We start from the raw sequence: 230,686 nt of genomic DNA, 5'->3' as shown, positions 1-230,686 counted from the left end.
CCGACCGCGCGTCGCTGGAGCGGGTGCTGTCCGCGGTGCCCGCCGAGCACCCGCTGACCGCGGTCGTGCACGCGGCGGGCGTACTCGACGACGGTGTCATCGACACCCTGTCGCCGAAGCGGATCGACGCGGTCTTCGAGCCGAAGGTCGACGCGGCGTGGAATCTGCACGAGCTGACCCGCCATCTGGACCTGGCGCAGTTCGTGATGTTCTCGTCCGTCGCCGGTGTGTTCGGCAGCCCGGGACAGGGCAACTACGCCGCGGCCAACGCCTTCCTGGACGCGCTCGCCGCACACCGGCGCTCCCTCGGCCTCCCCGCCACATCGCTGGCCTGGGGTCCGTGGGAACAGGGCGGCGGCATGACCGGCACGCTCAGCCAGGCGGACATGGTGCGCATGGCGCGCGAGGGCATGGCGGCCCTGTCCATGGCGGGCGGTCTGCGCCTGCTGGACGCCGGCCGGTCGGGCGAGGACGCCCTGCTGGTGCCGATGCGGCTGGAGACCTCGGCGCTCAGCGGCCAGGCGGACATCCCCACCCTGCTGCGCGGTGTGGTCCGGGTGCGGAGCAAGGCGGCGGCCGACGGCAAGGCGGCCGCTCCGGAATCGGCCCGGGTGAAGCTGGCCGGTCTCTCCGGAGCCGAACTCGACCGTGCGCTGCTGGACCTGGTGCGCGGCAGTGCGGCGATGGTGCTGGGGCACAGCGGCGCCCAGTCCATCGAGCCCGACCGCTCGTTCCAGAACCTCGGGTTCGACTCACTGGCGGGTGTGGAGTTCCGCAACCGGCTGAACTCGGCCACCGGGCTCCGCCTCCCCTCCACGCTGATCTTCGACAACCCCACGCCGGCGGCGCTCGCCGAGTACCTGCGTGGCCGGGTGGCGACGGACAGCCCGGCCGAGCCGGACGTCGATCCGGAAGAGGCCAGGATCCGTGCCGTGCTGGCGTCGATTCCGCTGGAGCGGCTGCGCCGCGCCGGTCTGCTGGACACGCTCACGGAGCTGGCGAGCGGCAAGGAGCAGGCCGAGAAGAACGCCGAGGAGAAGGAGACGGACTCCATCGACGCGATGGACGACGACGACCTGATCGACATGATGCTCGGAGACCTCGACTCCTGATGAAGTCCGAGTCCCCCCGGAGACCTCCGGGGGGACTCGGACTCTCGGGCAACGTCCGCCCTCGTCGCGGGTGTTCCTCACCCCCCAGAGCTTCAAGAAGAAGAAAGGCACAGTGAAACCCGATGACCGCAAAGCTCTTTACGACGGAAGCGGTGCACACGCTTCCCGAGTTCGAGCAGCGGGCCCTGGGCATCGCCGACGCGCTGCGCGAGCGTGGCATCAGCGACGGCACCCGGGTCATGCTGAAGGCGGGCAACTCCGCCGGTTACGTGGGGGCCCTCCTCGCCCTGATGCACGTCGGCGCGTCGATCGTCATGGTCGACCACCAGGAGCGGGCGGAGGCGACACAGCGCATCTGTGACCGGGCCGGCGTCAAGATATGCGTGGTGGACGACGACACCCCGATGCCCGAGAGCGGGCCGGCCCGGGTCACCGTCTACGAACTGCTCGTGGCGGCCGTGGAGCAGTCGCCCGCCGAGCGGCGGCTGTCCTTCGACACCTGGTGCGAGCTGCCCGACGGCCTGATCATGTGGTCCTCCGGGTCCACCGGGGAGCCCAAGGGCGTCGTCAAGACCGGGGCGAAGTTCCTGAAGAACCTTCAGCGTAACGCCGAGCAGGTGGGCCACCGCTCCGACGACGTCCTGCTGCCGCTGCTGCCCTTCTCCCACCAGTACGGGCTGTCCATGGTGCTCATCGCCTGGCTGGTCAAGTGCTCGCTGGTCATCGCGCCCTACCGGCGGCTGGACCGGGCGATGACCATGGCGGGCACCTGCGGGGCGACGGTGGTCGACGCCACCCCGGCCAGCTACCGCAGCATGCTCAACATGATCGGCCGTAAGCCCGCCCTGGGGGACGAGCTGTCGGGTGTCCGCATGTTCTGCAGCGGGGCCGCCCCGCTGGACCCCGGTCTGGTCGGCGACTACGTCAAGAGGTTCGGGCTGCCCCTGCTGGACAGCTACGGCAGCACCGAGGCCGGAAACGTGGCCTTCGCGACCGAGGACAACGTCGTGGCCTGCGGGCGGGCCGTCCAGGGCCTGAAGCTGCGGATCGTGGACGACGAGGGCGCGGCCCTCCCCTCGGGCGAGGTCGGGGAGATCCAGGTCCACTCGCCCGATCTGATGGAGGGTTACCTGGCGGACGACGGCACGGTGGCCCCCGTCGACCCGGCCAAGACCGACTGGTACCCCACCGGCGACTTCGGCTATCTCGACGGCGGGGACAACCTCTTCGTCCTCGGCCGGAAGTCCGCGGTGCACCGCAACGGCCATACGCTCTACCCCGAGATCATCGAGCACAAGCTGGCCGCGGGCGGCTGTCTCGTCAAGGTCGTGCCCGTCCCCGACGAGCAGCGCGGTTGCCAGCTGGTCTTCTTCGTGGAGGACGAGCAGCAGCGGGAGTCGCGGTTCTGGCGGGAGCCGATCGGCTCCCTGCTGCCCGCCTTCGAGCACCCCAACCGCATTCACGTCCTGGAGCGGTTCCCCCTGAACCGCAACGGCAAGCCCGACAAGCGACAACTCGAGCAGCTGGCTCTCGATCTGGCACCCGGAGCGAACGCATGACAGAGCCACAGGCGACAGAGTCCCGGACCCCAGAGCCCCAGGCCACCGAGTCGCAGGCAACGGAGTCACAGCCGGGCCGCACGGCGTTCGTCTTCCCCGGGATGGGGCCCTTCCGCTTCACCGACGTGGGCGAGTTCCTGCTGACCAACCCCCATGCCCGGCGTCGGCTCGCGATCGCCGACGAGGTGGTGGGGTACTCCGTCTTCGACCGGTACCGCCAGTCGGACGGCGACGAGGAGGGGCAGTACGCCGCCCACACCCAGATCGCCTTCCTGACCGTCTGTCTCTCCCTCGCCGACTGGGCCGAGGAAACGCTGGGCGAGAAGCCCGAGCTGTGCGCCGGGCCGAGCTTCGGCCAGCGGGCCGCGGTCACCTACGCGGGGTCGCTGCCCTTCGAGGAGACCGTGCGGCTCACCGCCGATCTGGCCCGCTGCGAGGAGGAGTACTTCGCGCGGGAGCACCGCGAGGCGGTCACCCACTGTGTGATCCACACCCCCGAGGAGAGCCTGCGCAAGGCGCTGGACGAGCTGGACGACGAGGGGGAGTGGCACGACGTCTCCGGCCACATCGACCGGGGCTTCTACCTCGTGTCCCTGCGCGAGCCCGTGCTCGACCGGTTCAAGAAGCGGATCGGCGACCTCGGCGGCTACAACATGTACACGATGTGGCCGCCCGTCCACGCCCCCTCGTTCGGCGACCTGCGCCGCAAGGCGGAGGAAGAGGTCTTCGGCGGCTTCCAGCTGGCCGACCCCAAGATTCCGGTGGTCTCCGACCAGAACGGCGCGCTGCTGACGGATGCGGAGGGGGTGCGCACCATGCTGCTCGACACCTTCAACTGCCCGATCCGCTGGCCGGACATGGTGGAGACGATGCGGGGGCAGGGCATCACCAAGGTCTGCATCTCGGGTCCGGACAACCTCTTCGGCCGGGTGAACAGCACCGGGGAGAACTTCGAGGTCCTGGCCATCGACGCCCGCAAGGCGATGCGCCCGCGCGTCCGTCAGAGGAGTGCTCGCCGGGCGCGGCGGTGACCGCCGTTCCGCCCGCGGCCGCGGCCGGCCCCGGATCGTCGTCCGCCGTCTGATGGAGGCGCTGCCCTCGGGCAGCGCCCAGCCGGCGGCCGTCGTCCGTGGCGCCGCCTCGCCTCCAAATTGACTGATCGATCTCGAAAGGTTAGTGTGCCGGTATGGCACGGAGGAAGGAATTCGACCCCGAGGTCGCGCTGGACGCCGCGATGCGGCTGTTCTGGCGCAATGGCTACGAGGGGACGTCCACCAGCGACCTGGTGGACGGGCTGGGGATCGCGCGGGCCAGTCTGTACGGGACCTTCGGGTCCAAGCGCGGACTGTATCTGGCCGCGCTCGACCGCTTTCTCTCCGGCGCCGCGGCGCCGAGCCCGGCCGACATCCTGGCATCCCGTGCGTCCGCCCTGGACGCCGTCCGGGATCTGCTGGAGACCAGCGCGGCAGACCCGAAACCGGGCACGCCCCAGGGCTGCTTCGCGGTCAACGCCACGGTGGAGCACGGGGATTCCGACCCCGAGATCTCGCGGCGGCTGGAGGGCAACCGAAGCCGCCTCGAGACCGCGCTGTACGGCGCGCTGCTGAGGGCGCGTGCGCAGGGCGAGCTGGCGCCCGGCGTCGATCCGAGTTCGGCGGCGACCATGCTGGCCTCGCTCAACAGTGGCCTGAAGGTGCTGTCGTGCGCGGGCGAGGGCCAGCGCGACCGCATCACCACCACGATCGACACGGTCATGGCGATGCTGACCTCCCCGGCGGCCGCCGTCACCGACTGACGGCGGCGATCCGCGACCGTACCGACGCGTGGGACACCCATATCTCTGGGTGTCTTGTGTTTGCCCTAATTCAAGACTAATCAGTCCCGAACCATGGAGGGCTCATGCTTTTCGACCATCGTGGAGACCCCGTCCGCACCGGCCGCGCCGCCGTCAACGGCACCAAGCTCCATTACCGAACGGCCGGCTCCGGCCCGGTGGTGGTACTGCTGCACGGAGTGCCCAAGACCGGCTACCACTGGCGGCATCTGGTCCCGAAGCTGACGGCACGGCACACCGTCGTGGTGCCGGACCTCCGTGGTCTGGGCGACTCGGCCCGTCCCGCGGACGGATTCGACTGCGCCACCATGAGCGACGACATCGCCGCGCTCATGGCCCACCTCGGGCATGAGTCCTACACCGCCATGGGGGAGGACTGGGGAGCGGTGGTCGCCTACCAGCTCGCCGCCCGGCACCGTGAGCACGTCGAGGCCCTGGTGTTCGCCGAGGCGCTGTTGCCCGGCTTCGGCTTCGAGGACCACACCGCCCTGACCCACGAGAATGTCTCGGGCGGGATGTTCCTGTGGCATCTGGGCTTCTATTTCCAGCCGGACGTACCCGAGATGCTGATCGCCGGGCATGAGCGCGAACTCATCACCTACATGCTCAAGGACGAGCGCAGCTACCCCGACACCGCCACCGCCGAGGCGATCGACGAGTATGTGCGCTGCTACTCCATGCCCGGCGGTATCCGCTCGATGCTGGCGATCTACCGGGCGATGCTCGTGGACGCCGACCAGAACCGGGAAGCGGCGCGCACGATGCTGGACATCCCCGTGCTGGCGCTCGGCGGCGACGCGTTCATCGGCGAGCGGAACGAGACCCAGATGCGGCTGCTCGCCCATGACGTCACCGGCCATGTCTTCCAGGCCGGACACGACCTCGCCGAGGAGGTGCCGGAGGAGGTGGCCGATGTCCTGCTGCCGTTCCTGGCCGACCGGCTCACCTGACCCGAACCGAGGACGCGCAGGGCCCGGCTCCCCGCCCCCGTGCTCTCTTGTGGTGACTCGGGGCCTGTAGGAGAGTGGCCCCATGGGCACCAAGCGGTACACCGGCTCGCCCGAGGACGCCGATCTGATGCGCGCGGACTCCTTGGCGCGGGAGATCTTCGCGGATGTCGCCAACAAGTGGGCGTTCCTGATCATCGAGTTCCTCGGTGAACGCACCCTGCGCTTCGGCGAGTTGCGGAACGAGGTCGAGGGCATCAGCCACAAGATGCTCACCCAGAACCTGCGCATGCTGGAGCGCAACGGCCTGGTCGAGCGGAAGGTGCACCCCACCGTGCCGCCCCGGGTCGAATACACCCTCACCGAGGCGGGCCGGACCCTGCGCGCGACGGTCGACGGCATGTGCGGCTGGACCCACACCTACCTCGGCCATATCGAGGACTCCCGCCGCCGCTTCGACGGCTGATCCCAGGGCTCACACGCGGAGCGCGTGGTGGCCCCGCCTCCTGCGGGGCCACCACGCGGCCACCTCGGCGGCCACGTCAGTCGAGGACCGCGGTGGCTTCGATCTCGACCAGGTGCTCGGGGACGTCCAGCGCGGCGACCCCCAGCAGCGTCCCCGGCGGGACCGGGGTGACCCCCAGCTTCGCGGCCGCCCGGGCGGCCCCCTCCAGGAACAGGGGCATCTTGTCGGGCGTCCAGTCGACGACGTAGACGGTCAGTTTCGCCACATCGTCGAAGGAGCCGCCGACCTCGGCCAGGGCGATGCCGATGTTGAGGTAGCACCGCTCGACCTGAGCGGCGAGGTCGCCTTCGCCGACCGTGACCCCGTCGGCGTCCCAGGCGACCTGTCCGGCGATATGGACCAGCCTCGACCCGGTCGCGATCGACACCTGCCGGTACACCTCGATCTCCGGCAATCCGCCGGGGTTCACCAGAGTGATGGCCATGTGCTGCCTGCCTTCTTCGTCATGGGGGCCCACGGGCTCGCTTCCGTAGAGCCCAAGAGCGCGCGCTCTCTCTTGGTTACTCGGAAACCGTAGGAGAGTGGCCGCTGACATGGAAGAACGCACTTTTCGGTGACTGGGGAACCTTTTGGTGACCGAGGAGCCCGGGCAGCTCGGCTACAACCCGGGCAGCTCGCCCACCAACGGATCAGGGGTTCAGGGGGAAGCTCACCGACCGGGACTTCTTCCACTCCTCGTGCTCCAGGTCCTTGGCCTCGGTGCCGTCCCCGTACAGATCGGCCGAGCCGCTGTCGGTGATGACCTGGGCCCGGGCACCGGGGGCCGTGAGGTCGGGCACGTCCACCACGATCTCCCAGCCGCCCGGATCGGCCGTCGGCAGGTCGAGCCGCTTGACCGGCTGGTGTCCGGCGACACCGTCCCAGGAGTAGAGCGCGTACGGGGCGCTGTTGTCCTCGGCCGCCCAGGAGCCGGCCACGATCAGGTACTGGCCCTTGCCGTTGCGGCGGATGTCGCGCACGCTCAGGCCCCCGAGGTCGAGGGTGATCGGGTCGCCGAAGGTGGCGTGGGTGTCCTTGTCGCTGCCGGACCGGGCCAGCTCATCGGCATTGGTGACCGGGACCAGCAGCGCCTTGCCGCCGTCGGCGGGCGGCACCAGCGGCGCCCGGAAGCCCAGGTACGCGGTGGAGCCGGAGCCGGGCGCGAACTCCAGGCCCTCGACGTTGAATCCGTCGATCTGCTTGGGCACCTGGCCGTCCTCGGTGCCCTTGGCGAAGCCGAGCCGGTCGCCGTTGGCCTTGTCCCAGTCCACCAGGTCCTCGCGCAGGCCCTGGTAGGAGCCGCCGACCTCGAGTTCGGTGTCGGCGCCCGACCCGGAGACGGTGGTGGTGAAGAGGGTGAAGCGGTCCTCCTTCGGCTCACCGTCCTTGTTGTTGCCCAGCGAGCCGGTCCAGTAGACGGTGTCGCCGACGCGGGCCGCGGCCTCGATGTCGATCTCCTTGTCGACATCGAGGCCGGAGCTGACGTCCCAGGTGCGCACCGGCGCACCGGAGGAGTCGCGGCGGTACAGGCGCAGGACGTTGGACTCGTCGTCGGCGACGACCATATAGCCGTCGCCGACGTCCACTGCGGCGGAGGAGTCGCTGGAGCCGGTGAGGTAGCGGGTGTCGGTGGCGTTGCCCACGGCGCCGGAGGCCGCGTAGTGCAGGGTGGTGGTGGCGCTCTTGCCGCCGAGGCCGTTCACCTTGAGGGTGAGGTCGGTGTAGCCCTCGCCGCGCGCCCGTACGGCCACCTCGCGGGTGGCGCCGGTGCCGGTCACCGTGACGTCCCCGGTCCGGGCGACCGAGCCGTGGGTGGTGGCGGTCGCGGACACGGTGAGCTCGTCCGCGTCGGCGCCGCTCTGGGCCACCTTCACGGTCACCGTCGGGTCGCCGGTGGCGCCGACGGCGCCGGACAGGTACGAGGTGGCGGGCTTGATGGTCGGCGTGCCGTAGTCCGCGTTCCCGGCCACCGCGGAGGCCGGGAGCGCGGACAGCGTCGTGGCGCCGGCCACCAGCGCCAGCGCGGCGGCGTGGACGACCCGGCGGGTACGGCGCGGGGGAGCGGCATGGAACGGGACCATCGTGAGCAACCCTTCGTCAGCTGCGGGGCCGGTCGGTGGACCGGCACACCGCCCTGACGATGGATCATTTACATGGCGAGTGCATGAACGACCCCCGAACACACACCACTTCGGGTCCAGGGGCCGTCGCGGTCAGCAGACGCCGTCGCCCGGCTTCGGATTCCCGAGCCCGAAGAGCGGCCGCAGCTTCAGCCCGGCCCAGGTGCCGAGGAGGGCGAAGCCGCCCCAGACCCAGCCGTGCAGGCTGCCGGAGGCGATGCCCGCGAGGTAGGCGCCGATGTTGCAGCCGCCCGCGAGCCGGGCACCGATGCCCATCAGCACCCCGCCGAGCACCGCCGCGGTCGCCGTCCGCCACGGCACGCCGCGGTGCAGGGTCCAGGTGCCGCCGAGCGCCGCGGCGACCGCCGCGCCGATCATGATGCCGATGTCGGTGAGACTGGTCTTGTCGGCGAGCACCGGCCCGGCGAGCATCTCCTTGTTGCCGGGCTGCTGCCACCAGGACCAGCTCTCCGGATGGCCGCCGAGCGCTCGCACCAGCTCCGCTCCCCACAGGCTGAAGGCACTGGTGACGCCCCACGCGCCGCCCGAGACGAGCAGCACCCCGGCGCCCAGCACGGCCAGCGCCAGGGCGCCGACCGCCAGCGGCCAGGAGCCGCGCAGGACACGGGCGGCGGCACCGCGCGCGGAGGGCACCGCACCGATCGGCGGCGGGTTGCGGCGGGCCTGGACGCTACGGCTGATCAGGACGATGGCGGCGAGCACGAGGATCGTCACCGCCCAGGAGCCGAACCAGCCGATGTGGTCCGCCATGACGACCGGCTCCAGCGACGGCAGGTCCTTCCACAGGTCGAACTGCCAGGCGGCCAGGGTCGCACCGCCGATGAAACCGCCGAGCGTGAGCACGATCGAGGTCTGCCCCGAGCCGACCGCGAAGAGGGTGCCGGAGGCGCAGGCCCCACCGAGCTGCATGCCGACGGCGAAGACGAACGACCCGATCAGCAGCCCGAAACCCAGCGGTCCGCCCGAGGGCGCCGGTACGGATCCGAACAGCCCGGTCTTGGTGCCGATGAGCAGGGCGAACAGCGTGGCCGTGGTGCCGAGCAGCAGAGCGTGGGCGCGCAGGCCGGTGCCGTTGCCGACGGCGACCAGCTGCCGCCAGGCGGAGGTGAAGCCGAAGCGGGAGTGGAAGAGGGCGATGCCCAGGGCGAGGCCGAGCAGCAGCAGAACGCCGGGCTTGGCCCCGTGGGCGGACCAGACATACGCGGTCAGCGCCGCGCCGAGCAGCCCGGACACGGCGAGCGGCACCCTCCGCACCGGCGGCGCGGCGGGCGCCTTTGGCCGGGGCACGGAGGTGGGTGAGGGGGACAGCAGTGCGGCGGTCTTCGCTGCCTCGGCGGGCGGGGCGGTGGTCACGTGCGGACTCCGGAGACGTTCGAAAGGGGGGCATCACGCTGGGCGGGCGGGCCCGGCCGGGCGGCGCGGCGCCCGGCGGCGGCGCGCGGTGGGGAAACCGGCCGGTCCGGCTCAGCGGCGACAGAGGCCGTCGTCGACGCACCACGCCGAGTTCGCGAACAGCGCGAGACACAGCGGATGGGCGGGTGCGGACATGGAGACCAGGATATGGTCCGGATTTCAAAAACTGGACCCCGGTCTCAGCATGTGATCTGTGGAGTCAGCCACAGACCGATCCCGGGACGGTCAGTGCCCGGCCGGTGCCAGATGTGCGCGCTCGCCCTGCGCGCCGAACAGCGTGAGCACCTCCACGGGCCGGCTGTCGGCACTGCCGATCCAGTGCGGTACGCGGGTGTCGAACTCCGCCGCCTCCCCGGCGCCGAGCCGGAACTCCCGCTCGCCGAGCACGAACCTGGCGTGTCCGTCGAGGACGTAGAACCACTCGTATCCCTCGTGGGTCTGCAGCTTCATCGTGGGTGACCGGCCGGCGGGCGGATAGATCACCTTGTACGCCTGGATACCGCCGGCCCGCCTGGTCAGCGGCACCATCACCAGCCCGGATCGCCGCACCGGCCGCAGGTGGATGCGCGGGTCGCCGGTGGGCGGCGCCGCGACGAGATCGTCGAGCGGAACGCCGTGCGCCCGGGCCAGCGGCAGCAGCTGCTCCAGCGTGGGGCGGAGCTTGCCGTTCTCGAGACGGGACAGGGTGCTCGCCGTGAGGCCGGTTTCGTTGGCCAGCGCCGCCAGTGTGGCGCTCCGCGCCCGGCGCAGGGCACGCAGCCGCGGTCCCACTCCGGCCAGCACGTCTTCCGCGGGGTTGTCTGGGTGGTCCATCCGGCTGTCCATCCCCTCGATGATGCGGATCCGCAACGTTTCTTGCAAGAGCGAAATGGTGGCCCCGAGGCTGTCGGTACATCACCGGCGTCGACGGCGCGTATCGGAGCGCGCTCGGCACACCGGCCGACGAAGGGGCGACTGAGATGGATTCCACGCAAGGCCGACGACCCACCGCCCACGCCGGGCACCAGGGCACGGCGGACACGGACGCCGAGCAGTTCTGGGAGCGGCACTACGGCACCCGGCGCGGCTGGGACGCGCATGTCAACCCGCTGCTCGCCGAGACCGCCGCGCCGCTGCGCCCCGGTGCCGCCCTGGATCTGGGCTGTGGCCCCGGCGGCGACGCCATCTGGCTGGCCCAGCGGGGCTGGCACGTCACCGCCGTGGACATCTCCACCACGGCCGTCGAACGGGTGCGGGAGCGCGCCCGCGATCTCGGCGTCGGGGACCGGGTCGCCACCGAACAGCACGATCTGGCCGGGAGCTTCCCGGCCGGCCAGTTCGATCTGGTCTCCGCCCAGTACTTCCACACCCCGTTCTCGCTGCCCCGCGGCCGAGTCCTGCGCACCGCCGCGGGGGCGCTGCGCCCCGGCGGTCTCCTGCTGATCGTCGACCACGGCTCCACCGCGCCCTGGTCGTGGAACCAGGACCCCGGCATCCACTACCCCACGCCCACCGAGGTCGCCGCCGAGCTCGATCTCGACCCCGCGCAGTGGTCCGTGCTGCGCGCCGAGATGCCCGGCCGCGAGGCCACCGGACCCGCTGGTGAGCGCGCCACCGTCATCGACAACGTCCTGCTCGTCCAGCGGCGCGACCGCCGGATGGCCGCCTGAACCCCACGACTTCACGACCGCGGAGGAGCGACTCGATGCAGGAAAGCAGTGCCCGGCGACCCCGGACCCGCAGGAAGGAAACCGGCCCTCCGGCGACCGGCCCCGACGAGAAGGCCACCCTCCGGGGCTTCCTCGACTATCTGCGGGACTCGGTCGCGGACAAGGTCGCGGGCGTACCGGAACCGCAGGTCCGAACGGGCGGGGTGCCCTCGGGCACCAGCCTCCTCGGACTGCTCAAACACCTGGCGTTCGTCGAGCGGTTCTCCTTCCTCGGCGAGGACGCCGGCGACTGGCCCGCGACCATGCGGCCGTCCGCCGAGGACACCGTCGACGGCGTGCTCGCCGACTACCGCGAGACGGTCGAGCGGGCGAACCGCGTCATCGACGCCTGCCCCGATCTGACGCTCCCCGCTCCGCGGGCCCCGCGCCGGGGATCGGCACCGTCGATGCGCTGGGTCCTGGTGCACATGATCGAGGAGACCGGCCGGCACGCCGGACACGCCGATATCCTCCGCGAGCGCATCGACGGATCCACCGGCCGCTGACACCGGCTGCCGCTCACGAGGGCCTGTCGTCGCCCCGCTCGGCATCATCCGCGAGGCCGACGTACATCGAGTGGTGGAGCTCGGCGACATGGTCGTGGAGGAGGCCCGCCGCCGAGGCGGCGTCCCGCGCGCCGAGCGCGGCCCGGATGGCCCTGTGCTGCTCGTTGCTGCTGCGGAGGTAGCCCATCGGGTACGGCAGGAAGTACGCGTACAGCTCCCCGGTGACCCGCTGGTACATCGCCAGGGCGGCGGACAGTCCGGCGCCCTCGGCGAGGGCCAGATGGAACCGTTGGTCACTCGCGTGGAACTCGGCCCAGCTCTCGGCCGCGTCCATCTCCCGGATGCACTGATCGAGCCGGTCGAGCCCGCTCCGATCGAGCCGTTCGGCGGCCAGATGCGCGAACCCGGCCTCCAGCACGATGCGTTCGTCGATCAGCCGGTGGACCCGTTCGCTGTCCTCCCGGTACGCGGCGACCTGCGCCACGGTGCGGCGGCGGGGCCGCTCCGCGATGAAGGTGCCGCCCGTGCGCCCCGGGCGCCGCTCGACCACGCCTTCGCGCTCCAGGGTGCCGAAGGCCCGGCGGACGGTGATCTCGCCGACCCCGAGCGCCGCCGCCGTGGCCTGCACATTGGGCAGCCGCTCACCGGGTGCCAGCAGGCCCAGGTCGACCGCCAGGGAGATCCGGGCCCGAACGGTGTCCACTGCGCTGGTGCGGCGGATCGCGGCGAGGGCGCTGCTGGTCAGGGCGCTCGGTGCGCCGGACGGTTCCTGGGTCGCCATGCCCTCAGGGTAGGGCCCGCTCATATGGCCTCCCAGCCTCCCAACGGCCTTCGTACGGGGGCCGTCGCTTTGCGGAACCGTGACCTCCGGGGGTTTACCTGATCAAAGTGAGCATGTTTTTATGACTCGCATTCACCCCTGGACGCCCACTCCAAAGGCACTGATGAAGATCTCCGGACTGCAGACGGCGGGAACGCCCGGCGACGTCGACGCCAACCTCCACGAACTGGACGCGGCGTGCCGCCGGGCCCGTGCCGAAGGCGCCGAACTGCTGATCACCACCGAGTTGTTCGTCACCGGCTACGACATCGGGGACGCCGTCCGGGACCTGGCCCGCACCGACCTGCTGTCACCGGCACGCGAGCTGGCCGCTTCCCACGGCATCGCGCTCGTCCTCGGGGCGCCCGAGTACGACTCCGGCGCCTACTACAACAGCGCCTTCTTCATCGACCCGGCCGGAGCCATCCTCGGCCGGCACCGCAAGAACCATCTCTTCGGCGAGCTCGACCGCAGGTACTTCACCCCGGGCGACCTGCCCGCCCCCGTCATCGACTACGCGGGCGTCCGGATCGCGATGCTGATCTGCTACGACGTGGAGTTCCCCGAGAACGTGCGGTCCGCCGCCCTCGCCGGCGCGGACCTCGTCGCGGTCCCGACCGCCCAGATGCAACCGTACGAGTTCATCGCCGAGCACCTGCTGAGGGTGCGTGCCTGGGAAAACCAGATCTACATCGCCTACGTCAACCATGACGGCGACGAGGGTTCACTGCGCTACGTCGGCCGCAGCTCCATCGTGAGCCCGTCGGCGACCGTGCTGGACAGCGTCGAACACGGCAACCGGCTGCTCTTCGCCACCGTGGAACCACACACGGTCCGGCAGGCGCGCAAGGCCAATCCGTACCTGGCCGACCTCAGGCCAGACCTCTTCACCCCCCCGTCCGCCCGCGCCACCAAGGACCCGTCATGCTGACCGACTCCGACGCGCACACCTCCACCCGGCAACCGGCACACGCGAATCTGTCGGGGCGGCTCGGCACCGGTGCCATCGTCTTCATGGTGATCGCCGCCGCCGCGCCCCTGACGGTGGTCGGCGGCAATGTCCCGCTCGCCATCGCGGGCGGCCCTGGCGCCGGAGCCCCCGTGGGCTTCGCCCTCGCCTCGATGGTCCTGCTGGTGTTCGCGGTCGGCTTCGTCACCATGACGCCCCACGTTCGGCAGGCCGGCGCCTTCTACGCCTACGCCACCCGTGGCCTGGGGGACCGCGTCGGAGTGGGCACGGCCGCGGTCGCGCTCGTCGCGTACACCGCGATCCAGGTCGGCGTCTACGGCTACCTGGGCTGGGCCGTCAACGACGTCCTGCACACCTTCGGCGGGCCCACCCTGCCCTGGTGGGTGTGGGCACTCGCGGCCCTGTGCATCGTGGCCCTCCTCGGCTACCGCCATATCGACCTCAGCTCCAAGGTCCTCGGTGTCGCACTCGTCCTGGAGATCGTGGTGGTGCTGGTCCTGGACGCGGGGATCTTCGCCCGGGGCGGCGCCCACGGTGTCAATGTCGAGTCGTTCACCCCGCATGCGGCGTTCTCCGGACCGCTGGGCGTGGCCGTGCTGTTCGCGATCACCGGATTCATCGGATTCGAGGCCACCGCCGTCTTCCGGGACGAGGCCCGTGACCCGGAGCGGACCATACCCCGGGCCACCTACCTCGCCGTCCTGATCATCGGCGCCTTCTACACGGTGTCCTGCTGGGCGCTGGTCCTGGCGGCGGGCACCGACGACGCCCCGGCCGTGGCCCAGAAGACCCTGGACAGCCAGGGCAACATGCTCATGGACACCGCCCAGGCCTACGTCGGCACCGCGCTGCGGGACGTCATGCAGGTACTGCTGCTCAGCAGCCTCTTCGCCTGCGTGCTGTCCTTCCACAACGTCATCGCCCGCTACACCTTCACCCTCGCCCGCCAGGACCTCCTCCCCGCACGGCTGGGCGCCGTCCACCCGCGCCACCACTCGCCGTCCGTCTCCTCGGTCGTCCAGACCCTCACCGCGCTGGTCCTGGTCGTCGCCTGCGCCGCCATCGGACTGGATCCGCTGGTGGGTGTCTTCGGCTCCATGGCGGGGTTGGCCACGGTGGGCATGATCCTGCTCATGCTCATCACATCCGTCGCCGTGGTCGTCTTCTTCGCGCGCAACGTCCAGCTCTCCGCGGGCAGGCCCTGGCAGACCCGGATCGCCCCGGTGCTGGCCGTGGCCGGTCTGCTGACCGCGCTGTGGCTGGTGTTCTCCAACTTCACCCTCGTCACCGGTGGTGGCATGGGCGTGAGCATCGTCCTCGGCGTCATCCCCTTCCTGGCGCTGATCGCCGGCCTGGTCCGTGGGCCTCAGGGCTCGCGGGGGCGTATGTGAGACGCGGACTCCGCCCGGCCGTCACGACGGCCGGGCGGAGTGTCAGACCGCGGTCCGCTCCACGGGGATCCACAGCTCCGCGTCCGCCCGCGCCGCGTCCCGCGACAGCCGGGTGCGCAGCATCTCCGGCCCCGGCCTGCTCTGGTACGGGTTGGACGGGAACCACTGGGTGAAGACGTCCCGCCACAAGTGCTGGAGCGCCTGCGGGAACGGCCCGGAGCTCTCGAAGACCGCCCAGGTCCCCGCCGGGACGACCAGCTCGTCCAGGTCCTCCGGCGCGGCGGCCCCCGTCACCACCGCGTGGTAGTAGTCGAGTTCGGTGCCCTCCGCCCGGCTCGGGTCGAGGTTGTCGCTCACTCCCAGGATCCCCTCCGGCTCCTGATCGGACAGGGCGGCGATCCGCTCCAGCGTCTCCTGGTCGATACTTCGGATGAACTCCGCGATCCGCGGATTGACCCCCTCATGGACGAGCGGGACCCGGACCTTCTTGCCGACCACCTGGAATCGCTCCTTCTCCACGACCCGGTATCGCATGCTGCTGCTCCCTTCGACAACGAGGCGGAAGGACATCCGCGGTTGGGAGTGCAGTACGGCACCTGCCCGCCGGGCGTCGCCCGGCCCCACCCCGTGCATGGCCCGGAACGCACGCGCGAACGCCTCGCCCGACCCGTAGCCGTAGCGCACCGCGATCTCCAGGAGCGTCCGCTCCCCGGCGAGCACCTCGGCCCCCGCGATGGTGAGCCTCCTGCGCCGGATGTACTCCGACAGCGGGATCCCCGCCAGCGCGGAGAAGAGCCGGCGGAAGTGGTACTCCGACGTCATCGCGATCCGCGCCAACTCGGCCGTCTCGATCCGCTGATCGAGATGCGACTCGATGTGTTCCAGGGCCTCGTTCAGCCGCTCCAGCACCTCGGTCTCCTTCCCTGACGCCCCTTACGTTAGGAAGTCCGCACCCTGCCCGACCCGACATCCTGTGCCCGCTCCGGTCGGGTGCGCGGGATCGCCCTGTACGCCCGTTCGGTCACCGTTTCATCACAACGGTGACCCGGCTCTCCCACCTCGCCGCCCCGGCGCCGCATGATGCACCCCACCATCGACGCCCCTGGGAGACATATGCGCACCCGTACCCTCGAAGCCGCGGCCGTCATCGCCATCACCCTGCTGCTGACCGGCTGTTCCGGCGGTGGTGACACGGGCGACAAGAGCGACCCGAGCGGCACCCCGGCCGCCGCCGAGAAGGCCGAGGTCACCCAGCGCTGTGTCGATGCCATCGCCGACCGCGCCGCCGCCCACAAGGGCGGAGCGGTCCGCTCCCACCCCGTCCCCGGACCGTGCGCCCGGCTGTCGGACGCCGACTACCTGGACGCCTACATGGCAGGTCTCGAGCAGGCACACCGTGTCGCGCAGAAGGCGTCTCAGGGCGAATCCGGCAAGGCGGCCGACGGTGCGGGGAACTGACCCACCGCCCGGGACTCGGCCCGGCTCAGATGGTCGGCGCAGGAATCCCGTGCGCTCGACCGCGAGCCGTCCGGGCACAGGACGTTCTCCCAGGTCGTCGTCGAGATGTCGGCATCCCGCAGCCGCGCGCCGCGCAGATCGGAGTCGGACACCGTGGCGCCGGCCAGATCGGCGCCGGCCAGATCTGCTCCGTTGAGGCCGACATGGGTGAGGGACGCCGCCCGCAGCTCCACGCCGTCCAGCTGTGCGCCCTCCAGGCTGACGTCGGTGAGCAGACCCCTGTCGAGCCTCGCGTCGCGGAGATCGGCGCCGCGCAGGTCGACCTGCGAGAGGGTGGCGGAGCCGAGGTCCACCCGCCGGAGGTCGGCGCCCCGCAGATCGACGTTCTCCAGCGACACCCCGACCAGCCGCGCCGCGTAGAGATTGCCGCGCCGCAGATTGGCCTCGGACACCAGCCCGGTCAGGGTGGACCGTTCGAGGTTGACGCACCGCAGCTTCTTCTGCCACAGATCGCCACCGGCCACGGTGCGGCTGGAGAGATCCTTGCCCGTGCGGCCGGAACAGCTCCGGCCATGGTCGTCGTGCTCCCCGCATCCGGCGAGCAGGGCGGACGACAGGACGGTCACGATGAGGCAGGAGAGCGAACGGGGCCAACGCGTGGTCATGGGCCGACCCACCACGGCTGTCAGACGCCGATCAGGTCCACCAGATCGTCGGCATGCTCCTCCTCTTCCTCCAGGATCGACTCCATCAGCCGGCGGGTGGTGGGGTCGTGTTCACCCAGCCACCGGATGATCTCCTGATAGCTGGCGATCACGATGCGCTCGGCGAGCAGATTGTGCTCCAGCATCGCCTTCAGGTCGTTGTCCGGTGGTGTGGTGTAGTCGGTGTGGGCGCGCCGGGCCAGCGAGGCGGGGTCGAAGTCGGGGTCGGCGCCGAGCTGGGAGACGCGTTCGGCGGCGCGCAGCGCGTGCTGCATCTCCTCCCTCGCGTGCTCGGTGAACTCCGAGGAGACTTGGGCGCGGTCGATCCCGCTGGCGGAGATGGCGTGGCGGGTGTAGCGCAGCCAGCACACCACCTCGGTGGCGATGACGTCATTGAGGATGCCGATGACCCGGTCCTTGTCCAGACCGTAGGTGTCCGTCACCGGTCCGGCCGCCATCTTGCGGCGTGCCTCGTCGCGGATCCTGGTCACGTCCAGCACGAAGTCGTCGCTCATCAGTGCCCTCTCTGCTCTTCTCGGGTTGGGCGAGTGTTCCCCGCAATGGCCCGGAGGGCATCGGGCGGAGCGGGAAGATGACTGGATCGCCGTACAGCGCCAGCCGATCGGCGGTATCCGGCCGATGAACGGGGCTGAGACTTCGGCGCCGGCCGGGCTGTGGGCCCGGCCGGCGCCGATCAGTCGAGGGCGGGGTCAGCCTCCGTGGCCGGACTCCGGCACGTTCGTCCCCGCCGACAGGACCCGGTCCGGGCGGATCGGCAGGTTGCGGTGGCGGACGCCGGTGGCGTGCCACACCGCGTTGGCGATGGCCGCCGCGGCTCCCACGATGCCGATCTCACCGACGCCCTTGATGCCCACCGGGTCGTCCGGGTCCGGGTCGTCCACCCAGTCCGCCTCGATGAGCGGCACATCGGCGTTCGCGGCGAAATGATAGCCCGCGAGGTCCGGGCCGACATGGCCGCCCGAGGCCCGGTCCCGCACCGCCTCCTCGTGCAGGGCCATGGAAATGCCCCAGGTCATCCCGCCGACGAGCTGGTTGCGCGCGGTCAGCGGGTTGACGATCCGGCCCGCCGCGAAGATCCCGAGCATCCTCCGCACCCGGACCTCTCCGCTGGTGACGTCCACGGCCACCTCGGCGAACTGCGCCCCGAAGGAGTGCCGTTCCTTCTGCGCGAGGGCGCCGATCGCCTCGGCGGTGTCGGACCGCGCGGTGATCCCCTCGGGCGGGATGTCGCCGCCCAGGGCCAGCCGCTCGCGCAGCTCGCGCACCGCGATCGACACCGCCCACGCCCAGGAGCGCATGCCCATCGAGCCACCGGCGATCATCGCCGGGCCGAGGTCGCTGTCCGCCATGACCACCCGGACCCGGTCCGGATCCACGGCCAGCCCGTCCGCGGCCACCAGGGCGATGCCGGTCCGGGCGCCGGTCCCGATGTCCGCCGCGTTGATGCGCACGGTGAAGGTGCCGTCCGCCTCGGCCGTCACGCCCGCCGTGGACGGGCCGGCCCCGGAGTGGAAGCTGGCCGCCGCCATACCCGTGCCGAGCAGCCACCGTCCCTCGCGGCGCAGCCCCGGACGCGGATCCCGGTCCGCCCAGCCGAACCGGCGGGCGCCCTCCTCGTAGCAGGCCACCAGATTGCGGCTGCTGAACGGCAGGCCGGAGACGGGGCCCCGGTCGGGTTCATTGCGGACGCGCAGCGCGATCGGGTCGATGCCGGACGCCTCGGCGAGTTCGTCGAGCGCGCACTCCAGCGCGAACGAGCCCGGTGCCTCGCCGGGTGCGCGCATGAAGGTCGGGGTCGGCACGTCGAGCCGTACGACCCGGTCGCTGGTGTGGTGCGCCTCGGCGTCGTACATCACGCGCCCCACCGTGGCGCTGCGCTCGATGAACTCGTGCACGGTCGAGGTGACGCACTCCGACCGGTGGTCGAGCGCGCGCAGCCGCCCCGACGCGTCGGCGCCGAGCCGGACCCGCTGCGCGGTGGGGCTGCGATAGCCGATGGTCGAGAACATCTGGCGGCGGGTCATGACGACGCGGACCGGACGGTCGAGGACGGTCGCGGCCATGGCGGCGGCCACCTGGTGCGGGCGGACCGTCTTGGAGCCGAAGCCGCCGCCGACGTGCTCGGACCGGACCCGCACCGACTCCGCGTCGAGCGAGAAGATCTGCGCGAGCTCACCGGCCACGTACGTCGTGCCCTGATTGGAGTCGAGGACCTCGAGCCGGCCGCCGTCCCAGCGGGCCGTCGCCGCGTGCGGCTCCATGGGGTTGTGGTGCTCTTCCGGGGTGGTGTACTCGGCGTCCACGACGAACGTGGCGGCGGCGAGTTCGGCCTCGATGTCGCCCTTCGTCGTCTCCGCCGCACCGAACGGCGAGTCCCCGGGGGTGTACACATCGGGGTGTCCGGCGAAGAAGTCGATGTCGTGCGACTCCTGGTCGTACTGGACCACCAGCGCTTCCGCGGCCTCCCTGGCCTGCTCGGGCCGCTCGGCGACGACCAGCGCCACCGGCCAGCCCCGGAAGGGGACACGGTCGTGCTGGAAGACCCCGATGATCGGGTCGGGGGGCCCGATCATGCCCATGTAGTCCAGGCTGACGCGCGGGGCGTTCTCATGGTGGAGGACCGCGAGGACACCGGGCATGGCCAGGACGGTGTCGGCCTCGACCGAGCGGACCCGGCCACGGGCGATGGTGGACAACACCAGCCAGCCGTGGGCGAGTTCGGGCAGCGGGATGTCGCCCGAGTAGCGGGCCGCCCCGGTGACCTTTTCCCTGCCCTCGACGCGGGTGCGCGCGGTGCCCAGAGCCCCCGTCGTCGTGGTGGTTCCGGTCGTCGTGGTCATCGGGCGGCCTCCTCGGCGAGTTCGGTCAGCTGGGCCACGACGAGGTTGCGCATCAGCGGCACCTTGTATCCGTTGTGGGGCAGCGCCTCGGCGGCGGCCAGTTCCGCGTCCGCGGCGGCGGCGAACGCCTCGGCGGTCGCCGGGCCTCCGGTCAGCGCCCGCTCGGCCTCCAGGGCCCGCCACGGCCGGGAGGCGACCGCTCCGAAGGCGAGGCGGACCTCGTGCACGACGCCGTCCCGGACGTCGAGGGCGGCGGCGATCGAGCCGATCGCGAAGGCGTAGGACGCGCGCTCGCGGACCTTGCGGTAGCGGGAGTGCGCGGCGACCGGGGCCGGGGGCAGGGTGACGCCGGTGATCAGCGCGCCGGAGGGCAGCGCCGTCTCCAGGTGCGGGGTGTCGCCCACGGGCAGATAGAAGTCCGCGAGCGGCAACTCGCCCGGCCCGTCGGCCGTTTCGTACCGTACGACGGCGTCGAAGGCGGCGAGCGCGACCCCCATGTCCGAGGGGTGGGTGGCCACGCAGTGCTCGGAGGCGCCGAGGATCGCGTGGTTGTGGTGCTCACCCTCGATGGCCGGGCAGCCGCTGCCGGGGAGGCGCTTGTTGCAGGGCCCGGCCACATCGGTGAAGTAGCCGCAGCGGGTGCGCTGGAGCAGGTTCCCGCCCACGGTGGCCATGTTGCGCAGCTGCCCGGACGCACCGGCCAGGACGGCCTGGGCGAGGGCCGGGTAGCGGCGCCGTACCTCGGGGTGGGCGGCGAGATCGCTGTTGGTGACGGTGGCCCCGATGAGCAGACCGCCGTCCGGCGTCGCCTCGATGCCGTCCAGGGGCAGTTCGCGGACGTCGACGAGGCGTCCCGGCCGCTCGATGCCGGTCTTCATCAGATCGACCAGATTGGTGCCGCCGCCGAGGAACCGTGCGTCGGGGTCGGCGCCGAGTGCGGCGATCGCCTCGGGGACGTCGAGGACGCGCTGGTAGCCGAACTCCTTCATGCGACGGCCTCCTCGGTCCCGGTCGCCTGCGCCTCGGCCGCCTGCGCGACCGCCTGCACGATCGACACGTACGCGCCGCAGCGGCACAGGTTGCCGCTCATCCGCTCCCGGATCTCATCGGCGGTCAGTGGTGGGGGCCCCGCTTCGGGGCGGACGTCGTCGGTGACGGCGCTCGGCCAGCCCGCCGCGTGTTCCTCGATCACGGCGAGGGCGGAGCAGATCTGCCCCGGGGTGCAGTAGCCGCACTGGTAGCCGTCGAGGTCGAGGAAGGCCTGCTGTACCGGATGCAGCCGGTCGCCGTCGGCCACGCCCTCGATCGTGGTGACATCGCGGCCCTCGGCCGCCACCGCGAGCTGCAGGCAGGAGACGGCCCGGCGGCCGTCGAGCAGTACCGTGCAAGCCCCGCACTGCCCCTGGTCGCAGCCCTTCTTGGTACCGGTGAGATCGAGATGCTCACGCAGGGCGTCGAGCAGGGTGGTGCGGTGGTCGACGGGCAGCGTGTACTTCTCGCCATTGATGGTCAGCGTGATGACGCTGGACGTCGATGGGGCCATGATCAGCCTTCTTTCGCGGATGTGGTGCGCGTCGAAGTCGTCCGATGAGGAGGTCCCGGGGGGTGGGAATGCGTGAGAATGCCGGTCGGCGCTCGGTTCCGGCCATCCCCACGGGCCGTTTCAGCCGGTAAGGTGGACCTAAACGGACACTTGTCCGCTGTGCATGAAACCTAGCGGACAGCTGTCCGGTCGGCAAGGTCGGCGCTTTTGAGGTGTCCGGAAGGAGGACGAGTGCGGGTGGAGAAGGACGCGCGTCTGCGCTCGGACGCGCAGGCCAACCGCGAGCGCATCCTGGAAGTGGCGCTGGCGGAACTGACCCGTTCGGCCGATGTCCCCCTGAGCGCCATCGCGAAGAAGGCGGGCGTCGGGCAGGGAACGCTGTACCGCAACTTCCCCAGCCGCGAGGCCCTCGTGCTGGAGATCTACCGCCACGAGATGCTGCAGGTCGCGGACGTCGCGGCCGAGCTGCTCCGGACCCGCGCGCCCGATCAGGCGCTGCGGGAGTGGATGGGGCACCTCGCCCGGTTCGCCTTGGCCAAGGCCGGTCTGGCCGACGCGCTGCACAAGGCCCTCAGTACCGCCTGCGGCCAGAAGAAACCCGGACATGGCCAGCTGACCGAGGCCGTGGCGCTTCTGCTGAAGGCGAACGAGGAGGTCGGCACGATCCGCCCGGACGTGACCACCGACGACTTCCTGCTCGCCATCTCCGGTCTGTGGCAGATCAGCCCCGATGACGAGGGGCCGGTGCGCGCCAGACGGCTGCTGGACCTGGTCATGGACGGACTGCGCGTGGGCGCGCCCGCGGCGGCCCGGCGGGGGCCGACGGCCGACACGGAGAGCTGAGCCGGCGGTCGGGGACAGGCCGACGGGGGCACGGCCGGGACCGTGCCCCCGTGCGTGCGGGATCAGCCCGAGGTGGGAGGCGCGGTGCGCGGCCGGGGCGGGAACCCGGCGGTGCGGTAGCACTCATCGATCAGGGACATGGTGGTCAGCGCGTCCTCCGCGTCCAGTGGCAGCGGCGCGCCGTGCCGCAGCCGAGCGGCGTACGCCTCCAGCTGGTAGGTGTACGACGAGCGCTTGCCCAGCTCCTCGGTCCGCTCACCCGTGCCCGTGCGCACCAGGACGCGGTCGTCCAGATGGGGCTGGACGAAGTTCACGGCCGTCGCCTCGCCCCGCGAGCCGACGATCCGCAGGCTCATGCGAAAGTCCCCGTACGCCATATGGCAGCGGGCCGACCCGGTGGCGCCGCCCGGGAAGGCCAGTTCGGCGTCCAGCCACTCGTCGACGTCCGGTGCGCCCTGCCGTGCGCCGCCGCGGGCGGTGACCAGGCGCGGGGGACCGCCGGCCCAGGGGGCGAGGGTGGCTTGCGCGTGCAGGCTGTAGCAGCCCAGGTCCATGAGGGCGCCCCCGGCCAGCGGGAGGGACCAGCGGGGGTCGGACCCGGGCGGAGCGGGCATGGCGACCATCGTCTCGGCATGCCGCAACTCCCCGAGTTCCCCGGAATCCAGCAGTTCGTGGAGGCGGCGGGTGACCGGGTGGAAGAGGTAGTGGAACCCCTCCATGAAGACGGTGCCCGCCTTGGCCGCCGCGTCGCGCACCTCCGTGGCCTCCTCGGTGTTGCTCGCCGAGGGCTTCTCGCTCAGGACGTGCTTGCCCGCGGCGAGGGCGGCGAGGTTCCACGGGCCGTGCAGGCTGTTGGCCAGCGGGTTGTAGACCACCTCCACCTCGGGGTCGCCGATCACCTCGGCGTAGGAGCCGAGGACGCGCTCGACGCCGTGCTCGGCGGCGAAGGCATCGGCCCGGCTCCGGGTGCGGGCGGCCACCGCGACGAGCCGGTGGCCACCCGCACGGGCGGGGCCGACGAGGGAGAGCGCGGAGATCCGGGCGGCGCCCAGGATCCCGATGCGCAGCGGCTCGGCTGTCGTCATGCCTTCCGTACCTCTTCCATGCTCACGGGGCGGTGCTCGTGCAGGGACAGCGTGCATGCCTCGGCGATCCAGCCGGCCTCGACGGCGTCGGCCACGGTGCAGGGGGAGGGCCGCAGGCCCGCCGTCACCTCGGTGAAGGCGGTGAGCTCGGCCCGGTAGGCGGTGGCGAAGCGGTCCATGAAGAAGTGGTGCGGTGTGCCGCCGGGGAAGGTGGCGCCCGGTTCGACGGAGCGCAGCGGCAGCCCGTCCTCCAGGCCCGCGGCGATGCTGTCCGTCATGCCGTGGAGCTCCAGGCGCGCGTCGTAACCGCGGGGATTGTGGCGGGTGTTGGAGACCACGGCGAGGGTGCCGTCGTCCAGGGTGAGGAGGGCGGAGGCGGTGTCCACGTCTCCGGCGGCCGCGATGTACTCGGCGCCGCGGTTGGCACCCGTCGCGTAGACCTCGGTGACCTCGCGGCCGGTGATCCAGCGGATGGTGTCGAAGTCGTGCACGGCGCAGTCGCGGAAGATGCCGCCGGAGACGGCCACATAGGCGGCCGGAGGCGGCTCGGGGTCCAAGGTGGTGGACCGCACGGTGGTCAGCGGCCCCAGCTCACCGCTGACCACCGCCTTCCGCGCCGCCACATACCCGGGGTCGAAGCGCCGGTTGTAGCCGATGTGGACCTCCACGCCGCTGTCCTTCACCGCGCGCAGGACGTCGAGGCTCTCCTCGATCGTGCGCGCCACCGGCTTCTCGCAGAAGACCGGGACGCCCGCCCGTACGGCGGCGAGGATGAGCTCGGGGTGGGCGTCGGTCGCGGCGGCGATCACGACGCCGTCCACACCGGCGGCGAGCAGGGCCTCCGGCGAGGCGACCGCCCGGGCGCCGAACCGCTCGGCGGCGGTGGTGGCGGCCGCGGCGACCGGATCGGTGACCACGAGGGAGTCCACCGCGTCGAGCGTGGACAGGGTCTCGGCGTGGAAGGCGCCGATCCGGCCCAGGCCCATGATGCCGATACGCATGAGGAGTTTGCCCTTTCTGACGGTGCGGGTTGTGGCGGAGCGGTTTTCGGCGGTGCCGCTTGTGAGGGTGCGGCGCGGCGGATCAGCCGAGTCCGCCGACGACGATCTGGTCCCAGTCGATGACCGAGCCGGTGACGACGCCGCTGCGGTCGGAGAGCAGCAGGACGACGAAATCGGCGATCTCGTCGACCTGGCCGAGCTTGCCCATCGGCTGGGCGCGGGCCGCCTCGTCGCGCCAGTCGTCGCCGGCGCCGTGGAAGGCGCGCTGGACGGCGTCCTCGCCCTCGGTCTCGGTCCAGCCGATGTTGAGGCCGTTGATCCTGACCCGGTCCCAGCGGTGCGCGTGGGCGGCGTTGCGGGTCAGGCCCGCGAGCCCGGCCTTCGCGGCGGAGTACGGCGCCAGGAACGGATACCCGCCGTGTGCGCAGTTGGAGATGATGTTGACGACGGTGCCCGGAGCCTTCCTGGCCACCATGTCCGCGACGGCGGCCTGCATGGCGAAGAACGGGGCGCGCAGATTGATCGCGATATGCGCGTCGAAGAGCTCCGGGGTGGTGTCCAGCAGCGTCCCGCGGGAGGTGAGCCCCGCGGAGTTGACCAGGCAGTCGATCCTGCCGTGGGCCGCCACCACCTCCGCCACGCTGCCCCGTGCCTGCGCGGGATCGGCCAGATCGGCGCGGACGAAGGAGGCGGTGGCCCCCTGGGCGGTGAGTTCCCCGGCCAGTGGCTCGCCGACGTCGGGGCGGCGGCCGGTGAAGGCGACCGTGGCCCCTTCACGGGTGGCGGCGCGGACGATGCCGGCGCCGACTCCCTGGCTGCCGCCGTTGACCATCACGATCTTGTCCTGCAGCAGTCCCATGAGCGGTCCGTCTCCTTCAGCTCTCGCGGCGCTCGGCGGCGGCCCGCAGTGCGGCGCGCAGGGTGTCCGGGGTCCAGTCCCGCTCCAGGGCGCGCCGGACGAGGTCGGCCTGGGAGTCCGGGGCGAGGCCGCCGACCGGCGGGTCGAGGTCGAGGTTGGTGGGGAAGGGGTAGCCCTCGGCGCAGGCCGCGACGACGTTGTGCAGCCAGTCCCCGGAGGCGCCGTCCGCCTTGCGCCGCCGCAGCACGGGGAAGACGGCGTCGACCACCGCCGCACGGTTGACGGTCTCCATGGCGCGGCCGAAGGCGGAGGAGATCTGCAGCAGGTTCGCCATCCGCCGGATGTCCGTGGAGCGATTGTGTCCGGCGGCGTGGAAGAGCGCGGGGTTGAAGAAGACCGCGTCGCCCGCCTCCAGCGGCAGCTGGACGTGGTGCTCGGCGAAGTAGTCCATGAACTCCGGGCGGCGCCAGGCCAGGTAGCCGGGCTCGTACGCCTGCGAGTACGGCAGGTAGAGCGTCGGGCCGGACTCGACGGGCATGGGGCAGTGGGCGACCGCGCCCTGCAGGGTCAGCACGGGGGAGAGCCGGTGGACATGGGCCGGATAGGCCGCGGCCGCCGCCTCGGAGAGGAAGCCGAGGTGGTAGTCGCGGTGCACGCTCTGCGCCGCGCCGCCCGGGTTGACCTGGTTGATCTGTGAGGTGATCTGGTAGCCGGGGCCCAGCCAGGCGGTGGCCACCAGGGCGAGGAGGTCGTTGGCGTAGTAGTCGGCGAAGACCTCCGGTGCGCTCAGGGCCAGCTTCTCCAGCGCGTTCCAGACCCGGTCGTTGGTGCCGGGCCTGGCGAAGTGGTCACCGCGGGCGGAACCCGCCGCCCGTTCGTCCTCGATCAGCGTCGTGAACGCCTCGGTGGCCCGGTCGAGGACCGACGGGTCGGGGAAGGCGCCCTTGAACACCACGATGCCGGGGCCGTCCAGCAGGGCGTCCACCAGTTCCGCCTGCGCCTCCCGGCGGCCGTGTGCCGTGGCGGCCCGGGCGCGCAGGCGCTCGCCGTCGTAGAGGGGGACGTTCTGTTCCACGGCGTCGGCGCCGGGGTGGTCGCCGGGGTCGGTGGTCCGCTCGACCAGGGCGCGGAAGGCGTCGAGACTGCAGTCGGCCTCACTGAACCAGGCAGGAGACCTCGGAGCTACGAGGGACATGATGCTTTCCGATCCTTCCCGTGGGCTGCGGCTTTCTGTCAGTGTTGTGATCGGCCGAGCATCGGGCAATGCTCAGCAGCCCATCAAAAACCCCTCAGGGAGGCACGCCGATGTCCCATCCGTATCCGATCCGGGAGATCGCCCGGCAGGCCGGCCTGAGCGAGGCCACCGTCGACCGGGTGCTGCACAACCGGGGCGGCGTGCGCGAGAGCACCAGCCGGGAGGTCCACCAGGCGATCAAGGACCTGGACCGGCAGCGGACCCAGCTCCGCATCGGCGGCCGCACCTTCATGATCGACATCGTGATGCAGGCACCGGAGCGCTTCTCCCTGGCCGTCCGCGCCGCCCTGGAGGCGGAGCTGCCGGCGCTGCGCCCCGCGGTCATGCGGTCGCGCTTCCACTTCCGCGAGACCGGTCCGGTCGAGGAGCTGATCGCCACCCTGGACCGCATCGCCGAGCGCGGCGGATCCCAGGGGATCGTCCTGAAGGCGCCCGACGTCCCGGAGGTCACGGCCGCCGTCGGGCGCCTGGCCGCCGTGGGCATACCGGTCGTGACCCTGGTGACCGATCTGCCCGGCAGCGCGCGCCGGTCCTACGTCGGCATCGACAACCGCGCCGCCGGTGCCACCGCCGCGTACCTTCTGGGACAGTGGCTCGGCGACCGCCCGGGCAATGTGCTCACCACCATCAGCCGCGGCTTCTTCCGTGGGGAGGAGGAACGCGAGATGGGGTTCCGCAGCGCCCTGCGCAACGCCCATCCCGGGCGCACACTGGTCGAGGTCACCGACAGCGACGGTCTGGACGCCACCCAGCGCGAGCTGGTCCTGCGGGCGCTGCGCCACGACCCGGAGATCCGGGCGGTCTACTCGATCGGCGGCGGCAACACCGCGACGATTCACGCCTTCGAGGAACTGGGCCGCGCCTATGAGGTGTTCATCGCCCACGACCTCGACCACGACAACACCCGGCTGCTGCGCGAGCGCCGGCTGTCCGCGGTGCTCCACCACGACCTGCGCCAGGACATGCGCCGCGCCTGCCAGATCATCATGCGGGCCCACGGGGCCCTGCCCGACGACGGCCCCGTCCTGCCCTCGCCCATCCAGGTCGTCACGCCGTACAACATGCCGTCCGACGCGGCCTGAGACGCCCGCCATCGGCACCCTCCGGTCCGCTTGGCGATATTCCGTTGAACCATGTCCCTCGTGCCACTGGGAGCCGTCTCCGCCCACGCATAGCGTCGGAACAGGGCCAGACAGACTGGCCATTACCGCATGTGAGGGAACATTTCATGCTCGCCCAGATCGTCCTGTACGACGGCTTCGACCTCCTCGATGTGCTCGCTCCCTTCGAAGTGCTGGTCGCCGGTGGCATGGCCGCCGGGGGAGCGCTGCGCGCCGAGTTGGTGTCCGCCGAGGGGCCGCGTGAGGTGGTGAGCGGGGTCGGCGGTGTGCCGCTGCGCGCCACGGCCGCCCTGGATCCCGCGGCGGCGGACCTGGTCGTGGTCCCCGGTGCGGCCGGCCGGATCGGAGAACCCGGCGAGGTCCCCGATCTCGACGCGGACGCGGACCCGGGCGAGTGGCGGGAGCACGAACTCATTCCCGTGACTCTGGGCCGCGCCGTGAACACCGGCCTGCCGGGGCTGCTGAAGGCGGCCATGGACCGTCCGGAGGTGACCGTCGCCACGGTGTGCGGCGGCTCGCTCGTCCTGGCCATGGCCGGTCTGCTGGAGGGCCGCTACGCCACCACCCACCACATGGGCCTGGACATGCTGGACGCCACCGGTGTCAACGTGGTCAGGGCCCGGGTCGTCGACGACGGTGACCTCGTGACCGGCGCCGGTGTCACCTCCGGGCTCGATCTGGGCCTGTATCTGCTGGAGCGCGAGCTGGGGCCGCGGATCGCCCACGCCGTCGAGGAGCTGTTCGCCTACGAGCGCCGCGGCACCCCCTGGCGCCACCACGGGCCCTCGCCCGTCGCCCTGTGACCACACCGCCCCCGGCGCAACCCGCCCCGACCCACGTTGAGGAAGCACACCACCATGTCCGTTGAAGGCACCTGGGATCTGTCCATGTCCACCCCCATCGGCCGGATCAAGGCGGTGGCCGAATTCCGCGACGAGGACGGCACCTTGACCGGTACGGCCCGCGGTGCGGGGGAGGAGGTCCCGCTGGTCGATGTGGCACTCGAGGGCGACCAGCTCACCTGGCGTCAGGCCATCACCAGGCCCATGCGTCTGAACCTCGCGTTCACGATGACGGTCGACGGCGAGACGATGACCGGCACCTCCAAGGCCGGGCGGCTGCCCTCCTCCAAGGTCACCGGAGAGCGCCGGGCCGCCCCCGTGGCAGCGGAGGGCTGAGGCCTCCGAGCCCGGGGCTGTAGCGGAGATGCGGCCCGGCTCAGACGAACTGCTGGACCACCAGCACCGTCGCGCTCGCCACCGCGAGCACCATGGCGACGCCCCTGGTGCGCCGCATGTCCAATCTGCTCGCCAGCGGGCGGGCGAGCAGCACCCCGATCGCCGCGGCCGGGGCGAGCAGGGCGGTGTGCCACAGGCTGGAGGTGTGCACCGCTCCGGTCGCCGCCAGGACGGCCAGGCTCATCACGGAACCGGCCAGGAAGAACCCGCTCATCGTGGCGCGCAGCCGCGGCCCGCTCAGGCGCTGCCAGACCATGGCCATCGGCGGTCCTCCGATGGAGGTCGCCGTGCCCATCAGCCCCGACATCAGGCCGGCCAGCAGCACCGAACGCCGTCGCGGCGCCGGCACGAAACCGCGCAGGCTCACCGCGACGCCCGCGAGGACGACCACGGCGACGAGGAGGGCGAGTTGCCGGGCGGGCAGCACGGCGACCAGCGCCGCGCCGCCCACCGCGCCCGGCACCCGCCCGGCCAGTGCCCACCCCGCGCCTCGCAGGTCCAGGTGGCCGCCCTCCAGCACCAGGACCGCGGTCGTGACCCCGGTGGCGAGCAGCAGGACCACCACCGGGGTGAGCGAAGGGTCGAAGATCGCGATCACCGGGGCGGCCAGCAGGCCGAGCCCGAAGCCGATGGAGACCTGCAGCAGCGACCCGATCGCCACCGTGATGAAGAGCAGGGTGAACTCGGGCGGGCTCATACTTCCGTCGGCCCGGTGCCCAGCGGGAAGTGGCACAGGCCCGCATGCGGCTCCCGCCCGGGCTCCGCCGCGCCGTCACGGGTGACGACCGGAGGGGCGAGCTCGGCGCACCGGGCCTCGCTCTTCCAGCAGCGGGTGCGGAACCGGCAGCCCGACGGGATGTCGTACGGGGAGGGGATCTCCCCGCGCAGCAGGATCTCGTCGTCGTCCTGGGCCTGCCCGGAGACGTCGAGCGTGGGCGCGGCGGACATCAGGGCGGCGGTGTAGGGGTGCAGGGGGCGGTCGAAGACGTCCTCGGTGGGGCCGTGTTCGATGACCTTGCCCAGATACATCACCGTCACCCGGTCGGAGACATGCCGGACCACGGACAGGTCATGGGAGATGAAGACGTAGGAGACACCGAGCCGTTCCCGCAGCTCGGAGAGGACATTGAGCACTTGGGCCTGTACCGACAGATCCAGCGCGGACACGGGCTCGTCGCACACGATGAGGTCGGGGTCCAGGGCCAGCGCGCGGGCGATGCCGATGCGCTGCCGCTGCCCGCCGGAGAACTCGTTCGGGTAGCGATGGGCGTCGCTCTCCCGCAGCCCGACGAGCGACAGCAGCTCACGGACCCGTCGCTCCCGCGCCTGTGCCGTGGGCACGATGTCGCGGTGGGTGCGCCACGGCTCGCCGATGAGATCGGCCGCGGACATCCGGGCGTTGAGCGAGGCGAAGGGGTCCTGGAACACCATCTGTACCCGGCGCCGCCAGGCCAGCAGGTCCTTGCCCTTGAGGGTGAACGGATCGGTGCCGTTGAAGCGCACCGTCCCCGAGTCCGGCCGCTCGAGCCCGAGCACCACTCGGGCCAGGGTCGACTTGCCGCAGCCGGACTCGCCCACCAGCCCGAGGGTCTCCCCGCGCTCGACCCGCACATCGACTCCGTCCAGCGCGGTCAGGCGCCGGCGGCCATGGCCGAACGACTTGGTCACACCGCGGACTTCGAGCAGGGGCGGGGGAGTGGCCGGGCCATCGGCCCGTGGGCCCGCGGCCGTGGTGTCGGTGAGGGGCGTCTCAGGCACGGTCGAGCTCCTCGGAGAAGTGGCAGGCGGCCGAACGCGAGGCCCCGACGGACAGCAGAGGCGGCCGTTCCCGGGCGCAGCGTTCCTCGGCCAGCGGGCATCTGGCCTGGAAGACGCAGCCGGACGGGACCGCGCCGAGCTCGGGCGGGCTCCCCGGTACGGCGGGCAACGGGCCGCCCCTGACGGCGTGTTCGGGCACCGAGTCGAGCAATCCCTTGGTGTACGGGTGGCGGGGCCGGGAGAAGACCTCCGCCACCGGGCCGGTCTCCACCACATGGCCCGCGTACATCACCACGACATCGTCCGCGCGCTGGGCGACCACCGCCAGATCGTGGGTGATCAGCACGAGCGCCATGTCCCGCTCGGTCTGCAGATCCCGCAGCAGCCGCATGATCTGCGCCTGCACGGTGACATCGAGCGCGGTCGTGGGCTCGTCGGCGATCAGCACATCGGGGTCCAGCGCCACGGCCATCGCGATCAGCAGCCGCTGGCGCATACCGCCGGAGAACTGATGCGGATACGCGCGCGCCCGCAGCCGTGGCTCGGGGATGCCGACGCGGGTCATCAGCTCGATCGCCTTCTCCCGGGCATCGCGGCGCGACAGCCCGCGATGGATGCGGAACGGCTCGGCGATTTGCCTGCCGACCGGCTGTACGGGGTTGAGCGCGGTCAGCGCGTCCTGGAAGACGATCGACAGCACGGGACCGGCGAGCTTTCTGCGCCCCGCCCGGCCCAGCCGCAGCACGTCGGTGCCGGACACCCGCACGGATCCGCCCGCCACCTCGGCCGTCGGGTCGAGCAGCCCGACGATGGACAGCGCGGTCATCGACTTGCCGCAGCCGGACTCGCCCAGCAGCGCCAGCGTGCGCCCCTTGCGCACGCTGAAGCCGACGCCGTTCACGGCACGGAGAGTGCCCGAGGGGGTCCGCAGATCGACGCAGAGCCCCTCGACCTCGAGTGCGGGATCGCCGGTCGCGGCGGGCGCGGGCAGGGTGGAGGGCTTCACGCGATCATCTCCGAGGGAACGGCGGCGCGGTTGCCGCGCCGCTTCCGGGGCAGCGTCAGCCGCCAGCGCTGGGCGGGGTCGGTGGCCAGGCGGACCCAGGCGGCGAGGACCGTGGCCGACACCGTGGTGAGCACGATCGCGAAGCCCGGCAGCACGGCGATCCACCAGGCCGTCTGCAGGTACTGGCGCCCTTGGGCCACCATCAGCCCCCAGCTCACATCGGGGGGCTGGATGCCGATGCCGAGGAAACTCAAGGACGATTCGGTGAGCATGACGAAGCAGAAGTCGAGCGTGGCCACGGTCAGCAGTGTGGGCAGCGCGATCGGCAGAATGTGCCGGTAGATGATGTTCCGGCTCGGGGTGCCGAAGGTCCGGGCCGCGTCGACGAACAGCCGGCTCCTGAGCTCGGCCGACTCCGCGCGGGCGGTGCGCAGATAGACCGGGACCCGCGCGATGGCGAGGATCAGCACGATGTTCATCGCGCTGGGTGCGAAGACATACAGCACGACGACAGCGATCAGCAGGGACGGGAAGCTGAGGATCACATCGGCGACACGCATCGCCACGTTCTCGCGCGTCCCTCCGTGGTATCCGGCCCACAGTCCCAGCGCCGAGCCGATCAGCAGCGAGCACAGCACCGCGGGCACCGCGACCGACAGCGTCGTCCCGGCGGCGTCCACCAGCCGGGCCAGCACGCTGCGTCCCAGCACATCGGTGCCCAGCAGCCCGTAGAAGCCGTGGTCGAGGGAGGGCGGCCGCAGCGAGGCGCGGAGGTCCTGCCGCACCGCTCGGTCCCCGATGAACAGCCGGCCGAACAGCGCGACCAGGAACACCGCGACGAGGACGACGGCGGCGACGGCCGCGCCCCGGTCCCGGCCGAGCAGCAGCCACCAGCGGGGCGGCCGGGTGGGGGACGGGGCGGCCTCGCCGGAGGGACGGCCGTCGGGATCGGCGGGCTCGGTCATGGTGGCTCCTTCGCTCACGCCGGCACCGCCTGGCGCACTCGGGGGTCGATCAGGGCGTGGCAGACGTCGATGACGATGTTCAGCGCGAAGATCGTCACCGCCGTGATCAGGACGGCGGCCTGCAACACCGCGAAGTCGCGCTGCAGAATCGAGTCGATCATGAGCTTGCCGATCCCGGGCCAGCCGAAGATCGTTTCCACGATCACCGCCCCGTTGACCAGACCGACGGTGAGATCCCCGGCGACGGTCAGCACGGGCGTGATGGAGTTGCGCAGGGCGTGTCCGAACACCACGCGCTTGGGGTCGGCTCCCTTGCTGCGCGCGACCTTGACATAGGGCGCGGACAGCGCGCCGACCATGCTGCCGCGCACCACCTGCACCAGTACGCCGAACGGACGGATCAGCAGGGTGGCGATGGGCAGCACCCAGATCTCGGGGCCGCCCAGGGTGCCGGAGGTCGGCAGCCAGCCCAGACCCACGCCGAAGACCAGCACACCCATGATCGCGAACCAGAAGTCGGGGATGCTGGCCGCGGTCATCGACAGCAGACCGGCGATCCGGTCGATGAGCGAGTTGGGCCGGTAGGCGGCGAGGCTTCCGACCAGCAGCGCCCCGAGAATCGCCAGGAGCATGGTCATCCCGGCGAGTTGCAGCGTGACGGGAAACGCCTTGAGCACCATCGAACCGGCCGACTCGCCGGTGCGCAGCGAGGTGCCGAAGTCGAGTTGTGCGGCATGGGCGAGGTAGTCCCACAGCTGCACCGGAATGGAGTCGTCGAAGCCGTGGGCGGCGGAGAATTCCGCGCGCTGCTGGGCAGTCGCGCTCAGCGGGAGGTAGAGATCGACGGGGCTGCCGGTCAGCCGTGCCAGGCAGAACACGCCCAGCACCACGAACACCAGCGGGATCGCGCTGGAGACGATGCGCTTGCGCAGGAAGGACGTCATATCAGCGCCTCCCCGCCGTCGCCGGAGTGACCTCGGAGAGCCGCATCTCGTCCCCGGTGGCGGAGTCCGGGCGGTACCGCACCGACGGTGACAGTCCGAGCAGTCCGCGCATATGGGCCAGGTAGGCGTACTGCGCGATCGATGTGTTCTGGTACGCGAGCACATCGGCGAACGCCTTCTGCCGGGCCTTGCCGGAGAGCGCGTCCGCCGCGGCGATGCGCCGGTCGAGGTCCTTGGTGCCGAAGGTGGACTGGGGGCCGTCGCTCTGCAGGTACTGACTCGTGGTGAAGGCCGCGTCCCCGGCCTGGTTGCCGTGCATGATCAGCAGCGCCACCGGCCCGACACCGCGGGGCAGCGGACGCAGCTGGTACTGAAGATGGGTGGCGGTGTCCGCCATGCGTATCCTCACGTTCAGCCCTACCCGCGCCATCTCGTACTGCAGGGCCTCGGTCACTTCCGCGATACCGGCGAACATGCCGTTGCGTGCGACGAGGGTGATCCGCCGGTGCACCGGGACGCCGTCGGCGGCCGCCTGTTTCACCAGCGCCCGGGCGGCGGCCTCCTGGTACGGGGCGGGGGCGAGGTCGTCGTTGTGGCCCACCACGCCGGGCGGGACCAATTGCGCGGCGGGCTTGGCCAGTCCGCCGAGAAGAGCGCCGATGATGCCCTTGCGGTCGACGGCCAGGCCGATCGCCTTGCGCACCCGGATGTCGTTGAGCGGCGCCTCACGGCCGTCCAGACGCAGGGCGGTCGTCTCGTTGTTGGGGTAGGCGACGGTGTTGCCCTTGTCGGCGCTCGTGTGGTCCAGGGCCGTCGCGATATCGGCCTCGCCCTTGTCGATCATCGCCGCGCGGACACTCGCATCGCTCCGCCAGACATACCTGGCCCGCGGATAGGCCGGAGCCTTCCCCCAGTAATCGGCGTTGCGGGCAAGGGAGATCGAGACACCGGTCTGCCACGACGTGACGGCGTAGGGGCCGGTCCCGATCGGTATGCGCACCTTGGCCTTGGTGTCGGTGGTGCGCGGCACGATCTCGACGAAGCTGAGCCGCAGCGGGAGGATGGGGTCGGTCTTCTCGGTGGTGACGGTCAGCCGGGTGGGGCTGACGGCGCGTACGTCGAGTTTCGCGTCGCCGAAGACATAGCCGTCCACATTGCACGCGAGATCGGAGTTGACGGCGCGGTCGATGGAGAACGCGGCGTCCTTCGCCGTGAACGGCCGCCCGTTCTGGAAGGTCACCCCCGGGCGGATGTCGAAGGTCCACGTCGTGGGCTTCGTCTGCCGCCAGCCGGTCGCCAGCAGTGGCTCCAGCTTGCCCGAGGTGGGGTCCCGTTCCACCAGTGGTTCGGTGATGTTGGAGCGGACGACGACACCGGTCGCGGTCAGCGATGACTCACAGGGCTCCAGCGTCGGCGGTTCCTGGGTGAGGACCACCCGAAGGGTGCGCCCGTCCGCGCTGCCGGCATCACCCGCCGTGTCACTGTTCGCCACGGCGCACGCGCTGGTGAGCAGCATCGTGCTGGTGGCCAGAAGGGCGAGAACTGTATGGGCCCGGCCCCGTTCCGGGCGCGGACTGGAGGGTACGGAGGACTTCATCGTCGGCGTATCTCCGAGGGTGGTGGCGGGTTGCCGCCCGAGAACGACAGTCGACTTGGCTGTCTACACTTGCGTACCCGGTCTGTATTTGTGGACGCCGAAGCTAAACCGGGAGTGCCGGGACGTCAAGAGATCTGACAACAAGCCCAGGTGGAGCGGGCGATGGTCGGAACTTCTGAAGCATTGACAGCTTGTATGGGGCCGTGCAGAAATGAAGACAGCGGCTACATATGAGGACGGCGGTCATGGCCAGTATGCGCATCATGCTCAACCACCGGATCCTGAGCAGGTTCACCGAGCGGCTGAGGGCGCGGATCGAGGGCCCGCATGAGTGGCTGGACGCCTGCGACTGGGACGCGGCGCGGATCGCCGACGCCATCGCCACCGCCGATGTGTATGTGGGCTCCCAGCTCACCGAGGACGACGCGCGGCGAGCCGGCCGGCTCCGCCTCGTCCATGTCGTCGGCGCGGGCTACGACGGCACCCCCCTGGAGGCGCTGGGGCCGGAGGTGACCGTGGCCAACACCCACCACCACGGCAGGTCGATCGCCGAACACGTCCTGATGTGCGTGTTGATGCTCTCCCGGCGGGTGCTCGCCGCCGACCGGGAGCTGCGCGCCGGACGGTGGCGGAACGTCGCCGTGGATTCCGGGCTGCCCTTCGGGGACACCTTGCGGGACCGTCGTGTCGGAGTCATCGGCTTCGGCGAGACGGGGAGGGAGATCGGCCGGCTGTGCCAGGCGGTCGGGCTCGGTGTGCGGGCGGTGCGCCGCGACCCGTCGGCCCCTGTGCCGGACGGTCTGCGCCCCGACTGGGTGGGCGGCCCGGAGCGGCTCCCGGACCTGCTGGCCGAATCCGACATCGTCGTGGTCACCGTTCCGCTGAGCCCCGCGACCCGCGGGCTGATCGGCCCGGCCGAACTCGCGGCGATGGGCCCGCGATCCCTCCTCGTCAACGTGGCACGTGGCCCGGTCGTCCAGGAGGAGGCGCTGTACGAGGCGCTCTCGGCCGGCACCATCGCCGGTGCCGCCCTGGACGTGTGGTGGGCAGGCCCTCCGCACGCGCCGAGCCGCCTGCCGTTCGCCACCCTGCCCAATGTGGTGATGACACCCCACAACTCGGGCCACACCGAGGAGACTTTCGCGGCCCGCGCCACGGATATCGCGGCCAACATCAACCGCTTGGACCGCGGGGAGCCCCTCCGCAACGTGGTGCGCGCCGGTGGTGTGCGGGCCGCCACGCCCGGCGGCGGCGGTGGCCGGACGGCCTGACGTGGACGGCCGCTCAAGCACCGGGTGCCGCCACGGCGCGGTGCGTCAGGGGGCGATGGTGAGGTGGCTGATCAGCCCCTGGTCCAGGAGGAAGCGATAGCGAAGGTCGACGGTGCCGCCGGGGAAGTCACCCTCGAGACGCTGGGTGACGGTGTAGCGGTCCGGGCCGTCCTGCTCGGCCCCGATGAGCGTGGTGGTGTAGGTGTACTCGGAGGTGGCACGGTCCAGCCATCGCTCGATGGCCGGGATGCCCTCGTAGGTGCGGCCGTCGTCGATGACGGTCGCGTCCGGCGTCAGCGCGGCCGACGCCGCGGGCAGATCGTGCTCGTTGTGTGCCTTCAGGTACCGCTTGACGACGTCGGGCAGGTCGGTGGCGTCGAAGGGGGTGGTGTCGTCGGTCATGGCTGCCTCGCTGATGGTTTTCTGAGGGATGGTTTGCGGGCCGTTCCCGGTCGGGATGGTGCTCAGAGCGCGGGAACGGTGCCGCCGTCGATGATGTGTTCGGCGCCGACGATGGCGGAGGCCCGGTCGGAGACGAGGAAGGCGACGAGTTCGGCGACTTCTTCGGGGCGACTGGGGCGTCCGAGGGGGATGCCGCCGAGGGAATCCATGAGCGACGCCAGAGCGGATTCCCGGTCGCCGGTCTGCTGGGCGATGCGGTCGATGAGGGCGTCCGCCGCACTGGTCTGGATGAATCCGGGGGAGACCGTGTTCACCCGCACACCGAGCGGTGCCACTTGGTTCGCCAGGCCCTTGCTGTAGGTGCTGAGAGCCGCCTTGGCGGAGGCGTAGGCCAGTGTGCCGTTCCACAGTGGCATCCGGCGCTGGATCGAGGAGACGTGGACCACCGCACCCCGGCCACGTTCGATCATGCCCGGGATCAGGGAGCGGTCCAGGCGGACGGCGGCGAGCAGGTTGTGGTTGAGCTCCTGCTGCCAGATCTCCTCGGACATCGCCTCGAAGCCGCCGGCGGGCGCGGCCGAGCCGCCGAGCGTATGGACCAGGATGTCGGTGCCGCCGAGGCGCCGTTTCGTCTCCCGTACGACGTGTTCGACGCCGTCCGGTGTGGTCAGGTCGGCGCCGATGAAGTCGTCGTCGGGGACGTCCTCGGGCTGGGAGCGGGCGGTGACCAGCACGGTCGCACCGGCCGTCCGCAACCGGGCCGCGATCGCCGCTCCGGCGCCCTTGGTGCCACCGGTGACGAGTGCGCGACGGCCGGCGAGAGAGTCATCGAGGGAGGTGGGCAAGGCTGTCCGTTCCGGGACGCACGCGAGCGCGCCCCTTGCGACTGCTAAAATAGAAGCAAGTAACTTTCACTTTAGCAGTAACTCGGGAGGGCGCCACGATGGCAAGCCGGATCAGGCTGGAGGACCGTGAATGTCCGCTGTCGACCACGGTTCAGCACGTGGGGGAGTGGTGGACGCTGCTGATCCTCCACGACGCCTTCGACGGCTATACGCGCTTCGACCAGTTCCAGCAGAGCCTGAACATCTCCACCAGCATGCTCACCACGCGCCTGAAGACCCTGGTGGCGGACGGTCTCCTGGAGCGGCGCCCCTACCAGACCAACCCGGTGCGCCATGAATACGTGCTGACCGAACGCGGCCATTCGCTGCGGCCCGTGGTCGTCGCCCTGGCCGCCTGGGGCAATCAGCACCTCGCGCCGGAGGAGCGCGCCATGATCCTGGTCGACGCCAGGACCGGCGAGGAGGTGGAACCCGTCGTGGTGGACGCGCGCACCGGCCGAAGCCTCGACGACGGCAAGGCCTTCGTGTTCACCGCGGGGCCGGCCGCCAGCGACGCGATGCGTGCCCGGTACGTCGAACTGGAACGGCAGCGTCCCGCGCACGCCCGAGAGGCGCGCGACGGGGACCTGCCCGGCTGATCGGGATCGGGCGTCCCGCCGAGGTGAGGCCCTGCCTGGCGGAGAGGGGAACGCGGATCAGAAGACCTGGGTGAAGCAACCGAGCGCGATGGCCGCGATGATCACGGCCACCGCGCTCGCCCTCAGAACTCTGGCTGTCGGCACGGGAAATCCTCCCTCGTGCGAACTCGCGCGAGCGGCTGGACTCACAGGCAGTAGCGAACGAGCCACTCGTCGGGGTTGTACGTGTCCTTCGCGGGGTCCGGCGCTATCGCCGCCCTCTCCTCCACAGTGTCCTCCAGGCGGACCCGCTCCGGCAGCTTGCCGAACCGGGCATGGCGCGCCGCCTCCGCGGCATCCGGCACTTCCCGCTTATCCGACATCGCATCGTTCCTTGTCGTTTCGATGGTCCAACGATGGTCGCAGTCGCGTGCGTCACCGGTCAAGTAGGTGACGAGATCCAGTCCTCTTCCGGTGGGTCTGGATAGCAAAATTATATCTAGGGTGTAGGCTCATGAGCAGAGAATCGAGCCATGTCCGGCGGGAGGTGTGCGGTGTCGTCCGGGAAGAAGATCTCAGGGCCCATCGATGACGAGCCGGCCTGTTCCATCGAGCGGAGCCTCCAGATTCTGGGTGAGCGCTGGTCCCTGCTGGTGCTGCGCGAAGTCTTCGGGGGCAGGCACCGATTCGCCGAGATGCAGTCGTCCCTCGGTGTCGCGCCGAACCTGCTCAGCGCCCGGCTCAAGCTCCTCGTCGAGGCCGGGGTGTTGCGGACACGGACGTATCAGGAGCCGGGCAGTAGGCATCGGCAGAGCTACCACCTGACGCAGGCCGGGGAGGAACTGCGCCTGGTGCTGGCCGCGCTGCAGCAGTGGGGCGACCGCCACCGCCCCCGCCCCGCGGGCCCCTCGTCCCTCCGGCGCACACGCTCCACCGGTGAGGCCGTGAGTGTGGGGTTCATCGACGAGGAGGGCCGTGAGGTGCCCTGCGCCGACGTGGCCTTTGTGGCCACTCGCGGATCAGAGGGCTGAGGCTGCGCCAGCGGGCTTCTCTTATGTAGCCAGAGGAAAGTGAGAACGCGATGGACATCAAAGGATCAGTCGCCCTGGTCACGGGGGCCAATCGCGGTATCGGCCGTGCGTTCGCCCGGGCGCTGCTCGAGCACGGCGCGGCGAAGGTCTACGCCGGTGTCCGCGATCCGGCCGCCGTGGTTGACTATGGCCTCACCCCGCTGCGTCTGGACGTCACCGAGCCGGAGCAGATCGCCGAGGCCGCTGCCCTCGCGGACGACGTCAGCATCGTGATCAACAACGCGGGCGTCGGAGGCTCCGGCACCGGACTCCTGGAAGGTGACTTCGCGGCCGCCCGTCAGGCGATGGAGGTCAACTACTTCGGCACCTGGGCCGTTTCCCGGGCATTCGCCCCGATCCTCGCCCGCAACGGCGGTGGCGCGCTGGTCAACATGCTGTCGCTGGCGTCCTGGGTCGGGCAGCCGGGCTTCCCCGGATACGCCGCCTCCAAGTCGGCCCAGTGGTCATTGACGGATGCGCTGCGCAAGGGACTTCAGGAACAGGGCACGCTCGTGGTGGGGGTCCATTCCGGTTTCGTGGACACGGACCTCAGCTCCTGGGTGGACGCGCCTAAGATCACTACGGCCGATGTGGCGGAACAGACCATGGAAGCCTTGGCGAACGACCGATGGGAAGTGCTCGCCGACGACGAGACCAGGCAGGCCAAGGCCGCCTTGTCGCAACCCCTCCACGCCGAACCCGGCAGGTGAGGTGTCGCGCCGGCCGCGCGTCGGCGCACCTGTCCCGCGACCGTCCAACGGCCGTTTCTCCCACCCCGATATCCCTCAGCGCAGCGAGCGAAGGCGGCGATCGTGTCACAAGAGCGTCAGGAAGCCACGCCGGGTCAGGAAGCCACGCGGGCCGAGCTGATGAGCCGGCCCACACCGCTGGAGCCCGCGCCGCGGCTGGCCCGTGCGATCGGGCTGGAGCCCGGTGATCTGTGGGTCAAGCGGGACGATCTCATCGGGCTGGGCGGCGGGGGCAACAAGGTCCGCAAGCTGGAGTGGACGGCCGGGGCCGCCCGCGCCGAGGGCGCCACCACACTGGTGACCAGCGGGGCCGCGCAGAGCAACCACGCCCGCCTGACGGCCGCGGCCGGGGCACGGCTGGGCATGGACGTGGTCCTCGTCCTCGCCGGTGCGCCGAGCGAGGAAATGACCGGCAACATCGTGCTCGACGGCCTCTTCGGCGCCCGCGTCGTATGGGCGGGAGAGGTGAGCGAGGCCGAACTCGCGGCGGCAATGGAGGATGTGGCCGGGGAACTGCGCGAGCAAGGCGCCCGGCCCGCGGTGATCCCCTTCGGCGGATCCAGTGTGCTGGGCGCCCGGGGCTATGCCGAGGCGGGGACGGAACTCCTGGAACAGGCTCCGGACCTGGCCACGGCGGTCGTGGCGGTGGGATCGGGCGGCACCATGGCCGGTCTCGTCCACGCCCTCGGAGCCGAGCGGGTGCTGGGTGTGCACTGCGGAGCCATCGCCGATCCCGGGCACACCGTCGGCCACCTGGTCGAGGGGCTGGCCGGACGGCCCGCGGACACGTCCCTGCGGCTGCGCCTGGATCAGGTCGGTCCCGGCTACTCCGCGCTCACCGAACCGGTCATGGACGCCATCACCACCGCGGCCCGCACCGAAGGCATCGTCCTCGACCCCGTCTACACCGGCCGTGCCCTGGCCGGTCTCATCGCGGCCGTCCACGACGGTCAGGTGCGCCCCGGGGAGCGCACGGTCTTCCTGCACACCGGCGGTCTGCCCGGTCTGTTCGGGCACGCCGAGGCGCTGCGGCGGGCGCGTTCCGCCGTGGCCGACACCGCCGTACGGTGGCCCCACGGCTGAGTGTCGAACCCCCGGTGAGGCGGCAGGTGCTACTCCGCCCGGGGCGGTGGTGGGGGAGTGGCCGCCGAACGGGCCGACTCCGCACCCTCGGCCGCACCGGCACCCGCGTCGGCACAGGTGGCGAGTCGGTGGGCCAGGGCTCGCACATGGCCGCGCAGGGCCTCCGGGTACTCGATCACGAACGGGAGGTCCAGCCAGGCGAGCACGGAGGGCACCCACTCCAGCCGCTCGGCCCGCAGCTGAACCCGCACCCATCCGCCGCCTTCCCCCTCCCCGGACGTACGGCCCGCCTCCTCCGCGGGCAGCTCCCGCACCGTGGCGAGCCCGGGTGGAAGCCGGTGGCGGACCTGCTCGACCGTGCCCTGGACCCGTAGCGACACCTCGTGCAGATAGGGCACCCCGGCCAGCCCGGACAGCACCCGGGCGGCCGGATCGAACCCCACGGGCACCTCGAACGACCCCGGCAGCACCGTCGCGCTTTCGATCCGGTCCAGCCGGAACGTACGCACCTCGCCGCTGGCCGAGTCCGCCCCCGTCACATACCAGCGCCCGGAGTGCGCGACGATCCCGTACGGGTGCACGGTGCGTTCGCTGCGCCGCCCCTTCCAGGCGGTGTAGCTGAGCGCGACCGGCCGCCGGTCCCGCGCGGCCTCCGCGAGCATCAGCAGCACACTCGTCTCCGGGATGACCACGGGACGGGCGGGAGCGGTGAAGTCGGCGGTCGCCAGCAGCGCGTCCAGCCGGCGGCCGAGCGCCTCGGGCAGCACCCGGCGCACCTTGGCGGCGGCGCTCTCCGCCGCGGCGACGGACGTGGTCACCAGCCCGGCCCGGCGCCCGGCGACCAGGCCGAGCAGTACGGCCAGCGCCTCCTCGTCGGTGAGCATCAGCGGGGGCATCCGGTAGCCGGGGGCGAGCCGGTAGCCGCCGTAGCGGCCGCGCACCGAACGGACCGGGACGTCCAGGTCGATCAGGTGGCCGATGTAGCGCCGGACGGTGCGCTCGTCCACGCCGAGCCGGTCGGCCAGGTCGGCGACGGTGCGGGTGCCTCCGGCCTGCAGGATCTCCAGCAGGGCGAGCACGCGGGCGGTCGGTCGGGTCATGCCGGGAAGTATGGCGCGGATACCGGGCGGTTCCTGTCCGGTATCCCTCCTAGCGTGTGGGCCATGGCAACCTATGTACTTCTTCCGGGGTTCTGGCTCGGGGCCTGGGCCTGGTGTCCCGTGGCGGCCGACCTGCGCGGCCGTGGGCACGACGTCCATCCGCTCAGCCTGACCGGGATGGGCGAGCGGGCGCATCTGGCCCGGCCCGACACCGATGTGGAGACGCACATCACCGATGTGCTCAATCTGATCCGGGACGAGGATCTCCACGACGTGGTCCTGGTCGGGCACAGCTATGCCGGTGCGGTGGTGGTCCCGGGCGTGGCGGACCGGATGCCGGACCGGATCAAGCGGCTGGTGTTCATCGACAGCGGCCCGCTGCCGGACGGGATGTCCCAGGCGGAGTTCGCCCCGCCGGAGGAAAGGACGCGCAACGCCGAGCTGGTCCGTGAGGAGGGACACGGCTGGCAGCTGCCGCCACCGCCGTGGCATCAGCTGGCCTCCGCGGTGTCCGGACTGCCGGACGGCACGCTGGAACGGCTGGTGCGGCTGTCGGTGCCGCAGCCGTGGGCCACCGCCACCACCCCGGTCCGGCTGACCGACGCGTGGGAGAAGCTGCCGCGGCTGCACGTGTTGTGCGGCTTCTCGGTGGAGCAGGTCCGGGCGCTGATCGCCACCGTTCCGGCCTTCCGGCACATGGCGACGGAGACTTCGGCGTACCGGGAGCTGCCCGGCTGGCACTGGCCGATGTTCGACCGGCCCGGCGAGCTGGCGGCGATCCTGCACGACGCGGCCTGACCGGCACGACTCACCCCTGGAGCGGCTCGCCGCCCGGCGCCGGTGGCGAGCCTTGCGGAGGACAAAAATCACCTGTCAGGATGGTGACGTGAATCTGGAGCATGTCTTTCTGTGTGGGAACCCCGCTCTCGACTTCGCCGCGACGTTGCGCGCTCGCCGCTCGGTGCGGTTCGAGATGTTCGTGTCACCGGACCGGCTGGACGCCTGGTATCTGGAGTCCGGAATCGTCGACACCGTCTCCGCCAGTCGGCATGCCGACGTCGAGTGCGCGGTGGCCGTACGGGAGGCCATCTACGAGCTGGTCACCGCCCGGGTCGCCGGGGATCCCTACGACGGCGAGGCACTCGCCGTGGTGAACGACACGGCCCGCAAGCCTGCCGCGGCGCCGCAACTCACCGCGAGCGGGCGGCGGACGGACGCGACATCGCAAGAGGCGCTCTCCACGGTGGCACGGCATGCCGTCGAGCTCCTCAGCGGTCCGGACGTGCCGCTGCTCAAGGAGTGCGGCAACCCCGAATGCACCCGTGTCTACATCGACCGGTCGCGAGGCGGGCGCCGGCAGTGGTGTGCCATGGACCCTTGTGGCAACAAGCTCAAGGCGGCCGCGTACCGCGCCCGCAAGCGGCGGGCCCAGGAGCCCGCCGCGCGGTGATGAGCACCCCGCCTGCCCGCTGCTGATCACACGGCTCGCCTCGTGGCGGACGACCGTCGGCAGGATGGATGTCTTGCGACTCTAGACAGGACTGGACATGTATGGCTAACTACCGGACATGCCTAAACAGGTCCTCAAGCATCAGCGCATCGCCCGCGTTCTGGCCCGTGAGATCCACAGCGGCGCCCTGGAGCCGGGCAGCAGGCTGCCCGGCGAACACGCGCTCACCCGGCGTTTCGCGGTCAGCAGGGCCACCGTTCGCCAGGCGCTGGACGAGCTCAGCAAGCAAGGGCTGATCTCCACCCACGCGGGCGTCGGCTCGTTCGTCACGTTCGACGGCGGCCTGCTGGACAACCGCCTGGGCTGGACCAGGGCACTGGCCGACCAGGGCGCCCGGGTCACCACCGAGGTCCTCCGCCTCGAGGCGGTGCGCGATGCCCGGCTGGCCGGCGAACTGGGCATCGAGGGCGTCGAGTTCATGGCGCTGGACCGATTGCGCGTGCTGCCGGGGGGCACCGCCGTCGCGCTGGAGCGCAGCAGGGTGCCGATGGCCCCGGCCCTGGCCGACGTCCCGCTCGGCGGGCTCCTCGACGGCTCGCTGACCAAGACCCTCGCCGCGGTCGGCATCCGCGCCACCCACGGGGACGAGTGGGCCTCCGTACGGCAACTGGCCGCCGACGAGGCGACACTGCTCCGCCGTCAGGAGGGCGAGGTGTGGCTCAACACCCGCCGGGTCAGCCGCGGAGCCGACGGCCAGATCGTCGAGCAGGTGACCAGCCTGCTGGACCCCGCCCGCTTCCAACTGCACCTGGGCTTCGGCGAGCAGCCCCAATGAGAGTCCCGATGAGGCACCGATGAGGCTCCCCATGCGGCCTCTGATGAGACCCCACGCGGCGCCCGCCCACCCCGACGTACCGCCTCCGCGCACCGACAGGAATCCCGAATGAACCACCAGCACGACCGCGCGCTCGGCGCCCTCTACGGCCTGGCGATGGGCGACGCCCTCGGCATGCCCACCCAGATCATGTCCAGGGCGTCCATCGTCGCCCGGTTCGGCGCCGTCACCGGTTTCGAGCCCGGCCCGGAGGACAACCCGGTGAGCGCCGGGATGCCCGCCGGTTCGGTCACCGACGACACCGATCAGGCCGTCATCGTCGGCCGGCTGCTGACCGGGTCCGGCGGGCGGATCGAACCGCTGCGGCTCGCGCACGAGCTCCTGGAGTGGGAGCGCGCCATGAAGGCCAAGGGCTCGTTCGACCTGCTCGGCCCCTCCACCAAGGCGGCCCTGGAGGCCGTGTCCCGCGGCGTACCGCCGGAGGAGGCGGGCAAGGCCGGTGCCACCAACGGCGCGGCGATGCGGATCACCCCCGTCGGCGTCGCCTTCTCCGACACCCCGTTGGAGCCCTTCCTCGACCGGGTCGCGGAGGCGTGCCAGGTCACCCATGACACCTCCATCGGCATCGCCTCCGCCGCCGCCGTGGCCGCCGCGGTGAGCCGTGGCATCGACGGCGGCGATCTGGAGGACGCCTTCGGCGCGGCGGTCACGGCGGCCGCGGCAGGGGCCGAGCGCGGCCACTGGGTCGCCGGCGCCGATATCGCCGCCCGTATCGCCTGGGCCGTGGAGCTGGTCCGCGGTCTGCCCGAGCGGCAGGCCCTGGACCGCGTCTGCGACCTGGTCGGCACCAGCGTCGCCAGCCAGGAGTCGGTCCCCGCCGCCTTCGCCGTGCTGGCCCTCGCCGAGGGCGAGCCGTGGCGGGCCTGTCTGCTGGCGGCCAACCTCGGCGGCGACTGCGACACCATCGGCGCCATCGCGGGCGCCATGGCCGGGGCCGTCAGCGGGGCCTCCGGCCTGCCCGACGAAGCCCTCGCCACTGTGCGCTCGGTCAACGGCCTCGACCTGGAACCGCTGGCCAAGGCCCTGCTCGCGCTGCGCGCCGGCACGGCCGAGTGACCCCCACGCCCGCCCTCACATCCGCACCGGAGCGCCCCCGGACAGAAAGACAGGTACCACCATGGCGGCTTCAGAGAACGACCGCGTCGGCTCCGTGGAGACCCGAGGCATCGAGCCGGTTCCGGACGCCGAGCGCCACGGCCACGCCAGCCAGATGTTCTGGACCTGGTTCGCCGCGAACATCAGCATCCTCGGTCTGCCGCTCGGCGCGGCCCTGGTCAGCTTCCGCGGCCTGAACATCTGGCAGGCGGCCGTCGTGGCCATTCTCGGCTCCTTCGGCTCCTTCGCCCTGGTGGGCGCCCTCAGCATCGCCGGGAAGCGGGGTGGAGCGCCCGCCCTCACCCTCTCCCGCGCGGTGTTCGGGGTCCGCGGCAACGCCGGCCCCACGCTGGTCACCTGGCTGAGCCGGCTCGGCTGGGAGACCATCAACACCACCACGGCCGCCTTCGCCCTGCTGGCCCTGCTCGACGCGGCCTTCGGCATCCGCCGGAACACCGTCCTGACCGTGGTGTGTCTGCTGGTCTTCATCGGCTGCACGCTGCTCATCAGCGGTCTGGGCCACGCCACCATCATGTGGATCAACAGGTGGGCCAGCTATATCTTCGGTCTGCTCAACCTGGTCGTGATCATCTTCCTCGCGACCACCGTGGACTGGGACAAGGTCTTCCACGCCCCGGTCGGATCGGTGAGTGCGATGGTCGTGGGCGTCGGCATGATCGCCGCCGGTACCGGGATCGGCTGGGCCAACACGGGCGCCGACTACGCCCGTTACCTGCCCCGGCGGATTCCCGGCGGCAGGCTGGTGGCCGCTTCCGCCTTCGGCGCCGGTATCCCGCTGGTCGTGCTGATCTCGCTGGGCTCGCTCCTCGCGGCGGGAGAACCGAATCTCGCCTCCGCCTCCGACCCCGTCTCGGCCATCAACACGATGCTGCCGTCATGGATGTCCATCCCGTATCTGATCGCCGCGTTCGGCGGACTGCTGCTCTCCAACCACCTGTCCGTCTACTCGGCCGGACTCACCATGATCACCCTGGGCATACGGGTGCGGCGCACCCTCGCCGTCGGCCTGGACGTGGTCGTCACCTTCGCCGGCGGGATCTACTTCATCCTGATCGCCAAGGACTTCTACGGCCCGTTCATCACCTTCCTCACCCTCCTCGCCGTCCCCATCAACGCCTGGGTGGGTGTCTTCGCGGTCGACCTGATACTCCGCCGGTCCTACGACGGCGCGGCCCTGATGGACGTCGGCCGGTCCAGCCGCTACTGGTTCCGGGGCGGGATCGCCTGGGCCGCGATGATCGCCTGGGCGGCGGCCATCGTGGTGGGCCTGCTGTTCACCGAGGCCAGCACCAGCGCGACCGATGTGTGGTTCTCCGGGCCGCTGTCCCACAGCTGGATCGGGTCCAACGGGCTGGGGTGGGTGGTGACCCTGCTGCTCGCCGCCGCCGTCTACGCCGTGCTGCGCAGGTTCGACGGCACCGTCCGCGAGGAGGCGTCCGGCCGGCGCCCCCAGCAGCAGGTGCTGCCCGCCCCGGCCGCGCGGGAGCTCTCATGAGCGACCACGACGGCGCCCTGGGCGAGGCCATGGACGGCCGGCTGGTCCTGCTCGGCAACGCCATCGTCGACCTGGTGATGCGGGTGCCCGCACTGCCCGAACGTGGCGGCGACATCGTCTCCACGGACACCACCCTCACCACGGGCGGCGGATTCAACGTCCTCATCGCCGCCCGCCGCCTGGGCCTGCCGGCCGTGTACGCGGGCGCCCATGGCACCGGGCCGTTCGGCGACCGGGTGCGGGCCGACCTCGCCCGGGAAGGCATCGAGATGGTGCTGGCTCCCATAGGGGAGGAGGACACCGGTTTCTGTGTCGCCTTCGTCGACGGCGGCGGCGAGCGCACCTTCGCCACCAGCCTCGGAGCCGAGGCCCGGCTGACCGAGGCCCACGCGGCGTCCGTGCTCGCCGCGCTGCGTCCCGGCGACATGGTGCAGATCTCCGGCTACGGGCTCGCCTACCCGGTCAACGGCCCGGTCCTGGCCTCGCTCGTCGCGCGGCTGCCGGAACACATCCGGGTCTTCCTCGATCCGGGTCCCCTGGTCGATCAGATCCCGGAGGAGGTGCTGGCACCCGTTCTGGAGCGCTGCGACTGGGTCAGCTGCAACCAGCGCGAGGGGCGGCTGCTGACCGGCCGGGACGACGCCGAGGAGGCCGCGGCCGCGCTCGCCGCCCGGCTGGGCCCGCGCACCGGTGTGCTGCTGCGGGCCGACGCGGACGGCTGCCGGCTGGTCCCGCCCGGCGGGGAGCCCCTGCACATCCCCGGCCGCCGGGTGACCGCGGTCGACAGCAACGGCGCGGGCGACGCCCATACGGGAGCGTTCCTGGCCCTCCTCGGCCACGGGCTCGACCCGGGCACCGCCGTACGAGGCGCCAACGCCGCGGCCGCCTTCGCGGTCACCCGGCACGGCCCCGCCACCGGACCGACCCTCGGCGAGCTGCTGGACTTCCTCGACGGCGATCCTCTCGCCGCGCGGCTGTCCTCGGCGCTGGGGCGGTAGCCCGCCCGCGCGCTCGCCTCACGGAGGTTCCCCCGATGACGCGAGCGCGCTTCACCCGGCGGTGTCGGACGAGCCCTTCCCTCCGGGTGTGTGCTCATCGTCGCCCAGCACGTGGTCGCGTGCCGCGGTCAGGATGCGGTCCGACAGGTCGTCGTCCGCGACGGCGCGTGACAGGACCAACGCCCCGATCATGGTGGACAGTTCGACCAGGATCGTCCCTTCGTCCGGCGCGTCGTCGCCGGACTTCCTCGTGATGCGCTCCATGCCGTCGATCAGGTTGCGCATGCCATCGGCGTAGGCCCGCCGCAGCGGGTCGCCGGGCTCCGCGCGCGCGGCGTCCACCGCCAGTGCCGCGGCGGCGCACCCCAGCCCGGGGTTGTCGCGGTGGAGGGTGGACAGATAGGTCGCCAGGAAGGCCGCCCGGGCGCCGCGGCCGCGCTCCTGGCCCGTGTCCTGGCCCGCGTTTCCGTCCGCGTCAGGGCCCCCGCCCTCGCCCTCGCTCTCGGCCTCGGCCTCGGCGAGGTCATCCATGGCCGCGAGGCGTTCGGCGAACGCGGCCGTGCACGCCTGGGCGATCAGATCGTCCTTCGAGGCGAAGTGGCGGTAGAACCCGCCGTGGGTCAGACCCGCCGCCGCCATCGCCTGGGGAACGCTCACCTTGTCGGCGCCGTGGGTGCGCACCAGCTTCGCGGTGGCCGCGATCACCTGCTCGCGGTGGCGCTCGGCCTCGGCTCGGGATGCTCGGGGCATGGTCGGTACTTCCTTCTGCATAGCTTGCCGGACTCGGGTACGGGATGCCGGTACCGCACCGATGATATTTGCGACCCGTTATAGATGATGCTAGTAATCTATTTTAGCGCGCCACAGGGACGGCGGCCTCACGGTCCGCCGCCCCTGCCGGTCCGAGCGCGCCCTGAGACAAGGAGGGTCCGACATGGTTGCGATCGATGGTTCCGTGGTGCTGGTGACCGGAGGTCAACGTGGCATCGGCAAGGCATTCGTGGCGGCGCTGCTCGAGCGTGGAGCGGCGAAGGTCTACGCGACGGCTCGGAAGCCCAGCCCCGGCGAGGACCCGCGGGTCGAGGCCGTTTCCCTCGATGTCACCGACGCGGACGCGGTCGCGGCCCTCGCCGACCGGGCCGCGGATGTGAACATCGTCATCAACAACGCGGGAGTGCTGCTGCCCTCGCCGCTGCTGACGGCGGACATGACCGATGTGGTGGCGACGTTCGAGACGAATGTCTTCGGGGCGCTGCGGGTGGCACGTGGCTTCGCCCCGGTCCTGCGGGCCAATGGCGGTGGCGCGCTGGTCGACATGCACTCCGTGCTGTCCTGGGGCGCCGGCGCGGCCGCCTACGGCGCCTCGAAGGCCGCTCTGTGGTCGATGACGAACTCGCTCCGAGTCGAGCTGGCGCCGCAGGGGACCCAGGTCGTCGGCGTGCACCTCGGTTTCGCCGACACCGACATGGTCGCCGGGATCCCGACCCAGAAGATCTCTCCCGCCGACGTGGCCGAGACGGTTCTGGACGGCGTCGAGGACGGTGTCAGTGAGGTGCTCGTCGACGACGTGACCCGGCAGATGAAGGCGGCGCTCGCCGGGCCGGTGGAGGGCCTCACCGTTCCCCTCGGCCGCTGACCGGCCGCGGCGACCTCCACCGGTCACCACCGTCGCCTTTTGCCACCATCATCGTCTGTTGAGGAGAGAGAGCCATGCCCCTGTGGCACATCTACCACCCGGTCGACGCCTATTCCGCCGAGCAGAAGCGGCGGTTCGCGGCGGACGTCACGGAGTACTACGCCCAGGTCGGGCTGCCGAAGTTCTACGTCGTCACCCTCTTCCATGACATCCCGGAGTCCTCGTTCCTGGTCGGCGGCGAGCCGTCGAACCGCACCGTCCGGGTCGTGGTCGAGCACATCGCCCGCCACTTGTCGGACCCCGAGACGAGGAAGAGGTCAGCCGAGGGGCTCGACCGCGTGCTGGCCCCTCACACCCGGGACCGCGGGCTGTACTGCGAATTCCACATCGACGAGACGCCCCGGGATCTCTGGATGATCGACGGGTTGGCGCCTCCGCCCCCGCGCAGCGAAGCGGAACAGCGCTGGGCGAGTGAGAACCGGCCGCTGCCGTACTGACCGGCCGACCGCGGCCGCGGTAAGGCAGCGGGAGGCCGCCGACGGCGATCGGCGGCGATCGGCGGCCTCGCGGGAGATCCCATGGCCGAGCGGGGGCGGGTCTGGTTGGATCACGGTATGGCCCATGCGGATACGCGGAAGATCGGGATCCTGCTGTTCCCGGATGTGGAAGAGCTCGACGCCATCGGCCCATGGGAGGTGCTGTCGTACTGGACGCGCACCTTCGCCGAGGACGGGTGGCAGGTGTTCTGCCTCTCCGCCGACGGCAACCCCGTGACCTGCGCGAAGGGGCTCACCGTCGAGGCACATCAGGCGATGGCCGACCTGCCAGCGCTGGATGTGCTGCTGCACCCCGGCGGCCGGGGGACCCGGCCCCAGCTGAAGGATGAGCGGCACCTGGAGTGGGTCCGGTCCCAGCGGCGCTCGGTTCCCCTGATGACCAGTGTGTGCACGGGGTCGCTGGTCTACGCGGCGGCCGGGCTGCTGGCCGGGCGGCCCGCGACCACGCATTGGGGGTCGCTGGACCTGCTCGCGGAGCTCGACCCGACGATCGACGTACGGCCCGACGAGCGGTTCGTCGACGACGGTGACGTGATCACCTCCGCGGGGGTCTCGGCCGGTATCGACATGGCTCTTCACCTGGTCGCCCGGCTGGCCTCGCCGGAGCGCGCACGTCAGGTGCGACGTGGCATCCAGTACGACCCGCGGCCACCGGTGTGAGCACACCGCACCGGCGCGGTGGCGGGCGTCAGCCGGGGCTGGAGCGGCCGTGCCGCCAGTACCCGAAGAACGCGATGTCCGGCTTCGGTACGCCGCGTTCCCGCACCAGATGGCGGCGCACCCCGGTGGCCAGCCCGGCCTCCCCGGCGACCCAGGTGTAGAACCGGCCCGGCCGCAGCGACGCCTTCCTGACCGCGTCGAGGGCCAGCCTGCCGGGCAGCGCGTCCGCGCCGTCCCGGGCCAGCCACCGCACCCGTACGCCTTCGGGAGCGGTGATGTCCGAGCGGATGTCGGCGGTCCCCGCCACCTCCAGGAAGACCTCCGCGGCCAGTGACGCCGGGGCGTGTTCGAGGATGGCGAGGATCGCCGGCAGGGCGCTCTCGTCCCCGGCGAGCAGCTGCCATTCGGCATGAGCGGGCGGCAGGTAGGTCACGCCCATGTCGAAGATGCCCGCCGGGTCTCCGGGCCGGGCGTGCCGGGCCCATGCGGAGGCCGGGGTGTCGCCGTGCAGCGCGAACTCGATGTCCACTTCACCGAGTTCGGGCCGGGCGCGGCGGATGGTGAAGTTGCGCACCCAGGGCCTGCGGGACTTCGGCAGCAGAAGAATCTCCGCCATCCACGCCTCGCTGGAGAGCTTCGGCATTCTCAGCCGCTCCTGCCCCTCGCGGGGAAAGAACAGCCGCACGGTCTGGTCGAAGCCCGTGGGCTTCAGATGCTCCAGTTCGGGGCCGCCGAGCGTGATGGTCGAGAATCCGGGTGTCAGCTTGGTGTTCCCGCGCACCTCCAGCGTGATCATTCGCCGTGATTCGGGTGTGCGCACCTTGGGCAGCACGTCTTTCCTCGCCTTCCGTTCGAGTCCGCTCGCCGTGGGATCACAGATCCACGACGAGCCGCGGGGACAGGGCGCGGGAGACACAGGCGTACATCCGGCCCGCGGGGGCGCCGATGTCGTCCCGGTGCTCGGGCTCGCCCTCGACGACGGCGAGTTCGCAACTGCCGCAGACCCCTTCGCGGCATCCGGACGCCACCGGATATCCGGCGTGGGTCAGGGCGTCCAGCAGCGACTCGTCGGCCGGCACCTGAACCGTCCGCCCCGACCGTGCGCACATCACCTCGAACGCCGTGTTGGGGGCGAACGACCTGGGCACCGGGCGGAACAGCTCCGCCTGCAGCCGCCCGGCCGGAAACGCGGGCTCGGCCGCGGCGAGCATCGGTCCGGGGCCGCAGGCATAGACCACGGCACCGGGGTTCAGCGCGGCTGCCAGAGCGGCGAAGTCCGGCCTGCCCTGCTCCCGGGTGGCGATGATCCGGACCCGATCGCCGTAGCGGGAGCGCAGTTCGTCGGCGAAGGGCATGGACGCGACCGACTGTCCCATGTACACGAGCGACGCCGGGACGCCCGAGGTGACCGCCGCCCGCAGCATCGGCAGGATCGGGGTGATGCCGATCCCGCCGGCCAGGAAGAGATACTGCGGCGCGGGGAGGAGCGGGAAATGGTTCCGTGGCAGCGACACCTCAAGGGTGCGGCCCCGGCGCAGAAACCGGTGGATGTACTCCGAACCGCCCCGGCTGAGGCGGTCGTGCCGCACCGCGACGCGATAGGACTCCCGGTCCGCCGGGTCGCCGCACAGCGAGTACTGCCGGGTCAGCCAGTTCGGCAGGGCCAGGTCGATATGGGCCCCCGGCTCCCAGGGCGCCAGCGGACCGGTGGCGCCTCGCAGGACGAGGGATACGACGTCTTCGGCCACCTGCTCGATGGCGCCGACGATGGTCTGTTGCATCGCGATTCACCTTGTGCCGTGGTCAGTAGAGTTTCCGGTAGCTCTCTTCGAGAGCGTGGGTGAGCACCGTCGGATCGATGTCGGCCCCGATCTGGGCGGCGGCGATCTCACCGACCGACGGCATCTCGTCGGCCAGGGCCTGGCTCGCGGGGTCCCACAGCCGGGAGCGGATGAGCGAGCGACCACAGTGGAAGTACGCCTCCGCCACCTCGACGACGATCGCCAGCACCGGTTCGCTGGCCTCGGTCTGCATCCGGGCCAGCACATCGGGCTCATCGGTGGGATAGCCACGGCCGTTGACCCGCAGGGTCTCCCGCATCCCGGGGATGAGGAAGAGCAGCCCGACCCCGTCGTTCTCGGCGAGATTGCGGAAGGAGTCGGCGATCTTGTTGCCGGGGCGGTCGGGAATCGCGAGCGTATGGCCGTCGAGGACCTTCACGAAGCCCGGGTAGTCGCCGCGGGGCGAGCAGTCGGCGCGCCCCGCCGCGTCCGCCGTGGCCAGGGTCAGGAAGGGGGAGTGCGCGATGAAGAGGCGGAAGTGCTCGTCGATATGGTCCAGCTTCTTGTCCTTGATCATGGCTTCGGGCTCCCCGAGCCGGGCATGGACCTCGGCCGGCGACAGCCGTCGGGGGCGGGTGCTGGTCTGCGTCACGATGACTCCTTCCGGGAAGGGTGGAGCGGCGGGCGCGCGAGGGCCGTGCCGGTCGCCCCCCGCTCCCTGCCGACGACGGTGGTTCACCGCTCCGCCGCAGTTCATGGCACCATTGTGAGTAATTACTCAGGTCTTGCGCCACTCGCTTTCCAGGCGCCGTCCAGGAGGTGCCATGACGACCGGCCGTCGCGGACTTCAGCCACGTAAACAGCCCCGCCAGGCCCGGGCCGAGCTCACCCGGCAGCGCATCCTCACCGCCGCTGCTCACGTTTTCGCCGAATACGGCTATGCCGCCGGGACCACCAACCGCATCGCCGAGCACGCACGGATCTCGATCGGCTCGCTGTACCAGTACTATCCGAACAAGGATGCGATCCTGGTCGAGCTGGTGACCCGTCACCTCGATGCCGGGGCGGCCGCCATCCGCGAACGCCAGGACGAGGAGGAGCCCGATTCCCTCGAGGAGATCCTCCGTGGTTTCGCGCGCACCGTGATCGAGAACCACCTCGACGACCCGCAGTTGCTCCGCGTCATGGGCGAACAGGCCCCGCGCTCCCCGGAGTTGTTCGAGAAGATCGCCCGCCAGGAGCGGGACCGGGTCGCCTACACCCAGGACTTGCTGGAGCGCCATCCCGAGGTCCGGGTGGAGGACACCTACGTCGCCGCCCGGCTCATCGTGTCCACGGTCGAGCTGGTCGTCCATGTGCTCATCGCGGCGCCCGACTCCATCGACACCACCCGGCTGGAGAACGAACTCGTCGCGATGCTCACCCGCTACCTCACGGCCGCGCCGTCCGGGGCCACGGAAGCTCCGGCGCGCGAGGGCGTCTGACGCGAGGCCACCGGGACGACGGACGGGGACCTGGTGGGCCAGGTCCCCGTCCGTCTCTCGCGGTGCGGTCGAACCGCGGGTGTCAGTCGAGCGTGATGGTGGGCTTGCGCAGGTCCATCCAGGTCGCCAGGTCCAGGGCGCGCTCGATGGTGGCGCGCTGCTGGGTGGTGATGTCCTCCGGCGGTGCGGCGATCGCCTCCTTCAGGGTCTCGACGCGGCACAGTTCGAGGGCCTGGTGTCCCGAGGTGATGAGGTCGCCCGCCTGCTGCTTGATGGCGGAGAGATAGGCGGGGTCGAAGCTGCCGGGGTAGCCGCTCTTCTTGCGGTTGGCCACGGACTCGGGCAGCACATCGCGGGTGGCCTCGCGCAGGATGCTCTTCTCCCGCCCGTCGAATGTCTTCAGCGACCAGGGGGTGTTGAAGACGTAGGAGACCAGGCGGTGGTCGCAGAACGGCACCCTGACCTCCAGGCCGACGGCCATGCTCATCCGGTCCTTGCGGTCGAGCAGGGTGTTGACCATGCGGGTGAGATGCAGGTAGCAGACCTGGCGCATGCGCTTCTCCAGGCCGGTCTCACCGTCCTTGAGGGGGACTTCGTCCAGGGCGCTGAGGTAGTGGTCACGGAGGTAGGTGTCCAGGTCGAGCTTGTCGGTGAGGTCCTGGGACAGCAGGCTCTTGGTGTCGCCGAGCGTCATTCCTCCGGCGAGCCACGGGAAGGTGTCGGCCTCGCGCCGCTCGTCGTGGAACCACGGGTAGCCGCCGAAGACCTCGTCCGCCGACTCGCCCGACAGGGCCACGGTCGACTGTTCACGGACGGCCTTGAACAGCAGGTAGAGCGAGTTGTCCCGGTCGCCGAGTCCGGTGGGCAGATCCCTGGCCGCGATGGCCGCCTGCCTGACCGCCGGGTCGGACAGGGCGGAGCCGTCGAGCATGATGTCCCGGTGGTCGCATTTCACATGCTCGGCCACGGCGTGCACATACGGGGTGTCCACGCTGGGCGCCACGTCGATCGCACGGAAGTTCTCCGCCTGCCCGGGGAAGTCCACGGCGAAGCTGCGGACGGTCTCGCCGTGCTCGCCGAGCTTGCGGGCGGCGAGCGAGGTCATCGCCGAGGAGTCGAGCCCCCCGGAGAGCAAGGTGCAGCGGGGCACATCGGCGACGAGCTGCCGGGCGATGATGTCCTCCAGGAGCTCCCGCACATGGGCGACGGTCGCGTCCTGGTCATCGGTGTGCTCGGAGACCTCCAGACGCCAGTACGCCTGCTCGCGGAGTCCATTGCGGTCGACGACGGCGATGTGGCCGGGGCGCAGCTCCTTCATGCCCTTCCAGATCGCGTGCCCCGGTGTCTTGGCGAAGGAGAAGATCTCCCGCAGCCCGTCGAGGCCGACCTCGGGGGCGGCGAGCGGGTTGGCGAGGATGGCCTTGGGCTCGGATCCGAAGAGGACGCCGTCGTCGGTCTCGTAGTAGTAGAACGGCTTGATGCCCATCCGGTCCCGGACCATCACCAGTTTCTCGGTGCGGGAGTCCCAGATGGCGAAGGCGTACATGCCGTTCAGCTTCTCGGTGAGGGATTCGCCCCACTCCACGTAGCCGCGCAGAACGACCTCGGTGTCGGAGTCGGTGGTGAAGCCATGGCCCCTGCGGCGCAGTTCGTCGCGCAGCTCGGTGAAGTTGTACGCCTCACCGGAGTAGACCATGCTCACGGGACCGTCGGCGGTGTCGACGGTCATGGGCTGTGCCCCGCCGGGCAGGTCGATGACGGCCAGCCTGCGGTGGCCGAGCGCGGCCCTGCCGGTCACCCACGCGCCGGCCGCGTCCGGGCCTCGGCAGGCCATCGTCTCCGTCATGGCCTCGAGGACCTGGCGGTGGGAGGTCAGATCGCGGCGGTAGGAGACCCAGCCGGTGATGCCACACACAGTGATCATCCCTTTCACTCAGCAGAGATGGTTGCCTGCGAAAACCATCTACCTCTCCGGAGGCGGATCGCTACCGGGTGCTGATCCCTGGGGGAGTGGTATTTCTCACTGGTAAATTCCTGTTAATGGTAAGTTTCGCGATGGCCGCTGGCCGAAAAGCGTCGCCCACTAAATTCCTATTTTACAGCCGATATCCGCGTCACAATTCAAAAGCGAAAATGGTGGCCGTATACGAAAGGGGGCGCGCCCGGTGAGCTGAGGCACCGTCACCGGCGGCCGTTCCTCGACGGACTCCTCTCTGGCCGCCGTGGGGGGTGCCGGGTACCTCCATGACCTGGGGGGTTACCATATGAGCGCTACCTAGCTCGAAAGATGGATTTGTGACTCTCAACGAGGACTCGTTCACCAACTGGAAGCACCGCGAGGAGATCGCGGAGTCGATGATCCCCGTCATCGGGAAGCTGCATCGTGAGCGGGACGTCACGGTCCTGCTGCACAGCCGCTCCTTGGTGAACAAGTCGGTCGTCAGCATCCTCAAGACCCACCGATTCGCCCGCCAGATCGCCGGTGCGGAACTCTCGGTCACCGACACCCTGCCGTTCCTGCGGGCGCTCACCGCGCTCGACCTCGGCCCCTCGCAGATCGACATCGGCATGCTCGCCGAGACCCACCGGGCCGACGACCGCGGTCTTTCGGTGGAGGAGTTCACCGCCGAGGCCGTCGCCGGTGCCACGGGTGCCCACAAGATCGAGTGCCGTGAGGGGCGCGATGTCGTCCTCTACGGGTTCGGCCGCATCGGCCGCCTCGTCGCCCGCCTGCTCATCGAGAAGGCCGGGTCGGGCAACGGGCTGCGGCTGCGCGCCATCGTCGTGCGCGGGAGCGGCGGCCGGGCGGGTGAGGATCTCGTCAAGCGTGCCTCGCTGCTGCGCCGCGACTCCATCCACGGCCAGTTCCAGGGCACCATCACCGTGGACGAGGCGAACAGCACGATCGTCGCCAACGGCAACGAGATCAAGGTGATCTACGCCGACGACCCTACGGCGGTGGACTACACGGCGTACGGCATCAAGGACGCCATCCTCGTCGACAACACCGGCAAGTGGCGCGATCGCGAGGGGTTGTCGAAGCATCTGCGCCCCGGTATCGACAAGGTGGTGCTGACCGCGCCGGGCAAGGGCGATGTGCCCAATGTCGTCCATGGCGTCAACCACGACACCATCAAGCCGGACGAGCAGATCCTGTCCTGCGCGTCCTGCACCACCAACGCGATCGTCCCGCCGCTGAAGGCGATGGCGGACGAGTACGGCGTCCTGCGCGGCCATGTGGAGACCGTCCACTCGTTCACCAACGACCAGAACCTGCTGGACAATTACCACAAGTCCGATCGCCGTGGCCGCTCGGCGCCGCTGAACATGGTCATCACCGAGACCGGTGCCGCCTCCGCCGTCGCGAAGGCCCTGCCCGATCTCGAGGCGAAGATCACCGGCAGCTCGATCCGGGTCCCGGTGCCGGATGTCTCGATCGCCATCCTCAATCTGCAACTCGCCCGCGAGACCACCCGCGAGGAGGTCCTGGACTACCTTCGCGATGTGTCCCTGACCTCGCCGCTCAAGCGCCAGATCGACTTCATCAGCGCCCCCGACGCGGTCTCCAACGACTTCATCGGCTCGCGCCACGCCTCGATCGTCGACGCGGGTGCCACCAAGGTCGAGGGCGACAACGCCATCCTCTACCTCTGGTACGACAACGAGTTCGGCTACTCCTGCCAGGTCATCCGCGTCGTCCAGTACGTCTCCGGGGTGGAGTACCCGACCTACCCGGCCCCGGTGGTCTGACGCTCGGCCGACGACGACCCCGGCGGGCTCCCCGCGGGCCCGCCTACCCGTCCGCTCCGGGCTCGTCGGCCAGCAGCCGTGCGACGCCCGCCGGTCCGAAGACGTCCCGCGTGGCGAGGGCGATGCCACCGTGGAGCCCGGAGCGGCCCTTGAGCTGAGTCGCCGTGATGGTCAGCTTGCGGGTGGCCAGGGGGAGGGCGCGCTGGTACACGGCGGCTCGTACGGCGGAGACGAGGTCGTCGCGGAGTTCGCTCAGCGGACCGGACATGATGATGCTGCGCGGATTGAACATGTGGACCAGTACGGCGACCACCTCCCCGACCTCCGTGGCCGCCTGACGCACCGCGTGCAGTGCGGCCGGGTCGCTGTCGGCGACGCGCTGGGCGAGTACCCGGGTGCCGTGCAGGGGGTCGTCGTCGGTCGACTCGGGGATGCCGAGGCCGCGCAGGACGGCGCGGTGCGAGGCGATCGCTCCCACGCAGCCGACGTTGCCGCAGACACACAGGACGTTGCCCCCGCTGACGGCCCGGGTGTGGCCGATGTCGCCCGCGGCTCCGTCGGCGCCGCGGTACACATCGCCGCCCGCGGTGACGAGGCCCGCCCCGATCCCGCTCGCGATCTTGATACAGAGCAGGGGCGTCTCCGCACCGCCCTGTTCGGCCTCGCCCAGGGCCATCAGATTGACGTCGTTGTCCACCACGACCGGGGCGCGGAAGCGTTCCCGGAGGTGTTCGGCGACGGGATAGCCGTCCCAGCCGGGCATGCCGGTCGGCTGTACCGCGCACCCCTGCTGGAAGTCCACCGGACCGGGCAGGCCGACGACCACCTCGCGCACCCGGCCCGGATCGCGGTCGTACTCCGCCAGCAGCCCCCGCAGCAGCTCGGAGACCGCGTCCAGCACGACCCGCGGACCCGCGTCGATCCGGACCGAGACCGTCTCCTGTGCGATCAGCCGTCTGCTGAGATCGGCGATGGCCACATGGGAGGCGGTGGTGTCGACGTCCACGGCGACGACGGTGCCGGCCTGGGGGCTGATCGTCAGCACCCGGGGCGGTCGTCCGCGGACGGACCGCCGGGACTCGACCTCCTGCAGGATGCCGTTGCCGACGAGGTTCTCCACCTGCTGGCCCACGGTCGACCGGGCCAGGCCACTGCGCCGCGCGAGCTCCGCGCGGTTGGTCGCCTCTCCGGAGATCACCAGCCCCAGCACCCGGCGCAGCGCGAGGGGGACCGATGCGGAGGCACCTGATTCCTCCGCCCAGCCGTCGTCTTTATGCATTCGAGTGACCGTAATGTTGCTCCCCGGGGTCCGTCAACGATTCTCCCCGCAAACCACGCGGTTCAGGCGTTTCCAGCGGTGCGGGCGCAGATAATTTGGCCACTTTTAGGCCTTGAAAAAAATTAAATAAGCTGTCTTGTGCTTGCTGCCAGAACTAAACCAAGGTGATGCGCAGCGCGGCGTCGGACCGCGATCGGCGGTGGGACGACGGAGGTGCATCAGATGAATGGCCCGCTTCGAGCGGTGGTTTCGGGTGCCGGGATGATCGGCGCCGTGCACGCGGCCGCGATCCGTGCGAGCGGCGCAGAGCTCGCCGGAGTGGTGGCCTCGACCCCCGAGCGCAGTGCGCGCTTCGCCGACGAGTGGAACGTAGCCGGCCGCTACCGCGACTTCGAGGCGGTGCTCGCCGACGACACCGTATCGGTCGTCCATGTGTGCACCCCCAACGCACTACACATCGGCCAGGCCGAGGCGGCGCTGCGCGCGGGCAAGCATGTGATCTGCGAGAAGCCGCTCGCCACCTCGGCCGCCGACGCGCAGCGGCTGACGAGCCTGGCGCGGGAGACGGGGCTGGTGCTCGCCGTCCCCTTCGTCTACCGCTACCACCCGCTCGTCCGAGAGCTCCGGGACCGGCGGCTGCGGGGCGAATTCGGCGCCTGGCAGCTGCTCCACGGCAGCTATCTGCAGGACTGGATGCTGTCCGAGGAGGCCATGTCCTGGCGGGTGGATCCGGCCGACGGCGGCCCGTCCCGGGCGTTCGCGGACATCGGATCCCACTGGTGCGACCTCGTGGAGTGGGTGGCCGGCGTCCGCTTCACCGAACTCACCGCGAGGCTCGGCACCACCGTTCCCATCCGGCCCGCCGGCACCGGCGCCGGCTTCGCGACCAGGGGCGGCGGCCCACGGGTGCGGGTGCGCACCGAGGATGTGGCGACCGTACTCCTGCGCACCGACGGTGGCGCCCTGGCCACGCTCACGGTGTCCCAGGTGTCGGCCGGCCGCAAGAACCGGCTGTGGTTCGAGCTGGACGGCGCGCGGGGCAGCGCCGTCTTCGACCAGGAGAATCCCGAGACTGTCTGGCTCGGCGCTCCGGACGGAGCGCGGGTGCTGTTCCGCGACCCGGACCAGGGATCGGCCGAGCAGCGACGGCTCTCACGGCTCCCCGCCGGCCACGCCCAGGGCTACGCCGAATGCTTCAACTCCTTTGTCGCCGACGCCTATGCGGCCATCCGCGGCGAAGCCCCCGAGGGACTGCCCACCGGAGCGGACGGCGTCCGCTCGGCACGGATCGTCGAGGCCGTGCTGACCTCCTCCGCGTCGTTGGCCTGGACCGATGTCGACCCCACAGAGACAGCCCTGGAGGCCACCGCATGAAACTCGGCATGCTCACCGCCTGTCTGCCCCAGCTCTCCCTCGCCGAGATCGCCGCATGGGCGAGCGAGACGGGCTACCAGGCCCTGGAGGTCGCGGCCTGGCCACGCACCGGAGGCCGGGACTTCGAGGCCGCGCACCTGCCCGTGGCCGGCTTCGGCGAACGCGAGGCCGACGAGATCCGGGGGCTGTTCCAGCGCCACCGCCTCGACCTCTCGGCCCTGGCGTACTACGAGAACAACCTCCACCCCGACGCCAGGCGCCGCGCGGAGATCCACGCCCATCTCAAGGCGGTCATCGACACGGCGGCGGCCCTCGACGTCCCGTACGTGGGCACCTTCGTGGGCCGCGACTGGACCCGGCCGGTGGCACCCAATCTGGAAGAGGCCGAAAAGGTCTTCCCCGAATTCGTCGAATACGCGGGGGAGAGGGGTGTCCGCCTCATCATCGAGAACTGTGTGATGGAGGGCTGGCACCCGGACGGCTATCCGGGCAACCTCGCCTATTCGCCCGAGCTGTGGGAGTGGATGTTCTCCCTCGGGCTGTATCTGAACTGGGATCCGTCGCATCTGACGTGGATCGGTGTCGATCCGGTGCGGACCATCGCACCGTACGCGGACCGGATCGTGCACGCCCAGGCCAAGGACCTCCAGATCCTCCCCGGGAAGGTGGACCGGTACGGGGTCTTCGGCAAGGCGGTCCGGCGGGAGGACCCGTGGGACACCGGCTGGTGGCGCTACCGCGTGCCCGGCCGGGGCCAGGTCGACTGGAGCGCCGTCGTGGACGCGCTCTACGAGCACGGGTTCACCGGGACCCTCTCGGTCGAGCACGAGGACCCGGTGTGGGGCGGCACCGAGGAGAAGGTCAAGACCGGCCTGGAGATCGCCCACCGCACCCTGCGCCCGCTGATCGTCGCCTGACGACCGCCTGCCGCTCCCCGTACACCACCCCCTCACGATCGCAGGAGACTCATGGCCCAGCACACCGCACGGCACCGCATCGGGATCCTGGGCGCCGGCAACATCTTCGGCCGCTATGCCGAGGGACTGCGCACCTTCCCGGAGCTCGACGTGATCCGGGTGGCCGACGTCGACACGGCCCGCGCGGAGCGTGCCGCGTCCGCATACGCCATCCCGGCCTGGGGCGGCCCCGACGAACTGCTCGCGGACGACGCCGTCGAGATCGTCATCAACATCACCCCGCCGGCGTTCCACGCGAAGACCGTCATCGCGGCGCTGGAGGCGGGCAAGCACGTCTACGTCGAGAAGCCGCTCGCGGCCACCGTCGAGGAGGCCCGCGAGGTCCTCGCCGCCGCCGAGCGCAGCGGGAAGCTGCTGGGCTCGGCCCCGGACACCTTCCTCGGCAGCGCCGTGCAGACCGCCCGGCACGCGATCGACACCGGCCTGATCGGCGAACCCGTAGGCGCCACCGCCTTCGTGCGGTCCAGCCGCTCCGAGACCTGGCACCCGGACCCCCGGGCCTTCTACGGACCGGGCGGCGGACCCGTCCTCGACATGGGTCCCTACTATCTGGCCGCGCTCGTCAACTGCCTCGGCCCGGTCCGGCAGGTGTCCGCCGCCACCCGTATCGGCGCGAGGACGCGCAAGGTCACCAGCCCCGAGCGGGTGGTCGACGAGATAACCGTCGAGGTCCCCACCCACGCCTCGGCCGTGCTGACGTTCGCCTCCGGAGCCATCGGCACCACCCTGATGAGCTTCGACGTCTGGGACACCGAACTGCCCCGCATGGAGATCTACGGCACCGAGGGCACCCTCTCGCTGCCCAACCCCAACGGCTTCGACGGCGATGTGCGGGTCAAGCGCCACCACGACGACGACTGGGAGGTGCTCGCCCCGGTCACCGCGCTCTTCGGCGCCGTGAACACCCCCGAGCAGCACCGCCGCGGCCTCGGCGTGCACGACCTCGCGGGTGCCCTCCACGGCGGCCCGCACCGCGCCGACGCGCGGTTCGCCTTCCACACCCTCGAGGTGCTGACCGCCTTCGAGACCGCGCAGCGGGAGAACCTGGTCGTGGCGATCGACAGCAGCTGTGAACGCCCCCAGCCGCGCACCGCCCGCTGATCCCGGCCCACGACCGCGCCACCGCCACCGCTGCCACCACCGCCAACCTCAACCGAAAGGGACCACCGACCATGAAGATCAGGCAGGACCGCCTCGCCATCAACCCCCTGCAGTGGGTCGCGAGCGCCGACGGCTGGATCGACCCCACGCTCGCCCCCTCGCTCGACCGGCAGCTGGAGGTCATCCGCGACGCGGGCATCACGGCCCTGCACAGCGCCGTGCCCAGTGACCTGACCCCCGAGGCGTACGCGGCCCGGCTCGGCGACCACGGCATCAGCCCCGCGCCCGGCTACGTCCCCGTCCGGCTCACCGAGGACGCGGCCGAGCTGCGCACGTTCCGCGACAACGCGGCGCGCGCCGCCGAACAGCACGCGGCCCTGGGAGTGCCCACTCTCTTCCTCGCCATGGGAATGGCGAAGGACGCCGAGCGGGTGGCCCGCCCCGCGGTCGGCCACCTCGCCGACTCGGGCCGGCTGGAGCGGGTCCGGGACCTGCTGGCCGAGATCGCCGGGATCATCCGGGCCCAGGGGATCACCCCCGCCTTCCATCCGCACGTGGGCACCTGGGCCGAGACCGAGGAGGAGACCCGCTTCGTTCTGGACACCGTGGACGCGTCCGTCCTCGGCTTCGGACCCGACATGGGCCATCTGGCCTGGGCGGGCGCGGACGCCGCACAGCTGGTGCGCGACTACGCGGACCGGGTGGCGAGCGTCCACATCAAGGACCTGGACCTCGGCCTCGCCGCCAAGGGCAGGGAAGCGGGCTGGGACTACCGGAAGACGGTGCTGGCGGGGCTGTGGTCGGAGCCGGGCCACGGAAACGCCGACATCGAGGGGTTCGTCGGGGCGCTGCCGGACGACTTCGACGGCTGGCTGATCATCGAGGTCGACCGGGGGGCCCGGCCGACCCCCGAGGAGAGCGTGCGGCTGTGCGGGGAGTGGGCCGCGCGGAACGCGTAGCCATGACCGGGCGACGTGGACCAGGACCGGCCGCCGCACGGCCGGTGGCAGAACGAGCCGGGGGGACATCGAGGTGATCCGACACGTGAACCAGGTGGAGACAAGACCATGCGCAAGACAGTGGCGCTCATCGGTGCCGCGCTTCTGACAGCGACGGTGACGGGCTGCGGCGGCGGCACCCTGGCCGACGGCGACCGGACGCTCACCCTCGCCGAATCGGTCACGGCCACGCCATGGGATCTGGCCAAGGCCAGCCTGGGCCCCGAATCCTCCTACTACCAGCCGGTCTTCGACACACTGATCCGGCTCGACAGGAACGGCGAGCCCACCCCCAACCTCGCCACCTCCTGGTCGTACGACAAGGCCCAGACGACACTGACACTGAAGCTGCGCACCGGGGTGAAGTTCACCGACGGTACGGCCCTCGACGCGGACGCGGTGAGGCAGAGCCTGCTGCACACCAAGAGCGGCACGGCCTCGGCCGCCGGCGAGATCCGCGACATCAGCGGCGTCGAGGTGGTCGACGCGCACACCGTGGCCATCAAACTGAGCCACCCCAGCGCGTCCCTGCTTCCGGCGCTGGGCCAGGTCTCCGGCATGATCGCCGCCCCCGGGTCGCTCAAGGACCCCGGTGTGCCGGTCGGTTCGGGCCCGTACCGGCTGGACACGTCGGCCACCATCGCGGGCCAGACGTACACCTACACCCGCAACCCCCGCTACTGGAACAAGAAGGCGTTCCCCTACAACAAGGTCGTCATCAAGTACCTCGCCGACCCGACCGCGCGCATCAACGCACTGCTGTCCGGCCAGATCGACGGCGGCACGGTCAACCTCAACCGGGTGCCGACCGTCAAGGGCCACGGCCTGAAGGTCGCCACCTACCAGCCCGGCGACGTCGAGGGGCTCTACATCTGGGACCGCGCCGGCAAGAAGGTGCCCGCCCTGGGCAAGCTGAAGGTCCGGCAGGCGCTGAACTACGCCTTCGACAAGAAGGCCATCCTCAAGGCGGCCAAGACCGGACTCGGCACCCGCACCGCGCAGGTGTTCGCGCCCGGTGAGGACGGCTACGACGCCCGGCTCGAGCACACCTACTCCTACGACCCGGCCAAGGCCAGGAGGCTGCTGGCCGAGGCCGGCTATCCGAACGGCTTCGCCGTCACCCTCCCGGACCTCTCCGCCGCCTTCCCCCAGGAGCAGGCCGCGCTCACCCAGAGCCTCAAGGACATCGGCATCAAGGTGAGGCTGGACAACGTGCCCGGCGACCAGATCTTCAGCAGCGCGCTGTCCGGCAAGTACGCGATGTCGTACTTCAAACTGGGCGCCCCCACGGGCTGGGACAAGGTCCAGCTGCAGCTGACGAAGGACTCGACCTGGAATCCGCTCAAGTACCACGATCCCAGGGCCGAGGAGCTCGTCACCCGCATCGGCGAGGCGACCGGCCGGACGCGGGACGCCCTCTTCAAGCAGCTCAACGCCCATGTCGTCCACCAGGCGTGGAACGCGCCCTGGAGCGTGGTGGCCAACGCCTACGCCACCGCCAAGGGCGTGACGGCGACCCCGCAGGCCGGCCTCCAGTACCCGCCGCTCCACAGCTACGCACCGGCGGCGAAGTAGCCACCGGCCCGATCCGACGCGCGGAAGGAGGAAGACTGACCGTGCTCACCTTTCTGATCCGGCGCATCGTCGCCGGCGCGGCCCTGGTGGTCGTCGTGGCCACCGCCACATTCCTGCTGCTGAATCTCACGGGGACCGACGTCGCCCGCAACATCCTCGGCGAGACCGCCCCGCGGTCCGCCGTGACCGCCAAAAGCCATGAACTCCGCCTGGACCAGCCCCTGGTGGAGCGCTACTGGCACTGGGCCGAACAGGCCCTGCGGGGTGACCTGGGCAGCTCGTGGTTCACCGGTGCCCCGGTGAACCAGTCCCTGGTGGACACCTTGCCGGTCACCCTCTCCATCGTGCTGGCCGGTCTGCTGCTCGCCGCGGTCCTCAGCGTCGCCCTGGGCACGGCGGCCGCGCTGCGCGGCGGCTGGGTGGACCGCATGGTGCAGTTCGCCGCGGTGCTGGGCACCGCGGTGCCCAGCTTCCTGATCGCCCTGGTCCTTGCCGTCACCCTGGCCGTTCAGCTCGGCTGGCTGCCCGCCACCGGCTACGTTGCCATCGACGCCTCCCTCACCGAATGGCTCCGCTCGATCATCCTGCCCGCGGTGTCCCTGGCCGTCGCCGCCACCGCGGCCACCGCGATGCAGGTGCGGGGCGCGCTGATGGACGTGTTGCGCGCGGACTACGTACGCACCCTGCGCAGCCGGGGCCTGAGCACCCGCAGCGTCGTGTTCCGGCATGCGCTGCGCAACGCCGCCCCGCCCGCCCTGACCGTGCTCGCCCTGCAGTTCATCGGGCTGATCAGCGGCGCCGTCGTGGTGGAGAAGGTGTTCGGCCTGCCGGGCATCGGCACCCTGGCCAACTCGGCCGCCGTACGCGGTGACGCGCCCGTGCTGCTCGGCACGGTCGTGGTGACGGTGAGCATCGTCGTCGCGGTCAATCTGCTGCTGGACATCGTGTACGGCTGGCTCAACCCGAAGGTGCGTGTCTCATGACCGCTGTGGAGCCCGCCGCGGCCCCCGAGCCGTCCCCTCCGGCCCCCGGGCGGGACCACCTGCTGCGCCGGACCCTGCGTGACCCGGTGGCCGCCGGCTGCCTGGTGGTGCTGGTCCTGGTGGTCGTCGCGAGCCTGGCGGCGCCCCTGTTCACCGACTACGCACCCGACCTCAGCATCATGGGGGACACCCTCGCCCCCGCCTCGGGCACCCATCCGCTCGGCGCCGACGGCGTGGGCCGGGATGTGCTCTCGCGGCTGCTGTACGGAGGCCGCACCAGCCTCCTCGGCGGCACCCTCGCCATCCTCGTGGCCTTCGCCGTGGGCGGGCCGCTCGGTGTGATCAGCGGCTTCTACCGCGGCTGGTTCGACGCCGCGGCCGGCTGGATCGTCAACGTCATCATGGCCGTGCCCGCCATCATCGTGATGCTCGTGGTGATGGCGGCCGTCTCGCAGGACCTCAACGTCGCCATGATCGTCCTCGGCGTCATCATGGCCCCGATGGTCTTCCGGCTCATCCGGGCGTCGGTGATCGCGGTCCGCGAGGAGCTGTACGTGGACGCCGCCCGGGTCTCGGGACTCGGCGACGGGCGCGTCATGCGCCGCCACATCCTGCCCGTGGTGGTCGCGCCGTCCGTCATCCAGGCGACCCAGGTGTTCGCCGTGGCGATCGGCATCCAGGCCGGGCTCGCCTTCCTCGGCCTGGGCAAGGCGTCCCAGGCCAGCTGGGGCGCGATGCTCAGCGACGCCTTCACCAACATCTACAACGCCCCCATGCTGCTGGTGTGGCCGGGCGCCGCGATGGGCCTGACCATCCTGGCCTCCAGCCTGCTGGGCAACGCGGTACGCGACGCGCTGGGTACCACCGAGCGCCCGGCGGTGAACAAACGCCGTAAGCGGGGGGCGCGCACCGGCGCACCGGCCGCGGATACCCCCGCGGACCGCCTCCTCATCGTGGAGGGGCTGCGCGTCGGCTATCCGAGGCCCGGCGGCGACAAGATGGTGGTCGACGGGGTGGGCCTCACCGTGGCACGCGGCGAAGTCCTCGGCCTGGTGGGCGAGTCCGGCTCCGGCAAGAGCCAGACGGCGTTCTCCGTCCTCGGCCTGCTGCCGGACGACGCCGAGGTGACGGCCGACCGGCTGACCTTCGACGGGCAGGATCTGCTGGGCATGGACACCGCCGCGCTGAACCGCCTGCGCGGCCACGGCATCGGATACGTCCCCCAGGAGCCCATGTCCAACCTCGACCCCTGCTTCCGGATCGGCTTCCAGCTCGTGGAGCCCATGCGCACCCACCTCGGGCTGTCCCGGTCCGAGGCCCGTACCAGGGCGCTCGGACTGCTGGAACGGGTCGGCATCCCGGACCCGGAGCGGGTGTTCAGGTCGTATCCGCACCAGATCTCCGGCGGTATGGCGCAGCGGGTGCTCATCGCCGGCGCCGTCTCCTGCGCCCCGCGGCTGCTGATCGCCGACGAGCCGACCACGGCGCTGGACGTCACCGTCCAGGCCGAGGTGCTGGACCTGATGCGCTCCCTCCAGCAGGAGCACGACATGGGGATGATCCTCGTCACCCACGACTTCGGTGTGGTGGCCGACATCTGCGACCGGGTCGCGGTGATGCGGGGCGGGCGGATCGTGGAGACGGCGCCGATGCGGCAGATCTTCGCGGCGCCCGGGCATCCGTACACCCGCACCCTCCTGGACTCGACGCTGGACGGCGGGCCGGTCCGCGGCGAACTCTCCGCCGACTCCGGTGCCGATGAACCTCTCAAGGGGGCCACATCATGACCGCTCCGCTCCTCGAACTCGACGACGTCGTGGTGGAGTACCCCGGAAGGGGCCGCGGCCGCACACCCTTCCGCGTCCTGCACGGCATCTCGCTGACCATCGCACCCGGCGAAACCCTCGGCCTGGTCGGCGAGTCCGGCTCCGGCAAGACCACACTGGGCCGGGCCGTCCTCGGTCTCGCGCCCGTCACCGGCGGCGAGATCCGGTACGGCGGAAGGGACATCTCCCGGCTCGGCAAGCGGGAGCGGCGGGCGCTCAGCGAGGACATCCAGGTGGTCTTCCAGGACCCGTTCACCTCGCTGAACCCGGCCATGACGGTCCTGGACATCCTCACCGAGCCCCTGCTGGTGACCGGCGTCGCCCGGCGCGACGCGGAACGGCGGGTGCGCACCCTGCTCGACCGGGTGTACCTCCCGCACGACGCGGTCCACCGGCTGCCCCGGGAGTTCTCCGGCGGCCAGCGCCAGCGGATCGCCATCGCGCGCGCCCTGTGCCGGAACCCCCGGCTGATCGTCTGCGACGAACCGGTCAGCGCCCTCGACCTGACGACCCAGGCCCGGGTGCTCGACCTGTTCACCGAGATCCAGGAGGCGACGGGCGTGGCGTATCTCTTCGTCACCCATGATCTGTCGGTGGTCCGGCACATCAGCCACCGGGTGGCCGTGCTGTACCGTGGCGACATCGTGGAGACGGGCACCGCCGCCCAGGTCACCGAGCGTCCGGAACACGCCTACACCCGGCGGCTGTTGCTGGCGGCGCCGGTGCCGGACCCCGACCGGCAGGCGCGGCGCCGGGCCGAACGGCTGAAGGAGGCCGCCTCATGACCTTCCGCACCCGGGGACTCGACGGGGTTCACCGACGGGCCGGCTGAGATGTCCCTCGTCTACATCCTGGACGACGACGAGGAGCTGAGCGAATCGCTCGCCTGGCTCCTCGAGTCGGTCGGCATCCGCTCGGAGCGGTTCCGGGACGCCCACGCCTTTCTGCGCTCCTACGACCGCGACCGGCCCGCCTGCCTGGTCCTCGACGTCCGCATGCCCGAGCTGAGCGGGTTCGACGTACAGCAACTGCTGAACGAGACGGGCGCGCCGCTGCCCGTCGTCTTCGTCTCCGCGCACGGCGACATCCGGATGTCGGTGCGCGCCCTGCAGAACGGCGCGGTGGACTTCCTGGAGAAGCCGTACGACCCCCAGCACATGCTGGACGTCGTGCAGGCCGCGCGGCGCACCGCGCGGGAACGCTTCGAGCGGGCCGCCGGCCAGCGGGAGCTGCGGACCAGCCTGGACCGGCTGACCGCCCGCGAACGGGAGGTGCTCGCGCTGTCCGTCGACGGTGTGCCCAACAAGCGCATCGCGACCCGGCTCGGCATCAGCACCAAGACCGTCGATGTGCACCGCGCCCGGATCCGGGAGAAGACCGGCGCCGAGAGCATCGCGACCCTGGTGCACGACATCCTCCGGATGGGGCTGCGCCCCATGGCGGACCGATGAGGGGCCCGGCCGTGGACCGTCTTCCGCCGTCCGTTCCGCCGTCCGGCTTCCAGACGCTGATGCAGGCCCTGAAGTACTGCGTCCTGCTGCACGACGCCCGCACCTACGACATCCTCTGGGCCAACCGGGCGGCCTGCGAACTGCTCGGCTGGACCGTCGACGAGCTCAGGCCCCTCAAAGCACCGGACATGAGCAAGAACTCCCTCCAGTACAGCCGGGCGCTCGGGCACCGCTGGCTCGGCCACGCGGTGGAGCACGGCATCAGCGCCACCGAGTGGTGCTACCGCTCCAAGAGTGGCGAGGAGATCCTCACCGAGGCCATCGCCATCCGCGTCGCGCTGCCCGCGCGGACGGTGGTGATGGTCCAGTTCCGGGACATCGCCGAGGAGAAGGCGGTCCGGCGCGATCTGTTCCGCACCGAGAGCAGGCTGCGGGCCTTTCTCAGCGGCCTGGCCGAGGGGATCGTCGTTCTCGACGAGACCGACCGGGTGGTCTTCGCCAGCGAATCCGCGGCCAGACTGCTCGGCGGCGACCTCCACGGGGCGGACTTCACCGGCTACTGCCGCGACGGGACCGTACCCGACCGCGAGGGCCGCTACCGGTTCGCCGCACCCGGCGAGGAGCCCCGCTGGTACGCGGCCACCTGCCAGTACATCGAGATCGAAAGCGATCTGCACGGCCGGATGCTGCTCTTCTACGACATCACCGACCGGGTCCGCGCCGAGGAGGAGCACCGCCGCGACACCCAGCGCCTGAACCATCTGGCCCGCAACAACGCCATGGGCGACATGGCGATGGCCATCGCCCACGAGGTGAGCCAGCCGCTCGCGGCCGCGTACAACTTCGTCGAAGGGGCCCGTGGCCGGCTCGGACGCGGGGACGAGAGCGTGGCCTGGGGGCTGGACAACGCCGCACGGCAGATCGAGCGGGCCCGGACGATCCTGGCCAGCCTGCGCGGCTACGTCGGCCGCCTGGAACAGTCCGAGCAACGGGCCGACCTCAACGCGATCGTGCGCGACTGCGCGTACTTCATCGAACTGCGCGCCCAGGAACACGCGGTGCCCGTCGCATACGACCTCACCGCCGAGCCGCTGCCGGTGCGCTGCGAGAACGTGCTCATCGGGCAGGTCGTGATGAACCTCGCCTTCAACGCGGTGGACGAGATGGCCGGCCTTCCGCAGGCGGAACGCGGGGCGCGGATCACCACCCGGCGTGGCGCGGACGGGTCCGCCGTGCTCGCGGTCGAGGACTGGGGAAACGGTCCGCCGGCGGAGGACCGGCTCTTCGACGGTGTCTTCACCTCCAAGGAGAACGGCAGCGGTATCGGCCTCGCCCTCAGCCACCGCATCATCACCCGCCACGGTGGCCGGATGGACGTCCACGCGAACGAACCGCGCGGCGCGGTTTTCCGGTTCACGCTGCCCGCCGACGGGGCGGTCCGGGTAGGGGAAATCCCCTAGACGAAGCATCCAACTCCCAATTGAGGCCCCTGAGCGGCCGCGCCTAGCGTGATGACGAGGCGGGCGGGAGAACCGCCCGGCAACGCGAGGAGATTCGCTCATGACGCAGACGCTGGATGCCGCCGCGGCGGCGGCCGCGGGGCGGTCGCCCTCCGGATCGGCGTTCGACCGGGCGCTGGACGTGGTCGCCCGGCGGCGGGCCGAATTCGAGGAGCGGGGGCATGTTCCGCGCGATGTGATCGAGGAATTCAAGGCCGCGGGAATCTACCGGGCGAGCACCCCGAGGCAATTCGGCGGCGACGCCCTTCCGCCCGCCGCGTTCCTCCGGCTCATCGAACGGATTTCGGTCGTCGACGGCTCGGCCGGCTGGGTCGCCAGCTTCGGCTCGTCCCTGGTCTATCTGGCCGCCCTGCCGCTGCGGACCCAGGCCGAACTGTACGCCGACGGGCCCGATGTGGTCTTCGCCGGTGGGCTGTTCCCGGTGCAGCCCACCGAGCGGGTCCCGGGCGGCCACCGGGTCGGTGGCCGCTGGAAGTTCGCCAGCGGCTGCAAGGGCGCGGACGTCTTCGGCGTGGGTATCAAGGGCGGTCAGGACCAGGGCGGCCGACCGCTCACCGCCGTACTGCGGCCCGAGCAGGTGGAGATCGTCGAGAACTGGGACGTCATCGGCATGCGCGGCACCGGAAGCCACGACCTCGTGGTGGACGGGGCAGTCGTCCCCGAGGGCTGGACGTTCGTCCGCGGCGGCGAGCCCACCGTGGACGAGCCGCTCTACCGCTACCCGACCGTCCCGTACGCCGCCCAGGTGCTGGCCGTCGTCGGCCTCGGAGTGGCACGGGCCGCGCTCGACCACGTCATCGCCCAGGGCGGCCGCGTGAGCTATACGGGTGCCCCGAAACCCGCCGAGCGCGCCACCTACCGCATCACGGTCGGCCAGGCCGAGGCCCAACTCCGCTCCGCCCGGGCCTACTTCTACGAGACCACCGAGGAGGTGTGGGCCACCGTGGCGGCGGGGGACCCGGCGAGCCCCGGACAGGCCAGCTCGCTGCGGCTCGCCTCCGCCCACCTCGCGAAGACCTCCTTCGAGGTGGTCCGCGCCGCCTACCAGCTCGGTGGCATCGCCGCCATCGCCGACGGCAGCCCCATGCAGCGCTATCTGCGCGACGCCTCCGTCGTCCCCCAGCACGCCTTCCTGCAGGAGGGCATGTACGACGGCGCGGGCGCGGTCCTCATGGGCGTCCAGCCCTTCCCGGGCTACCTCTGAACCACCGGCCAGCTCTGCCCTCCCCGGCCACTGCCTCCGTCCCCGGCTACCCCTGAAAGGCGGGACTCCATGCCCGAATCCCCTCGGACACCGCTGCGCGTGCTGTTCTGCATCGGCGTCAACCAGAACTTCTTCGATCTGCCCACCGGGCAGGGCAAGGCCGTCTGGGACGGCTTCACCTCCATGCTCGCGCAGCTGTACGCACTGCCCGGGGTGAGCGTCCTCGGTACCATCGACGACGACCAGCACATGGTCGGCCCCTCCGCCTCCTGGCCCTGGACCAGCTATGTGCTTGCCGACGTCGTCGACCAGCCGACGGTCGCCGCCGCCTGCAACCTCTTCCGCACCGTCCAGGTCGGCGAGCACGGCCTGTGGCGCTATATGAAGATCGAGGCGCGCCTCGGCCGCCCGCTGCCCGAGCCGGAGGCCGGCCGATGACCACGGAGAACGTCCGCGTCGCCCTCGTCACGGGAGCGGCGGGCGGCCTCGGCGCCCATATCGCCCGCCGGCTGTACGACCAGGGCTACCGCGTCGCCCTCACCGACCTGGACGAGGCGGGCGCCGTGAAGGCCGCGGCGGATCTCGACCCGGAAGGCCGCGTCACCGCCGGGCTCGCCCTGGACGTACGCGACAAGAACGCCTTCGTGACCGTCCGTGATCGGCTCGTCGACCGCTGGGGCGCCGTTCATGTGCTGGTCAACAACGCCGCACTGACCAAGGCCGAATCGGTGATGGACATCAGCCCCGAGAGCTTCGACCGGATCGTGTCCACCAACCTCAACGGCGCCTTCTTCGGCTGCCAGGTCTTCGGCGCCTACTTCGCCGAACGGGGCTACGGGCGCATCGTCAACATCGCCTCCCTGGCCGGTCAGAACGGCGGCTCGGGGACCGGTGCGCACTATGCGGCGGCGAAGGGGGGAGTGGCCACCCTGACGAAGGTGTTCGCCCGCGAGCTCAGCTCGCACGGGGTGACGGTGAACGCCATCTCCCCGGGCCCCCTGGACCTGCCGGTGGTCCGCGACATCATTCCGCCGGACAAGATCGACGCCTTCGAACGCGCCATCCCCGTAGGGCGGTTGGGCCGCCCGGAGTTCATCGCCGACATGGCCGTGCTGCTCGCCGCCGACCACGCGGACACGGTCACCGGCGCGTGCTGGGACGCCAACGGCGGCCTGTACCTGCGCTGACGCTCGCCCCGAGCACCACGACCGCTCGGGCGAATCCGAACCGAACCAGGAGAGGAGGGGGCACTGCCGTGACCCCCGACCGGTCCCAGTTCCGGGAGGCGATGGCGCATCTCCCGGCGGCCGTCAATATTCTGACCACCGACGGCCCGAACGGCCGCTGTGGCATCACCGTCAGTGCGGTCTGCTCCGTGACCGACGATCCGCCGACCGTGCTGGTCTGCGTCAACCGCGGCAGCGCCATGCACGATGTGTTCCGGGCCAACGGAAGGGTCTGCGTCAATGTGCTCGGCGGCGCCCAGCAGGAACTGGCCCTGCACTTCGCCGGGGCCACGAAGGTGCCGATGGCCGAGCGCTTCACCTGGGACGTCTGGGACCGCGCCCACGACGTTCCGGTGCTGAAGGACGCCCTGGTGAGTGCCATCGGCACGATCACACACGCCGTCCCCATGGGCTCCCACAGTGTGCTCTTCGTCGACATCGAGCGAATCCGCACCCACTCGGGCGGGCAGAGCCTCGTCTACTTCAACCGCGCGTTCCACCGTCTCGACGCCACACCTCTGGTGCCGGAGGGCACCCGGTCCTGAACCGGGCGACCCGGGTACCGCGTGGGCCCGTCCGGCCAACGTGGCCGGACGGGCCACGGCGTCAGACGGTGGTCTTGGCCGTCGTGGCGCGCGACCGGGCGCGCGGGACGGCGGCCGCACGGGCGCGCAGCCGTTGCAGCGGGGTGGGCGGCAGTGCCCGCGCGGACCCTCGGGCGTAGTACCGCTCGACGTAGAACTGTCCCGCGCTCAGTACGGTGGTGACCGCGATGTACCAGAGGGTGGCCACCATGAGCAGCGGGATGACCTGGTAGGTCTGGTTGTAGACCAGCTGCACCGAGTACAGCAGGTCGTGCACGGCCAGCACGCTGACGATGCTGGTGCCCTTGAGCGTGCCGATCAGCATGTTTCCGGCCGTCGGCACGATGGAGCGCATCGCCTGCGGAATGACGATCCGGCGCAGGGTGCGCCATGTGCCGAGTCCGAGTGCCTGGGCGGCCTCGGTCTGGCCGGAGTCCACGGACAGGATGCCGCCGCGTATCACCTCGGTGGCATAGGCGGCCTCGTGCAGGGTCAGGCCGATGACGGCGGTGAGGGTGGGGCCGAGCAGGTTGACCGTCTTGACGGTGACGAACTGCGGGCCGAAGGGGATGCCGAGGCCCAGCGTCGGGTACAGAGCGCCGATGTTGAACCACAACAGCAGCTGCACCAGCAGCGGCGTGGAGCGGAAGATCCACACATAGCCCCAACTCAGCGTGGACAGCACCGGGTTGGTGGACAGCCGCATCACCGCCAGTGGGATGCCGAGCAGAAAACCGAGCACCATCACCGCGGCGGTCAGCCACAGGGTCAGCAGCAGTCCGTCGAGCACGGCGCTGGTGGTGAAGTACCGGCCCACCACATCCCACTGGAAAGCGTCATTGCGCACAACGGAATTGACCACCATCGCGAAGACCAGAAGCGCGGCGGTGGCGGTCAGCAGGCGGCCGATGCGTCGGCGCGGCACGATCCGCGGCAGGTCGCCGGGACCGGGGGCGCCCGTCTCGGGGCGCTTGTCGACGGGGGCGGGCACCGCGTCGGGGGTGGTGGTACGGGAAGGCGTGGCCATTCGGGAGGCTCTCCGGGTGAGGGGGCGGGCGTCGGCGACAGCCCGGTGGTGGCACACGCACACGGACACCTGAGAGGGCGGTACGCGGGTACGGTGCGGCCGGGCTCGGCGTCATCACGCTCACCGCGTCCCTCAACGCGGCCGGAAGGCCCTCCGCGCGCGGCGGGCCCATCCGCCGTCGATCGTACGTACCCGGGGCGTGGATCTGTCAAGAACACGTGGCAGCCGGGTCAACGCCGGTCCGGGATGCGGGCGGTGGTTGACGAGAAGCGTCGTGTACTGCCTAATTGCTCCCATGAATACCGAGCAGCGCCTGGTCACCCGTGGCCACATCGACTTCGGTCGGGTGTGGTCGGCCGCTTGTCGCGGCTGACTCGGCAGCGGGCTGTCTGACCGGCCCTTCCCTCCCTCGGTGACCCCGTCGCGGGCCGAGCTCTCTCGTCGTATCACCGCCGTACGCGGGCGCTGACCCGCGTTCGGACACGGCCCTGCGAGCGCCCGGACACACGCTGCCGCCACCCCTTCTCCCTACGCCCCCGCGTCGTCACGCCTGCTCCGACCCGTGGCATTTCCCCCCTGCCGTTCTGCTGTACGGCCATGCGAAGGGCCGTTCCGGCCTGTCCGCGTGCCGCCCCTCTGTCCTCCCGAAAGGCCATTCCCATGCCCGTGGAATTCCTCGGCATCGCCGCGACCCATGACGGGTCCGAGACCACCGCGCGCTCAGGTGGCGCGTTCGACAAGGAGTACACACTCCGGCTTGCCAGGGCCCACGAGGACCATGGCTGGGACCGGGTGCTGTTCGCCTACGGATCCGGATCGCCCGACCCCGCACCGGCCGCCGCGTACATCGCGAGCAGACTGGACCGGCTCCAGATCCTGCTCGCCCATCGGCCCAACGTCTCGTATCCGACCTTCGCCGCCAAGACCTTCGCCACCCTCGACCAGATCAGCGAGGGGCGGCTGACCGTGCACTTCATCACGGGCGGCAACGACCACGAGCAGGGCCGGGAGGGCGACACGCTCACCAAGGACCAGCGCTACGCCCGCACCCGCGAGTACATCCAGATCGTCAGGAAGATCTGGACCACCCACGAGCCCTTCGACCACGAGGGCGAGCACTACCGCTTCCATGACTTCGTCAGTGATGTGTTCCCGGCCCAACAGCCCCGCCCGGACATCTCGTTCGGCGGCTCGTCCCCCGCCGCGTACGCCGCGGGAGGCGCCGAGGCCGACATCTACTGCCTGTGGGGCGAGCCCCTGGAGAAGACCGCCGAGCAGATCGAGGCGGTGAAGGCCGCCGCGCAGGACGCGGGCCGTGCCGACATCCCGCGCATCCAGGTGGCGTTCCGCCCGATCATCGCCCCGACCGAGGAACTGGCCTGGGAGAAGGCCCGCCGTACGGTGGGCGCGATCGAGGCCCGCAAGGCGAGCGGCGAGTCGGTCACCAGGCGCCACACCGGACAGGCACACCCGCAGAACTCCGGCTCCCAGCGGCTGCTCGCGATCGCCGAGGCGGGGGAGCGCTACGACCGCGCGCTGTGGACACCGACCGCCGCGGCGACCGGTGGGGCGGGCAACTCCAACGCCCTGGTCGGCACCCCCGAGACGGTCGCCCAGGCCCTCCTCGACTACTACGACCTCGGCGTGGACATCCTCTCCGCCCGCGGCTACGACCTGCTGGGCGACGCCATCGACTTCGGCCGGCACGTGATCCCGATCGTCCGTGAGGAGGTCGCCAAGCGTGATGCCGAACGTGATGCCGAGCGTGCGGCGCGTGGCGAGCGGACCCCGGCCGCCGTCCGTGGCTGACCTCCGTCACACAGCCACCCAGGTATTCCCATCGCCGCCACCACGGCGCGGAACGGAAAGGCCCCCAGCCGTGAACCACTCCGGGACCAGAACCCGGCCGCGCATCGCCGCGCTGACGCTGCTGTCACTCCTGGCGCTGACCGCCTGCGGCGGCTCCGGCGGCACGGACGGCACAGCACCGGCGGGAGCCCAGGCCTCTCCCGCGCCGACCGACGACCCGGTCGCCACCGTACGGAAGGTGGCCTCCGCCGCCGCCCTGCTGCCCGCCGACGTCGCCAGGTCCGGCACCCTGAGGATGGGCAGCTCGATCGGGGCCCCGCCGGGCGCGTACTACCCGAACGGCCCGGACAAGAAGCCCGCGGGCCAGGACATCGACATCGCCGACGCGGTGGCCAAGGTGCTCGGCCTCAGGCTGGATCGCCAGGACGCCTCGTTCGAGACGATCCTGCCCGCCCTCGGCAGCGGCAAGTTCGACGTCGGCACCGGCAACTTCGGCGTGACCGCCGAGCGTCTGAAGACCATCGACTTCGTCACCTACATCAACGACGGCCAGGGCTTCGCGGTCAAGAAGGGCGGCACGGCGCTCCGCCGGAAGGTCACCGATCTGACCGAGCTGTGCGGGCTGACCATCGGCACCGGCGCCGGCACCACCTTCGAGGCGACCCTCACCCGGCAGAAGGGGGTGTGCGCCAAGGCCGGGAAGAAGCCGTACGACGTGAAGGTCTACGCGGAGAACGGAGCCGTCCTCACGGCCCTGCAGCAGGGCCGCATCGACGTCGTCATGTCCACCATCAACGGACTGCGCCACCAAGCGGCCCAGTCCGCCGCCCGCACCTCCTTCCTCGGCGAGTACCACCGCCTCGACGTCGGTTTCGCCTTCAAGAAGGGCTCTTCGCTCACCCGCGCCTTCCAGGCCGCGGTCAACGAGTTGATCGAGAACGGCGTGTACGCCCGGATCCTGAAGAAGTGGGGCACCGGCGCCTCGGCGATCGACACGTCGCGGATCAACCCGGCCGAGCACACCTGAGCTCACGTCACCTGGTCGCCGCGTCCCAGGAAGCGGAAGGTGTTCCCGTGCGCCTGGAACAGGAAGTACCCCGCGCCCCGCTCCACGGCCTGGGTGCCGTCGGTGGTGAAGCGGAGGGTTTTGGCGAGCCCCCGGTAGGTGATGTGGAGCAGGCGCTGGGCCACGGCCCCGGGCTCGATGCCGGGCGTGCCGCCCAGCTCCTCCAGGGCGCGTGCGACCAGCCCCACGGCGTCGTAGGCCTCCGGGGACCAGCGCCCGGGCGCCGTGCCGTACCTCGCGCGGTAGGCGGTCCCGAAGGTGCGGGACACGCTGCCGGGGTCGGTGAACGGGGTGCCGAAAAGCCAGCCCTGGCCCGCGGTTCCGGCCTGCTGGAGGAAGCCCGGGCGCATGAGGTGCCAGGTGCCCAGGCGCGGTCCGGTGAAGCCCGCGTCGGCGAGCGCGCGGGCGCAGCGTGCGGCGCGCTCGGGCGATATGCCGCTGAAGACGACGGCCTGTGCCTCGGCGGCGAGGGCGGCTTGGACGGCGGGAGCGAAGTCGTCGCTGTCGGCCGCCACGGCGTGGACGCTGGTCGTGCCCTCATGGGGCGGCGTCCGCGAGAGCCAGTTGGTGAGAGCCGATCCCGTCGGGCCCGCCGCCCGGTCGTCGATGACGGCGGTGCGGTCGACCGGTCGTACGGAGTTCAGATACGAGGTCAGCGGCAACGCCAGGAAGGACTCGGGCCCCCGGGTGACGCGCAGGGGGCGCGGATTCGACGGCGTGAGACTGCCCTCGTCGAGGGAGATCAGCACCATGGCCGTGCGGGCGCCCTGGTAGAGCGGTCCGGCGGCGTCCGCCGCGGTGGCCGTACTGGGGCCGAGGACAGCGCTCACCTCGGCCTTGGTGAAACGCCGGGCCGCCTGCTCGGCGCGCACCGCCTCGCCCCGGTCGTCGAAGGTGTCGAGGGCGAGGCGGAACGTGATGCCCGCGCGCGCGTTGTGCCGCTCCACGGCGAGCCGCGCCCCGCGCTCCTGCGCCACGCCGTCCGCCTTGTCCCGGCCGCTGAGGTCGGCCTGGAAGCCGAGGGTGTGCACGGGAAGGGCGCCGCCCGAGCCGCCGCCGCCCCGTCGCCCGGCCGTCAGATAGGCGGTGGCCCCGCCGCCGACGGCGACCACGGACGCCGCCGCGCTCCCCATCAGCAGCACGCGCCGCCGGGTCGGCGGCCGGGCGTCCCGCGCGGGCGCCGGGTCGGCGGCCGGGTCGTCGCCCGTCGGCTGCCGTGCGGAGCGCCTGGGAGTGGGCATGTCCAGCGCTTGTGCGGAGCGTTCGGCGACCACGCGGAGGACCGCGGGCGGCAGCCAGTGCCGCGCCTGGGCCTCGGGACTCTCCCGCGCGAGGGGGATCCGCGGGTCACGGAGCGCCGTGGCGACGTGGGCGGCCGTCGGCCGGTCGGTCGGGTCCTTGGCCAGGCACGCCCCGATCAGAGCCCGCAGCTCGCCGGGGACCGCTGCCAGGTCCGGCTCCTCGTGCACCGTACGGAAGAGGACGCCCGCCGCGTATCCGGTGCCGAACGGGCGCCGGCCCGTGGCCGTGTAGGCCAGGACGCAGCCCAGCGCGAAGACGTCGCTGGGCGGGCCGACCTCCCCGGCGCGGGCCTGTGCCTGTTCCGGCGCGAGGAAGCCGGGCGTGCCGACGACGGCGTCGGGTGCGGTGAGCGCGGTGGCGCCCGTGGCGTGGGCGATGCCGAAGTCGATGAGGCGGGGGCCGTCCAGGGCGAGCAGGACATTGCCGGGCTTGACGTCGCGGTGCACCACTCCCGCCGCGTGTACGGTGGCCAGCGCGTCGGCCAGCCGGAATCCCAGGGTCCGTACGGCGGCGACGGGCAGCGCGCCGAAACCGTCGACCGCCTCGGCCAGCGAGGGGCCGGGGACGAACTCCGTGGCCAGCCAGGGCTCCCGGGCCTCCGTGTCGGCGGCCACGACCGGCACCATCCCGTGCCCGGTCAGGCCGCGGACCGCCGTCACCTCGCGCCGGAACCGGGCGCGGAAGGCCGAGTCCGCCGCGTGTTCGGCGCGGATCGTCTTGAGCGCGACGAGCGCCCCGCCCGCCGTACGGGCGAGGTAGACGACGCCCATGCCGCCCGCGCCGAGCCGGGCCAGCAGCCGGTGCCCGCCGATGTCCTCCGGGTCGTCGGCGGTCAGGGGCCGCATCAGAAGTCGACCTTGCCCGCGTAGGAGTACCGTCCGCCCTTCACCTCATAGCGGAAGGCCTCGTACCCCTTGAGCCACGACCGGTTCTTCTCGTCGAACGCGTACGTACGGACGAGCCCTTTGTACGTGCCCTTCGCCAGCAGGTCGTACAGCCTCTTCCTGGAGGGGCGGCCGCCGGCCTCGGCGAGGCGGGTGATGACCATGCGCGCCACGTCGTACGCCTCGGCCGCCCAGTACGGGGGCGCGGAGCCGTAGCGCTTCCGGTAGGCGGTGGCGAAGGCGCGGACGGGGGCGGCCGACGGGTCGATGTACGGGGCGAAGATCTGCCAGCCGTCGGCGGCGGTGCCCGCGGCGGTCAGGAACTCCGGGCCGGCGGCCGGATAGCCGAGCACGCGCGGGCCGTTGAAGTCCGTCCGCGCGAGGGCCCGTGCCACGGCCGCCGCGCGGGCGGGAGTGCCCAGGTAGACGAAGCCGTCCGGCTTGTGCGCGACCATCTCGGCGGCCACCGCCGTGAGGTCCTCGGCCAGCCGCGGTACGACGCGCGGTTCGCCGGCGATCTTGAGGACACCGAGGTTCTGGAACATCGTGCGGCCGAGCTGCCAGGCCGGGATGCCGCCGTCGCGGTCGATCAGCACGGCCACGCGCCGTACGCCCTGGGTCCGCAGGGAGAAGGCGGCCGTGGCGGGCAGGCTCGTGTAGCCGGGAACGGCCTGGAGGAAGTGGCGGGGCTCGGAGACGCCGTACACGGACTGCGCGGAGGAGGCCGTGAGCTGGGGGACGAGCTGTTCGTCATAGCTGTCGAGGCTCGCCCCGGTGGTCTCGTCACCGGTCGAGCCGATCACGGCGAGCAGGTCGCGGTCGGTGGCGAGGGCGCGGGCCACCTTGGCGGCGCGCGTAGCGTCGCCCCGGTCGTCGGCCGTCTTGAGGGTGAGCGTGAAGGGTTTGTCCTCGCGGGAGTTGAACTGCTCGACGGCCAGCCGGATGCCACGCTCCTGGGCCTGTCCGAGCGTCTTCTGCGGGCCCGTCAGATCGGCCTGGACACCGAGAATCCAGCGGCGCGCCCGGGACGAGGCGCCCGCCGCGGTGCCGTCGTCGCGCCGGGCGGCCCAGAGGGCCGCACCGCCCCCGGCCGCGACCAGGGCCGCGCCGCCGAGCAGCAGGAAGCGGCGACGGCCGGAGGGACCCGTCGTCACCGTTGTGTCCGCCGGACCGTCCGCCGGCTGCCCGTCCTCCGCCCCCGCGTCGAGGCTCGTCGCCTCGATGTCCGGGAGGGCGAGCATCGCGGCGGAGCGGTCCGCGATGAGGCGTACGACGGTGTCGGGCAGCCAGTCGACGCTGTCCTGGGGCGTGTCCTCGACCAGTGTCTCGTCCACCTCGCGGGCGGTGGGCCGGGCGGCCGGATCCTTGGCGAGACAGCGCTCCAGGAGGTCGCGCGTGTCGTCGGGGACACCGTCGAGGTGGGGCTCGTCGTGCACGGTGCGGTAGAGGAGTGCGTCCACGGCACCGGTGCCGAAGGGCGGGCGGCCGGTGGCGGCGTAGGAGAGGAGACAGCCGAGGGCGAAGACATCACTGGCGGGCGAGGCGGGCCGCGCCAGTGCCTGTTCCGGGGCGAGGAAGCCGGGGGTGCCGATGACCATGTCGGCCGAGGTGAGCGCCGTCTCCTCGGTGGCCCGGGCGATGCCGAAGTCGATGAGGCGGGGGCCGTCGACGGCGATCAGCACATTGCCGGGCTTGACGTCGCGGTGCACCAGTCCCGCGTCGTGTACGGCCGTCAGGGCGCGGGCCAGCATCCGGCCGAGGATGCGCACACCGCGCGGTGGCAGCGGACCGCAGGTGGCGACGGCCTCGGCGAGCGAGGGCCCGGCGACGAAGGCGGTGGCGAGCCAGGGCGCGGGCGCGTCCGGGTCGGCGCCGGTGACCGGCACGGCCCAGGGGCTGTCCACGCGCCGGGCGGCGGCGACCTCACGGCGGAAGCGGGCGCGGAACTCGGGCTGGTCGGCGTACTCGGGAAGGATCACCTTGACGGCGGCCAGCTCCCCCGACTCGGCACGGCCGAGATAGACGACACCCATGCCGCCGGCGCCGAGCCGGGCGAGCAGCCGGTGCCCGCCGATGCGGGCCGGGTCGGAGGCGGTGAGCTTGTCGGTCATCGGCGGTCGCCCTTCGTACTGCCGCCGGGCTTCGGCGTGTCCCGCTCGATCGCGGCCCTGAGGCGGGCGCGCATACCGGCGTGCGGATCCCGCAGCCGCTCGAACAGGTCCGCCCGGGACCAGCCCTTGGAGCCCTTGGCGGAGACGGCGAGGGTGAACTGACCGATCCGGGTCTGCCCCCACAGGTACTCGTGGGGGCCGCCGACTTCGGCGCTCGTGTAGCTGCCGAGTTCGGTGAGCACGTCATCGGCGTACGCGTTCCCGGAGTCGCCCCAGGAGTTCGGGACATCGTTCAGCGAGGTGATCATCTCGTCCGAGCGCAGCCGCTGCCCCGGGCAGCGCATCATCTCCTCCAGGACCTCGGCGTTCTCCCAGTCGGCCTGCTCGGCATCGTGGTGCACCGTGACGACGGCGCTCAGCCGGAGCGGGCCCTTGGCGCCGCTCGCCGGGATCTCGTAGGAGCGGGTCGAGGTCGCGAGGACGTCCTTCGGGAGCGCCCGCTGGTGCCAGACACAGTCGTCACCGAGGACCGGCCAGCGCCGCGGGTCGCTCTCGTACGGGGTCCGGGGGACGGCGCCGGGGCCGAAGTCGGAGGGGGCCGCGATGACGTCCCGGATCAGGGCGGCGGCCTGGGCCTTCGTCGTCGGCAGTGCGGCGGGATCGACGTCCACGACGGCGGTCGCCGACGGGCCGGTGGACCTCGTGGCACCGGCCTTCTTCGCAGCCCTCGGCTCGGACGGCTCGCCGTCTCCGCCGGAGGTGCAGCCCAGCAGCGCCGAACCGCACACCACGACGGCGCAGCCGAAGCGCACCGCATCCCTGATCACGACCACAGGCCCCCCTGACATCACCGGCTCACGATGCGTCCGTCGTGATGCTAAGCGGTAACCGGCGTGGCATGACAGGCAGTTACCGATCATGTGGCACGGCCGTACCCCACCCGTCACACACCTGGCACCGTGCCGGCCCGCACCTGCAGCACCACCTTTCCCCAGGGGTGTCCGGTTTCGACCGCTCGGAGGGCGGACGGGGCCTCGGCGAAGGGGAAGATCTCCCGGACGTGGGGATGGAGCCGGCCGTCCCGGACCCGGCGGGCGAGCTCGACGAGGGTCTCCGCCCGGTTGCCGCGGGACAGCGACCGGGCGCCGAAGCGGGCCGCGGTGTCCGGCCCGGCGACGGTGAGGACACGGCAGTCGGGGGACATCAGGCCGGAGACCGTGTCCAGGGCGTCGCCGCCCACCAGGTCCAGCACGGCGTCGGCCCCGTTCGGCAGCGCGGCGGCCAGCCGGTCCGCGCTGTAATCGCCGTCGTACGGAACGGGCGTGGCGCCCAGGGACGCCACGAACTCCCGTTTCGCGCCGGACGCGGTTCCGACCACCGACACCCCCTTGGACACGGCGAGTTGGGCCGCCGCCACCCCCACCCCGCCGCCGATGCCCAGGATCAGCAGGGTCTCCCCGGCGGTCATGCCGAGCCCGCGCACGGAGTCGTACGCGGTCCCCGCCGCCACGGGGAGGGCCGCCGCATCGGTGAAGGACAGCCCCTCCGGCTTCGGGATCGTGAAGTCGGCGGTCAGGACGGCATGGGCCGCGTAGCCGCCGCAGCCGCGCGCACTGCTGCCGAACACCGCCTCCCCGACGGCGAACCCCGCAACTCCCGGGCCGAGTTCCACCACCACCCCGGCCGCCTCGCGCCCGAACACCGCCGGGAGGTCGAGCGGAAGGAACGAGCGGTGCATTCCCTCGCGCACCTTCCAGTCGACCGGATTGACCCCCGCCGCATGGACCTCGATCAGCACTTCACCCGGCCCGGGGGAGGGGAGCGGAAGGTCCAGGAAGCGCTCCACATCGGGGCCGCCGTAGGCCGTGAATCCGTAGGCGTGTGTCACGGTCGTCATTCCGCCCCCACGGACTTGAGGTTCCGGCGCTGTTCCCGGCGTTCCCGCTGGCGTGCCGGGTCCGGTACGGGGGCGGCGAGCATGAGCCGCCGCGTATAGGGGTCGCGCGGGGCGCTGGTCACGGCCGTGGCCTCGCCCGTCTCCACGATCCGGCCGCCGCACATCACGGCCACGCGATGGCTGACACACCGCACCACCGACAGATCGTGGGTGATGAACAGATAGGCGACCCCCGTGCGCTCCTGGATCTCCACGAACAGTTCCAGGACCCGCGCCTGGGTGGACAGGTCCAGCGCGCTGACCGGTTCGTCGCACACGATCAGCCGCGGGTCGCGGCACAGGGCCCGCGCGATCGCCACGCGCTGGCGCTGACCGCCGGAGAACTCCCGTGGCAGCCGGTGTGCGGCGTCGGCCGGCAGCCGCACCTGGCCGAGCAGTCCGCGGACCCGCTCCTCGGCCGCGGCGCGGGAGGTGCCCGAGACCAGCAGGGGCTCGGTGAGGATGTCGCCCACGGTCATCGCCGGGTTCAGCGAGGTGTACGGGTCCTGGAAGACGACCTGGATCTCGGCGCTCAGCGCCCGCCGCTCGCGCGCGCTCAGCCGTGAGATCACCCGGCCCGCATAGCGGATCTCACCCTCGGCCACCGGGGCGAGTCCGAGCACCGCACGCCCGAGCGTCGTCTTGCCCGAGCCGGATTCGCCGACCAGCCCGACCGTCTCGCCGGGCCGGATGTCCAGGGAGACGCCGTGCAGAGCCCGGAACGGCTGCCCGCGCCGGCTCTTGGCGGCGTACTCCACCACCACGCCGTCGACGTCGAGCATGGTGCCGGGGGTCGGTGCCGGTGTGGGTGTCGTGCTCATACCGTCTCCTGGAGGGGGCCGCCCGTCGCGGGGATGCGCAGGGGGGCGCGGGGCGGGGCGTCCTCCAGCGTCGAGTCCAGCAGCATGCGGGTGTACTCGTGCCGCGGCTCGGCGAACAGCTGCCCGGCCGGGGCGGTTTCGACGACCTGACCGGTGCGCATGACGACCACGCGGTCGCAGATGTCCGCGACCACCCCGAAGTTGTGCGTCACCAGAATGAGCCCCATCTCCCGCTCCCGCTGCAACTCCCGCAGCAGATCGAGGACTTCGGCCTGGACGGTGACATCCAGCGCCGTGGTGGGCTCGTCCGCGATCAGCAGCTCGGGGTCGCAGGAGACGGCGCCCGCGATGAGCACCCGCTGCGCCATGCCGCCGGAGATCTGGTGCGGATAGGCGTGGTAGACGCGCTCCGGCTCGGCGATGCCGACCCGTTCCAGCAGCGCCAGGGCCTTCTCCCGGGCCTCCCGCGCGGTCAGCTTCAGATGCGCCCGCATCGGGTCGGTGAGCTGGGTGCCGATGCGGAAGGCCGGGTCGAGGTTGGACATCGGCTCCTGGGGGACGTAGGCGATGCGGCAGCCGCGCAGCGCGTTCCGCTCCTTGCGGCCGAGCCCCCGCAGATCGCGGCCGTCGAAGCTGAGCCGGCCGGCCTCGCCGCGGCCCTCCGGGGGCAGCAGCCCGAGGATGGCGAACGCCGTCTGGCTCTTGCCGGAGCCCGACTCGCCCACCAGGCCGACCACTTCACCGCGGCGCACGGTGAGCGACACCCCGTCCACCACGGTGCGCTCGCCGTCCCGGGTGGCATAGGTGACCCGCAGGTCCTCGACGACGAGAAGGCTGTCGTCGGCCGCCGCGGGTGTGCTCGCCGGGGCCGACACGGTGCGCGGGCGCCGCCGGGTCGCCCGGCCGGGCGTGTCCAGGAGCGCGTCGCGCAGGGCGTTGGCGAGCAGGCCGAGCGTCGCCACGGTGAGCACGATCGTCAGACCGGGGGCCACCAGCAGGGAGGGCTTGGTGTAGAGATTGGCGAACGCCTCGTTGAGCATCGCGCCCCAGCTGGCCTGCCCGGCCGAGCCGAGGCCGAGGAATTCGATGCCCGCCTGGATGACGACGGCCACGCCGAACATCTGCGCCGACTGGATGATGGTGGGTGCCTGCACCACCGGCAGGATGTGCCGGCGCACGATTCGGGCGTCGCCGAGTCCGCTGACGCGGGCGGCGTCGACGTACAGCTCCTCGCGGACCGAGGTGACGGAGGCCCGGACGAGGCGGAAGACACCGGGGGCCAGGATGAGGCCGAGCACCGCCATCGTCGCGTTGGTGTCGGGGCCGATCGCGGCGATGGAGACCAGCAGCACCATGATGGCGGGCGCGGCCATGAGGAGACTCGCCACCCAGCTCACGACGGCGTCGAGCCGGCCCCGGTAGTAGCCGGCGAGCAGCCCGGCCGGAACACCGATCAGCAGGGCGACCGCCACGGCGATGAACCCGCCCAGCAGGCTGACCCGGCCGCCGTACAGCAGCCGTGCGAGCACATCCCGTCCGACGCTGTCGGCGCCGAGGAGGTGGCCGCCGCCGGGCGGGGCGAAGGCGTCGTCCAGGGTGGCGCGGGTGGGACTGGCCGAGGTGAGCAGGGGCGCGAACACACTGGCCGCGACGATGAGCGCCAGCAAGGCCAGGCACACCACCGCCACTCGGTTGCGCAGCAGTCGGCTCAGCGGACGGCCGCGTCGGCGGGCGGTGCCCGGGGCGGAGTCGGGTGTGCCGCGGGTGTCGCGGCGTTCGGTATGCGTCATCGGACACGCACCTTCGGATTGAGCCAGCCGTAGGCGAGGTCCACCAGCAGGTTGACCGCCACGACGATGAGGACGAGATAGACCACGACACCCATGACCAGCGGCGTGTCGCCGTTGACGGTCGCCGTCACCGCGGCGGAGCCCACTCCGGGAAGTCCGAAGACCTTCTCGATGACGACGGCGCCGCCGACCAGGGAGATGAACTGCAGGGAGAGCACGGTCAGCGCCGGGGGTGCCGCGTTGCGCAGCACGTGCCGGAAGAGCACCCGCCGCTCGCTCATCCCCCGGCTGCGCAGGGTGCGCACGAAGTCCTGGCGCAGTACGTCGATGACCGAGCCGCGCACCTGCTGGGCGGTGGCGGCGATGGCGCCGATGGCGAGCGAGATGGCCGGGAGGGTGATGGACTGGAGCCAGCCGGAGGGGGAGTCGGCCAGCGGTACGTAGCCGGTCGCCGGGAGCCAGCGCAGCTGGACGGCGAGGGTGGCGGAGAGCATCAGCGCCATCAGGAAGCTCGGCACCGCGTAGCCGACGATCGCGGTCGCCTGCACCACGCGGTCGAGCCAGCCGCGCCGTACGGCGGCGGCGACACCGAGCACCACACTGAGGACGGTGGCCAGCAGAAGTCCGGCGACCACGATGGACAGGGACACCGGTGCCTTGAGCACCAGGCTTTCGGAGACGGAGTCACCGCCGAACCAGGAGGTCCCGAAGTCGCCCCGGACGGCGTGGCCCAGCCACTGTGCGTACTGCTCGATCCATGGCCGGTCCAGCCCCAACTCATGTTTCTTCACGGCGATTTGTGCTGGCGTCGCCAAATTGCCGGCGATGTTGCGCGCGGCGTCGGACCCGGTGAGGCTCATCATCGCGAACGCCGTCGTCGCGAGCACATAGAGGAGTACCAGGCCGGCCGCGACGCGGCGCACGAGAAAGGTCAGCATCGCGTTCTCTCCTTCTGCGTCGGCGGATGCGGGATCTGTCTGCGGGCGGGGCGGGGCGGTGTGCGGTCCGCCCCGCCGTCGCGTCAGCCGGCGGGGGCCATGTCGTAGATCGGTACCGCCGAGACAAAGGCCCGCGGCGTCACCTTGATCTTCTTGGAGTTGCCCTGGACGGCGTCCAGCACGTCCCAGGGCGCGTTGAAGGCGTGGTCCTGCAGATAGGCGTTGATCTCGCGGAACGCGGCGGTCTGCGCCGCGCCCTGGGCCCTCTGCGCCTTGTCGATCATGGAGTTGAGTTTCGGGTCGAAGTCCTTGGCGGGGTTCCAGGCGGCGCCCTTGGCCAGTTCGGACTGGATGAAGTCCCACGGCTGGCCGGACTGCAGCTTGAACCACGACATCGCGTACTCGCCGGACTGGAGGGCCGTGAACAGCCGGGTGAACGGGATCTTGTCCACCTTGACCTTGATGCCGATGTCCTCCAGCGCCTGGGTCATCACCACCTGCTGGCCCGGCGCGACGGAGGAGACATCGGGCATGGTGACGGTGAAACCGTGGGGATAGCCCGCCTCGGCGAGCAGCTTCCTGGCCTTGGCCGGGTCGTAGGTGTAGTTGCTCTCGAGGGATGTGTCGTACCAGGTGCTGCCGGCGGTCGCCATCTGTGAAGTGGCCGTGGCGTAGCCGAGGTTGAGCTTCTCGACGATCGACTCCCGGTCGAAGGCGTGGTTCAGCGCCTGGCGCACCTTCACCTTGCCCAGGGCCGGCACGATCCTCCCGGTGCGGTCCCAGATGTACAGGCCCTCGACGCTGTCGGCGTGGCCCTGCACCTCAAGGCCCCGGCTCTTGGCGTGCTGGGCGGTCTGCGGGGTGATCCGGGCCCAGTCGACCTGCCCGCCGAGCAGCGCGTTGAGGCGCGCGGTGGGGTCGCTGATGTTCTTGATGACGATCTTGTCGAAGGGGTATGCCTTCGGATTCCAGTAGTGCGGGTTGCGGGTGAAGGCATAGGTGCTGCCGTTGGTCGTGGCGCCCTTGTCCAGGACGTAGGGGCCCGAGCCGACCGGACCGCCCTTCGCCGCCAGGTCCTCGGGACTGGCGATCATGCCGGAGGGGTCGCCGAGGTTCACCACGAGCTGGGGGTCGGGCGCCGACAGATGAATGGCCACGGTCCGCGGGTCCACGGCCGCCACCGAGTCGATGGCGCGCAGTTTGCCGGCCGCCTCGTTGGTGCCCTCCTTGTTGTGGAGCAGGCTCTTGCGCACCGCGGTCGCGTCGAGTGCCCTACCGTCGGTGAACCGCACGTCCTTCCTGAGCTTCATGGTCAGCACGGTGCGGGTGCTGTCGTAGGACCAGGAGGTCGCCAGGTTCGGCCGGGGACGGGCCTTGGTGTCCAGCCGGACCAGCGAGTCGAAGACGGGCTCGTAGTACTGGATGTTGTCGCCCAGGGCCGCGGAAGCCAGGTCCCAGCCGGTGTGGGCGTTGCCGATGGACAGCGTCAGGGTGTCGTCTCCGGTGGCGGACGCCGTGGTGCCGGCGCCACCATTGCACGCCGGCACGGCCACGAGGGCGAGGGCCACCCCTGCCATGACCATTCTTCGCATGTCGTCCTTCTGTTCTCGGGTGGTGCGCTCAGTGCTGCCGCTTGGCCCACTCGCCGCAGAGCCGGACGCTCTCCTCGGGCGTGGCCTGGGCGCCGCGGTCGACCTCGATCACCAGCCAGCCGTCGAAGGCGGCGGGCAGTGCGGCCAGGGTGGCGGGGATGTCGACCGAGGCGTGGCCGGGCTCGGCCCACAGACCGGCCAGCACGGTCTGCTGGTAGGTCCATCCCTCGGCGCGGCCACGTTCGGCGATGTCGGCGTGGAAGTCCTTGATGTGCAGGGCGGCGACCCGGTCGGCGTAGTCGCGGATGAGGCCGATGACATCGGCGCCGGCCCAGCCGAGGTGGCCGATGTCCGGGCCGAAGGAGAGGACGTCGGCGTCCACGCCGTCGAGGATGAAGCGGGTCTCCTCCTCGGTTTCCGCCCAGGTGCCGATGTGCGGGTGGAACGCGGCGGTTACGCCGTTGGCCCTGGTGGTCGCGCCCATGCGGGCGAACACCTCGCGCACCCGCTCCAGCCGTTCGGGAGTGGCCTCGGCGCCCACGGCGGGGCGGTGCACCCGGGGGGCCTGCTTGTTCATCCCGGTGGCCACGAAGACGGTGGACAGGCCCAGTTCGGCCATCTGGGTGCTGACGCGGTCGGTCTTGTCGAGCAGTTCGCGCAGGCTGCTCTCGTCCTCGGGGAGGGGGCCCGAGATATAGCCCGGGGCGGGCGCCAGGCCGTGCTCGCCGAGCAGCCGGCCGTATTCGGCCGCGGACATCTCGGCGGGCACGTCCGCGTGGACGGCGGCGATACCGGCCTCGTGGATGGCCTTGAGGCGCTCGGGCAGGGCCGGTGCCAGAGCGGGGTCGATCCAGCCGTCGTCGGTGGCGATCCACTGCAGGGGGTTGATCGCGATCCGGTCGTGGCGGATGGTCATGAGGGTCCTCTCTCGGGGTTCGGGTGGGGTGGGGCGGGCGGGTGTCAGACGGTGAAGAGGGCCTGGGGGCGCTCGCATGAACTGGTCAGCGTCACGGACCGGCCCTGCTGGGCGGAGCCCTCCAACGAGCAGAGGGCCTCCAGGACATGGAAGGCGAAGGCGGCGTTGGCACGGTGCGGTCCGCCCTCGACGGCGTTGGCGAGATCGCGGACGCCGAGCCCGCGGCGGGCCTGCTCGCGCGTCCCGACGGCGCCGAAGAGTTCCAGGGCCGGTTCCAGGACGGTCCATTCGCCGTCACCGTGCCGCCGGACCCGCACATCGCCGTCGAAGTGGTTCGGATTGGCCAGCGACAGGGTGCCCTCGCTGCCGTAGATCTCGATGTAGGGCAGGTCGCTGTCCCAGACGTCGAAACTCATCTGGGTCGTGGCGATGACACCGGAGGCGAAGGTGAGCACGGCGCCGGTGTGGGTGGGGATGGTGACGTCGATGGTCTCGACGGTCCGTTCGGGTGCGGTGACCGTGCGCCGGGGCACGCCTATGCGGCCGGCCGCGGAGATGGTGGCGACGGGGCCGAGGCAGTTGACGAGGATGGCCAGGTAGTACGGACCCATGTCCATCACGGGGCCGCCTCCCGGCTGGAACAGGAAGGCCGGGTTGGGGTGCCAGGTCTCGGCCTTGCTGTGCCCGATGAAGGCGGAGGCGCCGATCGGCGTGCCGATCGAGCCCGCGTCGATCGCCTTGCGGGCCGTCTGGGCGGCGCTGCCGAGGAAGGTGTCCGGCGCCGATCCGAGGACGCGCCCGGTGCGGGCGGCCGCCGCGAGGACGGCTTCGCCGTCGGTGACCGTGGTGGCCAACGGCTTCTCGACGTAGACGTGTTTGCCCGCTTCCAGGGCCGTGATGACGGTGCGGGCGTGGTGGACCGGCGGCGTCAGGTTGATGACGATGTCCACCGAGTCGTCGGCGTACAGCTCCGCGTCGTCACCCCAGGCGGGGATGGCATGCTCGGCGGCCGCCTGCTTCGCTCGTGCCACATCGATGTCGCCCACCCGCACGATCTCCAGCTCCGGGTAGCGGGCGAGGCCGGTCACATACCGGCCGAAGATGTTGCCGCTGCCCAGGATGCCGATGCGATGGGTCTCTTTGGCCATGGCCGGGGTTCCTCTCCCAGGGAGTGATGCGTGGGGTGTTCAGGTATGCGAGTGATCGACACTTCTGTGTGGAGTGTCGGTGTCTCGCCGGGTTGGCGAGTATTCAAGGGCCCCGGCGGCGCCGGGACGAGGTGAACAGTCCGCTCAGTGGAACGCGGGCCGATGTGTTTTCCGTGGTGCTCAAGATGCGTTGTGGCGGGTCACGCGCGAGAAAAGGGCAGGCCACGGCAGTGTGCGCGGGTCGCGTACGGCCGCGGCAGGGGTGTCGCGGCGGCGGTCCGCGCCTCGTGGAGCGGTCCACCGCCGTTGACTTCGGGAACGGGGGTTGCTAGGGGACGGCCCTCTTCTGACGGTTGGGTGGGGCGTGTTCGCCTCGACCCACACCTTCGTTTAGTTCGGTTACCGCGAACAAGAGGCAGTTGTTAATTTTCCTTGCAAACTAATAACGTCTTAAAGGAAGGCTGGTCGCCGGTGATCCACGGCGGCTAGGTTGAGGAAATGCGTGAAGATGACGGTCGTTCCGCCGACCGGGCGCTGCTGCCCGCGGTCCCCGTCGGACTGCGCAGAGTGCTGGATCTCGTGGTGGCCGGTGAGGCGACGAACCGGGCCGAGATCGCGCGGCGCAGCGGTCTGGCCCGCTCCACCGTCGGCCAGCAGGTGGACCAACTCCTCGGCCGAGACATCCTGCAGGAGCTGGAATCCGGCGAATCGGTGCGCGGGCGGCCCCCGCGGCTGCTGGCGCTGAGCCCGCGGGCGGGCACCATCGCCGTCGCCGACGTCGACAGCCTGGAGACGAGGATCGCGATCGCCGATCTCGGCGGACGCATCCTCGCGCGGGACACGGTGCTCGTGCGGATCGACGCGGGGCCGGAAACGGTCCTGGAGCTGGTGTGCGACCGGCTGTTCGCCCTGCTGGAGCGGTCCGGGTGCGACCCCGGCCGGGTCCGCCAGGTGGTGATGGGGCTGCCCGCCCCGGTGGACCCGTCGCGCGGCTCCCCGCTCCGGCCCAACGGCATGCCCGGCTGGGACGGTTTCCCGGTCGCCGAACGGCTGCGGACCCGGTTCCGCGCCCCCGCCCAGGTCGACAACGACGCGAACCTCATGGCCCTCGGTGAGGCCGTGCACGCCCGGGCCGAAACCCCGGTGCTCTGCCTCAAGATCGCCACCGGGATCGGGGCGGGGCTCGCCACCGCGGACGGCCGGATCTACCGCGGCGCGGACGGCGCGGCCGGCGATGTCGGCCACATCCGGTCCCTCGGCGGCGGCACCGCCCTGTGCACCTGCGGCAACGTCGGCTGTGTGCGCGCCATCGCCTCGCACCGCGCCGTACTGCGGAGCCTGGGCATCCCCGAGTCCACCGAGGAGGACCCGCTGCACGGGGTCCACGAACTCGCGGAGCGCGTCGCCGACAACGACCCGCCCGCCGTCCGGGCCCTGCGGCAGGCGGCCACCGAGATCGGCGAACTCGCCGCCATGCTCGTCTACATGTTCAATCCGCGCACCCTCGTCCTCGGCGGGCCGCTCAGCGAACTCCGCGACGACCTGCTCTCCGGGGTGCGGGCCGTGGTGTACCAGCGCGCCCTGCCGCTGGCCACGCGGAAGCTGACCATCACCACCACACAGCTCGGCGCCGCCTCGGCCCTGCACGGCGCGGTGGCCCTCGCCACCGGGGACGTCTTCAGCGAACGCGGGATAGCCCGGCTGCTCGTCGACTGAGGGCTACGGGCTGGGGGCACGGACCGGGGCTGCGGACTGACGGCTACGGCTCGGCGCGGTATGCCTCGATCACCGAGAGACGGGTGGTGACGGCCTCCGAGGCGGTCCGCAGCGCCGCCAGCGTACGGGGCACGTTCTGGCGTGCCGAGGGGGCGACCACCGACAGCGCGCCCAGGTAGGCGCCGTCCCGCGGTCCGCGCACGGGCACGGCCACGGCGGAATAGCCGAGCCGGTGCTCCTCGCGGTCGGTGGCGTAGCCCTGCTCCTGGATGCGCACGAGCTCCCCCGGGAGCCGGTCGGCGGTGAGGGTGCGGGCGGTCATCCGGCGCATATGGGGGGTCAGCCGCGCCAGCGGGTACTGCTCGGGCAGCAGGGCCAGGGTGAGCTTTCCCGGGGCCGTGCTGTGCAGTTGGAGCAGCCGTCCGCCGATCGAGGCACCGGCCCGGTTGCGGTGGCGGCCCGCGTTGTCGATGCACAGCAGCTCGCTGCCGTTCGGCACGGACAGGCTCACCGGGCTGTCGAGGGCCTGCGCGAGGTTCTCCAGGGCCGGCCGCGCCGCGTGGCGCAGGGTGCGCTGCCGGGGTGCGCGCAGGCCGATCGAGTACAGCAGGAGGCCGAGCCGGTAGTCCGAGCCGTCCCGCTCCAGCATTTCGCAGGCGACGAGCTCCTGGCAGAGCCGGTGCACCGTGGCCTTGGCGACCCCGGTGCGTGCCGTGAGTTCCGTGAGGCTGAGGGCGAGGTCGCCGTCGCCGAAGGCGGACAGGATGAGCCCGACCTTGCCGAGGACGGACCTGGGGGACCGCCCGTCCGGCCGGGCTTCCTCGCCGTTGCCACGAGGTACCGCTGCAGTCGTCACGACATGCCCTCCTCGCCCGCTGGTGCCTGACCAGGGACACCATTAGTTCTGAGGATGGACAATATAGAGATTATTTTGCCTGGTAGGAATGGTGTGAGTGGTCGGAATCCGGCGCGGGCCACCGGCTGGAGCGCCATGTCCGGTGCGCTCAGCCGCCCCCCACCAGGGCGGTATCGGCGCCCAGCGGGCCGACCGCCCCGGCGCCACCGGGAGTGCCCAGTGGGGCGTCCCGGCCGGGCAGGACCTCCTCGAAGAACCGCCGGTTGTCCGCGCGGTGCTCCGGATCCGCCTTCCGGTCCACCGTGATCGCCTGCTCCGGGCAGGCGACCTCGCAGGCGCCGCAGTCGATGCACTCCACCGGGTTGATGTAGAGCTTGCGCTCGCCCTCGTAGATGCAGTCGACCGGGCACTCCTCCATGCAGGACCGATCCATGATGTCAACGCAGGACGCGCCGATGACGTAGGCCATGTCAGTTCTCCTTCTCGGTGGAATGCCCGGGGAACAGCGCCGCCTCCGGGTCGATGACCGTGGCGGCGTTGTTGACGGCCGTGGCGGCCTCGCCGAAGCCGACGGAGATCAGGCGCACCTTGCCCGGGTAGTCGGTGATGTCGCCGGCCGCGAAGACGCGGGGGAGATTGGTGGCCATGTGGGTGTCCACGGCGATCCGGCGTGCCTCCAGGGTGAGGCCCCAGTCCCGCAGCGGGCCGAGGTCGGCGATGAAGCCGAGGGCCGCCACCACGGTCTGCGCGGGGAGGCGCGTGGTGTCCTTCGTGACGCGGTGGCGGATCTCGACCTCCTCCAGCAGCGCGCCGCCGTACAGGCCGCTGACCTCGGAGTCCGTGAGGATCTCGATGCCCAGTGCCCGGACCTTCTCCACCGACGCGCGGTGGGCGCGGAACCGCGCGGTGCGGTGTACCAGCCGGACCGAGCGCGCCATGGGGGCCAGCAGGGCCGCCCAGTCGAAGGCACTGTCGCCACCGCCGACGACCACCACGTCATGGCCGGCGTGGGCGGTGGGGTCGGGCACGAAGTACACCTGGCCGCGGCCGAGGAAATCCTCCCCGGCCGGCAGCGGGCGGGGAGTGAAGGTCCCCACGCCCCCGGTGATCACTACCGCCCCGGCCCGTACGGTCGTCCCCCGGTCGCTGCGGACCACGGGCCGGCCGTCGTCGTAGGACAGCTCCGTCGCGCGGTGGCCGAGGAGGTAGCGGGTGCCGTGTGTCTCCGCCTGCGCGACCAGGTTGTCGACCAGGTCGCGGCCGCGGACCGAGGCGAATCCGGCGATGTCGAAGATCGGTTTCTCCGGGTACATCGCGCTGATCTGGCCGCCGCGCTGGGGCAGCACATCCATCACGGCGACACGCAGCCCGCGGAAGCCCGCGCAGTAGGCGCCGTACAGGCCCGACGGGCCGGCGCCGATGATCAGGATGTCCGTCTCGACCACCGCCGCGTCCTCCGCGGCGACCGGCTCAACGTTGAGAACGCTCATGGAAAGGGAGCGTAGGCAGGGCCGGATCACGGTCCAATGGAATCGGTCCGCCTGCCGGGACAGGGTGCGGAACCGGTGGCGCCGGGGCACCGCGGCCCGGACACGCGGGAGCGGTGGAACCCAAGGCCCCCCGTCGGCCTTGGGTTCCACCGCTCCCGTACCCGGTCGGGCCGGGCCGTCACCCGGCGAGCGTCACCTCCACCGTCCCCGTGACGCACTCGGAGCCGTCGGCCTTGAGGATGCGCGCGTCCAGCCGGACCCGCGCACCCTCGACCGAGGACACCGTCGCGGCCCAGGTCAGCTGCTCACCGGCCACCGCCGTGGCCACATTGCGCCACGCCACCGACTCCAGCCGGGCGCCCGGCCCGGCCCACTCCAGGGCGTTGCGGCTGAGCGTCTCGCCGTGCAGCGTGGACTGCACCACCGTGTCGGGAAACCCCTCCGACGCCGCGAACGCGGCGTCGTAATGGATCCGGTGCGCGTTCCACGACACGGCGCTGAAGCGGAAGAGCTGCACACTGGTGTGGGCGTACCGGCGCGGTGGACACTCGGCCCCGGCAGCGGGCGCCGTCATCGGTCACCTCCGGTGGCGTCGAGCACCACGATCGTCTCGTCCACGGCCGTCAGCTCGCTCCCGTCGGGGGACAGGAACCGGGTCCGCACGCCCAGGAGGACGAACTCACCCGACCGTCCGTGTTTGTGCCGCGCGGAGACGACCGCACGGGTCGCCGTGATCCGCGCTCCGGCCACCGGGGGCCGGACCAGGCGCACCGACTGGCCGCCGTGCACCTGGCGCACCGGGAGACCCTCGGTGCACGGCGACTCGCGCCGGGCGAGGCCATCCGGCCGCAGTTCGTCCTCCGGCGGACCGTCCTCCCAGCTCATGGTGGCCGCGAGGAACAGGGCGGGCGCCTCGACGGGCCGGCCGTCCGCTTCCAGGGCGCGGGCCCGGCGGATGTACTCACCGTCGTTGAGGGCGGCGGCGTAACGGCAGAAGTCCTTGACCGTCGGGGTGCCGCAGTCCTCGTCCCGCCACCGGTCGATCAGCTCCCCGGCCCGGGCCAGCACCTCTTCCAGCGCGGGGGAGGACACCACGGGGGCCGTCACAGCGCCGACCTCAGCGAGCGGCTGATGCCAAGGCCCGCCGTACGCAGCGCGCTGGCATGGGCGATCGCGTCCACCCGGTAGGTCGGCGCCGTGATCGACAGGGCCCCGGCGAGGGTGTTCTGCCGGCCGAAGACCGGGACCGCCATGCTCATATAGCCGAGCCGGACCTCCTCCGCCTCGGTGGCGATGCCCTGATCGCGGACCCGGTCCAGCTGGGCGCGCAGCCGGCCCGGCGAGGTGATGGTGTGGCGGGTGAACGGTTTGAGCCCGCTCCTGACCACCTCGCCGAACAGGCTGCCGGGGGAGTGGGCGAGGATGGCCTTGCCGGTCGCCGTGCAGTACAGCGGAAGCCGCCCCGCCACCCGCGACTCCTCGCTCAGCCCCCGATGGGGGAGGATCTTCTCCAGGTACACCACGTCCAGCCCGTCATGGATGGCGAAGTGGATGGTCTCCCGCGTGGCCAGCAGCAGATCCTCCATATACGGCTGGGCCACCTCCCGCAGGATGCGCTGCCGGTGCACCCGCTGCCCGATCTCGAACAGGCGCAGCCCGAGCCGGTAGTTGCAGCCCGCCCGCTCCAGCAGCCCCCATGCGACCAGCTCCTGGGACAGCCGGTGGACGGTCGCCTTCGCCACTCCCGAACGGCGCACCAGATCGGCGAGCGAGAGCGAGTCGTCGTCGGCGGTGAACGCCTCCAGGATGGACCGGACCTTGCCGAGGACGGAGTTCATCGGGTCGGGACAGGCTCTGACGGCTTGGTCGATGGGGACTACGGTCATGGCAGGAACCTCACGATCAGGTGGCCGAGGACGCGGCGAGGAACTCCAGGCTGAGCGGGTTGTACAGATCGGCCTTCTCGTGCTGCGGCCAGTGGCCGCACTCGTTGAACACCTCCAGCCGCGCCCCGGGGATCGCGGCCGCGATGGCCTCGGCCTCCGGCACGTCGCCGAGCGGGTTCTTGTTGCCCCACACCACCAGGGTCGGCGCCTTGATCCGGCCCATGCGGTCGGGCCGCAGCAGATTGCGCTCGCGGGCCTCCGGCTCCTGGAGCGCCAGCAGATTGTGCAGGTTCCGCTGGAAGTCGGGGTGGTGGTAGATGTCGTAGCGGATCCGGGTCAGCTCCTCGCCCAGGTCCTCGTCCCAGTGGGCCCACAGCAGCCGCAGCCGCTCCCGGGTGAAGGAGATGTCGTCCTTGAGGGCCGCGTCGCTGGTGGACGTCTTCAGCCGCTCCATGATCGCCGGATTGATCTTCGTGCCGCCCATGCACAGCAGCTGGAGGGAGGCGACCCGTTCCGGGTGCTCGCTCGCGGCCCACGACCCCACCCAGCCGCCCAGCGACTCGCCGACCAGATGGGCGCGCTCGGCGCCGACGGCGTCCAGATAGGCCATCAGGTGCTCGACGTACAGGGGGATCTCGGCCGGGCGGTCGGGCTTGCCGGTGTAGCCGTGGCCCAGCATGTCGATGGAGTGGCAGCGGTAGCGCTCGGCGTGCGCCGGGATGTTCCGTACGAACGCCTCCAGGTGGCCGGTCGTCCCGTGCAGGAACACCACATGCTCGCCGTCCTCGGGGCCGGCCTGCAGGGCGCGGGTCTTGAAGTCGCCGGTGTCGACGTAGGCGTGCCGGTAGTCGATGCCCGACAGCTCGTTCCAGATGCTCATGACTGCCTTTCGCTGGTCTGCGCGGGGGTCTGTGCGGGGGCCTGTGCGGGGTCGAGGACGGCGACCCCCATGCCGGTGAGCCACTCGGGCATCGGTTCATAGGCCAGGCGCCGGCCCGGGACGTGATCGAGCAGCGCGGACATCAGCAGCCAGGTGCGCAGCTCCTGGGCGCCGTTGCCGGCCACCTTCTCCAGTTCCGCGGTGGTGTACTCGGTGAGGCGGTGCGCCTGTCCCCGTTCCATCCAGGACAGGATCTCTTCGTCGAACTCCGGGTTGAGCGATGCCTCGGCGGCCCGGATGATCTCGCGGCGGCGTACGTCGTAGTCCTGCCAGTTCTCCCGGCCGTTGAGCCAGGCCCCGACCATGAACTCCTCGTCCTCGCCGTTCGGGTCGCGCCAGTCCGGCCAGGGCAGCCGGTGGGACAGCCCGCCGGAGCCGATGACGGCCACCCGGCGGTCGCCGGGGAACGCCAGGACCGCCTCCCGGAGCGCCCGGCCCAGCTGTTCGCAGCGCTCCAGAGTGGGCAGCGGCGGCGCGAAGACGTTCACCACGAGCGGTACGAGGTCGACGTCGAGCCCGTCGAGCAGATACTGGACGGCGTGCGACTGGCCGTGGTCGATCTGCAGCCGGGCGGAGAACGCCACGTCGAAACCGGACCGCTCCACGAGCGAGCCCGCGAGGTAGAGGGCCAGCTCCCGGTCCACCGGCTGCGGGCCCTTGGGGGTGCCGGACTCGCCGCTGGCGACGCACTCGTCCACCCCGATGGTGAAGCTGGGGATCAGGTCGAGCCAGAACCCCCGGAAGTGGTTGGAGCCGACCAGGATCACCGTGTCGGGGCGGGCCGCGGCCAGCGCGTCCCGCGCCCGGCCGAGGGCGTCCCGGAACCGCTCGGCGCGGTCCTTGTGGTACGTCTCCTCCCAGTGGGTGTTCATCAGCGTGCTGTGCGACGCCCCGACCCCCAGGACGATCTCGGTCATGCCCCTGCTCCTTCCAGCTCGTCGCGGGACCGGGTGACGGTGTCCACGGCCGTGCGGATCAGATGGCGCGTGAGCTTCTCCATGGCCCGGAGCGACACCGTGTTCATGCCGCGGGCGAAATCGATCTCGAACGGCGCCTCCGCCACCTTGGGCATGCCGACCCGCACCGTGGGGATGCCGCGGCCGCGCAGGATGTTGGCGTCGGTGGCGCCGCTGTTCCCGGGGATCACCTCGTGCTCGCGCCCCTCCAGCGCCTCCCAGGCGGCCGTGGCGCTGCGGTGGATCCACGACTCGCGCGGGGTGCGGGTGCCGGGGATCGCCAGCACCATCTCCGCCCGGACGTCGAGTCCGGGCGAGGCGGCCCGCAGCGCGGCCAGCGCGTCCATGAACTCGCGCTTGGCCCGCATCGGTGTGATGTCCGGGCTGATCCGCAGGTCCACCATGAGGGTGCACACGGCGGGGGTGACCGCCGCCATCCGCGGCCAGCCGCCGCGGATGGAGGAGACGATGCCCTGCGGCGCCACCGTGCCCGAGGTGTGCCGCTCGGCGTACTCCTCGAACCACTTCTCCAGGTACGCGGCCACCTCCCCGGCGCGGGCGATGGCGTTGTCGTACGGGAGCCGGTGGCGGGAGCCCGCGTAGGTGTGGATGCCGCCGACCGTCACCTCGAACCAGACCAGTCCGACCTCGTCCCAGGAGACGGTCCAGCCGGGCTTGGCGATGACCGCGTAGTCGGTCCACACGCCCTGCTCCAGAAGGAACGAACACCCGGCGCCCTGGCCGGTGTTGAGACGCGTGCCCACGGGCCGGGCGTTGGTGGGCATCCCGCCCGCGCCGAACGCCGCGACCAGGTCACCGGTGAGCGGGACACCGGCCAGCGAGATCGCCTCGACGGCCATCATCACGCACGCCGCGTGGCCCTTGGGGTTGGAGGCGCCGAGCCCGGTGACCAGGTCGTCGTAGACGGTGGCCGCGGGGCGCATGTCCTCGCGCAGCTCCGGGCCGATCCACGGCACGTCCTCGCTCTCCTCGCCCACCGTCAGGGTGTCGATGGGGGCGTACAGCATGAGGTCGGGGCCGGTGCCGTCGCCGGTCAGCCGCCCCCAGGCGTTGGCCTGGCGGTCGTCGAGGGGCTGGACGGCCGCGTGGCAGCCGGTGGCGCGCAGGGTGTCGGCGATATGGGTGGCCAGCGGGCCCTCGTCGCCGGTGGGGCTGGGAATGTTCACCAGGCCCGTGATCAGCTCGCGGAGCCGGTCGGCGCTGATGTGGCGGGCGGCGTCCAGGGCCCAGGAGCGCCGCCGGTCATCCAGTCCCGCCAGGCCGTCGGCGGTCACTGGTTGATCCTGTGGACCTGGGTCATCGTGGTCCGCGCGATGCGCTTTGCGGCCAGCGGGATCCCGACGGCGATCGCGGCGCCCAGCAGCAGGGTGAACAGCTTACGGAACATGTCATGCCTTCTCTTCGGGTGCGGGCGCACCGTCGACCGCGGCCAGCTTCTTGCCGTACTCCTCCTCGCTCAGATTCCGCCAGGCGGTGAGCGAGATATCGGGCCGGTAGAGCTTCTCCGGCGGGGCGTCGGTGACATCGACCATCCACGCGTCCTGGCCGGAGAACTGGCCGTGGAACAGCCAGCGGATCGCGCCGAGGTACTTGGCGTAGAAGCGCAGGGTGTCCCAGCCCTCGGTGAAGTTGACCATCACACCGACATAGCGGTGGTTGTTCTCGTCCACCGGGACGTAGAACTCGTAGTGGATGAACTTGGGGTAGGCGATGCGCAGCACGCCCGGCATCGACAGGGAGGCGAACCCGGGGAAGTCCTGCGCCTCGATCGTCGGATCGACGCTGTCGGCCTTGCCGGTGTTGCCGATGTTGAAGGTCTCCTTGGGCGGCTGCATCTTCCACCACCGCTTGTTGGACCAGCGGCCCACCCCCGGGAACTCGGCGTCCCAGTGGACCTCGTCCTGGACCCGGAAGATCCACCGGCCGCGCGGCACGATCCGGGTGATGTTCCAGGTCGGCATGGGCTTGAACAGCCGCCACAGGGCCGTGCGGTGCAGATACTTGGCGTGGCCCTCGTCGAAGCCGTTCTCGCAGGCGAACCGCCAGTTGCCACCGCGCGGCTCGATCCGTCCGCCCATCACGAAGGCGTTGGAGACGAGCTCCTCCGGAAGCTGGGAGTCGATCGGGTGCGGCTCCTCGTCGGCGATCGGGATGTACACCCACACCATGCCGAGGCGCTCCTCGACCGGGTAGGTGCGCACGCCCAGCTTGCCGGTGAGCCGGCACCCCGGGCCGTCGGTGATGACCGCGGAGAGCCGCCCGGTGGGCAGGTCGAAGGTCCAGCCGTGGTACGGGCAGCTGACCGTGCCCGGGAACTGCTGGTTGCCCTCGGACAGCGGCACACCGCGGTGCGGGCACCGGTTGTGCAGGGCGTAGGCCGTGCCGTTGTCGCGGATCAGCGCGATCCGCTCGCCGCAGATGGTGAACGGCAGCGGCTTCCCCGTGACCTGGCTGGACCAGGTGACCGGATACCAGTAGCCGCGGAAGCCCGCTGCCGCACCGTCGTAATGGGGCCAGGACGACCAGTCCTGGCGGCCGGGCTCGGCGGGTTTTCTGCGGCGGCTCCGGACGGGGGTGGCCGTGTCGGGAGAGTCCTCGACCGTCATCGTGCGTGTCCTCCTGCTGCCGGTTTTCGGTGGACCCGAGCATCCGGCGCGGCGCGGATCCGCCCAAGGGATCCGGTCCGCTGAGCAGACCGCTCCCTCCCCGGCGGGGGACGGGACTGCGGCCGCGGCGGTACGTCCCGCTGAGCGGACCCGTCCCGGTGCGCGGACGGCGGGGGGCGGTCTAGCGTGCGCGGGGTCCGCCACCACCGAACACGGCCGTGAGTCCGTGGATACGGAGCGAAAACGTGAGCCACCCGACGTCACAATCCCTGGTGCTGGAGGAGTTCGGCACCCTGCCGCGGCTCGTCGAGCGGCCGGTCCCCGAGCCACGGCCCGGCCACACCCTGGTGCGGATGAAGTCGGCCGCCGTCAGCCACCTCGATCTGAACGTCGTCGACGGCCAGTTCGGCATCCTCCCCGACCTGCCGTCGATTCCCGGCACCGCCGGCAGCGGCACCGTCCTCGCCTCCGACGTCCACCCCGAGGGCAGCCTCGTCCTCCTCCGCGGCAAGGCCCTCGGAATGCGCCGCGACGGCGCCTGGAGCGAGCACGCGCTGGTCCCCGACGCCGCCGTGGAGGCCGTGCCCGAGGGCACGGACCCCGCCATGGCCTGCTGCTACTTCTCGCCCGCGGGGACGGCGTGGGCCTCGGTGCACGCCGTGGCGGCCGTCCAGCCCGGGGAGCGAGTCCTGGTGACCGGGGCGGCCGGTGCGGTGGGCGCGCTCACCGTGCAGGTCGCGGCCCGGGCCGGAGCCGAGGTGATCGGCGTGGTGGGCCGCCCCGCCAAGCTGCCGCATGTCCCGGCCCCCGCCAAGGTGGTGCTCGCCGCCGACCTGTCCACCGACGCGGTCGGAGGCCCGGTGGACGTCGTCATCGACACCGTGGGCGGGCCGGTCCTGCGGGACTCCCTGCCGCTGGTGCGCCCCCGCGGCCGGGTCGCCCTCGTCGGCTACACCGCGGGCCGGGAGTTCACCGTGGATTTGGCGGACTTCCTCCTCGCCGATGTGTCGCTGCTGCCCGTGAACCTGATGACCCGGGGCAAGGAGGTGGCCGACGACACCAAGCGGATGCTCGGTGACCTCACCTCCGGGGAGCTCACCCTGCCCATCGAGCACCATCGCATCGACGGCCTGACGGAGGCCGTGGCACGCCTGCGGTCCGGGGAGGCGATCGGCAAGGTGGTCCTCGACCTCGGCTGAGGGATGCTCCCGGATCCCACCCGAGGGATGCTCCCGGATCTCGCCCGGGGGATGATCCCGCCCAGGCGATCTCATCCCGACGCGGGGCGCGGTCAGCCCATCAGGACCACGGCCGTGCCCCGGCAGCACACCACATCACCCTGCCCACCGTGCTCGACCAGCTCCAGGGTGACCCGACCCGTCTCGGCATCGACCTCGCCGACCGTGCCGCTCACCACGAGCCGCTCCCCGGCGAGGGCCGGGGCCCGGTTCTGCCATCCGACCTCCAGCACCCGTCCGCCCGGACCCGCGAAGCTCCTGGCGGCCCGGTGCATCAGACAGCCGTGCAGCTGCGCCATGACGACCGGGCCGTCCAGCCCCTCGGACCGCGCGAACCCGGTGTCGTAGTGGATGCGATGGGCATTGCGGGTGACCGCCCCGAACCGCAGCAGCGTGACGGCATCCGGGGTGAACTCCACCGGTGGTACGGGCTGTCCCGTGAGCACCCTCATCGGACGATGAACCTCTCCCGCACCCGGACGAGCGTGCCCCGCTCCGCCGTGTACGTCTTCTCCACGGTCAGCAGCAGGAACGGCGTTCCGCTGCCCTTGCGTTCGACATCCGTGAGGACCCGGCGGACCCGGATCCGGTCGCCCGCCCTCACCTCGCCGGTGAACCGGACCTCCTGACCGCCCGCCATCAGCCGCACATCCAGGCCGTCGGTGCCCGGGACCTCGTCGCGGTACATGCCGTCCGGCCGGAACTCGTCCTGACCGGCGCCTCCCGCGCCCCGCAACAGGCTCACCAGGTACATCGGGTGGACGGTGAAGTCCGGGTGGCCGGGGTCGACCAGCTGCGGGCCGGTCTCCCCGGCCGAGCGCGCGAACTCCGCCGCGTCCTCGGCCCGTACGACCCCCAGGTCCCGGTGTTCCGGGCGGCCGATCGCCGCCCTGGCCCGTTCCTCGGCAACTTCCCACGCGGACATGTACTGCCTTTCTGCGCACGACTACCGCGGACACGGCACGACTACCGCGGACACGCTGGACCGGGAGGCTAGCCACCGCCCGGAGGCGGTCACCACGAGACCGGCCCGCTCAGCGGACCGGACCGCTTGGGCGGAGATCACCGGCACCACACCATCGGGGCATGGACCTCATGAACATCCAGAAGCCGCCGGAGGGCGCCCACGCGGAAGCGGACGGCGTCACGTACCACTACATCGAGCTGGGCACGGCGGGCACCAGCCCGACGGTCTTCCTCCACGGCGGCGGCCCCGGGTGCACGGGCTGGTCCGACTTCGGACAGGTGGCACCGCTGTTCGCCCAGGACCGCCACTGCTTCCTCGTGGACATCCTGCAGTACGGCACGTCGGCCAAGCCCGTCATCGAGGGCCCCATGTGGGACTACCACGCCGCCAAGACGGTCGCCCTGCTCGACACCCTGGGCATCGAGCGCGCCGACTTCGTGTGCAATTCCTGGGGCGGGACCATCGCGCTGAACCTGGCCGCGAAGTACCCCGAGCGGGTCCGGTCGCTGACGATCACCGGCAGCATGCCCGTGTTCCACGGCCCGCTGGCCCCGCTGCCCGAGGGCGGCCGCCGCGGCCGCAACGCCCGTGATGTGTACTACGGCGGCACCGGCCCCTCCTGGGAGAAGATGCGGGAGCTGATCGCCCGCCTGGAGTGGTACGACGCCGGTGCCATTCCCGACGACACCGTCACCCTGCGCTACGAGCAGAGCCTCGACCCGGAGGAGACCGCCCTCGCCGGCGCCTCCGACAACCCCCGCGGCGACTGGCAGGACCTCACCGCGGAGCTCGGCGCCATCCAGGCCCCCACCCTCTTCATCTGGGGCATGTACGACGCGTTCCTCACCCCCGACTATCCGCTGATGCTCGCCCGCATGGTCCCCAAGGGCAATCTGCACGTCATGGACCAGGTCTCCCACCACCTTCAGGAGGAGCGGCCGCACGATTACTACACGGCGGTCACCGGCTTCCTGAACCAGCAGCACGCCTGAGCATCCCCCGGAGGAGATGTGAGCAACCCGGCCGTACGCGTCGTCGAACTGTCCAGCCCCTTCACCCGGTTCGCGGGCCGGCTCCTGGTCGGCCTCGGCTATGAGGTCGTCCTGGTCGAGCCCGAGGAGGGGGATCCGACCCGGCGGGAACTGAACGGCGACGCGTTCGTCCACTGGCACGCCGGTAAGCGGTCCGTGACCCCCGCGTCCCCGGCGGAACTGCGGCGCCTGGTGGAGGGCGCCGATGTCCTCCTCGACGGGACACCGGACGGTGCGCCGGAGGCCGTCGCGGGCCTGGACCACCTCGTCCACGTCCGCGTCACCCCGTTCGGGACCGTGGGTCCCCGCAGCCACTGGCAGGGCACCGATCTGGTGGTCGCCGCGCTCGGCGGCATGCTCGCGCAGGTCGGCGACCCGGACGGCCCGCCGCTGCGCCTGCCGGAGAACCAGGCGGAGCAGCTCGCCGGTGTGCACGGTGCGATCGCCGCGCTGCTGGGACTGCGGGCGCGGCGCACCGGGCCGGGCCAGCTCGCCGATGTGTCCGCCCAGGCGTGCGCGGCCGCCGCCCTGGAGGCCGGCACCCTCGCCTATCTGCACGAGGACCGGGTGCCGGGGCGCCCCGGCCGGGTGCATCCGCTGGTGCCGCACGGGCTGTTCCGGGCCGCCGACGGCTATCTGGGCGGTGGCCTCGGCGGCAGCCCCCGTATGTGGGACGCGCTCCTGGTCTGGCTGCGCGAGGAGGGCGCCGAGGCCGACCTCGCCGAGCCGCGCTGGCAGGATCCGGTGGAGCGCAAGAAGTACCAGGAGCATGTCTTCGAGGTGGTGCAGGACTTCGCGGGCCGGTGGCCGAAGGCCGAATTCGCCGAGCTCGCCCAGTCCAGGAAGCTGCCCTGGGCGGCCGTCGACCTGCCGCACGAGATGCCCGGCAACCCGCAGCTCGCCGCCCGTGACTTCTTCCTCCGCGCCGGGGGCCGCACCGACCTGGGCTTCCCCTTCGCGTTCCCGGAAGGCCACCGGATCAAGGAGCTGGACGTCCCGGAACGGGGCGCGGACCAGCGGCTGTTGGAGGAATACCGGCCGGCCCCGCGGGTGCCCGCGGCGCCCGCCGAACCCGCGCGGCCCGCCCTGCACGGCATCCGCGTCCTGGACCTGACCTGGGTGCTCGCCGGGCCCTACTGCACCAAGGTGCTCGCCGACCACGGCGCCGATGTCATCAAGGTCGAGTCGCTGGGCCGTCCCGACCCCACCCGGTTCGCGCCCTTCATGCATCTGTCCCGCGGCCCGCACACCGATCCGAACACCAACGGCTACTTCAACGAGGTCAACCGCAACAAGCGCAGCCTGGCCCTGGACACCCGCACCGAGGACGGCATCGCCGTACTGCGCGACCTCATCGCGTCCTGCGACGTCCTGGTGGAGAACTTCAGCGCCACCGTCATGACCAAACTGGGCCTCGGCTACGACACCCTCCGCGAGATCAACCCCCGCCTGGTGTACGTCAGCATGTCCGGCATGGGCCACAGCGGCCCGCGCAGCGGCTGGGTGTCCTACGCGGACACCGTGTCGGCCTCCTCGGGGCTCACCGGCCTGACCGGATGGGGCCCGGAGGACGTGGTCGGGGTGATCTACGGCCACGGCGACATCGTCGCCGGGCTGCAGGCCGCGCTCGCCACCGCCGCCGCCCTGGAACACCGGGAGGAGACCGGGCGTGGACAGCACATCGACCTGTCCCAGCTCGAGGCGATCGCCTCCCATATGGGCACCAGCCTGCTCAACCCCGCCGAGCCCGCCGGGAACACCGATCCGCGGTGGAGCCCGCAGGGCGTCTACCGCTGTCTCGGCGCCGACCGCTGGCTGGCCGTCAGCGTCCGCGACGACACCGAATGGGCCCGGCTGTGCACGGCGATCGGGCGCCCCGGCCTCGCCACCGACGAGCGCACCCGCACCGCGGCCGACCGCGCACACCACGCCGACCTGGTCGACGACGCCCTCGCCGGCTGGGCCAGGACCCTGCCGGCCGACGCCGCCGCCGAACTCCTCCAGGAGCACGGCATACCCGCGGGCGCGGTGCAGGACGGCCGCGACCTCGTCGAACAGGACCCGCAGCTGCGGGCCAGGGGTTTCTACGTCCGCGCGGAACACCCGGTGGCCGGGGCCTTCCTGCACGAGGGGCCGCCCATCCGGCTCACCCGCACACCGGGCGGCGTCCGCACGGCGGCACCCGTGCTCGGCGCCGACACCGACGATGTGCTGCGCGAGGTCGCGGGGCTGCCACCGGAGCGGATCCGCGAACTGCGCGAGCGCGAGGTGCTGCGGTGACCTCCCTGACGATTCCCGGGCTGCTCCACACCGCGGCCCGGGACCACGGGGACCGCCCCTTCCTGCGGATCGGGGACACCCTCCGCACCTACCGGCAGACGCGAGAGGCCGCCGCCACCATGGCGGGGGCCCTCGCGGCCCGGGGCTGCCGCCCGGGGGACCGCATCGCGGCGATGACGGGCAACCGGGTCGAACTCGTCGACCTGTTCCTCGGCGCCGCCTGGCTCGGCGCCGAGCTGGTCCCGCTGAACACGGGGCTGCGCGGCAGCGGGCTGCGGAACGTCCTGGACCAGGCCCGCCCCACCCATCTGCTCGCGGAGGAGGAGACGGCGGAGCGCCTGCGGGCGGCCGGCTACCAGGGGACGCTGTGGCTCGCGGGAGGAGACGACGTGCCCCGGCCGGGCCACGGCCCCGCGCTGCCGGCGGCCCCCGTCCGCCCGGGCGACACCGCGTGCGTCCTCTTCACCTCCGGGACCACCGGAACCTCCCGCGGAGTCCGCTGCCCCCACGCCCAGTTCGTCTGGTGGGGGCGCAATGTCTCCGGCGCGCTGCGCCTCACCGCGGACGACGTCCTCTACACCTGCCTCCCGCTGTTCCACACCAACGCCCTGAACGCGCTGGCGCAGGCGATGACCGTGGGAGCGGCGTACACCCTCGCCCCCCGCTTCTCGGCCTCCCGGTACTGGGCCGGGGCGGCCGGGGCCGGGGCCACCGTCGTCTATCTGCTGGGCGCCATGGTGCCGATGCTGCTGGCCCAGCCGCCGGGCACGCACGACCGTGCCCACCGGGCCGTACGCGGACTCTCCCCGGCGACACCGGCCCACGCCTGGCAGCCGTTCCGCGAGCGGTTCGGCGTCACCCTGATCGACGGATTCGGCTCCACCGAGACCAACCTCGTCATCGGCACCACCCCCGAGGAACAGCGGCCCGGCTATATCGGCACCCTGCGCGACGGCTTCGACGCCCGCGTCGTCGACGAACTGCTCACCCCCGTCCCCGACGGCACCCCGGGTGAGCTGCTGGTGCGCAGCCACCGGCCGTACGCCTTCGCCACCGGCTACCTGGGCGAGCCGGTGGAGCCGGCGGACGCGTGGCGGCGGACGGGGGACCGTGTGGTGCGCGAGCCCGACGGCTGGTTCCGGTTCGTGGACCGCATCAAGGACGTCATCCGCCGCCGCGGGGAGAACATCTCCTCCTGCGAGGTCGAGACGGTCGTCCGTGGCCATCCCGCGGTGGCCGACGCGGCCGTCTTCCCGGTGCCGTCCGAGCTGGCGGAGGACGAGGTGATGGTGGCCGTGCTGCCCCGCGCGGGCAGCACCCTCGACCCGGCCGACCTGATCCGCCACTGCGAGCTCGAGCTGCCCCCGTTCGCCGCCCCCCGCTACGTGGACATCCTGCGCGAACTGCCGCTCACCGAGACCGGCAAGGTGCGCAAGGCGGCGCTGCGGCGGCGTGGCGTCACGCGGACCACATGGGACCGGGTCAGGGGCGAGGCCGGTCCACCCATGCGGTGACGATGTCGGCGAACTCCCCGGGCAACTGCTCGGGCGCCGGTACGTGGCCGCCCGGCAGAATCGCGGTCTCGCAGCCGAGCGCCGCCGCGAACCTCTCCAGCGCGGGCAGCGAGTAGTGGTCCTCCGGCGCGCACACGGCGAGTACCGGGGCCGTGATGTGCGCCAGCCGCTCCTCCATCCGGTACCGGTAGACCGCCTCGTGTCCCTCCTCCACCCGGTCCAGCACGGTCAGCGCGTCGATCACATAGCGGGTCAGCGCGGCCTCCTCGCCCGCCCGGTAGAAGCCGCGGCGGCGGTTCCACAGCTCCACCAGATGCGAGCCGTCCGGCTTGGGGTCGACATGGTCGACCGGCGGGCGCGCGGGCGCCGCCTCGCGTTTGGCCTCGTCGACGAAGGCGGTGGCCGAGAGCAGCAGACTGCTGACGCGGTCGCCCAGCCGGGCGGCCACCTCCACCGCGACCACACCGCCCGTGTGATGGCCCACCAAGTGGAACGCGTCCAGCCCGAGTCCGTCGGCCATCGCCTCCACCCCGTCGGCGAACCGCTCGATCGAGTGCGGCCCCTCGGGCCTGGCCGAGCCGCCGAACCCCACGGTGTCCATGGCGATGGCCCGGTGTGCCCGGCCCACCAGGGGCAGCACCTCGGCGTACTCGGTCCAGGAACGCGGCGTCTGGTGCAGCAGCAGCACCGCCTCGCCGGACCCGCACTCCGCGTAGTGCAACTGCCCGAAGGGACTGGGCGCGTAGCCCCGCCGCACCGTGTTCGCCATCGCCGTGAGCCGCCTTCCGATTGACACGAACCGCCCGCCCACTCTCGTCGCCGCCGAGCGGGCGGGACCAGGCGAACGGTCCGCTGTCCGGACCCGTGGCGCGGGGTGGCCACGGGACGCTGCCCCGGCCTGCCCCCGGGCGGCCTACTTCGGTGCGGCGGCCAGCCGTACCGCCAGCCCCGTGAACACCGTCCCGCTGAAGACGTTCAGCCCCCGCGCCGCCCGGCGGCTGCGGCGCAGCAGTCCGGCGAGCTTCCCCGAGAGCAGGCCCACCGATCCGTCGACGCAGAAGCCCATGACCACGAAGGTGACCCCCAGGATCATGAACTGGCCCGGCACATGGCCGAGTTCCGGGTTCACGAACTGAGGCAGGAAGGCGATGTTGAAGAGAATCACCTTGGGATTGAGCAGGTTGATGAGGGCTCCCTGCCAGAAGGCACGCCGGTGTCCCGGGCCGACGCTCCCGCTCTCCTCGCCCGGCAGCGAGCGGTCCCGGAACGCCCTGACGGCCAGGTACAGCAGATACGACACTCCCGCCCAGCGCAGCACGTGATAGAGCGTCGGCAGCGCCGCGAACAGCGCCGACAGCCCCAGCGCCGCGGCCACCGCGTGGACGAACATCGCGCACGCCACCCCGAACGCCGCCATGACCCCCGCGCCGGGGCCGCCCCGGCCGCCCATCGCCACGATGAACATCATGTCGGGGCCGGGAGTGACGCAGAGGACGAACGCGGCGAGGAGGAACGCCGTGTACAAGGAGGCATCAACCATGGGGGTCATGGTCGGGGCCGGACGGGGCGGAAGCGAGTAAATTTCGAGGAGTGAGACGGAGCGGGTCAGCCTTGGGAGGGACGCGGGGCCCGCAGGTGCGCCCGCTCCTTCAGCTCCTCCTCGTCGACCAACGTGAGCATCGGCTGACCCGGCGCGCACAGCATGGTCACGACGAACGTGGTCGGCGCGTCCGACAGGGCGTTGGCGTCCTGGTAGTGGATCACGTCACCACCCGGCTCCCAGAACGTCCCACCGGCCTCGACCACACGCTCGGGCTCACCCTCGAGCTCGAACCGGACCGCGCCCTCCATCACATAGCCGAACGACGGCCCCGAGTGGCGGTGCGGAGGGAGCCCGGGGTGACCGGGAGGCCACTCGACCCGGATGGTCATCCCCGAACCACCTTCGGGGAAGAAGGGCGGAGTGACGTCCTGCAGCAACTGGACTTCGGGCGGCAACGAGATCTCGGGGCTCTCGCCGGCGGTCCCTTGCGCCGGGTTCTTCTCGGACATGCACCACACCTCCGTAAACCCTGCCATGCGCCTGCTGCCTTGTTCGGACAGTGCTGAGACCACTCTGCCCCGCGTCCGCGGCCGCCACAATCCGGGGCTCGACGGCATCGACGGTCACGTCCCGTGGCACGTGACCACCGGCCATCAAGATCGACTTTCGCCAACAGACCTCAGCGGCGCCGCGCGCGGCGGCCCGGTCGGGCCGGGGTCTGCGCGGGTGTTCCGGAGTCCCGCCACCGGCCCGGGACCTCGGCCATGACGAGGCCGAGGACCAGCCAGAAGAGCATGGCGATCCGGTCCAGGTTGGCCGGGTGGTCCACCGTGGCCGCGAGGAAGAACCCCGTCAGGGCGGCGAGCCCGACGACTCCGGCCACGGACTTCTCCCGGGCGGCGCGGACCGCCGTGGCGACGGCGATCACGGTCACCAGCACCATGCCGAGCAGACCGGCCACGCCCGCTTCGGCCAGCCAGTTCAGCCACATGTTGTGGGCGTGGACGAAGGTCCGGCCGCCGGGTACGGCGGCGGAAACCGCGTCCCCGGCCCGCCCCAGCCCGACACCGAGCGGATGGTCCACGGCGAGGTCGATGGCCGCCTTCCACGCCTGGCCCCGGACGCCGAGCGCGTCCCCGGCCCGCGACACCACCCACAGCGCCACCGTCACGGCCACCAGCCCGGCCAGCCCCACGATCGTCAGCGTCCGCACCCCCCACCGGCCGAGGCGGGGGGCGAGCCAGTACGCGCCGCCGAGCACCAGCAGGCCCGCGGCCGCCGCGACACAGCCCGCCCGGGAGAAGGTGGTCAGCACCGCGCCGTAGCCGATGAGGCCCACGCTCACGACCGCGACGCGGGCCGTGCGCTCGGCAACCGTCACCGCGGTCAGCAGAGCGACCGGGGTGAGCAGCACCAGGAACGCGGCGAGCAGATTGGGGTTGGCGAAGGTGCCGGTGGCGCGGATCATCGACCCGGGCCCGCCGCTGTCGCAGTCGACGTCGGTGAAGAGACCGGTGCGGCAGAAGCCGGTCGGCACCTCGTTGGTCACCTGGGCGAACGCCGAGGTGGCCGCGGCCGCCACGGCGGCCAGCGCGAGCAGCGCGACCGCTCGCCAGGACTCGGGCTGTGCCCGCCGGATCCCGACCAGCAGGTAGAAGGTGGCGAGGGCGGTCATCAGGGCGCGCAGCGGCGCGTCGGGGTGCCCGCCGACGTGGGTGGTGGCGACGGCGCCGAGGAGGAGCAGCGCGATCGCGGGGTCGAGCCGGGTGCGGAACGTGGCGAGCCGCGGCGCCGTCACCGCCGTCGCGACCAGCCCCGCCAGTACGGCGAGGCGCACCGGTGTGATGACGCCGACCAGAGGGGCGTCCGGGAAGAAGTCGGTGGCCGCGTCGAGCATGACGATGGCCGTAGCCACCAGCGGAACGGCCTGGACTGTCGCGCGCACAGGTGCCATGGCGCCCCAGCGTGTCCGGCCGCAGGTACCGGCAGATGGCACGCACACGAACGGCGGAAAGCGCCTGCACGTCCGGTGCGCCCTCGGCCGGTCCGGACCAGGCCCGACCGGCCCGACGGGTCCGATGCCGACGCGGGCCGGGCGCCCGTGTGTCAGGTGGCCGTTGCGCTCCCGGGAGCCGGGGTGGCGAAGGGACGGAGCGGGACGATGCCCACGCTGTGGCCGTTTCGGTCCAGCAGCCGGCCCATGTGCTTGACGGTGCGCAGCACCACCGAGCGGTCGTCGATGGTCAGTTGCGGCAGCCGCCTGGACAGATGCGCCTCGAAGGCGTGCACATCGCCGGCCGCGCGCAGCCAGACGTCGATCACCAGGTTGTGCGGGCCCGCCGTGATCGCACACGACCGGACCTCCCGCACCCCGGCCAGCGCCCGGCTGGTCTCCTCCAGCCGCTCGGCCGGTACGGACGCGAAGTACACCGCGGCCATCGGCCACCCGGACAGCGGCCGGGCGAGGTCGCAGCGCAGGCACACCCGTGAGCCGAGCAGACCCCGCAGCCTTCGGCGGACCGTGGTCAGGGGCGCCCCGGCGCGCTCCGCCAGGTCGCTGATGGCCATGCGCCCGTCGGCGCTCAGCAGCTCCAGGAGCCGCACATCCAGGGGGTCCCAGCCGGTGATCCCCGGCGGGAGCGGCTCGACCGGCGGGAGCGCCGCCTCGAGCCGGGCGCACTGCGCGGCGTCCAGAGCGCGAAGCCGCCACCGGCTGCCCTCGGAGGGCAGCGCCGTCGTCACATGCGTACGTGTCGCCCGCACCCCTGGCGCGCCCCGGAACAGGAGCGTGCTGAGCTGGGCGAGCTCACCCAGGTCCGAAGCCTGCAGCGCGATCACCAGATCCCGGCTTCCCGCCGTGAGCTTGACGTTCGCCACCGAGGGTTCGGCCGCAAGGGCCTCGGCCACGTCCTCCCCGACCCCGGGCTCGGTGTCGACCTCGACGATGCCGGTCACCACGACCCGGGAGTCGGACAGCTGCGGGTAGGCGGTCACCCACGCCAGCCCCGCCTCCTGGAGCCGCTGCCAGCGTCGTGCGGCCGTCACCGGGTTCACCGCCAGGACATCACCGACAAGTGTCCACGGGGCTCTGGGATGGATCTGCAGCGCGTGCACGAGGCCACGATCCAACTCGTCGAGGTCAGGCGCGGCGTAATCCTGCGTTTGCATGGGCGGCGCTTTTCTGCGTATCGCATGTGAATCTCGATGGAATGCTGCATGATAACACCCGAAAGACGCGATGGATCGACACTCCTCCCCACCAGTTCCCTCAACGAGGAGTGAGATCTCGCTCATGACGGATGCCACCACGTCCGAGACCACCAGGACCGCTCTGCGCGTGGAGAACGCCACGTTGATCGACGGCACTGGGGCCAGCCCGATCGCGGACGCCGTCGTCATCGCGGACGCCGAAGGAACGATCACCTACGCGGGCCCGGCGGCGACCGCGCCCCCGGCCTCCGGCGACGCTTTCACCGGTCGTGTCATCGACGCCGGCGGCCGTACCGTGCTGCCGGGTTTCTTCGACTGCCACACCCACCTCGCCTACGCCCATGCGACACCGCCCGGCCGCCGCGGTGAGCTCGACCCGGTCCTGGTCACCTACGACACCGCCACCCGGCTGCGGCAGACCCTCGACGCGGGCGTCACCACCGTCCGGGACCTGGGCGGCCTGGCCACTGGTTACCGCACCGCCGTCGCGACCGGGCGGATCACCGGCCCCCGGGTGCACACCGCCGTGCGCATCATCAGCCACACCGGTGGCCACGCCGATGTGCGCCTGCCCGACGGCACCGACCTCAGCGGCGGTGAGATGTCCGAGCTGGCCGACACCGTGGACGAGGCGCGCCTGGCCGTGCGCAAGGTGCTGCGCGCGGGCGCCGACCTGGTCAAGATCTGCGCCACCGGTGGCATGGGAAGCCCGTACGACCAGCCGGACGACGAGGGGCTCCTGGAGGAGGAGATCCGCGCCGTGGTCGACGAGTGCCGGCGCCACGGCGGCAAGCCGGTGGCCGCGCACGCCCAGGGGAACGCGGGCATCCTCAACGCCATCCGCGGCGGGGTCACCAGCATCGAGCACGGCTACGGCCTGGACGACCGGGCCCGGGAGATGGCGGGGGAGCGCGGCGTCTTCGTCGTCCCGACCCTGTCCACCGTCTACGCGGGCATCGACAAGGCCACCATGGAGCCCTATCACTACGAGAAGAAGGTGCGCTGGTCCGGCATCACCAAGGAGAACATCTCCCGCGCCATCGAGCAGGGGACCCGGATCGCGCTCGGCACCGACGCCGCCGTCTGCCCGCACGGACAGAACCTGATGGAGCTCAGCTACCTCGTCGACCTGGGCATGGACCCCATGGACGCCATCGTGGCCGGCACCCGGACCGCCGCCGAACTCCTCGGCGTCGCCGACCGGCTCGGCACCCTGGCTCCCGGCCGCGTCGCCGACCTGATCGTCTGCGAGGGGGACCCGCTCGCGGACATCGGTGTGCTCGGCGATCCCGCCAATGTCGTGTGCGTCGTGCAGGACGGCCATGTCCGCAAGGACACCAAGGGCCTCCTGCCGTCGGCCACGCCGGCCGGAAGGCGGCCCTGATGCCGACGGCGACCGGATTGCCCGCACCCGGGGGCACCTCCCCGGACAAGGAGCGGCGCGGCGGCCTCGACCGTGTCCTCTCCTTCATCGAACGGGCCGGCAACGCCCTGCCCAACCCCATCGTGCTGTTCGCCGGGCTCTTCGTGCTGCTGGCCGTTCTCTCCACCGTCCTCGCCCTCATCGGCCTCTCCGTCACCGTCCCCGGCACCGATGACACCAAGGACATCGGCGGACTGCTCACCGGTGAGGGGCTGCGCTGGCTGCTGGAGAACCTGATCCCCAACTTCGCCACCTTCCCGCCGATCGGCGCCGTCCTGGTGCTGATGATGGTGGTCGGACTCGCGGAGAAGACCGGCCTGCTGGAGACCGCGATGCGGGCCTCACTGGCCCGGGTGCCGCGCGCCGTGCTGCCGTACGCGGTGGCGGTCATCGCCAGCCAGGCGCACATGATGAGCGATGTCGGCGCCATCGTGCTGCCCCCGCTGGCGGCCCTGGTGTTCAAGAGCGCCGGGCGCCATCCCGTGGCGGGTCTCATCGGCGGTTTCGCCTGTGTCACCGCGGGTTACGCGGCCGGATTCACCATCGGCTCGCTCGACGCCCTGTACGTGGGCATCACCCAGCAGGCGGCCTCGGTGCTCCCGGCCGCCGAGGGCCTTCATATCCATGTGCTCATCAACTACTTCTTCACCGCCGCCAGCAGTGTCGTCCTGGGGCTGCTCGGCGGATTCCTCATCAGCCGCGTCCTCGAACCACGCCTTCCCGCCTACCAGGCGGCCGAGAGTGGCGAGACGCCGCGGGAGGACCTGACGCTCACCCCGGTGCAGCGCAAGGGGCTCGGGTACACCTGCGCGGTCGTCGGCCTGTATCTGGCGGCGGTCCTCGCGCTCTGGCTGCCACCGGGCGCCCCGCTGCGCGGAGAGGGCGGTGCCTTCGTGCCCTCGCCCGTGCTCAGCGGTGTCGTCCCGGTCCTCTTCGGGGCCTTCCTGATCGCCGGGCTCACCTACGGCTTCACGGTCAGGAAGCTCACCGGCACCGAGGACGTGGTCACCGCCATGACCGACTCGGTGAAGAACATGTCCGGGTACATCGTGATGATGTTCTTCGCCGCCCAGGTCATCGCGCTCTTCACCTGGTCCAACCTCGGAGTGCTGCTGGCGGTGAAGGCCGCCGCGCTGTTCAACGCCATCGGGGTGACCGGCTTTTGGGCGATCATCGCCTTCGTCCTGCTGGCCTCGTGCCTCAACCTGGTGATCCTCTCCGGATCCGCCCTGTGGTCCCTGGTCGGTCCCGTGTTCATCCCGGCGTTCATGCTGATGGGCATGAGCCCGGCGCTCAGCCAGGCGGCGTTCCGCATCGGTGACTCGGCGACCGGCGCCATCACCCCGATGAACCCGTATCTCCTCCTCATCCTGGCGATGGTCCGCGAATACGAACCGGAAGCCCGGCTGGGAACCCTCATCTCCCGGCTCGCCATCTTCGTGGTGCCGTTCCTGGTGGTGTGGCTGGCGATCCTCGGCATCTTCTACGGCCTGGACCTGCCGCTCGGCCCCGGAGCGCGTATCGGCGTCAAATGACGCTCCCCGATCACACGGTGGTGCCGTCCCCCTGCCCGTGGGGACGGCACCACCGTGTGATCGGGTGTTGCCGCCTAGCGGTGTTCGTTCTCCCAGGTCACCCTGTTGACCGGGGCGGGGCGGGGAAGCGGCCGGCCGTCCAGGAAGAGGTCGACCTTCTCGTTGTAGAAGGCGACCAGCCCCGCGACGGGGGAGACCTGCCGGGTCGGGAAGTCGTATGCCCAGGCGAGGTCCGGGTAGGTGGCCGTGTCGGTCCGCACGGCCCAGTAGCCGCTCGTCGTCCCTTTGTACGGACAGCTGGTGACGGTGTCGGTGGGCTCCATGCGCGTCCAGTCGAGATACACCCGGTCCAGGTAGTAGCGCGTCGGGAGCCCCGTCTCCACCACCATCACCGAGTTCGGGGCGTCGGCCAGCACGGTGCCGTCCAGTTCGACGCGGACACCGCGGCCCGACCGGATCGCGTCGACCCGGGTGTAGGGACTCCTGGGGTGGACGAACACCTGCTCGTCCTCCTCGAACCAGGCGTCGATGGCCTCCCAGCGGAAGCTGACGTGGCCGACGATGCCGGAGGGCGCGTCCTCGGCCCACTCCCAGGCCGCGCCGGGGCGGGTGAGCGAGCCCAGTTGGAGGGTCTGGCGGCGCGCTCCGCCGACCTTCAGCGTCAGGTTCCGGCCCTCGTCGACCAGCGCTCCCTCGGCGATGTCGTCGCGGGGCACGCAGTACTGCGGATAGCCCGGCCAGAGCCACACATAGCGCGCCCGCACGGTGTCGAAGACGAGGCGGCCTGCGGCGTAGCCGCGAATGCGGCGAGGTACGGGCTCCACCTGCCCGACCGGAACGATCATCGCGGGGTAGTCCGGTGAATACTCGGTCATGCCTCTTCCAGGGCCTCTCCGAACTCGCGCAGCGCCTTGCCGTGCTGGCTGTGGGCGAGCCCGTGCCCGATCGCTATCGCCGCCGCGACCGGCCATTCGATGACCTCGACCGCGGCGAGAAGGCCGACCCCCGCGAGAAAACAGAGCTGTTCCTCCGACGGAAGTTCCACCCGCCGCCCCCCGAAGAATACGGTGACCGAATGACGCGAGCAGACGCGGTCGGCCGCGGCGCGGGGCCCATGGGATCCTCTCCTCGCGGCCGGAGCCGGTGCCCGGGAGTCTGCGCTGGTGGGAGATGGTGTCTTGGTCGCTCTGGGCATTGCTTCGATCCGTTCATCGGCCTGTGACGGACATCCGCGCCATGACACTTCCACCCTAATCCCACCTCCACGGCTCATGCCCGGTGGCAGTTACTTGCCATGATTTCGGCCGGTCCGGCGAGAAGCATGCGGTTGCGTCCACGGCCGGTGTATGCGGTCGAAGTGGCTCGCTCCGGTTGCGGCCAGGGGCTCGCAGAAGCATCGGCGGCGGCCTTAGCTTCGAGCCGAATCGTGGCCACCGGCCACGGCTGACGCAACGGAGGAAGTGACCATGAGAGCGGCTTTACGCAAGGCGCGGGTGGGCGCGGTTGTCGCCACGGCCGCGGTACTGGGGCTGGCGGGGACGGTGGACGCGCAGGCCCTCGGGGCGGATCGGGCGCGTACCGCGGCAGCGGCCCCCAGCACCGCCGCGGCAGTCGATTACCAGACGTGGAAGAACGACGTCGACAAGGTGATGGACCAGGCGCTTCCCTACATACAGGAGCGCATCCAGAACGGCGGGGGACAGAAGCAGGCGATCGTCCTCGACGTGGACAACACCTCGCTGGAGACGTACTTCCAGCTGTTCCCGCCGACTCCCGCCGTCGAGCGGGTCCTGGAGCTCACCCGCTACGCGAACGAGCGTGGCGTGGGCATCTTCTTCATCACCGCGCGCCCGGATGTCCTCGAGCAGGTGACCCGGGGCAACCTGGTGCACGTCGGCTACCCGATCACCGGCCTGTACCAGCGGTCGCTGGGTGACATCTTCGGTGACCCGACCGAGTACAAGACGGCCAAGCGGGCGGAGATCGAGTCCCTGGGCTACACCATCATCGCCAACATCGGAAACAATCAGAGCGATCTTGTCGGGGGACATGCCGAGCGCACGTTCAAACTGCCTGACTACGACGGTCAGTTGTCCTGAATCGGAATAGTGGGTTCCGGCGGTTCCCCGCAGAGGGCCGCCGGAGCCCGTCCACCGGTAGCCATGCTTCCGGTTTCCCCCGAGGACGATGCCGGATACGGGTTTCCGGTTGCCTGGAGGCGAGAATCCGCACTCTACAATGAGGTTTCCCCCATTGTCTTTAGGGATTCAACCATTCCCCGTGCTGGTAGCGGATGGGTATAGTCCAACGCCATGGTCGGTCAAGGTAAGATCGTTGCGTCTTTGCTCGCAGGGGATGAGGTGCCCATGGAAAGTGCGTGCCACGTTCCGAGCGCGGACGGTGTGGTCGAAAAGCGATCTCCCTGTTCTCCCTGAACTGCCTTGATCCCATGGCGTACTCATGAGTCGCAACCCTTCCTTTCGGCAACAACGCCGGGTTCAGGACGTAATCCCAGGCTTCAGGGGGAGCTGTGCCAAGCTCTTGCAATGACGCGTTCATCATCGCCAAGAATTCCACCGGTCCGGATCCCGAACCAGACCCGGATATCACACCGTTAAGACCGCGGGGCGCGGTCTTCAGCGGAGAGATCGAGCGCATGCTCCTGGAGGCCGGCCGGCTGGTCAAGACGGCCGTCGACCGCCATCGCAGCGAAGAACGGCTCCTGACCGAGATGGAGCCGGAGGAGGGCGTGGACGCCGCCGAGGACATCATCGAGTCGGCGCAACAGAGCCTGTCCGTCGTGTTCACCGGCGGCGACGACCAGCGGGCCGCCAGGCTTGTCGCGCTGCTGGGCAGGGCCGTCGCCCGAGGGGTCGACGTGCGCCTGCTGGGGCGGGTGGGGCTGATGGACGAGCGGTACCTCCTGAAGTGCCTGGAGAGGTACGCGTCCGGAGTCGACGTCAGACTCATCGGGGAGCCGCTGCACGGAATGGTGCTCGCCGACGGCTCGGTGAGCGTGGTGTGGACCGGTTCGGACGAAATCTCGCGCGAGGCGGTACTGGTGCGGGCGCCGGCCGTGCTGCGCAATCTGCGCACCCTGTTCACGATCTCCTGGAACGGCAGCGCGGCGCTCGAGGACCACCGCCGCCTCAGCGTCCGGACCCGCAGCGTCATGGCCCGGCGGATTCTGATGGCGCTGAGTTCGGGGCGTACGGACGAAGCCGCGGCACGGGAAATCGGTATGTCGGTCCGCACCTACCGAAGGAACGTAGCCGAAATCACCCGTGAACTCGGTGCGAATTCACGATTTCAGGCCGGCGCCCGCGCGGTGGAGCTCGGTCTGCTGCCCTATGTGGACCCCGTCGATGATGAGGACTCGCAGCCCGCGTAATCCCACGGCAGCGGTCAGAACCTGTCAGGAAGAGTCGGCCCTCCTGAACTCCCCCGCACCGTCTGGCAACTTGTTGTATGGGCCTTGCAGGGGAATGAGCGGCGAATGTAGGAACTTCCCAGCCTCTCATGCATTTCCCGATCCGCTCCCTGCGAGGAATGACATCCGGTGAATAGCGCGATGATTGAAGTGACGGACTTAAGCCGGTCCTACGGCAGCACCCGGGCGCTGGACGGTGTCAGCTTCCGGATCGGGGAGGGCGAGGTTCTGTGCCTGCTCGGCCACAACGGAGCGGGCAAGAGCACACTGGTGAGCATCCTCGCCACCGCCCTGCCGCCCAGTCAGGGCACGGCGCGGGTGGCCGGATACGACGTGGTGCGCGAGGCCCGCGAGGTACGCCGGCGCATCGGGCTGACGGGACAGCTCGCCGCGGTGGACGAGAACCTCTCCGGCCGGGACAACCTCATCCTGGTGGCCCGCTTGCTCGGCGCGAGCCGCACCGAGGCCGGGGCGCGAGCCGATGAGCTCCTGCGGACCTTCGCCCTGACCGGCGCGGCCGACCGGGCGGCGGCCACCTACTCGGGAGGCATGCGCCGCCGCCTCGACCTCGCCAGCAGCTTCGTCAGCCGCCCCCAGGTGCTGTTCCTCGACGAACCCACCACCGGACTCGACCCGGTCAGCCGCAGCGGGCTGTGGGACTCGGTCCGCTCGGCGGTGGCGGGCGGCACCACCGTCCTGCTGACCACGCAGTACCTCGAAGAGGCCGAACAACTCGCGGACCGGGTCATCGTGCTGGGCCGCGGCCGGACCATCGCCGACGGCTCGGTGGCCCAGCTCAAGAAGCAACTCGGCGTCAGCTCGGTCCGCGCCACCCTCGCCGAACCGGCGGCCGAACCGGCCGCACGGGCCGCGCTGCGCCACGCGGGGCTCGAGCCGCAGCCCGGTGAGCCCGCGGGCACCGTCTGCGTCCCCGTGCGCGAGTCCGCCGCCCTGGCGGCCGTCGTACGGGCCCTGGACGACGCGGGAGTGGCGATCACCGGGATCTCGCTGTCCGAGCCGACCCTCGACGACGTCTATGTGGCCCTCGCCGAGGGGCTGTCCGACCTGCCGGTCCTCTCCTGATCCCCACCCCCGGGCCCCGGCCGACAGGCCATGCCCCCACGACCGCCGCGGGGCGTCCGCCGGATCCCCGATCCGCGGCCCGCCCCCGGATTCCGAGGAGTCTCCATGCCGCTGTCCGCATTGACCTATCGCTCCATCACCGAGGCCCAGATGCTGCCACGCCTCATCCGGCTCGGCCCCAATCTGTACGGCGCGGTCTTCACCCTGATGAAACTGGTGCCCGCCCAGTACATCCTGCGTCGCGCGCTGCAACGCGGTGAGCTGACCGAGGACACCGTGATCGTCGAGACCACCTCGGGCACCTTCGGACTCTCCCTCGCGATGCAGGCCGCGCTGATGGAGCGTGAGCTGATCCTGGTGAGCGACCCCGCGATCGACGACAACCTCCACCGCAGACTGACCGACCTCGGCGCCAAGGTGGAGATGTGCCTGGAGCCCGCGCCGGTCGGCGGGTATCAGGGAGCCCGGCTGACCAAGCTGGCGGAGATCCGCGCCTCGCTGCCGTCCACCTTCTGCCCCGAGCAGTACAACAACCCGGACAACGCCCGCTCGTACCACGTGGTGGCCGATCAACTCGTGCGCACCTTCGGCACCGTGGACTGCCTGGTCGGCACCGTCGGCACCGCGGGATCGATGTGCGGCACCGGGGGCGGCCTGCGCGAATACAGCCCGCACACCCAGATCATCGGCGTCGACAGCCACCGCAGCGTGCTGTTCGGCCAGCCCGACGGGCCGCGCTCGCTGCGCGGTCTGGGCAACAGCCTGTGGCCCGCCAACCTCGACCACACCCTCTTCGACGAGATCCACTGGTGCAGCGCGGCCGAGGCATACGCCCAGACCCGGGCCCTGCACGCGGAATCCGCCCTCTTCCAGGGCCCCACCAGCGGCGCCGCCCATCTGGTCGCCCAGTGGTGGGCGGCGAAGAACCCGGACGGACTCTGTGTGGTGATCCTGCCCGACGAGGGATACCGCTACCAGGCCACCGTCTACGACGACGCGTGGCTCGCCGCCAACGGCGAACTGCTCACCGAGCGTCCCACCGAGCCGATCACCGTCGCGTCCCCCGCCGAGGCCGGTGACCGCTGGACCCGACTCGTCTGGGGCCGCCGCTCCTACGAGGAGGTGCCCGGCGTCGTGCCCAGGGTGACCCACCCCCTCGCCGAGCGGGCCCTGTCGTGAGCTCCACCGGACGGCTCACCCATATCCTCGGCCCGCGCACCCGCCGCGTCGTCTACGGCGAACCCGATCCCGGCGCCATCCGCGGGGAACTGGAGCCCATCAGCACCATCGACATGGCCCACGTGGTCATGCTCACCGAGTGCGGGCTGCTGCCCTCCGACACGGCCGCCGCGCTCCTGGAGCGCATCACCCGGCTGCGGGAAGAGGGCTTCGGCACGCTGCACGGGCTGCCGGCCCCGCGCGGCCTGTACCTGATGTACGAGGGCCATCTGGTGGCCGAACTCGGCGCCGACGTGGGCGGAAAGCTGCACACCGGACGCTCCCGCAACGACATCAAGGCGACCGTCACCGCGATGCGGCTGCGCGCCGAACTGACCGACCTGCTCGGCGAGGTGCTGAGGCTTCAGGCGGTCCTGCTCTCCCGGGCACGCGCCCACCGCGACGTGGTGATGCCCATCTACACCCACTTCCAGCCGGCCATGCCGATCAGTTACGGCTACTACCTGTGCGGGATAGCCACCGCGCTCGATCGCGACATCACCGCGCTGCGCCAGACGCTGGACGAGCTGGACCGCTGCCCCCTGGGCGCCGGGGCGGTCTCCGGGACGGACCTGCCCATCGAACCGGCGCGCACCGCCTCCCTGCTGGGGTTCGCCGGCCCACCGCTGCACGCGATCGACGCGGTGGCCGCACGGGACACACTGCTGCGCGCGCTGGCCGCCGCGTCCTCGGCCGGGGTGACGCTGAGCCGGCTCGGCACCGACCTGCAGCTGTGGAGCACCCAGGAGTTCGGGCTCATCGAGTTCCCCGAACGGCTGGTCGGCGGCAGCTCGGCCATGCCCCAGAAGCGCAACGCGTTCCTGCTGGAACACGTCAAGGCCAAGGCGGGCGCGGCCATCGGCGCCTGGACGGCCTCCGCCTCCGCCATGAAGTCCGCGCCGTTCACCAACTCCATCGAGGTCGGCACCGAGGCCGTGGCCCCGGCCTGGCCCGCGCTGGCCGCCGTACGGGACTCCGTCCTCCTGGCCCAGGTGCTCGTCAGCGGCGCCCGCCCGGCCGTGGAGCGGATGGAACGGCGTACGGCGGAGAGCTTCGTGACCGCCACCGTGATCGCCAACCGGCTGGTCGCACAAGGGGTTCCGTTCCGCACCGCCCACCACATCGTGGGCGCCGCCGTACGCGAGGCGATCGAGAGCGGGGCAACCGAACTCACCAAGATCGCCCTGCCCGACGGGGCCCCCACCGGCACGGCCACCGAACTGTCCTCCCTGAGGGACGTCGTCGCGGCACACGACCGCGGCGGCGGCCCCGGCGAGTCCGACGCGGCCGTGGCCGTCCTGCGGGAGCGGCTGGCCACCCATGGGCAACGGCTCGCCGACCACCGCGGCCGCACACGGGACGCGGAGCGCAGGCTGCGTGCCGCGGTCGACGAGCTCCTGGCGGCCCACGGATCCATGGCGGGAAAGGACGGAGAACGGTGACCGGGCGGAAAACGGCGAGCGGGCCCTGGCTCGCCTTCGTGGAGAGCAACACCACTGGCACGGGGCGGGAGTTCTGCGCGGCGGCGCGGGCGCGAGACCTACGGCCGGTGCTGCTGACCCGGGACCCGGGCCGCTATGTGTACGTCGAGCAGGACGGCATCGACACCAGGCTGCTGGACACCGGAGACCTGGCCGCGGTGGTGGACTGCTGCGCCGGGCTCGAACAGGACGGGGGGCTGGCCGGAGTCGCCTCCAGCTCCGAGTACTTCGTGTCCACCGCCGCCCGCGCGGCCGCCAAGCTCGGCCTGCCCGCTGCGGACGGGGACGCCATCGCCCGGTGCCGGGACAAGGAGACACAGGCCGCCGCGCTGGCGGCGGCCGGCGTCCCGGTGCCCGCCGGCGCGGCCGTGGGCGAGGTGGCCGACGCGGTGCGCGCCGCCGACGGGATCGGCCACCCGGTCGTGCTGAAACCGGTCCTCGGATCGGGCTCGGTCGGTGTCCGGCTGTGCCGGGACCGCGAGGAGACCCGGCAGTGGGCGAAGGAACTGCTCGGCCGCTCCACCGACGAACGCGGCAACCCGGTGCCGGCCCGGATCCTGGTCCAGGCGGCCGTCGAAGGGCCGGAGTTCTCGGTCGAGACCTTCGACAACACCGTGGTCACCGTCGTCGCCAAACACATCGGGCCCCGGCCGTACTTCGTGGAGACCGGACACGAGGTGCCCGCACCCGTGCCCGACGCCGTCGCCGCCGCGCTCGGCGGCACCGCCCTGCGGGCGCTGGCAGCACTCGGCCTGGGCTGGGGAGCCGCCCACACCGAACTGCGGATGTCCGCGGACGGCCCCGTCGTCATCGAGGTCAACCCACGGCTCGCGGGCGGCATGATTCCCGTCGCCGTACGGGCCGCCCTCGGCATCGACCTCGTCGACGCCGTGATCGCCCGCGCGGCGGGACAGAGCCGGACCCCCACGCGGCCGGGCCGGGGGCACGCCGCGGTCCGCTTCCTGCGCAACGAGCGCGAGGGGCGGGTCACGGCCATCGGCGGAGTCGAGGCCGCCCAGGCGGCCCCCGGTGTGGTCGCCGTCGCGGTCGGCACCGCCCCCGGACGGACCGTGCGGGTGACGAACTCGTTCCAGGACCGCCTGGGCTGCGTGGTCGCCACCGGGACGGACGGGGAGCAGGCCGGAGACCGCGCGGCGGCCGCCGCGGGCCTGATCAGGATCGAGCTTGAGGAGCCGGCGCTGCCGGATGAAGGAGTGGCAGGCTGATGAGAGACGGCGCGAAGACCGAGGCGTTCACCCGCGTTCCGCGGTGGACCCCACCGTCCGCGACGGATACCGGCACCGGGGTCCACGGCGCCCGCCTGGACGCGGAGCTCACGGCCGCCCTGGAGCGTACGGCCGGGGAACTGGGCACCCCCCTGTCCGCCCTGCTGCTCGCCGGTCACGCCCGTGTCCTTTCGACCGTGGCCGCCGAGCGGGACCTGCTCATCGGCTGTGTGCCGCACGACGGGCCGGGTCCCGCGCGTCCGCTGGCCCTGTCCGTCGCCGACGCCACCTGGGCGGAGTTGGCGGCCCACGCGGCCGGGGCGCTGACGGGCCCGGGGCCCGCGGCCGAGGTACGGACCGAGGCCGTGCTGGACCTGTCCGGACTGGCGGAGCACGAGGACGGGCCGGCCCAGGCACCGGCCCACGACGGCGGCTCGCCCGCCGCCCTGGACGACGGTGTGGTGCTGCGCGTGGCCTGGACGCGCGACGAACACGGCCTGTCGCTGCGGGTGCTGCACGACCGTGCCGCGATCGACGGTGGCTATGCGCGGCGCCTCGCCGGATACCACCTCGCCGCGCTGCGGCTTCTCGCGGCCGACCCGCGGGCGAGGCACGAGTTCCAGAACCTGCTGTCCCCCGAGGAGGCCGAGAAGCAGCTGGACGGGCTCGCCGGCCCCACCGTCGAACTGCCCGACGCGACCTTCGTCGACCTGTTCCAGGAGCGGGCCCGCGGCTGCCCGGACGCCATCGCGGTCGAGCACGGCACCGTCCGGTGGACGTACCGGGAGCTGGAGCGGCGGGTCAACCGGATCGCCCACGCGCTGATCGAGGCCGGGGTGGGGACCGAGGACGTGGTCGCCGTCGTCATGGACCGCACCCCGGAGTGGATCGCGGCCGCCCTCGGCGTCTTCACCGCGGGCGGTGTCTATCTGCCCGTACGGCCGGACTTCCCCGTCGAGCGAGTCGTCGCCCAGCTGGAGCGCAGCGCCTGCGCCGTCGCGCTCACCGAGCCGGGCAGCGAGGCGCTGGTGCGCGCGGTCTCCGCCCGGCTGGCCGCCCCGCTCACCCGGCTGTCGGTGACGCGCGTCCTGGCGCGCGGCGGCCACACGGAGCCGCCCAGCGTGTCGGTGACGCCCGGACAGGCCGCCTACATCTACTTCACCTCGGGCTCCACCGGAAGCCCCAAGGGAGCCCTGTGCGAGCACGCCGGCTTCCTCAACCACCTCTACGCGAAGATCGAGGACACCGGGATCACGGCCGGTGGCGGGGACGTGGTCACCCAGATCGCCTCGCAGTGCTTCGACATCTCCCTGTGGCAGTTCGCCGCGCCGCTGCTGATGGGCGGCAGCGTACGGATCATGGACACCCGCACCCAGCTCGACGTCGGCGCCTTCGTCGAGGAGATCGTCGAGGGCCGGGTCACCGTGATGCAGGTCGTCCCGTCCTATCTGGAAGTGCTCCTCACCCACCTGGAGCAGCACCCCCGCCCGCTCGGCGCCCTGCGCTCGGTGTCGGTGACGGGTGAGGCGCTCACCTACGAACTGGTGCAGCGCTGGTTCGCCGCCTGCCCCGATGTCCAGCTGGTCAACGCCTACGGCGCCACCGAGACCTCGGACGACCCGATGCACGAGGTGCTGCACGGCGTCCCGGAGCGCGACTTCGTGACCGTCGGCCGCGCGCTGCGCAACGTCCACACCTATGTGCTCGACGAGAACCTGGCGCTGGTGCCGCTGGGCACGCCCGGCGAGATCGCGTTCTCCGGGGTGTGCGTGGGCCGTGGCTACATCAACGACGAGGAGCGCACCCGGGAGGCGTTCGTCCCGGACCCGTTCCGGCCGGGCACCCGGATGTACCGGACCGGTGACTTCGGCCGGTGGCTCCCCGAGGACCGCCTCGAATTCCTGGGGCGCCGCGACGCGCAGGTCAAGATCCGCGGCTTCCGGATCGAGATCGGCGAGATCGAGAACAAGCTGCTGACCATGGAGGGTGTCCGCGAGGCGGCGGTGGTCACCGAGGGCGACACCAGCGAACAGCGCGTCCTCGTCGCCTTCTTCAGCGGCTCGCGGGAGGTGACCGCGGAGGGCGTGCGCGACTTCCTCGCCACCGTCCTGCCCGACTACATGGTGCCCACCCATATCCACCGGGTGGACCGGCTGCCGCTCACCGAGAACGGGAAGATCGACAAAAAGGCGCTGGCGCGGCCCGCCGCGGAGACGGCCGGACGCCCCGCCCACATCCCGCCCGCCACCCCCGCCGAACGGCGCCTCGCCGATCTGTGGGCCGACGTCCTCGGCCTGCCGCCGGAGCGCATCGGCCGGTCCGACGACTTCTTCGAACTCGGCGGCACCTCGCTGGCCGCGGTGCGGCTCCTGGTCCGGCTCGACCGGGCGCTGTCGCTGAAGGACCTGGCCGCCCATCCGGTGCTCGCCGACTGCGCCGCAGTGCTCGAACCCCGCGACGCCGGCGCCTTCGCCCGCCCGGTGGCGACCCGGCTGCTCCAGCCGCTGTCCGCCGTGCCGGACCCGCACCACACCCTCGTGTGCTTCCCCTTCGCGGGGGGCAACGCCGTCAACTTCCGGCCCCTGGCCGCCGAGCTCCGGCGCGACGGCATCGCGGTGCTCGGTGTGGAGCCGCCCGGCCATGACTTCGCCGGCGACGGTGAGCCGATGGAGGACGTCCCCGTCCTGGCCCAGTGGATACGGGACGAGATCGTCGCCCACGTCGCCACGCCGGTGTCGGTGTGGGGACACTCCACCGGGGTGGCCGCCGCCCTGGAGACGGCGCGGCTGCTGGCCGAGGCGGGCCGGCTCGTCGAACGCGTCTACATCGGCGCGCTGCTGCTCGGGGACACCGAGACGCTCGCCGCCGAGATGACCCGGGCGGCCACGGCGGACGACCAGAGCCTGCTGTCCCGGCTGCGGGCCGGAGAGGTGTACACGGAGCTGGAGGAGCTGGGGACGGAGCGAGCCGATGTGGTGGCCCGCGCCTACCAGCACGACGTCCTGACCGCCGGCCGGCATCTGCGCGCGGTGGGCGAGAACCCGGAGGCCTACCGCCTCGATGCCCCGGTGGAGGTGGTGGTCGCACGGGACGATGCCGCCACGGCGGCCCTCACCGAGGAGTACGGCGGCTGGAAGGCGATTTCCGACCGGATCTCCCTCCACGAACTGGCGGAGGGCGGCCACTACTTCGTCCGCACCCGGCCGGCCGAGACCGCCGCGCTGGTACGGTCCGGCTGCGCCCCGTCCACGCCGCGCGACCGGTGACGAAGGGGGCGTACCCGGGTCCGCCCGGGTACGCCCCCTCATCCGTGGCCCCTCGGCCCTGGGACCCGGCCGGGTCCCAGGGCCGACGGCTAGGGACGGAACGGTTCGCCGAGGCCGACGACGATCTCGCGGTCGCCGCGGTAGGGCTCGCGGCTGTGTGCCATGCGGACGTTGTCGATGACCAGCAGGTCGCCCCGCCGCCAGGGCTCGCGCACCGTGTGCTTCTCGTAGACCGCGTTGATGAGGTCGACGGTGGCGCTGTCCAGGGGTGAGCCATCGCCGTAGAAGGTGTTGAACGGCAGCCCGTCGGGGCCGAACTCCGCGGTGAGGAACTCACGCACCTCGGGAGCCATCGTCCACTCGTTCAGGAACGCGATCTGGTTGAACCAGCAGCGTTCGCCCGATGCGGGATCCGCGATGACGGCCGGACGGCTCTGCCGGGTGCGCAGGCCGCCCTCGGCGTCCCAGCGCACCTCGATGCCGTGGTCCGCGCAGTAACGCTCCACCTCCTCGGGGTTCTTGGCGCCGAACGCGTCCTCCCATCCGATTCCGACGAACGGGTTGTAGTGGCGGGTCAGCACCCAGCCGTGGCGCTCGAAGCGCTCGACGAGCTCGTCCGGCAGGTCGCGCAGCACCGCACGGGCGTCGGCGACGGCCGTGACACCGCCGGCAGCGGGCGGGGTGACACACGCGAAGACCATCAGCCGGGGCGCCTCGGCCGCGTAGCTGAGTTCATGGTGCATGCACATGGGCTGGTCGGCCGGCCAGTGCGAGGAGGAGTACAGTCCCGGCCCGAACTCCTCGCGGGGAGCGAACCCCTCGCGCTCGGCCATGCCTTCGCCGATGATCCCGCGGACCACGGCGGCGGCGTGGTCGTGGCCGTCCAGCTCCAGCCCGCGGACCCGCAGAACATCGTGCCGGGCCACCAGGGCCCGTATCTCCTCGCGGTGTTCGGTGGCCCAGGCCGCGGCGTCGGTGCCGGGCCCGGGGGCGGCGTCCAGCCGCCGCAGGGCATCTCGCTGCTCGGGCATGAGGGCTCTCCGTTTCGTCTCATGAGGGGGAGGGGTGTGTGGGGACGGTGAATTCAGACCAGGGGGCGCCGGAACGCCCACACCGCCGCGCTCGCCCCGACCAGCGCGACCATGGCGCTCGCGCCCAGAGCGGACCACACCTGGGCGCCCAGCGGCTGGTCGAGGCAGAGTGCGCGCGAGGCGTCCATCGCGTACGACAGCGGGTTGAGGATCGCCAGGACCTGTAGCCAGCCCGGCATACGGTCCACCGGGACGAACGCGCTGGAGGCGAACATCAGCGGGAACGTCACCAGATAGGCCATGCTCTGCAGCGCCTCCGCACTGCGCAGCCAGGCCGCCAGCGCCAGGAAGATCCAGGTCATCGCCCACACCACCACGCAGGTCAGCAGCAGCGCGGCCACCAGTCCCACGACGCCGCCGGCCGGGTCGGCGTCCATGAACACCACGGCCACCACGAGCAGGATGGCCAGCTGTGCGGTGGTGCGCAGCAGGTCGGCGAAGCTGCGGGCGAACAACAGCAGCGGCGCGTGGATGGGCAGGGTGCGCAGCCGTGCCACCGCACCGTTGTCCATGTCCCGGACCAAGCCGATACCGGAGGCGATGGCCGGACCGATGCCCGTGGTCACCAGCAGCGCGGGCAGCAGATAGTCCAGGTAGGAGACGCCGTCCGGCAGGTGGTCGAGGTCGACGATGCTGCCGAAGACCTCGCTGAGCAGCAGCAGCATGAAGACGGGCTGCAGCATGGCGAGGATCAGGGTCCGACGGTGTGCGAGATGGGCCTTGAGCGACCGCTGGGTGAGGATCAGCAATTGCTCCAAGGGGCTGCTGCCATTCCACGCGGGAGCGAAGGCGCCGCCGTTCGGTAATGACGTGCTACGGGTCATGAATTTCCTCCGGGAGTCGTGCGCCCGCTGGTGCGTGGCACGGTGCGCCAAATTCCTGGAGCGGTAGTCGAAGAAAGGCAGGATCAAAGAATCCGCCGCCATGACCGGCTACGCGATGACTGAGCGCGGATGAATCGGATGGCTGTGTCGTCCATGGGGAACGAATGCACTTCGACTCTATCGCGCGGAATTGGCTCCGACGGGACGTCTCGTGGCCAGTACTGGCCGGTGCGCTGCAGAACCGCGGTGAGATGAGGGCGTTTTGGTGGGGTTTGGGCCGGGGGGACGGGGTGCACTGTGCAATTTGTTGTCAGTGCCTTTCCCCGATTGCGGCCCCTCGGTAGAAATGCACAACGGTGCCGGATCGGCATCTGGAAACTCAGTTCGCGGACACGAAGGGCAGGGCCTCGGATATGGCGGGAATCGTCACCGCCCCCACCGTTGACGCAGTGCTCCGGGAGCATGCGGAAAACCGTCCGGAAAAGACGGCGGCCGTATTCGTGACGGACCCGCTGCGCGCCGACGGAGCGCAACGGCTCACCTATGCGGAACTCGACGCACAGGCCAGGAGCGTCGCCGTACGGCTCCGCGCCCATGTCCCGCCGGGGGGCCGCGTCGTCCTGCTGTACCCCGCCGGGCCGGCCTTCCTCATCGCCTTCCTCGGCTGCCTGTACGCCGGCGCCGTCGCGGTTCCCTCGTCCCTGCCCGGCCGGTACCGGCACGAGCGCTACCGGGTCAGGCGCATCGCGGACGACGCGGGCGCCGTGGCGATCCTCACCGACACCGCCACCCGCGCCGACATCGAGGCATGGGCCGCCGAGGAGGGGCTCGACACCCTTCCCCTCCTGGTCACCGATGACGGCGAGGCCGCCGATCCCGACGCATGGACGATGGCGCCCGCCGGACACGACACGCTCGCCGTGCTCCAGTACACCTCCGGCTCCACCGGCGACCCCAAGGGCGTGATGATCAGCCATGGCAATGTGCTGCACAACACCGCCAACCTCGCCGACTCGCTGGAACTGAACGAGACCACCCCCATCGGCGGGTGGATCCCGCACTTCCACGACATGGGGCTGATGGGCTCGATCCTCCCGCCGCTGCTGCTCGGGTCGACCACCGTCCTGATGAGCCCCACCACCTTCCTCAAACGCCCCCACCTGTGGCTGCACATGGTCGACCGCTTTGGCATCGAGGCCTCCGCGGCACCGGACTTCGCCTACGACCTGTGCAGCCGACGGGTCACCGACGCCCAGAGCGAGGGCCTGGACCTGTCCCGCTGGCGGCACGCGCTGGACGGCTCCGAACCCGTACGCGCCGCCGTGCTCGAACGATTCCAGCGCCGCTTCACCGCCCACGGCCTGCGCGCCGACGCCCTGACCCCCTGCTACGGCATGGCCGAGGCGACCCTCTTCATCGCCGGGGCCGCCGGCACCGCCCCCCGCGTGCGCCATGTCTCCGCCGAACTCCTGGAACGCCACGAGTTCCGGCCCGCGGCCCCCGACGAGCCCGCCCGCGCCGTCGTCGGCTGCGGCCCGCCGCTCGGCGCCGAGGTGCGCATCGTCGAACCCGACACCCGGCAGGTCCTGCCCGATGGCGACGTCGGCGAGATCTGGATCCGCGGTGACATCGTCGGCCACGGCTACTGGAACCGCGAGGCCACCAACGAGGCCGAGTTCCACGCCACCACCGCGGACGGCGACACCGACTGGCTGCGCACCGGAGACCTCGGAGTCCTCTACGAGGGCGAACTCCACATCACCGGCCGCATCAAGGACGTCCTCAACCTGCGCGGCCGCAACCTCTATCCGCAGGACATCGAGCAGGAACTGCGCACCCAGTGGCCCGAACTGGGCAACCTCGTCGGCGCCTGCTTCGCCGTACCCGGCGAGGGCCCGCAGGGCGACGACGTCCTCGTGGTCACCCACGAGGTGCGCGGCATCAAGGACGAGGAACGGCTGAGCGAACTCGCCGCCGAGATGCGGCTCACCGTCGCCCGCGAATTCGGCGCCCCCGTCGGCGCGGTCCTGCTGCTGCGCCCCGGCGGAGTACGCCGCACCACCAGCGGCAAGATCCAGCGGTCCGCGATGCGCGAGCTGTTCCGCGCCGGCGAGCTGCGGCCCACCTACGCGGTCTACGAGCAGAGCCTGCTGCGCCCCTTACCCGAGCCCCAGGAGGCCGCCGTATGACCACCGCCTCCCCGACCACCGCCTCCCCGACCCAGAACCCCTCCGCCGCGCCCGTCGAGCGGCTCACCCGCCTGCTCGGCGAGCTCACCGGGCCCGGGCAGCCCTTCTCATCCGAAGCGCTCGCCGAACTCGACCGGACGGAGGCGTTTCCCGCCGAGGCATGCCAGGCGCTGGACGCGTTCGGACTGCGGCGCTACTACGTACCGGCCGAACACGGCGGCGCGCTGGAGAGCTTCGACGTCGTCATGCGACTGCTGCGGGCCGTGTCCCGGATCGACCTGACCGTGGCCGCCTCGCACGGGAAGACCTATCTCGGGGCCGCCGCCACCTGGGTCGCGGGAGAGCCGGAGGCCGCCCGCCGGCTGGGAGAGCGGATAGCGGAGGGAACGACCGTCTCCTGCGCCCTGACCGAACGCCACCACGGCAGCGACCTGATGGCCGGTGAGCTGACCGCCAGGCCCGCCCCGGACGGCGGCTGGCTGCTGTCCGGCGAGAAGTGGCTGATCAACTCCGCCACCCGGGCCGGCCTGGTCACCGTCCTCGCCCGCACCGACGACAACGGCGGACCGCGCGGCTTCAGCCTCTTCCTCGCGGACAAGTCCCGCCTCGCCCCGGAGTGCTTCACCCATCTGCCCAAAGTGCCCACCTACGGCATCCGGGGCGCGGACATCAGCGGCATCGCCTTCCACGACACGCCACTGCCCGAGGACGCGCTCATCGGGCGGGTCGGTGGGGGCATCGAGATCATCCTCAAGGCGCTGCATCTGTCCCGGACCGGCTGCGCCGCGATGTCACTGGGCGCGGGAGACCACGCACTCGCCCTGGCCGCCGAGTTCGTGGCCCAGGACGGCGGAGGGCTCGCACGGGACCCGTATGTGCGGCGGGAGCTGGGCGAGGCCGCCGCGGGCCTGCTGCTCGCCGACGCCACCGGCGTGGTGGCGGCGCGCTCCCCGCACGCGCTCGCCGGCGAGATGAGCGTCATCTCCGCCGCCACGAAGGCCTATGTGCCCGCCGAGGTCGACACCCTCATCGCGCGCCTGCTGCAGCTCCTCGGCCCGTACGGACTGCTCCGCGCCGACGACCCGCACACCGGATTCGCCAAGGTGGAACGCGACCACCGCATCATCGGCATCTTCGACGGCAGCAGCCTGGTCAACCGCAGTGCCCTCATCGAGCAGTTCCCCCGCATCGCCCGCGGCTACGCGAAGGGCCGCTGGGACGCGGAGGGCCTCGCCGAGGCCACGGATCCGCACGCCCCCCTGCGGCCGATGCGGCCCGGCGCGTTCGGCCTGGTCTCCAGCGGCGGCTGCTCCGTCGTGGCCGGCCTGCCGGCCGCGGTCGGCGAACTGCGCGACCTGGCCGCCCGCGGCCATGCCTCCACGGCGCTCACCACCCTGGCCGGGCGGCTCCTGGAGGTGTCCGACCGGCTCCACCAGGACCTGGCGGCGATCCGGTTCTCGCCCCGCGCCGTCCCCGGCCACGCGTTCCGGTTCGCCGAGCGGTTCGAGTCGTGCTTCGCGGCGGCCTCGGCGCTCCACCTGTGGCTGCGCGCCGCCGCCCGCGCCCAGGGCCCCCTCCCGGAGACCGCCCTGCTCGCCTGTCTCGTCAAGGCGCTCACCGATCTGGAGGAGCCCGTCGACGACGCCGACCGCACCGTCTTCGACGACCTCGCGGAAGCGGTCCTCGCCCGCCCGTCCGCCCCCTTCCACTCGCTCCTCGACCACGTGGAGCCCACCAGCTCCCAGGAGGGGGCCGCCTCGTGACCACCGCCACCGGCCCCATCGCCCTCGCCGCCACCGTGGAAGAGCGCCTGGGCGACCCCTACGACACCACCAACCCCAACGGCTTCCAGGCGATCCTCAATGCACGGGAGGCCGGACAGCCGCCGGCCGGTAAGCCCTTCCGCGTGGACGGCATTGGTGGCGGCGATGTGGACTCGGAGTCGCTGATGCACGCCCTGCGCGCCGGGTACCGCAGATCGCCCTTGCTGACCCGCTCCGGCGGTGGGGCCCAGCGGGGGAGCGGCACCGTGACGACAGGGGCGGCCGCCGTCGGCACACTGGACTCCGGCCTGCGCATGACGCTGCGCCACCTGCGGGCCCGGCGCCTGTACGGAGCGGCGGCCATCGACATCCCGCAGCTGCGCGCGGTGCTCGCGGGAGCCTGCGCCGACCTGCTGCTGTGCGACACGCTGACCACACTCGCCGTACGAAACACCGATGCCTTCCCCGCCCGGCCGGGCGCCCACGACCGAGTGGTCCGATTCCTCGTACCGCGTGTGCTCCAGGACGCGATGGACCGCCTCTCGCTGGCCATGGGGTCGCGCTTCTACATCAGGGAGGGCGAACACCCCGCCTTCCAGTTGCTGCTGAACGAGATGCAGAGCGCGCTCTTCGCGGCGGACGGCCCATTGGGCCGGCCGCCGAATCCCGCCGATGCCGCCGCTCCGCTCAGCGGCATGACCGCCGCGGACCTCACCACCGCACCGGCCGTCACCGCGCTGTGCGACCCCGAACTGCTCGCCGCGGCGCCCGGCCACGCACTCATCACACGTGCCGCACGCAGCACACCTGGGCGTGGGACACCGCGGCCGTCGCAGGCCGCCCTGGAGCGCCTGTACGCGGAACTCGACCGCCGCTACGACACCGGCCACTCCTTCGACCTGGCCGAACGCCCCCTCCCCGACCGTCCCTGACCGCCGCGCCCGCTCACGGCCACCCCCGCAGAGGAGACACCCATGTCCGACCCCCACGCCGAGCAGCACACCGTCGAGAGCCTGCGGGAGTGGCTGACCAACTGCATCGCCTCCCACCTGGAACGGCCCGCCGACACCATCGACACCAGCGTGCGGCTCTCCGACTACGGACTCGACTCGCTGTACGTCCTGTCCGTCGCCGGAGAGCTCGAGGACCATTACGACGTCTCCCTCGACCCGACGCTCCTGTGGGACAACCCGACCATCGACGCACTCAGCGAGGCCCTCGTCAAAGAGCTGGCCCAGTACGCCTGACGGGCACACCCCGCCGCATCCGCCACCGCCCCCCATCCCGCGCAGTCCGCCACTCCGCAGAACCGAGAGGACCGCTCCGTCATGTCCGACGCCGCCCGTACGCTCCGACGACCCGTAAGCGCCGCCCAGTTGGGCATGTGGGTCGCCCAGCAACTGCAGCCGGACAGTCCCCTCTACAACTGCGGCGCCTATCTGGAGATCGACGGTCCGATCGACACGGACGTCCTCCACGAGGCGGTACGGCGGGCCGTCGACGAGACCGAGGCGCTGCGGTCGTACCTCGCCGAGGACATCGAGGACACCGACCACACCCAGGACCCCGGCCGCACCGACGACACCCGGCTGTGCCAGCTCGTCGCGCCCGCCGAGCCGACGTCCCTGCGCGTGCGCGACCTGCGCGACGCGGCGGATCCGGAGGCCGCGGCGCACGCGTGGATGAACGCGGAGATGCTCGAGCCCTTCGACCTCGGCCGCGGCCCCCTGAGCGATCAGACCCTCCTGCTCCTGGCCGACGACCGGTCCTTCTACTTCCACCGCTACCACCACGCCGTCCTCGACGCGTTCGGCCAGTCCGTGTACGGTGCGCGGGTCGCGGCCCTCTACACCGCCCTGATCACCGGTACCGAGCCGCCCGCGACCGGCTTCGCCACCCTCGACCGGGTGATCGCCGAGGAGGCCGGTTATCCGGGCTCGCGCCGCTATGCCCAGGACCGGGCCTACTGGCTCGACCTGTTCGAGGAGATGCCTGACCCGGTGGCGCTCGCGGGACGTTCCGCCGGCAGCACCCACAGCGGTCTGCGTCGCATCGTCACCCTGCCGACCACCCTGGCCGATCGGCTGACCGCGCTGGGCGGTCGGCTCCGCGCGCAGTGGCCGGCCGTCGCCATCGCGGCCACCGCCGTCCTCTATCACCGCCTGACCGGCCGGACGGACCTCACCTTCTCGCTGCCGCTGGCGGGCCGCACCGGCCGGGTGTCCCTGAACACGCCGAGCGCGATGGTCAACGTCCTGCCCATTCGCGTGGCCGCCACCCCGGGGACCACGTTCACGGAGCTGGTCGCGTCGGTGTCCCGCTCGCTGGCCGAGGTCATCAGGCACCAGCGGTTCCGGGGCGAGGAACTCGTCAGGGAACTCGGGCTCTCAGGCGGCCGCCAGGCCCGCCTCGGCCCGACGATCAATGTGGTGGCCTACGTCGACGAGCTCCTCTTCGGCGACAGCCCGGCCACCCCCCACCCGCTGTCCACCGGGCCCGTCAACGACTTGAAGATCAACTTCTATGGCGCGGCAGGCTCCGGCACGGGCATCCGCGTGGAGTTCGACGCCGACCCTGCCCTCTACGACGAACGAGAGATCGCCGCCCACCAGGAACGGCTGGTGCGGGTGCTGGAGTGGGTCGCGGAACAGCCCGACCGCCGGATCGGTGACGTGGAGTTGCTCGACGCGGTGGAGCGGGAGCGGGTGCTGGTCGAGTGGAATGGTGAGTCGCGCGGTGTGCGAGGTGTGTCGTTGCCCGTGCTCTTCGGGGAGCAGGTGGAACGGACACCGGACGCGGTGGCGGTGGTGTGTGACGAGGTCCGGTTGACCTACTCCGAGCTGGACGCGTGGTCGAACCGGGTGGCGCGGTGGTTGGTGGGTCAGGGGGTGGGGCCGGAGTCGTTTGTGGCGGTGGTGCTGCCCCGGTCGGTGGAGCTGGTGGTGGCGCTGCTGGGTGTGGTGAAGGCGGGTGGTGCGTATGTGCCGGTGGATCCGGAGTACCCGGCCGAGCGGACAGCGCACATCCTGGGCGACGCACGGCCGGTGCTGGTGATCGACGATGTGGCGGCGCTCGCGGCGGCTGACGCGTATCCGGATGAGCGCGTGCAGGCGATCACCGATCTCAACACCTCCGCGTATGTGATTTACACGTCGGGTTCGACGGGGCGGCCGAAGGGTGTGGTGGTCGAGCACCGTTCGGTGGGGGCGTATCTGGAGCGGGCGCGGGAGGTGTATCCGGATGCGTCGGGTCCGGCCCTGTTGCACTCTTCGGTGGCCTTCGATCTGACGGTGACGGCGTTGTACACCCCGCTGGTGAGCGGTGGCCGAGTGGTGCTGGGTGAGCTTGATGAGCGGGCTGGGGATGCTGGTCGTCCGTCGTTTATGAAGGTCACCCCCTCCCACCTGGGGCTGTTGGAAGCGCTGCCCGAGGAGGTGTCGCCGTCGGGGACGTTGATCACCGGTGGTGAGGCGCTGGTGGGTGAGGCGCTGGCCTCGTGGCGGGCCGCGCATCCGGATGTGGCGGTGGTCAATGCGTACGGTCCGACGGAGGCGACGGTCAACTGCACCGACTTCCGGATCGAACCGGGGCAGATGGTTGCCGGGGGTGCGGTGCCGATCGGGCGGCCGTTCTGGAACACCCGTGCCTATGTGCTGGACGCGTCGTTGCGTCCGGTGCCGCCGGGAGTGGCGGGTGAGCTGTACATCGCCGGTGTGGTGCTGGCGCGGGGGTATTGGCGTCGTACGGATCTGACGGCGGAGCGGTTCACCGCCGATCCGTACGGTCCTGCGGGTGCGCGGATGTATCGGACGGGTGATGTGGCGCGGTGGAACGCCGATGGCCAGTTGGTGTACGTGGGCCGGGTCGATGACCAGGTCAAGGTGCGGGGCTTCCGTATCGAGCTGGGCGAGATCCAGGCCGTCATCAGCGGTCACCCCGACGTTGCGCAGACGGCTGTGGTGGTGCGGGAGGACCGGGCCGGGGATCAGCGTCTGGTGGCCTATGTGGTGGTGGGTTCCCACGTTTCCGATGCGGTCCTGCGGGACCATGCCGCAGCCCTGCTGCCGGACTACATGGTGCCCTCCGCGTTCGTCACCCTTCCCGAGCTTCCGTTGACGCCGAACGGGAAGCTGGACCGTCGTGCCCTGCCCGCGCCCGACTACGGGCCGGAGGGTACGGAAGGCCGCACCCCGCGTTCGCCGCGCGAGGAGATCCTTTGTGGTCTGTTCGCCGAGGTGCTGGGCGTGGAGTCGGTCACCATCGACGACGACTTCTTCCGCCTCGGCGGCCACTCCCTGCTGGCGACGAAGCTGGTCAGCCGGATCCGTAGCGTCATGGACGCCGAGCTGCCCATCCGGCAGCTCTTCGAGACCCCCACCGTCGCGGGCATCTCCGCCACCCTGGACCGGACGGCCCTCGGCACCGCCGCCGCCCGTCCCGCCCTGACCGCGACCGCGCGCCCGTCCCGTGTCCCCGTCTCGTACGCGCAGGCCCGCCTCCGCTTCCTGGACCTGCTGGGCGACGGCAGCACCGCCTACAACGCGCCCGGCGCGCTCCGGCTGACCGGCCCGCTGGACCGGGAGGCGCTGCGGCTGGCCCTGGGCGACGTGGTGGCGCGCCACGAGAGCCTGCGCACCGTCTTCGCCGAGGACGAAGAGGGCTTCACGCAGATCGTCCTGGACCCGTCGCACGCCGCGGTCGAGCCCGGCGTGCGGACGGTGGACGAGACCCGGCTCGCGGCCGAGCTCATGGCCGAGGCCCGGTACGTCTTCGATCTGGCCCATGAACCTCCGCTGCGGGTCACCCTGTTCGAGCTGGGGCCGGACGAGCACGTACTGCTGCTCCTCCTGCACCACATCGCGGGCGACGGCTGGTCGATGCGGCCGCTGGCGCGGGACGTGGCCACGGCGTACACGGCGCGCGTCGAAACGGGCGACGCCCCGCGGTGGGAGCCGTTGCCGGTGCAATACGCCGACTACAGCCTCTGGCAGCGGGCGGTCCTGGGACGGGAGGACGATCCGGCCAGCGAGCTCTCCCGCCAGCTCGCCTACTGGACCACCGCGCTGGCCGGCCTCCCGGACGAGCTCGCGCTGCCCGCCGACCGGGCGCGCACCGCCGAGCTGACGCAGCGCGGCGGCCAGGACTCCTTCCGCATCCCGGCCGAACTCCACCAGGCGCTCTACGGGCTGGCCCGCGAGACCCGCTCCAGCCTGTTCATGGTGTTGCAGGCGGGGCTCGCGGCACTGCTGACCCGGCTCGGCGCGGGCACCGACATCCCCATCGGCACACCGATCGCCGGCCGCACCGACACGGCGGTCGAGGAGCTGGTCGGGTTCTTCGCCAATACGCTGGTGCTGCGCACGGACACCTCGGGCGATCCCACGTTCCACGAGCTGATCGAGCGGGTCCGGGAGCGGAGCCTGGCGGCGTACGCCCATCAGGACCTGCCGTTCGAGCGGCTGGTGGAGGTGCTCAATCCGGAGCGCTCGCTCTCCCGGCACCCGCTCTTCCAGGTGTCGCTCTCGCTCCACCACACCGACCCCCGGGCCACGGTCGCCGAGGTCGCCCGGCTGCCGCGGCTCGCCGTGGAGCTGGAGCGGCTGCCGATCGAGGACACCAAGTTCGACCTCAACTTCGAGCTGACCGAGCGGTTCGACGACGCGGGCAGGCCCGCGGGCATCGCCGCCGACCTGGAGTTCAGCGCCGAACTCTTCGAGCCGGGCACGGCCCGCTCCCTCCGGGAGCGCTACCTGCGGCTGCTGGCCGCCATGGCCGGGGAGCCGGATCGGCGGGTCTTCGAGGCGGAGATCCTCGACGCGGCCGAGCGGACGGCCGTCCTCGAGGAGTGGAGCGACATCCGCCGCCCGGGTGTGGCCGCCGTGCTGTCACAGGTGGAACTGCCCGACGGGGTGAGCGGCACGCGGGCCTACGTACTGGACGAGAGCCTCCGCCCGGTGGCTCCCGGTGTTCCCGGAACGCTGTACGTGGCGCACCGGAGCCCGGCCCCGGGCGCCGGAGACGGCACCGATACCGCCGACTCCGACCGGCCGCTCCCGTGCCCCTTCGACCAGGGCAGCGCGCTGCACCCCACCGGCCGGGTGGCCCGCTGGTCCCACGACGGGGAGCTGCGGCTGGTCGAGACCCCCGCCGAGCGGCCGGACGAGGCCGCCGAACCCGACGACCGGCGGACCGAGCCGTCCCGGGCGCCGCGCAGCCCGCGGGAACAGATCCTGTGCACCCTCTTCGCCGAGCTGCTGGGCGTCCCCTCCGTGGGCATCGACGACGACTTCTTCGCCAGTGGCGGCCATTCCCTCTCCGCCGTACGGCTGCTCAGCCGCGTACGCTCGGTGCTCGGCGTGGAGATCTCCATCCGCCGGCTCTTCGAGAACCCGACCGTCGCGGGACTGTCCGCGGTGATCGACGAGGCGTCCGGCGCCCGGCCTCCCGTGACCCCCGCCCCGCGCCCGCCCCGCCTTCCGCTGTCGTACGCACAGCAGCGGCTGTGGTTCCTGCACAACCTGGAGGGCCCCAGCGCCACCTACAACATCCCGGTCACCCTGCGGCTCGTCGGCACCCTGGACCGCACCGCGCTGCGCCTGGCCCTCGGCGACGTCGTCGCGCGCCACGAGAGCCTGCGCACGCTCTTCGCGCAGGAGACGGAGGAAGGTACCGGCGCACGGCAGGTCATCCTGCCCGCCTCGCAGGCACGACCGGAGCTGATCGAGGAGACGGTCGCCCCCGAGGAACTGGAGGACAGGGTGCGGGCCGCGGCCTCCCACCCGTTCGACCTCACCGGCGAACTGCCCGTCCGCGGCTGGCTGTTCACCACCCACACCGGAGAGCGCGTCCTCGTCCTGGCGCTCCACCACATCGCGGGCGACGGCTGGTCGCTCGGCCCGCTGGCCCGCGATCTGTCGTCCGCGTACACGGCGCGCGTCGAAACGGGCGAGGCCCCGCGGTGGGAGCCGCTGCCGGTGCAGTACGCCGACTACACCCTGTGGCAGCGACAGGTACTCGGTGCCGAGGACGACCCCGACAGCGAGATCTCACGCCAACTCGCCCACTGGAAGCAGGCCCTCGCGGATCTCCCCGCGGAACTGGAGCTGCCCACCGACCGGCCCCGGCCGCCGCGCCAGTCCCACCAGGGCGGGCGGGTCGGTTTCGAGGTCCCCGCGGAGCTTCACGCGGGTTTGGCGGATCTGGCGCGCGACACCCGGTCGAGCCTGTTCATGGTGGTGCAGGCCGCCCTGGCGACGCTGCTGACCCGGCTCGGGGCCGGTACCGACGTGCCGATCGGCAGCCCCATCGCGGGGCGCACCGACGCCGCCGTGGAGGACCTGGTCGGATTCTTCGTCAACACGCTGGTGCTGCGCACCGACACCTCCGGCAACCCCGCCTTCACCCAACTCGTCGGCCGGGTCCGCGAGACCAACCTCGGCGCCTACGCCCATCAGGACCTGCCGTTCGAACGGCTCGTCGAGGTGCTGAGCCCCGTCCGCTCGCTCGCCCGCCACCCCCTGTTCCAGGTACTGCTCGGCTTCGACAACAACCAGGACGCCCTCGACGTGCTGAGGCTGCCGGGCCTGACCATGGACGTACGGGCCCAGGAGACCGGACGCGCCAAGTTCGACCTCGCGTTCTTCTTCGACCAGACCTACGGGCCCACGGGCGAGCCGACCGGTATGCACGCGGCAGTCGAGTACAACGCCGACCTCTTCGACCGGGAGACCGCCAACGGCTTCGCCGCGCGGCTGCTGCGGGTGCTCGAAGGCGTGGTGGCCGACCCGGACATGCCCATCGGCGGGCTCGACATTCTGACGCGTGCCGAAACCCGGCACATCCTGCATGAGTGGAACGGAACCTCGCACGAGGTGCCGCCACACACCGTGCCCGTCCTGTTCGAGCGGCAGAGCGCCCAGGAGCCCCGAGCCACCGCGCTGATCTCCGAGGACACCACCCTGTCCTACGAGGAGCTCAACGCCCGGGCCAACCGGCTGGCCCGGCTCATGGCCGCCGAGGGCATCGGCGGCGAGGACATCGTGGCCATCGCCCTGCCCCGGTCGGCGGAGATGATCGTCTCCCTGGTCGCCGTCCTCAAGACGGGCGCCGCCTACCTCACCCTCGACACCTCGGCCCCCGAGCAGCGGCTGCGCGCCATCGTCGAGGACTGCGCACCCCGCGCCCTGATCACCGACGCGGCCACCCGCCCCCTCCTGGGCACCGGACCGGCCCGCTGCCTCGTCCTGGACGACCCGGCGACCGTACGGGCGCTCGCCGACGCCCCGGCCACCGACCTCACGGACGACGACCGCGCCCGCCCGCTCGACCCGCGCCATCCGGCGTACATCGTCTACACCTCGGGCTCCACCGGGACCCCCAAGGGTGTGGTGATGCCGATGGCGTCGCTGATGAACCTGCTCGCCTGGCACACCGACACCTACAGCGGCGGCGTCGGCACCCGCACCGCCCAGTTCCTCGCCGTCGCCTTCGACTTCGCGGTACAGGAGATCCTGCAGGCGCTGGTGGCGGGCAAAACACTCGTCCTGCCCGAGGAACACGTCCGGCGCGACGCCTACGAACTGGTCGACTGGATCGCCCGCCACGGTGTCAATGAGCTGTTCGCGCCCACCTTGATGATCGACGCGGTGCTCGCGGCCGCCGAGGACCGCGGCGAACCACTGGACTCGCTCACCGACATCTTCCAGGGCGGCGAGCAGTTCCGGCTCAGCGGCGAACTCCGCCGGTTCTGCGCCGGCGACTGGCGCCACATGGCGCACAACATCTACGGCCCGGCCGAGACCCACGCGGCCACCTCCACCACCCTCCCCGAGGACACCGACGAGTGGCCCTCGTCCGCGTCCATCGGCCAGCCACTGTGGAACGCCCAGGTCCATGTGCTCGACGCACACCTGCGGCCGGTGCCACCCGGTGTGCGCGGGGAGCTCTACATCGCCGGCGCCCAGATCGCCCGCGGCTACCTGAACCGGCCCGGCCGCACCGCGGAACGCTTCGTCGCCACTCCGTTCGGCGCCCCCGGCTCCCGGATGTACCGCACCGGTGACATCGTCTGCTGGAACCGCCTGGGGCAACTGGAGTTCCTCGGCCGCGTCGACGACCAGGTGAAGATCGGCGGCTTCCGCGTCGAACCCGGCGAGGTCGAGGCCGTGCTCGGCGACCATCCGAGCGTCGACACCGCGGTCGTCGTCACCCGCGAGGACACCCCCGGGACGACCCGGCTGGTCGCCTACGTCGTACCGGAAGGCACCCACGACGAAGCCGACCTCGTACCCACCCTGCGCGGCCACCTCGAACAGCACCTGCCGCACTACATGGTCCCCTCGGCCGTGACGGTCCTGTCCGAACTGCCCCTCACCGCCAACGGAAAGCTCGACCGGCGCGCGCTCCCCGCCCCCGCCACCGACCGCGACGGCACGGGCCGGGGCCCGCGCACCGAGCGGGAGAAGACCCTGTGCGGGCTGTACGCCGAAGTGCTGGGGCTCGACGCGGTCGGCATCGACGAGGGCTTCTTCGACCTCGGCGGCGACAGCATCATGTCCATCCAGCTCGTCGGCCGGGCCCGGCGCGCCGGACTCGAACTCTCCGTCCGCGACATCTTCGAGCACCGCACCGTGGCGGCCCTCGCCGACGTCGTCACGGAGGTGGAGGAAGCCGTCGCCGAGGAGCCGGGCGCCGGCATCGGCGAGGTGCCCCTCACCCCGATCGCCCACTGGCTGCTGCGGCGCGGCGAGGACCTGGACGGATTCAACATGTCCGTCGTCCTCCAGACCCCGGCGGCGCTGCGCCTCGACACCCTCACCCAGGCCCTCCAGGCGCTCCTGGACCACCACGACGCCCTGCGGGCAAGGCTCACCGCCGGCCCCGGACGCCGCATGGAGATACGGGAACCCGGCACGGTCGACGCCGCGCCGCTGGTGCGCCGGGTGACGGCCGAGGGACAGAACGGCACGCCCCTCGACGAACACGCCCTCGCCGCTCTGGTACGGGCGGAGGGCGAGAGCGCCAGGGACCGGCTCGACCTGGACCGGGGCACGGTCGTCCAGGCCGTGTGGTTCGACCGCGGCGCGGACACACCGGGCCTCCTGCTCCTCCTCGTCCACCACCTGGTCGTCGACGGGGTGTCCTGGCGCATCCTCGTACCCGACCTCGCCGAGGCCCACGAAGCCATCGCCGCCGGCCGCACCCCCGAACTCCAGCCCGTGGGCACCTCGCTGCGCCGCTGGGCCCAGCGGCTGACCGAGGAAGCGGCCGCGCCCACCTGGGTCGCCGACGCCGCCTGGTGGCAGGAAACGCTCCGCAAGGAGGACCGCGGGCTCGGCCGCCGGGCCCTGGACCCCGCCCGGGACACGACCGCGGCCGCCGGCCGGATCAGCGTCACCCTGCCGGTGAACGTCACCGAAGCCGTGCTGACCCGAGTGCCCGCCGCGTTCAACGCCGAGGTCAACGACGTTCTGCTGACCGCGTTCACCCTGGCGTGGGAACAGTGGCGCGGGGACCCCGGCCTCCTCCTCGACCTGGAGGGGCACGGCCGCGAGGAACACCTGGTGCGCGGCGCCGACCTGTCCCGCACCGTCGGCTGGTTCACCAACCTCTACCCCGTGCGCCTGGAGACGGGCGCCGCCGACCTCGCCGAGGCGTTCGCGGGCGGGCGGAGCGCCGGAGACATCCTCAAACGCGTCAAGGAACAGCTGAGGGCGGTGCCGGACAAGGGCATGGGCTACGGCCTCGTCCGCCATCTCAACCCCGCCACGGCAGAGGGATTCGCGGGGCTGCGGGACCCTCAGGTCGCCTTCAACTACCTGGGGCGTTTCTCCACCGCGGCCGCCGGCCAGAACGCCGACTGGACCCCGCTCATCGGCATCGACGGCGTCGCCGGCGACCCGCCCCACCTGCCGCTCGCCCACGCCCTGGAGCTCAACGCCCGTACCCACGACGGCCCCCAGGGCTCGCAACTCGTCGCCTACTGGAGCTGGGCCGGGGGGATCCTCGACGAGGACGAGGTCCGCGCACTGGCCGACCTGTGGTTCCGGGCACTCCAAGCCCTCGTGGCCCACGCCGAGAACCCCGAAGCCGGAGGGCTCACCCCCTCCGACGTCTCCCTGTCCTCGATCACCCAGGACGAGATCGAGGCGTTCGAGGACGAACTCGGCGACCTTTTCGACGACATGCCGGACGACGAAGAGCCGGCCGCATACGACGACGTACACGCTCCTGAAGACGAAGAAGAGGCCCGCAAGTGAGTCGCACCCCGCGGAAGATCGAGGACATCCTGCCGCTGGCCCCGCTCCACGAGGGCCTGCTCTTCCACAGCGTTTACGACCAGGGCGAACTCGACCCCTACGTCGTCCAGGCGGCCTTCGACATCGAGGGCCCGCTGGACACGGCCACCCTGCGCACCGCCGCCGAGGCCCTGCTGGCCCGCCACGCCACCCTGCGCGCCGCCTTCCGCCAGCGCAAGAACGGCGACTGGGCGCAAGTGGTGATGCGCACCGTGCCGCTGCCCTGGACCGAGACCGACCTGACCGCGGTGCCCGAGGACGAGCGGACCGCGGCCGCGGCCGAGGCCATGGCCGCCGACCGGAGTACCCGGATCGACGTGACCCGGCCCCCGCTGCTGCGCTTCACGCTCCTGCGGCTCGGCGCCTCGCTCCACCGCCTGGTGCTGACCAACCACCACCTGGTGCTGGACGGCTGGTCGCTGCCCGTCCTCATGGGCGAACTGTGTGCGCTCTACGACGCCCACGGCGACGACGGCGCCATGCCCCGCGTACGCCCCTACCGCGATTACCTCGGCTGGCTGGCGGCACAGGATCGCGAGGCGGCCCGCACCGCCTGGCGCGAGGCATTCGCCGACCTCGCCGAACCCAGCCCGGTGGCCCCCGGAATCGCCCGCACCACGGTCGCGTCCGCCGAGGTCCTCGCCTCCTTCTCCCGATCCGACACCGCCGCCCTCACCGAGATCGCCCGGAGCCGCGGCGTCACCCTCAACACCGTCGTACAGACCGCCTGGGCGCTCACCCTCGGCCGGCACACCGGACGCGACGACATCGTCTTCGGCACCACCGTCTCCGGGCGCCCGCCGCAGATCGACGGCGTCGAACGGATGGTGGGCCTCTTCATCAACACCCTGCCCACCCGGATCCGGCTGCGAGCCGCCGAACCGTTCGCCGAACTCCTCACCCGCGTCCAGGCCGAGCAGACCCGCCTCACGCCGCACCAGCACCTCGAACTCGCCGAGATCCAGCGCGCGGTGGGCCACGGCGAGCTCTTCGACACCTCCATGGTGTTCCAGAACTATCCCGTCGACCGCGACACCACCGCCGATGAGGGCATCGCCGCCGCCGTCCGCCTCGTCCCCGGCAAGGACCGCGAAGCCACCCACTACCCGCTGATGCTGGTCGGCTCCGCCCGCGACACCATGCTGTTCAGGCTCAACTACCGGCCCGACATCTTCGACGAAACCGCCGCCCAGCGCGTCCTGGACCGCTTTGTGCGGATCCTGCACGCCCTCGTCGCCCAGCCCGAGCTGCCGGTCGGCCGCATCGATGTGCTGGGCGAGGCCGAGGCGCGGTCGGTGCTGGTGGATTGGAATGACACGGCGGGTGAGGTGCCGGGTCGTTCGGTGGTGGTGCTGTTCGAGGAGCGGGTGGAGCGGACGCCGGATGCGGTGGCGGTGGTGGCGGGTGGTGTGTCGCTGTCGTATCGCGAGTTGGATGTCCGTGCCGGCCGTTTGGCGCGGTTGCTGGTGGGTCGTGGGGTGGGTCCGGAGTGTTTTGTCGCGGTGGCGTTGCCGAGGTCGGTGGATCTGGTGGTGGCGTTGCTGGCGGTGTGGAAGGCGGGGGCGGCGTATCTCCCGTTGGACACCGAGTATCCGGCGGACCGGCTGGCGTACATGCTGCGGGACGCCTCACCGGCCCTTGTGCTCACCACGGGTGAGCTGGCGGGTGTGTTGCCGGATGTGGATGTGCCGCGTGTGCTGCTGGATGCGCCCGAGACCGCCGAGGAGCTTTCCCGGACGGCGGGGGAGGGGCGGACCGCTCCTCGGGCCCTGTCGCATGCGGCGTATGTGATCTATACGTCGGGTTCGACGGGGCGGCCCAAGGGTGTGGTGGTGCCACAGGGGCCGCTGGCGAACTTTGCGGTGGCCATGGCCGGGCGGTTCGGGCTTTCGGATGGGGACCGTTTGCTGGCGGTGACCACGGTGGGCTTCGACATCGCGGGGCTGGAGCTGTTCGTGCCCCTGCTGTCCGGCGCCGCGGTGGTGGTGGCCGAGCGGGATGTGGTGCGCGATCCGGTGGCGTTGTGTGCGCTGGTGTCGGCCGAGCGGGTGTCGGTGATGCAGGCGACGCCGAGTCTGTGGCGGGCGGTGCTGGCCGAGGACCCGGCCGTGCTGAGCGGTGTGCGGGTGCTGGTGGGTGGCGAGGCGCTGCCCGCCGATCTGGCCGTGGCGCTGGCCGGTCGGGCTGAGTCGGTGACGAATCTGTACGGTCCGACGGAGACCACGATCTGGTCGACGGCGTGGCAGGTCGCCCCCGAGCGGGCGAGCAGCCCGCGCATCGGGCGGCCGATCGCCAACACTCAGGTCTATGTGCTGGACGGCGGGCTGCGGCCGGTCCCGGTCGGGGTGCCGGGTGAGCTGTATATCGCGGGTGAGGGTGTGGTCCGTGGCTATCACGGACGCTCGGGGCTGACGTCCGAGCGGTTCGTCGCCGACCCGTTCGACCGCAGCGGCGGTGGGCGGATGTATCGCACGGGTGACCTGGTGCGGTGGACCGCCGTGGGTGAGCTGGAGTATCTGTCCCGGGTCGACGACCAGGTCAAGCTGCGTGGTTTCCGGATCGAGCTGGGCGAGATCGAGACGGTGCTGGCCGGGCATGACAGCGTGGCCCAGGCCGCCGTCCTGGTGCGCGAGGACCGGCCCGGCGACAAGCGGCTGGTCGCCTATCTCGTCCCGGCGGCGGATGGCGGTGTGCCGAGCGTCGCCGAGCTGCGCCGGCATATGGCCGAGCGGCTCCCCGACTACATGGTGCCCTCCGCGTTCATGACGCTGGACGCCTTCCCGCTGACGCCGAACGGGAAGCTGGACCGGCGTGCCCTGCCCGCGCCCGACTACGGACCGGGCTCGACGGGCGGCCGGGCCCCGCGCTCGCCGCGCGAGGAGATCCTGTGCGGTCTCTTCGCCGAGGTGCTGGGCCTGGAGTCGGTCACCATCGACGACGACTTCTTCGGCCTCGGTGGCCATTCGCTGCTGGCCACCAAGCTGGTCAGCCGGATCCGCTCGGTCCTGGACGTCGAACTGGCGGTGCGGCGGGTCTTCGAGGCCCCCACCGCCGCCGACCTCGCGACCGTGCTGGACGCGTCCGCCGCGGTGCGCTCGCCCCTGCGGGCGGTGGAACCGCGCCCGGCGCGGCTGCCGCTGTCGCTGGCCCAGCAGCGGTTGTGGTTCCTGCACCAGTTCGAGGGGCCGAGTGCCACGTACAACATTCCGGTGGCGCTGCGGCTGAGCGGTGAGCTGGACGAGGGTGCGCTGCGGCTGGCCCTGGGCGATGTGGTGGCCCGGCACGAGAGCCTGCGCACGGTGTTCGCCGAGGACGCCGACGGTCCGTACCAGGTGGTCCGGGACGCCGAAGCGGTCGGGCTCACCGTGGTACGGACCGACGAGACCCGGCTGCGCACCGAACTCCTCGGCGCGGCCCGCCACGCCTTCGACCTGCGGACGGAAGGACCGCTGCGGGTCTGGCTGTTCGAGCTGGGCGACGACGCGTACGTCCTGCTGGTCATCGCGCATCACATCGCGAGCGACGCGTGGTCGATGGGCCCGCTGGCCCGCGATCTGACCGGTGCGTATGCGGCACGGGTCGGCTCCGGCGGAGCTCCCGGCTGGGAGCCGCTGCCGGTCCAGTACGCGGACTACAGCATCTGGCAGCGCGAGGTGCTCGGCGCCGAGGACGAACCCGACAGTGAGATCACCCGCCAACTGGCCTACTGGAAGACCGCGTTGGCCGACCTTCCGGAAGAGCTGCCGCTGCCGTTCGACCGCCCCCGACCGGCGGCCGCCACCTACCACGGCGGCACCGTCACCCTCGACCTCGCTCCGGAGCTGCGCGAGAAGCTGACGCGGATCGCCCGCGAGCGCCGGGCCAGCCTGTTCATGGTGGTGCAGGTGGCGCTGTCCACGCTGCTCACACGCCTGGGCGCGGGGACCGACATCCCCCTCGGCACCCCCGTGGCCGGCCGCACCGATGACGCGCTGGACGACCTGGTCGGCTTCTTCGTGAACACGCTGGTGCTGCGGACGGACACCTCCGGCGACCCGACCTTCACGGAGCTGATCGAACGGGTGCGGGCGCGGGATCTGGAGGCGTACGCATACCAGGACCTGCCCTTCGAGCGGCTGGTCGAGGTGGTCAACCCGGAGCGTTCGCTGTCCCGGCATCCGCTCTTCCAGACGATGCTCACACTGAACAACACCGAGCAGGGCGCGGAAACCGCGGTGGCCTCGCTGCCGGGTCTGACGGTGGCGAACGAACCGGTGGCCGTGGGCGGGGCGAAGGTCGACCTGTCCTTCCGGCTGGGTGAGCGGCGGGCCGATGGTGCGGACGGGGGTGTGGTGCTGGAGGGGGCTCTGGACTTCAGCACCGACATGTTCGACCGCACCACGGCTCAGCGCATCGCGGAGCGTTTTGTGCGTGTTCTTACCGCGCTCGCCGAGGACCCCGAGCGTCGCATCGGTGATGTGGAGCTGCTGTCCGCGGTGGAGCGGGAGCGGGTGCTGGTCGAATGGAACGGTGAGTCGCGGGGTGTGCGGGGTGTGTCGTTGCCCGTGTTGTTCGCGGAGCAGGCGGCGCGGACACCGGATGCGGTGGCGGTGGTGTGCGACGGGCGCGAGGTGTCGTACGCGGAGTTGGACGCGTGGTCGAATCGGGTGGCCCGGTGGTTGATGGGGCAGGGGGTCGGGGCCGAGCGGTTCGTGGGTGTGGTGCTGCCGCGGTCGGTGGAGTTGGTTGTGGCGCTGCTGGGTGTGGTGAAGGCGGGTGGCGCGTATGTGCCGGTGGATCCGGAGTATCCGGCGGAGCGCAAGGCCCACATCCTGGGCGATGCGCGGCCGGTGCTGGTGATCGATGACATCACGGATCTCGCGGCGGCCGACGCGTACGCGGATGACCCGGTGGAAGCGGTGCGGGAGCTGTCGCTTCCGGCCTATGTGATCTATACGTCGGGTTCGACGGGGCGGCCGAAGGGTGTGGTGGTCGAGCACCGTTCGGTGGGGGCGTATCTGGAGCGGGCGCGGGAGGTGTATCCGGATGCGTCGGGTACGGCCCTGTTGCACTCTTCGGTGGCGTTCGACCTGACGGTGACGGCGCTGTACACCCCGCTGGTGAGCGGTGGCCGGGTGGTGCTGGCGGATCTCGATGAGCGGGTGGCCGGTGTCGATCAGCCGTCGTTTATGAAGGTCACTCCCTCCCACCTGGGGTTGTTGGAGGCGCTGCCCGAGGAGGTGTCGCCGTCGGGGACGTTGATCACCGGTGGTGAGGCGTTGGTCGGTGAGGCGCTGGCGTCGTGGCGGGCCGCGCATCCGGATGTGGCGGTGGTCAATGCGTACGGTCCGACGGAGGCGACGGTCAACTGCACCGACTTCCGGATCGAACCGGGGCAGATGGTCGCCGGGGGTGCGGTGCCGATCGGGCGGCCGTTCTGGAACACCCGTGCCTATGTGCTGGACGCGGGGCTGCGTCCGGTGCCGCCGGGAGTGGCGGGTGAGCTCTACATCGCGGGAGTGGTGCTGGCGCGCGGCTACTTGGGGCGTGCCGATCTGACCGCCGAGCGCTTTACCGCCGATCCGTACGGCCCTGTGGGCGCGCGGATGTATCGCACGGGTGATGTGGCGCGCTGGAACGCCGATGGCCAGCTGGTGTACGTGGGCCGGGTCGATGACCAGGTCAAGGTGCGGGGCTTCCGCATTGAGCTGGGCGAGATCCAGGCCGTGCTGCGTGGTCACCCCGAGGTGGCTCAGGCCGCGGTGATCGTGCGGGAGGACCGGGCCGGGGACCAGCGGCTGGTCGCCTATGTGGTGGCGGATTCCCACGTTTCCGATGCGGCCCTGCGGGAGCACGCCGCCGGGTCGCTGCCGGAGTACATGGTGCCGTCGGCATTCGTCACGCTCTCCGCGCTGCCGCTGACGACGAACGGGAAGCTGGACCGGCGGGCGCTGCCCGCGCCCGACTACGGGCCGGAGACCGCCACCGGCCGGGCGCCGCGTTCGCCGCGCGAGGAGATCCTGTGTGGTCTGTTCGCCGAGGTGCTGGGCGTGGAGTCGGTCACCATCGACGACGACTTCTTCCGCCTCGGTGGCCACTCGCTGCTGGCCACGCGGCTGGTCAGCCGGATCCGAAGCGTCATGGACGCCGAGCTGCCCATCCGGCAGCTCTTCGAGACACCCACGGTCGCGGGCATGTACGCCGCCCTGGCCACCGACGTGGTGCGCCGGCGTGTGACCGTGGCCGATCCGCGCCCCGAGCGGATCCCGTTGTCGTATGCCCAGCAGCGCCTGTGGTTCCTCCATCAGTTCGAGGGCCCCAGCGCCACGTACAACGCCCCGGTCGCGCTGCGGCTGACCGGCCCGCTGGACCGGGAGGCGCTGCGCCTGGCCCTGGGTGATGTGGTGGCCCGCCACGAGAGCCTGCGCACCGTCTTCACCGAGGACGCCGACGGCTCCCGGCAGATCGTCCTGACCGCCGACGAAGTCCGTACGGAGCTTCCGGTCGTGGAGACGGACGAGCGGCGGCTGGACGAGGACCTGGCCGTCGCGGCCGCCCGTCCCTTCGACCTCGCGGCCGAAACCCCCTTCCGCGCCGTTCTGTTCGCGGTCGCGGAGGACGAGCATGTGTTGCTCGCCCTGACCCACCACATCGTCAGCGACGCGTGGTCGCGCGCCCCGCTGGCGCGTGACATGGTGGCGGCGTACGCGGCCCGTGTCACTACCGGTAAGGCTCCCGTGCGTGAGCCGCTGCCGGTCCAGTACGCGGACTACAGCCTCTGGCAGCGCGATGTCCTCGGCGACGAGTCCGATCCGGACAGCGAGATCTCGCGTCAGCTCGGCTACTGGACCACGGCCCTGGCGGGCCTCCCGGACCAGCTGGAGCTGCCGTACGACCGGCCGCGGCCGTCCGTCGCCTCCTACCGCGGAGACCGCGTCCCCTTCCAGGTCTCCCCGGAGCTGTACGCGCGGATCAGCGAGGTGGCCGGGGAGGCGCAGGCCAGCCCCTTCATGGTGCTTCAGGCAGCCCTCGCCGCCCTCCTCACGCGGCTTGGCGCGGGCACGGACATCGCCATCGGCACACCGATCGCCGGCCGCACCGACACCTCGCTCGACGAGCTGGTCGGCGTCTTCCTGAACACACTGGTGCTGCGCACGGACACCTCGGGAAACCCGAGCTTCACCGCACTCCTCCACCGCGTCCGTGAGACGAACCTCAGCGCCTACGCCCATCAGGACCTGCCCTTCGAGCGGCTGGTCGAGGTGCTCAACCCCGAGCGCTCGCTCGCCCGCCACCCGCTCTTCCAGGTGCTGCTGACCCTCAACAACACCGACTACCAAGGGGCATTGGACTCGCTGGACGGTCTTCCGGGGCTCACCGCCGACCGACAGCAGGTCGAGACGTCGGTGGCCAAGTTCGACCTCGCCTTCGGCTTCACCGAGAGCCATGGCGAGGACGGTCAGGTGCGTGCGCTCAACGGCGTCCTGGAGTACAGCACGGACCTGTTCGACCGCGCGACGGCCCAGACGTTCACCGAGCGACTTCTCCGGCTCCTGACCGAGGCCGTGGCCGAGCCGACCGCCCCGGTGTCCCGTGTCGACGTGCTGGACGAGGCCGAGGCGCGGTCGGTGCTGGTGGATTGGAATGACACGGCGGGTGAGGTGCCGGGTCGTTCGGTGGTGGTGCTGTTCGAGGAGCGGGTGGCGCGGACGCCGGATGCGGTGGCGGTGGTGGCGGGTGGTGTGTCGCTGTCGTACCGCGAGTTGGATGCCCGTGCCGGCCGTTTGGCGCGGTTGCTGGTGGGTCGTGGGGTGGGTCCGGAGTGTTTTGTCGCGGTGGCGTTGCCGAGGTCGGTGGATCTGGTGGTGGCGTTGCTGGCGGTGTGGAAGGCGGGGGCGGCCTATCTCCCGCTGGACACCGAGTATCCGGCGGACCGGCTGGCGTACATGCTGCGGGACGCCGCACCGGCCCTTGTACTCACCACGGGTGAGCTCACGGGCGTGCTGCCGGATGTGGATGTGCCGCGTGTGCTGCTGGATGCGCCTCATATCGTGGAGGAGGTTGCCGGGGGAGAGGTGGCGAAGCGGCCGGCCACGGCTCCCGACACCTCCGCGTATGTGATCTATACGTCGGGTTCGACGGGGCGGCCCAAGGGTGTGGTGGTGCCACAGGGGCCGTTGGTGAACTTCCTGGTGTCGATGACCGACCGGTTCCAGCTTTCGGATGGGGACCGTTTGCTGGCGGTGACCACGGTGGGTTTCGACATCGCGGGGCTGGAGCTGTTCGTGCCCCTGCTGTCCGGCGCGGCGGTGGTGGTGGCCGAGCGGGATGTGGTGCGCGATCCGGTGGCGTTGTGTGCGCTGGTGTCGGCCGAGCGGGTGTCGGTGATGCAGGCGACGCCGAGTCTGTGGCGGGCGGTGCTGGCCGAGGACCCGGCCGTGCTGAGCGGTGTGCGGGTGCTGGTGGGTGGCGAGGCGCTGCCCGCCGATCTGGCCGTGGCGCTGGCCGGTCGGGCCGCGTCGGTGACGAACATGTACGGCCCGACGGAGACCACGATCTGGTCGACGGCGTGGCCGGTCACCCCCGAGCGGGCGAGTAGCCCGCGCATCGGGCGGCCGATCACCAATACCCAGGTGTATGTGCTGGACGGCGGGCTGCGGCCGGTCCCGGTCGGGGTGCCGGGTGAGCTGTATATCGCGGGTGAGGGTGTGGTCCGTGGCTATCACGGGCGTCCCGCCCTGACCTCGGAACGCTTCGTCGCCGACCCGTTCGGTGGTTCGGCGGGTGGGCAGATGTATCGCACGGGTGATCTGGTGCGGTGGACCGCCGACGGCGAGCTGGAGTATCTGTCGCGGGTCGACGACCAGGTCAAGCTGCGTGGTTTCCGGATCGAGCTGGGCGAGATCGAGGCGGTGCTGGCCGGACATGACCAGGTCGGGCAGGCCGCCGTCCTGGTGCGTGAGGACCGGCCCGGTGACAAGCGCCTCGTGGCCTATGTCGTCCCGGCGACGGCGAACGGCGGCGTGATCAGCGCTGATGTGCGCGAACACGTGGCGGCCCAGCTGCCCGGCTACATGGTGCCGTCCGCGTTCGTCACCCTCGATGCCTTCCCGCTGACGGCGAACGGCAAGCTGAACCGCCGTGCCCTGCCCGCGCCCGACTACGGCCCGGAGGGCATGGGAGGCCGTGCCGCGCGCTCGCCGCGCGAGGAGATCCTGTGCGGCCTGTTCGCCGAGGTCCTGGGCGTGGAGACCATCACGATCGATGACGACTTCTTCCACCTCGGCGGCCACTCCCTGCTCGCGACCAAGCTGGTCAGCCGCATCCGTACCGTCCTGGACACCGAACTGGCCGTACGCCGTGTCTTCGAGGCGCCCACGGTTGCCGAGCTCGCGGCTGTATTGGATGCGTCGGCGGTGGTGCGGTCCGCGGTGCGGGCGGTGGTGCCACGTCCGGCGCGGTTGCCGTTGTCGCTGGCCCAGCAGCGGTTGTGGTTCCTCCACCAGTTCGAGGGGCCGAGTGCGACGTACAACATTCCGGTGGCGCTGCGGCTGAGTGGCGCCCTGGACGAGGGTGCGTTGCGGTCGGCGCTGGGTGATGTGGTGGCCCGGCACGAGAGCCTGCGCACGGTGTTCGCCGAGGACGCCGACGGCCCGTACCAAACGGTCCTGCACACCGCGGACGTAGAGCTGACGGTGGCCGCGACCGACAGGGAAGCGCTCCACGAAGAACTGCGTCATGCGATACGGACCCCCTTCGACCTCACGAACGACGTGCCGTTGCGCGCCTGGCTGTTCCAGCTCGGCGATGACGAGCGGGTGCTGCTGCTCGTGGCGCACCACATCGCGAGTGACGCCTGGTCGATGGGTCCGCTGGCCCGTGATCTGACGGCGGCGTACGCGACCCGCGTCACCACCGGTGACGCCCCTGGGTGGGAGCCGCTGCCGGTGCAGTACGCGGACTACAGCATCTGGCAGCGCGAGATGCTGGGCGCGGAGGACGACGCCGACAGCGAGATCAACCGCCAGTTGGCGTACTGGAAGGAGGCGTTGGCGGACCTCCCGGAGGAGTTGTCGCTGCCCTTCGACCGGTCGCGGCCGGCGACATCCTCGTACGAGGGTGACCGGATCACCTTCGAGGTACCGTCCGGCCTGCACGAAGGGCTGACGCGGGTCGCCCGCGAGCGTCGGGCCAGCCTGTTCATGGTGGTACAGACGGCCCTGTCGACACTGCTGACGCGGCTGGGCGCGGGCACGGACATCCCGCTGGGCACGGCCATCGCCGGGCGCACGGATGACGCGCTGGACGATCTGGTCGGGTTCTTCGTGAACACCCTGGTGCTCCGAACCGACACCTCGGGCGATCCCACCTTCGCCGAACTGCTCGACCGCGTCCGCGGTAAGGACCTCGAGGCGTATGCCTATCAGGATCTGCCGTTCGAGCGGTTGGTGGAGGTGGTCAACCCGGAGCGTTCGCTGTCGCGGCATCCCTTGTTCCAGACGATGTTGACGTTGAACAACACGGAGCAGGGCGGGGCGTCGGCTGTCGCTTCGTTGCCGGGTCTGTCGGTCACGGATGAGCCGGTGGCAGCGGCGGCGGCGAAGTTCGATCTGTCGTTCCGGCTTGTGGAGCGCCGTGGTGCGGCGGATGGCGGTGTGGTGCTGGAGGGGGCGTTGGACTTCAGCACGGATCTGTTCGACCGGGCCACCGCGCAGCGCATCGCGGAGCGATTCGTGCGTGTTCTGACCGCGCTCGCCGAGGATCCCGACCGCCGCATCGGTGATGTGGAGCTGCTGTCCGCGGCGGAGCGGGAGCGGGTGCTGGTCGAGTGGAATGGCGAGTCGCGGGGTGTGCGGGGTGTGTCGTTGCCCGTGCTCTTCGCGGAGCAGGCGGAGCGGACGCCGGATGCGGTGGCTGTTGTCGCCGGGGATCGTGGCCTGTCGTACCGGGAGTTGGACGCGTGGTCGAACCGGGTGGCGCGGTGGTTGGTGGGTCAGGGGGTGGGGCCGGAGTCGTTTGTGGCGGTGGTGCTGCCCCGGTCGGTGGAGCTGGTGGTGGCGCTGCTGGGTGTGCTGAAGGCGGGTGGTGCGTATGTGCCGGTGGATCCGGAGTATCCGGCGGAGCGCAAGGCCCACATCCTGTCCGACGCACGGCCGGTGCTGGTCATCGACGATGTCGCGGCCCTCGCGGCGGCTGACGAGTGTGCGGACACGCCGGTTGAAGACGCCCCGGAGCTGTCGCATCCGGCGTATGTGATTTATACGTCGGGTTCGACGGGTCGGCCGAAGGGTGTGGTGGTCGAGCATCGTTCGGTGGGGGCGTATCTGGAGCGGGCGCGGGAGGTGTATCCGGATGCGTCGGGTACGGCGTTGCTGCATTCGTCGGTGGCGTTCGACCTGACGGTGACGGCGTTGTACACCCCGCTGGTGAGCGGTGGCCGGGTGGTGCTGGGTGAGCTTGATGAGCGGGCAGCGGATGCTGGCCGTCCGTCGTTCATGAAGGTCACCCCCTCCCACCTGGGGCTGCTGGAAGCGCTGCCCGAGGAGGTGTCGCCGTCGGGGACGTTGATCACCGGTGGTGAGGCGCTGGTCGGTGAGGCGCTGGCCTCGTGGCGGGCCGCGCATCCGGATGTGGCGGTGGTCAATGCGTACGGTCCCACCGAGGCCACGGTCAACTGCGCGGACTACCGCATCGAGCGTGGTCAGGAAGTTGTGAGAGGTGCGGTGCCGATCGGGCGGCCGTTCTGGAACACCCGTGCCTATGTGCTGGACGCGTCGTTGCGTCCGGTGCCGCCGGGGGTGGCGGGTGAGCTGTACATCGCCGGTGTGGTGCTGGCGCGGGGGTATTGGCGTCGTGCGGATCTGACGGCGGAGCGGTTCACCGCCGATCCGTACGGCCCTGCTGGTGCGCGGATGTATCGCACGGGTGATGTGGCGCGCTGGAACGCCGATGGCCAGCTGGTGTACGTGGGCCGGGTCGATGACCAGGTCAAGGTGCGGGGCTTCCGTATCGAGCTGGGCGAGATCCAGGCCGTGCTCGCTTCGCATGGTGAGGTCGCCCAGGCCGCGGTGGTGGTGCGGGAGGACCGGGTCGGGGATCAGCGTCTGGTGGCCTATGTGGTGGTGGGTTCCCACGTTTCCGATGCGGTCCTGCGGGACCATGCCGCAGCCCTGCTGCCGGACTACATGGTGCCCTCCGCGTTCGTCACCCTTCCCGAGCTTCCGTTGACGCCGAACGGGAAGCTGGACCGTCGTGCCCTGCCCGCGCCCGACTACGGGCCGGAGGGTACGGAAGGCCGCGCCCCGCGTTCGCCGCGCGAGGAGATCCTGTGTGGTCTGTTCGCCGAGGTGCTGGGCGTGGAGTCGGTCACCATCGACGACGACTTCTTCCGCCTCGGCGGCCACTCCCTGCTCGCGACGAAGCTGGTCAGCCGGATCCGTAGCGTCATGGACGCCGAACTGCCCATCCGGCAGCTCTTCGAGACCCCCACCGTCGCCGGCATCTCCACCGCCCTGGCGACCGACGCACTGCGCCGCCGCGTGACCGCGGCCGATCCGCGCCCGGACCGCATCCCGCTCTCCTATGCCCAGCAACGCCTCTGGTTCCTCAACCAGTTCGAGGGCCCCAGCGCCACCTACAACGTCCCGATCGCGCTCCGGCTGACCGGCCCGCTGGACCGGGAGGCGCTGCGCCTGGCCCTGGGCGACGTGGTCGCCCGCCACGAGAGCCTGCGCACCGTCTTCACCGAGGACGCCGGCGGCGCCTACCAGGTCGTTCGCCCGCTGGGCGAGGCCGAGCCCGAGTGGACGACGGTGGCGACGGACCGGGCGCATGTCGAACGGGAGCTGCGCGATGCCGCGCGTCGCGGCTTCGACCTGTCGGCGGATTCGGGCGAACTACCGCTGAGGGCAACGCTGTTCGCACTCGAAGGCGCTGATGAACACATTCTCCTGTTGGTCCTGCACCACATCGTCAGTGACGCGTGGTCGCGCGCCCCGCTGGCGCAGGACCTGACGGCGGCGTACGCGGCCCGAGCGACGACCGGCCGTGCCCCCGCCTGGGAGCCGCTGCCGGTCCAGTACGCGGACTACAGCCTCTGGCAGCGTGACGTCCTCGGCGACGAGTCCGACCCGGACAGTGAGATCTCGCGTCAGCTCGGCTACTGGACCTCCGCGCTGGCGGGGCTCCCGGATCAGCTGGAGCTGCCGTACGACCGGCCGCGGCCGTCCGTCGCCTCCTACCGTGGGGACCGCATCCCGTTCGAGATTCCGGCCCCGCTCTACGACAAGGTGGTCGCGTTCGCGCGGGACACGCAGTCGAGCCCGTTCATGGTGGTGCAAGCGGGGCTCGCGGCGCTGCTGACCCGGCTCGGCGCGGGCACCGACATCCCCATCGGCACCCCGATCGCCGGCCGCACCGACACCTCGCTCGACGACCTGGTCGGCGTCTTCATCAACACACTGGTGCTGCGCGCCGACACCTCGGGACGTCCCACGGCCCGCGCGCTGATCGAGCGCGTCCGTACGCGGAACCTGGCCGCCTACGCCCATCAGGACCTGCCCTTCGAACGGCTGGTCGAGGTGCTCAACCCCGAGCGCTCGCTGGCCCGCCACCCGCTCTTCCAGGTGCTCCTGGCGTTCAACAACACCGACACGGCGGCCACCGACCAGGCCGTCGCCGATATCCCCGACCTCACCGTATCGCCGGTGGCGGCGGACACCGGCGTGGGCAAGTTCGACCTCTCCTTCGCCTTCACCGAGCAGCCGCACGGCGCCGGCGGGCTGCGAGGAGTGCTGGAGTACAGCACCGACCTCTTCGACCGGGACACGGTCGAAACGCTCGGCAGGCGCTACCTGCGTGTGCTGCGGGGCATGGTCGACGCCCCGGACGTCCCGCTCGACCGGATCGACCTGCTGGACGAGGCCGAGGCGCGGTCGGTGGTGTGGGACTGGAACGACACGGCGTGCGAGGTGCCGGGTCGGTCCGTAGTGGAGCTGTTCGAGGAGCGGGCGGCCCGGACGCCGGATGCGGTAGCCGTGGCCGCCGGCGGGATGTCCCTGTCCTACGGCGAGCTGGACGCCCGGGCCGATCGTCTCGCACGGCTGCTGGCCGACCGCGGGGTGCGGCCCGAGACGTTCGTCGCGGTGGCGTTGCCCCGGTCGGTGGAGCTGCTGGTGGCGCTGCTGGCGGTGTGGAAGGCCGGAGCGGCGTACCTGCCGCTGGACACGGAGTACCCGGCCGACCGGCTCGCCTACATGCTCCAGGACGCCACCCCCGAACTCATCCTGACCGCAGGCGAGTTGGTGTCCGTACTGCCGGACGTGGACATCCCCCGCGTGCTGCTGGACGCGCCCGGGACCGCCGAGGAACTCTCCCGGACGGTGGGGGAGCGGCGGACCGCTCCCCTCGCGCTCTCGCATGCGGCGTATGTCATTTACACGTCGGGTTCGACGGGTCGGCCGAAGGGTGTGGTGGTGCCACAGGGGCCGCTGGCCAATTTCGTGGTGGCGATGGCCGAGGGGTTCCAGCTCACCGGCGCGGACCGGTTGCTGGCCGTCACCACCGTCGGGTTCGACATCGCGGGCCTGGAGCTGTTCGTACCGCTGCTCAGCGGTGCGGCGGTGGTGGTGGCCGAGCGGGATGCGGTGCGGGATCCGGTGATGCTGTGCGCGCTCGTCACCCACGAGCGGATTTCGGCGATGCAGGCGACCCCCAGCCTGTGGCGGGCGGTGCTGGCCGAGGACCCGGCCGTGCTGACGGGGGTGCGGGTCCTCGTCGGTGGCGAGGCGCTGCCCGCCGATCTGGCGGTGGCCTTGGCCGAGCGGGCCGAGTCGGTGACCAACATGTACGGCCCCACCGAGACCACGATCTGGTCGACGGCCTGGCCGGTCACCCCGGACACCGCGCGGGCGCCCCGAATCGGGCGGCCGATCGCCAATACCCAGGTGTATGTGCTGGACGACGGGCTGCGGCCGGTCCCGGCCGGAGTGCCGGGCGAGCTGTACATCGCCGGCGAGGGCGTGGTCCGTGGCTATCACGGACGCTCGGGACTGACCGCTGAACGCTTCGTGGCCGATCCGTTCGACCGCACCGGCGGTGGCCGGATGTATCGCACGGGTGACCTGGTGCGCTGGACCGCCGTGGGTGAGCTGGAGTATCTGTCCCGGGTCGACGACCAGGTCAAGCTGCGTGGTTTCCGGATCGAGCTGGGTGAGATCGAGGCGGTGCTGGCCGGGCACGACGGCGTGGCGCAGGCCGCCGTTCTGGTCCGTGAGGACCGGCCCGGCGACAAGCGGCTCGTCGCCTATGTCATCCCCTCCGCGGCGGGCGGACCGGAGCCCCTGGCCCTGCGCGAGCACGTGGCCGCCCAACTGCCCGGCTACATGGTGCCGTCGGCGTTTGTGACGCTGGACGCCTTCCCGCTCACCGCGAACGGCAAGCTGAACCGCCGTGCGCTGCCCGCGCCCGACTACGGCCCCGAGACCGCCACCGGCCGGGCGCCGCGCTCGCCGCGCGAGGAGATCCTGTGCGGCCTGTTCGCCGAGGTCCTGGGCGTGGAATCGGTCACCGTCGACGACGACTTCTTCCACCTCGGCGGCCACTCGCTCCTGGCGACCAAGCTGGTCAGCCGGATCCGTACCGTCCTGGACACCGAACTGGCCGTACGCCGCGTCTTCGAGGCACCCACCGTGGCCGAGCTCGCCGCGGGGCTCGACGAGTCCGCCGCGGTACGAGGCCGGGTGGTGAGCGTCAAGCGGCCCGCCCGGGTGCCGCTGTCCCACGCGCAGCAACGCCTGTGGTTCCTCCAGCACCTGGAGGGGCCGAGCGACGCCTACAACATGGTCATCTCCCTCGACCTGACCGGCCCGCTGGACCAGGACGCGCTGCGTCAGGCCCTGGCCGACCTGGTCGTACGCCACGAGAGCCTGCGCACGGTCTTCGCCGACGACACGGGTGGTGGCGCCTATCAGGTGGTCCTCGCACCGGAACAGGCGCGGGTGCCGCTGGCCGTGGAGGAGGTGGCCGACGAGGCGTCCGTCGACCGGCTGCTGCGTGAGGCCGCCGCATACGCCTTCGACCTGTCCACCGAGATGCCGATCCGCGCCTCGCTGTTCCGGCTGCCCGCCGTCGCGGACTCCGACGGTGCGGAAACCGACCGTTCGGCCCTGCTCCTGCTGACGCATCACATCGCGAGCGACGCCTGGTCGCGCGGTGTCCTGGTGCGTGACCTGACGGCGGCGTACGCGGCCCGCGCGACGACCGGCCACGCCCCCGCCTGGGAGCCGCTGCCGGTGCAGTACGCGGACTACAGCCTCTGGCAGCGTGACCTCCTCGGCGACGAGTCCGACCCGGACAGCGAGATCTCGCGCCAGCTCGCCTACTGGACCCGCGCGCTGGAAGGACTCCCCGAGGAACTGGCCCTGCCCTTCGACCGGCCACGTCCCGCGGCCGCCTCCTACCGGGGCGACCGGGTCGGGTTCGAGCTGCCGCAGGGCCTGTACGAGCGGCTGGTACGGGTCGCCGGTGAGCATCGCGCGAGCCTCTACATGGTCCTGCAGGCGGCCCTGGCGACCCTCCTGACCCGGCTCGGCGCGGGCAGCGACATCCCCATCGGCACACCTGTCGCGGGCCGTACCGATGACGCGCTGGACGACCTCGTCGGGTTCTTCGTCAACGCGCTGGTGCTGCGCGCCGACACCTCCGGCAACCCCACCTTCACCGAGCTGGTCGAACGTGTCCGGGCGCGCGACCTGGAGGCGTACGCGCATCAGGACCTGCCCTTCGAGCGGCTGGTCGAGGTGGTCAACCCGGAGCGTTCACTGGCCCGGCACCCGCTCTTCCAGACCGTCCTCAACCTGAACAACGCCGCTCGGCCCCTCACCGCGCAGACGGGGCTCACCGTCACCGGGCGGCCGCTCGGGTCGCCCTCGGCCAAGTTCGACCTCTCCTTCGAGATCGCCGAGACGGCCGGGACCGCCGGGGCCGGGCTGGGCTGTGCGCTGGACTTCAGCACGGACCTGTTCGACCGGGCCACCGCACAGAGCATCGTCGACCGCTTCGTCCGGGTGCTGGAACAGGTGGCGGCCCACCCGGCCGCCCGGATCCAGGACCTCCAGATCCTCGACCCGGTCGAGCGGCGAGAGCTGACCGCACCGCCGCGGCACACCTCCGCCCCCGACGAGACGATCGTGTCCCGGTTCGAGCGGCAGGTGGCCGCCACTCCGGACGCGATCGCGGTGACCTACGAGACCACGTCCCTCAGCTACTCCGAGGTCAACGCGCGGGCGAACCGGCTGGCCCATCTGCTGCGCGAGCGGGGAGCGGGGCCGCGGCGGTATGTGGGCTTAAGCATGCCCCGCACCGAGGAACTGGTCGTCGCGGTCCTCGGCGTGCTGAAGTCGGGCGCGGCGTATGTGCCCATCGACCCGGCCTACCCGGCCGACCGCATCGCGTACATGGTCGACGACGCCCGGCCGATCCTCACCGTGACGCCCGATGTGCTCGCCGAATCCGAGCGGTACCAGGCCGGCGACCCGGAGGTGGCACTCTCGCCGCTGGACACCGCGTACGTCATCTACACCTCGGGATCCACGGGACGGCCCAAGGGTGTGGAGGTGCCGCACGGCAACGCGATACGCCTGATGGACGCGACCGGCCACTGGTTCGGCTTCGGCCCCGACGACGTATGGACGCTGTTCCACTCCTACGCCTTCGACTTCTCCGTCTGGGAGCTGTGGGGACCGCTGCTGCACGGCGGACGCCTGGTCGTCGTCTCCTACGAGACCAGCCGGACCCCGGAGCGGTTCCTGACACTGCTGGCGGATGAGCGGGTCACCGTGCTGAACCAGACCCCGTCGGCGTTCTACCAGCTCATGGCGGCCGACCGGGACGATCCCGAGACCGCCGCGCGGCTTCGGCTGCGCCATGTCGTCTTCGGCGGCGAGGCGCTGGAGCTGGGCCGGCTGGCCGACTGGTACGCCCGGCATCCCGATGACGCCCCGTCCCTGGTGAACATGTACGGCATCACGGAGACCACCGTGCACGTCACGCATGTCGCGCTCGACGAGGCGGTCGTCGCGGCCTCGTCCGGGTCGGTGATCGGCGAACCGATCCCGGATCTCGGCGTGTATGTGCTGGACGAGAGGCTCCGGCCGGTGCCCAGCGGCGTCGTCGGGGAGTTGTACGTCGTCGGTGCCGGTCTGGCCCGTGGCTATCTCGGCCGCCCCGGGCTGACCGCCGAACGCTTCGTGGCCAACCCGTTCGGCGAGGGCCGCATGTACCGCACCGGGGACACCGGGCGCCGGCTGGCCGACGGGCGCCTGGAGTACCACGGCCGCGTCGACGACCAGGTCAAGCTGCGCGGCTTCCGCATCGAGCTCGGCGAGATCGAGGCGGCGCTCGAAGCACACCCCGCGGTCTCCCAGGCCGCGGTGATCCTGCGCGAGGACCGGCCGGGCGACAAACGTCTGGTGGCCTATGCCGTGCCGACCGCCGGCGCCGGCCCGGCTCCCGGGCCCGACGCGCTGCGCGCCCACCTCGCCACCGCCCTGCCCGAGCACATGGTGCCCTCGGCCGTGGTCGTCCTGGAGGCGCTTCCGCTCACCCTGAACGGGAAGCTGGACCGGCGGGCCCTGCCCGCGCCCGTGTACGGCGGGACGCCGGAGGCCGACCGGCGGGGCCCGCGCACCGAGCGGGAGAAGACGCTGTGCGGGCTGTTCGCCGAGGTGCTGGGGCTGGACGGGGTCGGCATCGACGACGGGTTCTTCGACCTCGGCGGCGACAGCATCATGTCCATCCAGCTCGTCAGCCGCGCCCGCCGGGCCGGACTCGAACTCGCGGTGCGCGACGTCTTCGAACACCGCACGGTCGCCGCGCTCGCCGACATCGCCACGGAGACCGTCCGGGTGGCCGCGGAGGAGCCGGGAGTGGACGTCGGCGAGGTACCGCTGACCCCGATCATGCGCTGGTTCCTCGAACGGGGCGGCCCGGCCGACCAGTTCAACCAGTCGCGGCTCGTCCAGGTGCCCGCCGCCCTCCGCGACGAGCATCTGCGGTCCGCGGTGCGGTCGGTGCTCGACCACCACGGCGCCCTGCGGGCCCGGCTCACCGCCGCTCCCGAACGGCGGCTGGAGATCCGCGAACCGGGCGCGGTCGACGCCGCCTCCCTGGTCCACCGGGTGGCCGCCGCCGGGCTCGACGAGCAGGCCCAGCGGGACCTGGTGCGGCGGGAGACCGAAGCCGCCCGGGAGCGCCTTGACCTGGATGCGGGACGGCTCGTCCAGGTGGTCTGGTTCGACCGCGGCGCGGACACCCCGGGCCTGCTGCTCCTCCTCATCCACCACCTGGTGGTCGACGGGGTGTCCTGGCGCATCCTGGTACCCGACCTGGCGGAGGCGTACCGCGCGGTGAGCGCCGGGCGGGAGCCGGAACTCCAGCCCGTGGGCACCTCCCTGCGCCGCTGGGCGCAGCGCCTCACCGAGGCGGCGGCCCGGCCCGCGCGGGCGGCGGAGGCCGCCTGGTGGCAGGAGGTGCTGCGGCCCAGGGACCCGCTCCTGGGCAACCGGGCACTGGACCCGGCCCGGGACACGTACGGGAGCGCGGCGCATCTGACGGTCACCCTGCCGGTCGCGGTCACCGAGAAGCTGCTCACCCGGGTGCCGTCGGTGTTCACCGCCGAGGTCAACGACGTGCTGCTGACCGCGTTCGCGCTGGCCTGGGCGCGCTGGCGCGGCGGCCGGGACGCCTGGCGCCCGGGTGCGGCCGGGACCCTCCTCGACCTGGAGGGCCATGGGCGCGAGGAGGACGTCGTGGGCGCCGTGGACCTGTCCCGCACCGTGGGCTGGTTCACCAGCCTGTATCCCGTACGGATCGACCCCGGCGCGGTGGATCTCACCGACGCGTTCGCGGGCGGCCCGGCCGCGGGCGAGGCCGTCAAGCGGATCAAGGAGCAGCTGCGGGCCGTGCCCGACAAGGGCATCGGCTACGGCCTGGCCCGGCATCTGAACCCGGACACCGCACCGGGGTTCACCGGCCTGCCCGAGCCGCGGGTGGCGTTCAACTACCTCGGGCGCTTCCAGGTGGCGGACGCCGAGGAGGCGGGCAGCGCCACGGTCCCGGACTGGACCGTGCTCGCCAGCGCCGCCGGCATCGGCGGCACCGACCCGCGGGTGCCGCTCGCCCACCCCCTGGAGCTCAACGCCCGAACCGACGACGGGCCGCGTGGCCCCGAACTGGCCGCCACCTGGACCTGGGCCGAGGGCATCCTCGACCGGACCGAGGTCGGCACCTTGGCAGACCTGTGGTTCCAGGCCCTGACGGCCCTCACCGAGCACGCGGAGCGCCCCGACGCGGGCGGGCTCACCGTCTCGGACGTTTCCCTGAGCCTGCTGAGCCAGGACGAGATCGAGTTGCTGGAAGACGACTGGAGGACCATGTGATGGCGACGCAGTCCGGACTGCAGGACATCCTGCCGCTGGCCCCGCTGCAGGAAGGCTTGCTCTTCCACAGCGTGTACGACGAGGCGGCGCCGGACGTCTATGTCGTGCAGGACACCATGGACCTGGAGGGCGACCTCGACCCCGAGGCGCTGCGCGCCGCGTGCCGCACCCTGCTGCGGCGCCACGCCAATCTGCGCGCGGGCTTCCGCTACGCGGGCCTGCGGCGCCCCGTGCAGTTCATTCCGCACGAGGTCCCCCTGCCCTGGGAGGATCTAGATTTCGCCGAGCTGACGGAGGACGAGCGCACCGCGGCGGCGGACCGGGTGCTGGAGGCGGACCGGCGACGCCGGTTCGACCTCGACAAGCCGCCGCTGATGCGGTTCACCCTGCTGCGGCTCGGCGACCGCCGGCACCGCTTCGTCCTGACCAACCACCACATCCTGCTGGACGGCTGGTCACGCCCGATGCTGCTGCGCGAACTCCTCGCGCTGTACGCGGCCCGCGGCGACGACAGCGGGCTGCCACGGGTCCGGCCCTTCCGCGACTATCTGCACTGGCTCGCCGCCCAGGACCGGGACGCCGCCGTGGCCGCGTGGCGCGAGGCGCTCGCCGGAATCGACGGCCCCACCCTCGTCGCGCCCCGGAGCGGCGACCGGCCCGCCGTCGTCCCGGGACGCCTGGACACCGAGCTCGAACCCGCCGTGTATGAAGCGCTCTCCGCCCTGGCGCGGGAGCGTGCGCTGACCCTCAACTCGCTGGTGCAGGGCGCCTGGGCGGTCGTCCTCGGCGGGCTGACCCGGCGGGACGACGTGGTGTTCGGCGCCACCGTCTCCGGACGCCCGCCCGAGCTCGCCGGGGTCGAGACAATGGTGGGCCTGTTCATCAACACCCTGCCGGTGCGGGTACGGCTGCGGGCCGGCGAGCCGCTGGTGGACCTGGTGCGCCGGGTCCAGGACGAGCAGACCCGGCTCCAGGCCCACCAGCAGATCGACCTCGCCGAGGTGCGGCGGCTCGCCGGAGCCGGTGAACTCTTCGACACCACCATGGTGTTCGAGAACTACCCGGTGGACCTCACGGCCGGGAACGACAAGCCCGGCGGGACGAACGGCCTGACCGTCGCCGGCGCCCGCAACCGCGACGCCGCGCACTATCCGCTGGCGCTCGTCGCGGTCGGCCGTGGCGGCCTGCTGCGGCTGCGCCTGGACCACCAGCCCGACCTGATCCCCGAGACATCGGCCCGCGCCGTCCTGGACCGGGTGGTCCGTGTCCTGACCTCGGTCGCCACCGATCCGCTGCGGCCCGTCGGCCGGCTCGAGCTGCTCTCCGGGGAGGAACACCGCACCGTCCTCGAACTGGGCCACGGCGCGGACACCGACATCCGGGACCTCAGCCTGCCGGAGGCGTTCCGCGCCCAGGCCGCCCGCACCCCGCACGCCACCGCCGTGCGCACCGGCACCGACGCGCTCGACTACGCCGCGCTCGACACCCGCTCCGACGCGCTGGCACACCGCCTGACCCGGCTCGGAGTGGTGCCGGAAACCCCGGTGGCGCTGCTCATGGAGCGCTCGGCGGACGTCATCGTGTCCGCGCTGGGCATCCTCAAGGCGGGTGGCGCGTACGTCCCGCTGCGGCAGCGCGACCCTGCCGACCGGCTGCGTCTGCTCACCGGCCTGGCCGGTGTCCGTCTGGTGCTGACCGACCGGGCGAACGCCGACCGCGCCGCGGAACTGGGACCCCCCGTGGTCGTCGTGGACGACGGCACCGGGACGCGGCCCGATCCCGTACCCGGAGAGCCACTGCCACGTGTCCACCCCGGCCAGATCGCCTACATCAGCCACACCTCCGGCTCCACCGGAACACCCAAGGGCGTCGCCGCCACCCACCGCCATGTGCTCGAACTCGCCCATGACCGCTCATTCGCGAACGGCGCCCACACCCGGATCCTGGTCCACTCGCCGCACGCCTTCGACGCCTCCACCTACGAGATGTGGGTGCCGCTGCTGACCGGCGGCACCGCCGTCGTCGCCCCGCCCGGCGACCTGGACGCCGAGCGGCTCGGCAAGCTGCTCGCCGAGCACGAGATCACCGGGCTGTTCCTGACCACCGGTCTCTTCCAGCTCGTCGCCGACGAGGCCCCCGAACACTTCGCGGGCCTCCACGAGGTGTGGACCGGCGGCGAGGCGGTCCCCGCCGCGTCCATCCGCCGGGTGATGCGGGCCTGCCCCGACACCACCGTCATCGACGTGTACGGGCCCACCGAGACGACCACGTTCGCGGTGCGCCACCGGCTTCCCCGGGGACCGGAGGTCCCGGCCTCCGTCCCCATCGGCAGCCCCCTGGACAACACCCGGCTGATGGTCCTCGACACCGGGCTGCGCCCCGTGCCACCGGGCACGGCGGGCGAGCTGCACATCGCCGGGGCCGGGCTGGCCCGCGGCTACTGGCGGCGCCCCGGGATCACCGCGGAACGCTTCGTCGCCGACCCCTACGGCCCGCCGGGCACCCGCATGTACCGCACCGGCGACCTGGTGCGCTGGAATGCCGAAGGCGTCCTCGAATACGTCGGGCGCGCGGACGAGCAGGTGAAGCTGCGCGGCTTCCGCATCGAACTCGGTGAGATCGAGGCACTGCTGGGCAGCCACCCCGACGTCGCCCAGACCGTCGTCACCGTGCAGGAGCCCCGCCCCGGCGACAAGCGCCTGGTCGCCCACCTCGTCGCCGAGCGCGGCACCACCCCGTCCCCGGAGGACCTGCGGGCACACCTGGCCGCCGAACTCCCCGACTACATGGTGCCCGCCGGGTTCGTCGTCCTGGACGCGCTGCCGCTGACCGGCAACGGCAAGGTGGACCGCAAGGCCCTGCCGCTGCCCGACACCGGCCCGGCCACCGGGGCGCGCCGTGCCCCGCGCAGCCCCCAGGAGGAAATCCTGTGCGGCCTCTTCGCGGAGGTCCTCGGCCTGCCGTCGGTCGGCATCGACGACAACTTCTTCGACGCCGGGGGACACTCGCTGCTCGCCACCCGGCTCGCCGGGCGCATCCGTTCGGTGCTCGGTGCCGAGGTGGCGGTGCGCCGGCTGTTCGACACGCCCACCGTGGCCGGGCTCGCCCGCGCCCTCGACACCGCCGGATCGGCCCGGCCCGCGCTGCGGCCCGCCGAGCCGCGCCCCGACCGCGTCCCGGCCTCCTTCGCCCAGCGCCGGCTGTGGTTCCTGCACCGCTTCGAGGGCCCCTCGCCGACGTACAACATCCCCTTCGCCCTGAGGCTCACCGGCGAACTGGACCGCACGGCGCTGCGGGACGCGCTCGTGGACGTCGCCGAGCGCCACGAGTCGCTGCGCACGGTCTTCGCCGAGGACGCCGAGGGGCCGTACCAGGTCGTGCTGCCCGGCCCGGAGGCCCGGACCGCGCTGACCGTCGTCCCCGACGTGGCGCCGGACCGTCTGGAGCGGGAGATCGCCGCCGCCGTCGGGCACGCCTTCGACCTGTCCGGGGAACTCCCGCTGCGGGTCTGGCTGTTCGAGACCGGAGAGCGGGAACATGTGCTGCTGCTCCTGGTCCACCACATCGCGGGCGACGGCTGGTCGGTGCCGCTGCTCGCCCGCGACATCGTCGCCGCCTACGCCGCGCGACGCGTCGGCACCGCCCCCGCCTGGCAGCCGCTGCCCGTCCAGTACGCCGACTACAGCCTGTGGCAGCACGAGGTGCTCGGCTCGGAGGACGACGACGAGAGCCTGATCGCCCGGCAACTCGCCTACTGGAAGGGGGCCCTGGCCGGACTGCCGGACGAACTCACGCTGCCCGCCGACCGGCCGCGCCCCGCCACCTCCGGCCACCGCGGCGAACGCATCCCCTACCAGGTGCCCGGACCGCTCTACGAGCAGGTCCGCGCGCTGGCCCGGGCCACCAAGGCCAGCCCGTTCATGGTGGTCCAGGCCGCGGTCGCCGCACTGCTCACCCGGCTCGGGGCGGGCACCGACATCCCGCTGGGCACCCCGGTGGCCGGCCGCACCGACGACGCCCTCGAGGACCTCGTCGGCTTCTTCGTCAACACGCTGGTGCTGCGCACCGACACCTCGGGCAACCCCACCTTCCGTGAGCTGATCGCCCGCGTCCGCGACACGGACCTGGCGGCCTACGCCCATCAGGACCTGCCCTTCGAACGGCTGGTGGAGGCGCTCAACCCCAGGCGCTCGCAGTCCCGGCACCCGGTGTTCCAGACCATGCTCACCTTCAACAACACCGAGCAGCGGCAGTCGCCGTCGGACACGGCGGCCCCCGAGGACGGCGTGGGGGCGCCGGGCCTGACCGTCGAGCGCGTGGCCTCCGACACCGGTACGGCCAAATTCGACCTGCTGCTGTCCTTCGCCGAACGGCACGCCCCCGACGGCAGCGTGGACGGGCTGAGCGCGGGCCTCGAATTCAGCACCGACCTCTTCGAGCGCGACACGGGGGAGCGGATCGTCGCGCGCCTCCTGCGGCTGCTGACGGCCATGACCGCCAATCCCCAGGCGCGACTCGGCGAGGTGCCGCTCCTCGACGAGGGCGAGCGGGCCGCGGCGCTGAGCGGCGGCAGTGGTACGGCCCGCCCCGCGCGCGCCGCCTCGCTGTCCGAGCGGTTCGAGACGGCCGTCGCCCGCAATCCGCACGGCGTGGCCGTGGAGACCGCGGCCGGCGCGGTCGGCTATACGGAACTCAACGCGCGTGCCAACCGCCTCGCACGGCTGCTCATCGACCGCGGAGTGGGCCCCGAGGACCTGGTCGCGGTCGCCATGCCCCGGTCGGCCGAGCTGGTCACCGCCCTCATGGCGGTCCTCAAGGCCGGGGCCGGATATCTGCCCGTCGACCCCGAATACCCGGCGGCCCGCGTCGCGTTCATGCTCGAGGACGCCCGCCCCGCCCTCGTGCTGACCACCGCCGAACTGGCCGCGGCACTTCCGGAAGCTCTCGCCGGCCGCACGATCGCCACCGACGACCCGAAGGCAACGGAGACACTCGCCGGGTATCCCGCGGCCGACGTCACCGACGACGAGCGCGTGAGGTGCCTCCACCCCTCCCACCCGGCGTACACCATCTACACCTCGGGCTCCACCGGCCGCCCCAAGGGCGTGGTCATGCCCGCGGGCGCCCTCGCCAACCTGCTGGACTGGCACCAGGCACAGCTGCCGGGCGGACCGGGCACCCGGGTGGCGCAGTTCACCGCCGTCAGCTTCGACGTCTCCGTCCAGGAGATCCTCTCCGCCCTGCTGCACGGCAAGACCCTCCTGGTCTGCCCCGAGGACGCCCGCCGCGACCCGGCTCGCCTCGCCCGGTGGCTGCGCGACGCGGGCGTGAAGGAGCTGTACGCGCCCAACCTGGTCATCGACGCGGTGTGCGAGGCCGCCACCGCCCAGGGTCTGGAGCTGCCGGACCTCACCGACCTGGTCCAGGCCGGGGAGGCGCTGACCCCGCACGGCGCCATCCGCACGTTCTGCGCCGACCGCCCGGGCGTGCGGCTGCACAACCACTACGGGCCCGCCGAGACCCACGTGGTGACGGCCTGCCCGCTCCCGGCCGACACCGACGCGTGGACGCCCGGCCCCGCCCCCATCGGGCGGCCCGTCGACAACACCGCCGTGCGGCTGCTCGACCCCTGGCTCAACCCCGTGCCGCCGGGCGTCCCCGGCGAGCTCTACATCACCGGCGCCGCCCTGGCCCGCGGCTACATCGCCCGCCCCGACCGCACCGCGGAGCGGTTCGTCGCCGATCCCTACGGCCCGCCCGGCGCCCGGATGTACCGCACCGGCGACCTGGCCCGCCTCACCCGCGACGGGCAGCTGACGTACTTGGGGCGCACCGACACCCAGGTCAAGATCCGCGGGTTCCGCATCGAACCGGGTGAGATCGAGGCGGTGCTCACCACCGCCCCTCAGGTGGCGCGGGCGGCCGTGGTCGTGCGGGAGGACCGGCCGGGGGACCGGCGCCTCGTCGCCTACGTGGTCGCGGCGCACGGCGCCGACTCCGGACCGCGCCGGGTGCGCGAGCACGCCGCACGGCACCTGCCCGACCATATGGTGCCCGCCGCGTTCGTCACCCTGGACGCGCTGCCGCTGACGCCCAACGGCAAGCTGGACCGGGCCGCGCTGCCGGCGCCCGAGTACCGGGGCGATACGGCGTCGGGCGTGCCGAGGACGCCCGAGGAGCGCGCGCTGTGCGCCCTGTTCTCCGAGATCCTGGGTGTGGCGGAGGTCGGAGCCGACGACGAGTTCTTCGACCTCGGCGGCCACTCCTTCCTCGCCGCCCGGCTGGTCGGCCGGATCCGCGACGAGATGGGCGGCGACCTGCCGGTGCGCGCGGTCTTCGACGCCCCGTCACCGGCGGCGCTCGCCCGACTGCTGACGGGCGAGGCGGCTGTGGAGGGCGACTCGACCGGGATGCTGCTGCCCCTGCGCGCCCGCGGTTCGGCCGCCCCGCTGTTCTTCCTGCACCCGGGAGGCGGCTTCAGCTGGTGCTACTCGGGACTCGTCCGCCATCTCGGCGCCGATGTGCCGGTCTATGGCGTCCAGGCCCGCGGCCTCGACGGCACCGGACCGCTCCCGGCGTCCATGGAGGAGATGGTCGAGGACTATTTCGAGCGGATCCGCTCCGTGCAGCCGCACGGCCCCTACCGGCTCGCCGGCTGGTCCTTCGGCGGACTGACCGCGCAGGCGCTGGCCGTCCGGATACGCGCGGCGGGCGAGGAGGTCGGGATGCTCGCGGTGCTCGACTCCTACCCGCCGGGGGAGCACAGCGACCACTCGGAGCCGGTGGAGCACGAAGTCGTCGCCAACAACCTGCAGGCCATGGGGTTCACCGTCGACATGGCCGAGCTCGTAGCAGACCAGGAGGGAGTTCTGCTGCGCTTCCGGGAATTCCTGCAAGGGGGAAATCACCCCATGGCCCACCTCGACCACCTCGAGGACCAGGACGTGCTGGCACTCAAGGACGTCTACGTGAACAATGTCCGGATCATGCGGTCCTATGTGCCCCAGTTCTTCGACGGGGACATGCTTTTCATCTCCGCGGAGCGCAAACCCGCCGGCCGGGAAACCTTCTTGGATGTCAACTTGTGGCAACCACTGACAGGCGGTTCGATCGAGATATGCCCCATAGACTCGAACCACGGAGATCTGATGACCGACGCCCGTCACGCGGCGCGTATCGGACGATTTCTCGCCGACCGGCTGTGAGCCGTGAATGTACGTCAAGCGTCAAGTGAAAGAATTTCTTCGAGAAGGAGCGATCTCATGAGCACCAACCCCTTCGAGGACCCCGAGGGCACGTATCTCGTGCTCGTCAACGATGAGGGGCAGCACTCCTTGTGGCCGGCGTTCGTCGAGGTTCCTCAGGGCTGGCGCACGGTCCTGACCGACGCCACGCGGGACGCGGCGCTTGAATACGTGAACGCCCACTGGACCGATATGCGCCCCACGAGCCTGATCAAGGCCATGGAAGGCGCCGACGCGGCCTGAGGCCGCGCCCGCCGGACCGCCGTGTGGCCCGCCCCGCCGGGACGCCTCCGACGCGTCGAACCCGAAGGGCGGGCCACACCCATGCCCGTACACCCGTCGTACCAAGGAGGATGGAGGAGCGAGATGCCGGTCGTTCACGTCAACGGAATACAGCTCCACTACGAGGAAGCCGGCGAGGGCGAGCCGGTCGTGATGATCCAGGGGACCGGCGCCGGCGGCACCGTGTGGCAACTGCACCAGGTGCCCGCCCTCACCGCCGCCGGATTCCGCGTGATCACCCTCGACAACCGTGGCATACCGCCGACCTCGGAGTGCCCTGAGGGGTTCACCCTCCAGGACATGGTCGGCGATGTGGCGGCGCTCATCGAGCACCTCGGGATCGGTCCCTGCCGGGTCGTCGGCACGTCCCTGGGCGCCTTCATCACGCAGGAACTCGCCCTGTCCCGGCCCGATCTCGTGCGCCGGGCCGTCCTCATCGCCACCCGGGGCCGCACCGATATGCTGCGCGCCGCGATCACGCGTGCCGAGATCGAGCTGCACGACGCCGGGGTGGAGCTCCCGCCCCGGTACGCCGCCGTGGTCCGGGCCCTGAAGTCGCTGTCCCCGCGCACCCTCGACGACGGCGAGGCGATGGCCGACTGGCTCGATCTGTTCGAGCTGTCGCCCGCGGCCGGCCCCGGACAGCGCGCGCAGATGGACTTGAGCACGCTGGACCACCGGCTCGAGGCATACCGGGGCATCCCCGTCCCCTGCCAGGTCATCGCCTTCGCGGACGACCTGATCACCCCCGCCCACCTGGCGCGCGAGGTCGCCGACGCCATCCCGGGAGCCGAGTACGAACTCATCGAGGGCTGTGGGCACTACGGCTATCTGGAGGACCCCGCGACGGTGAACAAGGTGATGGTGGAGTTCCTCACCGGGGCGGCCGCGCGCTGACCACGGGGCGGCGAGTGGCACGGGAACGAGAAAGAGGGGGGAGGCGCCCGGCCGGGGGTACCGGACGGCCCTCCCCCCTCGTCACGGGGGTTGCCCGGCCGCTACCGCCGCGGGTGGCCGGGCGACGGTGCCTGGTCCGTCCGGGGCACGGGGGACTGCGCGTACGGGGCCGGCCGGCCCGTCGGCGCACCGGTCCCGCCCTCGGCCGGGGCCGCTACGGCGGACGTCTCCTGGCCGGTCCCGGACATGCCGCCGGGCCACCAGTTCCACCGGCCCAGCGCCGTCATCAGCGCCGGCAGCACGAAGATCCGGATGACCACGGCGTCCAGCATGATCGCTGCCGCGAGTCCCACGCCCAGCTGCTTGAACTCGACCGCGTTGAGCGTGCCGAAGATCGAGAACACCGCCACCATGACGATCGCGGCACTGGTCACGACGCCCGCCGAGCGCACGATGCCCTCACGCACCGAGTCCCTCACGGACGCGCCCGCCACCGCCATCTCCCGGATCCGGCTGACCACGAACACGTGGTAGTCCATGGACAGTCCGAAGAGCACCACGAACAGGAAGAGCGGGAGCCAGGACACCACCGTGCCCGAGCTGTCGAAGTCGAGCAGACCCTCCGCCCAGGTGTGCTGGAAGACCGCCACCAGGACACCGAACGAGGCGGCCGCGGAGAGCAGGTTCAGCAGCACCGCCGACAGCGCCACGGCCAGAGAGCGAAAGATCACCGCCATGGTGCCGAAGGTCAGCAGCAGCACGAAGCCCACCACCCAGGGCATGCGCTCCTCCAGATGGTCCGTGAAGTCGGTGCCCTGGGCCACCGCGCCGCCGACGCCGCTCTCGGCGTCCGGGACCTCGTCCAGCGCCTGGGGCACCCACCCGCGCAGCACCTTCAGCGACTCGGTGGCCTTGGGGTTCTTCGGCGGATACGGCGTGCCCACCTCGACGGTGTGCACCCGGTGGTCCCCGGACTCGCGGATCACCGGCGTCTGGTCGTGGGCGAAGAGGCTGTTGCCCTCGGTGCGTTCGATCAGCCCCCGCAGCGCGGCCTTGACCTGGCCGGCTTCGTCGGCAGGAGCCCGTACCGCCACCTTGTGCACGGTGCCCTCGCTCGGGAAGGCGTCGGTGAGCCGGTCGGTCGCCTGCACGACCGGGATGTCCCGGGACAGGTCGTCCTGGCCGGGCTGCTTGAGCTTCATGTCCAGGGCGGGCAGGGCGAGCAGCAGCAGCGCGCCGATGGACACCACGAGCGTGAGCGCCGGCTTGAGCAGCGCCGGGCGCAGCAGCACCGGCCACACCCGCGATTCGCCGGAGCGCATCGTCAGCCGCCACAGGAACGGCACCCGGGGACGGTCCACCCAACGGCCCAGCTTGGCGAGGAGGGCGGGCAGCACGGTCACCGAGCCGAGGACCGCGACCGCCACGACGATGATGGAACCGGTGGCCAGGGAGGCGAAGGTGGCCTCCTGGGCCAGATAGAGCCCGGCCATCGCCACGATCACCGTGGTGCCGGACACCACGACCGTATGTCCCGATGTCTCCGCGGCGATGTCGATGGCGTCGAGGTGGGACTTTCCCTTACGGCGCTCCTCCCGCTCCCGCTTGAGGTAGAAGAGCGAGTAGTCGACGCCGACGGCCATGCCCATGAGCAGAATGACATTGCTCACCGCGCTGGTCTCCGGCAGCACATGCGACGCCAGGGTCGACAGCCCCATCGCGGTGACCACACAGGACAGGGCGAGCAGCACGGGCACTCCGGCGGCGATGATCGCGCCGAAGACCACCAGCAGGATCAGCAGGGTCAGCGGAACGCTGATCAGCTCGGCCCGCCTGAAGTCCTTGCCGATGGTGTCCGACATGCCCTTCGCCGTCGAACCCGTGCCCACCTGCTCGATCTTGAGCCCGTCGTGGGTGCGGTCGGCCTCGGCGCTCACATCGAGCAGCGGGCGGACCCGGTTGATGGCGTCGTCCTCGTCACCGTTCATCGTCACCGGTACGAGCAGGGCCTTGCCGTTCGGCGCGGGAACCGGCGCACCGACGCTCCGCACCTCGGGCAGCGCCTTCATCCGGCCGGTGATGTCCTTGGCCGCCCGCTGCGCCGCCTGCCGGTCCAGCTTCCCGCCTGACTCGGCGGTGATGAGCACGTTCTCCTCGGGCCTCTTGGTGAAGTCCCCGGAAGAAGCGATCTTGCCCGCCCGGCCCGACTCCCGGACCCCGGACTCCTCGGAGTCGAGCTTGTTGGTGCCGGCGGCGCCGCCGAGGAAGAGGCACAGGACGACGAACACGACCCACAGTCCGATCGCGGACCACGGATGTGTGGCACTCCATCGGGCAACCCGTAACGTCGCCGGTTTCTTTCGCACTGTCTGCGTCCTCCCAATGGTGCCGAACCGTTGTGGCGGCTGCCGGGCTTATGACGCTAAAACGCTAGTTCCATGTCCCGGACGTCGACACGGGGTAAACCGCCTCGGTAGCCATTGTTTCCCGCAACTGTCACCCTGCGGTTCTCCGCAGGGTGACAGTTGCGGAAAACCGTACTCGCCCAGGCGAAAGCTTGACCGGAGGAAACTGCAGCCATTAGTTTCATATTCCGGTTCGTCCTTTCCGATGGAGTAAGAATTCCATTGGCAGGTAAATGCCGCACCGTGATGCGAATCAAGGGGAAACAATGGAAACCACGGTCCTCACTCGGCAGCATGTTGCCAAGATCGTCCAGGGAAAGGGATTAGACCTTTTCATGGACCGGATGATCGACCGGCTCGACGAGGCGTTCCGTGCGGAAAGCCGATGGGGCATCACCCCGGCGCGGGACGGATTCCTGCGCGGTCCTCAGAACACCGCCGTCCTCGAATGGATGCCGCACCACCAGCCCGGCGACTCGATCACCATCAAGACCGTGGCGTACACCCCCACGAATCCGTCCACCCACCAGCTGCCCACCATCATCGGCACGATGGCCCGCTACGACGACGTGACCGGCCGTCTGCTGGCCGTCGGTGACGGGATCCTGCCCACGGCCGTCCGCACCGGCGCCGCGTCCGCCATCGCGAGCCGGCTGCTCGCCCGCCCCGACAGCCGGGTCCTCGGCCTGGTGGGCGCCGGCGCCCAGGCGGTGACCCAGGCCCACGCCCTGAGCCGGGTCTTTCCGCTGGACCGGATCCTCGTCCACGACATCGAGCCCGCCCACGCCGAGTCCTTCGCCGAGCGCGCGGAATTCCTCGGTATCGACGTGGAGGTGGCATCCGTCGCGGAGATCGAGGCGGCATCGGACATCATCTGCACCGTCACCTCGGTCGGCGTCGGGGACGGCCCGGTCCTCCACGGCGAGCGGCTGCGCCCGCACGTCCACATCAACGCCATAGGCGCCGACCTGATCGGCAAGTACGAGGTGCCGCTGTCCGTGCTGAAGGCCGCCTTCGTCACCCCCGACCACCAGGGGCAGGCGCTGCGCGAGGGGGAGTGCCAGCAGCTCGACCAGAGCGAGCTGGGCCCGGAGCTGCCCGCCCTGTGCGCCGACCCGGCGCTCGCCGAGGGGCGGCGGGAGCAGCTGACCGTCTTCGACTCGACCGGATTCGCCCTGGAGGATCACGTCGCCTTCGACGTGCTCCTCGAACTCGCCGAGGAGGCCGGCATCGGCGACCGGATGCAGCTGGAACACCTGCCGGAGGACGCGCTCAACCCGTACTCCTTCCAGTGACCGCACCGGGCTGTGCCCGCCCGGACGTGGGGCCCCGGACAGCCCGGTGGCGTCTTGGACGCCCAGAGGATCTCGACGACGTGGGGGAGCACGTCGTCGAGCACCTCGGTGGCCATGCCCCCGCCCGTCGCGCGCCTCAGGACTCCAGATACCGCAGGACCGCCAGGATCCGCCGGCTGTAGCCGGCGGTGTGCGACAGGTCGAGCTTGTCGAAGATCGTGTTGAGGTTCTTCTCCACCGAGCTCAGCGAGATATGCAGTTTCTGCGCGATGGCCGTGTTGGTGTGGCCCTGCGCCAGCGTCTCCAGAACACTGCGCTCGCGCGGGGTGAGCCGGGCGAGCGGGTCACCGTGCGTGGTGCGGATGACCAACTGCCGCACGACCTCCGGGTCGATGGCCGCGCCACCCGCGTGGATCCGCTCCAGCGCGTCCAGGAACTCCTCGACCTGGGCGACCCGGTCCTTCAGGAGATAGCCGACCCGCTCCGCGTTGGACGCCAGGAGCTGGGCCGCGTAGTTGCGCTCCACGTGCTGTGACAGCACGAGCAGGCTTATCCGGGGCCAGCGCTTACGGATCTCCAGGGCGGCCCGCAGCCCGTCGTCGGTGTGCGTCGGCGGCATCCGGATGTCGACGACGACCATGTCGGGCATCCGCTCCTCGACCTCCTTCATGAGGGACACCGCGTCACCCACCGCGGCGACGACCTCATGGCCCTCCTCGACCAGCAGACGTACCAGTCCTTCCCGTAGCAAGGTCGAGTCCTCGGCGAGGATCACGCGCATGGAAGCTCCGCGGTAATGGTCGTGGGTCCCCCGAGGGGGCTGTCGATGTGCAGCAGACCGTCGAGCGCGCTCACCCGGCTGCGCAGTCCGGTGAGGCCGCTGCCCGCCGGATCGGCTCCGCCGGTGCCATTGTCCTCGACCCGGACCACCAGCACCGCCCCGTGCAGCGCGAGCCGGATGGCGACGGCCGTGGCGCCGGAGTGCTTGGCGGCGTTGGTCACGCACTCCGACACCACGAAGTACGCCGCGGTCTCCACCGTCTGTGGCAGCACACGGTCGACCTCGAACTCCATGCGGATGGGTAGGGAGCACCGCTCGGAGACCCCGCTGAGCGCCTCCTTCAGCCCCAGGCTGTCCAGGGCGGAGGGATAGATCCGCCAGGTCGCCTCCCGGAGTTCGGTGATGACCTCCTGGGACTCCTGGTGGGCCTGGTGCAGCAGCGCGTCCACCTGCTCGGGGTTGCGGCCCCGGCTGCGGCGCGCCCGGCCGAGCAGCATGGCGAGTGCCACCAGGCGCTGCTGGATGCCGTCGTGGAGATCGCGCTCGATGCGACGGCGCTCGGCGTCGACGGCCTGGAGGACCGCTGCCCGGCTGGTGGCCAGCTCGTCGATGCGCTGCCGCAGCAACTCCCGCTCCGACGGCCCGAAGCACTCACGGGCCAGCCGGGCGTCCAGCGCCGCGAGGGAGTAGATGCCCTGCACGTCCAGGAACAGCAGCACCCCGCCGAGCAGGGCCTGGGTGAGGAGTTCCTGCAGATCGAGATGGCCCTGGACCAGTTGCATGGCCAGCACCGCGGCGAGGATGACACCGAACCCCAGCAGTCCCACGACGATGGTGCACAGCACCCCCGTGTAGCTGCGGATCGCCAGATAGCGCAGGACCTTCTGGTCGGACGACTTGTAGTGCTCGGGGAAACGATCGCCGAAGAAGACGAAGCGGCGCGCCCGGTCCAGCCCCGCGAGCCGACGGGCCCCGGAGGCGAGCGCGGCCAGGGCGCCGGGCCGGGTGCGCGGCCATAACAGAAACGGGGCCATGGCCGTGCCGGCGATCAGCAAGTAGACAAGTCCGATCAGGGCCGTGCAGCAGCCGAGGAGTGCTCCCGGAATCTTGCGCGGCCACGAGGATTCCGCCGCCCCCCTGCCGCCGTCGTTCTGACCGGGCGAGCCGAGAAACAGGTGATGGGTGGCGAAATTCGGCAAATCCCCCTGCACGGGGGCCAAGCCTAGCCCGGCCGCACAGCCCGGGCAAGATCGCCCGGGCTGCGGCGCGAGCACAGCGGAGGGGCCGGGGGACGCGTGGTGGCTCATGAAGCGGGGCGCTGCCTGCCGCGGCCGCGGAAGCGCACGACCACGTAGACCACGATGGCCACCACCACCGCGACCAGCACGACCTTGGAGAGGACACCGACGTAGGTCTCCACCTCGTCCCACTGATCGCCCAGCCAGTAGCCGGCCATCACCAGCACCGTGTTCCAGACCAGGCTGCCCAGCGTGGTCAGCAGGGCGAAGACCGGCAGCGGCATCCGCTCGACCCCCGCCGGAATGGAGATGAGGCTCCGGAAGATCGGCACCATACGGCCGATGAAGACCGCCTTGGTGCCGTGCCGCTCGAACCACTGCTCCGTACGATCCAGGTCGGACGTCTTCACCAGCGGCAGCTTCGCCCAGATGGCGTGCATGCGCTTGCGGCCGACGAGCATGCCGATCCAGTACAGCACCAGCGCGCCCACCACCGAACCGAGCGTGGTCCAGAACAGCGCCGAGGCCAGGCTGATCACCCCCTGCCCGGCCGCGAACCCGGTCAGGGGCAGGATCACCTCACTGGGCAGCGGCGGGAAGAGGTTCTCCAGCGCGATGGCCAGACCGGCTCCCGGCCCGCCCATCGCGTCCACGAGGTCCGCGGCCCAGCCGGCGATGCCGTCCGAGGGCTCCTGGGGCAGAGCCAGGGTCATCAAGTGCATGCGTGGTCTCCAACATGGCGGTCAGGCGCCGGAGCGCTTCGCGGCCCCGACGCCTGTCAATCTAGAAACCGCCGACCAGCGAAGACATGAGGATTGCCGCCCAACCCGGTGGTGTTCTCCGCAGCGCTCGCCCTGCGGGAAACCGCAGATCAGCCCGGTGCCGGCCACCCGGCCACACCACGCGCGGCGGCCGGTCCCCGCCGGGCCGGCTCAGGAGAACTCGGCCCGCACCGCCTCCGTGTGCTCGCCGAGCCCCGGCACCGGCCGCATCGGCGCCCTGCGGCCCGCCACCTCCACCGGCGGCAGCAGACCGCGCAGCGGCCCGACCGGGGAGCCGAACTCGCCCCAGCGGTCGCGTGCGTCGAACTGGGGGTGGGCACCGAACTCCGCGATGTCGCGCAGCCGGGCATTGGCGATGCCCGCCCCGTCCAGCAGCGCGATCAGCTCCTCGGCGGTGTGCTCCGCGAAGCACGACTCCAACTCGGCCGTCAGCTCCTCGTCATGGGTGCGCCGCAGGGGATTGTCCGCGAACCGCGGATCGCGGATCAGCTCCGGGCGGCGGAGCACCCGCTCGCACAGGGCGGCCCATTCACGATCGCTCTGCACACTCAGGAACACCTGAGCGCCGTCCCCACAGCGGTAGGCGCCGTACGGCGAGATCGACGGGTGGCGGGCGCCGCTGCGGACGACCCCGGCACCGCCGTACGCCTGGGCGAAATAGGGGTGCCCCATCCACTCGCCCAGCGCGTCGAGCAGGCTCACACTCAAGTCCGTCCCCGCACCGGTGCGCTCCCGCTCGTAGAGCGCGGTGAGGATGCCGGTGTAGGCGTACATCCCGCCCGCGATATCGGCGATCGAGATCCCGGGGCGGGCCGGGGCCTCCGGGCTGCCGGTGATCGACAGCAGCCCCGCCTCGCACTGGATGAGCAGGTCGTACGCCTTCTTCTCGCGGTACGGGCCGCTGTCCCCGTAGCCGGAGATGGCGCAGGTGATCAGGCGGGGATGGGCGGCCCGCAGCGTCCGCGCGCCCAGGCCCAGCCGGTCCACGGCGCCGGGCGCCAGATTGTGCAGGAAGACATCGGCGCGGGCGAGCATCGCATCGAGCAGCGCCCGGTCGGCGTCGTCCTTGATGTCCAGGACGACGCTCTCCTTACCGCGGTTGATCCAGACGAAGTAGGCCGACGCGCCCTTGACCTCGCGGTCGTAGTCACGGGCGAAGTCACCGCGCCCGGGCCGCTCCACCTTGATGACCCTGGCTCCCAGATCGGCGAGCTGGCGGGTGGCGAACGGGGCGGCGACGGCCTGCTCCAGGGCGACGACGGTGATGCCTTCCAGCGGCTGCGCGGGCACGGGCGGCTCCTTCGGTGCGGGTAGCCCCTGTCTACCCCGTGCCGGGCGGCGGCCGAACGCCGCCCGGCACGCCGGGTTCAGCCCAGCAGCTCCCGCAGAAAGCCGATCTGCTCGGCCTGCTGATGCGTGCCCCCGCCCTCGTGGCCGTTGAAGGACCACACCTTGAGGTCCTTCTCACCGGCGTAGTGGTGATGGGCGGCGAAACCGCAGGAGGTCGGGGTGATCTCGTCGCGCAGGGCGGTCGAGAAGAGGGCCGGCGCGTTGGCGCGGGCCGCGAAGTTGAGCCCGTCGAAGTGGTCGAGCGTGGCGAACACCCGCTCGGCCAGATGGCGCTGTCCGGCGCAGAAGCGGGCCAGTTCACCGTAGGGGTCCGCGTCGGTGATCTCGACCGCGCGCCGGATGTGGGTCATGAACGGCACATCCACCAGGGCCGCCGTCAGATCCGGCACCAGCCCGGCCGCCGCCAGGGCCAGCGCACCGCCCTGACTGCCGCCGCTGACCACGATCCGCGCGGAATCCACCAGCGGATGCTCACGGGCGGCCTCCACCGCCCGTACCGCGTCCGTGTACAGCCGGCGGTAGTAGTAGTCGTCAGGGGAGAGGACGCCCTGGGTCATCTTGCCCGGTGTCTCGGGCCCGGTGCCGCCGACCGGGTCGGGGGTGACGCCGGGCGAGTGCTGGACCCATCCCTGGCCCCGGCTGTCCATCACGAAGACCGCGTAGCCCACCGACGGCCACAGCAGCCAGTTGTGCGGCAGCCCCCGGCCGCCGTTGTAGCCGAGGTACTGCACCACGCACGGCAGCGGGCCCGCCACCTCCCGCGGGGCCAGCAGCCAGCCGCGTATCCGGTGCCCGCCGAAGCCGGAGAACTCCACGTCGTAGGTCCGCACTCGGGTCAGCCCGGTGTCCTCCTCGGTGAACACCGCGTTCAGCTCACAGGCGCGGGCCTCGGCGAGGGTCCGCGTCCAGAAGGCGTCGAAGCCGTCCGGCTCGGGCAGCGGGGGCCGGTAGGTGCGCAGCTGCTCCAGGGGCAGGTCGATGAACACGGTGGGCGGACCTCCGTAGCGATCGGTGCGGCGATGAACTGGGGCGATACGGGTCGCAGACCCGGACGGGCGGGACCGGTGGGCGGTGGGGTGAAGGATGGCATATCAGGTGTGAGGGAGGGCACTGGTGATATGGGTCCGTCCGGGCAGCCGTGCAGTGTTCGAGTCCTCGGTCATAAGAGAGCGCGGAGTGGGGGCGCGGTACTGGACCGGACCATGAGCCGGGTGGACAGCTCGGTCCGGATCGCCTCCGGTATTTCGCCGGTCATCAGCCGTAGCAGCGTGCGCAGCGCCGCGGCCGCCATCTCCGACAGCGGCTGACGGACCGTCGTCAGCGCGGGCGTGATCCAGCGGGCCTGTGGCAGATCGTCGAAGCCCACGACGCTGATGTCCCGCGGCACCCTCAGCCCCCGTTCCCCGGCCGCCTGGTACACACCCGGCACCATCTGATCGGAGCAGACGAAGACGGCCGTGGGCGGCCCGGGCAGATCCAGCAGCTCGGCCATCCGGTGGCGCGCCCCGGCCTCGCTGATGTCGCCGTAGCGCACATACGCGGACGGCACCGGCAGCCCGGCAGCGGCCATCGCCGACCGGTACCCGGCGACCCGGCCGCCGTCGCGCACCGCCCGCCCCGGGCCGCCGAGCACCGCGATCCGGCGGTGCCCCAGCTCGATGAGGTGCTCGGTCGCGGCCATCCCGCCCTGCCAGTTGGCGGCCGCCACGGACGGCACCCCGGGCGGCGGGTCATGCGCGGGGTCGAGCATCACGAACGGGATCCGGTGCTCATCGAGCCAGGAGTACTGGGCGGGCGCGAGCTCCGTGAGATGGAACAGCACACCGGAGCTGCCCCGGGCGTACAGCTTGTCCGGCCAGCCGTGCTCGCCCGGGCCGCCCCGGCCACGGGTGGCCGCGGCCGAGACCACCACCTCGAGTCCCGCCTCGTGCGCGGCCTCCGCCGCGCCGTGCAGCACCGCCCCCGACCAGGCGCCGTCGAGTGAGTGCACCACCAGGTCGACCATCGCGGCCGGTCTGGGCGTCTCACAGCGCGGTCTGCGGATGTACCCCAGGCGGTCCAGGACCTCGGTGACCCGGCGACGGGTCTCGGGGGCCACGTCCTCCCGGCCGTTGACCACCTTCGAAGCGGTCGGCACCGACACACCCGCCTCACGGGCGACGACTGCCAGCGTGGGCCCCGTCGATCCCGAGGAACGAGCCATCGAGACTCCCTTCCCTAACCGCCCACGTGGAACCCTGACCGGGCAGCAATCGGTTTCTACCCTAAGGCCGCCTCAAGTCGCCGGGAAGACCCGGGAGTCGAGGGGGACGCCCCATGCCTCCTTGTCGCCGCCGCCCGCCGAAACGTTGCCGGCTCCCCGCACCATCTCGACGGCTTCCGAAGCGGCAGCTGTATTCATCGGGTCTATGTGGGCGGGATCCATGAGGGCCGCGCTCATCTCTTGCCGTATCCCTTGACACCTCCGATGTCTTCTTGGTTGTCTACGTCGCGCTCGTGCTCCTCCTCGGCCGTCATCCGCACGGCCGCGTTCGGTCCAGCTCGCTCGTCTCCAGTTCCGTCGCTCTGGAAGGCAGCACGTCATGGTCACGATCCGGCACGTTCTGCGCGGCCTGTTGGCCGCGTTGGTCCTCGCCCTCCTGCCACTGCAGGGGCCCGCCTGGGCCGCCACCTCCCACCCGGCCTCCACACCCGCCCCCGGCCACGGCTGGACCGGCACCTGGGAGGCCGCGGCGTCCGGGACGGTCCCCGCTCTGCCCGGTCAGTCGATCCGCAATGTGGTGCACACCAGCGTCGGCGGCCACGCCGTCCGCGTCCGGGTGACCAACCGCCTGGGCACCGCGCCCCTCCAACTCACCTCCGTCACCGTCGCGTTGCAGGAGAGCGGAGCGCCCAAGAGCGCGGCCGCCCGGGCCGGGACCATGCGCACGGCCACCTTCCGCCACGCGGCCTCGGTCACCGTTCCGGCCGGTCAGGACGCGGTCAGCGATCCGGTGCCGCTGCGGGTGGCCCCGGACGTCAACCTGCTGATCACCCTCTACACGCCGGTCGACTCGGGCCCGGCGACCTACCACCACTCCGCCCTGCAGACCTCGTTCCTGGCGCCGGACGGCGACCACACCGCGCAGGAGAGCGGCGCCGCGTACACCGCCACCACCGGCTCCTGGTACTACGTGACGGGTGTGGATGTGCTCGGCGCCCCCGCCGCGGGCAGCGTGGTCGCCCTCGGCGACTCCATCACCGACGGCTCCGGATCGACGTCGAGCGCCAACCGCCGCTGGCCGGATCGGCTCGCGGCCCGGCTGCGCGCGCTGCCCCCGCAGCGCCGGCTGGGGGTGCTGAACGCCGGGATCGCGGGCAACCGCGTTCTGCTGGACGGCACCGGGCCCAGTGCCCTGTCCCGGCTGGACGCGGATGTCTTCTCCCGCTCCGGGGTGCGTGCCGTGGTCCTGATGGAGGGCATCAACGACATCAAGGGCAATCCCAATCAGACCGATCCCGCCGCGTTCGAGGACGCGTACCGCCGGATCGTGGAACGGGCCCACGCCCGTGGCATCCGCGTCATCGGCGGCACCATCACCCCGTTCGGCGGCAACGGCAACTACACCGCGGCGCGCGAGGCGGTGCGGCAGTCCGTCAACGCCTTCATCAGGGACGGCGGCCTGTTCGACGGGGTGGCGGACTTCGACGCCGCCGTCCGCGACCCCGCCGCCCCGGACCATTCACTGCCCGCCTACGACTCTGGCGACCATCTCCACTTCAACGACGCGGGACTGCGGGCCATGGCCGACGCGATCGACCTGCGCGACCTGCGCCCCGCCCACTGACCACACGGACCCGCTCCCGTAGGAAGCTCAGCTGCTCGCACGGAGCTCAGCCGCCCGCACCGAGTTCAACCGCCCGCACGGAGTTCAGCCGCCCGCACCGAGTTCAACCGCCCGCACGGAGTTCAGCGGTCGATCCGCGCTCCGTGCGGGCCCGTGTCCGGCACCTCCCCGACCCGTGCCGCGGCCGGGTTGAGCACCCGGGTGAGAAAGGCCCGGGTGCGGGGATGGACCGGATCGGAGACGACCTGCTCCGGTCCGCCCTCCTCCACGATCACCCCGTCGTCCATGAACACGACCCGGTCGGCGACCTCCCGTGCGAAGCTCATCTCATGGGTGACGACCAGCATCGTCATCCCCTCGTCCGCCAGGGCGCGCATCACGGCGAGCACATCGCCGACCAGTTCCGGATCGAGCGCCGAGGTCGGCTCGTCGAAGAGCATCAACTCCGGCTCCATGGACAGCGCCCGGGCGATGGCCACCCGCTGCTGCTGTCCACCCGACAGCTGGGCCGGATAGGCCGACTCCTTGTCGCTCAGACCGACCCGGCGCAGAGTGTCCCTCCCGATCCGTACCGCCTCCGCCTTGTCGCGGCGCAGCACCCGCCGCTGGGCGATGGTGAGGTTCTCCAGGGCGGTCAGATGCGGAAAGAGGTTGAACGCCTGGAACACCATGCCGATCCGCCGCCGCACCCGGTCGATGTCCACGTCCGGGTCGGTGACCTCGGTCCCCGCCACGGTGACCGAGCCCGAGGTCGGCTCCTCCAGGAGGTTCACACAGCGCAGCAGCGTCGACTTGCCGGATCCCGACGGGCCGATGACACAGACCACCTCGCCCCGCCGGACGGTGAGATCGATGCCCTTGAGCACCTCCAGCGCGCCGAAGGACTTGTGCAGCCCCGCCACCTGGATGGCGATGCCGTCCGCCTCGCCGGTCTCCTTCGCCACCGTCGTCTCCTTCACGCCGGTCACCTCGCCTTCGCCGAACGGGCCTCGAGCCGGCGCACCAGATGGCCGAGCGGCACGGTGATGATCAGGTAGCACACCCCGGCGACCAGGATCGGGGTGAGGCTGCGGTGCTGATTCAGCGCGTCCCGGCCGAACTTCGACAGCTCGTACTGGTCCAGGGAGAGTCCCAGCAGATAGACCAGGGAGGAGTCCTTGGTCAGCAGCACCAGTTCATTGGTGAGCGGCGGCAGGACGATCCGGAACGCCTGCGGGATGATGATCGAGGCCATGGCCCGGCTGTGGGACATGCCCAGCGAACGGGCCGCCTCCATCTGCCCCTTGGGCACCGCCTGGATGCCCGCCCGCATCGTCTCCGCGATATAGGCGGCTCCGACGAGCCCCAGCGCCAGCATCACCGTGACGTGCCGGTCCAGCGCCACCTGGAAGGCCAGCGGCACCCCGAAGCCCAGCGCGATGAACACCAGCAGTGCGGGCACTCCGCGGAAGAACTCGATGTAGGCGACCGCCAGCCAGCGGTACGGCGGCACCTGCGAGAGCCGCATCAGTGCCAGCACCACCCCGAGGACCAGGCCGAAGCCGAAGCCGAGCAGGGTGTAGACGACGGTGTTGACCAGGGCGGTGGTGATGATGTCGGGGAACAGGGACCGGGCGACCTCGGCGTCGAAGAAGGCGCGCCGCAGTTCACCCCAGTCCGCGGCCAGGACGATGGCGAGCAGCAGGACGATGAGCACGGCGTACTGCACCGCTCGTATCGCCCGCGCCCGCTGCCGGCGGGTCATTGCCATAAGTGTGCGGACTCCTCAGCTCCGATGGCCGTCAGCGGGCGTCACTTCTTGGGCGCGGTGCCGAACCACTTCTTGTAGATACGGTCGTAGGAGCCGTCCGCCCGGGCGTCCTTCAGCACCGCGTCGATCTTCTTGCGCAGTGCGTCATTGCCGGTCCGCACGGCGATGCCGTACTGCTCGCCGGTGTCGAACTCGGCCGTCACCGCGGTGTCGGCGTTGTCCTTGACGTAGTCGTAGAGCACACCGTTGTCGTTGATGCCGGCGTCGGTCTGCCCGGTCTTGACGGCGGTCAGCAGCAGCGCGAGATCCTCGAACTGGACCAGCTTGGCGCCCTTGGCGTGCTTCTGGGCGTAGCTCTCACCGGTGGTCCCCTGCTGGACCGCGAGCTTCTTGCCCTTGAGGTCGGCGAGGGACTTGTAGGGCTTGCCCTTGGTGGTGAGCAGCGCCTGCGTGGCCTCGAAATACGGGGCGGAGAAGTCCAGGTTCTTCTCGCGTACGTCGGTGATGGTCATCCCGGCGGCGGCTACGTCGCACTGGTTGGTGTTGAGGTCCTCCCCGGACTGGATGCCCTCGAAGGGCGTGTCCACGATCTCCTGCTTCACATCGAGCGCCGAGGCCACGAGGTCGACCATGTCCACATCGAAGCCGACGATCTTCTTGCCCTGCTTGGACTGGAAGGGTGGATAGGGCAGATGCGTGCAGGTCGTGAGCTTGCCGGAATTCACCAGGCTGATGTCGTCGCCGCCGGACCCGGACGACTTGGTGCTGGTGCACCCGGCCAGGAGGGCGGATACGGCGGCGACGGCTATGACGGGCAAGGCGGAGCGAGCGGACACGGCACCTCCGGGACAGGGTCGGCGGACGACCACGGACCTCATGATCAGTGAGTCGGCCCGAATCCTCCCACCGGATATGCCGCGGTGTCTTTACGCGCGCAATTGCGACCGGATAACGGAGAGGCGAGGTCAGCGCCGCCGGCGCCGCTTGCGGCGCTTGCTCCAGAACCATCCGGCCGGTGGCTCGTCCGCCCGCCAGGGCTGGGGCTCGGGCGCCCCGCGCCGCCACCGCGCGGTGAGCATCCTGGTGCGTGCGGCGGGCTCGGCGACCTCGGCGTCCCGTATGAAGTCCTCGTCGAGGGTGACGTCGTCCCAGCCGTCGGCGTCATCGTCCCCGCGGGGCGTGGATCCGGTGCTCAAGGGGCACCTCCTGTTGCCATGGTGCCGCTCGGGCACACGAGCGTGTTCCTCGAGCGGTTGAACGCATGGGGTGTCCGCCGAGTTCCGGTGGCCACCGCGTGGGACACGCCCGGGTCCGGTGGGGATCGGCAGGCCAGGGCGTGGACCGAAGACCGGCAGGTCAGGGACCTGGGCCCGGTTCTGCGAAGGTCAGCCGGCCGGGGGCTGGAGCGGGGTCCACACCCGCATCGCGCCGGGTCCGCGGTTCGCCCACGCGTAGTACGGGATCGCGGTCACCGGGACCGGATCGAGGGCTTCCGCGCCACCCGTGTCCACGCCCGGGCGCACGCCAACGTCAGAGCCCGCGCCGCCGCCGGAGCCCGCGCCGCCGTCGCGGTACGGCCACCAGCCGTCGCGCGCGACGGCATGGCGCAGCGCCAGGGAGGTGATCACGGTCACCCCGCCCAGCAGCTCCGGCCGGTGCTCGGCGCTCGGCGTGGCATCCGGGTCGAGGGCGATGTCGTCCAGCCGCAGCCCCGCGGGCTGGTCGGTCTGCTCCAGGCAGTACACCAGCGGGCCGCGCTCGATCGCGGCACAGCCGCGCACCCCGTCGGCCCGTGGATCGGGCCGGGTGAGCCGGGGGCCCAGGGACAGGCTCAGCACGACCGTCTCGCCGGGCCGCCAGCGGCGCCGCAGCCGCAGCCAGCCGTTCTCGGCCCGCTCGGCCACCGGCTCCCCGCCGACCGTCGCCTCGTACGCCGTCGCCCAGTGCGGGATGCGCAGCGACAGCGTCCAGTCCGTGTCCCGCGGCGCCGTGTCCACGACCACCGCGATCCGCCCCTCCCACGGGTACCCGGTCCCCACCCGCACCGCCCCGCCGCCCGCCTCGTACGAGCCGGACGCGTACTGGTGGAGCTGCAGCCCCTGCGCGTCGCCGCTCGCCATGTAGTGCGGCAACGAGGCCAGCAGCCGCATCACATTGGGCGGACAGCAGGCACACCGGAACCACGGCGTCCGGTGGGCGCTCCGGTCGCCGGTGGCGTCCTTACGGTTCTCATCATCCTGGCGGACCTGGAGCGGATTCACATAGAGCCAGCGCTCACCGTCGATCGACACCCCCGACGCGAAGCCGTTGAACAGGGTCCGCTCCACCAGATCGCTGTAGCGGGCCTCTCCGGTCAGCAGCGCCATCCGCCATCCGAAGTGGACGGCGGCGACGGCCGCGCAGGTCTCCGCGTAGGCCCGGTCCGGCGGCAGCTCGTACGCGTCCCCGAAGGACTCCAGCTCGTGCCGGGACCCCACCCCGCCCGTCAGATAGGTCTTCGTCGTGGCCATGTCCTCCCACAGCCGCACCAGGGCGTCCCGCAGCCCCGCGTCCCCGGTCTCCGCCGCCACATCCGCGGCCCCGGCCAGGAGATACAGCTGGCGCACCGCATGCCCGGCGACCGCCCTCGCCTCCCGCACCGGGATGTGGTCCTGCCAGTAGGGCGCCCCGGGCCGGGGGCCGGGCGAGCCGTCCGCCGGGCCGTCGCCGAGGCTGCCCTGCCCGCGCCGGTCCACGAAGTACCCGGCCAGCTCGAGATAGCGCCGCTCACCGGTCTCCCGGTACAGCTCCACCAGCGCCGTCTCTATCTCCGGATGTCCGCACACCGTCTCGTTCCGGCCGGGTCCGAAGGTGGCGTCGACGAGATCGGCGCAGCGCACCGCCACCTCGAGCAGTCCGTTCGCGCCGGTGGCCCGGTGGTGCGCGACCGCGGCCTGCAGGAGGTGGCCCGCGCAGTACAGCTCGTGCCCCCAGTGCGGTTCCGCCCACCGCCGGGCGTCCGGCCCCAGCTGGTAGTACGTCTGCAGATAGCCGTCCTCGGCCTGCGCGGCCGCGACCAGCCCGGCCAGCCGCTCCACCTGCCGGGCCAGTTCCTCCTCGGCCGGCCCCTCGCCGCCGTCCGCCAGTTGCCAGGACGCCGCCTCGAGCCACTTGTGCACATCGGAGTCCTGGAACGGGAAGTCGCCGCGGAAGCCGGACTCCGCCGGCGCCGCCCCCGCGGCGGCCCGCAGATTGGCGAGATTGCCCGCCCGCTCCAGCCGGTCCGGCCCCTGGGGAACGCTCACTTCGGCGTTGACACGGCGTCTGGCGGCCCAGAATCCTCCGGTGATCCGCGCCGCGGTGGCCGGGCGGAGCGCGGTGTGCGCTCCCCGGGAGAGCCGGATCGGACCTGTGGACATGCTCTGCCCCTTACGCCGCGCCGCCGGCCATGTCTGTCTCCCGGTCGGCAGGAGTGGAAAGCGATTTCCGCCGCGAGCATAAGGAGGCGTTCTTCCGGCCGACAAGCCTTTGCGCACACCATTCATCAACGTTCAACAAGCGGTCACGGTGGGCGGGTGAGACGGTCATGGCGGTGGCTCTACGCCGAGGTCAGCGTCCGCCGCTCGGCCACATGGGCCACCACGCAGGTGACGTTGTCGGGCCCACCCGCGCCGTTGGCGAGGGCGACCAACTGCCGTACGGCCGTGCCCGGATCGTCCTCCGAGGCGAGCACACGCCGGATCTCCCCGGCGGGCACGACCCCCGTCAGCCCGTCCGAGCACAGCAGATAGCGGTCCCCGGCGCGGGCGTCCCGCAGGGCGAAGTCCGGCTCGAACGCCGAACCGCCGCCCACGGCGCGCAGCAGCAGCGCCCGCTGGGGGTGCGAGGCGGCCTCCTCGGGGGTGATCCGCCCCTCGTCGAGCAGCGACTGGACCACCGTGTGGTCATGGGTGATCTGGAACAGCTCGGCGTCGCGCAGCAGATAGGCGCGCGAGTCGCCGATATGGACCAGACCCAGCCGGGAGCCCGACCACACCATCGCGGTGAGCGTCGTGCCGACATCCCGCAGCGCGGGGTCGGACGCGGCGAGCGCCGAGACCGACTCCCGGGCCCGGTGCGCCGCCTCCTCCAGCGCGCTCAGCAACTCCCCGCCCGGGACGCCCGCGTCCAGCGGTTTGAGCGCCTCGATCGCCGCCTCGCCGGCGTGCCGTCCGCCCCCGAATCCGTCGGCCACGGCCAGCAGGCGCGGCCCGGCGTACCCGGCGTCGTCATTGCTCTCCCGGACCGAGCCGGTGTCGGAGAGTACGGCGTAGCGGATCCCCAGGGTGGGGTGGTCGGAAGACATCGTGGTGTCCCTCCCGGACAGCTGGTCGGCGAGGAAGGCGGCCAGGTCCCTTCTGGCCGCGGTGTCGGCCTCGACCCGCGCCCAGTACGCGCGCACCTCCCGCGCGGCGGCTTCCGGTCCCAGCTCGCACACCGACCGGATGTCGGCGAGCGGCATGCCCAGTCGCCTCAGCCACGCCACCAGGCGGGCCCGCTCCAGCTGTGCCGGATCGTAGAGGCGGTAGCCGGAGTGCGGATCGACGCGGGCGGGCGGCAGCAGCCCGAGCTCGTCGTACAGGCGCAGCGCCTTGGGGGACAGCCGCGATGCCCTCGCGAACGCACCGATGGTCAGCAGCCCCATGCTCGCCCCTCCTCGCCGCCGGGCACCTCGCCCGGCGACCACGATGCTCGGGCTTCCCCCTTGGGGAAGGTCAACGGCGGGCCCGTGATCAGAATCTCTTCTGTTCCACAATGAATTTCCACAGCAAACGAGCGTATTTAATCTGACATCAGTCTCTCATAACAATGAATCAGTCATATCCGTACATCTTCCTTTCTTCGGGTATCCGCCATGCTTTCCCGGGAATTGACGGTGTATCCGTGCAGTCCCATGGCTCCACGAGAAGAGGGAGGTCCTCTCATGACCGTTTCCACCACCCCCGGCACCGTCTGGGGCACCTGGATCAATCTGCAGGGCGGCATCCACTCCGAGCCCGCCCCGGTCACGTTCGCCGACGACCGGGTGCAGGTCTTCATCCGGGGCGGGTCCAACGTCCTGTGGAGCAGGGTGGAGGCCCGCGACGGCAGTTGGGGTCCGTGGCAGCAATACGCGGGCCTGTCCGTCGACGGCATCCCCGCGCCGATCCGGGGCAAGGACGGCAAGGTCCGGGTCTTCTACCGCACCCCGGGCAACAATCTGGAGGTCATCACCCAGACCTCCATCAACTCCGGGTACGGACCACCGCAGATCCTGGCCACCGGCATCGGGGACGACCCGGCCGCGGCGCTCGGCGCCGACGGCCGCATCTACGTGTTCTTCCCCGGCACCGACGACGCCCTGTGGTACCTCCGCAACCAGGACCTGCAGTACGAGACCTACACCGCCGCCACATCGCTGGGCGGTGCCATCTTCGCCACGCCGTCGCCCATCCTCGACGGGGGAGGGCGGATCGTGGTGGCGGTCAAGGGTGCGGGCGAGACCCTGTACACCATCCAGCAGCAGACGGAGAACGCCGCCGTCTGGGGGCCCTTCACCCTCGACGCCTCCAACGTGACCAGCCGCCCGTCGGTATGCCTGGACGCGGCCGGCCGGGTGCAGATCTTCTACCGGGGTTCCGACGGGACCGTCCGGCGCGTCGGACAGAGCGACGACTACACCACGTTCGGCGCCCCCGTGAGCCTCGGCGCACAGATCGTCTGGCGGCCCACCTGCGCCCTGGCCCAGGACGGCCGGGTCAACGTGTTCATCAAGGCCACCGACAACGCCCTGTGGGTCGCCGTCCAGACCACGGAGAACGGCACGAGCTACAGCGGCTTCCAGTCCCTGGGCGGGGTCATCGGCTCCGCGGGCGTCGGCGTCCCCATCCTCAACGAGGAGAATCTGCTCTACGTCTTCATCCAGGGCAGCGGAACCGCCAGGGACCTCTGGCTGCAGCGTCAGACCTTCGTCTGATCCGCCCCTCGCCGCGTCGCTGATCCGCTCACCTCACCGCACCACCCCATCGCGCGTCTTCCAGGGCTCCCCGGTTTTCGAAACTTTCGCACCCTCTCCAGGGGCTGTCGGAAGTCATCAGAACCCTTAATCTCCGAACAAATTCGATCACTTCGGATCGCAGGAGCCCTCTGATGCCCCCGCATGCCACCCGACCCCGGAGAGCGCCGGCAGCGCTGCTCGCGCTGCTGGCCGCCCTCGCTCTCGTGGTTCCCCTCACCGCGAGCCGTGTGCACGCCGCGGAGCACGACCGGAGCCACGGGAGCGGACCCGCCGTGCGGCAGTCCACCACGGTCTCGCGCTATCTGTTCACCGCCTTCACGAACAGCGGCGAGAGCAATATGTACGTCTACGGGTCCGACGACGCGCGCGACTTCTGGTCGGTCCAGGACAAGGCGTACACCCCGCCCTCCGGTCTCGTCCGCGACCCCAGCGTCATCCACCGCGGCGGCCGCTACTACGTCGCGTACACCACCGGATGGACCGGCAGCACCTTCGGCCTCGCCGTCAGCGACGACCGCCGCACCTGGACCCATCTCGCCGACATCGACCACGGCGTGGCCGCCAACAACACCTGGGCACCGGAGTTCTTCACCGACGCGCCCGACGGGAAGGTCCGTATCGTCGTCTCGCTGTCCACCGGGCCCACCGCCTACCGGCACTTCCAGCCCTACGTCCTCACCGCGCTCGACGACACGCTCACCCGGTGGAGCGAGCCCGAGCCGCTCGAGGGCATCTCGCCGAGCGAGAGCGACTACAACGGCTACATCGACACCTTCGTGGTCCGCAAGGGCACCGCCTACCACGCGTTCACCAAGAACGCCACGGGCGAACTCATCGAGCACGCCGTCGCCGACCGCATCACCGGTCCGTACCGCTTCACCGGGAAGGGCGACTGGGCGGGATGGGGCAGCCTGCTGGAGGGTCAGACGATCGTCGCCCTCCCCGGCGGCGGCTATCGCATGTTCATGGACGGCTACACCGTCAAGAAGTACTACTACAGCGACAGCGCCGACCTGGAGCACTGGACGCCCAAACGGGAGCTGCCCGGCCTGTCGGGTGTCGTCCGCCACGGCACCGTCATCCGGGAGACCGCCACCGTGCGGCCCGGCGACTCCAACCCCGCCCTGCCCGGCTACCACGCCGACCCCGATGTGCTGTACGCAGAGGGCCGGTACTGGATCTATCCCACCGAGGACGGCCACCCCGGCTGGAGCGGCACCCGCTTCAACGGCTTCTCCTCACCCGACCTCGTCCACTGGGCCGACCATGGCCCCGCCCTCGACCTCGCCGAGGTCTCCTGGTGCCACGAGAACGCCTGGGCCCCCTCGGTGGTCAGAAAGGGCGACACCTACTGGATGTACTTCAGCGCCTGCCAGTCCATCGGTGTCGCCAAGTCCGCGAGCCCTGGGGGACCGTTCACCGACGCACTCGGCGAACCGCTCGTCGCCAAGGGGCAGTTCGGCCACCAGTCGATCGACCCGGACGCCTTCATCGACGACGACGGCACCCCCTACCTCTACTTCGGGCAGGGCGCCCTCGAGGCGGTCAGGCTGAACGACGACATGGTCTCCTTCGCCACCCGGCCGGTGAAGATCACCCCGCCCGGCTACAACGAGGCGCCGACCGTCTTCAAGCGCGCGGGCCGCTACTACGCGATGTGGTCGGAGGACGACACCCGCAGCCCCGACTACCGCGTGGCCTATGGAATCTCCGACTCACCGCTCGGCCCCTTCACCAAGGCGGCGGGCAATCCGGTGCTGGCCAAGGACACCGGCGATCAGATCCTCGGCACCGGCCACAACTCCGTCATCCAGGTCCCGGGCCGCGACGAGTGGTACATCGTCTACCACCGCTTCGCCCGCCCCGGCGGCGACGGCACCCATCGCGAAGTCGCCATCGACCGGATGCGGTTCGACCCCGACGGCACCATCCAGCGGATCCGCCCGACGCAGGCCGGCATCACGCCCGTCCGGTCCCAGGCGCACCACCAGCCAGAGCAGGAGAGAACCGCATGAGCCGCAGCGCGGAACACCAGCCCAGCCGCAGACGCGTGATAATGGGCGCCCTCGCCCTGGGGGCGGCCGCCGGAACACCCGGGATCGCACAGGCCGCCACCCCCGCCGCATCACATGCCGCCGCCAAGGCACCCTCGTACGCCAATCCGCTGGTGCGCCAGCGCGCCGATCCGCACATCCTCAAACACACCGACGGCTACTACTACTTCACCGCCACCGTCCCCGAGTACGACCGCATCGTCCTGCGGCGCTCCAGGACCATCGGCGGCCTGGCCACCGCCGCCGAGTCGGTGATCTGGAAGAAGCACACCAGCGGTGACATGGGCGCCCACATATGGGCCCCGGAAATCCACTTCATCGACGGCAAGTGGTACCTCTACTTCGCCTCGGCGCCCGCGAACGACGTCTGGAAGATCCGGATGTGGGTGCTGGAGAACGCGAGCGCCAACCCCCTCGCCGGGACCTGGACCGAGAAGGGCCGCATCGTCACGCCCATCGACTCCTTCTCCCTGGACGCCTCCACCTTCACCCACCAGGGCACCCGCTATCTCGTCTGGGCGCAGAGCAATCCGGACGTCGGCAACAACTCGAGCATCTACCTCGCCCGGATGGCGAGCCCATGGAGCATCACCGGGCCCCAGGTGGAGATCTCCCGGCCGACGTACGACTGGGAGACCCGTGGCTTCAAGGTCAACGAGGGCCCCTCGGTCCTGCAGCGGAACGGCCGTGTGTTCCTCACCTACTCCGCCAGCGCCACCGACGCCAACTACTGCATGGGGCTGCTGGCCGCCTCGGCCGGGAGTGACCTGCTCGCCGCCGCATCCTGGAAGAAGAGCCCGCGGCCGGTCTTCACCAGCAATGACACCACCCAGCAGTACGGGCCCGGCCACAACTCCTTCACCGTCGCCGAGGACGGCCACACCGACCTCCTCGTCTACCACGCCCGCCAGTACAAGGACATCACCGGCGACCCGCTGAACGACCCCAACCGGCACACCCGCGTCCAGGCCCTCGGCTGGAAGGCCGACGGCACCCCGGACTTCGGGGTGCCGGTGGCCGACGCGCCCGCCAGGGACACCACGGCCGCCACCCGCTACACCATGACGGCGTTCACCAACAGCAGCGAGTCGAACATGTACGTCTACCAGTCGTCCGACGCGACCACGTACACGCTGCTCAAGGGACCCGCCTACACCCCGCCGTCCGGGCTCATCCGCGACCCCAGCGTCATCAAGCACACCGACGGCTATTACTACATCGTCTACACGACGAACTGGACCGGGAACACCATCGGGTTCGCGCGCAGCCGCGACCGCCTCACCTGGACCTTCGTCCGCAATCACACCCTGCCGGTGGCCGGTCTCGAGCGCACCTGGGCGCCGGAGTTCTTCGTGGACGACGGCGGCAGGGTCAACATCATCGTCTCGCTGGACACCGCCTCCACCCCCGACTACATCTTCCGGCCGCATCTGCTCACCGCCACCGACGCGTCGCTGTCGTCCTGGACCACGCCGACCCCGCTGCGGGGCCTGGACACGTCCAACTACATCGACACCTTCGTCGTCCGCCACGCCGGGCAGTACCACGCCTTCACCAAGCAGGAGACCACCAAGTACATCGAGCACGCGACCGCGAACAGCCTCGGCGGGCCGTACACCTTCCGCGGCACCGGCGACTGGGCGGGCTGGGGCAGCTGGCGCGAGGGACCGGCGCTGGCGCGGCTGGACAACGGCGGCTGGCGGATCTACTTCGACGGCTACACCGAGCAGAAGTACTACTACAGCGACAGCCTCGACGGCTTCCGGACCTGGACGCCGATCCGGGAGCTGCCCGGGCTCACCGGATTCGCCCGCCACTTCACCGTCCTCAAGGAGACGGTGTGACGCGCGGGTGTCCGTGGTCCCGTTCGGCCGGTACCTTCACCGTGCACATGATGTCGGACATTGTTCGTAATCTCGAACCTCAGTGGGGGCAGTCATGAGCGAACCAGTCGACAGACGGCACTTCATCACCACCACCGCCACAGGCGCCGCGGCCGTGGCGCTCACCGTCGCGGCCGGATCCACCGCCGCGGCGGCGCCCCCGGGCGCCACCCCGGCCCATCGGGGGCCCAAGGCGCTGACCGGCGTCCAGCCCTTTCCGCTCACCGCCGTGACCCTGCTCCCCGGCGCCTTCCAGGACAACCAGTCCCGCAACACCGCCTATCTGCGCTTCGTGGACATCGACCGGCTGCTGCACACCTTCCGCCTCAATGTCGGCCTCCCCAGCGCCGCCCAGCCCTGCGGCGGCTGGGAGAGCCCCACCACGGAACTGCGCGGCCACAGCACCGGCCACCTCCTGTCCGGACTGGCCCTCACCTACGCGGCCACCGGTGACACCGCACTGCGCGACAAGGGCCGCGCACTGGTCTCGGCGCTCGCCGCCTGCCAGGCCAGGTCCCCGGCCGCCGGCTACGGCCAGGGCTATCTCTCGGCGTTCCCCGAGAGCTTCTTCGACCGGCTGGAGGCGGGCACCGGGGTGTGGGCCCCGTACTACACCCTTCACAAGATCATGGCCGGGCTCGTCGACCAGTACCGGCTCGCGGGCGACACCGAGGCCCTGCAGACCGTGCTGCGCCAGGCCGCCTGGGTCGACGCCCGCACCGGGAAGCTCAGCTACGACCAGATGCAGCGGGTGCTGCAGACCGAGTTCGGCGGCATGAACGACGTCCTCGCCGATCTGCACGCGATCACCGGCGACAGCCGCTGGCTGACGGTCGCCGAACGCTTCACCCACGCCCGCGTCTTCGACCCGCTCGCCCGGAACGAGGACCGGCTCGCCGGACTGCACGCGAATACCCAGATCCCCAAGATGGTCGGCGCCATCCGGCTGTGGGAGGAGGGGCTCGACAGCCGCTACCGCACCATCGGCGAGAACTTCTGGAAGATCGTCACCGATCACCACACCTATGTCATCGGCGGGAACAGCAACGGGGAGGCGTTCCACGAGCCCGACGCCATCGCCGCCCAGCTCTCCAACACCTGTTGCGAGAACTGCAACAGCTACAACATGCTCAAGCTCACCCGGCTGATCCACTTCCACGCCCCGGAGCGCACGGATCTGCTCGACTACTACGAGCGCACCCTGCTCAACCAGATGCTCGGCGAGCAGGACCCGGACTCGGCCCACGGCTTCAACATCTACTACACCGGTCTCGCCCCCGGCTCCTTCAAGCAGCAGCCGTCCTTCATGGGCACCGACCCCAACCAGTACTCCACCGACTACGACAACTTCTCCTGCGACCACGGCAGTGGCATGGAGACCCAGGCCAAGTTCGCCGACACCATCTACACCCACGCCGACCGCAGCCTGCTGGTGAACCTCTTCATCCCCTCCGAGCTGCGCTGGCAGGACAAGGGCATCACCTGGCGCCAGACCACCGGCTTCCCCGACCAGCAGACCACCACCCTCACCGTCGCCTCCGGCGGTGCCTCCCTCGAACTGCGCGTCCGCATCCCCTCCTGGGCGGCGGGGGCCCGCGCCACGCTCAACGGCGCCGCACTCGCCGACCGGCCGGCCCCCGGCAGCTGGCTGATCATCGACCGCCAGTGGAAGACCGGCGACCGGGTCGAGGTGACCCTGCCGATGAAGCTGACGTTCGACCCCACCCCCGACGACCCCGACGTCCCGGCCGTGCTCTACGGGCCCGTCGTACTCGCCGGGGCGTACGGCGGCCGCACCGGAATGACCATGCCGCGCCTGGACAGGGGATCCGTGACCCAGAGCGCCACCAGCCCCATGCGGTTCGGCGCCACGGCCAGTGGCGAGAGCGTGACCCTGCTGCCGGTCGCCCGCGTCCACCACCAGCACTACAACGTGTACTGGCTGACCGGGCAGCCGCCCACCCCGCCGCCCGCCTTCGCCGCCTGGCACCGCTTCGACGAGACCTCCGGCACCGCCGCCGCCGACGCCACCGGCCGCGGCAAGACCGCCCGGCTCACCGGCGGCGCCTCCTGGACGGCGGGCAGGACCGGTGGCGCGGTCGCCCTGAACGGCACGGACGGGCATGTCGTCCTCGCCGACGACCTGCTGGCCGGCGCCCGGGCGTACACCCTGGCCACCTGGGTCCGGCTGGACGGCACCCCCGCCACCTGGACCCGGATCTTCGACATCGGCACCGGGGTCACCGCCAATATGTTCCTCACCCCCGTCGCCGACTCGGGGAAGCTGCGCTTCGCCATCACCGCGGGCGGCGGCGGAGCCGAGCAGCGCGTCGAGGCCGCCCCGCTGCCCACCGGCCAGTGGGTCCATGTCGCCGTCGCCTACGGCACCGGCACCGCCGTCCTCTACGTCGGCGGGCGCGAGGTGGGACGCAACACCGCCATCACCGTCGAGCCCGTCCACTTCGGCAACCACATCCGGGCCGGGTACCTCGGCAGGTCGCAGTACCCGGACCCGTACCTCGAGGCCGCCTTCGACGACTTCCGCGTCTACGGCAGAACACTCAGCGGGAATGAGGTCGCCACTTTGGCCCGAAGCTGACAAGCTCAGGCGGGCGGGCCGTCCCCACGGCCACGCCCGCTCCCAACCGCACCGTACGGACAAGGACGACGCGCATGGTCCACCTCGCCGCCGAGAACCGCTACGACTCCATGCAGTACCAGCGCTGCGGGCGCAGTGGTGTGCTGCTCCCGAAGGTCTCGCTCGGCCTGTGGCACAACTTCGGCGACACCCACCCCCTGGAAACCCAGCGCGCCGTGCTGCGCCGCGCCTTCGACCTCGGTGTCACCCATATCGATCTGGCCAACAACTACGGTCCGCCGCCCGGGAGCGCCGAGACCAACTTCGGCTCGATCTTCGCCCAGGACTTCCGCCCCTATCGCGATGAGCTCTTCATCGCCAGCAAGGCCGGATACCTCATGTGGCCGGGGCCGTACGGCGAGTGGGGCTCGCGCAAATACGTCCTGGCCAGCCTCGACCAGTCGCTGTCCCGGATGGGGCTGGACTACGTCGATGTCTTCTACTCCCACCGCTTCGACCCGGACACCCCGCTCGAGGAGACGATGGGCGCCCTCGACAGCGCGGTGCGCCAGGGCAAGGCGCTCTACGCGGGCCTGTCCAACTACCCGCCGGAGGCGATCGCCGAGGCCGCCGCGATCCTGAAGGACCTGCGCACCCCGTATCTGATCAACCAGCATCCGTACTCGATCCTCCAGCGCGGGGTCGAGGGCGGGGTGCTGCAGGCGTCCGCCGAGGCGGGCGTCGGGGTCATCGCCTTCTCGCCGCTGGCGCAGGGACAGCTCACCGACCGGTACCTCCACGGGGTGCCGGCCGATTCGCGCATGGCGCTCGGCCACTTCCTCAAGCGAGAGACGCTCACCGAGGAGCGGCTGTCCCTGCTGCACGCCCTCAACAAGCTCGCGCAGGGGCGCGGCCAGACCCTCGCCCAGCTGGCGCTCGCCTGGGTGCTGCGCGACCCCCGGGTGGTCTCGGTGCTGATCGGCGCGAGCAGCGTCGCCCAGCTGGAGCAGAACGTCTCGGTGCTGGACTCGCCCGCCTTCAGCGACGCCGAGCTGGCCGAGATCGACCGCCTCTCGGCCGAGGCGGGCATCGAGATTCCCTGACGGGGTTCGCCGACGTCCGCGGGCCGGGGACCGGCCCGGTCCGCGGACGGATAGCATGAGCGGTCACCCGAGACCGCCACGAACCGCCGCACGGAGACGCAACCTTGGCCACACAACGGATTCCGGTCATTCTCGTCACGGGTTTTCTGGGCTCCGGGAAAACGACGATGCTCAACCATCTGATGCGGGACAGCGCGGACACCCGCATCGGCGTCATCGTCAATGACTTCGGATCCATCAACATCGACGCCATGGCCGTCGCCGGGCAGGTCGATTCGATGATCCCGATCGAGAACGGCTGTCTGTGCTGCGCGGCCGACGCCTCCGAGATGGACGAGATGCTCGACCGGCTCACCGATCCGGAGCTGCGCATCGATGTCGTGGTGATCGAGGCCAGTGGCCTCGCCGAGCCGCAGAGCATGATCCGTACGCTGCTGTCCAGCACCAATGAGCGGATCGTCTACGGCGGCCTGGTGGAGGTCGTGGACGCCGCGGAGTTCCCGGACACCCGCGTCCGCCACCCCGAGCTCGACCGCCATGTCCGCGCCGCGGACCTCATCGTGCTCAACAAGACCGACCGCGTCGCCGAGGACGAACGGCGGGATCTGGTGGAGAACATCCAGGAGATCGCCCCCGGTGCGCCGGTCCTGACCGCGGCGCACGGGCGTGTCGACCCCGCGCTCCTCTTCGACCACCGGCCCCGCGAGACCTCCGGGGAAGGCTTCCGGCAGCTCTCGTTCGCCGATGTGTGGGGCGACGAGGTGGATGCCGGGGGCGGGTGCGGCGAGGACGGGTGCGGCGACGGCCATGACCACGGCCGGCACCTCCACGCCGCGTACGAGAGCATGGAGTTCACCGCGGCCGAGCCGCTCCATCCGCGCCGGCTGATGGCCTTCCTCGACAGCCTCCCGGCGGGCCTCTACCGGGCCAAGGGGTTCCTCCATTTCGCGGGCGCGGGCCGGGAGCGGAAGTTCACCCTGCACGCGGTCGGCTCGTATCTCCGCTTCCAGCCCTCGCCCTGGGAGCGCGATGAGCCGCGCACCACCCAGCTGGTGATGATCGGCACCGGGATCGACGCCGACACCCTCACCAAGCGGCTGGTCGAGTGCGTGGCGGCACCCGCGGAAGAGGTCGACGACACGCACATGATGGGCGTGCTCCGCTATGTGGACGAGGCGGACTAGGGAAATCCCTGGAAATGGTGGTGCAACCCTGAGGCGGCGTCACGGGTCCTGGTGGGTGTACATGAGGTAAACGCTCATCAACGAGCAGGAGGATTTGTGCGCTCCCGTTCCCTCACCACCGTCGTGCGCTGCGCGACCGTGGTGGCACTTGTGACCACCCCCGCTGTGCTCGCCCTGCCCTCGGCGGGCGCCGCCGAGGCCCGCGCCGCCGCGGCCGCCGCCCCCAAGGTCGACTTCAACAAGGACGGACGCGCCGACCTCGCCGTCTCCGCCCCCGCCGGCACGGTGGACGGCAAGGCCAAGGCGGGCTATGTCGCCGTGGTCTACGGCTCCGCCTCCGGCGCGGACACCGCCCACCGCCAGGTCGTCAGCCAGGCCACCGCGGGCGTCCCCGGCGACCCCACCGCGTCGACGTACTTCGGGGCCCATACGGTCGCCCGCGACCTGGACGGCGACGGCTACACCGATCTGGCGGTCCAGGCCGGTGACTCCCCGGCCATCACGGTCCTGTGGGGTTCGGCGAACGGCCTGACCGGCGGCACCCAGCTGCCCGCCGGCAACGGCGACCACTGGGGCTCCAGCGACATCGTGGGCGGTGACTTCAACGGCGACGGCAAGGCCGACCTGGTCGATGTGGTCACCGTCGACGAGGGCTCGGATGAGGAGAAGACCGGCCTGCGCGTCCGTCTCGGCCCGTTCACCCGCGACGGCAAGGAGGCGGGCAGCTCCTTCTCGGACACCGGCAGGTTCGACGGGCCGACCAGTCTGACCGCGGGCGACATCACCGGCGACGGCAAGGACGACCTCGTCTCCACCCACGCCTTCGAGGAGATGTCCCAGTCCAGCCTGTTCTTCAAGGGGGACGACAAGGGCCTGTCGCCGAAGGTCAAGGACCTCACCGACGCCGCCTCCGCGACCATCGGCGACGTCGACAAGGACGGCCACGGCGATCTGGTGCTGCGCACGGTCCCGGGGAACGTCGTCGAGGACCTGCCGTACGACCACGGCACCCTGAAGGTCCTCTACGGCACCGCCTCGGGGCCGAGCACCACCCGCACCACGACCATCGACCAGAACACCGCGGGCGTCCCGGGCGTCAACGAGGACGGCGACCAGTTCGGCTACTCGCTCAGCTCCGGCGACGTCAACGGCGACGGCTACGCGGACATCTCCGTCGGCATCCCGTATGAGGCCCTTGAGGCCGGCCAGAAGGCGGCCGGCAGCGTCGTCCAGCTCTACGGCGGCCGGGGCGGGCTGTCCGGCACCGGAGCCCAGGCGTTCACCCAGGACACCGCCGGTGTCCCCGGCGCCGCGGAGGCGGACGATCACTTCGGCATGGCCGTCCGGCTCGCCGACACCGACGGCGACGGCAAGGACGACCTGGCGGTGGGCGCGCCCGACGAGGACGGCGCCCATTCCACCAGCGGTGCGGCATGGGTGCTGCGTGGCCAGTCGGGCGGCCTCACCACGAGCGGTGTCGTGTCCTTCGGGCCCGACTCCCTCGGGGCGCCGGAGGCCGGTGCGGCCCTGGGCGCGGAGTTCCAGCAGTAGCCGGATTCCGGCCGCGACCGCATCACCGCAGGGCCGAACTGGACTCCGTGCGTGAACAGTTGACGATCCCTCAGATCTACTGGACGGTAGGTCCATGCCGACTCATCAGACGCGAGGGATACGGATCGGCCGCCCCCGACCGGGTCGCACCCGGTTGCTCGGGGTGGCCGCCGCGTTGCTGGCGGCGGCCGCGGCCCCGGGCACTCCGGCGGCCGCGGCCGAGGCGCCCTGGTTCGACGGCCGCGCGGCGGACCGGATGGCCGTGGACGGCACCCGGTTCACCGACGGACACGGCCGCGAGGTCGTGCTGCGCGGCTTCAACGTGTCCGGCGAGACCAAACTGGAGGAGAACGGCGGGCTCCCGTTCGCCACCACCGCCGACGCCAGGACATCCGCCGCCGCCATGCGGAACCTGACCGGAGCCAACGCGGTGCGCTTCCTGCTGTCCTGGGCCCATGCCGAGCCCGAGCCCGGCCGGGTGGACACCGGCTATCTGGAGAAGGCCACCGCGCAGATGAAGGCGTTCCTGGACGCCGGAATCCGGGTCTTCCCCGACTTCCACCAGGACCTGTACTCCGGCCGTCTCTTCGACAAGGACAGCTGGTACAGCGGCGACGGCGCGCCGCAATGGGTCATCGACGCGGGCGGATACCCCAAGGAGTCCTGCGGCATCTGCGTCCACTGGGGCCAGAACATCACCCAGAACCAGGCGGTCCGAGACGCCACCCGCGACTTCTGGCGCAACCGCGCCCTGACCACCGGCGCGGGCACCGTCCGCGTCCAGGACGCCTTCCTGGCCACCGCCGGGACGACCATGACCTACCTCGCCCGGCACCTCACCGACGAGCAGTTCACCCGCGTCGCCGGCTTCGACCCGCTCAACGAGCCGTACGCGGGCGCGTACGACGACGGCCAGAACAGCCGCACCTGGGAGAAGAGCGTGCTGTGGCCCTTCTACGAGAAGTTCCGCGCCCGTATGGACGCCGCGGGCTGGCAGGACAAGCCCGCGTTCGTGGAGCCCAATATGTTCTGGAACTCCAACCTGGACTTCCAGCGCCAGGAGGGCGGACTCCTCGACGCCGGAAAGCCCGGCCCCGACTATGTCTTCAACACCCACTACTACGACCAGAAGGCCATCTCCGGCATCTTCATGCCCGGCAAGGCGGCCGACGGGCAGTACGCGGGCGACTTCGGTGCCCTGCGCGACCGCTCCACCGCCCTGGACCTTCCGGCCGTCATGAGCGAGTTCGGCCATCCGCTGACCGGCTTCACCTCCGACAAGGCCCCCACCGTCGTCAAGGGCATGTACCAGGCGCTGGACTCCCGGCTCCCCGGCGCCACCTGGTGGACCCGGCCGGCCGCCTCCGGCGCCGTGCTCTCCTCCACCCAGTGGCAGTGGGACATCTACAGCGGCCGCCACCACGAGGCCATGAACGGCAACACCGGCAAGGTCCTCACCGAGGGCGACGCGTGGAACGGCGAGGACCTTTCGGCCGTCCGCCTCGACGACTCCGGCAACGCCGGGCTGCGCCAGGACGCACGGCTGCTCGACCGGCTGTATCCGCGCGCCGTCGCGGGCCGCACCCTCGCCTTCACCTTCGAGGACCGCTCACGCGACGGCGCCACCACGCTCAGCTGGAACCGCATCCCCGGCAGCCTGCCGAACGTGGCCGAGCTGACCGGCTCCGGCCGTTACGGCATGCTGGTGTGGCGCTCCGACGGCGGTACCGAAGCGCCCACCGAACTGCGTCTGCCCCGCGACTTCGACCCCGCCCGGACCACCGTCGTCTCCGATCTGGGCACCGTCACCGGGCCGCCCGCGTACACCGCGCACGGCCATACCGCCGACCACCCCATCGCCACCGCCGCGGAGCCCGGCGTCACCGACGCGCGCCGGCTGGTGCTCTCCGCCCCGGCCGACGCGGGCACCGTGCACTACGCGCTGATCGCCGACGGCACCGCCGCCCCCTCGGCGGAGCTGCGCGCCGCCGCCCAGCGCGAACTGACGGCGTGGGCGGCGGACGCGGGTTTCTGAGCCTCTGATGCCACCGCTACCAGCGAGGGTGCACCCGGGCCCGGAGCCGCCGGTCGTACAGGTCGCCGACGGCCTCCAGCGTGGCGGCGGGCAGCGGGGGCAGCCCCGCCGCGTCCGCGTTCGCCCGAGCCTGCTCGGGCGAACGCGCCCCCGGGATGACCGAGGTCACGCCCGGCTGCTGGACGATCCACCGCAGCGCCGTCTGCGCGGGGGTGGCTCCCTCGGGCGCCAGCTCCGCGAACTCCACCGCCGCCTCGAGACCCTCCTCGAAGCCCACACCGGAGAAGGTCTCGCCCTGGTCGAACGCCTCGCCGTGCCGGTTGAAGGTGCGGTGGTCGTTCTCGGCGAAGACGGTGTCCCTGGTGTACTTCCCCGACAGCAGCCCGGACGCCAGTGGCACCCGCGCGATGATCCCCACACCGGCCTCCCGCGCCGCCGGCACCACCTCCTCCAGCGGCTTGAGCCGGAACGGGTTGAGGATGATCTGCACGCTCGCCGTGCCGGGCCGCGCGATCGCCGCCAGCGCCTCCGCACACGTCTCGACGCTCACCCCGTACGCCGCCACGCGCTCCTCGGCCACCAGCGTGTCCAGCGCGTCGAAGACCGCCTCCGAGGAGTGCACCGGGGACGGCGGGCAGTGCAGCTGCACCAGATCCAGGGTGTCCACCCCCAGGTTGGCCCGCGACCGGTCGGTCCACGCGCGGAAGTTGTCCAGGGTGTAGTTCTCCTCGAGCTGCGGCAGCCGCCGCCCCATCTTGGTCGCCACGAAGATCCCGGCGTCCGGCCGCTCCCGCAGATACCGCCCGATGAGCCGCTCGCTGCGCCCGTCCCCGTACACATCGGCGGTGTCGAAGAACGTCACGCCCGCTTCGACGGCCGCGTCCAGCACGGCCAGGGCGTCCTGCTCGCCGACCTCGCCCCAGTCCGCGCCCAGCTGCCAGGTGCCCAGGCCCACGACCGAGACCTTCCGGCCGAGCCGGCCGAACTCACGCTGCTCCATGCTCCCTCTTCTCTCCTGCTGCGACGCTCACCGTACCCCCGCTCACCAGTCGTGCACCGTGCCGTCCGCCAGCCGGTTCACCGGCAGGTAGGCGGGCTGGTACGGGAACCGTCCGGCGGCCTCGGTGTCCAGCTCGACGCCCAGGCCCGGGGTGTCGGACGGGTGCAGCAGCCCCTCCTCGAAGCGGAAGGAGGTGCGGAAGACCTCCAGGGTGTCGGCGGTGTGCGGCATGTACTCCTGTATGCCGAAGTTGTGGACGGCCAGATCCAGGTGGAGCGCCGCGGCCATGCCCACCGGGGAGATGTCGGTCGGGCCGTGGATGCCGGACTTGATCCCGTAGACCGCGGCCAGGTCCAGCAGTTTGCGCATGGCGGTGACCCCGCCGGTGTGGGTCACCGCCGAGCGCACATAGTCGATCAGCCGCTCGCTCAGCAGGGTGGTGTAGTCGTGGACGTGGTTGAAGACCTCGCCGATGGCCAGCGGGGTGGTGGTGTGCTGCCGGATGAGCCGCAGCGCCGCCTGGTCCTCGCCGGGCGTGGCGTCCTCCAGCCAGAACAGGTCGTACGGCTCCAGCGCCTTGCCGAGCCGGGCCGCCTGGATGGGCGTCATCCGGTGGTGGCCGTCGTGCAGCAGCGGCAGCTCCGGGCCGAACTCCTGCCGTACGGCCTCGAACACCGTCGGCACATGGCGCAGATAGGCCCGGGTGTCCCAACTCTCCTCGGCGGGCAGCACCCGGGGCCCCGACCCCCGGCGCGCGGGTTCGTAGTCGTAGCGCTCCCCGCCGCCCGCGCTGGCGGAGGCCACCCCGTAGACCGAGGCCAGCCCGGGGACGCCGGTCTGCACGCGGATCGCGCGATAGCCCCGCTCCAGATGGGCACGGATAGAGTCGAGCAGCTCGGGGACGTCCCGGCCGGAGGCGTGTCCGTAGGCCAGCGCCCCGGTGCGCGAGGCCCCGCCCAGCAGCTGGTACAGCGGCATCCCGGCGGCCTTGGCCTTGATGTCCCACAGCGCCGTGTCGACGGCCGCGATGGCGGCCATGGTCACCGGACCCCGCCGCCAGTACGCCCCGCGGTACAGATACTGCCAGGTGTCCTCGATGCGCGAGGCGTCCCGGTTCAGCAGCAGCGGCACCACGTGGTCCCGCAGATACGAGGCGACGGCCAGCTCACGGCCGTTGAGCGTGGCGTCCCCCAGACCCGTGACACCGTCCTCGGTGACGATGCGCAGGGTGACGAAATTGCGCCCCGGACTGGTGATGACGACCTCGGCCGACTCGATCCTCACCGCATACCCCATTCCCCTTGTTCCGCTTGCTCGGTCCGTTCCGGCGATCACGCCGTACGGGCAGCCCTACCCGCTTCCCGCCGCCGGGATCCGGGGGCGACGGCCCGCCTCCCGCCCCCTCGTCAACTCCCACGCCCGCGGGTAGCGTGGCGGCATGCTGTGACACCCGCCCCGCCCCCGGGGCCCGCCCGGACACCTCCTTCGCGCCGTCCGCACGCCATCAGATACCGAAGGAGGCCTCCGCCATGACCACCCTCACCGTCGCCCTGCTGCAACTCGCCCCGCCCGGGCCCAAGTTGTCCGTGAACCTCGCCCTCGGCGAGGCGGCCTGCCGGCGGGCCGCGGCCATGGGCGCCGACATCGCGCTCTTCCCCGAGATGTGGAGCAACGGCTACAGCTGCTCCGTCCCGGACGACTTCGCCCGCGGCGATCGCTACCGCCATCCGTCGCTGTGGGACGAGGCCTCGGCGGCGCCGCGGCCCCGGGCCGTCTGGCTCGGCGAGCCGGTCACCCGCGACTCGCCCTTCGTCACCCGCTTCCGTGAACTGGCCGCCGAGCTGGAGATGGCCATCGCGCTCACCTATCTGGAGCGCTGGGACGGGGCGCCGCGCAACACCCTGTCCCTCATCGACCGGCACGGCCGTCTGGTCCTGACCTACGCCAAGGTGCACACCTGCGTCTTCGACCTGCCCGAGGCCGCGCTGACCCCGGGGGAGGGGTTCGAGGTGTGCGCCCTGGACACGGCGGTGGGCGAGGTGATGACCGGGGCGATGATCTGTTACGACCGCGAGTTCCCGGAGAGCGCCCGCGCCCTGATGCTCGCCGGTGCCGAGATCGTCCTCACCCCGAACGCCTGCGAGCTGGAGATCAACCGGCTCTCCCAGTTCCGCTCCCGCGCCGGGGAGAACATGACCGGTATGGCCCTGGCCAACTACGCCGGTCCCGGCTGGGGCCACTCCGTCGCCCACGACGGCATCGCCTTCGCCGACGGCCGGTCGCGGGACACCCTGGTGGTCGAGGCGGGTGAGGCCGCGGGGGTCTATCCTGCGGTCTTCGACCTCGACGCGCTGCGCGACTACCGGCGCCGGGAAACCTGGGGGGACGCCTTCCGCCGCCCCGCCGCCTACCGGAGCCTGACGGGCCGTGAGGTGCGCGAACCCTTCATCCGGCTGGGACCCGAGGGCGGACCGGTCCCCGGCCGCAGCCTTCCGTAATGGCGGGAACGGTTTGTCAAGTACCTACAAAAACATGATCTGAGCTGGGGCGATTGCTGACGGGGTACCTGGTGAGTAGGGTGTCCCGCATGTCAGCACTCAACGTGGAATTCAGCGATCGGGAACTTGAGGACCTCCGCCAGATCGCCAAGGAACGCGGTACGACGATGAAGGCCCTCGTCCGGGAGGCGACCGTGGCCGACATCGCGCGGCACCGCGCTCTGCAGGAGGGTGCCGAGGTCTTCCGGCGGTTCTTCGCGGACAACGCGGACGCCTTCGCGGACGCGTTCCCCGACGATGAGCACCGCCATCCCGGGCAGGCCGCCTGACCATGGCCCCGCTGCTGCATATCGACGTCCCCTGGCTGCTGCAGCGCCATGAGGAGGTCATGCCGGAACAGCCGGCCATCTCGGACTTCTCGGGTCTGGTCGCCGCGGTCGCCCGCCACCGGGTGGACCCGCCGCGCCTGGGGGTCGATCCCGATCCGGCGTGGCGGGCCGCGGCCCTGCTGCACACCATCGCGCTGCTCAGACCGCTCCCGGCGAGCAACGCGCGGTTCGCCGCCGCGACCGCGGTCGCCTATATGCACGCTTCGGGCGAGGGCATCGACCCGCCGTACGGGGCGCTGATCGACCTGGTCCGCGACATCCTCTCCAGCAAGGCCGATGTGTTCGACGCGGCCGGCCGCATCCGCTCCTGGCGGATCTGAGCGGGAAACGGACCGGCGGGGGCTTTCAGGCACGGGCCTCGGGGTCAGTCGACGTCGCCGCGTGCGGTGCCGACCTTGAGGTCGTCGATGTAGTTGACCACCCGGCTGTTCTCGGCCCCGTACACCCCCCACTTGGGGTCATTGCTGCTGTCGAAGGTGCGGCAGGCCCACCGGGTGGTGCCGTCGCCGAACTGCTGCTGCCGACCGTTGACCCAGAGCTCGACCCAGCCGCCCTTGGTCTCGTCGGACAGATGCAGCCCGATGGTGTAGTGGTTCCACGTGTTCGCCGTGGCCGGGGTCGACCAGATGGTGAAGACCTGGTTGCCGGGCTGCCGCTGGATCATCGTGGTCCGGCCGCCGAGCGTCTTCAGGACCACCGGCCAGTTCTGGATGTGATCCCCGTAGGACTTCCACTGGAACGTGGCGTTGTTGTCGACCGTGCTGGAGAGCTTGCTCGACCAGCCGAACCAGTAGGTCCCGCCGTTCCGGAAGGCGTATTTCGAGCCGTCCACGGCGATGCCGTGGCTTTCGCAGCGATTGCTGCCGCTCGGCTTGTCGTACTTCCAGATCCTGCCGCGCTGCGCGTCCGAGACGGCGGTGACGCTGCCGGGGGAGTCGCAGTTCAGCAGGCCGTAGATCTTGGTGCCGCCGGAGGCGTCGCCGTCCCAGATGAACGCGGCGTCCGCGGGCCAGGCGAACGCGAGACCCGCGACCGCCACGGCCGCGGGTAGGGCGAACCCGAGCCCGGCGATGCGCTGGGTGGACCGTAAGGAAGCCATGCCACTCCTCGGAAGGGCCCCCGTTCGATGGTGTGCGCACCGTACTGGAGCCCCTCGAATTGGTCCATACCTGCCCGCGTATCGTGCCGGGCCCGTCCCTCGCGTCAGCCGGCCGAGCCGAGTTCCAGCGCCTGCTTCTCCAGCGTCTCCCGCCGCTCCTCGGCCGGGGTGTGTCCGGCCGCCTCCGCCGCCTGGACCCGCTCGGCCTCGGCGAGCAGCGAATGCCCGCTGGCCAGGACGCCGATGCCCAGTGCGACCGCCGCGGCCCCGATGTAGAAGGGCAGGTGTACGCCGCTGTGCTCGGCGATCTTGCCCGCGGCGTACGGGGCCAGACCGCCGCCGATGAAGCGGACGAAGCCATAGGAGGCGGAGGCGACGGGCCGCTCCACGGGGGCGACGGTCATCACCGCCTGGGTGGTGATGGTGTTGTTGATGCCGATGAAGGCACCGGCCACGATCACCGCCACGATCAGCGTCGTCTTCGAGTCGGTGAACAGGCCGATGACGAGGATGTCGAGCGCGAACAGCGCGAGGTTCAGATACAGGGAGCGGGCTATGCCGAGCCGCGACTGTAGCCACGGGGCGCCGAAGACCGAGAAGAAGGCGACGAGCAGACCCCAGCCGGTGAAGACATAGCCGAGCTCATGGGTGCCCAGGTCCATCGGGAACGGCGCATAGCCCAGCACCGTGAAGAAGCCCCAGTTGTAGCAGAGCGCGGTCAGCCCCATGGTGAGCAGCCCGCGGTGGCGCAGTGCCTTGATCGGGTCGGCGATCGAGGCCCGGCGCGCCGGGGTCGGGGTGGGCTGGACCAGCACGATGGTCGCGATCAGCGCGATGGCCATCAGGGCCGAGACGCCGAAGAACGGTCCGCGCCAACTGATCCCGCCGAGCTCACCGCCCAGCAGCGGCCCGATCGCGATGCCGATGCCCAGGGCGGTCTCGTAGAGGATGATCGCGCCCGCGAAGCCACCGCTGGCCGAGCCGACGATGACGGCGAGCGAGGTGGCGATGAACAGGGCGTTGCCCAGGCCCCATCCGGCCCGGAAGCCGACGATCCCGTCGATGCTGCCGGACGCCCCGGCCGCCGCGCTGAACAGCACGATGAGCACCAGACCGACCACCAGGGTGCGCTTGGCGCCGATGCGGCTGGAGACGAATCCGGTGACCAGCATGGCGACGGCGGTGACCACCAGATAGCTGGTGAACAACAGCGACACCTGGCTCGGTGTGGCATGCAACTGGGAGGAGAGGGAGGGCAGGATCGGGTCCACGAGGCCGATGCCCATGAAGGAGATCACGCAGGCGAAGGCGACCGCCCATACGGCCTTCGGCTGCTTGAAGGGGTTGGGGGCGCTGGGATGAGCGGACAAAAGATGCTCCGTCGTTTCAGGGTCCCAGCCGTGACGACATGGCAATGCCGTGGCGCGGCAGGGTGCCGGTTGATCAGGAAGCGGTACTCCCCGGGGACTTCCGTGCCCGTGCCGCGCTGTCGACCAGCCGCTGGAAGGCGGGGGCGGCGGCGTGGACGGCGGTGGCGAGTGCCTGTTGGTCCTCGGGGGAGAGGGTGGCCAGCAGTTCGGCGAGCCGGTTCGTACGGCCGCGGCGCCGCTCGGCGAGCAGCTCCCGGCCGGCGTCGGTGATCGCCACCAGCACCACCCGCCCGTCGTGCGGATCGTCGACCCGGGTCACCAGCCCCTGCCGCTCCAGCCGCTGGATCAGCTGGGTCATCGAGGGCTGGGTGACACCCTCGTCGGCGGCCAGGGCCGTCAGCCGGGACGGCCCCTCCCGGCTGAGCCGGCCGAGGGTCGAGGCCGTGGTGAAGCTGATGTCCCGGTTGGTCAGATGGCGCACCGCGAGGAACGCCAGCTGTTCCAGCGCCTCCGCGACCTGCTCACGGGTCGCGGGGACGTCGGGTTCCCGGGGGCCGGACTGCTGTGTGTATTCCACATCTAGATTTATATCATGCCTCTATATAGGCAGCCTATGCAGCTGGCTGTGCAGAGCCTCACAGCCGCCCACGGCGCGCGCGGGAAGGCCGCCTCAGCGGAAGATTCCGGTGTGGCCGAGGGAGTAGCGGCCGGGCTGGGGATAGACCGCGAGCCCGTGCGGACCGCCGCCGACCGGGATCCGGGCGCGCAGCCGGCCGTTGCGGGTGTCGATCGCGTAGACCTCCGCGTTGTAGCGGCCCGAGAGCCACAGCACCTTGCCGTCGCTGGACACCCCGCCCATGTCGGGGCTTCCGCCGCCGGGCAGCCGCCACCGCTGCACCAGCTTGCCGGTCTTGAACGACAGCACCGAGATGGTGCCCTCGCCGCGGTTGGAGATGTACATCGAGCGGGAGTCGCGGCTGACGTAGAGGCCGTGGGTGCCCTTTCCGGTGGGCAGCAGCTTCGGCTTGCCGAAGGTGTCGCCGTTGAGCACCCACAGGCCGTTCGCCACCATGTCGGCGATGTACCACGTCTTGCCGTTGGGCGAGATCTTGACGTCCTGCGGCATGGCCCCGGCGATCGGCAGCCGCTGCTTGGCGACCACCTTCTTCTTCGCGGTGTCCACCTTCAGCAGCTCACCGGAGAACTCGCACGAGACGATGAAGTAGCGCCCGTCCGGCGAGAAGTCGGCGTGGTTGACGCCGTAGCAGTCCACCGGCACCGACTTGACCACCTTCATGGTGTGCGCGTCCCGGAAGACCAGCGCCCGGTCCATGGAGGCCATCACCACGGCGTACTTTCCGTCCGGGGTGAAGTAGAGGTTGTACGGGTCATGGACGTCCACCGGGCGGCCGACCCGGCCGTTGGCGGGGTCGATGGGGGTGAGGGTGTTGCCCAGGTCGTTGTTGACCCACAGCGTCCTCAGATCCCACGAGGGCACCACGTGCTGCGGCTGATGGCCCACCTGGATGGTGCGGACGACCTTGAACTTCTTCGGATCGATGACGCTCACCGTGTCCGAGAGCGTATTGGGCACGTACACCCGCGACGGGAAGTCCTTCACCGCCCGGGCCAGCTTCCCCGGCCGGTCGGCGGCGTAGAGGTCATGGGGGTTCAGCGGGGGCGGCATCCCCGGCAGCAGTTGCGCCAGCGCGGCCTTCCTCTTCGCCGCGGCCTTCGCCGAAGCGGCCGCCTTCAGCGCGCTCTGCCGCGCCGAAGCCGACTCCGCCCGGTCCGGCCGGTGCTCGTTGGTGGAGGCGCAGGACGGTACCGCGGCCCCGCACAGCAGCAGGACCGCCGCCGCCCGGACCGTGGCGCGCCGCCGGAGCGCGCGGGAGTGGGAGCGGGACGAGCCACGGGCCACGGGTTCCTCCAGCGTGAGGGTGGGCTTCGGCCGTCACCCGCACCGTGGCCGGCCATGGCCTCACCCTGGCACCGCCCCCGCCCACCGGCATCCGCCGGCGGCCAAGCGGGGGAGGGGCGTACCGCCCTCGGCCGAAGCGGGTGGGCCGCACGGGCGTAGGATCGCGGCCGACTCGGGGGAAGGCCCCGGCACTTCGCGCGGAGGGGGACGGACAGTGCGGTTCGGACTGCTGGGCACCGGACACTGGGCGGCCGAGACCCACGCGGCGGCGCTCGCCGCGCACCCCGAGGCCGAACTGGCCGGGATCTGGGGCCGCGACCCCGCGAAGGCGCGGGCGCTGGCGGACCGCTGGGGCACCCGCGCCCACGCGGACGCCGACGCGCTGATCGCCGACGTGGACGCCGTGGCCATCGCCCTCCCACCGGACATCCAGAGCGGCCTCGCCGAGCGGGCCGCGCTGGCCGGGCGCCATCTGCTCCTGGACAAGCCGCTGGCGTTCGGCACCGAGGAGGCCGACCGGATCGTGCGCGCCGTCGACGAGCGCGCCCTGGCCTCGGTGGTGTTCTTCACCAACCGCTTCGCGGCGCCCGTCGAGACCTTCCTCCGGGAGACCGCGGCGGCCGGTGGCTGGGACGGTGGCCGTGCCACCGCCTTCGCCTCGATCTTCCAGCCCGGCGGCCACTACGGCGGATCCCACTGGCGGCGGGAGCGCGGCGGACTGTGGGACGTCGGCCCGCACTCCCTGTCCGTCCTGCTCCCGGTCCTCGGCCCGGTGGCCGAGGTCACCGCCGTGGACGGGCCGCGCGGCGCCGCGCACGTACTGCTGCGCCACCAGTCCGGCGCCATCGGCACGCTCGCGCTCACCCTGGATGCCCGGCCCGCCGCCCAGGGCTTCTCCTGCGACTTCTACGGCGAGCGGGGGATCGCCGTAGTCCCCGACGCCGGGACCAGCGCGGTGGCGGCCTTCGCCGTGGCCGTCGACCGACTGCTGAGCGGCGCCCGTAACGGGGGCGCGGCCGACCCCTGCGACGTCCGGTTCGGCCGCGAGGTCGTCGCCGTCCTGGAGGCCGCCGACCGCTCCCGGCGCGAGGGGCGCACCGTCGTACCGCGCTGAGTGACCGCCGCGCCGCGCTGAGTGGCGAAAGGCCCCGATCTCACCGTCACGCCCCGCATATTCCGGCGTTCCCGGGGGAATCGGGGCCCATGACCAAGCTCAGCCTGCCCGATTCCGTCCGGGCCTGCCTGTTCGACCTCGATGGCGTGCTGACCAGGACCGCCGTGGTGCACGCGGCGGCGTGGAAACAGATGTTCGACGAGTTCCTGCGGCGGCGCGACGGCCCCTCCTACCGTCCCTTCGACTCGGCCCGCGACTACGACGAGTACGTGGACGGCCGCCCGCGCGCCGACGGGGTGCGCACCTTCCTGGCCTCCCGGCACATCGACCTGCCCGAGGGCGGACCGGACGATCCGCCCGACGCGGACACCGTGCACGGCCTGGGCAACCGCAAGAACATCCTGGTCCTGGAGAAGATCCGCGAGGAGGGAGTCGAGGCGTACCCGGGCTCGGTGCGCTTCGTGGAGGCCGCGCGCGCCGAGGGGCTGCGGACCGCGGTCGTCTCCTCCAGCGCCAACTGCCGCGATGTGCTGATCGCCGCCGGTATCGAGGACCTCTTCGAGGTGCGGATCGACGGTGTGGTCGCGGCCGAGCGCAAACTGCCCGGCAAACCGCACCCCGACACCTTCCTGGAGGCCGGACGGGAGCTGGACACCCCGCCCGAGGCGGCCGCCGTCTTCGAGGACGCCCTGGCGGGCATGGAGGCCGGGCGCGCGGGGCACTTCGGCTGTGTCGTCGGCGTGGACCGGGTGGGCCAGGCCGACGCGCTGCGCGCACACGGCGCGGACATCGTGGTCAAGGATCTCGCCGAGCTGCTGGAGGACGACTCGTGATCACCGATTCCTCATATGTCGTCGACCCCTGGATGCTGCGGGAGATCGATCTCCGGCTCGATCTGCTGCCCCAGAGCGAATCGGTCTTCGCGCTCTCCAACGGCCACATCGGCTGGCGCGCCAATCTCGACGAGGGGGAGCCCCACGGCCTCCCCGGCTCCTATCTCAACGGCGTCTACGAACGGCGTCCGCTGCCCTACGCCGAGGCCGGATTCGGCTATCCCGAGGCCGGCCAGACCATGATCAACGTCACCAACGGCAAGATCATCCGGCTGCTGGTGGACGACGAGCCCTTCGACCTGCGCTACGGACGGCTGCGCTCCCATGAGCGCGTGCTCGACCTGCGCGCCGGGGTGCTGCACCGCACCTGCGAATGGACCTCCCCCTCCGGCACCAGTGTGCGGGTCCGCTCCACCCGGCTGGTCTCCCTCACCCAGCGGGCCATCGCCGCCGTCGCCTACGAGGTGGAGGCCGTCGACGCCCAGATCCGCGTCGTCGTCCAGTCCGAACTGGTCGCCAACGAGCAGCTTCCCGAGCGCGCCGGCGACCCCCGGGTGGCCGAGGCCCTGGAGTCCCCGCTGAACCCCGAGGAGAACGCCGCCAACGACAAGCGGCTGCGGCTGATCCACTGCACCGAGGCCAGCGACCTGCGCGTCGCGGTCGCCGCCGACCACCTCATCACCGGGCCGCCGCCCACCCGCCACGCCAGCGAGAGCGCCGACGACGTCGCCCGCCTGACCATCACCTCGGTGCTGGAGCCGGGCCAGGTCCTGCGGCTGGAGAAGCTGGTGGCCTACGGCTGGTCGGGCGCCCGCTCGCTGCCCGCCGTACGGGACCAGGTCGAGGCCGCGCTCGCCGGGGCCGCCAGCACCGGTTGGCGGGGCCTGGTGGACCAGCAGCGCGCCTGGCTGGAGGACTTCTGGTCCCGCGCCGATGTGGAGGTCGAGGGCGACGCCGAGATCCAGCAGGCCGTGCGCTTCGCGCTCTTCCACGTCCTGCAGGCCGGCGCCCGCGCCGAGGAACGGGCCATCCCCGCCAAGGGCCTCACCGGCTCCGGCTACGACGGCCACACCTTCTGGGACACCGACACCTTCGTCCTGCCCCTGCTCACCTACACCTTCCCCGAGTCCGTGGCCGAGGCGCTGCGCTGGCGCCAGTCCATCCTGCCCGCCGCCCGGGAGCGGGCCCAGCAACTGGGCCACGACGGCGCCACCTTTCCCTGGCGCACCATCGAGGGCTCCGAATGCTCCGGATACTGGCCGGCCGGCACCGCGGCCTTCCACGTCAACGCCGATGTGGCGGACGCGGTGGTGCGCTACGTGGCCGCCACCGGCGACGAGGAGTTCGAGCGCGAGACCGGTGTGGAACTGCTGGTGGAGACCGCCCGGCTGTGGCGCTCCCTCGGCCACCACGACCACCACGGCCGCTTTCATATCGACGGGGTGACCGGCCCCGACGAGTACAGCGCCATCGCCGACGACAACGTCTACACCAACCTCATGGCCCAGTCGAACCTGCGGGCCGCCGCGGACATCATCGAACGCCATCCGGACAAGGGCGCCGAACTGGGCGTCGACGACGAGGAGGCCGCCGCCTGGCGGGACGCGGCCGAGTCCATGTCGGTCCCGTACAACAAGGCCCTGGGCGTCCACGAGCAGTCAGCGGACTTCACCGGCCACCAGGAGTGGGACTTCCAGGGCACCCGCGCCGACCAGTACCCGCTGATGCTCAACTTCCCCTACTTCGACCTGTACCGCAAACAGGTCGTCAAACAGGCCGACCTGGTGCTCGCGATGTATCTGCGCGGCGAGTGCTTCACCGAGGAGCAGAAGGCACGCAACTTCGACTACTACGAACGGCTCACGGTCCGGGACTCCTCCCTGTCCGCGTGCACCCAGGCCGTCATGGCCGCCGAGGTCGGCCATCTGCGGCTCGCCTACGACTACTTGGGCGAGGCGGCCCTGATGGACCTGAAGGACCTGGAACACAACACCCGAGACGGTCTGCACATCGCCTCGCTCGCCGGCACCTGGATCGCCCTGGTCGCCGGGTTCGGCGGAATGCGGCACCGCGACGGCAGGCTGGAGTTCTCGCCCAAGCTGCCCGAGAAGCTGGCCCGGCTCGCCTTCACCATGCAGGTGCTGGGCCGCAGGCTGCGCGTGGAGATCACCGGCCGCAGTGTCACCTACTCCCTGGCCGAGGGCGCCCCCATGGAGATCCGGCACTACGGCCGGCCCATCACCGTCTCCCAGAAGAACCCCCAGACCTGCGAGATCGCCGAGCTGACGGCACGTCCCGAACCCCACCAGCCCCCCGGCCGACGCCCGAACCGCCGCGCCTGAGCCGCGGAGGCACACACGGCGACGCCGGACACACGCGAGGACGTCCCACACAGCGAGGAGCGCGCGATGGACCCTCTGGAGGCCCTGGACCGGATCGCGTTTCTCCTGGAGCGCGCCCAGGCGCCGACCTACCGGGTGCGTGCCTTCCGCACGGCCCAGGCGGTGCTCGCCGGTCTGGACCCCCAGGAGGTCGAGCGGCGTGCCGCGAACGGCACCCTCCGGTCGCTCAAGGGGCTCGGACCGAAGACCTCCCAGGTGGTCCAGGAGGCGCTGCAGGGCCAGGTGCCCGGGTACCTGGCGAAGCTGGAGGCCGAGGCCGCCGAGGCCGAGTCGGAGCCCGACGAGGACGCGGCGAAGCTGTGCGCCGCGCTGCGCGGGGACTGCCATATGCACTCCGACTGGTCCGACGGCGGTTCCCCGATCGAGCTGATGGCCCGTACGGCGGCGCGGCTGGGACACGCATGGGCGGTGCTCACCGACCATTCCCCGCGGCTGACGGTGGCCCGCGGCCTCTCGGCGGACCGGCTGCGCGCCCAACTGGACGTGGTGGCGGAGCTGCGCCCGAAGCTGGCACCCTTCGAGCTGCTCACCGGGATCGAGGTGGACATCCTCCCGGACGGCTCCCTGGACCAGGAGCCGGAGCTGCTGGACCGGCTGGACGTGGTGGTGGCCTCGGTCCACTCCAAGCTGCGGATGGACGCCCGCCCCATGACCCGCCGGATGGTCACCGCTGTCAGCGATCCGCTGGTCGATGTGCTGGGCCACTGCACCGGACGGCTGCTCGGCGGAAAGCGCCCCGAGTCCGCCTTCGACCATGAGGAGGTCTTCGGCGCCTGCGCGGAGGCGGGCACCGCCGTGGAGATCAACTGCCGTCCGGAGCGGCTGGATCCCCCGCGCAGGCTGTTGCGCGAGGCCGTCCGGGCGGGGACCTTCTTCTCCATCGACACCGACGCCCACGCGCCCGGCCAGCTCGACTGGCAGCGCAACGGATGCGCCCGGGCCGTGCAATGCGGGGTGCCGGCGGAGCGCGTCATCACCACCTGGACGGCGCGCCAGCTGGTGGAGTGGACCCGCACGCGCCGGCCCCCGCGCCGTGCGAGCTGACGGCCTCCCTCAGCCGTGCGCATCGGCGGCCATACGCGAAATGCACGATGCAATCAGCTATTTGCGGTAAGTCCTTACATCATCTCCCCCGGCCGGACTACCGTACAGGCGTCGCACGCCCCGCCGGGGGTGTGGCGCACCGGGGGGAACGCATGACGGACATGGGTGAGCTGGACGACGCCGCCATCGAGCGGATCCTGACGATGGTCGACGCCTCGGCGCGCGCCGTCGCCGAGGACGAACACGAGGAGCTCTTCGAGGAGTTCGCCGAGGAGACGCGCGCCCGCCGGCGGGTGCCCGGCGCCGGGGAGTTCTTCGACGACCTCAGCGGGGCGCCCGCGGTCGACACCCATGTGTATCTCACCATCGGGCTGTCCGTGCTCGGCCAGATCGCCTTCACGGTGCTCTCGACCGCGACCGACATGGCCGTCCAGCGCGGACTGCGGGACGCCGTCGGCTATCTCAGGCGCTGCCTGCGCGGCGACGCCGCCACCGGCGGGACGGACACCGAGGAGGACGAGGACAGCACGGCCGGGCTCGCCCGGCGGGTGACGGTGGAGTTACTGCTCCCCCCGGAGGTGGACCCGGACACGGTACGGGCCGTCGTACGGATCCAGGCGGAAGCGCTCATCCGCTCCGAACCCGGCGCCGACGACGAAAACGACAGCGACGGCGAAAACGACAGCGACGCCGACGACGGTACGGACCCCGCCGGGCCCGGCCGTCCATGACCGCCGCGTCCCCGGTCCGCCGGCTGCGCCGGGCCGAGCGGACCTGCTGGACCGTGCTCATCGGGCCGCTGTGCGCGGCGCCCGCCACCGGGGCGAGCGTGCTGACCACAGGGGAGAATCGGCTGTCCGCGCCGGCCGCGGTCGGCGCCACCGCGTTCCTGGCCGTCCTCGTCCTCCTCGTCGTCTTCCTGCTGCCCCTCGTCAACGAGTGGCGGGCCGACTCCCTCAGCGGTCGTGAGGCCGAGGAGGCGCCGCACCCGGTCGACTGGTCGGCGAAGGGCTGGGTGCCCGTCCGGGACACCTTCCACTCCGCCGGACTGGACACCGCCCGGCTGGACGCGGTCTCCAGCTGGTCCCCGGTGGCCGACCTGAAGGTGGTCCACGTCCCCCAGCCGTCCCCGGGACGGCTGGGCCGGATGGAGGACTGGGGGACGCGACTGCAGCGCCGCAAGTCCGTCTGGGCCGTCGGCGCCGCGGGCGGACTGGCCTTCGCCGTACTGCAGGACCGGATCTCCCTGCCGTTCGACGGGAAGCGTCTCCTGGTGCCCGCGATCATCCTGGTCGCCGCGCTCTGGGCGGTCGCGGGCACCTTTGTCTACCACGCGGTCACCCTGAACATCCGCAGGCCCACCGTGCATGTCGCCATCCCGCGCAGCTGGCGCACCCTGCTCAGAAGCCCGGCCGGGGCGGTCCTGCTCCGGCACGAGATCTCGCATCTGCGCCACGGTGATCCGATGCGTCGGCGCTATCTGCGTCATGCGCCGGCGGCGGGGAAGGCCGCCGTGTTCTACGACGGGGTGACGGCCCTCGCCGTCACCCCCGTGGAGACCTCGGCGCAGACTGTCACGTCGATCACCGTCTTCCTCCTCACCCTGACCTGCGGCCTCTACGCCAACAGCCGCGCGGGCCGGGTCCTGGTCACGCTGATGGAGATGCGGGCGGACGCCGAGGCGGTCACGGACGCGGAGTCGGCGGACCGGCTGTCCGCCTTCCTCACCCATCAGCAGGAGAAGAACCCGACGCGGCAGAAGGCCGATCGGCTGCTGGCCCTCTCCCGCGGATGGACCGGCGGCCACCCCGCCCCCTACGCCCGTGCCGTCGCCGCCGCATGGGTCTTCGCGGCCGGCGTCTGTATTCCGGCGATCGGGATCTGGACGGGCGTCCTGGACGGGGTGTCCGAGTGAGGGACGGTCAGGGACGGTCGCAGGTCGACAGACCGGGCCGCCAGCGGCAGGCGATGGCGGCGAACCCGCCGTCCGCCGTCACCGGCACGGACAGCGTCTGCCCGCCGCGCACCACCGTGGGCGTGCGGACCAGACCGTTGGGGCCGTCCAGGATCAGATCGACGAGCCAGCGGCCCGGCTCCAGCCGCAGCGGCACCTCGGCGGTGTGCGCGGGGCCGGTGAACGTACCGCCGATGAACCACCGCGAGCCGTCGGCGCGGGCCAGCACCGCGCTCTCACCGGGCCGCCCGGTCAGCAGCCGGGTGCGGTCCCAGGTGGCGGGGATCTGCTCCAGGAAGCGGCGGGCGAGCGGACGGGCGTCATAGGACTCCGGGGTGCCCGCCAGATCCTGGATACCGGACTCGTAGAGCACCGACAGGCCGACTTCCCCCGCGTCCGAGCCCGCGTTGGGGCGCTCGGCCCGGTGGAAGGCCCCGGGGGTGAAGTCCATGGAGCCGATGACATTGCGGGTGAAGGGCAGCGTCGCCAGATGCTGCGGGGTGTTGGTCCGCTTCTCCTCGCCGTTCACCCCCTCCATCGACATCACCTGCGGCCAGGTGCGCTGGATGCCCTTGGGGATGGTCGAGCCGTGGAAGTTGACGAGCAGATGGTGGTCCGCGGTGGCCTTGAGGATCTCGTCGTACCAGCGCAGCGTCTCCTGGGCCTCGGAGTCCATGAAGTCGATCTTCACGCCCTTCACCCCCCACTTCTCCAGTGTGGGCAGCCACAGCTCGCGCTCCTCGGCGGTGTCGAGGTCGCGGTGGTGGATCCAGACCTGGATGCCCACATGGCGCTCGCGCGCGTAGTCCACGAGCTGCGGAATCCAGCTGTTCCGCGGCCAGTCGGGGTCGGTGACGTCCCACTGGTCGGGGTCGAAGTACCAGCCCGCGTCCACCACCACATACGGCCAGCCGCGCTGGGTCGCGTAGTCCACGTACCCCTTCTGCATCGACAGGCTCTGCCCGGCCGGCTTGCCGCCCGCGAGCCAGGTCCACAGCGCGGGCCCGGGCCGGATCCACGAGGTGTCGGCGACCCGCGACGCGGGGGCCAGATCGTCGGTGAAGGTGGACTCGGTGACGGTCGGCAGATCGCCCACGATCATCGCGCGCCAGGGTGTGCTGAGCGGTCCGTCGGACGCGACCCGCTGGTCCCAGAGCCCGATGCGGTACGTGGGCTGCCCCTGCTGATGGATCAGCCGGGCGGCGGAGTAGCGGCCGCTGAGATCCGACTCGGCGATCAGGGCGTAGCCGCCCGCCGTCTCGAAGAGCGCCTGGGACATGTACTCACCGGTGGGCGCGGTCGCGGCGGTGTACTCCTTGAACAGGTTCTCGTTGTCCTTGCGGTAGTCGCCCAGCCATGCGGCCGCGTCCGCGGGCAGGGTGAACGCCGAGGTCTCGCCGAGGACATCGCCGCTGCCGGAGGGCAGGACATAGCGATAGGCGACCCCGTCGTCCGAGACCCGCACCACGAGGTCCAGCCGGGCGCTCCCGCTGCCCCGGAACCGGAAGCGGGTCTCGGTCATCCGCGCCGTGCGCGAGCGCTCCTTGCCGACCGTCGACCGGTAGCGCTCCACGACGGTGCGGTCGTGGCGCCCCAGGTAGCGCAGCCCGTGCGACAGATCCGCCCGTTCGGTGACGATGCCCACGGGCGAGGGTTCGACCACGGTCCGTCCGCCCCGGGACACTTGGAGCGTCAGCGCTCCTGAGGCTCCGTCGAGCCGCAGCTGCGCGAGGGGACCGGAGTGGGGTGAGGGGCCTCGCACGGTCCAGGCGGAGTCCTTCGCCTGCGCGGGCCCGGTGATGAAGAGCGTCATGGCCAGGACGCCGCAGAGCAGAAATGCCACAGCGGAGCGTCGGTAAGATCTCGGCATTGTTGCCTCCCGAGGCGGATACGTTACCGAGTCATCCGATAACTGGGGAGGGGGCGGGCGTCATTACGCCCCGTCAAGGGTCATTGGCGGTTGAGAGATCGGATCTATAGTGGGACCGCTTCCCGGGATGGAGCCACGGGTGGAGGGTCGGCGGATGGACCCGCGTACGGTCCGGACAGGGAGGCGCACACGATGAGCGGCATGGCTCGACCCGGCGACCCGGACCGGGAGACGGCGAACCGGGAAACGGTGAACCGGCAGATCGCGAACAGTGAATCGGCGGACCCGGACCCGGACCCGGCGCGCGCCGAGCCCGAGGGCGGGGAGCCCGCCTGCTGGCTGGATCGGGTCTGCGCCGACTGCGGCGCGATCCAGGACACCGCGTCCTTCGCCCGCTGTGCGCGCTGCGGAGCCCCCAGGGAGTGAGCGCACGGGGCGCCCCGGCCGCCCGCCCCCGGTGCCCAACTCCCTTGGACAGCCCACCAGGTACGGTCTGATCATGACCGCCGGAGCGCGGATGCCGGCCGCCGGAGACCGCGGCCGCCGTACCCCGCCCGGACGACCCACGGCATCACGGACCAACGGGGGGCTTCGCCGTCGTGTTCTCCACCTCCACCTCCGCCCCGCCGATCCCCTCGGGGGCGGCCCATATGGTCGTGTGCGGTGACGACGCGCTCGCCCACCGCCTCGCCGCCGAACTCCACTACGTCTACCGGACCCGGGTGACGGTCGTCATCCCCGGCGGCGCGCCCCTGGCGGACCCGGCCGGGCAGCGGGCGGCGGGATGGTGGCCGGGCGGCCGTACCTCCGCGCTCTTCGGCCGGTTCAGCGCGGCCGTCGGACGGGTCCCGCTGCCCCGGCAGACCGCGGACGACCCCGCTCCGGACGGGGGAGTGCGGGTCATGGAGGTCCCGGCGCTCGACGAAGAGGTGCTGACCGAGGCGGGCGCGGAGCACGCGACGGCGCTCGCCCTGGTCCATGACGACGACGAGGCGAACATCCACGCCGCCCTCCGCGCCCGCCGCCTCAACCCCCGGCTGCGGCTGGTGATCCGGCTCTACAACCGCAAGCTCGGCCAGCATCTGGAGGAACTCCTCGACGAGGCGGCGCGGGTGGCGGATCCCGGTATGGACCCGGCAGAGCTGGACGCCACCACCACCGTACTGTCGGACGCCGACACCGCGGCGCCCGCCCTGGCGGCCACCGCCGTCGCGGGCACCAGCAAAGTCCTGCAGGCCGACGGGCTGCTGCTGCGCGCGGCCGAGCGCACCCCGCCCGGCCCCGACGAGGTGGCCCGCCCGGGGCTGTGCACCCTCGCCCTGCTCTCGTCCACCACCAGCGACCCCGGCGGCAGCGAGGGCTCCGACAGCAGCGGCGACGAAGGGCCCAAGCTGCTGCCCGGAGACGAGGAAGTGGCCGCCGCCACCGGGCGCGACACGGTGGTGCTGGAGGCCGTCTCCGCCACCGGACCACCGCTGCCGCCCCGGCGGCTCGGCACCCGCAGACTGCCCCTCGCCTCGCTGTTCTCCCGCCGGCTGCGCTGGTCCGTCGCCGGAATGGCGATCGCCGTGCTCGCCCTCACCATCGCCTCCTGGCAGCTCACCGGCGCGGGTCTGCTCCGCGCCGCCTACCTCACGGTGCTCGATGTGCTGGCGATCGACGACCCGGCGCTGGACGAGCCGACCGGGCGCAAAGTCCTCCAGCTGCTGTCCGGGCTGATCGGACTGCTGATGCTGCCCGTCCTGGTGGCCGCCGCGCTCGAAGCGCTGGGCACCTTCCGCACCGCCTCCGCGCTGCGCCGCCCTCCGCGCGGCCTCTCCGGCCATGTCGTGCTGCTCGGGCTCGGCAAGGTCGGCACCCGCGTCCTGGCCAGACTCCGTGAGATGGACATCCCCGTGGTGTGCGTGGAGGAGGACCCCGGGGCGCGCGGCATCCCGCTGGCCCGCAGGCTGGGGGTGCCGACGGTCATCGGCGATGTCACCCAGGAGGGCGTCCTGGAGGCCGCCAAGATCCAGCGGGCACACTCCCTGCTCGCCCTGACCAGCGTCGACACCACCAACCTGGAGGCGACGCTGTACGCCCGCTCGGTCAAGCCCCGGCTGCGGGTGGCGCTGCGCCTGTACGACGACCGCTTCGCCACCGCCGTCTACCGCACACTGCGCGCGGCCCATCCGCGGGCCCTCACCCGCAGCCGCAGCGTCTCCAGCCTGGCGGCACCGGCGTTCGCGGGGGCGATGATGGGGCGTCAGATCCTGGGCGCCATACCGGTCGAGCGCAGGGTGCTGCTCTTCGCCGCCCTGCATGTCGCCGGGCATCCGCAACTGGAGGGGCGTACCGTCGCCGAGGCGTTCGCGCCGGGCGCCTGGCGGGTGATCGCGCTGGACGCGGCGGAACCCGCCGACCGGCAACGCGACCTCGCCGCGGCGCCTCGTGACGACGGCGCCACCCAGGAGCCCGCCCTGGTGTGGGATCTGCACCCCGGCTATGTCCTGCGCCCGCACGACCGCGTGGTGCTGGCGGCCACCCGCCAGGGCCTGGGCGAAATCCTCGCGGGGGCGGCGGCCCGCCGCGACTGACGCCGACCCGTCCGTGGCCCTCCCGCGAGCGGGGGCCACATGGTGCGGCGGTGCCCGGGATGCGATGATGCCGGGCGACAAGGGCGACGGCGGAACGAGGAAGCCGGTGTGAATCCGGCGCGGTGCCGCCACTGTGATCGGCGAGCGGATCCCGAACAGGCCACTGCCCGTACGCGCGGGTGGGAAGGCCGGGACGAGCATCGACCCGAGAGCCAGGAGACTCACGCGGTCGCCTCCTCGACGCAAACCGGGGCGGACTTCCCCGGAGGAGGGCGATGCGCCATGCCTGTCAGGCCGACCGACCCGGTGCCCTGCCGGGTGACCGTATGCCGGGACTGCTGCTGCGGCAGCCCCAAGGTGACCGGAATCGACCATGCGGCGCAGCTCGCGCGGCTCCGTGAGGAGGTGCCCGTACGCGTCTCCGAGTGTCTGGACGTCTGCGATCAGGCCAATGTGGTCGTGGTGCAGCCGTCGGCCGCTGGACGTGCCGCCGGGGGCAGGCCGGTGTGGCTCGGGCTGGTCAACGACACGGACGCGACGCAGGACATCGTGGCCTGGGTCGCGGCGGGCGGTCCCGGGGTGGCACCGCTGCCCGACATCCTCGATCTGTACGCCTTCTCGCCACGGCGGAGCGCCTCGCCCGAGTCAACATCCGGCGGGCGCTGACCGTCCGAAGTTCCCTGCGGCGTACGGGAGTTGCTCATCGGGGGCAGGAGTCTGGCGGCCCCGCACCCGGTGGGCTACCGTCGGTAACACGTTGCCGTCGCGGCAATCCCCTTCGCATCTCCCGCACCCTCCGAACCCCTTCCGGAAGGCAGCCCATGGAGAACTCCACAGAGAATTCCGCCTCGCCGGCCGGGATCAGCCGCCGCCACGCCCTGACGGCGGCGGGCGGTGTGCTCGCCGGTGCCGCGCTCGCCCAGGCGGCGGTCCCGGCCTTCGCCGCCTCCGGGGCGTCCTCGGACGCGGACGCCATCGTGGTCGGCGGCGGGCTCGCCGGGCTGGTCGCCACGGCGGAACTGGCGGCCGCGGGACGCAAGGTGCTCCTCCTCGACCAGGAGCCCGAGAGCAACCTCGGCGGCCAGGCGTTCTGGTCCTTCGGCGGCCTGTTCTTCGTCGACTCCGAGGAACAGCGGCTGATGGGCATCAAGGACACCCATGAACTGGCCTGGCAGGACTGGCTCGGCACGGCCGGCTTCGACCGTGGCGTCTTTGATCCCGGCGGCCAGGACTACTGGGCCCGCAAATGGGCCGAGGCGTACGTGGACTTCGCCGCCGGGGAGAAGCGGTCCTGGCTGCACGGGCTCGGCGTGCGGTGGTTCCCGATCGTCGGCTGGGCCGAGCGCGGCGGCGGCCTCGCGGACGGGCACGGCAACTCGGTGCCGCGTTTCCATGTCACCTGGGGCACCGGTCCGGCCGTGGTCGAGCCGTTCGAGAAGAAGGTGCGGGCCGCCGCGAAGGACGGGCGGGTGACCTTCACGTTCCGGCACCGGGTGGACGATCTGGTGGTCACCGGCGGTGCCGTCACCGGGGTCAGCGGCGCGATCCTGGAGCCCAGCGACGCCGCCCGCGGCAAGCCCACCTCGCGCACCGTGGTCGGCCACTTCGAGCTCAACGCCCCGGTGGTGATCGTCACCTCGGGCGGCATCGGCGCCAACCACGATCTCGTACGGCGGAACTGGCCCGACCGGCTCGGCTCACCGCCGAAGTTCATGGTCACCGGCGTCCCGGCGTATGTGGACGGCCGGATGCTCGCGATCACCGAGAAGGCGGGCGGACGGATCGTCAACCCCGACCGCATGTGGCACTACACCGAGGGCCTCAGAAACTACGACCCGATCTGGCCCGGCCACGGCATCCGCATTCTGCCGGGCCCCTCGTCGATGTGGTTCGACGCGAAGGGCAAGCGCTTCTCCACCCCCGACATCCCGGGCTACGACACCCTGCACACCCTCGAGACGATCACCGCCACCGGCTATGACTACTCCTGGTTCGTCACCACCCAGAAGATCATCGCCAAGGAGTTCGCGCTCTCGGGCTCCGAGCAGAACCCGGACCTGACCAACAAGGACATCCTGCAGCTCCTCTCCCGCATCTGGCAGACACCCGAGCCGATCCAGCGGTTCCGGGACAAGGGCGAGGACTTCGTCGTCGCGGGCACCCTGCCCCAACTGGTCGCGGGCATGAACAAGTTGACCGGCGACAACCTCATCGACCTGGCCGACCTCACCCGGCAGATCGAGGCCCGCGACCGCGAGATCGCCAACCCGTACACCAAGGACGTCCAGGTCATGGGCATCCGCAACGCGCTCGCCTACCCCGGGGACACGCTCAGCCGCACCGCCTCCGCACACCGGATCCTGGACCCGTCCGCCGGACCGCTGATCGCCGTGCGCCTCAACATCCTCACCCGCAAGACCCTCGGCGGCCTCCAGACCGACCTCACCGGCCGGGTCCTGGACGCCTCCGGCAACCCGATCAGCGGCCTGTACGCGGCCGGTGAGGTCTCGGGCTTCGGCGGCGGGGGAGTGCACGGCTACCGCTCCCTGGAGGGCACCTTCCTCGGCGGCTGCCTGTTCTCGGGCCGCGCCGCGGGCCGTGCGGCGGCGGCCGCGACCGCGACCTGAACCGGCGGGCGCGGCGGCGGTGGCGCACCGGACACATGGCAGACTCCTCCTGCGGTCCGCGGGCGGCCGGGAGCATCCCGGCCCGTCAAGTCGCCGGGGGCAGGGGAGGGTGCATGGGCGGGGACGATCCGCATATCCATGTGGAGTCGAAGGTGGTCCGAGGCGTCGCCGCCGTCCGCAACATGATGGCGTCCACCTTCGGGCTGGCCGGTGACCTGCCGAGCAACATCGCCACCGGATGCGGGCAGCGGGCGCCGTACGCGATGACCTCTCCGCGGCCGGAGAACGTCACCTGCCTTGCCTGCCGTGAATACGCGCGGCTGGAGCATCTGCGCTTCGCGGACGAGCTCGAACGGCTGGGGCGGATGCCCGGATCGACCATCAGCACGGCCCAGGCGAAGCTGGCCGCGGACCGGCATCGCGACCTCGCGAAGCGGTTTTCCGCCGCGGAGTGAGCGGACGGGCGGCGGAGTGTCCGCCGCCCGCCCCGCCCGTCGGCGGATGCGGCTACGGCACCCGCCCGGGGCCCGTCCGGGCAACGGTGTACTCAGCTGCCGTGCTCACGCCTTCCGGCCGCTGCCGGCGCCGCCCGGGGACGGCTGTGGGCGCGGTGAGGACGGCCAGGCAGGCGAGGACGAGCGCGATGCCGGTCCAGCCGACGGCGGGGAGGCGCTCGCCGATGACCAGCACGGCGAGCACGGCGGCGACGGCCGGCTCCAGCAGGGAGAGCGTGGTCGCCGTACTCGCGGGTACATGTGCCAGTCCCCAGCCGAACAGCGCGTAGCCGGCGAACATGGGCACCACCGCCATGTAGGCACCGACGGCCATATTGGACCCGGAGTCGAGCAGCGGCGCGCCGGTGACCAGGAGGACGGGCACGAGGAGCAGTCCGCCCAGGCCGAACACCGCGCCCATCGCCGCGCGGGAGGCGATGCCTTGGGTGATCAGCCGGTGCGCCGCCCAGGAGTAGAGGGCGTAGGTCGTGGCCGCGATGAGGCCCAGCCCCACGCCGAGCATCGTGGCGGCCATGGATGGCTGCTCGCGGCCGCCGGGGGCCTGAGCGGCTTGGGCCGCGCACAGCATGAGGGTGCCGAGGAGGCCCAGGGCGGCGCCGAGTGTCCAGCGGCGCGTCAGCCGGCGCCGGTCCATGACCCGTTCGATCACGGCTGAGGCCAGTGGCGCCATGCCGATCGACACCACGGTTCCCACCGCCACTCCGGCCAGGTGCATCGAGCTGTAGAACGCCAGGGGGTAGACCGCCACCGCGAACGCGCCGAGCAGTACGGTGGCGCGCCGCGCCCGCAGCCGCGGGGCCTGACGGGCGATGCGGGGGGCCGCGACCAGGGCTTGGAGCAGCCCGCCCAGGCCCATGGCGACGGCGCCGATGGCGAGGGGCCCGACGTCCGGGGCGAAGGTCGCCGCGGTGCCGGTGGTGCCCCACAGCACGGACGCGGCGAGCACACACAACGATCCGGCGCCCGCCGAACGGGCGCCGTGTCCGGTGGGCCGCCTCACAGCCTGTCCAGCAGGGCCGCCGCCATCGCGCGGGCGTGCCGCAGCCGGCTGCCGTCGCCTTCCAGCCCGGCCCGCGCCATCGCGCCCTCCAACAGGAACGACAGGTGCTCCGCCATGGTGCGCACGTCGTCGGGGCGCTCGGGCAGCAGCTCTTCGAGATGCCCGGCGATCAGGCGCTCGACCTGCTCCTTGTGGCGGCGT

The 230,686-nt window shown here is 71.4% G+C and carries 180 protein-coding genes and 1 riboswitch (2 of these 181 running past the window's edge); of the genes, 94 read left to right on the top strand and 86 right to left on the bottom strand.

Annotation, left to right across the window (positions count from 1 at the left end):
* The 6 genes from J8403_RS02980 to J8403_RS02955 all read left to right on the top strand — a co-directional run.
* Positions 1 to 1,112 carry the end of an SDR family NAD(P)-dependent oxidoreductase gene (locus J8403_RS02980; RefSeq protein WP_425519746.1) on the top strand. 5,800 nt of this gene lie to the left of the window's left edge, so the window shows 1,112 of its 6,912 coding nt (coding positions 5,801-6,912); its start codon lies beyond the left edge, outside the window; it ends in the stop codon at positions 1,110 to 1,112.
* Between the two features lie 122 nt (positions 1,113 to 1,234).
* The gene (locus J8403_RS02975) at positions 1,235 to 2,671 is read left to right on the top strand and encodes a class I adenylate-forming enzyme family protein (protein ID WP_211121713.1); all 1,437 of its coding nucleotides are present in this window, start codon (positions 1,235 to 1,237) and stop codon (positions 2,669 to 2,671) included.
* The gene (locus tag J8403_RS02970) at positions 2,668 to 3,702 is read left to right on the top strand and encodes an ACP S-malonyltransferase (RefSeq protein WP_211121712.1); all 1,035 of its coding nucleotides are present in this window, start codon (positions 2,668 to 2,670) and stop codon (positions 3,700 to 3,702) included. The genes J8403_RS02975 and J8403_RS02970 overlap by 4 nt, the downstream gene beginning before the upstream one ends.
* 155 nt (positions 3,703 to 3,857) lie before the next feature.
* Positions 3,858 to 4,466, top strand: coding sequence for a TetR/AcrR family transcriptional regulator (locus tag J8403_RS02965; RefSeq protein ID WP_211121711.1), 609 nt, complete (start codon positions 3,858 to 3,860; stop codon positions 4,464 to 4,466).
* 104 nt (positions 4,467 to 4,570) lie between these two features.
* Entirely contained in the window at positions 4,571 to 5,455 is an 885-nt protein-coding gene (locus tag J8403_RS02960) for an alpha/beta fold hydrolase (protein WP_211121710.1), read from the top strand.
* Positions 5,456 to 5,537: 82 nt separating this feature from the next.
* A complete protein-coding gene (locus J8403_RS02955) occupies positions 5,538 to 5,918 on the top strand; it encodes a winged helix-turn-helix transcriptional regulator (RefSeq protein WP_211121709.1) in 381 nt (126 codons plus the stop codon).
* 76 nt (positions 5,919 to 5,994) lie between these two features.
* Here the strand turns inward: J8403_RS02955 and J8403_RS02950 are convergent, their stop codons facing one another.
* The 4 genes from J8403_RS02950 to J8403_RS02935 form a co-directional block, all read right to left on the bottom strand.
* Complete coding sequence (locus J8403_RS02950; protein WP_059145616.1) at positions 5,995 to 6,402, bottom strand: RidA family protein; 408 nt, start codon at positions 6,400 to 6,402, stop codon at positions 5,995 to 5,997.
* Positions 6,403 to 6,607: 205 nt separating this feature from the next.
* On the bottom strand, positions 6,608 to 8,038 hold the full coding sequence (locus tag J8403_RS02945; protein ID WP_211121708.1) for a DUF3616 domain-containing protein: 1,431 nt from the start codon (positions 8,036 to 8,038) through the stop codon (positions 6,608 to 6,610).
* Positions 8,039 to 8,170: 132 nt separating this feature from the next.
* Positions 8,171 to 9,451 (bottom strand): YeeE/YedE family protein, encoded by a 1,281-nt coding sequence (locus J8403_RS02940; RefSeq protein ID WP_211121707.1) that lies wholly within the window; start codon positions 9,449 to 9,451, stop codon positions 8,171 to 8,173.
* Between the two features lie 285 nt (positions 9,452 to 9,736).
* Positions 9,737 to 10,324 (bottom strand): helix-turn-helix domain-containing protein, encoded by a 588-nt coding sequence (locus tag J8403_RS02935; protein WP_211128052.1) that lies wholly within the window; start codon positions 10,322 to 10,324, stop codon positions 9,737 to 9,739.
* Between the two features lie 146 nt (positions 10,325 to 10,470).
* Here J8403_RS02935 and J8403_RS02930 point away from each other — a divergent pair, with 146 nt between their 5' ends.
* Complete coding sequence (locus J8403_RS02930) at positions 10,471 to 11,160, top strand: class I SAM-dependent methyltransferase (RefSeq protein WP_211121706.1); 690 nt, start codon at positions 10,471 to 10,473, stop codon at positions 11,158 to 11,160.
* 35 nt (positions 11,161 to 11,195) lie between these two features.
* Positions 11,196 to 11,705 carry a DinB family protein gene (locus J8403_RS02925; RefSeq protein WP_211121705.1) on the top strand — a complete coding sequence of 170 codons (510 nt, stop codon included), beginning with the start codon at positions 11,196 to 11,198 and terminating at the stop codon, positions 11,703 to 11,705.
* Positions 11,706 to 11,718: 13 nt separating this feature from the next.
* Here J8403_RS02925 and J8403_RS02920 read toward each other — a convergent pair whose 3' ends face one another.
* Entirely contained in the window at positions 11,719 to 12,486 is a 768-nt protein-coding gene (locus tag J8403_RS02920) for a FadR/GntR family transcriptional regulator (protein WP_211121704.1), read from the bottom strand.
* Positions 12,487 to 12,607: 121 nt separating this feature from the next.
* Here J8403_RS02920 and J8403_RS02915 point away from each other — a divergent pair, with 121 nt between their 5' ends.
* Complete coding sequence (locus J8403_RS02915; protein ID WP_211121703.1) at positions 12,608 to 13,456, top strand: carbon-nitrogen hydrolase family protein; 849 nt, start codon at positions 12,608 to 12,610, stop codon at positions 13,454 to 13,456.
* Positions 13,450 to 14,886 carry an APC family permease gene (locus J8403_RS02910; protein WP_211121702.1) on the top strand — a complete coding sequence of 479 codons (1,437 nt, stop codon included), beginning with the start codon at positions 13,450 to 13,452 and terminating at the stop codon, positions 14,884 to 14,886. Before J8403_RS02915 ends, J8403_RS02910 begins: the two co-directional genes overlap by 7 nt.
* A 42-nt stretch (positions 14,887 to 14,928) precedes the next feature.
* On the opposite strand, the gene J8403_RS02905 is transcribed toward J8403_RS02910, so the two are convergent.
* On the bottom strand, positions 14,929 to 15,795 hold the full coding sequence (locus J8403_RS02905) for an AraC family transcriptional regulator (protein ID WP_211121701.1): 867 nt from the start codon (positions 15,793 to 15,795) through the stop codon (positions 14,929 to 14,931).
* A gap of 204 nt (positions 15,796 to 15,999) precedes the next feature.
* Between J8403_RS02905 and J8403_RS02900 the strand changes: the two genes are divergently transcribed.
* The gene (locus J8403_RS02900; protein WP_211121700.1) at positions 16,000 to 16,344 is read left to right on the top strand and encodes a hypothetical protein; all 345 of its coding nucleotides are present in this window, start codon (positions 16,000 to 16,002) and stop codon (positions 16,342 to 16,344) included.
* On the opposite strand, the gene J8403_RS02895 is transcribed toward J8403_RS02900, so the two are convergent.
* From J8403_RS02895 to J8403_RS02875, 5 genes are all read right to left on the bottom strand, one after another.
* Positions 16,302 to 17,009 (bottom strand): pentapeptide repeat-containing protein, encoded by a 708-nt coding sequence (locus J8403_RS02895; protein WP_211121699.1) that lies wholly within the window; start codon positions 17,007 to 17,009, stop codon positions 16,302 to 16,304. The two genes, J8403_RS02900 and J8403_RS02895, sit on opposite strands and share 43 nt — an antisense overlap.
* A 20-nt stretch (positions 17,010 to 17,029) precedes the next feature.
* On the bottom strand, positions 17,030 to 17,563 hold the full coding sequence (locus J8403_RS02890) for a ferritin-like domain-containing protein (protein ID WP_211121698.1): 534 nt from the start codon (positions 17,561 to 17,563) through the stop codon (positions 17,030 to 17,032).
* 195 nt (positions 17,564 to 17,758) lie between these two features.
* A complete protein-coding gene (locus J8403_RS02885) occupies positions 17,759 to 19,909 on the bottom strand; it encodes a xanthine dehydrogenase family protein molybdopterin-binding subunit (RefSeq protein WP_211121697.1) in 2,151 nt (716 codons plus the stop codon).
* Positions 19,906 to 20,898, bottom strand: coding sequence for an FAD binding domain-containing protein (locus tag J8403_RS02880; protein WP_211121696.1), 993 nt, complete (start codon positions 20,896 to 20,898; stop codon positions 19,906 to 19,908). The genes J8403_RS02885 and J8403_RS02880 overlap by 4 nt, the downstream gene beginning before the upstream one ends.
* The gene (locus tag J8403_RS02875) at positions 20,895 to 21,452 is read right to left on the bottom strand and encodes a 2Fe-2S iron-sulfur cluster-binding protein (protein WP_211121695.1); all 558 of its coding nucleotides are present in this window, start codon (positions 21,450 to 21,452) and stop codon (positions 20,895 to 20,897) included. Before J8403_RS02875 ends, J8403_RS02880 begins: the two co-directional genes overlap by 4 nt.
* A 231-nt stretch (positions 21,453 to 21,683) precedes the next feature.
* Here J8403_RS02875 and J8403_RS02870 point away from each other — a divergent pair, with 231 nt between their 5' ends.
* On the top strand, positions 21,684 to 22,295 hold the full coding sequence (locus tag J8403_RS02870) for a TetR/AcrR family transcriptional regulator (RefSeq protein WP_211121694.1): 612 nt from the start codon (positions 21,684 to 21,686) through the stop codon (positions 22,293 to 22,295).
* Positions 22,296 to 22,357: 62 nt separating this feature from the next.
* On the opposite strand, the gene J8403_RS02865 is transcribed toward J8403_RS02870, so the two are convergent.
* The 4 genes from J8403_RS02865 to J8403_RS02850 form a co-directional block, all read right to left on the bottom strand.
* Positions 22,358 to 23,380: a Gfo/Idh/MocA family protein gene (locus tag J8403_RS02865; RefSeq protein WP_211121693.1), complete on the bottom strand. Its 1,023-nt coding sequence runs from the start codon at positions 23,378 to 23,380 to the stop codon at positions 22,358 to 22,360.
* Positions 23,377 to 24,381 (bottom strand): Gfo/Idh/MocA family protein, encoded by a 1,005-nt coding sequence (locus J8403_RS02860; protein ID WP_211121692.1) that lies wholly within the window; start codon positions 24,379 to 24,381, stop codon positions 23,377 to 23,379. Before J8403_RS02860 ends, J8403_RS02865 begins: the two co-directional genes overlap by 4 nt.
* An 82-nt stretch (positions 24,382 to 24,463) precedes the next feature.
* Positions 24,464 to 25,240 (bottom strand): SDR family oxidoreductase, encoded by a 777-nt coding sequence (locus tag J8403_RS02855; RefSeq protein WP_211121691.1) that lies wholly within the window; start codon positions 25,238 to 25,240, stop codon positions 24,464 to 24,466.
* A 16-nt stretch (positions 25,241 to 25,256) separates the two neighbouring features.
* Positions 25,257 to 26,435 (bottom strand): phytanoyl-CoA dioxygenase family protein, encoded by a 1,179-nt coding sequence (locus J8403_RS02850; RefSeq protein WP_211121690.1) that lies wholly within the window; start codon positions 26,433 to 26,435, stop codon positions 25,257 to 25,259.
* A gap of 110 nt (positions 26,436 to 26,545) precedes the next feature.
* On the opposite strand from J8403_RS02850, the gene J8403_RS02845 reads away from it, so the two are divergent.
* From J8403_RS02845 to J8403_RS02835, 3 genes are all read left to right on the top strand, one after another.
* Positions 26,546 to 27,577 (top strand): LacI family DNA-binding transcriptional regulator, encoded by a 1,032-nt coding sequence (locus tag J8403_RS02845; RefSeq protein ID WP_211121689.1) that lies wholly within the window; start codon positions 26,546 to 26,548, stop codon positions 27,575 to 27,577.
* A 146-nt stretch (positions 27,578 to 27,723) separates the two neighbouring features.
* On the top strand, positions 27,724 to 28,419 hold the full coding sequence (locus J8403_RS02840; protein WP_211121688.1) for a DJ-1/PfpI family protein: 696 nt from the start codon (positions 27,724 to 27,726) through the stop codon (positions 28,417 to 28,419).
* A 54-nt stretch (positions 28,420 to 28,473) separates the two neighbouring features.
* Entirely contained in the window at positions 28,474 to 28,794 is a 321-nt protein-coding gene (locus J8403_RS02835) for a hypothetical protein (RefSeq protein ID WP_211121687.1), read from the top strand.
* 40 nt (positions 28,795 to 28,834) lie between these two features.
* On the opposite strand, the gene J8403_RS02830 is transcribed toward J8403_RS02835, so the two are convergent.
* Genes J8403_RS02830 through J8403_RS02805 form a run of 6 tightly spaced genes read right to left on the bottom strand, consistent with a single transcriptional unit; the run spans position 28,835 to position 35,124 of the window.
* Positions 28,835 to 29,551: a sulfite exporter TauE/SafE family protein gene (locus J8403_RS02830; RefSeq protein WP_211121686.1), complete on the bottom strand. Its 717-nt coding sequence runs from the start codon at positions 29,549 to 29,551 to the stop codon at positions 28,835 to 28,837.
* Positions 29,548 to 30,612 (bottom strand): ABC transporter ATP-binding protein, encoded by a 1,065-nt coding sequence (locus tag J8403_RS02825; RefSeq protein ID WP_211121685.1) that lies wholly within the window; start codon positions 30,610 to 30,612, stop codon positions 29,548 to 29,550. Before J8403_RS02825 ends, J8403_RS02830 begins: the two co-directional genes overlap by 4 nt.
* The gene (locus tag J8403_RS02820; RefSeq protein WP_211121684.1) at positions 30,605 to 31,618 is read right to left on the bottom strand and encodes an ABC transporter ATP-binding protein; all 1,014 of its coding nucleotides are present in this window, start codon (positions 31,616 to 31,618) and stop codon (positions 30,605 to 30,607) included. Before J8403_RS02820 ends, J8403_RS02825 begins: the two co-directional genes overlap by 8 nt.
* Positions 31,615 to 32,583, bottom strand: a complete 969-nt coding sequence (locus J8403_RS02815) for an ABC transporter permease (RefSeq protein ID WP_211121683.1) — start codon at positions 32,581 to 32,583, stop codon at positions 31,615 to 31,617. The genes J8403_RS02820 and J8403_RS02815 overlap by 4 nt, the downstream gene beginning before the upstream one ends.
* 14 nt (positions 32,584 to 32,597) lie before the next feature.
* Entirely contained in the window at positions 32,598 to 33,527 is a 930-nt protein-coding gene (locus J8403_RS02810) for an ABC transporter permease (protein WP_211121682.1), read from the bottom strand.
* Between the two features lies 1 nt (position 33,528).
* Positions 33,529 to 35,124 (bottom strand): ABC transporter substrate-binding protein, encoded by a 1,596-nt coding sequence (locus tag J8403_RS02805; RefSeq protein WP_246585659.1) that lies wholly within the window; start codon positions 35,122 to 35,124, stop codon positions 33,529 to 33,531.
* Positions 35,125 to 35,369: 245 nt separating this feature from the next.
* On the opposite strand from J8403_RS02805, the gene J8403_RS02800 reads away from it, so the two are divergent.
* Positions 35,370 to 36,395 (top strand): 2-hydroxyacid dehydrogenase, encoded by a 1,026-nt coding sequence (locus J8403_RS02800; protein ID WP_246585658.1) that lies wholly within the window; start codon positions 35,370 to 35,372, stop codon positions 36,393 to 36,395.
* A gap of 45 nt (positions 36,396 to 36,440) precedes the next feature.
* Here J8403_RS02800 and J8403_RS02795 read toward each other — a convergent pair whose 3' ends face one another.
* Positions 36,441 to 36,797, bottom strand: coding sequence for a nuclear transport factor 2 family protein (locus tag J8403_RS02795; RefSeq protein ID WP_211121681.1), 357 nt, complete (start codon positions 36,795 to 36,797; stop codon positions 36,441 to 36,443).
* Between the two features lie 62 nt (positions 36,798 to 36,859).
* Complete coding sequence (locus tag J8403_RS02790; protein WP_211121680.1) at positions 36,860 to 37,642, bottom strand: SDR family oxidoreductase; 783 nt, start codon at positions 37,640 to 37,642, stop codon at positions 36,860 to 36,862.
* Between the two features lie 98 nt (positions 37,643 to 37,740).
* On the opposite strand from J8403_RS02790, the gene J8403_RS02785 reads away from it, so the two are divergent.
* The gene (locus J8403_RS02785; protein ID WP_211121679.1) at positions 37,741 to 38,280 is read left to right on the top strand and encodes a winged helix-turn-helix transcriptional regulator; all 540 of its coding nucleotides are present in this window, start codon (positions 37,741 to 37,743) and stop codon (positions 38,278 to 38,280) included.
* 185 nt (positions 38,281 to 38,465) lie between these two features.
* On the opposite strand, the gene J8403_RS02780 is transcribed toward J8403_RS02785, so the two are convergent.
* A complete protein-coding gene (locus J8403_RS02780) occupies positions 38,466 to 38,642 on the bottom strand; it encodes a hypothetical protein (RefSeq protein WP_211121678.1) in 177 nt (58 codons plus the stop codon).
* 150 nt (positions 38,643 to 38,792) lie between these two features.
* On the opposite strand from J8403_RS02780, the gene J8403_RS02775 reads away from it, so the two are divergent.
* From J8403_RS02775 to J8403_RS02765, 3 genes are all read left to right on the top strand, one after another.
* Positions 38,793 to 39,290, top strand: coding sequence for a winged helix-turn-helix transcriptional regulator (locus J8403_RS02775; RefSeq protein WP_211121677.1), 498 nt, complete (start codon positions 38,793 to 38,795; stop codon positions 39,288 to 39,290).
* Positions 39,291 to 39,340: 50 nt separating this feature from the next.
* Complete coding sequence (locus tag J8403_RS02770; RefSeq protein ID WP_211121676.1) at positions 39,341 to 40,039, top strand: SDR family oxidoreductase; 699 nt, start codon at positions 39,341 to 39,343, stop codon at positions 40,037 to 40,039.
* A gap of 102 nt (positions 40,040 to 40,141) precedes the next feature.
* A complete protein-coding gene (locus J8403_RS02765) occupies positions 40,142 to 41,161 on the top strand; it encodes a D-cysteine desulfhydrase family protein (RefSeq protein WP_246585657.1) in 1,020 nt (339 codons plus the stop codon).
* A gap of 29 nt (positions 41,162 to 41,190) precedes the next feature.
* On the opposite strand, the gene J8403_RS02760 is transcribed toward J8403_RS02765, so the two are convergent.
* Positions 41,191 to 42,261 (bottom strand): helix-turn-helix transcriptional regulator, encoded by a 1,071-nt coding sequence (locus J8403_RS02760; RefSeq protein ID WP_211121675.1) that lies wholly within the window; start codon positions 42,259 to 42,261, stop codon positions 41,191 to 41,193.
* A gap of 63 nt (positions 42,262 to 42,324) precedes the next feature.
* On the opposite strand from J8403_RS02760, the gene J8403_RS02755 reads away from it, so the two are divergent.
* The 6 genes from J8403_RS02755 (at position 42,325) to J8403_RS02730 (ending at position 48,215) form a co-directional block, all read left to right on the top strand.
* Positions 42,325 to 43,059 carry an alpha/beta fold hydrolase gene (locus J8403_RS02755; RefSeq protein ID WP_211121674.1) on the top strand — a complete coding sequence of 245 codons (735 nt, stop codon included), beginning with the start codon at positions 42,325 to 42,327 and terminating at the stop codon, positions 43,057 to 43,059.
* Positions 43,060 to 43,147: 88 nt separating this feature from the next.
* Positions 43,148 to 43,711: a CGNR zinc finger domain-containing protein gene (locus J8403_RS02750; RefSeq protein WP_211121673.1), complete on the top strand. Its 564-nt coding sequence runs from the start codon at positions 43,148 to 43,150 to the stop codon at positions 43,709 to 43,711.
* Positions 43,712 to 43,829: 118 nt separating this feature from the next.
* Positions 43,830 to 44,546 carry a GntR family transcriptional regulator gene (locus J8403_RS02745; RefSeq protein ID WP_211121672.1) on the top strand — a complete coding sequence of 239 codons (717 nt, stop codon included), beginning with the start codon at positions 43,830 to 43,832 and terminating at the stop codon, positions 44,544 to 44,546.
* Between the two features lie 108 nt (positions 44,547 to 44,654).
* The gene (locus J8403_RS02740; protein ID WP_211121671.1) at positions 44,655 to 45,662 is read left to right on the top strand and encodes an ADP-ribosylglycohydrolase family protein; all 1,008 of its coding nucleotides are present in this window, start codon (positions 44,655 to 44,657) and stop codon (positions 45,660 to 45,662) included.
* A 61-nt stretch (positions 45,663 to 45,723) separates the two neighbouring features.
* Positions 45,724 to 47,217, top strand: a complete 1,494-nt coding sequence (locus J8403_RS02735; protein ID WP_211121670.1) for a purine-cytosine permease family protein — start codon at positions 45,724 to 45,726, stop codon at positions 47,215 to 47,217.
* Positions 47,214 to 48,215 carry a PfkB family carbohydrate kinase gene (locus J8403_RS02730; RefSeq protein ID WP_246585656.1) on the top strand — a complete coding sequence of 334 codons (1,002 nt, stop codon included), beginning with the start codon at positions 47,214 to 47,216 and terminating at the stop codon, positions 48,213 to 48,215. Before J8403_RS02735 ends, J8403_RS02730 begins: the two co-directional genes overlap by 4 nt.
* A gap of 51 nt (positions 48,216 to 48,266) precedes the next feature.
* Here J8403_RS02730 and J8403_RS02725 read toward each other — a convergent pair whose 3' ends face one another.
* Positions 48,267 to 48,965, bottom strand: a complete 699-nt coding sequence (locus J8403_RS02725) for a TetR/AcrR family transcriptional regulator (RefSeq protein ID WP_211121669.1) — start codon at positions 48,963 to 48,965, stop codon at positions 48,267 to 48,269.
* Between the two features lie 184 nt (positions 48,966 to 49,149).
* Here J8403_RS02725 and J8403_RS02720 point away from each other — a divergent pair, with 184 nt between their 5' ends.
* From J8403_RS02720 to J8403_RS02710, 3 genes are all read left to right on the top strand, one after another.
* Positions 49,150 to 49,851, top strand: a complete 702-nt coding sequence (locus tag J8403_RS02720; protein WP_211121668.1) for an SDR family oxidoreductase — start codon at positions 49,150 to 49,152, stop codon at positions 49,849 to 49,851.
* A gap of 74 nt (positions 49,852 to 49,925) precedes the next feature.
* Complete coding sequence (locus tag J8403_RS02715) at positions 49,926 to 50,348, top strand: tautomerase family protein (RefSeq protein ID WP_211121667.1); 423 nt, start codon at positions 49,926 to 49,928, stop codon at positions 50,346 to 50,348.
* Positions 50,349 to 50,465: 117 nt separating this feature from the next.
* Positions 50,466 to 51,068: a DJ-1/PfpI family protein gene (locus J8403_RS02710; protein ID WP_246585655.1), complete on the top strand. Its 603-nt coding sequence runs from the start codon at positions 50,466 to 50,468 to the stop codon at positions 51,066 to 51,068.
* A 28-nt stretch (positions 51,069 to 51,096) separates the two neighbouring features.
* Here J8403_RS02710 and J8403_RS02705 read toward each other — a convergent pair whose 3' ends face one another.
* The 3 genes from J8403_RS02705 to J8403_RS02695 all read right to left on the bottom strand — a co-directional run bounded on the left by J8403_RS02705 (position 51,097) and on the right by J8403_RS02695 (position 53,501).
* Positions 51,097 to 51,864, bottom strand: a complete 768-nt coding sequence (locus J8403_RS02705) for a siderophore-interacting protein (protein ID WP_211121665.1) — start codon at positions 51,862 to 51,864, stop codon at positions 51,097 to 51,099.
* Positions 51,865 to 51,940: 76 nt separating this feature from the next.
* Entirely contained in the window at positions 51,941 to 52,849 is a 909-nt protein-coding gene (locus tag J8403_RS02700) for a PDR/VanB family oxidoreductase (RefSeq protein WP_211121664.1), read from the bottom strand.
* Between the two features lie 22 nt (positions 52,850 to 52,871).
* Positions 52,872 to 53,501: an MSMEG_1061 family FMN-dependent PPOX-type flavoprotein gene (locus J8403_RS02695; protein WP_211121663.1), complete on the bottom strand. Its 630-nt coding sequence runs from the start codon at positions 53,499 to 53,501 to the stop codon at positions 52,872 to 52,874.
* A gap of 172 nt (positions 53,502 to 53,673) precedes the next feature.
* Between J8403_RS02695 and J8403_RS02690 the strand changes: the two genes are divergently transcribed.
* Positions 53,674 to 54,333 carry a TetR/AcrR family transcriptional regulator gene (locus J8403_RS02690; RefSeq protein WP_211121662.1) on the top strand — a complete coding sequence of 220 codons (660 nt, stop codon included), beginning with the start codon at positions 53,674 to 53,676 and terminating at the stop codon, positions 54,331 to 54,333.
* Positions 54,334 to 54,415: 82 nt separating this feature from the next.
* On the opposite strand, the gene asnB is transcribed toward J8403_RS02690, so the two are convergent.
* Entirely contained in the window at positions 54,416 to 56,248 is a 1,833-nt protein-coding gene (asnB, locus tag J8403_RS02685) for an asparagine synthase (glutamine-hydrolyzing) (RefSeq protein ID WP_211128047.1), read from the bottom strand.
* A 380-nt stretch (positions 56,249 to 56,628) separates the two neighbouring features.
* Here asnB and J8403_RS02680 point away from each other — a divergent pair, with 380 nt between their 5' ends.
* Positions 56,629 to 58,083, top strand: coding sequence for a glyceraldehyde-3-phosphate dehydrogenase (locus J8403_RS02680; protein WP_211121661.1), 1,455 nt, complete (start codon positions 56,629 to 56,631; stop codon positions 58,081 to 58,083).
* Between the two features lie 43 nt (positions 58,084 to 58,126).
* Here the strand turns inward: J8403_RS02680 and J8403_RS02675 are convergent, their stop codons facing one another.
* Positions 58,127 to 59,362, bottom strand: a complete 1,236-nt coding sequence (locus J8403_RS02675; protein ID WP_211121660.1) for an ROK family transcriptional regulator — start codon at positions 59,360 to 59,362, stop codon at positions 58,127 to 58,129.
* Positions 59,363 to 59,584: 222 nt separating this feature from the next.
* Here J8403_RS02675 and J8403_RS02670 point away from each other — a divergent pair, with 222 nt between their 5' ends.
* The 14 genes from J8403_RS02670 (at position 59,585) to J8403_RS02605 (ending at position 74,142) form a co-directional block, all read left to right on the top strand.
* Positions 59,585 to 60,736 carry a Gfo/Idh/MocA family protein gene (locus J8403_RS02670; RefSeq protein WP_211121659.1) on the top strand — a complete coding sequence of 384 codons (1,152 nt, stop codon included), beginning with the start codon at positions 59,585 to 59,587 and terminating at the stop codon, positions 60,734 to 60,736.
* Entirely contained in the window at positions 60,733 to 61,653 is a 921-nt protein-coding gene (locus J8403_RS02665) for a sugar phosphate isomerase/epimerase family protein (RefSeq protein WP_211121658.1), read from the top strand. The genes J8403_RS02670 and J8403_RS02665 overlap by 4 nt, the downstream gene beginning before the upstream one ends.
* A 51-nt stretch (positions 61,654 to 61,704) precedes the next feature.
* The gene (locus J8403_RS02660) at positions 61,705 to 62,814 is read left to right on the top strand and encodes a Gfo/Idh/MocA family protein (protein WP_211121657.1); all 1,110 of its coding nucleotides are present in this window, start codon (positions 61,705 to 61,707) and stop codon (positions 62,812 to 62,814) included.
* Between the two features lie 71 nt (positions 62,815 to 62,885).
* Entirely contained in the window at positions 62,886 to 63,773 is an 888-nt protein-coding gene (locus J8403_RS02655) for a sugar phosphate isomerase/epimerase family protein (RefSeq protein WP_211121656.1), read from the top strand.
* A 108-nt stretch (positions 63,774 to 63,881) separates the two neighbouring features.
* Positions 63,882 to 65,387, top strand: coding sequence for an ABC transporter substrate-binding protein (locus tag J8403_RS02650; protein WP_211121655.1), 1,506 nt, complete (start codon positions 63,882 to 63,884; stop codon positions 65,385 to 65,387).
* A 41-nt stretch (positions 65,388 to 65,428) separates the two neighbouring features.
* Positions 65,429 to 66,370 (top strand): ABC transporter permease, encoded by a 942-nt coding sequence (locus J8403_RS02645; RefSeq protein WP_211121654.1) that lies wholly within the window; start codon positions 65,429 to 65,431, stop codon positions 66,368 to 66,370.
* Entirely contained in the window at positions 66,367 to 68,157 is a 1,791-nt protein-coding gene (locus J8403_RS02640) for a dipeptide/oligopeptide/nickel ABC transporter permease/ATP-binding protein (RefSeq protein WP_211121653.1), read from the top strand. Before J8403_RS02645 ends, J8403_RS02640 begins: the two co-directional genes overlap by 4 nt.
* Positions 68,154 to 68,981: an ATP-binding cassette domain-containing protein gene (locus tag J8403_RS02635; protein ID WP_211121652.1), complete on the top strand. Its 828-nt coding sequence runs from the start codon at positions 68,154 to 68,156 to the stop codon at positions 68,979 to 68,981. The genes J8403_RS02640 and J8403_RS02635 overlap by 4 nt, the downstream gene beginning before the upstream one ends.
* A 48-nt stretch (positions 68,982 to 69,029) precedes the next feature.
* Positions 69,030 to 69,647: a response regulator transcription factor gene (locus J8403_RS02630; RefSeq protein WP_211121651.1), complete on the top strand. Its 618-nt coding sequence runs from the start codon at positions 69,030 to 69,032 to the stop codon at positions 69,645 to 69,647.
* Positions 69,648 to 69,658: 11 nt separating this feature from the next.
* Entirely contained in the window at positions 69,659 to 71,107 is a 1,449-nt protein-coding gene (locus J8403_RS02625; protein WP_246585654.1) for a sensor histidine kinase, read from the top strand.
* 100 nt (positions 71,108 to 71,207) lie between these two features.
* Entirely contained in the window at positions 71,208 to 72,371 is a 1,164-nt protein-coding gene (locus tag J8403_RS02620) for an acyl-CoA dehydrogenase family protein (RefSeq protein ID WP_211121649.1), read from the top strand.
* Between the two features lie 69 nt (positions 72,372 to 72,440).
* Positions 72,441 to 72,809, top strand: coding sequence for a hypothetical protein (locus J8403_RS02615; RefSeq protein WP_211121648.1), 369 nt, complete (start codon positions 72,441 to 72,443; stop codon positions 72,807 to 72,809).
* A complete protein-coding gene (locus J8403_RS02610; RefSeq protein WP_211121647.1) occupies positions 72,806 to 73,558 on the top strand; it encodes an SDR family NAD(P)-dependent oxidoreductase in 753 nt (250 codons plus the stop codon). Before J8403_RS02615 ends, J8403_RS02610 begins: the two co-directional genes overlap by 4 nt.
* A 68-nt stretch (positions 73,559 to 73,626) precedes the next feature.
* Positions 73,627 to 74,142, top strand: coding sequence for a flavin reductase (locus J8403_RS02605; protein ID WP_246585653.1), 516 nt, complete (start codon positions 73,627 to 73,629; stop codon positions 74,140 to 74,142).
* A gap of 61 nt (positions 74,143 to 74,203) precedes the next feature.
* On the opposite strand, the gene J8403_RS02600 is transcribed toward J8403_RS02605, so the two are convergent.
* Positions 74,204 to 75,208 carry an amino acid ABC transporter permease gene (locus J8403_RS02600; RefSeq protein ID WP_211121646.1) on the bottom strand — a complete coding sequence of 335 codons (1,005 nt, stop codon included), beginning with the start codon at positions 75,206 to 75,208 and terminating at the stop codon, positions 74,204 to 74,206.
* Between the two features lie 660 nt (positions 75,209 to 75,868).
* Between J8403_RS02600 and J8403_RS02595 the strand changes: the two genes are divergently transcribed.
* Both J8403_RS02595 and J8403_RS02590 read left to right on the top strand, forming a co-directional pair.
* The gene (locus J8403_RS02595; protein WP_211121645.1) at positions 75,869 to 77,017 is read left to right on the top strand and encodes an LLM class flavin-dependent oxidoreductase; all 1,149 of its coding nucleotides are present in this window, start codon (positions 75,869 to 75,871) and stop codon (positions 77,015 to 77,017) included.
* 70 nt (positions 77,018 to 77,087) lie between these two features.
* The gene (locus J8403_RS02590; RefSeq protein WP_211121644.1) at positions 77,088 to 78,044 is read left to right on the top strand and encodes an ABC transporter substrate-binding protein; all 957 of its coding nucleotides are present in this window, start codon (positions 77,088 to 77,090) and stop codon (positions 78,042 to 78,044) included.
* Between the two features lie 2 nt (positions 78,045 to 78,046).
* Here J8403_RS02590 and J8403_RS02585 read toward each other — a convergent pair whose 3' ends face one another.
* From J8403_RS02585 to J8403_RS02540, 10 genes are all read right to left on the bottom strand, one after another.
* Positions 78,047 to 80,230 (bottom strand): bifunctional serine/threonine-protein kinase/ABC transporter substrate-binding protein, encoded by a 2,184-nt coding sequence (locus J8403_RS02585; RefSeq protein ID WP_211121643.1) that lies wholly within the window; start codon positions 80,228 to 80,230, stop codon positions 78,047 to 78,049.
* Positions 80,230 to 82,380 carry a bifunctional serine/threonine-protein kinase/ABC transporter substrate-binding protein gene (locus J8403_RS02580; RefSeq protein ID WP_211121642.1) on the bottom strand — a complete coding sequence of 717 codons (2,151 nt, stop codon included), beginning with the start codon at positions 82,378 to 82,380 and terminating at the stop codon, positions 80,230 to 80,232. Before J8403_RS02580 ends, J8403_RS02585 begins: the two co-directional genes overlap by 1 nt.
* The gene (locus tag J8403_RS02575) at positions 82,377 to 83,207 is read right to left on the bottom strand and encodes a hypothetical protein (protein WP_246585652.1); all 831 of its coding nucleotides are present in this window, start codon (positions 83,205 to 83,207) and stop codon (positions 82,377 to 82,379) included. Before J8403_RS02575 ends, J8403_RS02580 begins: the two co-directional genes overlap by 4 nt.
* A gap of 116 nt (positions 83,208 to 83,323) precedes the next feature.
* Positions 83,324 to 84,277, bottom strand: coding sequence for an NADP-dependent oxidoreductase (locus tag J8403_RS02570; RefSeq protein WP_211121641.1), 954 nt, complete (start codon positions 84,275 to 84,277; stop codon positions 83,324 to 83,326).
* On the bottom strand, positions 84,274 to 85,137 hold the full coding sequence (locus tag J8403_RS02565; RefSeq protein ID WP_211121640.1) for an ABC transporter ATP-binding protein: 864 nt from the start codon (positions 85,135 to 85,137) through the stop codon (positions 84,274 to 84,276). The genes J8403_RS02570 and J8403_RS02565 overlap by 4 nt, the downstream gene beginning before the upstream one ends.
* Entirely contained in the window at positions 85,134 to 86,927 is a 1,794-nt protein-coding gene (locus J8403_RS02560; protein ID WP_211121639.1) for a dipeptide/oligopeptide/nickel ABC transporter permease/ATP-binding protein, read from the bottom strand. Before J8403_RS02560 ends, J8403_RS02565 begins: the two co-directional genes overlap by 4 nt.
* The gene (locus J8403_RS02555; protein ID WP_211121638.1) at positions 86,924 to 87,865 is read right to left on the bottom strand and encodes an ABC transporter permease; all 942 of its coding nucleotides are present in this window, start codon (positions 87,863 to 87,865) and stop codon (positions 86,924 to 86,926) included. Before J8403_RS02555 ends, J8403_RS02560 begins: the two co-directional genes overlap by 4 nt.
* A gap of 83 nt (positions 87,866 to 87,948) precedes the next feature.
* The gene (locus J8403_RS02550; RefSeq protein WP_211121637.1) at positions 87,949 to 89,457 is read right to left on the bottom strand and encodes an ABC transporter substrate-binding protein; all 1,509 of its coding nucleotides are present in this window, start codon (positions 89,455 to 89,457) and stop codon (positions 87,949 to 87,951) included.
* Between the two features lie 28 nt (positions 89,458 to 89,485).
* The gene (locus J8403_RS02545; protein ID WP_211121636.1) at positions 89,486 to 90,373 is read right to left on the bottom strand and encodes a sugar phosphate isomerase/epimerase family protein; all 888 of its coding nucleotides are present in this window, start codon (positions 90,371 to 90,373) and stop codon (positions 89,486 to 89,488) included.
* 44 nt (positions 90,374 to 90,417) lie between these two features.
* Entirely contained in the window at positions 90,418 to 91,521 is a 1,104-nt protein-coding gene (locus J8403_RS02540) for a Gfo/Idh/MocA family protein (RefSeq protein WP_211121635.1), read from the bottom strand.
* Between the two features lie 498 nt (positions 91,522 to 92,019).
* Between J8403_RS02540 and J8403_RS02535 the strand changes: the two genes are divergently transcribed.
* A complete protein-coding gene (locus J8403_RS02535) occupies positions 92,020 to 93,237 on the top strand; it encodes an ROK family protein (RefSeq protein WP_211121634.1) in 1,218 nt (405 codons plus the stop codon).
* 43 nt (positions 93,238 to 93,280) lie between these two features.
* Here J8403_RS02535 and J8403_RS02530 read toward each other — a convergent pair whose 3' ends face one another.
* The 10 genes from J8403_RS02530 to J8403_RS02485 form a co-directional block, all read right to left on the bottom strand.
* Positions 93,281 to 94,093 (bottom strand): IclR family transcriptional regulator, encoded by an 813-nt coding sequence (locus tag J8403_RS02530; protein ID WP_211121633.1) that lies wholly within the window; start codon positions 94,091 to 94,093, stop codon positions 93,281 to 93,283.
* 148 nt (positions 94,094 to 94,241) lie between these two features.
* Positions 94,242 to 94,562, bottom strand: coding sequence for a ferredoxin family protein (locus tag J8403_RS02525; protein ID WP_211121632.1), 321 nt, complete (start codon positions 94,560 to 94,562; stop codon positions 94,242 to 94,244).
* 1 nt (position 94,563) lies between these two features.
* Complete coding sequence (locus J8403_RS02520; protein WP_211121631.1) at positions 94,564 to 95,583, bottom strand: NAD(P)/FAD-dependent oxidoreductase; 1,020 nt, start codon at positions 95,581 to 95,583, stop codon at positions 94,564 to 94,566.
* A gap of 178 nt (positions 95,584 to 95,761) precedes the next feature.
* The gene (locus tag J8403_RS02515; protein ID WP_211121630.1) at positions 95,762 to 96,157 is read right to left on the bottom strand and encodes a hotdog family protein; all 396 of its coding nucleotides are present in this window, start codon (positions 96,155 to 96,157) and stop codon (positions 95,762 to 95,764) included.
* Positions 96,154 to 96,690, bottom strand: coding sequence for a MaoC family dehydratase N-terminal domain-containing protein (locus tag J8403_RS02510; RefSeq protein ID WP_211121629.1), 537 nt, complete (start codon positions 96,688 to 96,690; stop codon positions 96,154 to 96,156). The genes J8403_RS02515 and J8403_RS02510 overlap by 4 nt, the downstream gene beginning before the upstream one ends.
* Positions 96,687 to 97,469 (bottom strand): IclR family transcriptional regulator, encoded by a 783-nt coding sequence (locus tag J8403_RS02505; RefSeq protein WP_211121628.1) that lies wholly within the window; start codon positions 97,467 to 97,469, stop codon positions 96,687 to 96,689. Before J8403_RS02505 ends, J8403_RS02510 begins: the two co-directional genes overlap by 4 nt.
* Before the next feature lie 16 nt (positions 97,470 to 97,485).
* Complete coding sequence (locus J8403_RS02500; protein WP_211121627.1) at positions 97,486 to 98,349, bottom strand: alpha/beta fold hydrolase; 864 nt, start codon at positions 98,347 to 98,349, stop codon at positions 97,486 to 97,488.
* Positions 98,346 to 99,326 (bottom strand): DODA-type extradiol aromatic ring-opening family dioxygenase, encoded by a 981-nt coding sequence (locus tag J8403_RS02495; protein WP_211121626.1) that lies wholly within the window; start codon positions 99,324 to 99,326, stop codon positions 98,346 to 98,348. The genes J8403_RS02500 and J8403_RS02495 overlap by 4 nt, the downstream gene beginning before the upstream one ends.
* Positions 99,323 to 100,660 carry a M20 family metallopeptidase gene (locus J8403_RS02490; RefSeq protein ID WP_211121625.1) on the bottom strand — a complete coding sequence of 446 codons (1,338 nt, stop codon included), beginning with the start codon at positions 100,658 to 100,660 and terminating at the stop codon, positions 99,323 to 99,325. The genes J8403_RS02495 and J8403_RS02490 overlap by 4 nt, the downstream gene beginning before the upstream one ends.
* A gap of 114 nt (positions 100,661 to 100,774) precedes the next feature.
* Entirely contained in the window at positions 100,775 to 101,992 is a 1,218-nt protein-coding gene (locus tag J8403_RS02485; RefSeq protein ID WP_211121624.1) for a Rieske 2Fe-2S domain-containing protein, read from the bottom strand.
* A gap of 245 nt (positions 101,993 to 102,237) precedes the next feature.
* Between J8403_RS02485 and J8403_RS02480 the strand changes: the two genes are divergently transcribed.
* Complete coding sequence (locus tag J8403_RS02480) at positions 102,238 to 103,191, top strand: quinone oxidoreductase family protein (protein ID WP_211121623.1); 954 nt, start codon at positions 102,238 to 102,240, stop codon at positions 103,189 to 103,191.
* Between the two features lie 92 nt (positions 103,192 to 103,283).
* On the opposite strand, the gene J8403_RS02475 is transcribed toward J8403_RS02480, so the two are convergent.
* A complete protein-coding gene (locus J8403_RS02475; protein WP_211121622.1) occupies positions 103,284 to 103,682 on the bottom strand; it encodes a hotdog family protein in 399 nt (132 codons plus the stop codon).
* On the bottom strand, positions 103,679 to 104,155 hold the full coding sequence (locus J8403_RS02470; protein ID WP_211121621.1) for an FAS1-like dehydratase domain-containing protein: 477 nt from the start codon (positions 104,153 to 104,155) through the stop codon (positions 103,679 to 103,681). Before J8403_RS02470 ends, J8403_RS02475 begins: the two co-directional genes overlap by 4 nt.
* Positions 104,156 to 104,316: 161 nt before the next feature.
* Here J8403_RS02470 and J8403_RS02465 point away from each other — a divergent pair, with 161 nt between their 5' ends.
* From J8403_RS02465 to J8403_RS02455, 3 genes are read left to right on the top strand one after another with little or no spacing between them, the layout of a single operon-like run.
* Positions 104,317 to 105,189 (top strand): alpha/beta fold hydrolase, encoded by an 873-nt coding sequence (locus J8403_RS02465; protein WP_211121620.1) that lies wholly within the window; start codon positions 104,317 to 104,319, stop codon positions 105,187 to 105,189.
* A gap of 18 nt (positions 105,190 to 105,207) precedes the next feature.
* Positions 105,208 to 107,508: a CaiB/BaiF CoA-transferase family protein gene (locus J8403_RS02460; RefSeq protein ID WP_211121619.1), complete on the top strand. Its 2,301-nt coding sequence runs from the start codon at positions 105,208 to 105,210 to the stop codon at positions 107,506 to 107,508.
* Positions 107,505 to 109,022: an AMP-binding protein gene (locus tag J8403_RS02455; RefSeq protein WP_211121618.1), complete on the top strand. Its 1,518-nt coding sequence runs from the start codon at positions 107,505 to 107,507 to the stop codon at positions 109,020 to 109,022. The genes J8403_RS02460 and J8403_RS02455 overlap by 4 nt, the downstream gene beginning before the upstream one ends.
* On the opposite strand, the gene J8403_RS02450 is transcribed toward J8403_RS02455, so the two are convergent.
* From J8403_RS02450 to J8403_RS02430, 5 genes are all read right to left on the bottom strand, one after another.
* Positions 108,991 to 109,791, bottom strand: a complete 801-nt coding sequence (locus tag J8403_RS02450; protein WP_211121617.1) for an alpha/beta fold hydrolase — start codon at positions 109,789 to 109,791, stop codon at positions 108,991 to 108,993. The two genes, J8403_RS02455 and J8403_RS02450, sit on opposite strands and share 32 nt — an antisense overlap.
* Positions 109,792 to 109,935: 144 nt before the next feature.
* A complete protein-coding gene (locus J8403_RS02445; protein WP_211121616.1) occupies positions 109,936 to 110,562 on the bottom strand; it encodes a LysE family translocator in 627 nt (208 codons plus the stop codon).
* Positions 110,563 to 110,627: 65 nt separating this feature from the next.
* Positions 110,628 to 111,074 (bottom strand): cupin domain-containing protein, encoded by a 447-nt coding sequence (locus J8403_RS02440; RefSeq protein WP_211121615.1) that lies wholly within the window; start codon positions 111,072 to 111,074, stop codon positions 110,628 to 110,630.
* A 170-nt stretch (positions 111,075 to 111,244) separates the two neighbouring features.
* Entirely contained in the window at positions 111,245 to 112,519 is a 1,275-nt protein-coding gene (locus J8403_RS02435; RefSeq protein ID WP_211121614.1) for an O-antigen ligase family protein, read from the bottom strand.
* Between the two features lie 152 nt (positions 112,520 to 112,671).
* The gene (locus tag J8403_RS02430) at positions 112,672 to 113,733 is read right to left on the bottom strand and encodes an Lrp/AsnC family transcriptional regulator (RefSeq protein WP_211121613.1); all 1,062 of its coding nucleotides are present in this window, start codon (positions 113,731 to 113,733) and stop codon (positions 112,672 to 112,674) included.
* 124 nt (positions 113,734 to 113,857) lie between these two features.
* Between J8403_RS02430 and J8403_RS02425 the strand changes: the two genes are divergently transcribed.
* Together J8403_RS02425 and J8403_RS02420 are read left to right on the top strand one after the other, a co-directional pair.
* Positions 113,858 to 115,159 carry a metal-dependent hydrolase family protein gene (locus tag J8403_RS02425; RefSeq protein WP_211121612.1) on the top strand — a complete coding sequence of 434 codons (1,302 nt, stop codon included), beginning with the start codon at positions 113,858 to 113,860 and terminating at the stop codon, positions 115,157 to 115,159.
* On the top strand, positions 115,159 to 116,733 hold the full coding sequence (locus tag J8403_RS02420; RefSeq protein WP_211121611.1) for an AbgT family transporter: 1,575 nt from the start codon (positions 115,159 to 115,161) through the stop codon (positions 116,731 to 116,733). Before J8403_RS02425 ends, J8403_RS02420 begins: the two co-directional genes overlap by 1 nt.
* Before the next feature lie 74 nt (positions 116,734 to 116,807).
* On the opposite strand, the gene J8403_RS02415 is transcribed toward J8403_RS02420, so the two are convergent.
* Together J8403_RS02415 and J8403_RS02410 are read right to left on the bottom strand one after the other, a co-directional pair.
* Positions 116,808 to 117,608, bottom strand: a complete 801-nt coding sequence (locus tag J8403_RS02415; RefSeq protein WP_211121610.1) for a DUF427 domain-containing protein — start codon at positions 117,606 to 117,608, stop codon at positions 116,808 to 116,810.
* Positions 117,605 to 117,778, bottom strand: a complete 174-nt coding sequence (locus J8403_RS02410) for a hypothetical protein (protein ID WP_211121609.1) — start codon at positions 117,776 to 117,778, stop codon at positions 117,605 to 117,607. Before J8403_RS02410 ends, J8403_RS02415 begins: the two co-directional genes overlap by 4 nt.
* A gap of 421 nt (positions 117,779 to 118,199) precedes the next feature.
* On the opposite strand from J8403_RS02410, the gene J8403_RS02405 reads away from it, so the two are divergent.
* The 7 genes from J8403_RS02405 to J8403_RS02375 all read left to right on the top strand — a co-directional run bounded on the left by J8403_RS02405 (position 118,200) and on the right by J8403_RS02375 (position 128,437).
* Positions 118,200 to 118,832 (top strand): HAD family acid phosphatase, encoded by a 633-nt coding sequence (locus J8403_RS02405; RefSeq protein WP_211121608.1) that lies wholly within the window; start codon positions 118,200 to 118,202, stop codon positions 118,830 to 118,832.
* 557 nt (positions 118,833 to 119,389) lie between these two features.
* Positions 119,390 to 120,124, top strand: a complete 735-nt coding sequence (locus J8403_RS02400) for a TrmB family transcriptional regulator sugar-binding domain-containing protein (protein ID WP_211121607.1) — start codon at positions 119,390 to 119,392, stop codon at positions 120,122 to 120,124.
* Between the two features lie 180 nt (positions 120,125 to 120,304).
* Positions 120,305 to 121,246 (top strand): ABC transporter ATP-binding protein, encoded by a 942-nt coding sequence (locus tag J8403_RS02395; RefSeq protein ID WP_211121606.1) that lies wholly within the window; start codon positions 120,305 to 120,307, stop codon positions 121,244 to 121,246.
* A gap of 105 nt (positions 121,247 to 121,351) precedes the next feature.
* Positions 121,352 to 122,425 carry a cysteine synthase family protein gene (locus J8403_RS02390; RefSeq protein WP_246585651.1) on the top strand — a complete coding sequence of 358 codons (1,074 nt, stop codon included), beginning with the start codon at positions 121,352 to 121,354 and terminating at the stop codon, positions 122,423 to 122,425.
* Complete coding sequence (argH, locus tag J8403_RS02385) at positions 122,422 to 123,906, top strand: argininosuccinate lyase (protein ID WP_211121605.1); 1,485 nt, start codon at positions 122,422 to 122,424, stop codon at positions 123,904 to 123,906. Before J8403_RS02390 ends, argH begins: the two co-directional genes overlap by 4 nt.
* Positions 123,903 to 125,171, top strand: coding sequence for an ATP-grasp domain-containing protein (locus tag J8403_RS02380; RefSeq protein ID WP_211121604.1), 1,269 nt, complete (start codon positions 123,903 to 123,905; stop codon positions 125,169 to 125,171). The genes argH and J8403_RS02380 overlap by 4 nt, the downstream gene beginning before the upstream one ends.
* Positions 125,171 to 128,437 carry a non-ribosomal peptide synthetase family protein gene (locus tag J8403_RS02375; RefSeq protein ID WP_211121603.1) on the top strand — a complete coding sequence of 1,089 codons (3,267 nt, stop codon included), beginning with the start codon at positions 125,171 to 125,173 and terminating at the stop codon, positions 128,435 to 128,437. The genes J8403_RS02380 and J8403_RS02375 overlap by 1 nt, the downstream gene beginning before the upstream one ends.
* 89 nt (positions 128,438 to 128,526) lie before the next feature.
* On the opposite strand, the gene J8403_RS02370 is transcribed toward J8403_RS02375, so the two are convergent.
* Both J8403_RS02370 and J8403_RS02365 read right to left on the bottom strand, forming a co-directional pair.
* Entirely contained in the window at positions 128,527 to 129,468 is a 942-nt protein-coding gene (locus J8403_RS02370; RefSeq protein ID WP_211121602.1) for a TauD/TfdA family dioxygenase, read from the bottom strand.
* A 53-nt stretch (positions 129,469 to 129,521) separates the two neighbouring features.
* Entirely contained in the window at positions 129,522 to 130,286 is a 765-nt protein-coding gene (locus J8403_RS02365; protein WP_211121601.1) for an ABC transporter permease, read from the bottom strand.
* Between the two features lie 479 nt (positions 130,287 to 130,765).
* Here J8403_RS02365 and J8403_RS02360 point away from each other — a divergent pair, with 479 nt between their 5' ends.
* The 9 genes from J8403_RS02360 (at position 130,766) to J8403_RS02320 (ending at position 174,441) form a co-directional block, all read left to right on the top strand.
* Entirely contained in the window at positions 130,766 to 132,541 is a 1,776-nt protein-coding gene (locus J8403_RS02360) for a fatty acyl-AMP ligase (protein ID WP_281427897.1), read from the top strand.
* Positions 132,538 to 134,304 (top strand): acyl-CoA dehydrogenase family protein, encoded by a 1,767-nt coding sequence (locus J8403_RS02355; RefSeq protein ID WP_211121599.1) that lies wholly within the window; start codon positions 132,538 to 132,540, stop codon positions 134,302 to 134,304. Before J8403_RS02360 ends, J8403_RS02355 begins: the two co-directional genes overlap by 4 nt.
* Positions 134,301 to 135,236 carry a hypothetical protein gene (locus tag J8403_RS02350; protein WP_211121598.1) on the top strand — a complete coding sequence of 312 codons (936 nt, stop codon included), beginning with the start codon at positions 134,301 to 134,303 and terminating at the stop codon, positions 135,234 to 135,236. Before J8403_RS02355 ends, J8403_RS02350 begins: the two co-directional genes overlap by 4 nt.
* 42 nt (positions 135,237 to 135,278) lie before the next feature.
* Positions 135,279 to 135,551 (top strand): acyl carrier protein, encoded by a 273-nt coding sequence (locus J8403_RS02345; protein WP_211121597.1) that lies wholly within the window; start codon positions 135,279 to 135,281, stop codon positions 135,549 to 135,551.
* Positions 135,552 to 135,632: 81 nt separating this feature from the next.
* Entirely contained in the window at positions 135,633 to 145,562 is a 9,930-nt protein-coding gene (locus J8403_RS02340) for a non-ribosomal peptide synthetase (RefSeq protein WP_211121596.1), read from the top strand.
* Positions 145,559 to 166,018, top strand: coding sequence for a non-ribosomal peptide synthase/polyketide synthase (locus J8403_RS02335; protein ID WP_211121595.1), 20,460 nt, complete (start codon positions 145,559 to 145,561; stop codon positions 166,016 to 166,018). Before J8403_RS02340 ends, J8403_RS02335 begins: the two co-directional genes overlap by 4 nt.
* On the top strand, positions 166,018 to 173,223 hold the full coding sequence (locus J8403_RS02330; protein WP_211121594.1) for an amino acid adenylation domain-containing protein: 7,206 nt from the start codon (positions 166,018 to 166,020) through the stop codon (positions 173,221 to 173,223). The genes J8403_RS02335 and J8403_RS02330 overlap by 1 nt, the downstream gene beginning before the upstream one ends.
* Positions 173,224 to 173,280: 57 nt before the next feature.
* On the top strand, positions 173,281 to 173,505 hold the full coding sequence (locus J8403_RS02325; protein ID WP_211121593.1) for an MbtH family protein: 225 nt from the start codon (positions 173,281 to 173,283) through the stop codon (positions 173,503 to 173,505).
* Positions 173,506 to 173,628: 123 nt separating this feature from the next.
* A complete protein-coding gene (locus tag J8403_RS02320; protein ID WP_211121592.1) occupies positions 173,629 to 174,441 on the top strand; it encodes an alpha/beta fold hydrolase in 813 nt (270 codons plus the stop codon).
* Positions 174,442 to 174,542: 101 nt separating this feature from the next.
* Here J8403_RS02320 and J8403_RS02315 read toward each other — a convergent pair whose 3' ends face one another.
* The gene (locus J8403_RS02315) at positions 174,543 to 176,729 is read right to left on the bottom strand and encodes an MMPL family transporter (RefSeq protein WP_246585649.1); all 2,187 of its coding nucleotides are present in this window, start codon (positions 176,727 to 176,729) and stop codon (positions 174,543 to 174,545) included.
* A 452-nt stretch (positions 176,730 to 177,181) separates the two neighbouring features.
* Here J8403_RS02315 and J8403_RS02310 point away from each other — a divergent pair, with 452 nt between their 5' ends.
* The gene (locus J8403_RS02310) at positions 177,182 to 178,141 is read left to right on the top strand and encodes an ornithine cyclodeaminase family protein (protein WP_246585648.1); all 960 of its coding nucleotides are present in this window, start codon (positions 177,182 to 177,184) and stop codon (positions 178,139 to 178,141) included.
* A gap of 136 nt (positions 178,142 to 178,277) precedes the next feature.
* Here the strand turns inward: J8403_RS02310 and J8403_RS02305 are convergent, their stop codons facing one another.
* The 7 genes from J8403_RS02305 to J8403_RS02275 all read right to left on the bottom strand — a co-directional run bounded on the left by J8403_RS02305 (position 178,278) and on the right by J8403_RS02275 (position 184,732).
* A complete protein-coding gene (locus J8403_RS02305) occupies positions 178,278 to 178,922 on the bottom strand; it encodes a response regulator (protein ID WP_211121589.1) in 645 nt (214 codons plus the stop codon).
* Positions 178,913 to 180,133: a sensor histidine kinase gene (locus tag J8403_RS02300; protein WP_425519745.1), complete on the bottom strand. Its 1,221-nt coding sequence runs from the start codon at positions 180,131 to 180,133 to the stop codon at positions 178,913 to 178,915. Before J8403_RS02300 ends, J8403_RS02305 begins: the two co-directional genes overlap by 10 nt.
* 92 nt (positions 180,134 to 180,225) lie before the next feature.
* The gene (locus J8403_RS02295; protein ID WP_211121587.1) at positions 180,226 to 180,882 is read right to left on the bottom strand and encodes a DedA family protein; all 657 of its coding nucleotides are present in this window, start codon (positions 180,880 to 180,882) and stop codon (positions 180,226 to 180,228) included.
* Positions 180,883 to 181,092: 210 nt separating this feature from the next.
* Entirely contained in the window at positions 181,093 to 182,232 is a 1,140-nt protein-coding gene (locus J8403_RS02290; RefSeq protein ID WP_211121586.1) for a CaiB/BaiF CoA transferase family protein, read from the bottom strand.
* 77 nt (positions 182,233 to 182,309) lie between these two features.
* A complete protein-coding gene (locus J8403_RS02285; RefSeq protein ID WP_211121585.1) occupies positions 182,310 to 183,278 on the bottom strand; it encodes an acetylxylan esterase in 969 nt (322 codons plus the stop codon).
* Between the two features lie 173 nt (positions 183,279 to 183,451).
* Positions 183,452 to 184,495: a LacI family DNA-binding transcriptional regulator gene (locus J8403_RS02280; RefSeq protein ID WP_211121584.1), complete on the bottom strand. Its 1,044-nt coding sequence runs from the start codon at positions 184,493 to 184,495 to the stop codon at positions 183,452 to 183,454.
* A 72-nt stretch (positions 184,496 to 184,567) separates the two neighbouring features.
* Positions 184,568 to 184,732 carry a hypothetical protein gene (locus J8403_RS02275; protein WP_211121583.1) on the bottom strand — a complete coding sequence of 55 codons (165 nt, stop codon included), beginning with the start codon at positions 184,730 to 184,732 and terminating at the stop codon, positions 184,568 to 184,570.
* A 142-nt stretch (positions 184,733 to 184,874) separates the two neighbouring features.
* Here J8403_RS02275 and J8403_RS02270 point away from each other — a divergent pair, with 142 nt between their 5' ends.
* Positions 184,875 to 186,119, top strand: a complete 1,245-nt coding sequence (locus tag J8403_RS02270; RefSeq protein WP_211121582.1) for an SGNH/GDSL hydrolase family protein — start codon at positions 184,875 to 184,877, stop codon at positions 186,117 to 186,119.
* Positions 186,120 to 186,241: 122 nt separating this feature from the next.
* Here J8403_RS02270 and J8403_RS02265 read toward each other — a convergent pair whose 3' ends face one another.
* From J8403_RS02265 to J8403_RS02240, 6 genes are all read right to left on the bottom strand, one after another.
* On the bottom strand, positions 186,242 to 187,078 hold the full coding sequence (locus J8403_RS02265) for an amino acid ABC transporter ATP-binding protein (RefSeq protein WP_425519744.1): 837 nt from the start codon (positions 187,076 to 187,078) through the stop codon (positions 186,242 to 186,244).
* A 5-nt stretch (positions 187,079 to 187,083) separates the two neighbouring features.
* Positions 187,084 to 187,869: an amino acid ABC transporter permease gene (locus J8403_RS02260; protein ID WP_211121581.1), complete on the bottom strand. Its 786-nt coding sequence runs from the start codon at positions 187,867 to 187,869 to the stop codon at positions 187,084 to 187,086.
* Between the two features lie 41 nt (positions 187,870 to 187,910).
* Positions 187,911 to 188,705, bottom strand: coding sequence for an ABC transporter substrate-binding protein (locus tag J8403_RS02255; protein ID WP_211121580.1), 795 nt, complete (start codon positions 188,703 to 188,705; stop codon positions 187,911 to 187,913).
* A 129-nt stretch (positions 188,706 to 188,834) separates the two neighbouring features.
* Positions 188,835 to 189,065, bottom strand: coding sequence for an SGM_3592 family protein (locus J8403_RS02250; protein WP_078646228.1), 231 nt, complete (start codon positions 189,063 to 189,065; stop codon positions 188,835 to 188,837).
* Between the two features lie 189 nt (positions 189,066 to 189,254).
* Positions 189,255 to 191,267, bottom strand: a complete 2,013-nt coding sequence (locus J8403_RS02245; protein ID WP_211121579.1) for a glycoside hydrolase family 127 protein — start codon at positions 191,265 to 191,267, stop codon at positions 189,255 to 189,257.
* Between the two features lie 179 nt (positions 191,268 to 191,446).
* Complete coding sequence (locus tag J8403_RS02240; RefSeq protein WP_211121578.1) at positions 191,447 to 192,532, bottom strand: MerR family transcriptional regulator; 1,086 nt, start codon at positions 192,530 to 192,532, stop codon at positions 191,447 to 191,449.
* 279 nt (positions 192,533 to 192,811) lie between these two features.
* On the opposite strand from J8403_RS02240, the gene J8403_RS02235 reads away from it, so the two are divergent.
* The 8 genes from J8403_RS02235 (at position 192,812) to J8403_RS02200 (ending at position 206,273) form a co-directional block, all read left to right on the top strand.
* Complete coding sequence (locus J8403_RS02235; RefSeq protein ID WP_211121577.1) at positions 192,812 to 193,843, top strand: DUF8189 domain-containing protein; 1,032 nt, start codon at positions 192,812 to 192,814, stop codon at positions 193,841 to 193,843.
* Between the two features lie 173 nt (positions 193,844 to 194,016).
* Positions 194,017 to 195,900, top strand: a complete 1,884-nt coding sequence (locus J8403_RS02230) for a glycoside hydrolase family 43 protein (RefSeq protein ID WP_211121576.1) — start codon at positions 194,017 to 194,019, stop codon at positions 195,898 to 195,900.
* Positions 195,897 to 197,783, top strand: coding sequence for a family 43 glycosylhydrolase (locus tag J8403_RS02225; protein WP_211121575.1), 1,887 nt, complete (start codon positions 195,897 to 195,899; stop codon positions 197,781 to 197,783). Before J8403_RS02230 ends, J8403_RS02225 begins: the two co-directional genes overlap by 4 nt.
* A 94-nt stretch (positions 197,784 to 197,877) precedes the next feature.
* The gene (locus J8403_RS02220; protein ID WP_211121574.1) at positions 197,878 to 200,421 is read left to right on the top strand and encodes a beta-L-arabinofuranosidase domain-containing protein; all 2,544 of its coding nucleotides are present in this window, start codon (positions 197,878 to 197,880) and stop codon (positions 200,419 to 200,421) included.
* 74 nt (positions 200,422 to 200,495) lie between these two features.
* A complete protein-coding gene (locus J8403_RS02215; protein ID WP_211121573.1) occupies positions 200,496 to 201,503 on the top strand; it encodes an aldo/keto reductase in 1,008 nt (335 codons plus the stop codon).
* 104 nt (positions 201,504 to 201,607) lie between these two features.
* Positions 201,608 to 202,687 (top strand): CobW family GTP-binding protein, encoded by a 1,080-nt coding sequence (locus J8403_RS02210; RefSeq protein WP_211121572.1) that lies wholly within the window; start codon positions 201,608 to 201,610, stop codon positions 202,685 to 202,687.
* Positions 202,688 to 202,783: 96 nt separating this feature from the next.
* On the top strand, positions 202,784 to 204,238 hold the full coding sequence (locus J8403_RS02205; protein ID WP_211121571.1) for an FG-GAP and VCBS repeat-containing protein: 1,455 nt from the start codon (positions 202,784 to 202,786) through the stop codon (positions 204,236 to 204,238).
* A 94-nt stretch (positions 204,239 to 204,332) separates the two neighbouring features.
* Positions 204,333 to 206,273, top strand: a complete 1,941-nt coding sequence (locus J8403_RS02200; protein WP_211121570.1) for a cellulase family glycosylhydrolase — start codon at positions 204,333 to 204,335, stop codon at positions 206,271 to 206,273.
* Positions 206,274 to 206,289: 16 nt separating this feature from the next.
* Here the strand turns inward: J8403_RS02200 and J8403_RS02195 are convergent, their stop codons facing one another.
* Positions 206,290 to 207,273 (bottom strand): aldo/keto reductase, encoded by a 984-nt coding sequence (locus J8403_RS02195; protein ID WP_211121569.1) that lies wholly within the window; start codon positions 207,271 to 207,273, stop codon positions 206,290 to 206,292.
* 42 nt (positions 207,274 to 207,315) lie between these two features.
* Complete coding sequence (gene manD, locus J8403_RS02190; protein ID WP_211121568.1) at positions 207,316 to 208,557, bottom strand: D-mannonate dehydratase ManD; 1,242 nt, start codon at positions 208,555 to 208,557, stop codon at positions 207,316 to 207,318.
* 245 nt (positions 208,558 to 208,802) lie between these two features.
* On the opposite strand from manD, the gene J8403_RS02185 reads away from it, so the two are divergent.
* The 3 genes from J8403_RS02185 to J8403_RS02175 all read left to right on the top strand — a co-directional run bounded on the left by J8403_RS02185 (position 208,803) and on the right by J8403_RS02175 (position 210,480).
* Complete coding sequence (locus J8403_RS02185) at positions 208,803 to 209,771, top strand: carbon-nitrogen hydrolase family protein (RefSeq protein WP_211121567.1); 969 nt, start codon at positions 208,803 to 208,805, stop codon at positions 209,769 to 209,771.
* A gap of 89 nt (positions 209,772 to 209,860) precedes the next feature.
* Positions 209,861 to 210,100, top strand: a complete 240-nt coding sequence (locus J8403_RS02180; protein ID WP_014057435.1) for a hypothetical protein — start codon at positions 209,861 to 209,863, stop codon at positions 210,098 to 210,100.
* Positions 210,101 to 210,102: 2 nt separating this feature from the next.
* Entirely contained in the window at positions 210,103 to 210,480 is a 378-nt protein-coding gene (locus tag J8403_RS02175) for a hypothetical protein (protein WP_059146634.1), read from the top strand.
* Between the two features lie 44 nt (positions 210,481 to 210,524).
* On the opposite strand, the gene J8403_RS02170 is transcribed toward J8403_RS02175, so the two are convergent.
* From J8403_RS02170 to J8403_RS02155, 4 genes are all read right to left on the bottom strand, one after another.
* Positions 210,525 to 211,259 (bottom strand): heparin lyase I family protein, encoded by a 735-nt coding sequence (locus tag J8403_RS02170; protein ID WP_211121566.1) that lies wholly within the window; start codon positions 211,257 to 211,259, stop codon positions 210,525 to 210,527.
* 104 nt (positions 211,260 to 211,363) lie between these two features.
* On the bottom strand, positions 211,364 to 212,629 hold the full coding sequence (locus J8403_RS02165; protein WP_211121565.1) for an MFS transporter: 1,266 nt from the start codon (positions 212,627 to 212,629) through the stop codon (positions 211,364 to 211,366).
* A 73-nt stretch (positions 212,630 to 212,702) separates the two neighbouring features.
* The gene (locus J8403_RS02160; RefSeq protein WP_211121564.1) at positions 212,703 to 213,206 is read right to left on the bottom strand and encodes a MarR family winged helix-turn-helix transcriptional regulator; all 504 of its coding nucleotides are present in this window, start codon (positions 213,204 to 213,206) and stop codon (positions 212,703 to 212,705) included.
* A gap of 93 nt (positions 213,207 to 213,299) precedes the next feature.
* Entirely contained in the window at positions 213,300 to 214,550 is a 1,251-nt protein-coding gene (locus tag J8403_RS02155; protein ID WP_211121563.1) for a YVTN family beta-propeller repeat protein, read from the bottom strand.
* A gap of 214 nt (positions 214,551 to 214,764) precedes the next feature.
* Here J8403_RS02155 and J8403_RS02150 point away from each other — a divergent pair, with 214 nt between their 5' ends.
* The 6 genes from J8403_RS02150 to J8403_RS02125 all read left to right on the top strand — a co-directional run bounded on the left by J8403_RS02150 (position 214,765) and on the right by J8403_RS02125 (position 221,858).
* Positions 214,765 to 215,664, top strand: a complete 900-nt coding sequence (locus J8403_RS02150) for a Gfo/Idh/MocA family protein (RefSeq protein WP_211121562.1) — start codon at positions 214,765 to 214,767, stop codon at positions 215,662 to 215,664.
* A gap of 89 nt (positions 215,665 to 215,753) precedes the next feature.
* A complete protein-coding gene (locus tag J8403_RS02145) occupies positions 215,754 to 216,497 on the top strand; it encodes an HAD family hydrolase (RefSeq protein WP_211121561.1) in 744 nt (247 codons plus the stop codon).
* On the top strand, positions 216,494 to 218,839 hold the full coding sequence (locus tag J8403_RS02140) for a glycoside hydrolase family 65 protein (protein WP_211121560.1): 2,346 nt from the start codon (positions 216,494 to 216,496) through the stop codon (positions 218,837 to 218,839). The genes J8403_RS02145 and J8403_RS02140 overlap by 4 nt, the downstream gene beginning before the upstream one ends.
* Before the next feature lie 66 nt (positions 218,840 to 218,905).
* Entirely contained in the window at positions 218,906 to 219,943 is a 1,038-nt protein-coding gene (locus J8403_RS02135) for a PHP domain-containing protein (protein ID WP_211121559.1), read from the top strand.
* Positions 219,944 to 220,095: 152 nt separating this feature from the next.
* On the top strand, positions 220,096 to 220,674 hold the full coding sequence (locus J8403_RS02130) for a hypothetical protein (RefSeq protein WP_211121558.1): 579 nt from the start codon (positions 220,096 to 220,098) through the stop codon (positions 220,672 to 220,674).
* Complete coding sequence (locus J8403_RS02125; RefSeq protein ID WP_211121557.1) at positions 220,671 to 221,858, top strand: hypothetical protein; 1,188 nt, start codon at positions 220,671 to 220,673, stop codon at positions 221,856 to 221,858. Before J8403_RS02130 ends, J8403_RS02125 begins: the two co-directional genes overlap by 4 nt.
* Positions 221,859 to 221,865: 7 nt before the next feature.
* Here J8403_RS02125 and J8403_RS02120 read toward each other — a convergent pair whose 3' ends face one another.
* A complete protein-coding gene (locus tag J8403_RS02120; RefSeq protein WP_211121556.1) occupies positions 221,866 to 223,767 on the bottom strand; it encodes a glycoside hydrolase family 97 protein in 1,902 nt (633 codons plus the stop codon).
* Positions 223,768 to 223,968: 201 nt separating this feature from the next.
* Here J8403_RS02120 and J8403_RS02115 point away from each other — a divergent pair, with 201 nt between their 5' ends.
* The 5 genes from J8403_RS02115 (at position 223,969) to J8403_RS02095 (ending at position 229,425) form a co-directional block, all read left to right on the top strand.
* Complete coding sequence (locus tag J8403_RS02115) at positions 223,969 to 224,193, top strand: hypothetical protein (RefSeq protein WP_211128718.1); 225 nt, start codon at positions 223,969 to 223,971, stop codon at positions 224,191 to 224,193.
* Positions 224,194 to 224,417: 224 nt separating this feature from the next.
* On the top strand, positions 224,418 to 226,343 hold the full coding sequence (locus J8403_RS02110) for an NAD-binding protein (RefSeq protein WP_211128042.1): 1,926 nt from the start codon (positions 224,418 to 224,420) through the stop codon (positions 226,341 to 226,343).
* Positions 226,344 to 226,403: 60 nt separating this feature from the next.
* Positions 226,404 to 226,581: riboswitch (cobalamin riboswitch) on the top strand.
* A gap of 44 nt (positions 226,582 to 226,625) precedes the next feature.
* Positions 226,626 to 227,009 carry a (2Fe-2S) ferredoxin domain-containing protein gene (locus J8403_RS02105; RefSeq protein WP_211121555.1) on the top strand — a complete coding sequence of 128 codons (384 nt, stop codon included), beginning with the start codon at positions 226,626 to 226,628 and terminating at the stop codon, positions 227,007 to 227,009.
* Positions 227,010 to 227,164: 155 nt separating this feature from the next.
* Positions 227,165 to 228,970, top strand: coding sequence for an FAD-binding dehydrogenase (locus J8403_RS02100; protein WP_211121554.1), 1,806 nt, complete (start codon positions 227,165 to 227,167; stop codon positions 228,968 to 228,970).
* A 113-nt stretch (positions 228,971 to 229,083) separates the two neighbouring features.
* A complete protein-coding gene (locus tag J8403_RS02095) occupies positions 229,084 to 229,425 on the top strand; it encodes a hypothetical protein (protein ID WP_211121553.1) in 342 nt (113 codons plus the stop codon).
* A gap of 52 nt (positions 229,426 to 229,477) precedes the next feature.
* Here J8403_RS02095 and J8403_RS02090 read toward each other — a convergent pair whose 3' ends face one another.
* Positions 229,478 to 230,485, bottom strand: coding sequence for a DMT family transporter (locus tag J8403_RS02090; protein ID WP_211121552.1), 1,008 nt, complete (start codon positions 230,483 to 230,485; stop codon positions 229,478 to 229,480).
* Positions 230,482 to 230,686 carry the final stretch of a TetR/AcrR family transcriptional regulator gene (locus J8403_RS02085; protein WP_211121551.1) on the bottom strand. 401 nt of this gene lie beyond the right edge of the window, so only the last 205 of its 606 coding nucleotides appear in the window; the start codon falls outside the window, past its right edge — the gene reads right to left on this strand; its stop codon occupies positions 230,482 to 230,484. The genes J8403_RS02090 and J8403_RS02085 overlap by 4 nt, the downstream gene beginning before the upstream one ends.

The organism is Streptomyces yatensis, from assembly GCF_018069625.1.
Lineage (GTDB): Bacteria > Actinomycetota > Actinomycetes > Streptomycetales > Streptomycetaceae > Streptomyces > Streptomyces yatensis.
The sequence above is the reverse complement of the archived record's forward strand: the minus strand, read 5'-3'. Positions and strand labels throughout refer to the sequence as shown.

Bases quoted from the DNA above. Each gene is read 5' to 3' on its own strand.
- J8403_RS02975 (WP_211121713.1), top strand. From the start codon at position 1,235: ATGACCGCAAAGCTCTTTACGACGGAAGCGGTGCACACGCTTCCCGAG.
- J8403_RS02970 (WP_211121712.1), top strand. From the start codon at position 2,668: ATGACAGAGCCACAGGCGACAGAGTCCCGGACCCCAGAGCCCCAGGCC.
- J8403_RS02965 (WP_211121711.1), top strand. From the start codon at position 3,858: ATGGCACGGAGGAAGGAATTCGACCCCGAGGTCGCGCTGGACGCCGCG.
- J8403_RS02960 (WP_211121710.1), top strand. From the start codon at position 4,571: ATGCTTTTCGACCATCGTGGAGACCCCGTCCGCACCGGCCGCGCCGCC.
- J8403_RS02955 (WP_211121709.1), top strand. From the start codon at position 5,538: ATGGGCACCAAGCGGTACACCGGCTCGCCCGAGGACGCCGATCTGATG.
- J8403_RS02950 (WP_059145616.1), bottom strand. From the start codon at position 6,402: ATGGCCATCACTCTGGTGAACCCCGGCGGATTGCCGGAGATCGAGGTG.
- J8403_RS02945 (WP_211121708.1), bottom strand. From the start codon at position 8,038: ATGGTCCCGTTCCATGCCGCTCCCCCGCGCCGTACCCGCCGGGTCGTC.
- J8403_RS02935 (WP_211128052.1), bottom strand. From the start codon at position 10,324: ATGGACCACCCAGACAACCCCGCGGAAGACGTGCTGGCCGGAGTGGGA.
- J8403_RS02930 (WP_211121706.1), top strand. From the start codon at position 10,471: ATGGATTCCACGCAAGGCCGACGACCCACCGCCCACGCCGGGCACCAG.
- J8403_RS02925 (WP_211121705.1), top strand. From the start codon at position 11,196: ATGCAGGAAAGCAGTGCCCGGCGACCCCGGACCCGCAGGAAGGAAACC.
- J8403_RS02920 (WP_211121704.1), bottom strand. From the start codon at position 12,486: ATGGCGACCCAGGAACCGTCCGGCGCACCGAGCGCCCTGACCAGCAGC.
- J8403_RS02915 (WP_211121703.1), top strand. From the start codon at position 12,608: ATGACTCGCATTCACCCCTGGACGCCCACTCCAAAGGCACTGATGAAG.
- J8403_RS02910 (WP_211121702.1), top strand. From the start codon at position 13,450: ATGCTGACCGACTCCGACGCGCACACCTCCACCCGGCAACCGGCACAC.
- J8403_RS02900 (WP_211121700.1), top strand. From the start codon at position 16,000: ATGCGCACCCGTACCCTCGAAGCCGCGGCCGTCATCGCCATCACCCTG.
- J8403_RS02895 (WP_211121699.1), bottom strand. From the start codon at position 17,009: ATGACCACGCGTTGGCCCCGTTCGCTCTCCTGCCTCATCGTGACCGTC.
- J8403_RS02890 (WP_211121698.1), bottom strand. From the start codon at position 17,563: ATGAGCGACGACTTCGTGCTGGACGTGACCAGGATCCGCGACGAGGCA.
- J8403_RS02885 (WP_211121697.1), bottom strand. From the start codon at position 19,909: ATGACCACGACGACCGGAACCACCACGACGACGGGGGCTCTGGGCACC.
- J8403_RS02880 (WP_211121696.1), bottom strand. From the start codon at position 20,898: ATGAAGGAGTTCGGCTACCAGCGCGTCCTCGACGTCCCCGAGGCGATC.
- J8403_RS02875 (WP_211121695.1), bottom strand. From the start codon at position 21,452: ATGGCCCCATCGACGTCCAGCGTCATCACGCTGACCATCAATGGCGAG.
- J8403_RS02865 (WP_211121693.1), bottom strand. From the start codon at position 23,380: ATGACGACAGCCGAGCCGCTGCGCATCGGGATCCTGGGCGCCGCCCGG.
- J8403_RS02860 (WP_211121692.1), bottom strand. From the start codon at position 24,381: ATGCGTATCGGCATCATGGGCCTGGGCCGGATCGGCGCCTTCCACGCC.
- J8403_RS02855 (WP_211121691.1), bottom strand. From the start codon at position 25,240: ATGGGACTGCTGCAGGACAAGATCGTGATGGTCAACGGCGGCAGCCAG.
- J8403_RS02850 (WP_211121690.1), bottom strand. From the start codon at position 26,435: ATGTCCCTCGTAGCTCCGAGGTCTCCTGCCTGGTTCAGTGAGGCCGAC.
- J8403_RS02845 (WP_211121689.1), top strand. From the start codon at position 26,546: ATGTCCCATCCGTATCCGATCCGGGAGATCGCCCGGCAGGCCGGCCTG.
- J8403_RS02840 (WP_211121688.1), top strand. From the start codon at position 27,724: ATGCTCGCCCAGATCGTCCTGTACGACGGCTTCGACCTCCTCGATGTG.
- J8403_RS02835 (WP_211121687.1), top strand. From the start codon at position 28,474: ATGTCCGTTGAAGGCACCTGGGATCTGTCCATGTCCACCCCCATCGGC.
- J8403_RS02830 (WP_211121686.1), bottom strand. From the start codon at position 29,551: ATGAGCCCGCCCGAGTTCACCCTGCTCTTCATCACGGTGGCGATCGGG.
- J8403_RS02815 (WP_211121683.1), bottom strand. From the start codon at position 32,583: ATGACCGAGCCCGCCGATCCCGACGGCCGTCCCTCCGGCGAGGCCGCC.
- J8403_RS02810 (WP_211121682.1), bottom strand. From the start codon at position 33,527: ATGACGTCCTTCCTGCGCAAGCGCATCGTCTCCAGCGCGATCCCGCTG.
- J8403_RS02805 (WP_246585659.1), bottom strand. From the start codon at position 35,124: ATGAAGTCCTCCGTACCCTCCAGTCCGCGCCCGGAACGGGGCCGGGCC.
- J8403_RS02800 (WP_246585658.1), top strand. From the start codon at position 35,370: ATGGCCAGTATGCGCATCATGCTCAACCACCGGATCCTGAGCAGGTTC.
- J8403_RS02795 (WP_211121681.1), bottom strand. From the start codon at position 36,797: ATGACCGACGACACCACCCCCTTCGACGCCACCGACCTGCCCGACGTC.
- J8403_RS02785 (WP_211121679.1), top strand. From the start codon at position 37,741: ATGGCAAGCCGGATCAGGCTGGAGGACCGTGAATGTCCGCTGTCGACC.
- J8403_RS02780 (WP_211121678.1), bottom strand. From the start codon at position 38,642: ATGTCGGATAAGCGGGAAGTGCCGGATGCCGCGGAGGCGGCGCGCCAT.
- J8403_RS02775 (WP_211121677.1), top strand. From the start codon at position 38,793: ATGTCCGGCGGGAGGTGTGCGGTGTCGTCCGGGAAGAAGATCTCAGGG.
- J8403_RS02770 (WP_211121676.1), top strand. From the start codon at position 39,341: ATGGACATCAAAGGATCAGTCGCCCTGGTCACGGGGGCCAATCGCGGT.
- J8403_RS02760 (WP_211121675.1), bottom strand. From the start codon at position 42,261: ATGACCCGACCGACCGCCCGCGTGCTCGCCCTGCTGGAGATCCTGCAG.
- J8403_RS02755 (WP_211121674.1), top strand. From the start codon at position 42,325: ATGGCAACCTATGTACTTCTTCCGGGGTTCTGGCTCGGGGCCTGGGCC.
- J8403_RS02745 (WP_211121672.1), top strand. From the start codon at position 43,830: ATGCCTAAACAGGTCCTCAAGCATCAGCGCATCGCCCGCGTTCTGGCC.
- J8403_RS02740 (WP_211121671.1), top strand. From the start codon at position 44,655: ATGAACCACCAGCACGACCGCGCGCTCGGCGCCCTCTACGGCCTGGCG.
- J8403_RS02735 (WP_211121670.1), top strand. From the start codon at position 45,724: ATGGCGGCTTCAGAGAACGACCGCGTCGGCTCCGTGGAGACCCGAGGC.
- J8403_RS02730 (WP_246585656.1), top strand. From the start codon at position 47,214: ATGAGCGACCACGACGGCGCCCTGGGCGAGGCCATGGACGGCCGGCTG.
- J8403_RS02725 (WP_211121669.1), bottom strand. From the start codon at position 48,965: ATGCCCCGAGCATCCCGAGCCGAGGCCGAGCGCCACCGCGAGCAGGTG.
- J8403_RS02720 (WP_211121668.1), top strand. From the start codon at position 49,150: ATGGTTGCGATCGATGGTTCCGTGGTGCTGGTGACCGGAGGTCAACGT.
- J8403_RS02715 (WP_211121667.1), top strand. From the start codon at position 49,926: ATGCCCCTGTGGCACATCTACCACCCGGTCGACGCCTATTCCGCCGAG.
- J8403_RS02710 (WP_246585655.1), top strand. From the start codon at position 50,466: ATGGCCCATGCGGATACGCGGAAGATCGGGATCCTGCTGTTCCCGGAT.
- J8403_RS02705 (WP_211121665.1), bottom strand. From the start codon at position 51,864: ATGATCACGCTGGAGGTGCGCGGGAACACCAAGCTGACACCCGGATTC.
- J8403_RS02700 (WP_211121664.1), bottom strand. From the start codon at position 52,849: ATGCAACAGACCATCGTCGGCGCCATCGAGCAGGTGGCCGAAGACGTC.
- J8403_RS02690 (WP_211121662.1), top strand. From the start codon at position 53,674: ATGACGACCGGCCGTCGCGGACTTCAGCCACGTAAACAGCCCCGCCAG.
- J8403_RS02675 (WP_211121660.1), bottom strand. From the start codon at position 59,362: ATGCATAAAGACGACGGCTGGGCGGAGGAATCAGGTGCCTCCGCATCG.
- J8403_RS02670 (WP_211121659.1), top strand. From the start codon at position 59,585: ATGAATGGCCCGCTTCGAGCGGTGGTTTCGGGTGCCGGGATGATCGGC.
- J8403_RS02665 (WP_211121658.1), top strand. From the start codon at position 60,733: ATGAAACTCGGCATGCTCACCGCCTGTCTGCCCCAGCTCTCCCTCGCC.
- J8403_RS02660 (WP_211121657.1), top strand. From the start codon at position 61,705: ATGGCCCAGCACACCGCACGGCACCGCATCGGGATCCTGGGCGCCGGC.
- J8403_RS02655 (WP_211121656.1), top strand. From the start codon at position 62,886: ATGAAGATCAGGCAGGACCGCCTCGCCATCAACCCCCTGCAGTGGGTC.
- J8403_RS02650 (WP_211121655.1), top strand. From the start codon at position 63,882: ATGCGCAAGACAGTGGCGCTCATCGGTGCCGCGCTTCTGACAGCGACG.
- J8403_RS02640 (WP_211121653.1), top strand. From the start codon at position 66,367: ATGACCGCTGTGGAGCCCGCCGCGGCCCCCGAGCCGTCCCCTCCGGCC.
- J8403_RS02635 (WP_211121652.1), top strand. From the start codon at position 68,154: ATGACCGCTCCGCTCCTCGAACTCGACGACGTCGTGGTGGAGTACCCC.
- J8403_RS02630 (WP_211121651.1), top strand. From the start codon at position 69,030: ATGTCCCTCGTCTACATCCTGGACGACGACGAGGAGCTGAGCGAATCG.
- J8403_RS02620 (WP_211121649.1), top strand. From the start codon at position 71,208: ATGACGCAGACGCTGGATGCCGCCGCGGCGGCGGCCGCGGGGCGGTCG.
- J8403_RS02615 (WP_211121648.1), top strand. From the start codon at position 72,441: ATGCCCGAATCCCCTCGGACACCGCTGCGCGTGCTGTTCTGCATCGGC.
- J8403_RS02610 (WP_211121647.1), top strand. From the start codon at position 72,806: ATGACCACGGAGAACGTCCGCGTCGCCCTCGTCACGGGAGCGGCGGGC.
- J8403_RS02600 (WP_211121646.1), bottom strand. From the start codon at position 75,208: ATGGCCACGCCTTCCCGTACCACCACCCCCGACGCGGTGCCCGCCCCC.
- J8403_RS02595 (WP_211121645.1), top strand. From the start codon at position 75,869: ATGCCCGTGGAATTCCTCGGCATCGCCGCGACCCATGACGGGTCCGAG.
- J8403_RS02585 (WP_211121643.1), bottom strand. From the start codon at position 80,230: ATGCGGCCCCTGACCGCCGACGACCCGGAGGACATCGGCGGGCACCGG.
- J8403_RS02580 (WP_211121642.1), bottom strand. From the start codon at position 82,380: ATGACCGACAAGCTCACCGCCTCCGACCCGGCCCGCATCGGCGGGCAC.
- J8403_RS02570 (WP_211121641.1), bottom strand. From the start codon at position 84,277: ATGACGACCGTGACACACGCCTACGGATTCACGGCCTACGGCGGCCCC.
- J8403_RS02565 (WP_211121640.1), bottom strand. From the start codon at position 85,137: ATGAGCACGACACCCACACCGGCACCGACCCCCGGCACCATGCTCGAC.
- J8403_RS02560 (WP_211121639.1), bottom strand. From the start codon at position 86,927: ATGACGCATACCGAACGCCGCGACACCCGCGGCACACCCGACTCCGCC.
- J8403_RS02555 (WP_211121638.1), bottom strand. From the start codon at position 87,865: ATGCTGACCTTTCTCGTGCGCCGCGTCGCGGCCGGCCTGGTACTCCTC.
- J8403_RS02550 (WP_211121637.1), bottom strand. From the start codon at position 89,457: ATGCGAAGAATGGTCATGGCAGGGGTGGCCCTCGCCCTCGTGGCCGTG.
- J8403_RS02545 (WP_211121636.1), bottom strand. From the start codon at position 90,373: ATGACCATCCGCCACGACCGGATCGCGATCAACCCCCTGCAGTGGATC.
- J8403_RS02540 (WP_211121635.1), bottom strand. From the start codon at position 91,521: ATGGCCAAAGAGACCCATCGCATCGGCATCCTGGGCAGCGGCAACATC.
- J8403_RS02535 (WP_211121634.1), top strand. From the start codon at position 92,020: ATGCGTGAAGATGACGGTCGTTCCGCCGACCGGGCGCTGCTGCCCGCG.
- J8403_RS02525 (WP_211121632.1), bottom strand. From the start codon at position 94,562: ATGGCCTACGTCATCGGCGCGTCCTGCGTTGACATCATGGATCGGTCC.
- J8403_RS02520 (WP_211121631.1), bottom strand. From the start codon at position 95,583: ATGAGCGTTCTCAACGTTGAGCCGGTCGCCGCGGAGGACGCGGCGGTG.
- J8403_RS02515 (WP_211121630.1), bottom strand. From the start codon at position 96,157: ATGACGGCGCCCGCTGCCGGGGCCGAGTGTCCACCGCGCCGGTACGCC.
- J8403_RS02505 (WP_211121628.1), bottom strand. From the start codon at position 97,469: ATGACCGTAGTCCCCATCGACCAAGCCGTCAGAGCCTGTCCCGACCCG.
- J8403_RS02500 (WP_211121627.1), bottom strand. From the start codon at position 98,349: ATGAGCATCTGGAACGAGCTGTCGGGCATCGACTACCGGCACGCCTAC.
- J8403_RS02495 (WP_211121626.1), bottom strand. From the start codon at position 99,326: ATGACCGAGATCGTCCTGGGGGTCGGGGCGTCGCACAGCACGCTGATG.
- J8403_RS02485 (WP_211121624.1), bottom strand. From the start codon at position 101,992: ATGACGGTCGAGGACTCTCCCGACACGGCCACCCCCGTCCGGAGCCGC.
- J8403_RS02475 (WP_211121622.1), bottom strand. From the start codon at position 103,682: ATGAGGGTGCTCACGGGACAGCCCGTACCACCGGTGGAGTTCACCCCG.
- J8403_RS02470 (WP_211121621.1), bottom strand. From the start codon at position 104,155: ATGTCCGCGTGGGAAGTTGCCGAGGAACGGGCCAGGGCGGCGATCGGC.
- J8403_RS02465 (WP_211121620.1), top strand. From the start codon at position 104,317: ATGGACCTCATGAACATCCAGAAGCCGCCGGAGGGCGCCCACGCGGAA.
- J8403_RS02450 (WP_211121617.1), bottom strand. From the start codon at position 109,791: ATGGCGAACACGGTGCGGCGGGGCTACGCGCCCAGTCCCTTCGGGCAG.
- J8403_RS02445 (WP_211121616.1), bottom strand. From the start codon at position 110,562: ATGGTTGATGCCTCCTTGTACACGGCGTTCCTCCTCGCCGCGTTCGTC.
- J8403_RS02440 (WP_211121615.1), bottom strand. From the start codon at position 111,074: ATGTCCGAGAAGAACCCGGCGCAAGGGACCGCCGGCGAGAGCCCCGAG.
- J8403_RS02435 (WP_211121614.1), bottom strand. From the start codon at position 112,519: ATGGCACCTGTGCGCGCGACAGTCCAGGCCGTTCCGCTGGTGGCTACG.
- J8403_RS02430 (WP_211121613.1), bottom strand. From the start codon at position 113,733: ATGCAAACGCAGGATTACGCCGCGCCTGACCTCGACGAGTTGGATCGT.
- J8403_RS02425 (WP_211121612.1), top strand. From the start codon at position 113,858: ATGACGGATGCCACCACGTCCGAGACCACCAGGACCGCTCTGCGCGTG.
- J8403_RS02420 (WP_211121611.1), top strand. From the start codon at position 115,159: ATGCCGACGGCGACCGGATTGCCCGCACCCGGGGGCACCTCCCCGGAC.
- J8403_RS02415 (WP_211121610.1), bottom strand. From the start codon at position 117,608: ATGACCGAGTATTCACCGGACTACCCCGCGATGATCGTTCCGGTCGGG.
- J8403_RS02405 (WP_211121608.1), top strand. From the start codon at position 118,200: ATGAGAGCGGCTTTACGCAAGGCGCGGGTGGGCGCGGTTGTCGCCACG.
- J8403_RS02400 (WP_211121607.1), top strand. From the start codon at position 119,390: ATGCTCCTGGAGGCCGGCCGGCTGGTCAAGACGGCCGTCGACCGCCAT.
- J8403_RS02395 (WP_211121606.1), top strand. From the start codon at position 120,305: ATGATTGAAGTGACGGACTTAAGCCGGTCCTACGGCAGCACCCGGGCG.
- J8403_RS02390 (WP_246585651.1), top strand. From the start codon at position 121,352: ATGCCGCTGTCCGCATTGACCTATCGCTCCATCACCGAGGCCCAGATG.
- J8403_RS02375 (WP_211121603.1), top strand. From the start codon at position 125,171: ATGAGAGACGGCGCGAAGACCGAGGCGTTCACCCGCGTTCCGCGGTGG.
- J8403_RS02370 (WP_211121602.1), bottom strand. From the start codon at position 129,468: ATGCCCGAGCAGCGAGATGCCCTGCGGCGGCTGGACGCCGCCCCCGGG.
- J8403_RS02360 (WP_281427897.1), top strand. From the start codon at position 130,766: ATGGCGGGAATCGTCACCGCCCCCACCGTTGACGCAGTGCTCCGGGAG.
- J8403_RS02355 (WP_211121599.1), top strand. From the start codon at position 132,538: ATGACCACCGCCTCCCCGACCACCGCCTCCCCGACCCAGAACCCCTCC.
- J8403_RS02345 (WP_211121597.1), top strand. From the start codon at position 135,279: ATGTCCGACCCCCACGCCGAGCAGCACACCGTCGAGAGCCTGCGGGAG.
- J8403_RS02340 (WP_211121596.1), top strand. From the start codon at position 135,633: ATGTCCGACGCCGCCCGTACGCTCCGACGACCCGTAAGCGCCGCCCAG.
- J8403_RS02330 (WP_211121594.1), top strand. From the start codon at position 166,018: ATGGCGACGCAGTCCGGACTGCAGGACATCCTGCCGCTGGCCCCGCTG.
- J8403_RS02325 (WP_211121593.1), top strand. From the start codon at position 173,281: ATGAGCACCAACCCCTTCGAGGACCCCGAGGGCACGTATCTCGTGCTC.
- J8403_RS02320 (WP_211121592.1), top strand. From the start codon at position 173,629: ATGCCGGTCGTTCACGTCAACGGAATACAGCTCCACTACGAGGAAGCC.
- J8403_RS02310 (WP_246585648.1), top strand. From the start codon at position 177,182: ATGGACCGGATGATCGACCGGCTCGACGAGGCGTTCCGTGCGGAAAGC.
- J8403_RS02305 (WP_211121589.1), bottom strand. From the start codon at position 178,922: ATGCGCGTGATCCTCGCCGAGGACTCGACCTTGCTACGGGAAGGACTG.
- J8403_RS02295 (WP_211121587.1), bottom strand. From the start codon at position 180,882: ATGCACTTGATGACCCTGGCTCTGCCCCAGGAGCCCTCGGACGGCATC.
- J8403_RS02280 (WP_211121584.1), bottom strand. From the start codon at position 184,495: ATGGCTCGTTCCTCGGGATCGACGGGGCCCACGCTGGCAGTCGTCGCC.
- J8403_RS02275 (WP_211121583.1), bottom strand. From the start codon at position 184,732: ATGAGCGCGGCCCTCATGGATCCCGCCCACATAGACCCGATGAATACA.
- J8403_RS02270 (WP_211121582.1), top strand. From the start codon at position 184,875: ATGGTCACGATCCGGCACGTTCTGCGCGGCCTGTTGGCCGCGTTGGTC.
- J8403_RS02260 (WP_211121581.1), bottom strand. From the start codon at position 187,869: ATGGCAATGACCCGCCGGCAGCGGGCGCGGGCGATACGAGCGGTGCAG.
- J8403_RS02245 (WP_211121579.1), bottom strand. From the start codon at position 191,267: ATGTCCACAGGTCCGATCCGGCTCTCCCGGGGAGCGCACACCGCGCTC.
- J8403_RS02240 (WP_211121578.1), bottom strand. From the start codon at position 192,532: ATGGGGCTGCTGACCATCGGTGCGTTCGCGAGGGCATCGCGGCTGTCC.
- J8403_RS02235 (WP_211121577.1), top strand. From the start codon at position 192,812: ATGACCGTTTCCACCACCCCCGGCACCGTCTGGGGCACCTGGATCAAT.
- J8403_RS02230 (WP_211121576.1), top strand. From the start codon at position 194,017: ATGCCCCCGCATGCCACCCGACCCCGGAGAGCGCCGGCAGCGCTGCTC.
- J8403_RS02225 (WP_211121575.1), top strand. From the start codon at position 195,897: ATGAGCCGCAGCGCGGAACACCAGCCCAGCCGCAGACGCGTGATAATG.
- J8403_RS02220 (WP_211121574.1), top strand. From the start codon at position 197,878: ATGAGCGAACCAGTCGACAGACGGCACTTCATCACCACCACCGCCACA.
- J8403_RS02215 (WP_211121573.1), top strand. From the start codon at position 200,496: ATGGTCCACCTCGCCGCCGAGAACCGCTACGACTCCATGCAGTACCAG.
- J8403_RS02200 (WP_211121570.1), top strand. From the start codon at position 204,333: ATGCCGACTCATCAGACGCGAGGGATACGGATCGGCCGCCCCCGACCG.
- J8403_RS02195 (WP_211121569.1), bottom strand. From the start codon at position 207,273: ATGGAGCAGCGTGAGTTCGGCCGGCTCGGCCGGAAGGTCTCGGTCGTG.
- J8403_RS02185 (WP_211121567.1), top strand. From the start codon at position 208,803: ATGACCACCCTCACCGTCGCCCTGCTGCAACTCGCCCCGCCCGGGCCC.
- J8403_RS02180 (WP_014057435.1), top strand. From the start codon at position 209,861: ATGTCAGCACTCAACGTGGAATTCAGCGATCGGGAACTTGAGGACCTC.
- J8403_RS02175 (WP_059146634.1), top strand. From the start codon at position 210,103: ATGGCCCCGCTGCTGCATATCGACGTCCCCTGGCTGCTGCAGCGCCAT.
- J8403_RS02170 (WP_211121566.1), bottom strand. From the start codon at position 211,259: ATGGCTTCCTTACGGTCCACCCAGCGCATCGCCGGGCTCGGGTTCGCC.
- J8403_RS02145 (WP_211121561.1), top strand. From the start codon at position 215,754: ATGACCAAGCTCAGCCTGCCCGATTCCGTCCGGGCCTGCCTGTTCGAC.
- J8403_RS02135 (WP_211121559.1), top strand. From the start codon at position 218,906: ATGGACCCTCTGGAGGCCCTGGACCGGATCGCGTTTCTCCTGGAGCGC.
- J8403_RS02130 (WP_211121558.1), top strand. From the start codon at position 220,096: ATGACGGACATGGGTGAGCTGGACGACGCCGCCATCGAGCGGATCCTG.
- J8403_RS02125 (WP_211121557.1), top strand. From the start codon at position 220,671: ATGACCGCCGCGTCCCCGGTCCGCCGGCTGCGCCGGGCCGAGCGGACC.
- J8403_RS02120 (WP_211121556.1), bottom strand. From the start codon at position 223,767: ATGCCGAGATCTTACCGACGCTCCGCTGTGGCATTTCTGCTCTGCGGC.
- J8403_RS02115 (WP_211128718.1), top strand. From the start codon at position 223,969: ATGGCTCGACCCGGCGACCCGGACCGGGAGACGGCGAACCGGGAAACG.
- J8403_RS02110 (WP_211128042.1), top strand. From the start codon at position 224,418: ATGGTCGTGTGCGGTGACGACGCGCTCGCCCACCGCCTCGCCGCCGAA.
- J8403_RS02105 (WP_211121555.1), top strand. From the start codon at position 226,626: ATGCCTGTCAGGCCGACCGACCCGGTGCCCTGCCGGGTGACCGTATGC.
- J8403_RS02100 (WP_211121554.1), top strand. From the start codon at position 227,165: ATGGAGAACTCCACAGAGAATTCCGCCTCGCCGGCCGGGATCAGCCGC.
- J8403_RS02095 (WP_211121553.1), top strand. From the start codon at position 229,084: ATGGGCGGGGACGATCCGCATATCCATGTGGAGTCGAAGGTGGTCCGA.